Below are 230,686 nucleotides of genomic sequence, written 5' to 3'. Positions count from 1 at the left end.
GTCTAGACCCACCATCATAACAGGAAGCCCAGATGTAAATACATGATCAGCAGCTTCCGGATCCCCGGCAATATTCGCTTCCGCAACCGGTGTTCTATTGCCGGGACTGAAGATCGTACCGCCCATTACCACTACTTTTTTCAAAGTATTCTTAATACCAGGGTCCATATCAAGCGCCATTGAAAGGTTGGTTAAATGTGCCAGTGTGACTAATACAATCTCTCCGGGATTCTCATTAGCCATCCGAACAATAAACTCAGATGCAGTTTCGCTAATGGGACGCTGGCTGGATGGAGCAATTTCCACATTGCCAATACCGTTCTCACCATGCACATGAGTGGCGTAGCCTGAGTGTTCACGAACAAGTGCCTTGGATGCTCCGATCGCTACAGGAATCTCATAACCGGGCTTAGCAAGCTCAATTAGCCGCAGTGAATTGTCCGCCGCCTTTTCGACCTCAATATTCCCAAAAACGGTTGTAATTCCTTCTACAATTACGTTTGGAGCGCGTAAGGCATATAGAATCGCCAGTGCATCGTCAATACCTGTGTCTGCATCAATAATAATTCGTGTTTTGCTCATTTATGTTCTCTCCCATTATGCTTTTTTCATAAAAGTTATCATATCACGGCCAACGAGGGTCGCTCAATTCTTATTCAATTCCTGTTCTTTAAAGGCTTCAATAAACCGCTCGGGATCACACTCTATCAAATAAGCATACACACCCTTACTCGTGTGCAGATAGAACATGCCGCCCACATCCCCCATTGAACGATAAGACATATCGAAAATATCTTTTAGCGGGAATTCCCGATGACGAGTTACAATTCTATCTTGATATAGATACATTAGCCGATTGGAAGCAAAACTTCGTTGTTCTCCATCCCTAATTTCTCGTTGTATCTTATAATACGGAAGCTGGGCTACCCATTTCATTTGCAGTCCTCCTGCTTGTCGTAATGGACTCCATTTTATTATTCTTTTTACCCTATTGCAAAATAAAGAAGCTTAACGACCCCATTAGCGGAATCATCAAGCTTCAGTAATCACCGTTTATTTCTTTGTATAAGCTGCGGCTGCCTTGCAAAAGCGTTCCAATGCCTCAACTAACGTAGATCTCGGACAAGCCAGATTGATCCGCAGATGGCCTTTGCCCTCTGTTCCAAAAACAGAACCTTCATTAAAAGCAACTTTAGCCTCTTTGTGCATCAGCTGCTTCAGACCGTCTATTTCCAAGTTCAGTTCGCGGCAATCTACCCATAACAGGTAGGTTCCTTGCGGCTGCATCACATGAACCTGTGGTAAATGCTCCGACAAATAGCTAATAGTATAATCCACATTATCTGATACATATTGTAACAGCTCATCCAGCCATTCTTCTCCGTCGTTGTAAGCGGCTTGTACTGCTCCTTGCGCGAAGAAACTAGCCATATGTAAGCTCAAGGCTTTCATTTTTTGATCAAATTTACGTTTCAATTCCGGATTCGAGGACACGATAAAAGAGGATTGAAGCCCCGGAAGATTGAAGGTTTTGGTCGCGGCAAGTGTGGTTAACGTAATATTGGCAATTTCCTCAGACAAAGATGCAAAAGGAATATGCTCATACCCTGGAAGCGCCAAATCACAATGGATCTCATCAGAGATAACTGTCACTCCGTGGCGCAAGCACAGTTCACCGAGCTTCAACAGTTCTTCTCTTTCCCATACTCTACCGCCTGGATTATGCGGACTGCATAACAGCAGCAGCTTAGCTCCACCCAACATCAGCCCTTCCAACTGCTCATAATCCATCTCAAAGCGCCCATTACGGACGATAAGCGGATTCTTGGCAACCTTCCGGTCATTCATCTGGATGACATCATAGAAGGGATAATAAACTGGCGATTGTAAAATAACCTCGTCCCCAGGCTCAGTAAACAGTTCAACAGAGAGGCTTAAGGAAGTTACAATTCCGGGAGAATCTGAAATCCACTCCGGTTTGATCTGCCAATCATGCCGTCTTTTAAACCATGACGTGATGGCTTCTTTATAAGTATCACTAGGTACACTGTAACCGTAAACTCCTTGTTCTGCGCGGCGCAGAATGGCTTCCTTCACTGCGGGAGGACTTTCAAAATCCATGTCTGCCACCCAAAGCGGCATAATATCCTTCTCACCAAACAACTTCTCGGATTGGTCCCATTTGTAAGAGCTAGTATTACGGCGGTCAATTACGCGATCGAAATCATACTTCAACTAAAGTCACCTCATCCTTATAAACTTATCCTTTATTGTATCATGAGGAAAGCGATATGGCATCTTAAGATAGAATCAAAAGAATTCACATAAATAGATGATTAATTTCAAGTCGTTAGACGATAGAAAAACAATAGAATGTTAATAGTAAATACTCTGAATAAAGAGGAGGACCTTCGTTCGTCCTCCTCTTTACAATAATCATAAGTAAAATCACCAATATTAAGGTGACCAACTTATCTATACGAAATACACCTTATTACGCTAATTGTGTAATAACGAGATGTGCTGAAACAGATCTTGTTCCTCCAGCGAGAGGAGTAATAGTAAGTGCAGTAGAGTTACCAGCAGGATTCCGAACGGTCAGGATGGTGTTAATAACCGTTGTTTGCACTATAGCCATTTCTACGATTTGTGATGTACCTGTTGCGCGTCCAACTACAGTATAGGCGAGATCCGCGCCATTAAGAGTCAAGATGAGTTGTCCTGCTTCGGTTACACTAACCTGAAACAACACCTGATAAGTCCCTATTGCTGCTAAATTAAAAGAACTAGGACCCGTTCGTGCAATTGTCGTCCCGCTGGTAGGTCCGTTTTGAGGAAAACTTACGTCTGTGCCCGGTGCTACAGTTGCTGCATTATCAGGAGGCATTAGGGCAAAAAAATCAGCAAAACCTAATACACCTCCTGGTGCTCCGGTTGCCCCCGTTGCTCCTGCTGCTCCCGGTGCTCCAGCCGCTCCTGCTGCCCCCGGTGCTCCTGCTGCTCCTGGCGCTCCGGTTGCTCCCGTTGCTCCTGCTGCCCCCGGTGCTCCAGCCGCTCCCGGTGCTCCTGCTGCTCCCGGTGCTCCGGCCGCTCCCGGTGCTCCGGTTGCTCCAGCTACTCCTGGTGCTCCTGGCGCTCCTGGCGCTCCTGGTGCTCCTGTTGCTCCCGGTGCTCCCGGTGCTCCTACAAAACCTTGTGGTCCTATAGCTCCTGCAGGACCAGGTAAACCTTGCGATCCCTGAGGACCTACAACTCCTTGGGCACCCGGCACGCCTTGGGCACCCTGAGGACCAACGGGTCCCGCTACACCCTGTGGACCAATCGCTCCCGCTGGCCCTGGTTCACCTTGAGGTCCTTGGGGTCCTGGAGGTCCGCCGGCGGGTCCTGGAGGTCCTTCAGCTCCTTGGAGTCCTCGTGCTCCTTGAGCTCCGGGAACGCCTTGGGCCCCTTGTATTCCTTGGAGTCCTTGTGCTCCTTGCGGCCCTTGCGGTCCTGTAGCACCAACGACTGTCGGTGTAGTAACATTCACTTCTGGTGGAGGACAAGTGACTTTTACAATCTACTTAATAACTTTTCGACGATGTTCTTTTCTTTTTCTTTTCGAAGGAAATACAGTGGCGACTTTTTTCTTATGACACTTTTTATCGTCTGGACAACTCAATGCGTACACCTCCCTATAAATATAGTTCAGTGTACGCATCTTACTAATTTTAGACATGGACCAATAACTAGTTTCTATTAGACTGGAACCTATTTTCATAAAAAAGGGCTAATAAAGTAGGAGGTGGCCCTTAAGTACATTACAATGTCCACACCATTTTTATTTACTTTTCGTATTTTATGATTAGGACAACTGACACTTCCCTATTAGGCCCAAATCATAGATTTGGGTCTTTTTTATGAGCACATAAAAAAACAACCCCCAAACCACGGGAGCTGCTAATCATCAACTATTATATTTTATCAACAGGCTTACGAATGGTGTTGCCTACCTTCGTGAGAATATCCGCCATTGATGCCGAGTCATTTACGTCATAATCATCAATGTTCAGACGAAGCACTGGGCAAGCTGTAAACTCATTGATCCATTTCGAATATCTGCCATGCATATGCTCCCAGTAGGATACGTCCGTTTGAATTTCCATCTCGCGGCCGCGTTCATTAATTCGCGCTAAAATAGAAGGAAGACTGCCTTCAATATAAATCAGCACATCAGGGTGCGGGAAATAGGGTGTCATGACCATGGCTTCATACAAGCTTGTATAGGTTTCATAGTCTGTCTTGGACATCGTGCCTTGATCCGCATGCATTTTAGCAAAAATACCAGTGTCCTCATAAATCGAGCGATCTTGAACAAAACCACCGCCCATTTCGAACATTTTCTTCTGTTCTTTAAAACGTTCGGCTAGGAAATAAATCTGTAGATGAAAACTCCATCTCTCAAAATCATGATAGAACTTTTCAAGATAAGGATTTTGATCAACTTGCTCCAGCGAGGTTTGAAAATCTAACCTTTTAGCCAAAGCACCTGTTAAAGTGGATTTCCCCACCCCCACGGTTCCTGCCACGGTAATTATGGCGTTAGCTGGGATGTTATATGAATTCATTTCATTAGCTCCTTTATGTGAGAGGCAATTTCGACGAAGTGTTCTGGGTTCTCCACGAAATCGACTGCATTTCCATCTATGGTAATAATAACGGTAGACGGCTCTTGAATCGCTAGAGAGCCCATCGCATCATCATAATCTTCTATCAATTGCTGCAAATACGCAGTATCCATATCCCCTTCAAAAGGGCGTCCGCGTTTGGCGATTCTTTTTAACAAGGTATCGAGATCTGCTTTTATATAGAGAATAATATTTGGCTTCGGCAGGTCATCCGTCAGCACATGATAGATTTGTCGATACTTTTCTCGTTTCGTTCCCTTCAGCGTTCGTTCCCCAAAGATAAGGTTCTTATAAATATGATAATCCGAGATCACCGGTTTACCTTTATCTATGTACTGAGTTACTGTATCTTCAAGCTGCTTGTACCGATTACAGAGAAAAAACATCTCCAGTTGAAAGCTCCAGTCATCCATGTTCTGATAAAATTTAGCCAGAAACGGATTCTCATCCACAATCTCCTTAATAATCGGTAAGTTTAATTCCTCTGCAAGCATCGAAGCTAATGTTGTTTTTCCAGCCCCGATTGGGCCTTCCACTGCAATAAACGGTGCATGTTCCATTGATGCTGACTTCCTCCTCAGATACGGACCCTTCAATAACTAATTTTAAAAAACAGACTAAATTATTGTATCACATGAGACCTTACTTGTGAGCGGCTAATTATGAAGAAACTTTTCCAGTAATACAAGTGTCCAACTGTAAGATAAACGCATATATAAGAGAGTTATTCCTCTGAAAAATCGGTTCGACATCTATCTTCTCCCCACGAGGATGAATCGGACCGAGGAGACTCTATTTCCGAAAAATCGGCTGTTTCAGCATACAATCGGACTCAGTTGCAGCTATTCTACCAAATGCGCCCTAATAATAGTCACTATCCGACCAATAAGAGCTATACAGTCCATAACCTTAGCTAAATGAGCTAATAAACAACAATAGTTGCCATACGGTCCTTTAGGATCACTCCTCTTTTCCTAGATGTCATCGCGCATTCAAAGGACTGGAACCATAGCAAAAAAGGTGTCCCTGAAGGGACACCTTTTTAGATCATTCTATTAAGATAAACGTCCGCTGAAATCTTCGAAAGCGAACTGTTTGATTACTTTAATTCCCTCTTCGTCATTGTAGCTGACGATAGCTGGCAGATTCACGCCGTTAAACATATGGTTCTTCACCATAGAATAATGCGCCATATCTAGGAATACGAGTCTATCGCCGTATTTCAAAGGCTCCTTGAAGGAATAATCTCCAATAACATCTCCGGCTAGGCAAGTCATTCCACCTAATCTGTACGTATAAGGATATTCCCCAGGTTGTCCAGCATCGATAATGTTCGGACGGTATGGCATAGCCAGTACATCTGGCATGTGGCATTCAGCCGAAGTATCAAGAATCGCAATGTCCATACCGTTATGCATAACATCCAGAACGGTAGCTACCAAATATCCAGTATTAAGCGCAACGGCCTCACCTGGCTCCAGATAGATTTCCACACCGTAAGTCTCTTTCATATGCAAAATGCAGCGGACAAGGGTCTCCAGATCATAATCGGGACGTGTAATATGATGACCGCCACCAAAATTAAGCCATTTCATCCCTTTGAGATAAGGTCCGAACTTCTCTTCGACTACCTTGAGCGTACGCTCCAGTGTGTCTGAATTTTGTTCGCACATGGTATGGAAATGTAATCCATCAATTCCCTCAAGCTCTTCAGGTCTAAAGTTAGGGAGAGTTACTCCCATTCTGGAATAATTGTAGCATGGATCATACAGCGGAACTTCGATCTCGGAATACTCCGGATTCACTCGAATACCGCAGCTGATGTGCTTCGGTGCATTTTTCACACGATCCTTGAATCGATTCCACTGGTCAAAAGAATTGAACACAATGTGATCGGAGTATTCAAGAAGCTCATCGAATTCACTGTCCACATAAGCTGGTGCGTAGACATGAACCTCTTTGCCCATTTTTTCATAGCCCAATCTGGCTTCGAATAAGGAGCTGGAAGTTACGCCATGCAAGTACTTGCCAACTAGCGGATACAAGGAGTGCATTGAGAAGCCTTTTTGCGCGAGCAAAATCTTAGCTCCTGTACGTTCTTGTACAGAATTCATAATCTCAAGATTGCGGGTAAGCAATCTTTCATCTACAAGGTAACATGGTGACGGGACAACGCTGATATCAATATCCATCAATCGCGCCTTAATCTAGCAGCGTTGGCGAGAAATCTTCTTGCCAAGGCAGACCATGTTTATTCAAAGCTTCCATGAATGGATCTGGATCGAACTCTTCTACGTTGTACACGCCTGGTTTCTTCCAGATTCCTTTTATAATTAACATTGCTCCGATCATTGCAGGAACGCCTGTAGTATAGGAAATGGCTTGGGAGCCAACCTCTGCATAACATTCTTCATGATCGCAAACGTTGTATACATAATAAGTTTTTGGCTTACCGTCTTTAGTACCTTGGATGATACATCCAATGTTAGTTTTACCTTTTGTTCTTGGTCCCAGGGAAGCCGGGTCAGGCAGCATTGCCTTCAAGAATTGCAAAGGAACGATCTCTTTGCCTTCGTACATGATAGGCTCGATAGAAGTCATACCCACATTCTCAAGCACTTTCAAGTGAGTCAGGTAGTTCTGCGAGAAAGTCATCCAGAAACGGATCTTTTTCACGCCCTTGATGTTAACAGCCAAGGATTCCAACTCTTCATGGTACAAAAGATAAATATCTTTAGGTCCGATTTCCGGAAGATCGTAAACCTTCTTCTCAGAAAGTGGTGCGGTTTCAATCCACTCGCCATTCTCGAAATAACGGCCATTCGCTGTAATTTCACGAATATTGATTTCAGGATTAAAGTTTGTAGCGAATGGATATCCATGATCGCCAGCGTTGGCGTCTACAATATCAATGGTATGGATCTCGTCAAAATAGTGTTTTTGCGCGTAAGCCGTGAACACGCCAGTTACACCTGGGTCAAATCCACTGCCGAGCAAAGCGGTAAGGCCAGCTTTCTCAAATCTTTCTTTGTAAGCCCACTGCCAGGAATATTCGAATTTCGCTGTATCTTGTGGTTCATAATTGGCAGTATCCACATAGTGCACTCCTGTTGCCAGGCACGCATCCATGATCGTCAGGTCCTGATATGGGAGAGCGACATTAATAACGACATCCGGCTCAAAGCTCTTGATCAGTTCAATGACTTCGTCCGTGTTATCTGCATCGAGCTGAGCAGTAGAAATCTTCGTGCGGCCTCCGGCTAATTTATCTTTCAGAGCGTCACATTTCGCGACAGTTCTGCTGGCAATGCAGATCTCTTCAAATACATCCGGGTTCTGGCAGCATTTATGAACAACAACACTTGCTACGCCGCCAGCGCCAATAATTAACGCTTTTCCCAAAATAAAAACCTCCTAAAATTCCATTTGCAAAATCAACAAGGCTGATTATACATAATATTTTTGAATAAATCAATAAAAACCGACAAAAAATGATGTGTTTTGTGTAAAATCTCTAAGAAATCTTGTTAATACTCTTAAATGCTCATATTTCCTCGATTATCCACGTGTATAGATCAGGTGTTTTGCTGGAACAGAGTGGATTTTCAGAAACTAGAGCAACTAGATTATTCTATCACAAGAGGGTTATACTTCATACGATTTATTTTAAAATCAATGAAAAACCTCACCATCCTTTCAACTCCGCGTAAAGACGTACAGTTCCCACCCATTCCGATCAACAGCACTGCAACAAATACAAAGAGGCCGTAATATATACTCTTACCCGTTTTTGTCGCAATATTAATCGTTGTTGCTATGCCCATCCGTTTCGTGACCAGAATTGAACGACCATTAGGATAATTATAAGTTGTCCCATTTTTCCAATATTCATCATCATCCGTATAAAGAATCCTCGAAAAGATTCCCGCACACATTCTTCAAAATCGCGTACGCTTTGTTTACCGTTATTGCATTTCCCTCTAAATCTTCTGCCTTCCACGCAAAAAGCTGAACTCCCCAGAAGGAGAATTCAGCCTAAAGCTTCTAATAAATAGTCAACTTATTTATTGGAATTTATTCGAACTGCATAAGCATCTGCATCCCATTCTACCTGCGCCCCCAACATTTCGCTTATCAATCTGAGGGGTACATAAACGCTATCATTAATGAAGACCGGTTTTTGATCTGTTGCTATTACCTTTCCATTAACAGTCGTTTGTCCAGTTACCGAATTCAAGATCAGAGTTGTAGATCCCTTTACAGCGACCACAGCTCTCAATGGAACATCCCAACGAACATTAACTCCCATCTGCTCGAAGACTCCTCTTAAAGGAACATATGTCGAATTATTAATTAGTAGTGGCGGCATAGTCAGTTCCATTTCATTCCCATTCAACAATACTTGAATAGATTTCTTCACGAGCTGAGGCGTATTCACCTCGATCTCTCTGACCCCCAGACCCGTCTGCCCAAATTCATTTGCTCCCCAGGCAAGGACATGACCATCTTTTAAGAGTACATAATGATTTCTGCTCCCTTTAGAAATGGAAACTGCATTCTGAATACCCTTAGACTGTGTAACATTAATCTTGTTCTTATCGCCAACCGTCCACTGCCACACGCTCCCATCCGCCTTCACCGCGGAATCTGTTGTCAGCGAAATGACGTCTGAAAGCCCTGGAATCTGAACGGGTTTTAGAGTTTCTCCCAGATATGGATCTATGTAATTATTCCAAATCCATACTGTACCATCCCATCTCAATGCTGCCCCATAGAGCCCATAGGCTCCGTCCATATCAACCGCTCTATATTCTCCGCTTCCTTTAATAAGCGTAGGCTTTAAGATTACGCCTTTTTGCGTTCCCAGCGGTTGCTGCGATCCCCACACCCATACCTCTCCACCATTACCAAGCGCCACTGAATTATTCGATCCCGCTGCTATAGATAGGACAGAGGGTAGTCCCTTTACCTGCACCGGGGTTAGCTTGTTTTTCCGCGAATCGTCACCGAGTTCACCTTGTTCATTGCCTCCCCACGCCCAGACCGTTCCATCTTTAAGAAGAGCTAAGCTAAAGGTGCCCCCCGCAGAAACAGCTTTCACATCTGTTAGCCCTTGCACTTGAACAGGCTCTACAAGAATCTTAGAGGACTGTGTTCCAATGCCAAGTTGTCCATGCTCGTTCCCCCCTACTGCCCACACTGTTCCATCGTCCTTCAACATCAAGTTATGGCGATAACCACCTGAGATTTGCTTTACATGATCGATATGCATTTTGACGGGAGTATACGCTGGTGTGGTCGCCCCATTACCAATAGAGCCGTACCCACCACCCCACGCCCAGGCTGTTCCATCCGCAGTGACGGCATACGCACTTCTGTCACCAGCGTCCAGTTGGGTGATGCCAGACAATAATTTCTTTTCTTCAGGTGAATTCACATTATCTGCTGCTGCCACTAAGGGTGAGACCATAGCCAAGCTAAGAACAGTCCCGACAACAACTCTACATATCCGCCTTACCTGCACTTTTGACATCAAACTTTGTTTAAACACTTGAGATCACTCCTTTTATTAAAAAATAGATAACGCAACAACTCACGGTCCCGTTCCAAAACCTCCAATCTTCCAGCCGTTAGCATGTTTGGTCAACACTGCGAAGCGAGTCTCCCGGCCATCTGGGGTATTGAAGACGGGATTTAGTGATTTCATATACAGATCGACCACAATATTTAACGTTGTGCGATCACCGATGTCTTTGATTTCAGAGCCAGTATCATAATCCATCACTTTATAAGAGGTAGGCTTAGCCTCAACAATACTTTCACTGAGAGCATTTTCACCACCAAAACCCGGGTTATAGAGTTGATGCTCTTGACGGTTAACCGTCAATGCAGTGAGTAAGGCATTAGGATTCAAACATGCGCGGGCGCGGGTATGATTACCAACCTGTATAGCCTGAAAAAAAGCATCCAGCAGCTCGAAATGGCCTAATGAGGCTAAGTCACCATTCTCACCTTCCTTAGCAAACAAACCTTCTCTCTCCGTCCACTCCTCAAATGTAAATCCTGTAATGTCGGTCAAGCTACGCTTCTTAATAGAAGGGCCGATACTTTGAATATTAAATTCCAGCCAAGCCCCAACGGTATTTCCTGATTGCACAAGCAAAACGAGATTGGAGGGATAAGAAAATTCTTTTTGTTCGCCAGAACCAGGTAAACCATCGACTAAGGAATACCGCTGTACCTCTACCGTGGCACCCTTCAGCAGGGTCAAATCCAATCCGGCATCTTTAGAGAACTCATTCGCTAATCGCCAGTAAAGTCCCACTGGATACTCCCCCAGCTTAACCTCCCAGTTCTGTGGTACCTCAACTGCAAATGTATCCGGATGGTTCTGAACTTTATAATCCAGTGTTAGCAAAAAGTCTTCGGGAACCTGTGGTACAGACGTTGAAGCTATAGAGCCAGAAGGCTCCACACCAATGGAGTTCTCCCCTTGATTACAACCTGAATTTAAGAGCACAAGAAAACAAATCGTTACCATCGTTATGAACTGCCGCTGGGTCATCTAATTCCCGCCTCTCTAATCACTCCTCTATATTTAGACTGAGGAATATTATACAAAGTTGCGGGAAACTGGAAATTATTAAAATCATTTTATACGCATAGGACCCTGTAGTTTGGGATTGGCGTTGATTTTACCTGCTTATGCGGCATAAATCGCTTGTTGCTTCACTCTAGGACTCTCGTCCACCTTTTGACACTTGATAACTTCGGGAGCATAATAAGCTTCGGCATATTGCAACGGATTTCCATGAAATACAGGTATATGCAGGACCTTGGTGTAATTGCATCAGAGAGGATGATAACGAGTGAAAAAAGATTTTGATATAAAAAACAAACCCTTCCTAGTCTTTAGCTTCGTCCTGCTGCTAAAATGCGCAGTGGCCTGGTTCGTAGTTTTTAGCGACGGTCCTAACTGGAGCATGCTGCTGACAGAGATCCCATTTTTCTTTATCGTATTTGGACTTATTGAATGGATGGCTTCCAAACGAAAATTTCTGTATTACATGATAGCCAACCTATTGATTTCAGTCATATATTTCGCCGTCCTAATGTATTACAAATATTACGGTGTAATTGCTACTTATCATGCCTTGGAACAGGCAGATAAAGTAACTAAGGTGGGAGAAAGCACATACTCGTTGCTGGACCCTTACTATTTGTTCATTTTTGTGGATATTGTAGTGTTCATGTTTTTTATGTTCCGTCCGAAATATATTGCGATCTGGAAAGAAAGAGGTATGAACCGCCGCATGAACCGGACCGCTTTGTTTGGGATCATCAGTGTTTCCTTAGCAGTTTGTGTCTTTAATGTTTGGCCGAATCATGCCAGTATGAACGAGAACAAAAAAGCGGAGAGCATGGGGATTCTTAATTACGAGGTCTATACTATTTTTGCCGATACAAGGGAAACAGAAGAAATAATCGACAGCAAAGAAATCACGCAACCATCCATTAACGAGACCAAAGGGATTACAGAGCCTATCTCACCGAAGTACTGGGCGGCAGCTCAAGGTAAAAATCTAATCGTGGTACAAATGGAATCTTTTCAGAACTTTTTGCTGGGCCTGAGCATTGACGGACAGGAAGTAACACCCAATCTAAATAAGCTTTTGAAAAGCGAACATTATTTCAATAACTTCTATACTAATGCCGGGCAAGGAACAACTTCGGATGCTGAATTTGTGGTGAATACTTCGTTGTACGTTCCTCATCACGAGGTAGCCACTTCATCCAATTATATGGATAAGGCGCTTCCGAGCCTGCCTAAGCTGATGAAAGCTAATGGATATAATACAGCAACCTTTCACACCAATAGCGTAGAATTCTGGAACCGCAAAACTCTATACAAAGTCCTAGACTTTGATAAGTATTACGATCAAGCGTTCTATGGGGATGGTGATCATATCGCATTCGGTGCTTCTGATGAGGTACTCTATGCCAAGACTGTGCCTGAATTAGTCAAAATGGATGCTAAAGATGATCCTTTTTATGCAATGGTCATTTCTATGAGTGCTCATCACCCTTATAAAATGCCAGAGTCAAAAAATAAAATGACGCTGCCTAAACGGTATGAAGGTACCCTAGTTGGCAACTATATTCTAGCTCAAAATTACGCAGATTATGCAATGGGACAATTTCTGGATCAATTAAAGTCCAGTGGTCTATGGGATGATAGCGTCATTGTCTTTTACGGGGACCATCAGGGTGTATCGCTATATTCCCTTGATGGCAACGAGAAATCGTTAATGGAAGAAATGGTCGGTCACGAATATGGTTATACCGATATGTTCAACGTTCCTTTCATCGTACATGCGCCAGGGGTAGGTCAACCTACGGTCTACAGCCAAACTGGCGGCCAGATCGACATTATGCCAACTGTAGCTAACCTGTTAGGGATTTCAATGAAAGATCAGCTCTACTTCGGAGAAGATCTGATGAACCAACAGACCAACATGCTCCCTGTCAGACACTTTTTGCCTACCGGCTCTTTCATTAATGACACAAGCATGTATTTGACTGGTGTCGATTACGATGATGGAGACAACTTTAATCTAATCGATGGCTCTGAAACAGAGGGCGGTTCGACAAAAGAACAATTTGACGCCGTTCAGCGGCTTCTAAATATGTCTAACAGCTACATTCAACAACTGCCGGATTTACCATCTACGGATAATGCAGAGTAACTATAAAAGAATGCCCCTCAGCCAAATAGCTGAGGGGCATTTTTGCATTTTTTTATAAGAACCTAAACCTTAATTAAGCTTCAACATCCTATCGATAATCACTGCTGCTTGAGCACGGTTGGCAATATTTTTAGGACCGAAGGTATCCGCAGTCAGACCTTGCACAATACCTTCCTGTGTTAGTAATGCCACCGCTTCTTTACCGTAAGCAGCGATTGTTGCCTGATCTTTAAAGTTAACCAAAGCGGCATTTGTATCACTTACCGACTTGCCTTTAAATTTCTTAAGTGCGTTGGATACAATGATTGCCATTTCCTCGCGTGTAATTGCACGGTTAGGATCAAACTTTCCGTTGCCTACACCGTTAATCAATCCGTTCTTGACCCCGGATGCAATGTATCCGTAAGACCAGTCAGAAGCTTTCACGTCACTGAAGGTAGCGGATGATTTCACATCAAGCAGATCAAAAGCTCGCACGATCATGGTAATAAACTCGGCACGCGTCACCTCTTTAAGCGGAGCAAAGGTATTATCGCTCACCCCTTGCAGAATCCCTTTTGCCGCCAGCTCTTTAATCGCCGATGCTGCCCACGCTACCTTACCTAGATCCGTGAAGTTTGAACCTATTGGGTTTGGTGTTGCAGACGGCTGCACAGTTGGAGTTGGAGCTGGCGTTGGTGTTGCAGACGGCTGCACGGTCGGTGCAGGTGTTGATGTTACAGATGGCTGCCACGGTGTCGAAGGTGTTGTTGGCTCTTGTTCATTCACCCCGTTATCCATACCGTCCTCTTCAGTCGCCGCTGGAGCAGCAGCATAGATTGAATTGGCAAGCAATCTGAATTGATTTTGCGGATGATATTTATTCATCAGATCATTCGCAAATAACGTCACATGAATGTTGTCTGTATTGTAAGTAAGCGCCAATATTTGGTCTTGTGCAGCCTCGTTATTCGGCCACCAGCCTGCTTTGAAAAAGTCAGCTCCTGATCCGTATTTCGCCAAGATCTCTGCGCCTTCAGGCACTTTCGTAATATAAGCCGCGGAAACCGTGTAGAGGTATTCGCTATCGGCATAAGGCGCTGTAATTACATTGTCCTGAGAGACCTCAGCCTTAAACAATCCCTCATGAGCATCTTCTTTGCCATCCTTATTGACCGGAGTTGAATAGTCCAGCCCAGGGAGGACCTTAAGCCCTTTAACAGTTTTCAGCATCGTTCTTCCATAACCGATAAATGGTTTGCCTGCAGCAATCAGATTCGTTCCCGAATTGATTAGAACATCTGCTGCCACTGTATCCGTAGTTACGTTAAATCCAAGATCCTTCAGCATAAATGCAGTCGCTCCTGCAATAGCTACCTTAGGAGCCTTAAGCAATTTACCCGTTCTGTTCTCTGAAGCACTAAACGGAACAATATCCAGCAGATATTTAGACGATACCGTTCTAAGGTTGGATCTGGAAACAAGGAAGCTTCCCTTCTCGTAACCCGTCCCCCCATTCTCCAGCAATGTTACTGCCTTATGATTGGCTAGCAGCTCATTCACAGCTTTTATGGCATCATTGTTGCTGTTTTTAATGACATAATTTTGCTCGAACGGAGATTGATCCAGATTCGTACTAGGGATCGTTACACTGCTAACCTGTTCTGTCTTCCCAGTGAATGCTCCTACAGAACGGCTAATATATCGGTCAAAACCACGCATAGCCGAGAAATTCTGTACCGTATCTGAATACATCTCATTAAAATCCGAGACATCTAGTCCATCATACAAGACAAGATTCGCATAACCTCTTTTGGCTTGATGCATATTCACCACATAGGTTCCAGCCGGATAGACTACGGAATCTACAGTTACACTGGTTGTTGTCCGTTCTACCTTCACATTGTTACGTAATAGGTACTGAACCATTTTGTAGGTTTCCAGATCATTTTTTTGCAAATCTTTTGCAACCGGAAGAATGTAATACTCAGGGAAGAAATTCGTATTTTCCTCTACCCCTGGACGTCCAATAGACTCATTTTGTGCATTGATTAGATAATCTTTAACAGCAGCATTAGTATTCTCATTTTGGATACCCCGTTTGAAGATTTCCAATTGATTCAGGAACAGTTCCTGCTTGTTGTTGATCACATAATCGGTTGCCCCCAAAGCCGCATAATAAAAGGCATCCAGTGAATCTTCATTCAATTCAGGCACTTCAATGGTATGCCCAAGTGCTCCTTGATGCATGGCATATACAGCTGTGTAGGCTGGTGAAGCATCATCCCAACCTGTTGCATTCGTTCCTTTATAGTTCGGATCCTGTTGTGTTTTTTCGTATTCTTCATAAGGGATATGGTAGGAATCATATTTAGTATTAGCAATTCCCGCCTTACCCATGGCATTTGCTTGCTCAAGCATACTTGGCATTACAAGATCATATTCAATGTTAGGATCATGAGGTGGTGTGCAAGGCTCAATCAAGAAGCCACTTACAAATCCATGCATGTCCAAAAAGGTAAGCGGCGTCCACTTAGCAATTTGTGCAGTTACCGCTTGTGTCTCAGGTTGCGTCTGGTAAGAGTTGTCCCGATTTGGATCAAGCAGTGTTGAAGTTTGACGCGTGTTTAACGCGCGACCGTCAGGATTCTCTACATAATCAAGCAGAAAAATCACATGGTCAAGCGCTTCGTCGATGTTCAGAACAACCTTTTTCGGATTTCCATTCTCATCAGTGGTATCATAGGTGACAATTTGCTGTGTCATCAGCGTATCCAAAAACTTAATGATTACATCGACACCATTGGCTTCATCGGCATGAATGTTATTCAACCAAATAGGTACCTTATAATTCTGCAGATCCCCGTCGTTAATTTTCTTTTGCAGGGCTTCAGGATCATTCATCATAAGCGGTAAGGTCTCGTTCAAATATTGATCTACTGAGGACTTATCCTTAGCAACAATAGAGAAATGAATGGCACGACCTTGAGTTGAGGTCCCAATTTGCTGATACTCTACATATCGATCATATTTATTATTGCTTTCAGCAGTAATCCTATCGATCGCGGGTTTAATCTCATCATATGTATGATAGGTTTCATATGGATTTAGTTTGACTTGCTGCTCTACCAGCACATCTCCAGCAGGTAATGTCCCGATTAGATTATAAATTCCCACTCGTTTGACGTACTCTGCACGTATACCCGTTAGTGAGAGATTCTCTCCGTACAGCAAATCAAAATGAATTAAAGCCTTTACTTTTGAACCTGAGATCGGCTCATATGTCACTGTTACGAAAGGATTACCTGAATAATCTTTCGCATCTTTATTCCATTTTTTCCACTCTGCCAGCGGCTTCATCTCTTCCGCCGTTCTGCCAAAATTCCAGATGATATCTTGAGGCGATGCCCCATCAGGAAGATCTAAAGTCAATTCTAATGTTCTAGCTTCCGTCATAGAAGCTTTGTATACTTCAGTGGAAACTGTCGCCGCTATTTGTTCATAGACAGCAGTCGCTACCGTAGTTTGTTCTGAAGAAAGCACCTCTGGATCAGCTGCGTTCTCCGTAGAAACCGGAGCAACAACCGCCTGCGGGTTAATTTCGGTTGCAACTTCACCTGCATATGCAGCTGGAAGCAGACCCGACATCATAAGTGTAAAAGCTAGTAATAAAGATAGTATTCTCTTGGACATTTTTTACCTCCTATAATTTTGTCTACTTTCACCCCGAATTGAATGAATATACACTTATATGAATCTGTATTCATAACATAATATAGTATTCTATTAATTTTGGAAACAAAAATAATAGAAAAAATAATATTTTTATACGACTCGCCTAGGTAAGCGTATTCATTTTGTGCAAGAGTCCTACACTACCGCAACAAAAAAAAGCGCCCGGATAACCGAACGCTTTGAATTACAATAAATATATTAAACGGTTTCTGGAAAAGAAGCTTCACTTAACTCTTGTGCAGGTACAAGTTCACTGCTACCCTCTTGCTCTACAGGTGCGTTAACCAGCATATACACACGGGACTCGTAAGGCCGTAATGCGACAGTCTCAATCGGCTCCGCAGGATCAACCTCATAGTTATGCAAGAGCAATTCACTAGTATCAAACTCCAAATCAAATGGAAGGTCAAACAGTGCTTCCTCTGCTGTCAGGTTAGACATGACCAGCAGTTTTTCATTTCCAAGCGTCCGAGTATAAGCATAAATACGTTCATCTTCAGGCAAAATGAGATCATAAGTCCCGTAAACAGTAACGGGATTAGCAGCCCGAAGAGCGATAAGCTTTTTGTAATGATGATAGATGGAATAAGGGTCCTGCTTCGCCCGCTCCACATTGATTTCCGTATAATTCGGATTCACCTTCATCCATGGCTTGCCGCTGCTGAAACCAGCGTTTTCAGAGTCGCTCCATTGCATTGGTGTTCTAGAGTTGTCCCGGCCGTTCTTCCAGATTACCTCCATGACTTCCTCATGTGTTTTACCGGCTTCAGTCTCCAAACGGTACAAGTTCTTCATCGCCACATCATCGTAATCATCCATTGATTCAAATCTTACATTGGTCATCCCAATTTCTTGACCTTGATAAATAAATGGTGTTCCCTGCATCAGGAAATACATCGTAGCCAACGATTTAGCTGACTCTTTCCAATACTGGCCATCATTTCCCCAAGTAGAAACTGAACGCGGCTGGTCGTGATTTTCGATGAACAATGCGTTCCAGCCTCTGCCCTCAAGACCTTTTTGCCAACGGGAGAGAGCTGATTTTAGCTGCAAAACATCCAATCCACCTGTCACACTCTTATTCCAAAGAGCTAAATGCTCGAATTGAAAAATCATATTAAATTTGCCTTGCTCTTCACCCACCCACGACTCCGCCTGATCAACATTTACACCACTCGCTTCGCCAACCGTCATGATGTCATATCGGTCAAACGTCTCCTGCTTGAGCTCCTGCAAGAAATCGTGAATCCCTTCACGGTTCATGTGCCCATCGCCAGACGGAACATACGGAAGATTCTGTGGATTCGGCAGATCGGGATGTCCGGTGATTTTTTTAATATGTGAAATGGCATCCACCCGGAAGCCGTCGATTCCTTTGTCCAGCCACCAGTTGACCATGCTATACAATTCACGGCGCACCTCAGGATTCTCCCAGTTGAGGTCTGGCTGTCTTTTGGAAAATACATGCATAAAATATTGCTCTGTGGCGGGATCAAGCTCCCAGATCGAACCGCTGAAAATACTCTCCCAGTTATTCGGCTCCTTCCCGTCCTTAGGATCACTCCAAATATAATAATCCCGCTTCGGATTATCCTTGCTTGAACGTGCTTCAACAAACCATGGATGTTCGTCCGAAGTATGATTAATCACTAGATCCAGAATCAGCTTCATGCCTCGTGCATGAACCTCGTGCAGCAGCTGATCAAAGTCGGCCATGCTGCCGAACTCCGCCATAATATCCTGATAATCCGAAATATCGTAACCATTATCATCATTTGGGGATTTATAAATAGGACAGATCCAAATGACATTGATGCCAAGATCCTGCAAATAATCAAGTTTAGAAATAACTCCCTGCAGATCGCCTACACCATCACCATTGCTGTCCATAAAGCTCCGTGGGTAAATTTGATACGCCGTGGCTTCTTTCCACCATGTTCTGTTCAATGCATGCAGCTCCTTCGTGTTCATATACCCTTCACGGGAAAATATTTTCCCGAAATTCATTAGAATTAATAATTCAGTTATTATTTTTAGCAAAAATTCAACTTTATCGTTCAAAACAAGCTTTTTTCAAGGAAATAATTTTCCTACAGCGATCATTATAGGACCTTTTATTTCCTAGGTCAACAACAATCTTTTGGATTCTTGAAGCTATCCATGATATGCTTGCGAGAGTTGAAACACCAAGTGAATCATATGGAAAGTTATGGTGATCTTCTTGAAGGTAAAGATAAAAGATATAGCCCAAATGGCGAACGTTTCGATCTCTACGGTGTCCAGGGTAATCAATAACAGCAAACCAGTAAACGATGATGTCCGTAAACGCGTACTGGAAGCTATTAAACAAACCAACTACCGTCCGAATGTCATCAGCCTTGAAACGGACAAAGCTAATACACAGTTGATCGGTGTGATCATTCCGCAGAATAGCAACACTGTACTGGATGACTTCAATGTTGGCATTCGCGATCTCGCGGATTTGTATGGCTACGACATTATGGTCGGATTAACGGACGGCAGTGCAGAAAGTGAACAACATTATTTGAAGATGTTCCAGCGGATGGGGACAGAAGGAAATATATTTGTGGGTTCTATTCCAAACCATGAACATCTGGAGATCATCCGCAGCTCAAATACACCTTGCGTGCTTGTCGGGCAACAATCGCAGGTGGATACGATTCCTTCCGTTCATCTGGACAATATAACTGCCTCTTATGAAGCTGTTACTTATCTGATTCAAAAAGGTCATCGCAAAATCGCTATGATTCGCGGCTCGGGAGATAATGCGGTGGGTGGGGATCGGTATAAAGGCTATCTACAAGCCCTTATGGATGCAGGCATAACCTTAAGGAAAGAATGGGTAGTAGAAAGTGCGATGGCCGTCGAAGATGGGAGCGACGCCATGCGCCGAATTATGGATAGCGGGGAGTTACCTACTGCGGTGTTTTGCTCTACAGATTGGATGGCAGTTGGAGCCATGAATCATTTAACCGATAACGGTCTACGGGTGCCAGCTGATGTCGCCGTGTTCGGATTTGATAACAGCTTCATTGCCTCTATCGTTCGACCTAAGCTTTCCTCGGTTGAATACTCTGGAACGGAGATTGGGATGACCGCCACCCGAACCTTAATCAAGCTGATTAAAGGGGAGACCGTTGTGCCGCATCATGCAAATGTGGCTCATTATTTGGCTATTCGGGAAAGTACGGGTTAGGAGATGTGGAGCTCCTAACCCTTTTTTATACAGATGATGTTGTTGATGTTATTGTGTGAATCCTACTTTGGCTCGTTCACGCGTTTTGGTATCTAGAGAGATGGAACAGATCGAGCTGATTGGAATATAAAACTCTTCAAAATCCGTCCGATATTTGACGAAATTTTCACTTACCGTTTCCAGCACTCCTTTTGTAGCGTTGGAGCCATCCACAAAATAGATTGTTACCTCTTTTCCCTGCAAAACCTCCAGCATAGCCTTCTTCACTCCTTCGTCTTAGAGATTTGTGATGACCTTATCGATAATTCCGTATTCCACCGCCTCATCGGCTGACATGAAATAATCTCGATCCATATCTTGAAGTACCTTCTCTACCGTCTGCCCAGTTCGGTCCGCTGTAATTTGCACAAGCACTTCCCTTGCCTTCAAAATACGTTTGGCACTGATCGCAATGTCACTAGCCTGCCCCTGCGCCCCACCATGCGGCTGATGAATCATAATCTCGCTATTCGGCAGGGCATAACGTTTCCCTTTGGCCCCAGCCAATAACAACAAAGAACCAAAAGAAGCCGCCATTCCTGTACAAATGGTATTCACCGGCGGCTTAATAAGCTGCATCGTGTCATAAATACTGAAGCCTGCGGTGATAGAGCCACCTGGACAATTAATATACATGTGTATATCTTTATCCGGATCTTCTGCTGATAAAAACAATAACTGGGCAACAATACTGTTAGCCAGCTGATCCTCAATTTCCGCACCTACGAACACTATCCGGTCCTTCAACAGCCGCGAATAAATATCGTAAGATCTTTCACCTTGATTCGTTTGTTCGACTACATAAGGAACGTACGCCATCCGTATTCGACCTCCATCTATTTTAGAGTTTTGAAATCTACCCTGTAAACGGATTAGCATGGGGATAGGATACGTTAGGCGTGAGAATTTTTATTTTTTAAAATTGCGTATCTTAATTTCCTGCTCATTCGTTTATTATTAGAAGTAATCGAAATCACCTTACTGGAAAAGGAGTTATGCAGAGTGATCATCCTTGAGAAGCTTAGCACCGGAGATGCGCCGGATGAAAGTAACACCAGGTCTTTGCAGATAGCTCTGAAGCGATATTGTCTTGCATTGACACAATCCCCGTGGGATGCCGATGATTTAGCTCAGGATACATGGGTCAAGGCCCTTGGTTATATGAAGCCTTCGGACTCAACGAGCACAAATAATGGGAACAGTCTAATGAATGAAGTTAAACAAAATAAAGAAACCATTGAAAATGATAAGGCTAATGGAGCAAATGGAGCTAATGAAAAACTTGAAACTAATCAAACTAATCAAATGAACTATACGTTTTCTAAGGCTGCAACGTCTGCTAAGGCTGTAACGCCATCTAAGACTGCACCATCTACAAAATCTGCAAAATCTGCAATGCATTCTACGATTCCTACAAATTCTACTCATCATACAAGTTCTACAAATCACCCAAATCCTGAGGCATTGCTTTTTCGGATTGCCCGAAACACATGGATTGATATCATGCGGCGAAAAGCCACCTTGTCACGAGTGTTGGAGCTGGATCAGTCCCCCACTGAAGCCTCTGCGGAGTATGGTTCATTTGAGATTGAAGCTGCTTTTCAAGCACTACAGGAGCATTTATCTCCGCTGCAGCAGGCGGTATTCCTGCTTCGAGATGTGTTGGGACACTCTGCAATGGAAGCTGCCGAGATTCTCGATACCACAGAAGGGGCAATAAAAGCCGCTCTGCACCGAGCCCGGCAAGCCCTTCCTCTCGTAAGACAAGAGCTGCTTCAGGCCGATGGTCCTTCCTTACCACAGACAGCCATGCAGATTGTCTTGAGCCGCCTTGCAGCCGCGTATGAACATGGAGAAATTGCCGAGCTGATCGAGCTTGTATTTGCGGACGAAAGCCAGGAACCTGTAATGGCGGTATCGAGCCAAAGCTTGCAAGGCTTCCAGACCTTCCAAGCTGGTGGATTCAGTTCAAACAGCTGGAATTATACCACGCCAGGAATGTGTATGGTGGCGTAGTTTTTCGTTAAGCTCGATTTCGGGCAGCTAAGTGTCTCGTTACGTTAAAAACGAACAGATATATTTGCGATTAGTTCGCTTAATGTGTAATTAACATTTGGGCTGTTTGTGGTAACTAGCTACAAACGTTGCATATTGTGCAACAGACTCCGCCGTCCTGGCAGCAAAAATTGAATCTGCTGTACTTTCTGCAATAGATTCTGGTGAAAAGTTAGTTTAATGCCACTTACTCATCCATTGATTGCATAGAGTGCAATAGATTCAAATTTTCTCCACTCTAATACGAATTCTATTGCACGAAGTACACTCAAAACTAACTCTTTCCCTTTAGTCCAATTTGTATCACTCAAAACTCAATACATTGCTGCTGATCTGGCTGATCCCGCCGCTTCTCTACAATGAATCAGAAGCTTCACATAAACCAATAAACAGTCATTTTAATAACCATTAATAGCAATCAAGGAGTGAGGTTGATGAGTAAGATTCTTATTTTAGGCGGCACACGCTTTTTTGGGAAACGTTTGGTCGAGCGTCTGCTTGAGGATTCTAAGAACGAAGTAACCATATTAACGCGCGGGGAAACAAGCGACCCTTTTGGCGATCTCGTTCACCGGATACAGGTGGATCGGTCTCAACCGGAGGCCTTCGCTCAAGCATTAGGTGATACGAGTTGGGATGTAGTCTACGATAATATTTGTTTTTCACCTGATGAAGCGGATCAGGCGCGCCGTATTTTTGACGGCAAAACCACACGTTACATACTGACTTCAAGTTTATCTGTTTATGATTTCAGTGAGCAAGCGCTGACGGAAGAGGTGTTCGATCCTGAAACGCACCCTATTCGTTATGGAGGACGAAATGACTTCACCTATCAGGAGGGGAAAAGACTGGCGGAAGCCGTCCTTATCCAACAAGCTAACTTCCCTGTAGCCGCTGTCCGCTTTCCGATTGTTCTGGGAACTGACGATTATACACGAAGACTCCATTTTCATATCGAACATGTACGTAACGAGCTGCCCATCGGGATTCCGAATCCAGATGCAAATATCTGTTTTATCCGTTCGGACGAAGCCGCTGATTTTCTGTATTGGCTTGGCAACTCGACGGTGACGGGTCCTCTCAACGCTTGCTCAGACGGTACGGTTAGTATTAAGGAGCTTATCTCGCTGATTGAAAAAGAGACCAGAAAACAAGCCGTCATTCAAAGCGAAACAGCGGATGCGCATAATTCTCCATTCGGGATCACACAATCCTGGTTTATGGATACAGCTAAAGCTCAATCGGAGGGATACAAGTTTCTCACTCTAAGCGACTGGCTCCCAGAGTTAGTTAGCACCCTAAATCAAACTTACGAGGACTAATTATATTTCTACATAAAAAAGCTGGCTCCTTCGTGGATACTCCCACGAAGGAGCCAGCTTCTTTATGCAACAAATCACAATTATGCGTTGAGTTAATTGCACTCTATACAACTATTTTCAGGTATGTGCACTCCCACCTGGTTTTAGTTGTATTTCATGCAATTAAATCCCCACTAAACAGCCGCTATCCCCTTTTCAGCTCGAAATAGCTGCACTAAATACAACTAAACCCTAATCAAGCTAAATACAAACCTTTTTAGTTGTATAAAATACACTTAAAATCAAAACGGCAGATAGAACCTCACTAAGCGCTAAACTTTAGCCTCTCATCTCTAAACTCTATTCTATAAACTCTAATCTCTGGACTCTACTCTCTACTCTCTACTCTACTCCCTACTCCCTACTCCCTACTCCCTACTCTCTACTCTCTTCTCTCTTCTCTCTTCTCTATTCTCTATTCCCTATTCCACCTTACGCTACGAATGCCAATTCCCGCTGAGCTACGCAGAGATTGTCAGATAAGACCCCTCTTTAGAAGCGTCTGCATTTGGTGTACCACCATCATTTGGAGTACCGCTATCATCTGGAGGATCGCCAGCACCTAATGTATCATCTCCTAATGCGTCTCCTAATGTGTCCCCAGCTTCTGGAGTGCCAGCATGCTTTGTATCCCTGTCCCCTTCATCGCTGACCCCATCGTCCCCATCTGAATCAATCTTAAAAATATTGATTTCTTTGAATAAATTCTGCGAAATTTCATTAATCTCAATGGCTTGACGGGCTATATCACGGATAGCATGATCCTGCTGTACGCTGGAGGCGTTCACCTCTTGCACTCCTGCCGCAGTTTCCTCGGCGATGGCCGCGACGGCATGCACAGACTCTGCGAGTCTACGGTTCATAGTCTGAGTCATATCCACTTTGTCGTGAATTTGCCCAATCTGTTTACTAATCTCCACAATAGATTGATCAATCGCTTCGAAAGAGGACAACGTTTCGGCCACTTTATGATCCTGTTCCTCAAGATTTCCTTTGGTCACCAGCATATATTGCTGGAATTCATCCATCCCGGATTGCAGCTCGCTAATAATCTGACTGATATGTACGGAGGACTCTTTGGTCTGCACAGATAATTGTCTTACTTCATCAGCGATGACAGCGAACCCTTTTCCGTAGGCACCCGCGCGGGCTGCTTCAATTGCTGCGTTAAGTGAGAGGATATTGGTCTGATTAGAAATATCTGTTATGGATTTAGTGATGCGCGAGATGTCCTTTGATTGATCACTCAGTTTGGTTAAAGCCAGATATACTTTATTAACAGATTCTCGCGAATGCTCAGACACCTCCCGGAGGGCGATGACGGATTCAGATCCTTTACGAGTATTGTGATTAGCCGTTTGACTGGTAGCCAGCATAACCTCGGTATACTCCGTGATCTCATTCACTTCACGTTCCAGCTCCTGAATCAGGCCAGCGCTCTGCTCGGATTGTCCTGCCTGCTGTTCTGCGCCTACCGAGATTTCCTGTATAGTGCTTACGATATCTTGATTCGTATGCGCCGTTATAGATGAAGATTCTTGAAAAGAATGCGAATAAGTTGCCAGCGAAGAGGCTACTGACTGGGTATGCTGAAGCATTTCCCGGACCCGCTCCACCATATGATCAAAATGATGACTCAAACTGCCCAACTCATCGTTGTAAGGTGAGTTAATCTGCTGATGCAAATCTCCTTCGGCAATTTTTCGCAGAGCCACTTGCAGTTTATGGATAGGATTCAGAAAGGAACGTATGAGCATAACCGCAATCACTAATGTGAAAATAAACACTAGCACAGCTGCGTAAGCAACTATAGAGGTGGTTAGATTAAGCAGATCAAAAGAATAATCCTGTGCTTTTTCTGCATTTTCTGCTGCTGCCGTATACAATTGTTCATTAGTCACTAGCATGACTTCACTCAACGCTGTAGCTTTCGTATGTAATTCATCGATTTGTTCCAGCACACTCATGGGATCGAGCTGCTCATCTTCTATGGTCTTTACCAATTCGTCAAAATATCCCGTATATTCCCCAATCTGACTATGTAATTGTTCTAACTCTTTAAATGCCGGCGAATCTGCCGCAAAATCCACCGTCGCCAACTCTTTAGTCAGCTTTGTTTGCTTGTCCTTAAAGGGTTGGACGAACTCCAAATCACTCGAACCCGCTAACGAAGATTCTACCGCATTCATTTCCTGCAGCAGTTGCGTAATGATAGACACGGTAATTCGTTTTTCCATCTCAGCTTTTTGCGTTTCCATAGAAATCTCCACTTGACTGATTTTATGGTTTTGATAAAACGCTACTCCCAAAAAGAAAAGAACAACGGCGGAAAAACTCAAAATCAACTTCCATTTCATAGTTAGATGCATAGACCTAGCTTTCAACAATATCATCCTCCGTATAAAGCCTCATATTGCAATAGGTACATTCTACCAATACCTTGATTGTAGAAGCTGGACGTTAAATACTGGACAATGTTTTGTATGAGAAATGTAAATTATCTCGAATACCCAATCATTAATTCTCCTTGCAATTGACGTAACGTTAAATGCTAAAATAATCCACATAAGGCGCCTTATCAAACTATGAAATGGGAGTTGTCTATGAGCGGATTTGTTACCATTGATAAGCTTTCTGCGCAATTCGGACTGACGAGTCGGACTCTGCGTCACTGGGAAGCACAAGGATTGTTTGAAAGTAAGCGGGACAGCAGCTCTGGCTGGCGGATTTATGATGAGAAAGCAATACTCGCCATTCGGGTTACCTCATTATTAAGAAAGCTGGATATTAGCATCAAGGATATTGGAACTGTGCTTAAACATATGTCCGTTCAGTCCATGTACGAAGCGCTCAGCCAGCAAGCGGCTTCTATTCACAATCAAAAAACAGAACTAACAAATAGAGAAGGTGAAATCCATCTCTTTTTACAGTGGATATCCGCCCATCTCGAGGAACCCATTACAAATCAATTATTATCTGAACTAAACGAAAAGTCATGCAGTCCATCGGATGGTATGACTAAAACTGAGGAGGTTATATCTATGCCAACTATTAATCACTCTACCCCTATTCATGTAAGATTCATTACTCTCCCAGCTATGAGATTTGCCTACAATGTTGCGGTTAGTACCTCTCCAGAAGATGAAGCTATGATTCCAGTTAATGATTGGCTGGACGCTAGTCAACTATTAGGCACAGCACGGCTGTTTGGCGGCAATACGAACCCGCATCCAAGTGGTGAGAATAAACCTTACGGATATGGATTCTGTGCCTCAATTCCGGAAAATGTGAAGATACCAGCTCATCTAAAGGAAATGCGGCTCGACGGCGGCCTCTATGCTCTGACAGAAAGCACTGATGATATCTACGGCTCATGGCAAGCCCTAATGGGGTATCTGGATACTCATCCTGATTATCAAGCGGATCACGATTCCAGATTATGTCTGGAGGAGCATATCCGCAACGATAGTCCCAAAGGTAGCGGAAATGAGTATGCCCTAAATCTACTCGAACCTGTAAAAAAGAGAGTTCACGCGCTTACGTAAACGAGCGAGCCATAGATAAACGTTTCTAATCTTTTAAAAAACAAAACGCTCTCTTCTGCTTATTCGGGCAGACGGAGAGCGTTTTGTTGTAAATTGCTTCTATTGATTTATTCCCTACGCAGACACAGCTGGAGTAATTTTCACAAAAATAAATCGTGTAAGCGGCCCAACTAAAATGATTTGCAGTGGAAGTGCAAAAATAAAATTTTTACCTATGGCAGACAGATAAGCTCTTGGTAGTTCAGCAGAAAATCCAACATGGAGAACTGCGCCATAGAAGGACATGAACAATACCATTCCGGTCACCATAAAAAAGGATATGAACATGATTTTTTTGATCATCGGATCATTTTCTTTAACCAGCTTATGCGCGATCCCCTTCGCAACCTTGCCTACAACAAATACATCTAGAATGAGTGCAACTATAAATGCAGGCAAGTAGCCGACAATCACATCCTTAACTAACGTGCCTGACCAACCCTCCATTAGTGCTACATTGTAAATACTCATACCCAGCACCATCAAAAAACACATGATGAACGTAAATAAAAATGCTTCTTTTTTGTTTCTTCCCATCTTCAAGCTCCTTTTATCTCTATATTGTCAACTTGGATTACAATAACACAAATTCTCAAATCAAGTCAACCAAGTTGACAATATTCGCAAATGTCTTATACTGGGGTAAACGAGCCATGATTTAGGAGTGTTCTAATGAATAAGCAGCTGCAAAAAATGAACCTGATCGATTTACTCAGTGAGAAGCATCTAGCTTTACGTAAAATAGTGACAGACAAAGACCCGGATCAAATTAATAAGACCGAATCCCACATTCTTGCAGTTCTTGAGGCCCGAGAAATGTTATCGATCTCAGAAATCAGTAGAATAATTCATATTTCAAGACAGGGCACGCATAAAAGCATTCAAGGCATGTTATCCCGTGGTTATGTTGAAGCCGTTGAAGTCGAAGGAAATCAGCGTGACAAAAATATTGTCCTCACTCCAAAGGGTATAGAATGCAATAACAGAATGATGATCACCAAAATTGAATTAGAGCAGCAGATCGCTGCCAAGCTAGGAGTAACAAATGTAGAGCTTCTTAAATCTTTGCTAAAAGAAGATTGGCTCTAATCTCCAGCAAAAAAAGACGCAGAGTTGTCTACTCTGCGTCTTTAAAAAGATTGAATTATTTTCCGGGAAATTGTCGTTAATTAGCTTTCAAAGCACTGTTTGCCGCGCTCTCTCCACCTAGACGACCTGAGGTAAAGGAATAACCAATTCCAACCCCATTGCCAACATAGGTATCGTTGAATAATACGCCTTCCGATTCAAGCCCTACAGCAAACAATCCTTTTACTGGTGTACGTTTATCATTTAGCACTTGGAACTTAGTGTTTACCAGCAAGCCACCTACAGAACCCAAGTTGTTGATTTCAGCGACGATGGCATAATATGGTCCTTCTTCGCCCATTGGCTCTAAATAATCAGCAGCTTTACCAAATTCAGTATCCACACCAGTTTTTGTAGCTTCTTTATAACTATTGTAATTTTCTACAAACACATCTACATCCATACCTGCATTTGTTGCTAATTCTTCGATTGTATTTCCTTTGAAGCCATCTCCGTTTTCTACCATAGAATCAAAGACCTTTTCTGCATTTACCCATGGATTCTCTAACGTGAATTGATCTGCAAATTCGGCATAAAATTCTGGTGGCATTCCTGGCAGGCTTGGTGCGTTAACACCTTTCATCCCCTTGGACTGAAGAGCAGCCAATTGTGATTTTGATACGATAACCATATGATAAGCACCATTAAATGCACTCGTATTAGCTGCTGCGACCGATGTTAATGTAGCTGCTTCATCTCTGAAACGTGCTCCGGAAGAACTGACATTCATGAAGTTAGGCAGATATGTCAACATGAGCGGATAACTTGCTTCAAAAGGCTCATATTGTGCTTTTAGTCCTTGTGTTGCTCTGGCTAATGTTTGGTGCAGCATCTGTCCACCGAAGTTATCAGGAACCTTGGCTCCTGCTTCCCAAGCCATCTTCAGACCTTCCCCAACGTTCTGACCTAGTCCTCCGTTAACCCCTTCAAAGCCAAAAGCTTCTTTAACCATTTCCGAATTTGCGGCATAACCGCCTGTTGCCATTATGACACTTTTTGCTGTGATTTCAAGAGTAGTCCCGTCTGATTTCTCAGCCACAATACCTGTAACTTCTCCTGCTTCATTGGTAATCAGCTTTTTGGCAGTGGTTTCAGTGATCACTTGTCCACCCTTTTGTTCAACCGATTCAGCCAACATTTTCCGAAGGGTCTCTTCACGGGTTTCATAAGCTGGCAGTACATGCAGCTGCTCTCCGAAAAAGTTTAGGAAGCTGGTTTTATACCCTTTTTCTGCTAACCAATCATAAGTTTCACCGGATTTCGTTACGTATTGTCTAATTGCTGCAGCGTCAACTCTCCAGTGATTGTTGACAATCCAATCGGCAATTTCTTTTTCCACATTTACTTTAAGATTATTGTCAGTAGCTGCGGAAGAATTATAGAACTTACCAGCCCAGGATAGATTACTTGCTCCCCCGATAACTCCTGTTTTTTCGATAATAATAACCTTGGCACCTTTATCAGCAGCGGTTACCGCTGCGGACACACCAGAAGCACCGGCGCCTACTACCACTACGTCTGATTCAAGCTTTTCCGTTTTACCTTCACCCGCTTTTTGCACGCCACCGGCTTTGAGGACTTCCAGATTTCCTCCACCTTTGGTTACGGCATCTTCAACGGCCGCGAGCATTGCTTCACTGGAAAGACTCGCACCACTAACAGCATCTACTGCCAAGGTTTGTCCTTCCAGAATTTGATCTTTTATTTTTTCAAGTGCACTATCGCCTAGACCACCCGTTTCTGACTGGCTTACGATCTTGATATCTTTAATTTTATCTGGCTCATCCATAGTGACTTCTACTTTAATCACGCCTTCTTTGCCTTCCGCTTCCCCAGCGAATGTACCGGCTTTAAAAGATGATGATGACGAATTTGCCGACTCCCCATTTCCTTTGCATCCGCTCAGCATGGAAACGATCAGCACCATACAAAAAGTTAACATGAGCATTTTCTTGGTGAAATTTCTGTTGCGCATTCTCTTCTCCCCCAGTATCTAATATCTTATAGCTCGCCAATAACGTGATATTTTTCACATTCATATCTATACATATCTACCGAACGTTGCCAAGCTATATACCGAAGTATAAACATTGGTGCAGCACCAAGGTCAATGTCCAATTCTTGTCCAAAAAGAAAAAACACCCGCTCTCAGAGCAGGTGTTTATAGAAATACACTTATAGAATTGGGATATTCACTTCCAAATACGAGCGGTTATTGCCTTCTATTTTTTCAGTAAGCATTAATTTACCCACCACATCACCCGCTATAGTATATCCATTTGCTTCGATGTAATCTATCATAAACTGCAAGGATTTCTTCGTGATATAATGTCCATCCGTAGATAACATGATAGCAGAGATACAGGTACTCGGGCTAATGTACTCTACATATTCATCGATATCCATCGCAAATTTCTGCACTTCCTCCTCTGGTAAGGTAAGCCCCCAGCTATAGTCAAAGTTATTATCACCGGATAACACCCCCGCGTCCTCAATCTTAAAAGAATAAAACGCATAAGGAAGCCTATCCATCCAAGTGTTGACGAGGCTTTTTACGATATCATTTTTTAATAATGCATTTTTATCCGTTTGCTTAAGCCTGTACATGCCTGGCAGCTGTTTAAGTTTACATATATATAGTGAGGACTCTATTTCCTTAAGCTCTTTATGAATTTCATTCATCTTGTTTAGCAGCATCGTCTTTTGCTTAATCTCTTCTTCTAAACTCTGCCGAGACTGCTGCATCATTCCCATAACTTGCTCAATAGAGGACTCCTTCATCAAAAGTGCCACTTCGGGCAATGGAATTTCCATACTGCGATACCATCTGCTCATTAACAGATCCCTTGCATCTAAATCATTAAAATATCTATAATTATTGCTGTTATCTTTTGTAGGCCTAACAATATCATGTTTCTCGTATAATCTCAGCGTATCCGCAGTTACCCCGAGAATGGAAGCAAATTCACCTATGCAATACTTCACCTGAAGTCCCTCCATTCATTTCATGCATACCCTACCACACTAAATGATAAAGAGAAAGACGCTGTTAGGATATGAAGTAACTCATTTCATACTCAGGGTGTACATGCTAACTACGCTAGTGCAAGTAAGTGAACTAACATAAATCCAACTAGAGATAACATGACCGAGCCTATAAGTCCCGCTGCAAAAGACTTCATTCCAAGCCGTCTAAATGCCGCCAAATCAACGTTTAACCCAAGCCCTGCCATCGCCATAGCGATTAACATATAAGCAATCGTAACGATTCCATTGGCTACTGATGCGGAGACGATCCCTAACGAATTCACACCACTGACGACTAGAAATCCTAGAATAAACCAAGGGATTGGAATGCTTTTCCACGAAGCTTTAGCCGCTCCACCTTGCACTTTTCTTTCTTCACGATTGGACCAAATCCCAATTAAAATAGCCACTGGCACAAGTAAGGCCACCCGGGTCAATTTAACGATGACCGCCATATCAACGGCAGCATTTCCACCAGCATCCGCAGCCGCGATAACGTGAGCAATTTCATGTAAAGTCGCTCCTGAGAATACCCCATAACCTAAATCTGATAAGCCGAGAAAAGGATATAAAAATGTGTACAGCAGTGTAAATATTGTGCCTAATATAGCTACTATAGCTGCACCAATGGCAGTTTCGTCATCTTTGGCTTTTATCTGTGGAGCGATGGCAACCACCGCTGCCGCACCGCAAATCGCAGTTCCGCAGGCAGTTAAGATACTGAGGCGCTTATCTACTTTGAACAGTCGAGCCAGTCCGTATACAACGGAGATCGCAAATATAATGACGATGACTGCCAAAAGAAATACCCGGGGTCCTGCAGCAACGATATCCATTAGATTAAGCCGCATACCGAGCAGGATAATCCCTAGACGAAGCAGTTTTTTACTGGAAAAATCGGTGCCATGTGTGATGCTATTTGGCACTCCTATCGTAGCTCGCCAAATAATCCCGATTAAGATGGCAATGACCAATTGCCCCATAATAGATAGGAATGGAAAACCCGCTAAAAATTTCGCCAATAATGCGATAACTAAGGTTAGCCCTATCCCTAATGCAAACCCAACCTTTTTGTTGTGATCTGGTTGATACAAACCTTCTGATTGACCCATGTCGTATACACTCCTTGATGAATCTCTAGATGATGCTGTATAAATACATCCCATGCTCAACAATAATACGACATCGCTCGGAAGTTAAATACCAATATCCTATCCGTAAAATTAGGAATACTTATGCTTAATTTTAGACAAAAAAAGCTCCTTCGAGTGAAACATAAATGCCGTAGCATCTGCCTCACCAAAGGAGCAATTATAATCGTTAGTGATATTTAAGCTTCCAGCTTCTGTAGTCGAGTCCCTTTTGGAAGTACAGAAGTTATATATTCGTGTACTGGATGTTGCCCTTCCTCTTCCGCAAGTACAGTTACAATTCCTTGATCTGTACCGGTTCGAATCAGCCGCCCCATCCCTTGTTTGAGTCTTAACAGCATGTAAGGCAAATCCACATCTTCAAAAGGAGTGGAGGTTTCCGCCCGTTTTGCCATAAACACTGGATCAAGCGGAGGATACGGCAACGACCATATGATCACATTAGATAATGAAGGTCCAGGGATGTCCAGCCCTTCCCATAAGGTGACCGCACATAACACGCTATGCTCATCCCGTTGGAATGCCGAAATCAAATAGCTGATTTCTTGATCCCCTTCATATAAAAATGAATATGAACTGCTTTCCGGTCGTAACGAGTTAAGCTGCTTGAACTGCAGAAGCTCTTCACGAGTACGGAACAATAGCAGTGCTCTACCTTCAGTCCGCTGAATAAGCTTCAGGGAAATTTCCATTTTCTCAGCAAAATCCCCACTCTGAAGCTCTGGCACATAGACATTCATCTGGTGCTCATAGTCATAAGGTGAGTCTACAGAGAAGGATAAAAAATCTTGTATCCCAAGACTGTCCTTCAAGTATTGGAATGATTTATCCACAGACAATGTAGCCGATGAGAATACGATTGGCATTTTTTGCGTGAACAGGCTGTCTTGAAGTACCTCTTTGACATTTCGTGGCATGACCGACAGCGTTAGACCATCGCTTTCTTCTGTCGCCCAGCAGATTAAAGCCCCTGAATCCTCAAACAATCGCAAAGCGATCTCTATGGTCTCCAAACGTTCCTCCACAATTCGGAGTTGGTATTCATCAATCGTGTAGAGTCCGCTTTCGAATACTAATTCTTCTTCGATAGCAGCAATTACACTCCGCATCCGGTGTACCTCACGAATCAATGAAGCATTCAGCTCAATGCTTTTCCGATCTGATCCAGGTATGTTTCGGCATTGACGGCGAATCGCTTTGAACATTTGCTCACTTTGCATGATCGCTTCATCAATCAGAACGGCCAGCGTTTCACGAATCTCGTTCTGTAGCAGGCGAGAAATCAATTCTTCAAAGACGACATGCTTCATCTTATAGCCAAGCGCCTTCATGGCCGCTGATTCTAATAAATGTCCTTCATCGAATACAACCGCACAGTGATCCGGAAGCAAAGGGATTTGCCCTTCCCGCTTACGCGCTTCATAGGTCCAAATATGCTCCATGTAATAATCGTGGGAACAAATGATCAGATCACTTGATTTCCGGTAATGATCACGGGACAAGGTCTGCCCGCAGCGGTGACGCATATCGCAAGTAAAGCAGTCCTGAAACGTATCCCAGTTAATTTTGTTCCATTGTTCGTCATTCAGATCAGGGTAATCTCTGCGGTCTCCATAAGCATGGAATTGCTGCATCGGTGCATGTGAATGTACAAAATCAGGTAATGTACTGTACAAGCTCTCCAGTGGTAAGCTTTCATCATCATGGTTCCGAGCCTGATCCAGCTTTTTCAGACACATATATTTATCCGGAGATTTCGCTAGTCTGGCATCAATATTCATGTTCAGATGCTTCGCAAGCTTGGCGATATCGCCTTCCGGTTTCACAAGCTGCTCAATCAAGGACTCGTCCGCACATGCAATAATCGCAGGTTTGCCCATATAACGCGCGTAACAAATGCTATACAACAAATACACTAATGTCTTGCCTGTTCCGACCCCTGCCTCAGAAAAAATCGTCTTTTTCTCGGCAAAAGCTCGCTCTACCTGAAAGGCCATGTATATCTGTTCATCACGTACTTCAAATCCAGCCTCAGGAAGAATTTCATAGAATACATCTCCGACCCATTCCCCTACTTGCTCCATAAAAGGTTTGGTCCGATCATATTCAAAAGGATACTGTTTCGCCAACAAGCCTACCTCCAATATTTGATCAGGCATCTCTACCATGCCATGAAAAATAGAATCAACGGAAAAACTCTATTATCTCATACGTTTGGAGGAATTACAAAAAAAAATTAGAGATCTAAAGATCAGATTAACAACGAAGATACTCATTTTCGTAGATATTATTAATCCTTTCCAAAACATTCCGGGCTTGATCCTTAAATTTCAAATCCGCAACCTGGCCTTTCCGAAGAAATATACCTGTCTCTTCACGGTGTTCTCCCAGAGCACCCTCATACAATTGGCCGGCGCCGTGGGTTGGCGGAGAGAAAAACAGCTTCATCAACGGTTTAACTATAAGAGGCAGTCCAGAATTTTTCCCTTTTCGCAATGTGTTATTGCTACCCGGATCAACACTGCGAATCATGATGCCCTCGTTAGCAAGTTGTGGCGCGGCGGCCTGTGTCCATAACGATAATGCCAGCTTTGAGGTGGCGTAAGGACCAAGCAGCTTGCGGAAGGTTATGGGATGCTCCAAGATTTCTATCGTAAACTCTTTCGTATAATTAAGCGCTGAGGATGAGGTGTTGATCACCGTTTTTAAGCGTCCTTTTTGTAGGATATCCTTCAATTCCATTAAAATAATATACGGAACAACGGTCATCAATTCATAGTGCTTTTCGCGCCCCTGTTTCGAATAGCTTAGTTCGGGGAAGCTCCCGCCGGCATTGTTGAACAAAATATCGATTCGCTGCTCCTTGCCTTTGATCTCTTCCAGCGTCCCTCTCAAGCTGGCAAAATCCGCGAGATCGGTTGTTTTATAAATACGAAGCCAGCCGTTTTTGATGGCTTTTTGGATGTTCACATCGTCGGCCGGAAAATCGGAACGGTTCAAAGCAATCACCTGCCAATCCTCCGCTAGCAGTTTTCGAGTTAATTCCAATCCAATCCCGGCGTTAGCGCCTGTAATCAATGCGATATTTTCACGTTGCTGAGTGCTCATTGTAAATCTCCTCCTGAATTCGGGATATCTTCCTCTTCTAACGCACATTTTATTAATTGGAGTCGACTCCAAGTCAAGGCGTAATAAAAAGATTTTGTCCCAGAGATAAGGTCTTGACTTGGAGTCAGCTCCAAGTTGTATAATGCACACACAAAGCAATCTCCAGGAGGTAGAGTATGAAGGCAGAGCAAACGTTTACGATAAAAGAAACCGCCGTGCAAACCGGAATATCCGAGGATACGATCCGCTATTACGAAAAGATTGCGCTGCTTCCCCGGGCGGACCGGAAGGACAACGGGCATCGCGTTTACCGGCAGGAAGACATAGATACAATCCGGCTGCTATCCTGCCTCAAAAAAACAGGTATGCCCTTGCAGGATATGCAGCCATTTTTGGCGGTCTCCGCCGACGCTGATCCCGCGGATTATCCTGAACTGGTGGAGCATTTAAGGAACCATCGAGAAAACATCGTCAGCCAAATCTCGTCGCTGCAGCAGGTTGTCGATTTTATTGATATAAAGCTGGAACAAGGGAAATATCGCCGAGACTGCTCAGATAAAAGCGAAGACCGATCGGAACCAAAAACCATCTCCCCCGTTGAGATGAGTTATTTTTCTGGAACAGCAAAAATGAATAATTAATGAGTTGGAGTTTTTAGGATGAAAGCAATGATAATTAAAAAATACGGAAAATATCCTCTTCAACTAGCCGACGTCCCTACACCCGCAGTGGGTGATTATGATGTATTGGCAGAGATCCATGCAGCAAGTATTAATCCTATCGATTTCAAAGTGCGGGATGGCAAAGTTCGTACGCTGTTGAAATACGATATGCCCCTAGTTTTAGGAAATGATTTTTCAGAGATTGTCATCCAAGCAGGAAAAAAAGTTATAAAATTCAAGATAGGTGATGACAAAAGGTATTGATTCAAGCGGGAGCGGGCGGTGTTGGCACTTTTTACTATCCAACTTGCCAAAGCGATGGGGATATACGTGGCTACTACTACAAGCGATGCTGGAGCAGAATTGGTCAAGTCACTTGGAGCCGATCAAATTATCAATTATAAAACCGAAGCATTTGATAAGGTCCGGACAAATAAAACCTGTTATTGATCAAGTGTTTCCTTTTGTAGAGGCGCAGAAAGCGATGGAGTATTCCGAATCGGGCAGAGCTAAAGGAAAGATCATATTAAAAATAAAGTGATACAACACATAAATAAAACGGCAGTCTAAGACTTTATGCTTCTCGTCTAGACTACCGTTTTTTATTTGTGTACTCGTTAATTAAATTATCTATTTCCAAAAATCCGTACCAGCAAAAACAAACTCTTTATCCAACGTCTCGTCCCCATCTTCAAAGCAATCTGCCCAAGAAACGCGTTGCTTACTCAGGAGAATTGCATCCTTCACGCCATATTCCTGATAACAAACGGTTTGTTCATTAGCGGTGTTGTTCCAGTTATCCCAGCCAAGTGGATGAATATGTGCACCCAGCTGACAATCTACAAATACGGTTTTAGCATACTCACGCCATGGACGGCCCAGAAACACCGGAGCAATATCAGGAGCCGCTGTTAAAAAGCAATTTTTAAAAATATAACCATACGATTGTCCCACGGGTGTGGAGGCTGCCGTAATATAACCTGCTTGATTCTCACTATGACGCAAGCTGCGAATTTCACATCTGTCAAAATAAGCCGTAGCCCCACCAAATATAAAGTCCACTGTTCCCTCTATATAGCAATGCTGATACAACTGCCGATATTGGGCATGGTGCTTTCTCAGTGGTATACCTCCAAACGTAGATCGCTCTTTGGGTGCAGGTGGCAAAGGTCCCGTGAACAACGTGTCCTGATACCCTTTTAAAGTACAATTTCTGAATACGGTTTGATCACAATTAGCATACACGGCTACCGCCTGCCCGATATTTTCACCCTGCCCTGCATTATTGGTAATCACCAGATTCTCCAAGATCAGGTGGCTGCCGCCCAGAAATAACGTTGGTGTAGAGAATGTATTGATTTCTTCGCCCGCTTCATCACGCTCTTTCGCGTAACGATTCATAACAATCTCCACGTAGCCAATCCCTATGATCGTAAGATTAGAACGATAAATCCGCACTGCCTCTTTATAGACCCCTGACAAAATATAAAGCGTATCCGCTTGACCGGATGGCCCCTGCTCTAGTGAATCTATCGCCTCTTGAATCGTGTGATAAGCGCAAAAGGATTCTTTTCCTACAACAAGCATAGTGGATTCTTTTCCTTTCAATAAATTGATGACTCTCTCTTATGGACAGACATTCTGTTCTTCAGGTGACACTGTAGCTTGTTCTACTAATTTTTCCGGCTTCTTCGTGTTTTTTGATCGACAATTTATGATCTCTACAGCTTCTCCATTTTCAATGTAAAAAGCAGGCCCTTCATGGTTCTCAATCGTCACCTGATGAAATTGGACATCTCTTGCATTCCCGAGGAAAAACCCGCGATTATTCATGTTTTCGATCCCTGTCATCATGTCTGGATGGCCGGGAATTGCATTCGTCGCCATGGAGATGTCTACATTAGTAAACGTAATCTCGGATACATACTGCTCCGCAAGCCCGTATAAGAAACCCGCTGCGGCATGAACATTACGTGCGGTAATATTGGCAAAATGAATGCGTCTAAAATACGGCGTTTCCTCTGTAATCGGATAAGGATTTTTATCCCACACATATTTTTCTTTTCCGCGTGGTCCACAGAAATAATATAGATTTAGAGTAAACGGACAAATAACGTCCTCCATTACAATATTGCTGATCCGAATATCTTCAATCGCTCCCCCGCGTCCCCGTCTTGATTTCATCCGGATTCCACGATCGGTTTGTTTAAACACACAATTACTAATCGTGACATTACGAATATCTCCACTCATTTCACTACCGAGTACGACACCCCCGTGTCCATGTACCATAGTGCAGTTGGTGATCGTAATATTCTCACAAGGAACTCGTTCTTTGGTATCCTCAGTTCCTGCCTTGATCGCTATGCAGTCATCACCGACATCAATATTGCAATTGCTAATTCGCACATTGGTGCAAGACTCTGGATTAATACCATCTGTATTTGGAGAGTCCGCCGGGTTCAGAATGGAAATATTATCAATAGTCACATTGTAACAGCCTATCGGATTAACGGTCCAGCTTGGAGAATTGACCAGCGCGATATCTTTAAGGGTTACCCGCTGACAGCTGTCCAAGCCGATTAGAGTCGGCCGGGGATACTGCAGCTCTTCCCGGCGGTTCCGAAACTTATCCCACCAGAGTTCACCATTTCCGTTAATCATTCCGCTGCCAGTGATCGATACATTAACTAACTCTCTTCCATAAATACAAGGTGAATGAACCTGCTGCTTCACTCCTTCCCATCTGCATTCCACTGCAGGGTAATCCTCCGGGTTCGTACTGAATGAAAGAATGGCACCAGGATTTAAATTCAATTCGATATTGCTTTTCATATGAATTGCACCGGTTAAGAACGTACCAGCCGGCACATAAACGGTTCCTCCACCGGCTTTATTTGCCGCTTCAATTGCACGCGTTATCGCTTCTGTCGCTAACTTTTTACTATTCTTAAGCGCTCCAAAATCCTCAATATTGTAGATCAACATTCATAAGCCTCCCTGTTCTATATCAGATCCAGCCTCTTAATTGTTCGTATTCCACACAGGCCTGAAGGAAAGCACCCACACCTTTTTGGTCGTTAGTGACAATAGGCTCGCTAATGTAATAAGCGAAAGTACCGTCACGTTGGTCCACTCCACCTAATCCTGCTACTTGGCAATTCTTATTTAAATTGACCCATTCTTCTTTGGTTTCTAGTACAAACTCCGAGATAAGTCCTTGTTGAGCCAGATCTAATGTTTCGTACCATCCAGCGTTTAACACGCCTAATCGGATACCTTTAGCCATGGCATACACGATCATACTTGAAGCAGAGGCCTCAAGATAATTTCCTTTGCGTTCCCCTAGATTAATCACTTGATACCAGACCCCGGATTCCTTATCCTGATATTTCTTCACCGCAGTTAAGGTATCATTTAGTATTCGTACCAGCTCTGGATAATCTGAGTGCTCACTAGGCAGCAATTCCAGAACATCAACCAATGCCATGAGATACCAGCCAAGTGAACGGGCCCAAAAGTTAGGCGAAAGTCCTGTTTCAGGGTCGCACCAAGGTTGAATACGCTGTTCATCCCATGCATGATATAGCAGACCTGTTACCGGATCTTTCGTATGCTTCTCACACAAGATAAATTGTTTAGTTACATCCCCAAGTCCCTTTCCTTCTTCAAAAGCTAGCAAGTAGGCTAAATAAAAAGGAGCGCCCATATAAAGTCCATCTAACCAAATCTGATAGGGATATATATTTTTATGCCAAAAAGCACCTTCCGAGGTTCGCGGATGGGTCTCAAGTTGCTTTCTAAGTAGAGCAGCCGCTTTTTTGTATTTTTCCTGCTTCGTTTCTTTATATAGAGTCAATAATAATTTTCCGTTGTTAATATGATCGATGTTATACTCCTCTAGGTGGTAGCCCTTGACACTGCCATCTTCCTGAATAAAGTAGTCCATATTATCTTGAATGAACTGCAGATACTTCGAATCACCGGTCTGCTTCCAAAGCCATTCAAAACCGTTCAATACCACGCCATAATCGTAGGTCCAGCTTCCTTTGTAGCCTTTATCTTCATAAAGCTTCGGTGTCCGCGCCATAATAGAGTCTGCCGTTTGAATTGCCCACTGTGATTTCTTCATCCCAACCCCCAAAATATTTATAAATTTAAGAGCTCAAAAACTATAAATAGGTTCACCCGATTTAAGGATTACTTTGTACATAAAATAATACGACTTGATTCTCTGCAATCTCAGAGAATCAAGTCATTGTTTAGTAAGGATACGGAGCGATTTATTCTTGGAGCATTGACTGTATTTCAACACAAGCCATCACCAATGCGCCCACACCATGCAGATCATTTTTAACCTTAGGCCGAGTCACGTAACTCTCGTAATCTCCAGCTGAGGTACCGATACAAATGTCCGGCAGAACTAATCGGTTATGCTCATCCCACTGGATTACTTTGGTTAACCCTTCATATCCTTTTTTAGCGGCAGCTGTAGCGATAGTCACATCACTTACAACGCCATGCTTCACGGCTTTGGCAATCGTATAGACGAACAAACATGACCCTGAAGTCTCCAGCCAATTATCTGGCTCATGTCCCTTATCTACGACTTGATACCAAAGTCCACTTTTTTGATCTTGGTAACGAATAAGTGCATCCACAAAATCTCTCAGCGTAGTAGAAAGCTCTGTCCGGGCTGAATCATGGGAAGGTAACAGATCCAGAAATTGCGATAAGGCGAGACCATACCATCCTAATGATCGGCTCCAGAACTCCGGTGAACAACCCGTCTCCGGATTCGACCAAGGCATCCGCCGGCTCTCATCCCAGGCATGGTATAACAAACCTGTTGTCTCATCCTTCATATGCTTGCGCATTAACATTTCCTGATGAAGGACCGTTTCACGCAAGCTTGGTTCATCGTAGACATTAGCATATTTCAAGGAGAATACGCCGGCCATATAAAGTCCATCCAACCACATTTGGTTGGCGTACTTATCCTTGTGCCAATACCCGCCCTCAGAGGTTTTATTTAGTGTGAGCAGTAAATTCCTTAGCTTCTCTGCTGCAATACGATACTTAAGTTTGCCTGTCCGTTCATAAAGAGTGAATAGTAACTGTCCTGCTTGAACCGCATCCAGCTCATCACGTGCAAAATAAAAGTTCCCGTATTCATCCACCAAATCATCTACATATTCCTGAATATAGTTGATATAACGGTCTTCTTGATAAGCATTCCACAAAAGCTCCATGCCACACAGAAATACACCCTGATGATAGTGCCATCGATGCGCGGGGGGAAGCTCTCCCGCCCTGTAAGTATCCATTAGTGAATCGCAAGCTTTTTTTGCCCACTCTATCGGCGTTGTAGGTATCTGTACAGTCATCTCGAAGCTCCTCCCCTAAGTATAGTCTCTCTCTTTCTTGCTAGCCCTTCATAGAACCCAACATGGCACCTTTGGCAAAATGCTTTTGCAGGAACGGATACACACAAACTATTGGTAAGGTAGCTACAACGATAACAGCCATTTTAATTGATTGATCTGGCGGTGGAACAGCAGCATCCAGTGTAGCGCTGTGATCCATACCGCTGGCAAGGACGACAATTTGTCTGAGCAGAACCTGTATTGGCCATTTCGCACTATCATTCAAATACAGAATCGCATTCATGTAGGTATTCCAATACGTTACCGCATAGAACAATCCGATAGTCGCTAACGCAGGTAAGGATAGTGGCAATACAATCCGAAATAATATTCCAAAATCGTTACAACCATCAATTTTGGCCGATTCCTCCAAACCTTCAGGTATATTTTGGAAAAAGTTTCTCAAAATGATCATATTAAAGGCACTAATCGCTGACGGTAGGATCAATGATGCGTACGTATCAATTAGTCCCAATTCCTTCACCACAAGGAACGTTGGAATCATCCCACCATGAAAAAGCATGGTGAACACAACCATGAAGTTAACCACTTTACGACCATCCAGATCTTTTCTGGTAAGAGCGTAGGCCATCAAAGAAGTTATAAACAAACTAAAAATAGAACCAATTGCCGTGATACCAATGGAAACACCCATGGCTTTAAATATTGTATTCGTCGAAAAGATGAACTTGTACGCTTCCAGACTCCATACCTTTGGAATCAGTACAAATTTGCTAGAAGCTAGTTCTGCACTCGTTGTGAAAGAGCCTGCTACAACGTGAACAAGGGGAAGCACAGTAATTAAAGCAATGATCGCAAGCAGCGTAAAGTTTATAGCAGAAAAGATTCTACCACTGATTGTTTTATCTTCTACCATTTCGATTCCTCCCACAAAATATCAATAAACGCCTTCTTCTCCCATTTTCTTGGATAATTTATTCACCATCATCACCATTACAAAGCCTACAATCGATTTAAAGAATCCAATAGCTGTACTGTAACTAAACTGCCCTTGTCTCAAACCAGCAGTATATACATACGTATCGATAATTTCCGCAACTTCTCGATTCATGGAGTTAAGTAGCAGATATACATGTTCAAATCCAAGATCAAGAACGGAACCAATTTTCAGAATAAATAATGTAATAATTACGCCTCTAATCGCTGGAAGAGTGATATGCCAGACTTGTCTAAGTCTTCCAGCTCCGTCCATACGCGATGCTTCATAAAGCCCTGGGTCAATCGCAGCTATGGAAGCTAGATAAATAATCGTTCCCCAACCTGCTTCTCTCCAAATCACCTGAATAATATACATGGGCCTGAACCACCCTGGATTAAGCAGGAAATTGATTGGTTCAAAGCCAAAATAGACAAGCAGCTCGTTGATAATCCCTCCATCCATCGTGACCATTACATAAGAAATGGAGACGATGATAACCAATGACAGAAAATGGGGCAAATAGAAGATCGTCTGAAAGGTTCTTTTGAAAAAGCTGCCTTGAAGTTCATTTAACATCAGGGCAAGAATAATCGGCATCGGGAAATAGATAAGAATATTTAATCCGAAAAGAATAAGTGTGTTCACTAATATATTTAAGAAATCCGGCTCTGTGAACAACCTGCTGAAATGCTTCATCCCTACCCAATCACTACCGTTGATCCCTTGATAGGGTTTGTAATCCTGAAATGAGATAATTAATCCGTACATTGGAAGATATTTAAAAATCAGAAAATACAGTACTCCCGGAGTTAGCATGACGTAGAGCCATTTATTTCTCCACAGCCGCTTTTTCAGTTCGCTGCTGCTTTTATAAATTTCAGGCTTAGGATTCATTTGAGGAGCTGAGCTGGGCTGTGCGGTGACTTCCTGCATGATATTCTTCCTTTCTCCTTCTTTATTCAAACACGATATTTCTGAACCCAGTGAGGAATAGAAAAGGTTGTTGAAACAAGATCAACAACCTTTTCAGCTACAATTTGTCGCTTAACTATTCCAGTACGGGTTACTATTTTTTGTATAACGCGTTGTATTCTTCAATAATCTTATCTCCACCACGGCTCTTCCAGTTCTCTACTTCCTTCTCAAATCCAGCCTTGTCAATCTGACCATAAATATATTTATAGGTTGCATCTGTAATAATCTGTTGAAGCTCTACGCCTTTTTCTGTATAGGTAGCCGAATCCATAGCAGCTGTTGGATCCGCTACACCAACTTTGACATTCTCAAGAACCAATTGATCTGCATGAATTCTTCCTGGCAGCGTGTTATAGTTTTCGTACATTCCATTGGTTTCAGCTTCGCCGATAACGCTGTCCTTATATCCCTTTACTTCACGTTCAATCAATTCTTTGTCGTCTGCAGCTTTCGCTTTACCGTCTTCAACGGTATAGTGAGTACCTTCAATTCCCCAATACATCAAATTAGCTACTTCTGGAGTCATCATTTGATCAAAGAAAGCAAGAATCTTCTTCAGCTCTGCCTCATCCTTGACAGCAGATTTCGGGAACAAGACAACATTGTTATAGCCTGGAATCATCCATTGAGCATATTTTCCATCTGGACTTGCAACCATACTATGCGCATCCAAAACAGCGTCAGGGTTATTCTTAATAGTATCTTTATTGAGGGAATCAATATCTTGCATGGAGCCCCCAATATAGAGTCCACCCTTTCCAGCCTTAAACATATTTACTGCATCCGTTTTACTGGTGGCAGCGAAATCTTGATTAATGTATCCGCCATCACGAGCTTTTTTGAAAAAATCCATTGTGTCGAAATATTCATCGAAGGTAAATTCAGGCGCTAATTTGCCATCCTTCTCACCCCAGGTATTCGGTGTTCCGAACCAAGACGAAACAGTTTTGAAAGCTCCATAGGTCAACTCATTACGGTCAATAATACCGGTAGTATCTTTCTTTCCATTACCGTCTGGATCTTGTTCTGTGAAGGCTTTAGCCATTTCAAATAATTCATCTACATTAGCTGGTGCAGCAAGTCCTAATTTATCTGCCCAGTCTTTGCGGTAAATGATCCCTTGGCGTGCAAGTGGACGCCCGATATATAGGGTATAAAGCTTGTCATCTACTTTCGTGTTATTAAGAATTTCTGGTTTCAGTTTGCTCAAATTCGGAAATTCGCTTAATAGTGGACCGATTTCCCAGAATTGTCCGTCTTTTATCGCTTCTTTCATCTGAATGAAGGTTGTCTGATTCTTCAAATATGTTACTTGCGGCAATGAACCCGTTGCAAAAGATGAATTCAGTTTTTCTTCATAAGTATCAGCCGGAAAAAATTGATAAGTCAGCTTCGTGTTGGTCAATTTCTCTAGTTCATTCTTAATCGTATCAGGCGGAGTCTCTGATGTATTCAATGGAAGCATGATTTTGATTTCTGTAGGTTCCTCTTTAGGTGCTTCAGTCTCTTCCACCTTCGTAGTGTTCTCTGCACTTGTAGTTGGGGCTGCTGCTTCTTCTTTGTTATTGTTGTTACCACCGCATCCAGCTAACAATGTGCTGAATGTTAACAGTGCTGTTAACAACATGGTGAAGGATTTCTTCTTCATACCATTTTGACCTCCATAATTTGTATTGGTTACGAGTTCCACGTTACATCGTCGGCAAGGTTACGAAAACAATCATTTCCCCATAACGGCGCGTTCTGAAAGGGATCTGAGCAAATGATTATCGTGATATCGCAGCACAAAAAAAATCCACCGCATTATCCGCAGTGGATCAAAACCTTTTTAACCTATTTACTTTTCTGTCCCAAACTCAGCCTCAGCATATTCCTTAATAATAAGATTGCCTCCACGAGCTCTCCATTTCTCAACCTCTTGCTGGAATCCCTCGACGGTAATATTACCTAATATATAGTTATATGTAGCATCCACAATGATTGTAGATAACTCCATATTCTTCTCATCAAAAGTAGATGAGCTCAGAGAAACTGTCGGGTCATCGACCAGAAAAGATTCATTATCTTTACTCAGCTGATCTGCTAGAGAGGTTAATTGCTCCTTCTGAGCCACTTCCATAATGTTTTTATTACTAATGTCCGCGATCATTAAAGCATATAGCGGATTCACTTCCTGTACCCGCAGTTGTGAGGTTTCCTCGGGAAGGATAATCTTGCCGCCTTCAAGCTTATAATGCCGCCCCTCAAAGCCATACATCATTATATTGGCTACATCTTTATCCATGGTCCGATCAAAAAATCCAAGCACCTGCCGAAGCTCCTCCTCTGTGGCAATGGACTTTTTGGAAAAGAGATACAGTCCGTTGTAATTGGGGATAGACCACACTTTATATCCATCAGGCCCCCCGATACGATTGATCAGGGTAAGTTCAGCCTTTGGATTGTATGCTTGAGCTTCAATTGACAACCGCTGCACATCAGTCATGCTGCCAATAAACACACCAGCGATTCCGTTAATGAATTTATCGCGTTGAACCTCTTTACTGGTAAGAGCAAAGTCCTGATTTATGATTTTTTCATCATATAATTTCTTCATAAAATTCATTGTGTTCATATACTCCGCTGTTACGAATTCCGGAACAAATTGATGATTCTCTAGCTTCCAATTATTTGGTGTGCCAAAATAAGAGCTTAGTGTCTTAAATACACCATAAACAAGATCATTACGATCGACTAATCCAAGGGTATCTTGTTTGCCATTCTGATCCGGATCGTTATATGTAAATTGCCTCATTACTTCATATAGATCATCTAAGGTCTGTGGATTGCTTAAATGAAGATTGTCCAGCCAATCCTTACGTATAATGACACCCTGTCTGGAGGAAGGGCGTTCTGTATATAGGCCGTAGATCTTTCCATCTACAGCGGTCTGTTTAAGAATAGCGGGGTCCAGTGCTTTAAGATTGGGGAACTCCTGAAGATATGGGCCGATCTCCCAAAATGCTTCAGAACGGATGGCGTTTTTCACCAGATTATAATCTGAGAACTTCACAAAGGTGACTTTTCCCAAGGAATTAGTGGTCAACGCCGTGTTCATTTTATCGGTATAAACACCCTCAGGCACCCACGTGATATCAAGCTCCACCCCTGTTAATCTTTCAATCTCAGCTATAATCTTTTTTGAAGGCTGCTGTGGAAAATGAAGGGGTGCCAAGATCGAGATGTTCGGGCGAGCTTCTTGCAGTACAGAACCAGCTGACTTTCCATCACTGCAAGCGCTTAACATAGGGAAAACAAGCATGAAAAATAAGCAGAAACAAAACGTTGCCCTTCTACACAAAAATTGTCTAAACATTTCTACAGCCTCCTAAGGTATTGTAAGGATTTTCACCCTACAGCTTGAAGATTTTCCATTTTGTAGTCATAATTAGGGTTAATGATTATTGCAGAACGAGATGATTATTGTTATTTTCCACCAGGTTTCATACACTAAGAACAAGTGTCTACTTCTACATAAGTAAAGGTGCTGAGCCCCGTGAGACCATTAAGCTTTTTAAGTAAATTAACGATTTTTGCCTTTGTAATTAGCACGTTGCCGGTGATATTCATCGGTTCTTTTTCCTATTTCACATCATCTAATGAGATCCAAAAGAACGTAAACAACAGTAAAATGGAACTTATATTACAAATCACCTCAAATGTAGAACATAAGTTAACAACTGTCAATCAAACATTAAACCAAGTGATCAACTCTAGTGTATTAAAAAAAGCACTAAATAACCCTTTAAATGAAACCGATTTCATTTTATATAATGATTTAAGAAACGAAATCCGCAATATGCAATCCTTCGATACGAAACTGGAGGATGTCATCCTGCTCAATCAGCAGCAGAACTGGATGATCAAAAATTCAGGCGTCTACCGTCTGAATGAATACAAAAACCACGCGCAACTCTCTAATCTAATGAATATAGCTGACGATACTTCATGGATTTTGAATCCGTCGTCCTTATTTTATAGCGAGGAGAGCATTAACGTCACTGGCTGCAATTACAGCATTAGTCTTATCAAAAAGCTTCCCACCAATAAGCTGCAAAAATATGGGCTTGCCCTAGCTAATATTCCGGTCTGCAGTCTTCAGGATTTCATTAATTCAGATGTGCAGCCACTCGATGACATTATCGTTCTGGATCAAGCTGGCCGCTTCCTGCTCCATCCGGATACCAGCTTAATCGGAAAACCTAAAGAGCAAGGCGGATTTAAAGAAGTCCCTTTAATCTCTGATCCTTCTAAACAATCCGGACAGTTCAAGACTGTGATCAATAAAAAGAATTACTCCGTCACTTTCATGCGTTCTCAGTTAAATGGCTGGGTTTATCTATCGGTTACTTCTATGGAAAGCTTGACGAAGGAGTCCAATAAAATCGGGATGTTTACGATAATCGTGTGCACCATTATGCTCTTGTTCTCCATTCTTCTGGCATGGATCGGTTCCAGGCGTATGTACACCCCTATCGAAAGACTGCTTAATCAGATGGGCCAACGCAAACCGGATATTAAATCGAGACATCGCAATGAATTTCAGATTATAGGAGAACAAGTTCATTCTTTGTTCCAATCCAAATCACAGCTGGAAAAAGAAGTCCGGCAACACTTTCAGCAGGTGCGAACGTTTTTTCTGATCAATGCCTTCCACGGAAATGTTAAGAAACGTGATTTGCTCGAAGAATTAGGGCAATTCGGCTACCAAACACAACTTGAAGAATGGAAAACCATGGCAGTAATTACGTTGTCTATTGATTATGCCGAGGATTCCAGCTATGAGAAAAAAGATCTCAGCCTCTTATTGTTCGCTGCCCACAATATGATCGAAGAGTTAATCTGTCCTGAACAACGGCTGGCTCCTGTAATCATGGACCATGCGGTAGTCGTATTATTGGGCAGTCCAGACTGCGATACCCAGTCTTTTCATAAGACACTGTATTCGTTAACGGAGAAGCTGCAGCAAGAAATAAATAATTATCTAAAGGTGCAGGTGAGTATTGGGCTGAGCCTTCCCTTCAACGCCTTCGATAAACTAGCCATCGCCTACAGAGAAGGTCTAGAAGCACTGAAACATCGCATTAAGCTTGGCAAAGGCGTTATTATTCAATATGAGAACATTAACTCCGGCAAACATTATCTGAACTTGAACTACCCTACGCATAAAGAAAACGATCTAATGGATGCTATCAAGCTGGCTGAAACGGATAAAGCCAAGGAACTGATTCATTTGCTTTTTAAATCTATTTTTGCCCTTGAGCTTTCACCACAGGAATATCAAATCCCGTTGACCCGCTTACTCAATAACTTGCTCATTATGATGCAGGAATCGGGCATTAGCTTAAATCAGATCTATCATGCTAATGGCTCTATTTTTGAGGAATTGCATGACCTTCATACCGTGGCTGAGATTGAGGATTGGTTCTGGAGCATGGTCATTTACCCGATGATCAAAATTTTTATCAGCAGGCAAAATGCCCAATACCAAAACATCTCTGAGAAAATCATTGATCTGATCCAACATGAATATGATACAGATCTAACCTTGGAAGAATGCGCTTCTCGGCTGCATTACAACGCCAACTATATCAGCAGTGTCTTCCGTAAGGAGACCCAATACTATTTCAGCGAATATTTAACGATGTACCGATTTAAAATGGCGAAAAAATGGCTGCAGGAAACCGATATGCCGATCAAAGATATTGCAGCCAAATTAAGATACAACAATTCTCAGAATTTCATTCGATCTTTCCGTAAACAGGAAGGGATGACCCCTGGACAGTACCGGGATAACAATACAGGCACTAAATCCAAACCAACATTTGACGAATCTATGTAAAAATCACAAAATAATCGTTCAAGGTCGAATCTAAAAAAAAAAGAGTCTCTCTTTTTTTCGGAAAATATGTTAACGTGTGCATATAACCATTTAGGGAGGAATTTGAACGCAATGTTGAACTTTCGACTAAATACTAACCGTGTAGAACAAGATGAGATTTCTCAGGAAACCTCACTACTCACCCTCTATCCGCTCGAGACGGATCAACCCCGTCCATTTATATTGGTATTGCCTGGTGGAGGATATCAGCACTTAGCCAAACATGAAGGAGAACCTGTGGCTCAATGGCTAAACAATCTAGGTATTCATGCAGGTGTACTAGATTATCAGGTCGGAGACTTCAACGTCTCTTCTTTGTTAAATGATGTTGAGGAAGCTCTCAAATGGATTAGGGAAGCACCCAAAGCTTGGAATGTGATCTCAGACAAAGTAGGGATGATTGGATTCTCGGCTGGAGGACACTTAGCTTCCATCTTTTCTACCACTAGAGCAGAGAAACCAAATCTTCTTCTGTTAGGTTATCCTGTAATCACTTTCCAAGAGTCCCATTCGCATAAGGGAAGCCGGCTACATTTTCTTGGAGACGACCCATCACAAGCGGAGCTTGACTCCTTTTCCTCAGAAGCCCAGGTGGATTCACTCACACCTCCAACCTTTATCTGGACAACAGCAAACGATGCCAGCGTTCCCGTGGAGAATAGTCTGTTGTTCGCCTCTGCCCTGTCTAATCAGGGAATTCCTTTTGAATTACATATCTTTGAAGAAGGGCGGCATGGTTTAGGGCTTGCTAAAGAACACCCTCATTGCCAGCAATGGCTTTCCCTTGCTGAGAATTGGTTAAGGGAACGCCAATACGTTAAAGGAGAAGAAGACCTTATGAGACAACAGCTATTTATTGCAGGCGATTCCACTGCGGCTATTAAAGGCGCTGGAGAAAAACCTATGACCGGCTGGGGAGAATACCTGCAAAGTTATTTTGGGACTTCTATTCAAATCCAGAATCGTGCAATTAATGGTCGAAGCACCAAATCGTTCATAACAGACGGCCGCCTGGATGCCATCAAAAAAGACTTTCAACCCGGCGACTACCTGTTTATTCAATTTGGACATAACGATGAGAAAAAAGATGATCCATTACGTTACACCGATCCTGAAACCGAATATCGCCACAATCTAATTCAATATATAGATGCTGCTAGGCAGCTAGGGGGGACTCCGGTTCTGTTAACCTCTGTAAGTCGCCGCCGCTTTAACGCCGATGGAGAGCTTGACCCGTTGGCTGTAGGTGCTTATCCCGAGGTAATGAGACAAGTGGCTGAAGAAACGCACACTCCGCTACTTGATATTTTCGCAGCCTCGCAAGCGCTCTATCGTTCATTAGGCGAAGAAGAATCCAAGAAGTTATTCATGCACTTACCAGAGAAAACACATCCCAATTACCCCAATGGAGTTACGGATGATACTCATTTCTCGGATGAAGGTGCCCAGCAAATTGCTAAACTTGTGGTTCAAGCACTTAAACAAAATACAGCCTCACCTATATCAAACTTACAACAACTTTTATAAGGAGTGATCACAGATGTCTATAATTAAAGAAGTTATTACAGAGTACTATCGTATCCCTTTGCCAGAAATCATGGAGGATGCTAAACACGGCTTGCATACTCATTTTGAAGTACCCATTGTCAAAATTAGAACGGATGACGGTCGTGAAGGTGTAGGTTATACCTATACTGGCGGATTTGGCGGCAAAGCGATCTGTTCACTAATTGCTAATGAATTAACACATATTTTAGTTGGCAAAGACGCCAGCTGTGTGGAAAGTATCTGGGAGCAGATGAACTGGGGAATACATTATGTTGCTCGCGGGGGTCTGGCTAGCTTCGCCATTGCGGCATGTGACATTGCGTTATGGGATTTACGTGCGAAGAAAGCAGATGAACCTCTCTACAAACTTCTGGGTGGCGCAAGCAATGAGGTCAAATGTTATGGTGGAGCGATTGATTTGAATTTCCCATTAGAAAAGCTCCTGCGCAACAATCAAAAATACTTAGATATGGGCCTCCAGGCTGTCAAAATTAAACTAGGCCAAAAAACATTAGCTGAAGATGTGGAACGAGTGGCTGCGGTACGCCAATTGGTCGGCCCGGATGTAGCCTTTATGGTCGATGCCAATATGAGCTGGAGTGTGGAAAAAGCGATAAAAGCCGCACGTGAATTTTTGAAATATGACATTCTTTTCTTAGAAGAACCAACGATTCCGGAGGATTATGCCGGCTATGCACGGATTGCTGAAGAAACAGGAATGGCCGTTGCAGGCGGGGAGAACTTGCGCACATTAACCGAATTCCATCACATGCTGCAATATGGTCATGTTGATTTCCCTCAACCTGATGCTTCCAATATAGGCGGAATTACGGGCTGGTTAAAGGTAGCTCACTTAACACAAGCCTATAACCTTTCCGTTTCCACACATGGGATGCAGGAATTACACGTTAGTTTGTTAGCAGCTATGCCAAATGCAGGTTATCTCGAAATGCATAGCTTCCCTATCGATCAATACACTACACGTCCGCTAGTGATTAACAAAGACAATGGGATGGCAGTAGCGCCTGAAGTAACGGGCACTGGCGTTACCTTTGACTGGGACAAATTAGCACCTCACAAACAACAATACTAATAGGAGCGATCGATCATATGAGCATTCCCCTTCATCTAGGTGTTCGAGCACATGATTTCACACAAGTTCCATTGCAAGAGTTAATTGAGAAGATTAAGTCCTATCATTTCACTCATATCCAGTTTGCACTTAAGAAATCTTTTCCTGATAGTGCCCCTAGTCTGACGGCTATAAGCCCTGGAACAGCCAGCTATTATGGCAATGCCTTTAGGCAGGCAGGTATTCAGATTGCGGTTCTGGGCTGCTATGTAAACATTGTAGATACCGATCCTCACAAACGGGCACAAGCGTTAGCCGCGTTTAATACCCATCTGCGCTTGGCCAGAGATTTTGGCGCTAGTCTGGTAGGTACGGAAACCGGAAGTGTGGGACTTGGGTATACCACAGATAATTTTACAGAAGAAGCCTTCCAAGAGGTGGTGACATCAGTTAAGGCCATGGTGGCGGAGGCCGAACGTTTTGGTGTGACGGTAGGAATCGAAGCAGGACTTCATCATCCGCTGTACACCGCGCCCTTAACCCGCCGACTTCTGGATGAAGTCCCTTCTAACAATCTTCAGGTCATATTGGATTGCGCAAATCTAATGTCACCTACAAATTACTTGCATCAAGAAGCTATTATTATGGAGGCTTTGAAGCTTTTAGGAAATCGAATTGCTATCATTCATTTAAAAGACTTTATCGTCCAAGATGGAGCTATAAAAATTGTCCCTGTAGGTCAAGGGTGGCTAGAGTTTGAGCCGATTCTTCGTTATATGAAATATGAACGTCCTCATATTCAAGGAATCCTGGAAAGCACTCCTGAGTCACATTTAGGAGAAAGCATTACCTTTTTGCAACAGTTATACGAATCCCTGTAGGGCTTCATCCCATTAAAACTAATAAATCCACTGCACACCTCTTTACCTTACTTGGTGCAGTGGATTTTTATATTCTGTTTAACATCCGTTTGACCTCCATCAAATAATCGCCTGTTATGATCAGGGCATCAAGAGTATCTGGGAGGGGTTCCATGCGTCTTGCTTTATTCACGGACACATTTCTTCCGCAAACCAACGGAGTTTCACGTACGCTTCAACGATTAACCACTCATTTGAAAGGGCGTGGTATTGAACATCTGCTTTTCTCACCGAAATCTGCTCCTGAAGACAGTTATGCCGATCCCATACGTCCCATTACCAGCATCCCCTTTTTCTTATACCCCGAATGTAGACTCGCACTGCCCAATATGTCCTCTATCCAATCAGAGCTGAAAGCTTTTCGTCCCGATCTGCTTCATATGGCAACTCCGTTCAATATCGGTCTCTGCGGCCTTCGTTATGCGCGAAAACATGACTTGCCCCATGTCGCCTCATACCATACCCATTTTGACCGCTATCTTGAATATTACCGGATGAAAAAAATCGCTCCGCTCTATTGGAAATACATGAAGTGGTTCCACCGCTCCTGCGACGCCACCTTTGCACCATCCTACGAAACCCTCGATTCCCTCCAAGCTCAAGGCTTTCATCGCCTGAAGCTGTGGTCCAGAGGCATCGACTGCCAGCAGTACACCCCCAAAAAACGCAGCCATGAGGTCCGTGAGCGCTACGGAATTACCGCACCGTTACTGCTTCTATATGTGGGAAGGATCGCCCCTGAAAAAGATATAAACACCCTTGCTCTCGCCATGCAGCAATTACCCGAATCTATGCAATCTCAGGTTCATTGGCTGGTCGTAGGGGACGGCCCCCTTCTGCCGGAAATGCGGGCACAGGCGCCCCATAATGTCACGTTTACAGGCTATAAACATGGTGATGAGCTTGCCCAATTATATGCCTCAGCAGATCTGTTCGTCTTCCCTTCCAGTACGGAAACCTTCGGTAATGTTGTCCTTGAGGCTATGGCCTCAGGACTGCCTGTCCTCGCAGTAAATGAAGGTGGAGTGAAGGATCTGGTCACACCCGGCCGCACAGGAATGATTGTCGAGTCCCGCTGCCCGGATGCTTTTATTCGTGAGATTTGTGCATGTATAGAGCACCCTCAAAAGCTAGCTGCTATGGGACATGAAGGTCGACAGCTGGCACTCGGCCGCTCTTGGGAGAATATTTTTGATGGACTCATCCGCGATTATGAAGAGATCATTGAGAATAGACGTTATGATCTTATACCGGCTTTACTACCATTAATATAATAATGACGATAGTAAGCACATGAACCGCCGCTTCTAGGGGAGCGATCTTGTTCATAGCGGTAGTGTAACCCTCAGGGATTTCCTCCCCTTCGCTGGTCATTACGAGCTGGGTTAGCTTTTTCAATCGGGGCTCAACCATTCCAATAATAATCACTTCGATCACGATAAAAAATAATAACGACAGATTTAACCACAACACCGACAAGCCCATTTTATCTATGATCATTAACAAAATACCTGTAACGATCAGGGTGATCCCACCTGTCTTAGGGAATCTGTTTATTTTCTTCATAAGACCAAATACAAAACGAAGCTGACTGCCTGTCTTGGCTGAGCTTGTCAGTATTGGCAGCACAAAAGCTGGTCCAATTCCCACTATGGATGCTATAACATGTATAACTACCACAAGCTTTGAGATCATATGCGTCAAATCCATATTTACAATCCCCCCTATCATTCGTTGTTTAGATTCATATGAGGCTGATAGGAGAATTAGTCTTGCAGATCCTTTAAATCTTAGATAATCTTAAAAAAGCGCCTAGCCGGATATTACCGACTTAGGCGTTTTTTTAACAAATATTCAGTTATTTTACCGTAACTTTCATGATAGCACTCTCACTTACCCCTTGATCATTCAACAGCTCAGCCCGGTATTCATAGACGCCTGGAGAACGGTTAGTAATAGAAGTAGAAGCCGTTTGTGCGTTTGGGGTGCCTGCTGTTAAAGTCTGAGTATCGATCAGTATTCCGTTCTCATACAAGCGATACTCTTTGCCGTTCATCCCCCACCATAAATTCATAGTCACTTTATACTCTCCATCGCCATCCCAGTTGTCATTGGACAACACCGGCTTAGCTGGTGCAGCATCCTTCACGATAACTACATGAGCAGCAGACACCGTTGTGCCAAAAGAATTGGTTAGCTCAGCCGTATAGGTGTAGGTTCCGTTTTCTTTTCCGGTAATATTAGTCACTGCAGTCTGTGCAGCTGGGGAATCATCACGTAAGGTTTGCGTGTCGATTAAGGCACCATTCTCATATAGCTTGTAGACCGTACCATTATTGCCCCACCACATATTCATTGTGATTTGGTAATCCCCGTCCAAAAGTCCTGTATCCTGCCCATTATTATTGGATAGAACCCATTGCCCCGGAACACCTGTAGCCTTCTGAGGTCCACTTACGACCACAATCACTTGTTCTGTCGTTGAGAGTCCAGCGTTATTAATGGCTGTTGCGATGAACGTATGCGCTCCCGCAAGTTCTGTGAGTGGAATCTCATCTCCATAAACTACAGGTTTACCATCAAAAGTAATATCCAGACTGCGAATACCAGACTCTGGATCTTCCGCTACGACCTGCACCTTCAATACATCCATTTCACTCATTTGAGCAGAAGGTAAACCAGAAATCGTAGGTGGTGTAGTATCTTCAGTTTCTCCCGGTGAGCCTACATATTGAATTTTTGGAGCCGCTGGTTGTTCCATCCCTTCACCAAGAAAGAATCCAGGGTGCGGAGGTTGATTATAGCCTACATTTTGCCAAGCTACTGCCAGGCGGTAGATCGGATCATGCATCAATGTGCGAATACGATAATCTGTCATATCCGTTGTTGTGTAGATCCGTAGTTCAGAACTGTCCGTTGCCCGCCAGATCACTTCTTCACGCCAATCCCCGAACAGATCTGCCTGCAAGCTTGGATTCGCCTTGGTGCCATTATTTGAAGAAGCACCTACAGCCGTCAATAAGTTAACCGTTGTCTGATTGCTATAGTCCCACTTATCCACTCGATTAGCATCCAGTAATTCACGTAAAAGATCACCATCCCACCAAATACCAAAATTCGTGGAGGAAGGCAGTTTTTTAGTAATTAGTTCACCTTGCGCACTGTATAGGCCCGTAACAGGTATATGCTCCTCATTGGTGATCGTTGCAGCCCATACCTCTTCGCCAGCATATCGCGGATCAATATCCGCTGACATCCCCCGTCCAGTATCAATCCCCGTGAACACACCCCATAATATATCTCCTGTAGCTGCATCACGCATTTCAATCCCATACTTCGAATCGGTATGCTCATGAACATCAAAGACTTCCAGCCCGGGTCTGGTAGGATCAAGGTCCCCGAAATGAATTGCATCACCATGCCCAAGCTTTGTATTATACAGCGGCAACCCATCATCGTCGATTGCCATCGCACCGAAGGTTATTTCGTCCTTACCGTCGCCGTCCACATCTCCTACAGAAAGATTGTGGTTTCCTTGACCTACGAAGTCTCCATATCCTTCATCATTAGAATCGAAACGCCATACTTTCTCGAGCTTGCCCTCGCGATAATTGTAAGCTGCAAGTACAGTTCTAGTATAATAACCGCGGCTAAAAATCACGCTTGGCTGCTCGCCGTCTAAATAAGCTACAGCTGCCAAAAAGCGGTCTACACGGTTACCATAGGTATCCCCCCAAGCGCCAACATCTCCACGTGGCGGATCATAATCCACGGTATCCAAGGCCCAGCCTGTTGCCCCTTCGAACACCGTTAAATATTCATTGCCCAGCAGCACATAACCCGAACTGTTACGATAGTCTGCACTGGCATTGCCAATGACTTTTCCTTGACCGTCCACTGTGCCATCTGCCGTCTTGATCATAATTTCGGCACGTCCATCACTATCCAGATCATATACCAGGAATGGAGAATAGTGTGCACCGGCACGAATATTAGGCCCTAAATTAATCCGCCATAAGCGAGTTCCATCTAATTTATAAGCGTCCATATAGACAAGTCCAGTATACCCAGCTTGAGAGTTATCCTTGCTGTTCGAAGGTGACCACAACATGATGATTTCATATACACCATCACCGTCCAAATCACCTACACTTGCATCTCCCGCACTATACGTATACGGTTGACCATCCTTGGTGTAATCATCTGTTGGCTTTTGCAAAGGGATCGATAGATATTGCTTCTGCCATACGCTGAATGGTTCCGAAGCAGATTTCTCGACTCCATTGATTACTGATGTGATTCTATATTTGGCATCCTCCCTGCCTGTAATATCGAGATAGTTCGTGTTTTGAGTAATCAACGAATCATTTAGTTTCTTATCGCCACGATACAGATTGAATCCTATCGTTTCCGGATCCAGACCTAACATCCGCCAGCTGATATACACACCTTCATCTGTCTTAACCGCTACAGGCGCACGATCCAGCGCCTCCATCTTCCGGTATAAAGTTGTCACCGCTGAGGTTTCCAACGTAGCGGATAGATCAGAGATGCCGCCTGCATTTACCGAGGCTACTTTGTAATAGTAAGGAATGGTAGTCAGAACGGTCATGTCTGTGTACGAAGCTTCGAATGATTTGCCGATCAGGATGAACTCACCGTCTGCGGATTTCGCACGATAAATGTTGAACATCCGTGCATCCGGTACCTCATTCCAAGTAAAGGTCACATCATTTTTGTTCGTAGATTGTACAGCTAGACCACTAGGTACGGGTGCTTTTGCTACGGAGGGATCAATCATAGACACTTTTAGCGCATTAGAGCCTACGGATTCCAGTCCCGTGCTGTCGACCGAAGTTACCGTATAGATATATTCCATACCAATATCCGCAGTGGTATCTGCGTAGAACGGCTCTATTGTCTCGCCCAGCAGCTCTGCACTATTCGCAACCGTAGCCTGACGATATATACGGTATTTCAGCGCACCCTCCATACTGTCCCAAGAAAGATTAGCTGTAATAGGCTCACTGTTTAAATCCAGGCTACCCAGTTTCAGATTCGTTGGGGCTAATAATAACGGTGTGATCTCCAGCCCATTGAGATGAGCGGTTGTGCCACTAAAGACAAGATTCATCTGCCCGTCTTTGACAGCAATCTGGTTATACAGCTTCTCAGCAATATTTTCCTTACCTGAGGAGACTGTTCCGTAATCTTTGCCTTCAATGGCTACATTCGTCTTAGCAGATCCAATCCAATCTCCTGTATAAGTCTTAACAGAATAATAACCATTGGGTAAATCAACTTTGAATTCATACGATCCTCCAAAATAAATCACAAAATCTCTGCGCAGATCGTCCGTCGCATTTCCCCGATCCCGATCAATCATCCCTGCACTCGAGGTCAAACCATATCCTCGTTCTGGGGTATATAGGACATTCACATTCACTTCCGTATAACCCGCAGCAACGGGTGAACCAACAGGTCCGAAATCATAACGATACTGAGCGGATTTCGTAGTCAGCTTCACTTCATCTGAAGGCTCAGACTCTCCTAGCCCATTCACTGCAGTCACTCTTACCGAGTAGCTTTGACCTTCAACCAACCCGCTTAATGTCAATGAAGGGACAGTTGAAGTTCCCGCTAATGTATAAGCAGATTCGGCTTCTGCCGCTAGCTTACGATAGATTTTATAGATATCTGTACCTTCTACTGTATTCCATTTCAGTACTGCACCTGCATTACTGATACTCCCAGCTACAAGTCCTTCAGGCTTCGCTGGCACCGTTTCCGGCTGTTTGATGTCCTGCACAAAGCTGGAGAGTGGAATATTTAATTCCCCTATTCCTTTGGCCAGCAGACGGGCCATTTGAATGGCTCCGTACTCTTGAAAGTGAGTATCGTCTGTCGAGCCATTTGGGAAAGCACCATATATCCCTGCATCGAGGTGAAGGAATACAGAGCGTGTAGCTGCAAAACCGATAGAATTGTAATAAGCTACACTGAGTGCGCTAAGATCGACCAAGTCAACATCCAACTCACTTGCTACTTCTTTCATAGCCTGCACATATTCTGGAAAGCTCACATTAAATTTTTCACTCGCGGCATTATAATCTCTGCGGCCCATGGGAGTCACCAGAATCGGAGTTGCTCCTCTTTGCCTAGCTCCATTGACATAAGTTTTTAAATAAACTTTGTAATCGGCTGGAGAAGCATATCGGTCTGGAACGCTAATCGTTGCGTCATTATGACCAAACTGGATAAGGAAATAGTCGCCCGGTTGGATCTTACGCAGGACTTCATCCAGCCTTCCCTCGACCATAAATGACTTAGAGCTGCGGCCTCCGATAGCGTGATTCTTAAACGTTACTTCCTCACTAAAGAAATCAGGAATCATTTGTCCCCAGCCTGCTTGTGGTATCCAATAAGGATCATAAGTCTGCACGGTTGAATCACCCGCAATATAAACTGTTGGCAATTCATTAGCAGGACGGTCTGGCTGCTTAGTAATCACCAGTGCATTGATATTAGGCTTAGTGCCAGAGAACACCAAGTTCATTTGTCCATCCACCAAAGCGATGTCAAAGCTCATTTCCAAATACTGGCCTGCTGTTTTGCTCGTCTGTTGAACTTTTTGAATGGATTCTACTTTGATGCCAATCTCTGTATCTCCGGCGCTGTCACCAGCGATAAGTGAAACTGTATAGTCGCCATTCGGTAAATCTACATTAAAAGTTGCATCCTTAGGGACCACAAAATCTGAACGCAAAGGATCTGAGGTTCCTCGGTCTACCCCAGTTACTTTCGATATATCTGTAAATCCATATTTGACCTCAGAGGAATAAGATACCCCTGCATCTGCCTTAAGATAACCTTCAGCCACAGCACCTGGGCCAAAATCAAAGGAATAAACATCTCCTTCTGGCAAAGTTCCAGGAGGCGTATACACGGCACTTTCCACCTTGTTAGATAGCTCTGATTCTCCTTGGCCATTGGCTGCCTTCACCCCATAATATTGCCGTTTTGAGGTGTCCGCTGAGGCATCCGTAAATGTCGTCTTCTCTGACTGACCAATCTCATGGAATGTTCCATCTGCTGCATCAGACCTTAAGATCGTATAGCGGTTTGCTCCAGCCACACTGTTCCAACTCAGTTGAACAGAACTTACACCTACACTGACAATTGAAAGACCGGTTGGTGCTGCGGGAACCTCTACCCCCGGAATTTTGTCTACTGTCACAGATGCGCTCAAAACAGACTCCTCACCCTTTCCATTTACAGCTGACACATTGTAAATGTAACCACTGCCTTCATCTACATCTGAATCCACGAAGCTGTTAGCAGCAACTTGACCTATGGCTTGAAGGGTTCCACTAGGAAGAACCGTTCGATAAATATTGTAATAGACTGCTTCTGTCACGCTGCCCCACCCCAGAGATACCTCAGTGGGGGTGATATTATGAACCACTAATCCCTCAGGGGCTTTCAATGGACCTGGTACAATCTGCTGAATAATTAGTCCATTTAAATATCCGCCAACCCCTGTACCCGTAATGCCGACAGTTAGTTGACCATCTTGAACAGTCGTCCGATAGGTAGCTTGATTTACAGCTTGCTTGCTGCTTATCGACCCAGCCGTGCTACCTTCCAAAGTAATCGTAGTTTTGGTTGTACTTGTACCCGCTAGTAAATCTCCTGAGTATACAGTCACATCGTAATCCCCATTAGGAAGATCCACCAAAAAAGAATAGGACAGTCCCAATACAAAATCGTTGGTCATACCGTCTCCACCCGAACGATTCCTCGAAGCAACCGCCTGATCTAAACCATACCCTAGCTCATTCGTATATAACTTAGATTCATGCACGCCTGTATAACCACTCATAACAGGACTTGTTGCTGTTCCAAAATCATATTGCAAGGTTATTGGGCCTGAAGCTGCACTGGCCTGTTGCCCCCCAAATGTTGTAGATGGAAGTATTGATGAACAAATGAAGATGCACGACAATAACACCATAAATATTTTATTTCCAAGTTTATTCCTCTTCATCTTCCGTGCTTCACCCGCTTTCTTATGATTGAAAGAACTTAGTACGCATCTAGCCCTGTTGTAGTAAACGCTTACAATAAGCTTCGTTGTCATTCGTTCTTCAAATATAAGTTCACTTCGTGCGCGTATCCCCTCCTCTTTGCTCAGGCAGCTGGATGGTAGATGATTCCATTTTTACTCATATCCAACACGATACTACCACCTAAGTGTCACTCTGAACATTTAAAAAACAGATTTTATCATACACTAAACCGTTCAATTTCTTCGCCTATAGTTATAAAAACCTACGATTGGGTAAGCAGTTAGGACAGAAGAATCAGTGAGGGGACACCCGCCTTTTGAGATCACGACAACAGTTTTGCTATTCCTTCATCCTTAACCATTCACTTCTGAGCAATCCATAGGAATAAGTATCATGCCAGATTGGCTCTCCATTACTATCGTATTTAAAATAACCCGTCTGCAAAAAATGTCCTTCTCGACGAAGCATCAATCGTTCAAGCAGTTTCCATGAGCGTGTATTTTCGGGATCACAGTTCGCAATCACACGTCTCATTTTCAGATTATCAAAGCCATAGTTTAACAATTGATTACAAGCCTCTGTAGCATACCCGTTTCCCTGAAAATCAGGGTTAAAAACATATCCAAATTCCCAAACGCCAAAAGCCTCTGGTTGGCTCTCTTGAAAATATAAGTTGCCGATCATTTTGGTCGTAGATTTAAGACAGACTGCCCAAAAAGCACGGTCCGATGACCGTCTGAGCGCCTCAGTGCGAGATTCATCTGCATTAAACCCGGAATAGGGCTCATATTTCACAACACTTTCTTGCGACAAATATTCATGAAGGTCTTTCCAGTCCTCTGCTGAGAACCTTCTAATCCATAAACGTTCGGTTTCCATAATTTCCATCAGAACAACACTTCCCCAATATTAATAGTAAATATATACCATACACCCCATAATACCCCTATGCCTTTTTTATTTCATATGAGCAAAATCATTTCACAAACAGCAAATAGGCCTCCTTGGATTCCCAAGAAGACCGATGAATGTTTCTCTATATCTTGACTCCGCTTAAACTGCCATCTGACGCAAATAATCGTTCGATATGCTTCTGAACGGTTGGGTCTGGGATCAGTGGCGGGGCTTGATGGGGTTTTATCCGAGCATCAATAATCACGTTATCACAGGACCAATGTTTATACTCAGTAGAACTGTTCACTCCATAGATATCATGAGATGGATTACTGCGGGTGAATGTCGCCCATAGGAAATTGTCGATCTTTTCACTCAAAAACTCGCTATCATCACACAAAATAATCATTGGGCAAGAAGGAAGTGACCCTTGCTCCTGAATAGCTTCACTAAGCTTGTTCATTTCCAGTGTTGCTTCAGCATAGCTTGTGAATTTAGCGCCTTGAAGGGCAACAAGACCAGGCATCACCATTCGTGCATGCTCAAATCCCTGTAATTCTTTCAGCAGGCCTGGTACCTCTGTACATAGCTCTCTTTTCTTATCCCCTACTGCTGCAAAGATCACTTTACTTCCGCTGTTTAATCCTGTGCCGGAATAATCAAGTGTATCAATCGTGGTATTGGTATAGAAATGAATATCTCTATGAAGATTAATCCGCTCTAAGATATACGTCAAGAAACCCTCGATATTATGTGTGCTGATAGGCTGATTTTCTTCTGCTGTAATAAACAAAAACTTAGCTAAACTAAGCTGACCCGTCCCTAAAATCCGGTTAGCAATGGTCAGAATTTCCGCTGGCTGCTTTACTTGCTGATAAGGCGTATAACGTTCACTGCCAATGGCGAACAGCAGGGGATGAACACCCGCAGCATCGACTGCATGAACTTCTTTGACGCCCGGAATTTCTTGGCGGATAGCCCCACCTGTCAGCTCGTGAATTAACTCACCAAACGCGGTATCCTCCTGTGGCGGCCGGCCGACAACCGTAAATGGAAAGATTGCATTTTTCCTGGCGTACACTTTATGTACTCTCATTACTGGGAAAGGGTGAACCAAGCTATAATAGCCTAAATGGTCGCCAAATGGCCCCTCCGGCTTCGTCTCACCAGGGTGAATTTCACCTGTTATCACAAAGTCCGCATCATTGCTGATACAGTAACCATCCACATAGCTATAGCTGAAATGGCGTCCTGATAATAAACCTGCAACGATCATCTCACTCATTCCCTCAGGCAAAGGCATAACCGCCGATAAGGAGTGAGCGGGTGGCCCACCGATAAAACAACTCACTTTAAGCGGTTGTCCTTGGCGGTTCGCTTTTTCCTGATGTACGCCAATGCCGCGATGAATTTGATAATGAATGCCCACTTCTTTATTTAATTCATACTCATTTCCAGTCAGCTGCACACGGTACATTCCCAGATTGGAATTCATAATGCCTGGCTTATCCGGATCTTCTGAATACACCTGCGGCAAGGTTACAAAAGCACCACCATCTCCCGGCCAATGTGTGATTAGCGGAAGATCAGAGATACTAATTTCCTGAAAACCGCTTGGCAGACCCCCTGGCTTTTTAATAGGCAATGCTTTTCTCGCGGATAATCCGGTACCAACATATTTAAATGGATTTTTGAGTGCTTTTACGGGATCGTTGCGAAGGGCAATTACGTTATGTGTGGAGTCCCAAGTCCGCCGAAAGATAAACTTACTGCGCTCTATCGTTCCAAAAAGGTTAGATACGGCCCGAAACTTCGAGCCTTTTACATTTTCAAATAATAATGCAGGTCCACCAGCCTCATAAACCTTTAGGTGAATCGCCGCCATCTCTAGATAAGGGTCCACTTCTTCCTGAATACGAACTAAATGTCCGTGTTTCTCTAAATCATTAACACACTCTTCTAAATTGCTATATTTCATTTCATTACTCCGATCTCTAGAAGGTTATTACAAGATTACTTGGATGCTTTAATTATACCCTGTAAGATATTAAAATAAAGCGCACGCGTACCCTATGTACTAGAACCTAACGTCTTTATCTTGTATTCTCTGGTTTCGGTTCACTCCGCAATATATTTTTAGCAGGAATACCTACTGCCGAAGCATTATCCGGCACATCCTTTACCACTACAGACATGGCCCCGATATTAACATCGTTACCAATGACAACCGGTCCAAGAATCTTGGAGCCTACTCCAATAAAAACTCTGTCTCCAATCACAGGCTCTCCTAAGTTATTTCTCCCGCCAATCGTCACTTGATGAAAAATAGTAGCATGGCTTCCAAGCACCGCTTTAGGACTAATGATAATCCCATTTAAACCATGCGGTAAATGAAGCGCATCACCAATTTGAGCTTGAGCGTGAAGCTCTCCATTTGCAAGAATACGGACAAAAAGCACATCCATTATTCGATATAAAAGCCACAAAGGTTTTCGCACGATGCCATTCTTCACTCGATAATACACCCAATTTCCATAACGATAAGTAAACAAGGCCATAATCGTTTGAGGATTTTTCAGATTTGCTTTCCAGTCCGTTTTGAATGATTTCATCATTTTATCGTTCTCCTTTTTAGGGGCTAGGGTATGCACTGTATTCTGGAGTAATGAAGGGCAGCTGTGGATAAAACATCTGGGAGGATCGCGGGCTGGAGGGTCAGTCGGTGATTGTACTTTCACCAGTGTAAGATAGATTTTGAGATTCATCAAGCAAGTGGACAGTTCTCTCTATATAATCATCAACCGATTTAGAGGCTTGTTAAACAACAACACGCGCCGAACAAAAAGATCGGCGCGTGTTGGAAAGCATATTTTCTATTAAATCAGATCCAGAACAATCACATTTACGGAATTGGCAGCTAGCTTCACAACTGCCGTGTCTTTATCAATTACGATTTCTGTTTCGACTGGTGTAACCTTCTCATCATTTTTTCTGTTCACATTAGGTGTGTGAACCAGCGAGGCGTCTCCGGTTAAGGTAATCCGTTTACCAGTAGCAGCTACTTTTAAGCCTTTTAGATCAAGCTTCGTTGCTTTTTCTACACCATCCGCATTTACAAGCTTCACATAAAGATGCTTATCATCTTTAGTTACGGAATTATATACCTCTCTGTTATAAGCCTCAAGCTTATAATCCAGTACTTTGCTTGTTACCTTGCCATCTGTATAAGAGCAAATCAAATGTTTGCCATCTGCTCCACCATAATTAACGGTGATAGTATATTCCGTATGATCCGCAAGCTCTTCATAGCAACTGGCTCTCAGGTTACCAGCAGCGGTACTAGAGGAATAATCGCCGAGAGTATAAGCCTCAATCCCTTGCTTGTACACCTTGACTCCTGTGGCATCACCATTATAGCCAATCGCATATTCGATGACATCTTTATTTTCCGGTGAGATTTCTGTCAGACCTGCGCCTACATAGAAGCCATCTTCGCCAGAAGCTTTTTCAGCTACAACCTCTACTTTATAATTAGTCCACGCGTCATTAAGGATATACAATCCATTCAGTCCGCCATTCTGCGCTTTCAATACCAGACCTTTGGAAGGATCAATCGTATATCCGGCAGAGCCAGGAATCACTTTCCAAGCTTCATTCAGCGGCTGCGTGAAATCTTGATCCAACCAAACACTGCCATCTACATTCGAGGTCACTTTCACCCGTTTCACGATCACAGCTGATTTCCCGGCAGCCACTTCAATTCCTCCATGAGGAATGAGGTCTACCTTCTCCCCGTTGCGATAAGTCGAAAATGAGGTGCCAACCACTTTGGTTCCCAGGTATTTAGCATACAGCTGCTGAACATAATAGTTCGGTGTGTACCATACGGTCTCATCATCGAACCAGATGCAATCCGGTGTCCATCTATAGGTGCCATCTGTCAGAACCTTGTTGAACAATGGTGCCGTTGCCGCCAATCTAATCACATCAGAGTTATTCTCGAAGCTGGACATAATCGCTGCCTCAGCAACAGCTCCTGCCAATGTGTTTTTATCTGTGGAAGCATATTCACCCACAAAAACCTTTGAAGTTTCAGCCTCATCCAAGCTGCCGTCTTCCTTATAGGCTCTGTAATAGTAGTTGTAACGATCAGCATTCTCTAACAAATACTCATTGGAACGGTAGTAATGCTCATCCGCAATGGTATCCATGTAGTTCTTTTGTTTTTCGTACCAGGTAACAGTCTCTTCGATGCTCGATGTACCATCCGTAAAGCTGATTTTTTCCGAGCCCTGTAAATTTCCGCTTAGGAATTTCCAACCTTGCTGGTAAGCATCATCATCTGCCTGTGCACCCACGGTAGAGAGAATAGTCAATTCATGATCAGGATAGTTCTTCACCATATACTCATCAATCACTGTTTTAAAATATTCGAAGTTGGCAAAAAACTCTGTACCCCAGTTTTCATTCCCCACACCCAAATAACGCAGGTCAAACGCTGCTTCATGGCCCATCTTTTTACGCAATGCAGCCCACTCATTATTGTCAAAATCCATGCTAATCGCAAAATCAATCAGATCCGTAAAGTTCTTCACATAATAATCTCTTAACGCACCGCCAGCTGGATTCGCATAATCCGAACGAGCTTGACAGAGTACGCCGCAGGCCATAACCGGAAGTGGTGTTGCGTTCAAATCCTCGGCTAATTGGAAATACTCCATATATCCAAGACCCATGGTCATCATGTAGCCCCATACGTTATAGTTCTCTTTGCGCAATTCGATATCGTTGACGGACTCTTTCCAATCGTACACGTTCTCCCAAATGTGAGAACCTTCAGAAATACAACCCCCAGGGAAACGCAGGAATGTAGGATGAAGATCAACGAGTGCATTCACTAAGTCTTTTCTTAATCTATAGTTTGGATTTCCTTTATAGTTAGCATGAGCTGTAGCAGAACGTTCCTCTTCACCAGCGCCCCAAACGTCATCAGGAATTAAGGATACCATATCAATGGAGATCTCACCGTTAAAGGTTAACGCCAGCTGACCAAGCACAGTTTCAGACCCTGTTAATACAAGCTTAGAATCGACACCATACTTCTTCCAGTTGCCGTCACCGTTTACTTCAACAATTGCAGTATCGCTGATGGCTTTACCGTCTTTGTCGAGCAATTGCAAGGTAATTGTGCCTGCTGCTTCTGCCTTCGCCCAGATTGTGAAGTTGTACTTGGCATCTTCCTTAATAAACATCGAGCAGTGCTGATTGGAATCCGCAAAACCTCTATTATTAATAGTCGCGCCATCCGCTACCGTCACATAATGAGCATTCATATCTTTATCTTCGATGCCGAAGAAATCGTTTAATCCGCCTGTATTATGGACAGTCATTTTCTCTGTATCCCCAGACCATGCGTGAAGAGGTGTATAATTTCTTCCGGTGGAAGCACCATGTACACCACATACATGCGAATAGCTGTCAAAAGCAAAAGATTCGAAGGAGCGATTCTGCACTAGCTCTGCATAGATCCCACCGTCTGCTGCGTTGTTAATGTCCTCATAGAATAAACCATATAGAATTTGGCTAACATCCAAAATCTCCTGATTACCATCAATAGTTAAGGTGTATGGTGGCAAATCTTCCGGAAGCACAGACACCGTGAAGCTCTTTTCTACTGTACTAGCTCCCTTTTTCAAATGTGCTGTAAGCGTTACGCCTTGAGCAGATTGAACTCCTTTATTCACAACACCTTCATTAGAAATGACTTTGGAATCGCTGGATACCCAAGATACGTCAACTTTTCCGCCCATCAGCGAAACTGGCAACTCAATATCTTTGGTAATGATCGAGCTTGGGAAGGTTAAGTATTTATCTTTTGCAAGCTTTACGATATCTTCATCCGTCAAAGATTCGCACATGATTTCAATCACTTCATCTTGAGTTAAGCCTGCTTTATATACACGGAAGTCCGAAATATAGCCGCTAAAATCAACATCTGCCGCGTATTGGGATTTCCCGATTGTATTATTGCTATAATTCTGTTGATCTTCAAAAGTAGCAAACCATGTACGCAGCTTAGCATATGTGCCACTCGAGGTTTGGCTGATCATTCCATCCGCAACTACTTCACCATTTACATACATCACAGGACCTGCACTGCTTAGTGTTCCACCTTCTGTACCTGTAACTGCAAAGGAAACATGTACCCATTCATCAGTCGCAAAGGATTTCCCTGGATCTGCGATTAAGTCTTCCCCTGCAAAACAAGTCCCCCGCAAATTGCGAGTTACGAAAATATAAGGTCCTGTTTCACCTTTACCAAAATCAAAGATTCTTTCCCATAAGCTTGAAGCTTTGCTTACATACATCCATGTCGAAATTGTAATTCCTGTATGGTCACTGACCTCTTTAAGCAGATCGTTAGGTAATGAAATATAGGATGTGCCATGTTCTCCCCCAGCAAGCGAAACAGCTTGTCTACCTGCTACGGATTTAATAGCCGGCAGCGTAGTACCTGAAGCGGTTCCATCATTGCCGTTCCCCGAGAAATCTTGACCCACATCCTCTAGATTATCAAACTTATAGTGCGCAATTAGACTACCATTAATAAATTTGTTACCGTTGTCATTTTTCATAAAATATCACCTGTTATCTTTATAGTAGAAATCTTAAAAACCTAACTGTATTAGTTCATTGCCGTTTATACGAAACATAATAACATATTTTATAGTCAATTAATATATTAACCAATTAATATTTATGTGAAATAAAAGAAAACAATTTTTATAATCAAATATTACCAAATCAATCATTTATTCCATGGTAAAATATCTGTTAGTTAATAAAGGAGTGGTGAAAGTTGAGCGAAGCTGTGAATGAAAAGGCCAATTCTAGTGATTTATTTACGATTGATTGTAAAGATATTTTTCTGCGGGAATATAGTGTGGAGGATTTAGAGGAGTTTCATGCGCTTACTCTACAGCCTGAAATTATTGAATTCTTGCCAGATTGGAATGTTCCTAAAGAACAACGGTTGGACTGGTTAATAAACTATGAAATAAAAGAGAACCAGCAGTTTCTTCAAGTGATCTCAGCGGGCGGAGATATCGGAGAGCTTCGTCTTCGTTTAGGCATTATTTTAAAAGTGTCCGGTGAGTTTATTGGTTGGTGTTGTACAGGAATTAAGGAGGAATTGCCCGTTCCTAACAGAGAGATTATGTATGCCATATCCAAGGATCATCGCGGTAAAGGCTACACTACTCAAGCTGCCAAGGGATTAATTAAGTATTTGTTTGATAATAGCTCTACCGATGTATTAAACACCATTGCTCTGAAACACAATATCCCGTCTAATAGAGTCATTCAAAAATGTGGTTTCGAGCTTCTTGACGAGATTACAATTGAACATGAAGACTATAATTATTACCGGCTTTCCCAGCAACAGTGGGATGAACAGGTATGATGTAAATAGCGCCTTACACTAAAAAACCTCTGTATGGGAAATGGAGATTCGGTCCATTTACCAAAACAGAGGTTTTTATTGTGAATTCATGATTGATGCTTCATGCGAAGCATTTGATCCAAAAGCTCTTTCACATCTTTTTCTGGAAAAGCTGCAAGCAGGGTCTCTTGAAAGGTATCTTGTGCACGAAGGAGCTTGTCTTCGCCAATGGCAGTCAAGGCAGTATAGATACTTCTGCGATCAGCATCACACGCTTTTCTTTCTAAAGCGCCACAGCCTTTGGCCTCAAACCGACTAACCAGTCGGGAAACTGCACTCTGGCTTAAACCCACCATAGCTTCGAGTTTCTGCAATTTCAGTTTCTTCTCCGGCGCTTCCGATAAAAATAACAGCAAATAAAATTCTTTTAAGGATAAGCCATGTTTGGCTTGTAGATTAGCTTCCAATTCATTCGTCACATTCATTTGTATATGCGTTAACGTCAACCAACTCGTTATAAGGTCATTGTTAAGAATGTCGTCCATTTTATTATTCATCTCCCGGGTGTATGGCTTTTCATGATTTTTTCCTTCTATATAATAGTACTACAATCCACAAGCATACATAAAGTATAGGTTCGATACTTATACTTTATTTTATTTTAAAAAAGAGGAGAGACCGTTTCTCCAAGAAGCCGGCCCCTCCACACTTTACAATTATTTTGTTTGGACTTCAGACTTCATACCATTTATATTAGTCTTTACCCATTAATTCTTGGAAACCCGAAAGTATACTGTCTAGGAATGCCGGCATCTTTCTGAAGTTCAACCCCAGCTTCCAGCGTCCAGTATGGATTTCTCAACATGCCCCGGCCCACGGCAACAAGATCAGCTTCCTCATTCCCAATCACGGCATTAGCAAGTACAGGCTCATCCAATCTGCCAACCGCAATAACCGGAACATTCAAGCCATACTTGATTTCTCTAGCCAAAGGAACCTGATAAGCTGCATGCGTCCCTGGTTTCCCGGCAGCTGCGATAGGACCTTCACCACCTGCACTGATATGGAAAATATCTGCGCCCGCTTCTTTGTAAGCTTTACTAAATTCCAAGCTTTCTTTGATACCGTACCCGCCCTCAACATATTCTTGGGCGGAGATACGCATAATCAATGGCATTCCTTCCGGCATTTCACTTTTTGCTGCGCGAATGACTTCTGTACCAAACAGTGTTAAATCCTTGCCGTATTCATCTGTTCTTTGATTGGTTAGAGGGGAATGGAACTGATGAATAAGATAACCATGCGCTCCATGAAGCTCGATAACATCAAATCCCGCTTGTATCGCCCGCTTCACGCCCAACCGGAATTTCTCAACCATAGCTTTCACTTCTTCAGTTGTTAATGCACGTGGTGTTTTGGAGTCCGCGTCAAAAGGAACGTTAGATGAGGATACAGGAACTGCTGCATCTTCTGCTTTACGTCCGGCGTGTGCAATTTGAATACCTACTTTAGCGCCATAAGAATGACAAGCTTCAACGATTCTGGCCAGTGCAGGAATTTGCTCATCAGACCAAATGCCAAGATCAAAATCAGTAATCCGTCCATCAGGCTCCACGTCCGTCATTTCAATAATAATTAATCCGGTTCCGCCAACGGCGCGGCTTACGTAATGATTATAATGCCAATCCGTAGCAATTCCGTCTTTGTTAGACACTGAATACTGACACATTGGAGGCATAACCACGCGGTTCTTCAGTTTCAAATCCTTCAATTCATACGGGGTGAACAAGTCCTTCATGATATCTCTCCTCTTTATAAAAAACTAAGTATAGTATGATCAATGCTTCCAGTGAACATGAGTTTCTAAGTTCATCTTATATATAATATTTATAAATGCATGCTCATGCATGTATATTATTATATAACAGCGATGGTGTCAACCGTGAATAATCTTCTGCTTAATGGAAACTCCATGTATTGTTGAAACTTCTACCTTGAGGTAATATATGGATATCTATTTTTCTTTGAAAGGATGACCTCACTCGTGGACAAAAAGCTCTTACAATCGCATAGTATTTTCCCTACCTTGAATATTGAGCAAACTGCTGCCTTCTATAGCCAGTACTTAGGTTTTAAAGCTGTGCCCTATTTAGATACACAAGAACCACATCTTTGTTTGTATCGCGACGATACAGAGATTATCCTTACGCAATCCCATGGACAAAAGGTCATTCCCAATCGAGAGTTGTACGGTTATGGATACGATGCCTATTTCATTACGAAGCAGCAAGAAGAGTTGGAGAAGGAGTTCGAAGCCGCCGGTGTTCATATTGTTCGTTCTTTATCAAACACCGATTATAATAACAAAGAATTTGTGATCGAAGATGTAGATGGTCGCTGGATTGCTTTTGGAATCAAAAAATAAAAAAAACGGCTCTCAGCCGTTTTTTCTTGTATTTAAAAGAGTCCCCATAACTTCTTACAACTATTTTTACGGGAAGGATCCAAAACATCCGTAACCCCAATCTTATTTAACTTGTGTAGTAACTCTTCCTCGCTATGCTTGATTTTATAATCTAACTCCTCCCCATAGAGCGGAATTAACGTATAAAAGTGCACCACTTTCTCACGGGTCATTTCTAAATTAAAGAAACCGGCTTTATCTTTTACATCTGGAACCCAAACGAACATCCCTTGAAATCCTGTATCCTCACTATAAGGCTGGGCGGGATTACCGTTCACAAGCGTATGCCCCATATAAAGCCATGTATTATATTCATGCGGAAACCTAGCCATTGTTTTCAGGGCCCGAATCGGCCAATAATTCCGTTCATCCTTAAACGCCTCATCCGACAGCTTCCAGGTAGGAGGGAGACAAATCATTATTTCAGCATATTGATATTCTTCTGCACCTTCTGGCACCGTCATCGGTAATTCGCTCATTCCAGAAGTAATTAAAGTATAGAAGTTCCGCTCAGGCGTCGGATCAAGAATTAGAATATCTATCGACAGAACACCTGAAATAATTTCTTTAAAAACATTATCAATAACACCTATGTATTTTTCAATATGATTACATATTTTCTCATTAGACTGAGCAGAATGCATTCATAATTCCCTCCCTTATATATGTTTATCGGTATAAACAAAGGAGAGTTTATTGCTAATTTACAGAATTTCTTCTCCACTACCATGGATCTCACAAAAATCTTTATGAACACTACTAATTAATGCCGAATAACCTTGCCCCTGATCTAAAAGATGTTCCAAAAGGAACTTACTTATAAGCTCATTTAAGCAAGTATGAATTTCACAGGTTCTTTGTTTTAAAGTCTCTCCTTCCTCAAAAAGGGGCAGATCGCTAAATGACATATGTGTAGCATTTCGTATTTTTAGAAAAGATTTATATCCGTTCCAATTCTGAAAAAGCGCCTCTTGTCCTTTGATGAAATCATTTGCCAGTTTCTCCTGTAATATATTACTTAAGGATTCTAAGGTCGAGGCCTTTTGCCTTAATACAAGAAGCGGCACAGTATTGTTCTTCTCTTCATTCTCAATATATAAGTGCATGCTTGCATCTAATAAAATAGCAGCTTTAATTCTATCGTCTTCCATAGTTAAATCTAATGCAGTAGCACCGCCGATGGAATGGCCGATAATACCAATCTTATTCATATCAAATAAGCCCTTCACATCTTTATCCATAGAATTAAGCGTGGACAGGTGATCCAGAACGTATTGAATATCTTTTTTTCGAATGGAGATTAAGTTATGTAAATCGGTATAATCCGTAGCTTTTATTTGCCTCATGGCTTCGGATTGATTAATAAATCCACCACTAGGGCAAACAGTAAACATAGCTTCGTACGCAGCACTGACCGTTACCACTATGAAACCTTGCTTGGCCAACGCTTCTATATTATAAATATACATATCTCTATCTAAACCTAATGCAGGTGAATAGATGATGACTGGATAGGAGCGTTTGGATTTGCTTTGAAAGGTTCGATCGCTGATTGAGGTAGATAATGTATTTATGATTTCCATATTCATGCCAATATCTTGTAGAAGCTCTCTCGCCTGTTGTTCACAGGGCCCGAAAAGCTCCATATACTTCATTGCAGATGCGTTTTTATTTAATACACCCTCTGTATCCGGATAATAAATACTTATAACTATTTTCCTTCCCTCTGACTCTTCTTGGAACGTTTCCGTGCGTGTGTAATCCTTCAATAATTCAACTTTTCGAAAAACTTCCATTGCTCCACCCCATTCTTCCTAATATTCTATATTTTAATTGATTTTCCCATTTACTGAAATGCAATCTCCTTAATGTCCATAATAATGTCGATTACAATGAATGGAATGAAGCTGTATGAACGGTTATAATACCTAAGTGCATAAGAAATCTCTAAAAACTTCAGGGATGTGGAAAATTTAATGGTGAATAATTCAGCATATACACTTTATTTACGTGAGGATTGGAAAAAACTAAGCGATTTCACCGCTATCCAATTATCAGAAGAAGAACTTATGGAAGTCCAAAGTATTAATGAAAAAATCTCCAGCGAGGATGTTAACGAGGTCTATCTTCCTCTGTCCAATCTGCTAAATCTGCAACTTCTATCTGCTCATAAATTTAATGAATCTATAAATCACTTTCTGAACAATGATGTAAAAAAAGGTCCATTTATCATAGGCATCGCGGGAAGTGTCGCTGTTGGCAAAAGCACTACGGCCAGACTCCTACAAAAACTTCTCTCACAATTACCTTCCCATCCAAAGGTAGATTTAGTTACGACTGATGGGTTTCTACATCCCAACGCAGAGCTGGAAAAGCGCGGTATAATGACGAAAAAGGGCTTTCCTGAAAGCTACGACACGCGTAGTTTAATTTCTTTTTTAACGGATGTGAAGTCTGGGGTGCCGCGGGTCCAAAGCCCTGTATACTCTCACTTAACTTATGATATTGTGCCAGATGAATATATTACGATTGAGAATCCGGATATTCTAATTGTTGAGGGCTTAAATGTTCTTCAGACTGCGATTACAAATAATCATAATATGCCTAACTATTTTGTATCTGATTTCTTTGATTTTTCTATTTATGTGGATGCTGATGTGAACGATATCGAGACATGGTACATTGATCGGTTTATTAAGCTCAGAGATACTGCCTTCCAAGATGAACAATCTTATTTCAAAAAATATGCACAGCTGTCTCTAGAGGAATCTATTGAAATCTCAAAGCGGATCTGGAAAGAAATAAACTACGTTAATTTGCAGCAAAATATTCTGCCCACCCGAAATCGTGCGGATCTTATAATGCATAAGGACAACAATCATCACGTAGATCGAATTAAGCTGCGAAAATAAAGATTGAAGTCCTTAGCCGACCAAGTTGCTGAGATTCAGCACTTGGTTTTTTTGGTGCTCACATCAAATTGGGTGAATATTCTGGGTTTAATGTCTCTGTCCTCTGATCAAGGCGAACGTATACTGTGGTACATTCGTACACAAACGTGAAGAGAGGATAAATCAAATGATCGATATCGCCTTGGCTTTTCAAGATAAGGATGGGAAATATGCTGAACATGCCGGAGTCGTTCTAGCGTCAATTTTTCATCATACGAGTTCCCCAATTCATATTCATATTTTACATGATGTTTCTTTAAGTGAAACTAATAAGCGCAGGCTTAGCGCATTAACTACAAAACATAATCATACCCTTAGCTTTTATTCAATCACTATGCCCGATGATCTAACTCAGGTGTTAGCCAATGTTAACTCCATTAATGTATGGACGCAGGCATGTATGTATCGATTGCTTCTTCCTGCACTAATACCCGTGGACAAAATCATCTATCTGGACTGCGATGTATTAGTGAATATGGACATAACTGAATTATGGCAGGTTGAACTGGATGACAAGTATTTGGCCGCAATTTGGGACCAAGGGATTAGAGAGGTTGCTCATATTGTGAGCGCTAAGGGATTAAATCCTGAGCTTTATTTTAATTCCGGAGTGATTTTATTTTCTTTGCATAATATCCGCCAGAATACCAACTGGTACGAAGAAATGCTAACCTTCCTACGTACCTTTCCTGATGTCACCATGCCAGATCAGGATGTTCTGAATGCGGTTTTTGGTGGGAATTACCTCCCCCTTGATATCCGTTTTAATTCGTTCAACACAAACATTCCGGACCATGATTTCACTAACAAAATCATCCATTTTGCCGGAGATGATAAATGCTGGAATAAAGATTCCGCGGGTTCATCCCTATATCAGCAATTCCTAAAGCTAACCCCTTGGAGAATCACTAGAGCCAAAATCAGACGAAGAAAACGGAAAAGCAGCCCTTTAAAACCACACCTCACCCGAAAAAGAAACAAGCAGAAAATAAAAATTGTTCAGTTGAACTTAACCCCTATTTTTTTATCCGATTTAAAACAAATTAGACCGATTAGACCGATTAGAAAAAGCCCCATTTGATATGGGGCGGCATTCTTTAGTTCACTTTCGTAAAAAACCATTTCTGAGCATCACTCCCGTTATCTGTCCACTGCTGGACAGCTGCGCCATCGGCTGTTGATGCTCCGGATACATCCATGGCTAATCCGCTCACTTTTGAAATAAGCTTATAATAGCCCCCTCCGACATCAATAATGCTCCATCGCTGAGCGTTGGTACCATTGTCATCCCACTGCTGCAGCTGTACACCGCTCGCGGTTGATGAGTTTGGCACATCCAACACTTTTCCACTATGCACTGCCGTAAGCTTGTAATAACCGTCGCCTGTACTCTCCACTTTAAATTTCTGATTATTGGCAGTGTAATTGGTCCATTGCTGCATTTTCGCCCCGCTTGCTGTGGATACATCCACTACGTCCAGAACCTTACCACTAGCCTTGTCAGCTAAAGTGTAAATCCCACCACTAACAATGCTTGAGGTAGGCGCAGCCTGATACACACGTACGTAATCAACCAGCATTTGAGCTGGGAAAGCAGTTGAAGCATTTGGACTTCCCGGCCAATTTCCACCCACGGCAAGGTTTAGCAGGATGAAGAAAGGTTTCTGGAACTCCTCCGTATTTCCGGTTCCGTTCTCAATATAAAAAGCATTAAATGGGTTGCCGTCTACAAACCATCTTATATAATTCGCATCCCATTCCACGCTGTACACATGGTACTGTGAGAAATCGAGGTTACCAGACACCTGACCGTACTCGGCATGCCCATTGGCATCCCAATGTACCGTCCCATTAACAAAAGCATTATTGTTTACACGCTCCATAATGTCCGTTTCCCCAGATTTCGGCCAACCCACTGAATCAATATTCGCCCCAAGCATCCAAAATGCTGGCCAGAGTCCCTGTCCTGAAGGCAATTTGATTCTAGCTTCGATTTTTCCGTAGGTGAAGCTTTTGAGTCCCTGTGTTTTGATCCGTGCAGAGGTATAATTCATCCCCCCGTACGACTCCTTTTGTGCAGTAATCACTAAATTCCCACCTGTTACCTGCAGGTTCTGCGGGCGACTGGTATAATACTGAAGCTCATTGTTTCCCCAACCTCCGCTACCCGTACCTATTTCCGCCGACCAATTATTAGTGTTCAGAGAATTCCCATCAAATTCATCGCTCCATGCCAGATTCCAGCTTGATGCCGCGCTTGAACTCCCTGTAGGTACCCAAGCAATTAAGAGGGTGAACAGCAGAAATAGACTTAACATTTTTCCTTTTCGTAACATCGTCTTTTCCTCCTACTGATTTCATTGCGCGGCGCGCTCGCACATTTGAAACCGGTTTCGAATATTGGATAAAACAAAACGTTATCCCATAAACAGCTATAACAGCCGGAGTCAGGTTAACGCCTCGCTTCATTTGATGTGTACGTCTTTTCTAAACGCAATATGCCAACATTTCGATTAAAGGGACCATTTTCCATAGTTCTGCATGCTTAATGTCCAGGTTTTCTCTGCGTATTTCACCGTCGCCATACTCTCAGAGAGCGTCCATGCTATACCAACATACTGATCCATATGATCGTCAAGGAATGATTTCCAATGTTGTCCTCCGTCTATCGTTATAAATAACAATGTATGTTCTTTTTCAACGAGCCGAGTAATTAAGATTCCTTGATCCTTCGTAAGAAAGAGGGGAGGATAAGCATAGATTTGCGAGTTTACTAACTCACCCGGCACTGTGACTGTCTGTTCACTCCAGGTAACTCCACCATCCATTGTTTTATATAAACCAACCTTTCCCTCCCATGGAGCATTCGTTGTAATCCAGCCTTCTTTTTCATTAACAAAAGTAAGTCCCGATTTCACCCCGCTAGGAAGAGTACTTCCTGCTTGTAAGCTATCCCCAATCTCCTTCCAAGTCTCTCCCCCATCACTAGTTGCATAAAGCTCCATATCTTCGCGTGACATCCCTTGAAAATGATAGACTGCTTTCCAACCTATATTTTTGTTGAGGAACACAGTATCTTCTCTGCGGTTATCTGGAGAATCAGTATCAGCATTCAAATTTGTATTTGGATTAGGATTAGGAGAAGGAGAAGTTTCCTGATTAGAAGTTGGATGAGGGATTGGAGTGGTATTGGAACAACCAGATGCTATCACTGCAGCAATTAGTAGTATTGAAACTAGATATTTCATCTTGTTACCACGCCTTCGTTTATTTTTCTAAAAAAGTATAGTGGTGCTGTGCATATAGCTTCGTCCGCAAACGTATTCAGTAAATGAAATTTTATCCTAAAATATCTGAAAAGTATTTACAGTTTCTTTATATAATCCAGCTACACCAAGTCCTATCGGACCAAGGAGACGTTATTGGTTCATTTTCAAGAGAATTCTTCTGTTAACGGACTGAGATGCAACTATTTAGCTAATCCTCCTACTTTTATAGGCAATAAACAGACAATAAGGGCTATACGGTCCGCGAGTTCGGTAAATAGAGCTAAAAAGCAAAGATAAGCGCTATACAGTCCGAAGATGAAGTGAACGAAACCTTCAAGCAGCAGGTTCTCAGCCTATAGTAGATATGAATGAATTCATTGAGCAAGGATCTACTCTTTGAATGTCAAAAGAAAAAGAAACGGCATTTCTGCCGTTTCTTTGGGTTATGGATGGTCAGGGCTCAGAGCCTGTTTTACTCCAATCCATGTTCTCTGCGGATGTTATACATACCCTGAACAAGCAGCTCAGATGGATCCCGGTTCAATTGCAAATGGGTCAGCAACAGATGAAGCGGGAATGCACATACGTTATTCCCATCGGTGATCGCTGGAAATCCAGCCTCGAAGACTGGTCCCAATTTCTCGTTCCAAGCTAGCCCGACATGCACTTTTTCTGGAGCAAATTCTTGGGTAATTTCCTCAATACAAAGCGGAACTAACACATTGTCAATGATCCCTTTTGCTTCTTCTTCACTTGCTGGTGGTTTTGGAAGTGTTTTGCCTCCCTCAATCTTCATCAGCTCAACGAAGAATGAGGCCATCCATGCTGCCGGATCCTTACCCGACTGGAATCTTGCAATTAACTCGCGCAGAAAAAATCCGCAGGAATACACCTGATCTAATTCAGTTTTCACGTGAAAAACAAACACAGGGCCGTAGGCTTCCATGTTCAATACTTGTCCTTCAACATCTTTAAAGTGTACTCTCAATGCTACAAGGCCGTTATGGTGAACAGCCTTTAGCAGCTGTGCCATATCCTCTTCAGACATTTCTGTATTATCATTTACTTCCTCATTCTCATTTGTTATTTCATTTTCATTAGTCGTCTCATTGTTCATTTTATAATTCCCTCCCATACCTATCATACCATCTAGCGAATTGAACGAACACTTTATAATAGAACAATTTCTACCAGATTGCAGAGAAAACAAAAAAACGGCAGCTTTGCCGTTTCTCTGTTCGTCTCGCTGGAGCTCAATAGCTAGATCATATCCCTTACTTTCTTCACTATTTTACCAGTTAATTGATTAATATCCCCCTCATTTAACTTATAAGCTGAGGTATCTTTACGTGCAGGTTTGTGATCTGCCGATATCAGATCTGCGATATGCTGCTCGATGAATACAACAGGATCTGCTCCAGTTCTTTTTCTGAGCTCCCCTGGCACCTTCGGATTTGGACCGTCAGCTCCGCCACTGATTGAAAGGTAACCATACTTTTGCGGATTTTTCTTCAAATCCTTTAAATAGGCACGGAGCGGTGTGGCCACTTTCCCCATCCAAACCGGTCCAAAAAATAGGATAATATCATATTTTCCTATTTGCTCAGGCTTCGGTTGAACCAACGGTATCCTGTCAAAAATCATATCGAAGGTAATCCTACCGTGTGTTCGGGGTTTGGCTTCCGAGATTCGGATATGTTCAGCCGACAACGCATTCGCCACACTCCTTGCTAATGCTTCATTATTACCTGTGAATGAATACGAAATGACTGCAATGTTCATATAAATTCTCCTTAAAATGAATTATTTCGTCTCCGCCTGCTGTAGGGCATTTTCGAGTGCCTTAAGATGTATTTTAGAGGTAAGCGTTGCCCCGCTGATAACGTCCACCTGAAGAGACTGCGATTCAATCACATGACTAAACAAATCACCAATGCCTAGACCATCCTTCAGTTCAGCAGGGTTCCCTGTTTTGTCCAAGGCACCTTTGAGTATTTTTATATCTGTCAGCCGTTCAGCAGATATTATTGCCCTCACCTTGGTATCTCTGGAATGATCTTTGATGCCAATGTATTCCCCCACATAGGTACCCTCCCGCAGATTCTGTATATCTATGACGTTGATAGTAAGCTGCTGAACCTCATGCCTTCCCGGAGCAGTCAAGAGAATACCACCTATCCAACCTATGACTGTAATCACGCATAGAATGCTGAGAACAATAATCCATTTATTGAATTTTCGCTTTTTTCCTCTTCTCTTACTCACCTGCTTGCCTCCTTCCTTTGGATTTCAATTTCGAATGAATATTTAATTATTCATTCATTTTACAAGAAAAAAAAACTGCACCATAAGTGTATTAGGGGCAGTCTGTCAAACCCTTCATGATTAGTTCCAGCATATTGTCCAGAAGTTGTGGAAAGTGCTCCAGCCCGATTTCTTCCTTGTGGGTTTCCACATTAATCATAGCGGCGAAAATCATCATAATCATTTTACTATCCATATCGCTGCGCATTTTACCATCGGCTTGCCACTGCTTAATGATTTCATGGAAGCTATCATACAAGAAGTCGTTTACCTGAATGTTGGTTTCTTCCCGGTACAACTGTTCGATTTTTGCGAAAACACTTTTGTTATACCATTCCTTAAGAATGGGGTTGGCTATCATACCTTCCAAATTAAGCGCCATCATCTGCCGTATTACTGCCAGTGGGCTTTGGCTCATATCGAGCGATTGCATACAGCTTTTTTTGAGCTTTTCATTTTCCTCTAAAAAAATATCCATAAAAAGCTTTTCCTTAGAGGGATAATAGTTGTAAAAACTTCCTACAGCTATTCCAGCCATTTTGGTAATGCCAGAAACATTAGTATCTTTAAAGCCTTTATTGCTAAATAGCTCTTTCGCGCATTCGTATATCTTTGTTTTTTTGTCTTCCACTTTTCGCCTCTCCGTGAATGAATAATTATTTTTTCATTCATATCATAGTGTTAACAGCTTGGTATGTCAATGCAAAAATAGATCACCAAAAGCATTAACATCTATAGCATCACCCAAATTAGGTTGGAGTGCCCTCTTATTGCGCAAGAATTAGAAAAATTCTGACTAATCATTCTAATCTTTGCCAAAATGCTTAATTACAACATTATTAAAAATCGCGGTGCCACCTTCAGAAAACAAGGTAATGCCTTGATCATTTATTTCCGGGAAAATTTCATTAGAAAATACAATTTCACCATCATCTATAAAAACTTCAATACTTGTTCTATCCACAAGGATCTTCAGATGCACTTTTTTCTTGTTCACATCAAAGGGGGCCTTGCTTTCAAGATATCTGTCACTCTTATCAGGTTGTCCAGTAAAGGCTCTGTTAACATAAGAATATTGTCCTTCAACAAACACTCCTACATCCACATGGCGCGTCTTATCTGCTGATTCACGAAGTCTTAAGCCTACATTGGTAATCTCTGACCAAGATAGATCTGCATCGAGCTGGTAATTTTCACCTGTGATATCAAGTGTTGACGAGCCGTTCACTTTTATTTTTTGCAAGGAATCCGTTGAAGTTACCATTTGATCTAATGCTTCGATGGGCTGTGATACTAACTGATACGATTGCTCTTCATCTCGTGTTAATTTTATTTGACGCACGATTGAATCCATTCCGTTAAAACCTTCGTTAAGATTGGGGGTAACATGAGGGTAATCCCAATTATTCATCCAGGCCAAAGCATATCGATGATTGTATTGATCCTTATCCTTTCCCTCTTCAAACGTTACAGCGCCATACCAATCAAATCCATAATCTAGCCACTGTGGTTCATGATAATCCGTGATAAATTCATTCCCATTAAAATCTCCAGTCCAGTAGGCATACGTGTTGGGTTTACCTATCGACTTACCATTTGCACTGACCCCAAGAACCCATTTATAAGTGCCATCATTCGCCCGCATCATATAGAAGTCAGGACACTCCACAATTCCGATATTTTCTGTTTCGAAGCCGCTTGTGTAGTGCCAATCCTTTAAATTGTCAGACTCGTAAAAGCCTACTTTCGTACCTTCGGCTAGTGTCATCACCCATTTATGAGAATGTTGATCCCATATTATCTTCGGATCTCTGAAATCTTCTGTGCCCGGATTTGGCAAAATAGGATCATCACTATAAGATTTAAACGTCAGCCCACGATCCGTACTGAACCATAAATATTGTTCTTGCTTCCCCGCCTCTGCAGAGGGCTGTGTTAAAATCGCCACAATTGCCCCTTCGCCAAAACCTGCTGTATTGCTATCGTCAACAACAACAGATCCTGACCAGGGATCACCATTGGGTGTTGTATATTTTGGAATCGCAACGCCTTCATCTGTCCAGCTCACCAAATCCGTTGATGTGGCATGTCTCCATTCTGTACCATTTCCATCCGGGTAATCAGCATTATAGAGATAATAGTAATGATATTTACCATCAAAATAAATGGGTTTTTGCGGATCGTTTTTCCAATGCTCAGGTACAGTGAAATGATAGCTAGCCCGAGTGGTAGGTTTATGATCAGGAACGTCGGTCCCCGGCTTATTCTTCTCTCCAGCGCCATAAGTTACTAATACTATTGTCACAATACAAATTAAACAAAGGATTAATATAGTGATTCCTATCATTTTTTTCTTATTCAAAATATACCTCGCTTTTTTCACATTGCTAATCTTAGCTTATAAAAAGAAAAGTAAACGCCAACTACATTGGCATTTACTTTGTAAATAATTAATACGGTTTGTTACCTTTAAGTGTCAATTGCCCTTGTTCCAAAATGCTGTTCGGTACAACTGAAGTCTTGGAGCCTTTAATATTCAGCACAAAGCTTGGGGCAAAAGTGGAATGATGATCCCCAAAGTAACCTCTATTCGTCATGTAACTTGTGATGACTACATTATTCCCTTTCACTTGCGGAATCGCAAAGTGAGCATAAGTCCAGGTAATATCATAAGGATTAAGATCTTGATGGAGGACAAGTCCTGTACCATTTAATGGTTTATACGGTCCGTTTAAAGAATTAGATACGTACCCGAGCATGTAGATGTCTTCATCATCAATGCCATCAATGAACATTTTAGAACCTCTTGAGCTTGTGAACAGATACCACTTGCCATTCAATTTAAATATGTTCGCACGTTCAATTTCATCTGTCACGGTATTGGAGGCAAGTAGCGGCTTCATTTCTTTTTTGAATGTATAATCATTATTTAATTCAATGATACCGAGCGCACCATTCGCGGTTTCCGCAGATGTTTTGTCAGCACTGCTTAGTAATTTCTTTTTCTCCGCTTGGAAGAAGGCATTGCTATTACCATAATAAGCTTTGTTAAAGAGAGATTCTTCACCCTGGTAACCCGTAGTTGTCCCTGTATTTGCTTCAAACACAAGATACTTGTGGCCTTTATCCTCCACATAGTGAGGATCTCTTAAGGTATGATTATCGTCGTAATCGCCTTTGCTGAAACCGGTGATATCAAGACTTTGATAAATTTCACCTTGATTACCGTCATAGATGGATTTCATATCTTCTACGCCATCAATCTTAAGGGTATCCCCATCCGGGGCAGAGACATTAATTTGAGCTGTAGTTAAAGTTTGTTTCCCGTAAAATCCGCGATCTGGATCCCAAGGATGACGATTGGTGTAGAACAAGCGAACTTTGCCATCAGATGTCATGGTTGCTGAACCGGACCATTCTTCGGCTTGATTGTTTAAAACATAATCATCAGGTACAAGTTTGTCACTATCCTTAAACACCCGGCCGGCATTCTTCCAGCTGCTGATAGAGTTGTCTCCTTCTTTCTTATAGAACAAATAAATAAATGTGTCTGATCCATTATTAGGGTCGCCCGCCAGACCAAAAACAATTTGATACCCCTTATAACTTGCTACAGTTCCATCTGCATTTTGCAGCGGCCAAGTATCCCAAACATCCATTTCAATTTTGTTTCCATTCTCATCGAACTTAACGGCTGCAGGAATGTTCTTAATCGTTGAAGCATCAAATTTTGGGACTTGGAATTGATTACTATTTTGTTGTTTGGGTAATTTCAACATGTCAGCGCGAGTGATATGAGAGAAACCGTAGTCATTGTACTCCGGCTTGTTCGGCTTGTTATTTCCTTTCGCAAAGGTTTGAGTAGCTCCACCTAACATTAAAGCAGCTGTAAAGGTTAGGATTGTTGTTTGTTTAATCATTTTCTTGAAATTCATCATCTAACTCCTCTTATACTTTAAATTTGGGTTTCGATCTTCCTTTGTGCTGTTCCCCTTTTAAATTCTAATGAAGAGTAGACGTTATGAGTATGTCGTGAATTGATGCATTTACAGGGCTATATTGATTTGGTTTTATTGCTTCACATAGGTATCCCACGATTTTTGAAGCTCCTGAAGCAATTGATCCCGATTGATTTGCTCTCCTACATATGCTTGCATAAGATAGCCAAACTCCTCTCTTGCTCTGGAAGGGAATTTGAACCAATTCCAAGATAAAGTTTTCTGTTCATCGACGTATCGCATAAGATCTTTTACTAGCGCTCCCGAACGGTCCGTCTCTATATTTTTAAAAGCTGAAATAAAATGAAAGCGATCCTTCATGAACTTTTTCCCTGTTTCCGAGGAAACCATCCAGTTCAAAAACTTTTTGGCTTCCTTTTTCTTTTCTGGCGAAGATTCTTTATTAACAGCCCAATTATTAGATATCCCTACTGGCAACGCATTGTTTTCGGCACCATCATTAATAGGCATGGGTAAAAAACCGATATTCATATTCGGCGATATTTGATCAATTTTAGACTGAACCCAATTCCCTTGTTTAAGAATCGCCGTTCTCCCTGTTGCAAATAACTCAACTTCCGAATTATAATCTGTTGTCAAAAAATTTTCGTTACCATATTGTACGGTCAAATCCAGCATCCGAATGACATCTTTAACTTCCTTATTCTCTCGAAAAGATTGTGTTCCGTTGTTTAACCCTTGAATAAAAGCATCCGGCTCCTCCTGTTGGGCAATAGCAATATTCAACAGGAGTACAAAAAACCAATGATCTGAATAACCAACAGAAAAAGGAGTCACACCTATAGCCTTCAGCTTTTTCGCCGCCTCTTTTAATTCCGTAAACGTTGTTGGGAGAGGATCAACCCCAGCCTTTGCGAATAAATCCTTATTATAAATAAAACCGTAGCCTTCAAAATTGATCGGCATCCCGTATATTTTCCCGTCCATCTTCATCGGTTCTAGCGCCTCGTCATAAGCCTGTTCCACCCAGGGTTGATCCGATAAATCTTCAAGATATCTACTCCATGCCCTCGCTTCTTCATAACCGCCATTTGGAAAAATATCCGGACCAACATTGGCCGCAAACCTCGCCTTTAGCTCATCAAGGTAGTTAGCTCCTCCGCCAAAGGTTAGAATTTCCACGTTAATATTCGGGTTTTCCTTTTCATATTCCTTAACCATCTGCTCGAATTCTATAGAAATTTCCACTTTAGGATTCAGTACCTCCAAAGTGACTGTCTTATCCGGTACCTTCAAATCCGCTTCCTTCAGTGGACGTGTATGCGCACCACATGAAGAAAGCGTTAGCGTAATCAACCCCACGATAATCATTTGAACCCTTTTTATTTTCATAATTCCCCCAGATGCATTCAACAATGAACTTATGTATTGGCTATCCTGACTTCCGCGTCTATTTCTCTTGCTCCCTGTGAATTACGATATTCAGCAGGCGTCATACCGACGTTTTTTTTGAACAGCTTAGAGAAATAAATCTCATCTTGATACCCTAGCTTTAAGGCAATCGAGTACATCTTTTCATCCGATTCCAGTAACCACTGTTTCGCTTGATTTATTCGTAAATGAATGACGTAGTTAGTAAGAGTCATCCCTACTTCTTGCTTAAATCTCCGCGAGATATGTTCTCGGCTCAGAAAAAAACGGGTGGATAATTTGTCCAAACTTAACTCTTCCATATAATGCTCATCAACAAATGCGACAATATCATTCATACGCCTAACATCATCTAAATCCGCCAAACGATGGATTGCTCTAAAATTTTGTTCAGCCATAGACCTTTGTGCAGATTGAAAAGATAACGATATCTCTGCGAGCGATTGGAGGGAAGGGCCGCTAACCAAACGAACAGGTATATCAAAATGCTGGGTAATCCATTCCTCTATCGGGAAAAACTGTCCATGAAGGGACAGAATCACACAGACATTAGGATCATTTTGAAGCGTAAATGCATTTCCCCACTCCCGTGTAGCCAGTTCTTCGGTCAAAAGCTGAACGTATGGCTCCGAATAGTGAGATTGGTAAAAATACATCATAGTAAAGTCGTATATGTCTGCCTGTGGGAGAGCCGAGGCAATTTCGCCTTCATCAAAAGCTTCACCGTTACAAGCAGCAGTAATCTCCCTGTTTAAGCGAAACATTTTTACCTCTTCATAAAATCCGGACTCCATATTGCGACGGTCTCCCTCTTCTTGTTCCCAGGCTCTCAACGCCCCTTCTAAAGTTTCATTCAGCATTTTCTCTTCAATTGGCTTCATCAAATAATCAAAGCATCCCAGCTTAAACGCTTTACGCATGAAACAATAATCGTCAAACCCAGAAATCATAATCACTTTTCCCGGATAGTCTTTAGCAGCCAACCACTCGATTAACTCCATCCCGCTATTTTTGGGCATTTTGACATCTGTCATTATGATCTCTGGAGATTTCTGCTCAATCAACGCCTTAGCCTCGAGACCATTTCTGGCTTCCAGCACTTCGGTAATCCCGTATTGTTCCCACCGTCCCAAAAAACGGATGATTTTTCTAACATTAGACTCATCATCTACAATAAGAGCTTTCATAAACGTTACTTCTCCTTTAGGTAGAGTGGAATTACTAGCCGTACAGTGAACCCTTGTCCCTGCATCGAATCTAGTTTGATTCCCGCTGTGTGATCGAAATGAAGAACCAAGCGATCATGAATGTTTTTTAACCCGATATGTGCAAAAGAAGGATTGCCTTCGTTAACCGGTGTGTAGAGATTATTTTTTAATGCCTCAAGTTCATCATCCGTCACGCTGTTTCCGTTATTTTCTACGACTAGATTCAAATATTCACCTTGTATTTCACCATAAATATGGATGTAAGCTTGTTCATAGCCCTCGTCATAACAGTGCTTAAAAAAGTTCTCAACGAGCGGCTGCAGGATCATACTGGGAACCGGAATATCAAAAATATCTTTAGGTATATCAATGGAATAGCTAAAATCAGTCTGAAAACGTTCCGCTTGAAGATTCAAATAAGCCTGTACATAATCCACTTCGCTTTGAACCGTCGCCTTCTGATCCACACGAATCGAGTACCGCATCATTTTGGATAAAGAGGTAATCAGTTGATATACTTTTGGAGATTCAGAGAGTAGGGCAACAGCTGCAATGGATTGTAAAGAATTAAATAAAAAGTGCGGATTGATCTGCGACTTTAGCGCCCTATGCTGATTTTTCCTGTTCTCTATCTCAAGCTTATACTCCCGGTCAATGTGACGGTTGATCCGATTCATCATCTCCTTGATATGTCTTTCTAGAATACCGATTTCGTCCTCCCGCATATCGTCGAATGGGGCATTCATATTCCTCCCCTCGATGCGCTGGACTTTTTGACTAAGCAATTTTATCGGCCGTGTAAATCCATATGAAATGATTGTTATCATTATCAAGCCCAGTCCACCTACAACCACACCTACAATGATGTTTGTATAGGCGGTTTTCCTTACATCTTCAAATAAAAAAGAGCTCGGGGTTACCTTAGCAAAATGCCACTCTTTTATCGGTTCCTGCAATGTTCTAGTAAACACAATATCTCCTTCTGGAGATTTAGTATCTGCCTGTGCCGGACTTATTTTCCTTTGCAGTTCATCAGGAACGGTTTTGCCTATCCATGTTTCATCACTGGCGTAAATGACATGATCCTCCGCATCGGAAAGCCACACGCTCTCTTTATTTTTCTGTAGAAAATGATTAGCGATATGAGCAATCTTGTCCAAATCAATATCTATAGTGATGACGCCCAGAAATTCCTGCGTTAGGACATCCACAATTTTGTGATGAACCGTCAAGACCATCGTTTTATCCGAAGGAGGCATAATGGAGGTATCGTTATAGTTCTCAATCAGATGCGGAGCTTCAATAAGATAATTGCTATTAGAGCTCATCAGCTTCTGAATGGAAGCTTGCTGTAATAAATCCGGATTCCTTTTACGGGAACTTAACATGGCATTATAAACTGTAAATGAGCTTTTCCCTTCGTTTATGAATAAACGGATCTGACGAATTTCACTCCTCATGAGATAGAAGTTAGTCATACCCTTATTAATTTCAAGCTGCTTAAAATAAAAATCTTCTTCTAACCCTTCTTCAAACACCCTGAATAAGTCTGGATTTCGGTATAAAATATATGGAAGATTAATGATTTCATCAAAATATTGCTCTAGATCGGCTGACGCCTGCTGAATTTGCTCTTGGCTGTTCTCAAGTTCATGTCGTTCCACATTCTCTTTCGTCTGCCGATAGATCAACAACACGGATAAAAAATACGGTAGAATTATAAACACAAGCAGCAAGAATAATAAGCGCTTATGAATGCTTTTCAAATAAATACTCCTCTGTAAAAATTTCGGTTTTCAGCAAAAAATCTAATATCAGGTTTTATATTTTCACAAATATCCAACACAAAATCAAAATACTTGTTGCTGAGCAACAAGTATTTTTGCCGGATCCATATATGACAAACGCCAATCGTTTATTACCCAAATTATATCCATATGAAACAACCGTTAAGAAATTTCCGCAAATTAATCAGCTATTTGAAGATTGAAATAATTCCCTGCACAATGGGCTTCCAAAGATGTGGATATTCTTGCTGAATTAACTTTCTTACCTCCTCCCCCTTGATGTCGTTGAAATTATTATCTTGAGTAATAAAGGTATAAGCACCTTTTACGGTATCCCCTATAGCTATATGCCCGCTTGCATATCCACCCATTGCAATATGGGAAGCGATAGAGAGACCACCCAAGGAGAACATACCTACAGCTAAACCTCCAACAGCAAATATCCCCAATGCTATTCCACCAACGGCCATTGTACCCGCCGCAATGCCCCCAACGGCTAACAAAAGCCCTAGAGCCAGACCTGCAAAACTGATGAGTCCTAAAGCAAGCGCACCTAAACATAATCCGCCCAAAGCAACAATACCAATAGATACAGCACCAATCGCAATATTACCTATGGCAATAACCCCTTTGGCAACGTATAGCCCCCGTCCGATATGGATATGAACCAGAGGAATTCCAAAGCATGTTCTCTTACTTTTGTACTCATAATGAAACAAGGAATTCAGATCTACATATACGGGGCTTGCGACATGCTCTGCTTTGGTATCGCTTGAAGCATCCTTCACCAGATGATCCAAACTTACGTGAAATAATTCACTTAAACTAATCATCTTATCCATTTCGGGATAGGATTGACCTGATTCCCACTTAGACACGGCTTGCCGCGAAACACCAATCACCTCCGCCAAGTTCTCCTGGGACATTCCTCTCTGTTTCCTATAGCTTTGCAATTTATTTGCAAAGTCCATTCGCCATCACCTCATGCTCATCATATTATAACGTTCTGTAATTGACTACCTATCTACCCTTACATACTGTCAACCACTGGTTGCACAGCTGATTTTGCGGGCTTTTATCCTCATTAAACGTTCTTGATTCCCCATTCTCCCTATTTCCGGGCAAGATGATAGCGTATAATATACGATATAGAATATTCATCAGAGGAGACTATAAAACCATGAAATTGAGTATGAATTGGATTACGCTTCGGGTCCGCGATCTGGAGGCTTCCCTTCATTTTTATAACCGGATACTGGGGCTACCCATTGAGCGTAGATTTGAAAGCAGTGGAAAACAGATCGTCATGTTAGGTCTGGAGGGGCAACCCAAGATCGAGCTTATTCAGGGAAGTGACCCGGCTTTGAAACCGGAATGTGGCGTTTCTGTGGGTTTCGAAGTGGAGTCACTTGATGAAGCGATGGAGAGTTTAAAAAGCCAAGGTATCCCAGTAGCGCGCGGACCAATCGCCCCCAATCCCCACCTGCGGTTCTTTTATATCCTGGACCCGGACGGGTTTGAGGTGCAGTTAGCGGAGCATAACTAACGTTTATCAAGCGCGTTATTACCTCAAAAAGAAATAGACCGCCCTAACCAAAGGTAGCGGTCTATTCTGCCGTTTAAAACCTAACCCCCACTCTTAAAGCAAGGCTTTATTCAACAGCTTTAGTTGATCTTTTTTCAGTGAAAAAGTAAACCAAAGCCAATAGCGGCAGGATCACTCCGATGAGTGAGGCGAAGGTCCATCCCCCATAGGCATAAGCCCAACCACCCAAAGATGATCCAACGGCTCCGCCCACGAAGAAAATCGCCATAAAGATCCCATTAAGACGCCCCCTCGCTTCACTACCCAATGAATAAATCACACGCTGTCCGAGTACAAGATTTCCGGATACGGCCATATCCAATGTAATCGCGGAAATAAAGAGCAGAATGAGAGCAAAAGTTGAGTGGCTATGGAAAAGATGAATTAGTAAAAAAGACAAGGTGGCAATGATCATGGCCAGCCCGGTTAACCATTTGCTCCAACCTTTATCTGCCAGTCTTCCAGCAATCGGCGCGGCTACAGCCCCACCAACACCTACTAAAGCAAACCATGCGATACCTTGCTGCGACATTCCAAAATCATCCGCCAACCGCAACGGAACCACCGTCCAAAAGAGACTAAAAGCTCCAAATAAACAGGCTTGATATAAGGCACGTCGGCGCAATATAGGCGTTTGTTTTAAAAGGGTGCCTAAAGAGACAATTAATTTACCATAGCTTACCGAAGGTGCAGGTTTACGTTCAGGAAGAAATCGCGACAGAAGAATGGCTAACAACGTGATGACGACCGCTGAAAAAATAAAAACGGCTTGCCATCCCCAGATGCTGGTGATAAAGCTTGCCACGGGCCGGGCAAACATAATACCTAGTAAGAGTCCACTCATAACATTACCAACCACACGCCCACGCTGCTCTTCAGACGCTAAATAGGTGGCATAAGGTACCAGGATTTGGGCTACCACTGAACCGGTTCCTATAAACAAAGATGCTGTCAGGAACAAAGGCGCATTAGCTGCGAAAGCTGCAACCAGCAATGCACCCACTGCAACCATTAACGTGATTATCGTGAGGCGCCGATTCTCAACAATGTCACTCAGCGGCACGATAAATAACAAACCTACAACATAACCGATTTGAGTTAAAGTGACGATCAAGCCTGCGGCTGTAGAAGAAAGTCCTGTCGAGACACTGATAGGTCCAACAAGGGTTTGAGCATAATAAAGATTGGCTACGATAAGCCCGCATGCGGCTGCTAACATAAACATCATCCAACTTGAAATGTGGTTCTCTTTCACCGCTTGTTCTTTTTGCATGTGAATCCTCCTCAGATTATCTTAATAATTTAAATACTGTACGTTCAGTTCACTAATTCATGTTTAAATAATATACTGAACGTATCGTTTTGTAAATAGGTGATAGTCATTTATTTTTTTAGGTTTTTTTAGTATACTGAACGTATAGTTTATATTTTGATTGGAAACAGATTAATGAAAGGGTGATTTCAGATGGAGAGTAAACGAGGGCGTCCGCGTAATGTTGAGACGGAGAAGTCTATTCTTACCGCATCCTATGATTTGTTATTGGAAAATGGTTTTGGAGCAGTTACGGTGGAAAAAATAGCGGATCGTGCCAAGGTCAGCAAAGCTACGATATATAAATGGTGGCCTAACAAGGCTGCCGTGGTGATGGATGGATTCCTATCCTCCGCTGCGGACAGACTGCCCGTACCTGACACAGGTTCAGTATTTGATGATATTCTCATGCATGCAACGAACTTATCCCGGTTCCTGATTAGTCGAGAGGGTAAAATCATTACGGAGATCATTGGCGAAGGACAGATGGATTCAGGCTTGGCGGAAGCTTATCGGACCCGATATTTCCAGCCTCGTCGGCTTGAGGCACGGCTGCTTATGGAACGGGGTGTTCAGCGCGGGGAATTGAAGGATAATCTCGATATTGAAGTAGTTACCGATCTTATTTACGGGCCGATATTCTACCGCTTGCTGGTGACCGGCCAACCCATAGACGATGCTTATGTGCAGCAGTTGGTGAGGTACGCTTTTCAAGGAATACGTAACTAACGGGAACGGTAATGGAAAAATAGACCGCCCTCTCTCACCAGAGATGCGGTCTATTTCTGCTCGTAGTACTATAAAAGGTCGGCCTGGCGGAAGGTTGAGATACAAAGGACCGAGGTGCTCTTATTTTCTGATTATGGGGCGTTTTCCCAAGCTATCGGACTCCTACGCACTTATTTAGTCTTTTCAAAGCAAAATACTGCTACTGGAGAGGAAATAAGTGCGCTACGGTCCGATCACCCGACTAATTGCACCGAATATAGAAAACAAGAGCTATACAGTCCGCAGGATCATAAGTGGGTGATTCGAACGGACAGGAGCTCAGTTTCACTAATTAAATCAATTTCCAACGAAACCTTTCTGCTGCAAAATGTCTCCCGTATCGTTCCATAATTTATTTTCCATTACCTTATCTCCTCCCGGTTGTACGGGTACAATGGGATTGCCTGTCCCAACGTTAAAATATCCCCCACTGCTCTCTTGATATTTAGGATCGGTCATTAAACGAATAATGATCTCAGCTCCTTTACGAGGATCGCCAATACGAAAGAAATTCAATAAGTGCTTAAGCATCGAAGAAAACCAAAGTTCACGCCCGAGACCTGTAACATTAAAACCCGGATTCAATGCATGAACGCTGATTCCCGTTCCCGCCCAGCGACGTGCAAGCTCACTGGTAAACATAATATTTAACAGTTTGGTTTTCCCATAAATCTCAGATGATCCCCTGTAAGTAAAGGAAGCTGTATTGAGCAAATCTTCTGGCAACTTTAGCACTCCATGCCGGCGTGAAGCTTCTGAAGCAACATTTATGATTTTTGCACTTCCTGCTGCTCTCAAAGAATGCTCTAAGGTATGTGTCAATAACCATGGTGCAAAATAGTTCACAGCCATCATTTCTGAGAATCCATCGGCAGTTATCCGCTGTTCAAACCCATGAAGCCCTGCGTTATTTATTAACACGTCTATCTTCGGAAAAACATTAGATATTTCTTGTCCTAACCTAGTGACATCCTTCATTGAGGATAAGTCTCCGTAAAAAAAACTAATTTCGACTGCTGGTACGCTCTCCTTTATCATTTTTTCAGTTGCTTCCGAACGCGTATTACTCCTTGCAGTCAGAACAAGATGGGCACCTCGCTTAGCCATTTCAAGTGCAACGAGTTGTCCCAAACCGCTTGTAGCTCCAGTAATTACAATAATCGGCTTTGTCATCTTCAACATTCTCCTTTATATAAGGAATTCATAAGGGCCAATTTCATTTTGACAGCGTATTGTCCAAAACATATAATTGATATATATCAACTATATGACGATGATTGATATATGTCAACTACATAGATGTTTGATGACTTTAAAATACAAGGTTAGGTGGTTAAAACAATGAATACTGAACGTAAAGACACGTCGAGAGGACAATTAGAACTGAAGCTAGGTGGACAAATTAGTGCCCTTATTAGCGCTTCGCATGCCCTAAATGTCAGAACTGCTGCCGCTTTCGATTCATCTGTACAACCTGCTGCTTTCCATATAGTTCGTTGGCTGTACTCCTATGGTCCAACAAGTGCCTCTGTATTGGCAGAATCTACGGCTATGGATCGTAGTTCAGTCAGCCGTCTCATCAAGCAACTCGAGAATTTGGGTTATATCAAAAGGGAAGACTCCCCTAACGATCGTCGAGCTATACTTCTTACTCTCACTGATCTTGGACGGCAAAAAACCTTTGACGCGTTACAGGATAAGGAGTTCATATTTTATGAGCGCATAGCCCAATGGGATAATCAACAGCTTGAGACATTTATCGAAATGCTTCAGGAGTTTAATGGATTTAATGATAATTAATAAATGGGAACAAAAAAAGAAACAGCATCTTGCTGTTTCTTTAGATATGGATTGTCTTTAATTAGAGCCAACAATTGTCACTGATATTCATCTTCGGCATGTTCATTATTGCATTGCTCAACTACCTCAAAAAGAAATAGACCGCCCTCTCGCAAAGGAATGCGGTCTATTTCCTGACTAAACTTCCGAAGCCGCTTTTATCTACCCAAACTATACCACGATCAAAACCAAATCAAAAGTCACTCACTCCCCAAACAGCAAAAAAACGGCATTTCTGCCGTTTCTTTAAGATGGACTCTCAGGGGCTCGAACCCTGGACAAATAGATTAAGAGTCTACTGCTCTACCAACTGAGCTAAGAGTCCATATGATGTTTGGTGGAGCCAAGGGGGATCGAACCCCTGACCTCATCGCTGCCAGCGATGCGCTCTCCCAGCTGAGCTATGGCCCCAAACTGAAATTTCAGATGTATGTAACCACACATTTTTTAATTTTAGTTTGGTCGTAATTGAGTTGTTCCGATAAACTCAAGCGTCGTAGGCGACTTCTATATAATATAAAAAATCGCCCTCTATGTCAACACTTTTTTTAAAATTCATTTTTCCACTCAAATTCCCCGCTCAAAACTCAGAGGAAACAAACCAGTACAAGCACTCTTAACAGACCCTAGGATTGGTTGTAACGCCCTAACTGGACAAAACCCTATAATCCCTCTAATTCTCCCGTACTCTTGGACAGCAGCCCCTTGAGTTCCTTCATGAACATATTAATATCCTTGAACTGGCGATATACGGACGCAAAACGAACGTAAGCGACTTCATCTACTGGGTAGAGCTGCTCCATCACGAATTCACCAATCTGTTGGCTTTCCACTTCCGCAACGGCGATGCCGCGCAAAGATTTCTCAACCTCGGACACGATCTTTTCTAGACGTTCCACAGAAACCGGCCGTTTCTCACAAGCACGGATGAGACCGCGGAGTATTTTATCACGACTGAATTCCTCACGGCTGCCGTCTTTTTTAATTACAATCAGTGGCGTCTCTTCAATCATTTCAAAAGTAGTGAAACGTTTGCTGCAACGCTCACATTCACGCCTACGACGGATTGACTTATTTTCATTCGCTGGTCGCGAGTCCAGCACTTTAGTATTTGTGTGATCACAGTAAGGGCATTTCATAAGCTTCATCACTTCCTAATACATAATGGTTTGGTCCCGGAACGTTATAAATCCGGCTTTTGAACGGCTTTTTTATTATTTCCAGAAATCACCGTTTTTTTCTTGTAATGATAATGGCAAGTCCGGCACATAATACAGTTACCAACAGAGGAGGTGAACAGCAATGAGCCAAAGCAACAACTCCAATAACCTTGTAGCTCCAAATTCCCGCGGTGCCTTGGAACAACTTAAATACGAAGTTGCCCAAGAACTAGGAATCACGCTTTCCCCAGATGGTTACCAAGGCAATAAAACTTCTTATGAAAATGGTTCGATCGGTGGTTACATCACTAAACGTCTTGTAACCCTGGCAGAACAACAACTGGCAGGTCAATACAAATAACCTGACCAACATAAGCTTTTTGAAGAAGTATTAAACGACCTACAGGTCGTTTAATACTTCTTTTTATACATAACACGGCAGAAATTAAAATTCTTTGTAAATGTCCGTGTACTGATCATAGTAATAATTAACGCGCTGTACATAATGCCTGGTTTCACCAATGGGAATATCTTTAATGGTTGCATCTGTCCCATCCCAGATCCCTTCGTCCAACCAGCGTTGAACTTTTCCGGGTCCAGCATTATAGGCTGCGATAATTGCTGTACGTTTACCTTCGAACTGACGGGATAAAGTTGAAAGATACCATGTACCCAGTTCAATATTAGCCGAAGGCTCATGCTTGAGTTCTTCCATAGATACGTTTGGAAGCTTGGCCTTTTCCAGCGCCCACTTCGCGGTATCCGGCATAAGCTGCATCAGCCCTAGTGCGCCTTTTTTGGATTCTCGTCCAGTTTTAAAGTTCGTTTCTACACGAATAATCGCGGTTACAAGAAACGGGTCTATCTCATAAGTGATGCTGTGCTTGCGAATCTCGTCTTTAAAATGGATGGGATAAAACCACGACATCCAGTTTGTACTCAGAAACAATATTGCCGTAAAACCAACAAATAGCAGAAGCAGTACTCTTTTTTTACGTAACCATTTCATGATAAACCCAGCCTGTCCCAAAAAACAGCAACCTGTTGCTCAGTGTACGCAAGATCGCCACTGTTGTCGATGATGTAGTCCGCTTTATTACGTTTCTGTTCAATATCCATCTGTGCATTCAATCGCGCTTCTGCTTCTTCTAAAGAGAGCCTGTTACGTTCCATTAATCGAGTAATTTGCACTTCACGGGGAACGTAGACTACTACAATCTCATGGAACAGGGTCTCAAGCCCTGATTCAAAAAGAAGCGGAATATCCACAATAATAAGCCGCTTCGGCTCTTCCTGCTCCATGCTGTACATACGATTTTTGATTTCCTGCCGGATGGCAGGATGCGTCAAATTGTTCAAGGTTTGCAGGGCCACCGGATCTTGAAAGACGATTTCACCTAATTTGGCCCTATTCAGTGTTCCATCCGAAAAAAGGATCTCTTTTCCAAATTGCTTAGCAGCAGCAGCCAACACTTCATGCCCGGGAAGCATAACTTCTCTGGCGATCACATCGGCATCAACCAGCCTCGCTCCCTTGTTCACAAGCAGTGCAGACACTGTGCTTTTTCCGGATGCGATTCCTCCGGTTAAGCCTATAATCATGTACTCACCTCATAATAGCTTCAGTATTCCCATTGCAATTAATAATAACGCTGGTAATGCGGCAGCATGCTTCATCCAGTAGTTCCCGGCAAATCTAAGTCCAGTCTTCATACCCAGTAATAGAAATGTACCACTAAATAAAGCTATTGTAAGTGATGTCCATATCGGATTGAAGCCAAGCAGCGCTGCGCCAAGTCCAGCCCCAAAAGCATCCAGAGAGAGCGCAATCCCAAGTATCATCGCCTCCATCGAAGAGATGCTTCCTGAGGCATCCATATCCGCAGAAGACGGGGTACGCAAGATCTGCACTACAATCCCCAAACGGCGTAGCTCAAGCGAAAAAACAGCTGATTTCAACGGTTCATCATTCATAACAGGTTCTGTACCCGCTTCAGAATCAGCAGCTACCTCTGCCCAAGCCTGCTCGGAAAATGAGCCCTCATCTACCGTTTCAGCTTTACGTCCGCCATCTGCATCTTTCTCTTTTTGCATCAGCATCTGAACAAGTGACCAGCACCCCATTAGCACAAGTATAACCGCACCAACCATAGAAGCTGCATTCGGAGACACTACCTTGGCAAGCAAAACCCCAACCTGCATAGATACACAGATAACTACCCCCGAACAGAGCGAGATAATCAGAACGGAGAGCAGTGGTATTTTCATTTTACGCAGCCCATATGTAATTCCTACACCAAAACCGTCCAAACTCAAGGCAAACGCTAGCAATAGCAGTGAAAATAATGGGCTGAGCACCCGCAATCCCTCCTGTGAAGAACCGGCAAACTGAAAAGTTTATCGTTTCAGCTTCCGTTCTCTATTAAGCATTCTTCACACAGTATATGGGCGGGACAAGTAGTGGGTGCCAACCTTATTATTTCAACAAATTCAGTTAACAGTCGGGCGCTGGCAATTTGGACAATAATGCGTGCCACGACCGCCTACAACCGTCTTCTCAATCATCGTTCCACAGTTACTACACGGCTGATCATTACGACCGTAAATCAATAGCTGCTGCTGATACGTACCGCTCTCACCTTGGCCATTAACATATGACTTAACAGATGAACCTCCGGCGTTAACCGCTTCGGCCAGCGTGCTTACAATGGCATGATGCAGCTTGTCCAATTGATTGTCCGTGAGCGATTTGGCGCTGTCTTCAGGATGGATGCCCGCACGGTGCAACGACTCATCTACATAAATATTGCCGATGCCGACGATATATTCCTGATTAAGCAGCAGCGATTTAATTTTGGTGCTTTTACCTGACACGATCTGCTTAAACCTCTCCGGTGTAAAAGAAGGCTCCAGCGGCTCCTGCCCCAGCTTGTTTAAAGGCGGCAGCTGAAGATCTTCTCCCATCTGAAAAAGATGCATCGTACCGAACTGGCGAACATCCGTGTAACGCAGCTCAGTTCCATCCGTAAAATGAAAAATCACATGTGTATGCTTGTCCAGTGGGTCATCATTTGAAAAAAGTCCGTAACGGCCTTCCATCCGCAAATGTGACACAAGCACCAGACCATCCAGCACAATACGCAAAAACTTTCCTCTTCGTTCAACTTTAACAATGCTATGACCTGCCAGCAGGTGGGCAAAAGCCTGAATATCATCCGGACGCTGAATAATCCGCGCCAACCGGACGGTTACATTCTCTATCTGCTTTCCATTAACTAACTCATTAAGTGTTCTCTTGACTGTCTCTACTTCCGGTAATTCCGGCATGATGTCTTCACCTCAACTACATTATAGCTGATATGCACACCTTAAAGGGAGTCTATTTCGCCTCGTACCAGTTACTTCCAAAGCTGACCTCTGCCTTAAGTGGCACAGATAACTTCAGTGCTCCACCCATTACTTCCGGCAAAAGCGTCTTCATAAGCTCCATTTCATCCTCTGGCACCTCGAATACAAGCTCATCGTGTACTTGAAGCAGCATACGGCTCTTAAGCCCACGATCAAATAATGCCTTGTCCATATGCACCATCGCCAGCTTGATAATATCCGCTGCTGTTCCCTGTATAGGTGTATTCATTGCTGTCCGCTCCGCAAAAGAGCGCAGATTAAAGTTCTTCGCATTAATCTCCGGCAGATAACGGCGACGTTCGAGCAACGTGGTCACATAACCATACTTCCGCGCCTCTACTACGATATCGTCCATATAGCGGCGCACACCCTGATATACCTCGAAATACTGCTCAATAAATTGAGCGGCTTCCTTACGCGGAATATTCAAATTCTGCGAGAGGCCGTAATCACTGATCCCGTAGACGATCCCGAAGTTTACGGCTTTTGCGGCACGGCGCATATTGCTGTCCACCTGTTCCGCGGTCACACCGAACACATCCATCGCTGTCTTCGTGTGAATATCCATATCATGCAGAAAAGCTTCCTTCATTCGCTCATCACCTGAAATATGCGCAAGCACACGCAGTTCGATCTGCGAATAGTCGGCTGCCAGGATGGACCAGCCCGGTTCGGACGGAACGAATACCTTGCGGATTTTGCGTCCTTCCTCTAGACGAATCGGGATATTCTGCAAGTTCGGGAATTGGCTGCTAAGCCGTCCTGTAGCGGCAATCGTCTGCCGGTAGAATGTATGCACCTTCCCTGTGTTCGGGGAAATTTCTTTAAGCAGCCCCTCTACGTAGGTAGATTGAAGCTTCGCAATTGTGCGATATTGCAAAATCAAACGCACCACATCGTGGTATGGCGCAAGTTTCTCAAGCACTTCGGCATCCGTGGAATAACCCGTCTTCGTCTTCTTGACGACAGGCAGACCTAGCTTTACAAACAAGATTTCACCCAGCTGCTTTGGTGAGTTCAAATTAAACTCAGTGCCACAAATCTCGTATATTTCACTGACCAATTTGGAAATTTGCGCCTCGAATTCTTTTCCAAGCTCTTTAAGATCACCAGCATTGACTGCAATCCCCTGTTTCTCCATATCCGCCAAAATTCGTGACAAAGGCATTTCCAGATCCTCGAATAGCCCTGTCATCGCGGTCTCCACCAGCTCCTGCTGTTGCTTCTGTGCGATTCCAAGAACCGTTGCACTCTTTCGTGCAACGTGATTTCCTAAGACTTCAAGCTCAGGGATTTTGTATTTGGCACCTTTACCAAATACCTCTTCATCAGGAGAGAGCCGCGGCAAGCCGTATTTAGCAGTGAGATCGTTTAGATTCTGATTAGCCTCCGTAGGATCAAGCAAATAAGCCGCCAGCTGCACATCATGGGCTGCACCTGCAAAAGCAATTCCCTGCCAGTGTAGAGCCAAATCAGCGCGGTGAAGATCATATCCACTTTTCGGAGCCTTTTCATCTCCTAGCCAATCACGCAGCTTCGCAGCAGCTGGCTTATGCAGTAATTCAAACGGCACATAGTAATGCCGCTCCAGAGAGGACAATCCTATTCCGATTACCTCGGCACGATGCGGATTATCTCCATTCGATTCCACATGCAGCGCCGAAATGCCAGCCAGGGCTTCACTTAGCCCCTTAAGTTCTTCTTCACTTACGATCGTAATATCAAGTGCAGCTGCTTCTACTTCAGCAGCACTTTCCTCTCCCTCGGCAACAGGAGCATAAGCACTAAGAGACAAACGTTCCAACAGTGATTTAAATTCCAGCTTGGCAAGCGCTGGGCCGGCTGTATCCGCTGAAATTCCATTAAAGACCATGTCTTCCCACGAATGCTCAAGCGGCACTTCGCGATAGATGGTCGCTAATTTTTTACTCATTACCGCATCTTCCGCATGGGTTTCCAGTTTTTCTTTCATTTTACCCTTTAGCTCACCGGTTCCAGCTAAGACACCTTCCACCGATCCAAATTGATGCAGCAGCTTCAAAGCTGTCTTCTCACCTACGCCGGGTACTCCCGGGATGTTGTCACTCGCATCGCCCATCAGCCCTTTAAGATCAATGATCTGCTCTGGGGTTAGGTCATATTTCTCCCGGATTTGTTCCGGCCCATAAAGCTCAACTTCAGTGACCCCTTTGCGGATTAAAGCAACGGTCGTATGCTCAGAGGCCAGCTGCAACATATCCTTGTCTCCCGACACGATCATAACCTGCCGTCCCGCTTCATCCGCCTGGCGCGAAATGGTGCCAATAATATCATCAGCCTCATAATTGCCAATTTCAAACTGCGGTACACCTAAATTAGTCAGCAATTCCTTCAGCAATGGGAACTGCTCGGAGAGCTCGGGCGGTGTTTTTTGCCGGCCGCCCTTATAATCCTGATAACCTTCATGCCGAAAAGTAACTTTCCCTGCATCGAAAGCGACAATCATATGTGTCGGTTTATGTTCTTCAATTAATCGAAGCAGCATCGTTGTAAATCCGTACACCGCATTTGTCTGTTGCCCTGCTGTATTCGTCAGCGGGGGCATCGCAAAAAAAGCACGGTAAATAATATTGTTTCCATCTATAAGTATCAACTTGTCCATAGTGCACCTCGCCTTTTCATGCTTACTCCTTACATCTTACCATATGCCCTCTACAAGTAGAAACGGCTTTACCAACCTAAACAGTGGGATAAGCTGATATGTTAAGGATATACAACAAGTAGCCGCCCTTTTAAAAGGGCGGCTACTTAGTTTAACTAAAGATATAACAAAAGATGTGTAAGTACAAATTACTGATTCAAGTCCGGACGGCTGCCTGTGACCAGATAAACAACACTCTCACCAATGTTAGTCGCATGATCGGCAATCCGTTCAATATAACGGCCTACCAGCGTTAATAACATAGCTTGGGACACAGAATCCGGTTTTGCCACCATATAACTATATAGCTCATTGATCATCGAACCATATAATTGATCGACCTGATCATCATCTTGTGCCATTCTATAAGCCAGATCAGTGTTCTCATCCAGATAAGACTGGATAGCCTCATCAATCATGGTCGTCACAATTTCCGCCATACGCGGAATGTCTACAAGCGGCTTGATCAGCTGCTGTCCATGGATGCGCATAGTTGCTTTCGCAACATCAATAGCCAAGTCACCCATACGTTCCAAATCGCTAGATATTTTGAAAGCAACGATAATGCGGCGCAAATCTTTTGCTACAGGCTGCTGCGTAATAATTAGCCGTGAGCCAATTTCCATGATTTTATCTTCCATGGCATTCAGCTGCAAATCTGCTTTAATGATTTCCTGAGCGCGTACAGTATCAAGATTCTGTAAAGCAACAATTGCTCCACCAAGAGCATCTATTACATGTTCACCCATCTGCTGCAGCAGACTGCGCAGCTCTTCCAAATCTTTATCAAATTCTTTTCTGCGAATCATAGTAAGAGCGATCCTCCTCATTAATGTATGGTCAGCTTGCCATTTCCAAGGACGAGCGCCCTTGTAGCCCGTATCAGCCGAAACGTCCAGAAATATAATCTTCGGTGCGGGAATCCTTAGGAGTCGAGAACAACACCTCTGTATCCGCCGCCTCTACAATTACACCATTCAAGAAAAACACGGTTCGACCAGATACACGTGCCGCCTGATGCATGTTATGAGTAACCATAACGATTGTATACTTACTTCTTAATTCCTGTACAAGCTCCTCTATCTTGAGCGTAGACACAGGATCCAGTGCAGACGTTGCTTCATCCATGAGCAGGATATCCGGCTGAACTGCCAAAGCTCGGGCAATACACAGCCGTTGCTGCTGTCCGCCGGACAAGCTAAGGGCAGATTTTTTCAGAAAATCTTTAACTTCCTCCCACAGCGCGGAATGACGCAGACTTTGCTCTACAATCTCATCCAGTTCGCTCTTTGAACGAATGCCATGCAGGCGAGGACCGTAAGCTACATTGTCGTAAATCGACTTTGGAAAAGGATTTGGCTGTTGGAATACCATGCCGACCTGTTTACGCAGGCTTTCTACCTCTACCTCGTCACTATAAATATTTTTGCCACCGATGTTTACAGTTCCTTCAATACGTGTACCAGGAATCATATCATTCATACGATTCAGCGTGCGCAACAGAGTGGATTTTCCGCAACCGGAAGGTCCGATAAAAGCAGTAACCTGTTTCTCCGGAATTTGCAGATTCACATTCTTCAGTGCGTGAAATGACTCATAGTAGAGATCAAGTTTCTCTATGTCAATGATGGATTTCATTAGTATTTACGTCTCCTTCTCATCATCTTCGTTCTCCATAATAAGCTTTTAATGTAAATACAGTTGGAGAGAAATGTTAACGCAATGTAAAATTGGTGAAGATGAATTAGTCCACGTGATAGTATTCCCTACAATTCGGCGTGTAATCTCACCTGAATCTTGTTTATGAACGGGATAAAGAAGAAAACTCCAGTCATGCTAAATGACCGGAGCTCTCTTTTTGTTAACAACTAATTTATAACCTACACCTCGAATGGAATCGATATGAACGGATTCTGGATCTAGCTCAAGCTTTTTACGGAGTGAACTTACATGCACATCAACTGTACGCTGTCCACCAATATAATCAAAGCCCCAAACAGCGTTCATAAGATCATCTCTTGTCAGCACTACCCCGGGTTTACGGGCCAAATATAACAATACCTCGAACTCTTTAGGTCGAAGGTTGATGCTATGTCCTCCTAAGGAAACTTCATACCGCTCAGGATAGATTTCTAGTTGTCCCAGAATGATCGTTGAAGCAGATATAGGTGTCTCTTGTGGAGCCTCCTCAGCAAGGCCGGAAATCCGCCGTAATACAGCGCTCACTCTTGCAAGCAATTCGGATACTCCAAAAGGTTTGGTTATATAATCATCAGCACCGGATTTCAGCCCTCTAACCACATCTTCTTCAGCATTTTTAGCAGTCAATACGATAATAGGTGTGCGGATACCTTGTCCACGCAATTTATCAAGGATGTCAATGCCATTCATTCCTGGCAGCATCAGATCCAATACGATCAAGTCAAAAGGTTCCCTCGTCGCACGATCATATCCTGCCGTTCCATGATCCTCTACCGTCACCTCGTAACCTTCCTGCGTTAAGTTATAGGACAGCAGCCGGGCTAGTGTCGGTTCGTCTTCAATGACAAGCAATCGTTGAGCCATAGGTTCCCCCGTCTTCCATATAGTTTGATTTTTACAAAACAGCAACAAAACCATCATATCACCGTAATGTTAACTTAGTGTAAAATTGAAAAAGTGAATTTACAAAAATCTAATCGGTCTTTTCTTCCTGCAGCAAAGGCAATTCAATCACAAAGGAACTGCCGATTCCCAGATCACTTTCAACTGAAATCACTCCATGGTGCATATCTACCAAATGCTTCACAATAGACAGCCCCAATCCCGTTCCACCGGAGCTTCTGGATCTTGCCTTATCCACACGGTAAAAACGTTCAAAAATACGCGGCAGATCTTTTTTAGGAATCCCCATACCCGTATCGCTAACAGTAAATTGAACATTTTCGGAGCCGTCTGGTTTCAGTAGACTCTTAACGTAGACCTTTACGTTTCCGCCTTCATGTGTGTAATTAATCGCATTAGAGAAAAGATTCATAAAGATTTGACGCAGCTTATCCTCATCCGCCTCAATGAACAGCTCCTCAGGAACCTCTACATTAAGACTAATGTTTTTCTTCTCAGCGACTTTACTGATGGTTCCCAGCACGGAATCAAAGAATTCAATGATATGAACCGGTGAGCAATCGAGCTGCACCCGTTTAGATTCGATTTTAGATAATTCCAGAATATCTCCAATCAAGCGATTTAAACGCTCATTCTCATCATATATAATTTGCAGGAAGGATCTCGCCGTCTTCTCATCTTTAACTCCGCCTCCCAGTAAGGTCTCGGCAAACCCTTTGACCGCTGCAACCGGAGTCTTTAGTTCATGCGATACGTTAGCGACAAATTCACTGCGCATCCGCTCCAAACGGCGAATTTCCGTAACCTCTTGCAATAGGAAAAGCATACCTCTGTACGTACCATCCTGGATCATCGGAACCGCGTCCATCCGTACAATTCGCTCTCTTGGGTTATAAATACTTCGCTCTTCATGAATCGGCTCCCGGCTTAATACCCCTTCTTCAAGCAGACGGGTTAGCTCATAATGCCGTTTTAACTCTTTGTACGAATGACCCGCCATTTCACTGTTGCTGACATCAAGCATTCGCTCTGAAGCCCGATTGAGCAGCGCAATCTCTTCTTCCGCATTGATCATTATGATGCCGCCAGTCATATTATCCAGCACGCTTTGCAGCAGATCCTCATTATCACGAATCGTCTTGAGCTGGTCTTGAAGACTGTCTGCCATCGCATTAATCGCGGTAGCCAGCTGTCCAACTTCATCTTTACGCTTCAAATGAACTCTGGCATCATAATCCAGATCGGTAATCCGCCGGGCGACTCTTGTGATTTGCTCCAACGGGGAAGTCATGCTTGTAGCTACTTTATAGCTCACAATAGTTGCTGACAAGAACAAGATAATAAGACCTGCAGCCATGATCATCCAAGCATGCTTAAGACCTTGAGTAACAGCATCAAGTCCCATTGAGACCCGAATATAGCCGTCAAACCCCTGATCTGAAGTTACCTTTCCAGCCACATATAACATCTCATGCTTTAGAGTTTCGCTGTAACGGATTGCCCGTCCAGTTCCCTCTTTCGCAGCCCCTATCTCTTCTTCACGATTGGAGTGGTTGTCCATTTCCAAGGGGTTTTTCTCAGAATCGCCAATTACTTTACCCGACTTTGTAATAAACGTTATCCGAGAATCTAAAAGTTTAGAAATATGCTCCGCCTGTTCAGTGTAATACGGGATCGCATTTGAAGAATTCATATCTACAAATTCCAGTGTGCCTGAGAGCAAGCTTATTTCCCGGGACATATTCTCTTCCAGAGCAGTTATATGGGAGCTCTTAAACAGATGAGCCATCGTAAATCCAGTACCAATCATGGAAATACCGATTAAGGCCATAAGTATAAACGTAAGACGAGCGCGAAACGGTTTCATCTGAGATTTGCCTCTCCCTTTATCATTGTATCTTTTATCCTAACTTCATTTTCTCCAAAATACCAGTACGACTATGACCGTGACATAAGCCCCCCAGAGTAAATTATATAAAAATAACAGCCCGAGTTGATTAACTCTGGACTGTTACTTTGTATTACTTTTGTAAAAACACATGAGTTTATTCTGTACGGGTAGCAAGAAACCACTGATTACCCTGACGGTCTCTAACCCCTGCTCCTCTTTCTCCATAGGACTTATCCAGTGGTTCTTCAATAATAGAGGCCCCGGCATTCAGGCACTTGCGGTAGGTCTCATCAACATTTCTTACATAAAGATGAATGGCAAGCTGTACCGGTGAATACTTTTCATTCGCTTCGGAAACCTCAATGATGGAATCACCGATTCTGACCTCGGCATGCCTAATCCTACCCTCATCGTTTCGCAGCATATCAATAATTTTGGCATCAAAGCAGTGCACAACAAAATCTATCAATTGGTCTGCATCTTCCGCAATAAAATACGGCGTAACGTTAAGAAACCCATTTCTAATATAATGTGGTGCCATTCGTTGTCCTCCTTTAGACAGGCAAAAACGCCTTCGGCGTTCCTTAAGGATAATTTATAGTCTGGACATATAAATCCTTATAATTTGATTAAAACCCATGGAAAAGCCATTCAGAGAATAATCTGCCCTCCTCATGACTTATCCACCGGTTGTAACCCCATTTATTTAAACACTGGCTCCTTGAATTGAGTCAATTTAGCTGCAGAATCTTTTTCCACATCCGCATGCAGACTGTTGCCGTGAGCATCCATCGTCACAATCGCTGCAAAACCCTCCACATCGAGATGCCACATCGCCTCAGGAATACCAAATTCCATAAAATCAACAGCGTTGACCTTCTTGATGCACTCTGCATAATACTGGGCGGCTCCACCAATCGCATTGAGGTATACCCCGCCGTGCTCCTGTAAGGCTTTTAACGTTTTTGGACCCATACCACCTTTTCCGATGACTGCACGGATTCCAAATTTTTTGATGATATCGCCTTGATAAGGCTCTTCACGAATGCTCGTAGTTGGGCCCGCAGCTTTTACATGCCAGCCTTCCTCATCTTTCATCATCACAGGACCGCAATGATAAATCACAGCCCCTTCCAGATCTACCGGAGACTCATGATCCATTAAATATTTGTGCAGAGCATCACGGCCTGTATGCATTTCACCGGATAAAATAACCACGTCTCCAACACGCAGACTACGGATATCCTCTTCACTTACCGGCGTTGTAAGACGTACTTCCCGCGACTCAGACGCTGGGCTGTTAGCTCCCTCAGCAATTACCGCTTCAGATTCATGTGCTCCTTCATCATCTACAGATATCCCTGTGCCGCTCTCATATAACCAATCCTCTATATTGCCAGTTGATGGATCAACCAGCACCCCTTGGCGGCGGAAGGCCCAACAGTTATAAGCAACGGATACGAAAAAGCTAGCTGGCAGACGATTCATAACGCCAATCTTACAGCCCAGCAGCGATACCTCACCACCAAAACCCATCGTGCCAATTCCAAGCTTGTTAGCATTCTCCATAATATAGTCTTCCAGCTTGCTAAGGTCTTCTATCGGATTAACATCCTCCACTTTGCGGAACAACTGCTTCTTAGCCAGCTCGTAGCCAGTCGTACGGTCACCGCCGATACCCACGCCAATAAAACCGGCACTACAGCCTTGTCCCTGCGCCTGATATACCGCGTGTAAAATACATTTACGGATTCCGTCCAGATCCCGACCCGCTTTGCCGAGTCCTTCTAATTCTGCCGGGAGACTGTATTGAATATTTTTATTCTCGCAGCCTCCACCCTTCAGAATAAGTCTAACGTCTATTTTATCCTCTTCCCATTGTTCGAAATGAATGACTGGTGTGCCTGCACCCAAGTTATCTCCGCTATTCTCACCTGTTAATGAATCTACAGAATTGGGACGAAGTTTACCATTCTTGGTCGCTCGTACAATGGCATTATGAATATCTTTTTTCATCTCAATCTGATTGATTCCCACAGGGGTGTGAATGATAAATGTAGGCATTCCCGTATCCTGACAGATCGGAGACACTTGCTGCTCAGCCATTCCGATATTTTGTGCAATCGTGGTTAAAGCAAGACCGGACCGGGTAGCCCTGTCTTCCAGCGCGCGACCTTTTGCAACTGCCCGGCGTACATCTCCCGGCAAATTCGTGGAAGTTTCTACGATAAGGTTATAAATACTGTCTTCAAAATGCTGCATCTTCATTCAAGCTCCTCTCGGCAGTTCCAGGTTATCTAAAGTTTGATACAATTAGTATAATAATATCATACCTAGCACCGCATGAAAGGGGTTACTTTAAAATTGAGCTACCATTTTTCTGCCTATCTATATCGTCTTCAGTATATTCAGCGCTGGAGCTTGATGCGCAGCACCGCACCGGAGAACGTCGCTGAGCATTCTTTTCATGTTGCATTGCTCACACATATGCTCTGTTCCATTGGTAATGTACATTTCGGGCGTTCATTAAACGCGGAACGAGCAGCAACCATAGCTCTTTTCCATGATGCCAGCGAAGTATTCACAGGCGACATTGCCACGCCGGTAAAATACAACAATCCTCGCTTGCTCACCAGCTTCCGCGAAATGGAAAAAGTTGCGGCTGATCGCTTAACTGGAATGATTCCATCAGAGCTAAAAAGCATCTACACTCAGCTCATACGACCGGAAGACAGCCCTCCCGATTCGGAGGACATTCTGCTGCACAGCTATGTGAAAGCCGCTGATCGGCTGGATGCTTATTTGAAATGCGTATGGGAGGTTGCTGCAGGCAACCGAGAATTTGCCGCCGCGAAGGAGCAGACAGCAGCAAAACTTCGTGGGCTTGGCCTGCAGGAAGTGGATTATTTTCTGACTCATATGGCACCGAGCTTCGAAATGTCTCTCGATGAGCTCTCTGCTGGAAACTAAACACCATCTACACAATAGAAAAAAGGACCTCCGCATGAATCTCGCAGGGGTCCCTTTAGTGATTAATAATAAAAATACAAGCGTTACGTTACTGATTCAGTCAGGATATCCCAGTCTTTAAAAATCGGCTGCAAACCCTTCGTATATAGCATTTCCGTAATCTCCTGCACACTGCGGCTATCGGATATTTCGAATTGCGGAGTTCCCCCTGCATTAGTGTGACCGCCCACCTCAGTTGTGACCCCGGCTGACATCTTAGTTATTCCTAGATGAATTAAATGATCGCGTAGAGAGGCAGGCTCTCTTGTAGATAAAGTAATGCCCGAACGGGGTAAAAATAACCGGTATGCCAAAATAATCTGCACTAGTGATCGATCGGTAACATCGCACTCTGGGTTAAATTCCCCTAAATAAGGCCGAAACCGTGGGGGTGACAGGCTGATCTCGCAATCTGGATACCGATCCTGTAGATAGCGGGCATGCATGGCACTTTGGAATGCCTCTTGCCGCCAATCGTACATCCCGAGCAACGTACCAATATTCACAGAACGAAAACCTGCCTGACAGCCGCGTTCAGGTGCATCCAGGCGATTCCGGTAGTTTCTTTTAGGCCCTTTAACATGCAGCTTTTTGTAAGTCTCCTGGTGGTACACCTCTTGGTATAGTGTTAGTCCATCCACCCCTGCTTGAAGAAGCTCTTTATATTCTGCAGTTGATAGAGGATTTATCTCAATACTGACTGAGGAAAAAAATTCCCTGAGTACATCTACACAATCCTTAATATATGAGACAGGATTCTCCCGGCGCGATTCACCAGTCAAAATGAGGATATGCCGCAGACCTGTAGCTGCAATCTTCTCAGCCTCCCTGCGAACCTCCTCCAAGGACAGCTTTTTGCGCGGAAAATCATAAATGGAGCTGAAGCTGCAGTAGGTACAATGATTCACACAAAAATCCGCAAGATACATCGGTGTGAACAGCTGCATCGAATAACCAAAATGTGCACGGGTCAGTCGCTGAGCAGCCAACGCCATCTCCTCTAGCAGCGGCGTTGCTGCCGGAGAGAGCAATGCCAGCAAATCATTTTCGTTCAGCTTGTCTTTTCCAAGCGCCCGCTTAACGTCATCCTCCCGGAACTCCTTCCACAGCTGCTCATAAGGATACTGCTCCAAGCGGGCCAGTGTGTCAAAAAAGCTCATGCTAATCCTCCCTCCTTTGGTGAACCTATCAAATTCAGTTCAGAAATCCAGTCAACGGTGACGAAGCAAAAGCAACTTCTTCTACAGGACCCAGTCCTGCCAAATAAGCTTTACGGCCAGCGGATATCGCCTCACGGAACGCTTCCGCCATGACGAGCGGATTATGTGCCGTTGCGATAGCCGTATTAAGCAGAACAGCAGCGGCCCCCATCTCCATTGCTTCCGCCGCTTCCGACGGTTTGCCAATCCCGGCATCTACAATAATCGGCAAATTCACTTCTTCAATAAGAATACGCACAAGCTCCTTGGTGCGCAGGCCGCGATTCGTCCCGATCGGCGCACCAAGCGGCATCACAGCAGCAGCACCGGCATCTCTCAGACGTAAAGCAGCCGAAAGGTCCGGACTCATATAAGGCAATACTACAAAACCCTCCGCTGCTAAAATCTCTGTAGCTCGTATGGTCTCCAGATTATCTGGAAGCAGGTATTTCTGATCATTGATCACTTCGATCTTGACCCAGTTCCCCAGTCCCGCAGCTCTTGCTAATCTCGCAATACGGACTGCCTCTTCCGCTGTGCGCGCTCCTGAGGTATTAGGCAGAAGAGTCATATGGCCGGGAATGTGGTTCATGATATTTTCTGCTCCACCTTGCGGGTCCACTCGGCGAAGCGCTACAGTAATTACCTGAGAACCAGAGCTAGCAATCACTTCGGGAATCAGCGTATTCCGGCTATATTTTCCGGTTCCGATAAATAATCTACTGGTTAATTCGATGCCGCCAATATGTAACGGGTCATGCATGAAATTACCTCCCTTTGGTTCTTATAAATTTCTCAAAATTCTATACCGCTCCATCTCAACCCCCACCAACAAAGTGCACCAGTTCCAAACGATCATCCTCGCTCAGAGCAGTACTTTCATAATTCTCCTTACTGACAATTTCTCCATTCAGCTCAATGATCATCAGACGACCCGACCACTCAGGAAGACTGATCAAATCAGCTATAGTTTGAATACCACCAGAACACTCTGCGGATTTCCCGTTAATCAACAGCTTCATTCTGAATCACCCCCTTCGCCCATGCTGTTACCTCCAGGCTATGAATGAACCGCCTTATGAATAGCTTTGGCGGCCTCATAAGGATCATCCGCTCCGCAAATACCGGACATCACAGCAACTCCTGCCGCACCTTTCCTGACGATCTGCGCCGCATTAGCGGGGCTAATTCCGCCAATCGCAATTACAGGAATAGAACTGGTCTTCACCGTTTCTGCAAGCAGCTCTAGCCCACGTGCGGGCAGCCCTAACTTGCTATCCGAGGGAAATACATGACCAAACAAGCAATAATCAGCTCCCTGCTCTGAAGCATTCGCCGCTTCTTCCGGAGAATGAACCGATCTCCCCAGCCAAAGCTGAGGTGCAATTCGCCGGGCTGTAACCGGGCTCAGACTGTGCCCAGCCAACTGAACACCCGCGGCACCAGCTGCCAATGCTACATCGATCCGGTCATTGATTATCAGTTTGGTAGCGGGTATACCGGCAGCCAACAGCTCCTGTGCCGCAGAGAGCAGTTCGCGTGCTGGACATTGCTTCTCTCTTAAGTGAATATAATCGACCCATGTCTGCACCGTGACAGCCAGTTCAACAAATTGTCTCAACTGCTGCTTGCCGTCTGATATTAGATGGATCTCAGCTTGTACCACTCGCGATCTCCTCTCTCTCACTTCCCTGTAGGTCAGTAAAAAACAAAAAAACTGCCCCCGTAAGGAAGGCAGTCAGAATCTGTATATAGACGGCACTACAAATAGCCCGACAACAGAAATTCGTTCTCCACTTCCCTACGCTGGTCTTAACCAGATCAGGTTCAAAGGGTCCGGAAATCCATTCCGTCTCAGCCAATCGGCACCCCTAGTGACATAAATATACAATTTTGAAATACTAACGTGGTTTATAGTAACATATTTTTTTATTGAAATACACCCATTTATTCACATTAGCTGTACTAATCTAACCGTTTACTACCTCGCCACCATTTACATGAATAACCTGTCCAGTCACATAACTGGAATCGTCAGAGGCTAGATATACATAAGCTGGCGCCAGCTCCTCTGGTTGTCCAGGCCGTTTCATAGGCTGCGTGCCTCCGAACTCGCTAACCTGCTTCGCATCAAAGGTAGAGGGAATTAGCGGTGTCCAGATTGGACCTGGTGCTACACCGTTTACCCGTATGCCCTTCTCCGCCAGATTCGTGGACAAAGATCGTGTGAAACTAAGGATAGCTCCTTTAGTTGATGAATAGTCCAGCAGCTGCGGGCTTCCGCGATAAGCGGTAATTGAAGTTGTATTTATAATTGTAGATCCCGCTTTTAAATGAGGCATAGCTGCTTTTGATAAATAGAACATCGCAAATATATTCGTACGGAAAGTACGCTCTAGCTGCTCGGAAGTAATATCCTCGATCTTAGCTTGCGGATGTTGCTCCGCCGCGTTATTGATGAGAATATCAAGCTTTCCTAAGCCCTCTACCGTCTGTTTAATAAGATCCTTACAGAATTTCTCGTCACCGATATCACCTGGAATTAGGATACATTTGCGGCCTTCCTGCTCGACCTGACGTTTAGTTTCCTCTGCATCTGAGTGTTCATTAAGATATGAAATGACCACATCAGCACCTTCTTTAGCAAAAAGCACAGCAACTGCACGCCCAATTCCGCTGTCTCCACCGGTAATCAACGCCGCCTTGTCTTGCAGTTTACCTGCTGCTTTATAATTTGCCGGCTCGTATTTGGGCAGCGGCGTCATTTCACTCTCAATCCCTGGCTGATGATGCTGCTCCTGTGGGGGTAAGGTTTTTGTAGCTTGTTTATTATTGCCTGACATCTTCCCTATCTCCTCTCGTTAAGCAAATTGATAGTTAACTGATCATCTTAGGATGGCACAACAATGCACGTTTATACGCTGGGTTTGTCATTTTCTTAAATCGCTTTACGAATCTTACTTACCACAATGCAAGTAGAAATAAACAACCGTGGATGTAAACTGCTGTAAGTGGAGAGGACTTCACTGCATACAAAAAGGCACAGCACCGCTGCTGTGCCTTGAATTGTTCACCCTAACTATTTCAAAGAAGAAACATGATTTTCTGCATTCACTTCATGTTCCAGTACCCACATAAAATAAAGAGCCTTAGCTGCTTTCTCCCGGGTCACTATGGCTTTAGGTTCTAGTTCTGTCCCATTGACCATTTGACCTCTAGCAATCCCCACTTCAGATCTAATAAGCCCTAATTCATAAGCACTTTTCACTTTTGAAATTAAAAAGGGAGAAATGTCCGCTGTATCAACCAGCTGCTGCCAGGATACAAGTGGATAGTACATCGCTCCTCTAGCTCCTGGATCCAGATTGAAATCATAACCAGGATCTCCTGGCACTACTGCTGTGCCGTTATAATCAGTCATGTACTTAGGTTTATTAGCAAACTTTACTTGGTAAACATCGTAGAGAATAGCACCCATCGTTTCACCTGACAGCTTACCTTTCGGATAATAGGCAAGATCTGATCTTTCCACTTTCATTAACTTAGAAATACTGCGTGTGAATTCAGCAACTGTCATCTCCGTATCTGGCTTAAAATTCCCTTGACGGTCTTTGCCCATTACTCCCAGCTGGATTAATTTTTCAATTTGATTGCGGTAATAAGCAGCTTCCCCGGTCGTCGTATCATTAGTTATTTCCGGAAAAACCTTATCCCAGTTGCCTGTTAGTGCCGCATGCTTAACGTTCCCTTTAAGATAAGCAGTAATGGAAGCAGCAGTAGAATCGCCAGTAGCACCTTTCTCTACAAGCTCCGTAACAATCATCCGCGAAAATTGTTTGGCGAGCGCTTCTTTAAAATGAGTCCCATCGATTTTCTTTGAAGGATGCCCGTTAGCGTAACTTCCGTCATTTGTTTTGCCTGGCGTTTCTCCGGCTTCAATTGACATGAAGAGGGCTGTTATCGCTTCTCCTCCGATCTCGTTATAATATTTCAGACTTTCCGAGTTAAGGTCAATAAGTGTAACTCCAGATTCATCTGCAACCCGTTTAAGAATATCTACAAACTTTCTTGATTTAAAAGAATTCTCATAGATATATCCCGGACTTGCATTCCCTTTAATTCTGGACATTGGCGTTACCAGTACTGGTATCATGCCCCGGGCATGGATCGCAGGGAGATAAACTTCTTTAAGGTAGTTTTCATACATTGCCTCAGTCGAACCTCTGCCGTAACGTCTGAACTCATCTGCACTCTCATCATTGTGTCCGAATTGAATAAACACATAATCCCCAATGCTGCCACTCAGTAAAATGTCGTTAAGTCGACCTTCTGTATAGGCATTTTTAAACGAGCGTCCTCCCATGGAATAGTTAGTTACACTCACTTTATGTTGATTAAACATACTGCCAATAATCTGGCCCCAACCACTCATTGGCGCTTCGTCGAAGGTGTAGGACTTGACCGTGGAATCTCCAAGTATAAATAAATTCGGAAGAGCTCCAGCTGCTCTATGCTGTGGCAAAATCGGTTCCAGTATGATCTCCTCAATCCCTACAGCTGTGTTCACTTTGTTCGGTTCAATCTCAATATCTATATGGTCACGGCCGTTTACATACGTATAAGTCCACTCTTTCCCTTTGGCTACAGCCGTATGCTTGACGGGTACAAGCTTTGCCGCGTCCCAATGTCCACTTTTCAACAAGCGGCTGGTCTGCATCCCTGATACTGACACGATCCCATCCTCTGCGTCAGAAGTCGTTTTTACATATACGTTGTAGGTTCCAGGAGAAGCATCCATTCGAAACGCCATGCCGTAGTTATTATAATTATCCTTTTCAGATTTAGGTTCAGCAAAAAAATAAGATTCTGTGATGAAAAAACCTGTTCCATCGGATGTAATTGAATCGGTATGCACTTCTCTAGCGGGTAAAGCGTTGGTCTCTTGGACAAAACCATAACCTAATGATGAGTCATACAATTGCGCACCGCGATTAGGATCATACCTAACGGATTGATACCCTGTTTTAACTTGGTTTGTAAAATTGAGCTTGTATGCGTTTGCAATTCGGATTGGAGGTTGCCCCTCTACCCCATCTTTAATAAGGGCTGCCTCTGTTATACCGTGAGTAAGAGTCAATGAAGCCATAAGTAAAGAAGATAAGATTAGTATATCCCTACACAGCTTTCTCACTTCATTACACTTCCTTCCGTTTCTCGAAGTACTTACCTAGGTTCCTCCATTATCCCTTTTCTCTAAAGTGATTCAAATGATGATTTCATTCTTTTTTTTGACCTTTTGTAACGTAAAACTTGGAATTGATCAACGGCTCACACTGCAAAACGGTCATATGTATAGGTATCCTTGATATAATTAAGAACATCCCTATTGATCCTAAGGAGGAGAACTCCTATCGCTTACAAAGTCAGCTTTCCGAACATTATAAGTACACTGCAGCTGATCGGTGTTCATTATCGTGTAGCAGAACCTGGGTGGGCATACCCTGATCATCATCACAAAATCTTCGAACTATTGTATTGCTACGACGGCAACTCCCATCAATATGTAGAAGGAAGCTCCATTGCCTTTGGTAAAGGAGATTGGTTAATTATTCCGCCTGGCTTACGTCATTATGTAGTTAATTCTGGCCTGAGCAACTATATCTACCTCTCCTTTCATTTCGATATTGACGATTTAAAGTTTCGTGAATGGTTTCAGTCTCTGGCTGTACAGAAATGGAATAACCAGCAAATGCAGCGTTCAGGATTAAATCACCAGTTGGAACATTTGGATGAATTTATTAAGAATAATATTCTTGCCACGACGGCATCCACTGGATTTCCCGAGGAAATTGAAGAAATGATCCTTGTAAAAGAAAGGCTTCGTCTGCAAGCGATCATCCTGATGATTTTGACTGAACTCATTGATGTACAGCTCTCGAATTCAGAGAATTCCAACACAGCGAGACAAGCAAACTCTTTGTACGAGGTGGAAACTGCTCATCAGATCGAAAAATATATTGCAGCCAATATTCATTTACCGGAGCTCACGGTTAATTTGATTGCTGAGCAGCTTTGCTTAAGTCGGGTGCAGTGCCATAAGTTGTTTACAAAGGTGTATAAGATATCTCCTAGGCAGTACATAACTAACCTAAGATTAAAGAAGTCAAAACATTTACTGCTTCATACCGATTTAAAAATACAGATGATTTCTGAACAACTCGGGTTTGCTTCCCAGAGCCACTTCAGCCGACAATTCAAGCGATGGACGGGTGTTTCTCCGTTAAATTACCGGCCGAAGTCTTATACGGATCCTATCAGGGATTAACGTTTATGAAGATAAATTACCGGAACATACGAAAAACCCGCTCTCCATTAAGGAGGCGGGTATAATTCGCTGTAAATTAAACTATGTCGTTAAACACCATAAAGAATACCATCAATAGCAATGACACCGTAAGCAGTGCACTAAGTGTGCGCAATTTGCCAGTCTCTGCGCTAACGTCGCGGTTCTCACGAATTCCAGCTGCCGCAAGACGCAAAGGCTTGCTCATAATACCGCCAAGCGCAAACATCGCTAGCAGTAACACAACAACAATAATCATCCACGCTACTGAATAATCGCCTTTGGTCATCATGTAACCGCCTGTAAGGAGTTGGATCACCAATCCATACTGCGCAAAACGATTAAATCCGGTTACTGCACTTAACGTTCCTTCTTTAGCCCCAGACGACAGTTTCTCTGCACGTCCTAGGATGAAGGGTAGCACAAGGTAGAAGCCAAGTGCCAAGGTTCCGATCATATGTAAGAAAAACAACACGTTCCAATCCATAACATATCTCCTCCATTTTAACTGTGATAATAGTTACATTTAATTATACCCATTATTGCTTGAGAAGAAAAGGAAACCCCCATTTTAAGTGAACAAAATGGGGGTTTCTTCATACCTCTGTCACAATCTATACAGTTAGCACAGCTGTTACGCTACGCACGGATTCAGCAGACTTATCTAAAGCCGCTTTTTCCTCAGCTGTAAGCTCCAGTTCAAAAATCTTCTCGATACCATTGGCACCAAGTAACGCCGGAACACCCATGAACAGGTTATCGTAGCCATATTCTCCTTCGAGCAAAGCGATAACCGGAATGATCCGTTTTTTGTCCTTCAAGATAGCTTCCGCCATCTGAACTAAAGAAGCCGCTGGTGCATAATAAGCACTACCATTTCCTAAGAGGTTAACAATCTCTCCGCCACCCACACGTGTACGTTGCACAATCTCATCAATACGCTCCGCAGATATCAATGTATCAATTGGAATGCCACCGACACTGGAATACCTTACGAGCGGTACCATATCATCGCCGTGTCCGCCTAATACGAAACCACGTACATCTTCAACAGATACATTCAGCTCTTGTGCAATAAACGTGTTATAACGGGCTGTATCCAGCACTCCGGATTGTCCAATTACGCGACTCTTCGGAAAACCCAGCGCATTAAATGCCGCATAGGTCATAGCGTCAACTGGATTGCTCAGAATGATTACGATGGAATCTGGTGCTACACGTTTTATGTTCTCGCATACCGACTTCACAATACCTGCATTGGTGTTCACGAGATCATCGCGACTCATTCCAGGTTTACGGGCAATCCCTGCAGTGATGATTACAATATCTGAATCCGCAGCATCTTCATAGCTTGAGGTTCCTGTAATTTGACTGTCAAATTTCTGTACAGGACCTGCTTCCAGCATATCTAGTGCCTTTCCCTTGGTTGTGTTCTCCATTTGTGGGATATCAAGCAGCACAACGTCACCAAGCTCCTTTTGAGCAAGCATAAGAGCTGTAGTAGCACCAGTAAAACCGGCACCTACAACTGTAATTTTATAACGTTTGATTGCCAAGGATTCTCCTCCTAGAACGGTGTCGGTATAGCTTGTATTAGCTAAACTTCAATATATTCAGTTGGTTGAGCCAGCCCTTAGAGGTGATTAATAATCTCGTCGGCAAATGCAGAGCATTTCAGTTCAGTTGCGCCTTCCATCAGGCGGGCAAAGTCATAAGTCACGGTCTTGTTATTAATAGCTGTTTCCATACCTTTATAAATCAGATCTGCTGCTTCCTGCCAACCCAGATGCTCCAGCAACATTACGCCGGACAGAATCACGGAACCAGGGTTCACAACATCTTTGTCTGCATATTTAGGTGCGGTGCCATGAGTGGCTTCAAAAATCGCATGTCCAGAAATATAGTTAATGTTCGCTCCAGGAGCGATACCGATACCGCCGATTTGCGCAGCAAGCGCGTCAGACAGGTAATCCCCGTTCAGGTTCAAGGTAGCAATAACATCAAAATCAGTCGGACGAGTCAGAACTTGTTGCAATGCGATATCCGCAATGGCATCCTTGATGATAATTTTACCCGCAGCTTCAGCATCCTTCTGAGCAGCATTGGCAGCAGCTTCACCTTCACGTTCTTTAATCACATCGTATTGATTCCAAGTGAAGACCTTATCTCCGAACTCTTGCTCAGCAACTTCATAACCCCAGTTTTTGAAGGCACCTTCAGTGAACTTCATGATGTTTCCTTTGTGCACAAGCGTTACGCTCTTGCGTCCGTGTTTGATCGCATATTCAATAGCAGCGCGCACTAAACGTTTCGAACCTTCGGAGGATACTGGTTTGATACCAATACCAGAAGTTTCAGGGAAACGGATTTTGTTAACTCCCATCTCTTTTTGCAGGAATTCGATGACTTTCTTCACTTCAGCAGAACCTTCTTGATATTCAATCCCTGCATAAATATCCTCCGTATTCTCACGGAAAATAACCATATCCACCAGCTCAGGACGTTTAACAGGAGAAGGAACCCCTTCGAAATAACGAACTGGACGCAGACATACGTACAAATCCAACTCTTGACGCAAAGCTACGTTCAATGAACGAATACCGCCTCCGATTGGAGTCGTAAGTGGGCCTTTAATAGCTACAAAGTATTCACGGATTGCCTCCAAAGTATCATTTGGCAGCCATTCGCCATATGTATTGAAGGCTTTTTCGCCAGCAAAAACTTCGTACCAAGCGATTTGTTTTGTGCCACCATAAGCTTTAGTTACTGCTGCATCAAGTACGCGTTTGGAAGCCTTCCAAATATCACGGCCTGTGCCGTCACCCTCGATAAAAGGAATGATTGGATGATTAGGAACCTGCAGTTTACCATCTTTAATTGTGATTTGTTCGCCTTCTGTTGGCAGATCGAATTTTTCTAGTTTCAACATTTGAGTGTATTCCTCCTAAAGTTTTGTGGGATTTAATTTCTCATGGACAAGCCTCGAACAAAACTCTCTACGTATGAATATGCATTATTGCATATATTCTAGGGTTCATTCTACTAAACTTTAGGAGCAGCCTGCAAGGCTGCCCTTCTATCTTTCGTCTACTGGAACGTATTTCTGTTCAATCATACCTGTGTATTCTGCACGTGGCCGAATAATACGGTTATCTGTATATTGCTCCAGAATATGTGCAGTCCAGCCTGAAGTCCGGCTAATTGCAAAGATAGGAGTGAACAGCTCACGTTCAATACCCAACTGTGTATAAACTGATGCCGAATAGAAATCAACATTCGGTTTAAGTCCCTTTTGTCCGGTAATCAATTCCTCGATATTTACGGACATATCATACAGCGTAGTATCATTCTTCATTGTGCCAAGTTCAAGTGACATTTTCATCAGATGTTTAGCACGTGGATCACCATTTTTGTATACTCTATGGCCGAAGCCCATGATCTTCTCACGGTTATCCAGCTTCTTACGAATATAAGGTTCAACCGCTTCCAAACTTCCGATCTCTTCAAGCATCTTCATAACGGCTTCATTCGCCCCACCGTGAAGCGGACCCTTAAGTGCGCCGATAGCGGAGGTTACGCCGGAATAAATATCGGACAAGGTTGCAACCGTAACCCGGCCTGCAAAAGTTGAAGCATTCAGCTCATGGTCCGCATGAAGCACAAGTGCGGTGTCAAGCGCTTTAACAGATACACTGTCAGGCTCTTTTCCCCATAGCATATACAGGAAGTTCTCGGCAATCGAGACGCCTTCTTTAGGAGCCACAGGTTCCAGACCTTTGCGAATACGCGATAGGGCTGCCACAACCGTCGGGAGCTGTGCCTGTAGTTTTACTGCTTTAATCTCGTTAGCTTCTCTACTCATATCGTCAGCCGCTTCATCATAGAGAGCAAGGCTTGATACAGCAGTCCGCAATGCTGCCATGGTGTTGGTGTCTTTTGGATAGAGCTTCATTTGCTCGATGACTGGCTCAGGAATCCGTGCGAAAGCACTGAAATCCCGTTTGAGCGCTTCCAGCTCTGGTGTTGTTGGTAGACTGCCAAACCACAATAAATAAGCGGTTTCTTCGAAGGTAGCATTTTCTGCGAGATCATCAATATCATAACCACGGTAAGTGAGTACCCCATCCACAATAGAGCTAATGGATGAAGTTGTTGCAACGATACCTTCCAAGCCTTTGGTAGCTGTCATAGCATATCTCTCCTTTGCCAACAAGGTATAAAAAGCATTCTCGGTTTCATGAAAACATTTCCAATTTAAAGCATTGAAAAATCTAATGAGTGCAGTTCAAGGACATATCCGGCGAGGATGTTGTCTGACTTTCGTAATCGAATCTTTATTCATCATACTGGATTTTGTCGGTTATGTGAACAATGTGGAAGCTTTGCAGCGCATCAAATGATTTTATCACAGAGATAGAAAAAAACTTCTAAACCCTTGATTCACAGTTGAGATTTTAGTTTATAGCATCCGGTTCAGCCCAATATTTATCCCGTTTCCTAGTCTTTAAATAGGTTCTATGAATATATATGAAGACGAGCTTTTATTCCCCTGCATCCGCAGGAATGAAGGAGGTGTAGATCTTCGTATGGACCGATTAGCATTAAAAAGACTGCTGCGCGGCCTGTGGGTCGTTCTGGCTACCTCTATCCTCCTGCTGGCAATCTATTTATTGCTTCCGCTGTTATACCCCCTCCTGCTCGCTTGGTTGCTCGCTTATATCATGCATCCACTAGTGTTGATTCTTAAAGGTCTTAAGCTCCCAGCGTGGCTGGCCGTGTCGCTCTCGCTGCTATTTTACATAGGCGGAACCGCGCTAGTACTGACCGCGATGATTACAAGGCTAGTGAAAGAATTGATCGTGCTGCTGCAGACCTTTAATCTTCATACGGACCAATGGAGAGAGCTGCTGCTGTCCTTGAGCCAGAATGCAAGCATACAGAATATCATTAACCAGATAAATCAGTTCTACCGCGACAATCCTGACTATCACGCCACCATTGACAGCAATATCAGCAGAACAACGGAAACAGTTGGTTACGCAGTTACGCAAGTGGTGACCGGATTTTTTAACGTGATCTTAAAGCTGATCTCTGCTCTACCCAGTATGGGTACAATTCTTATCGTGGTCGTTCTCGCTGCCTTTTTTATTAGTACTAGCTGGGAAAGACATAATGCCAAACTCACAAGCTGGCTGCCAGCCCCATTCTTAAAGCCTGTATCGGATATCTGGCGGGATCTGCGAAAAGCTCTCTTCGGCTACCTCCGGGCTCAGCTAATCCTCATCTCCATTACAGCGGTCATTGTCGTGATCGGGTTGCTGCTCTTGGGTGTAAAATCGGCTTTCGCTATTGGCTTAATGATTGGTTTTGTAGATCTGCTGCCTTATTTAGGGGTTGGAATCGTAATGATTCCTTGGGCGTTATACTCTTACATGACAGACAATCTGGCACTGGGGATCGGACTTACTATCCTATATGCCGTTATCCTTATAACCCGCCAAGTGCTTGAGCCGAAAGTACTCGCCAGCAGCATTGGGCTTGATCCCCTTGCTATGCTGGTCGGTATGTTTGCAGGTTTGCAGCTGTTCGGCATGCTTGGGCTGATCATCGGTCCCGTTATTCTAGTTATCCTTGTAGCCTTTAACCGAGCAGGTGTATTTCACGCGTTACACAGCTATATTGTCAGCGGAAGACTAAGATAATAAACAATACCCTACAATTCTTGGAATAGCAAAACAGAGCGGGCTCCTATCAATGACAGGGGCCCGCTCTGCTTTTGTTTTGATTATGACTAGCGGCGGTAAAAGGTGAAGGTGCCGTTTTTCATCTTTTTCTCAATCCACTTCAGCAAAAATATACGATACAAAGGCCGAGTCAACGGAAACACCAAAGAGAAACCTACAATATCCGTTACGAAACCAGGTAAGATCAGCAGTAAGCCACCGAAAAAAATGCATAGGCCATCCAGCATCGTCCGGCCAGGAACGCGTCCCTCCTGCATATGTGTTCTGCTGTCTTGCAGCACTTTATTCCCTTCGAAACGCATCATCAATAAACCGATAACCGAGGTCGTCAACATAAGCAGCAGCGTTTTGAATGCTCCAAGTTGATCTGCTACGAAGATAAAGCCGAATAATTCCACGGCAGGAATGATAAATAATGCAGCCCACAACCATTTGCTTCTAATCATACAGAACCCCTTTCTTCCCGCAGCGCTCCTTTAATCGCGTGAAACAGCTCCGGAAGGGCTCTATCCAGCCTGGCAGGCTTCCATTCTCGATTCACCCAAACATGATTTGTCGAGCCGGTAACCAGCAGTTCCCCGGGGAGGTCCATCGACCGCAATTGTCCCAAAGTAGCCGCTGAACCCTCTAAATACCTACCTTCTGCTTCCGAGAGCCTCCGCACCTGATACTCAAATGCGACTCTTAACGCCGAAAAGGTAGTCATTCGCGCATACACGGAGATAAGATCATCATATCGTGCCGGACTTTTAAATTGCAAATCGGCTGAGGTAACAGGAAGGAGCACTCCCTGATTCTCAAGCTCACGATAAGTAAAGCCAAGCTGACGTAACAACTCCGTGCGGCCAGATTCAAACCAGTTCAAATAATTCGCATGATACACAACGCCCATCTGATCACTTTCCTGGTATCGAACACGCAGGGTAGACTCATACCACCGGCTTCGCAAGCCGTCTTGCTGTAATTCCATTTATAAATACTCCTTTCGCATAGGCAGCAGGGAGAGCTTTAGGCCCGGGCCCCGTCTGAAGATAGCTTTGTCGTCGATAGTTTGCTTCGGGAGCTTCTGGCGACATAAAATAGCAGCATCGCTCCTGCAATTGAACTCAACATACAAGACAGGTTCATCACTTCTACGCCGCCTTGATTGAGCAAGAATCCATTTAATAAATTGCCAACAACACCGGCAAAACCCGAGAACACCATATTAAAAACACTTTGCCCAGTCGCCTGCATCTCGTTAGAGGTGATCTGAGATACATATTCAACGGCAGCAATATAAAAGAACCCGAATGACAGACCATGCAGTACCTGCACTCCAATCATTACGGATGGATAAGGGAATGCCACCTGAATGCCCCACCGCAAGACATAAATAAGTGCGCCAAGGAGCAGCGTCCGCTCGCGCCCCAGCTTTTTGATTACCTTGGAAGCAAACAGCATGGAGGGCACGTTCGTTACAGATGCGAGAAAAAGCGCAATTCCTGCATAACGAGTTGAACCTCCAACCGACTGAAACGCGATGACGAAGTAGGTTCCAAAAGCAGTCATCGTTTGGTTCACAAGAAAACTGCCACCCAAAAACGCTAGAAACACCCGATTCCCCAGCAGCTTTTTAACCCCCTGAGAAAACGATTGCCGCATCATATGATTCTCTTCTGCCTGCTTTGGCAGCGTCAATGCAATTAGAACCGCGATCAGATTAAACATAAGAAAGGGCAGCCATATCGTGGATACAGAGAAGGACGATACATACAATCCGCCTAAATAAGCTCCCACAGCCGCTCCAATGCTCATCATAAGCCTTATGCTGCCATAAGTAGCCCCAGCCCTCTTCGCCGCTGAAATCGCGTAAGAATCGGCTATAGGCGCCTGTGTTGAGGAAAAGATTGTTGAGAGGGTATACACCAGCAGTAACACAATAAAATATTCCGAACGGTAAAAGACCGCTAATAAAGCCGGTATCGCCACACTTAGGATTAGTACCAAACGCGTCTGATTATACCGATCCGAAACAATTCCCCATATTGGCTGAATCGTGATCGCAATTAGCGTGCCTGTTGCCATTAGTATACCTATCTGCCCGCTATCAAGTCCATTGTGGACAAGCAGCAGCGTTAGATATGAGCCAAATGAACCACCGGCCAATCCTAAAAACAGATAAAAGCCGCGCAGCTTCGATAATTTTTCCATGTTAAGCTACAAATCCTCTCCAGCTTCTTAAATCAAGCATTGCACTCTCTTATATTTTAGCAGAACACCCGTACTTCCTATGTAATCACCGCATTTAATATAGCAGTACTATAAAGGCGGTGGACAAGTTGAATGATAAACAAAATTCTATTCGGGTCAATCATCCATGTCTAAAGGACAAATCTAATACGAACAAATTTCAAAGCTCCGGCTTCGGCTGGTCTTCAACAAACTGGAGCGGATATACGATCACTGGAAAAAAGGGGGCCTTTAACCGCATTGCCGGCGAATGGATCGTTCCATATGTAAAACCAACCTCTAAGCCTTCCTATTCCTCTGCTTGGATTGGTATTGACGGTTTCAAGAACAGCAGCCTAATCCAAACGGGTACAGGCCATGAATTCGTAAATGGCCGTGCCCGGTATTACGCTTGGTGGGAAATCCTACCTGATGTCGAAACGGTAATTCCCCTTCCAGTGAGCCCTGGAGACCATATAAAAGCGAACATCACGAAGGTAGGCCGCAACAAATGGACGATTACGCTCCGCAATTTGAGCCGAAATTGGATTTTTCGAACATTACAGCGATATACCGGACCACAAACCTCTGGTGAATGGATTATGGAGGCTCCCGAGGTAGACGGCTCAATTGCAAAGCTGGCGCGTGTCTCCCCTACTTGCTTCTATTGCTGTCGAATTAATGGCAAAAGTCCGAGGCTCACTCTCAATATGGGAGGAATCATGGTGCAAAATAACGCTACTATCGCCGTTCCTTCTTGTCCAAACCATCGTGGGGATTCTTTTACTGTCAAACGAACATACCCCAAATAAAAATACTCGAACCTATCATTCAAGATTTGTTATTAACAGCATAAATGGATTTAACATAATCTTCAATCGAATATGTTGATAAACACGAAAAAAGGGCTGCCTCGCTTGTAGATTTTCACTACAGTTGAGACAACCCTTTAATTAAGCTTTATGAAACCTGCTAAACAGGTGAAGCCAATCGAGAACTACTCGATTGTGCTTACTTTTACCAAGTTAGTGGAACCAGAACGTCCAAGTGGAATTCCTGCAGTAATCACAACTAGGTCACCAGTTTGAACCAGACCGGAATCCTTACCACCTTTGATTGCTGTTTCCAGCAGCTCATCTGTGGAAGATGCAACTTGTCCGAACACTGGCGTTACGCCCCAAACGAGGGACAATTGACGCATAGTTCTTTCTTGTGTTGTAACGGCAATGATTGGTGCTTTAGGACGGTATTTGGAAACAACGCGTGCAGTATGACCTGTTACAGTCGAAGAAATGATAGCCTTAGCGTTCAGATCCAAAGCAGAAATTGCAACGGATTGGCTGATTGCTTCTGTAACTGTAGTTTCTTGTGCAGTTTGTTGTTTCATGAAGATTTCATGGTGGTTCAGAGCGGATTCCGCTTTCTCAGCAATGCGGGACATTGTAAGTACGGATTCTACTGGATATTTACCAGCAGCAGTTTCTCCGGAAAGCATGATTGCATCTGTACCATCTAAAATAGCGTTTGCTACGTCACTTGCTTCAGCGCGAGTAGGACGTGGGTTGCGTTGCATGGAATCCAACATTTGTGTAGCTGTGATAACTGGTTTACCAGCAACGTTACATTTTTGAATCATCAATTTTTGAGCCAAAGGTACATCTTCAGCTGGGATTTCAACACCAAGGTCACCACGAGCAACCATCAGGCCGTCAGAAGCTTCTAAAATTTCATCAAGGTTGTCAACACCTTGTTGGTTTTCGATTTTGGAAATGATTTGGATGTGAGAAGCGTTGTTTTTCTCAAGCAGCTCACGAATTTCCTGAACGTCGCTAGCTTTGCGAACGAAGGAAGCGGCGATAAAATCGATGTCCTGTTCGATACCAAAAAGAATATCGTTGGTGTCTTTTTCCGTAATACCCGGCAAGGAGATGTTTACTCCTGGTACGTTAACGCCCTTCTTGCTCTTAATCGTACCACCGTTTACAATACGGGTCTTGATTTCTGTACCTTGAATGTCGACAACTGTCAAACCAATCAGACCGTCATCAATAAGGATTATGGATCCTACTTGAACATCGTTAGGAAGTTCGCTGTACGTGATGGAAATACGATCTTGAGTACCAAGGATCTCTTCCGTAGTCAGTGTCAGGTACTCGTCCTGAACAAGTTCAATCGGTTCTACTTCCAGCTTGCCTGTGCGAATCTCCGGTCCTTTAGTATCGAGCAGGATAGCAACTGTTTTGTTCAGTTCCTTAGATGCTTGACGGATCGTATTGATCCGAGCACCGTGCTCTTCGAAATCGCCGTGGGAGAAATTCAGACGGGCCACATTCATACCAGCCAAAATCAATTTTTTGATATTCTCCAACGATTCACTCGCAGGTCCGATCGTACATACAATTTTACTTTTCCGCATTAGGTTTTCCTCCGTTTTTTCGTTCTCTCTGTCTCACTTTTTCCAACTACAAAATCTACTACAAGGCTAACTAATAAAATAGGAACTTTGTCACATGTGCCTTTAAGTACGCCCTTATGAATATTACTGCAAACCAGACACAAAATCAATGTTGTAGGCACTTTTGGGTGTAACTTTAAGTCGAATTTTCTGTAAACATAAAAAAAATTAAAATAATCCCGTTAGTGGATCGAGATTATTTTAATTCCAATAAATTGTATATTTTACACTATATCCAAAAGACCCACTAAGTATAGCTATATGTCTTAAAGTGCAAATGATTTTGCACTTTTACACTTCTGACTTCACTTCTTCTTCAATAAAAATTTGTTCCTGCTGAGCCTCTGCAAACTCACCAATTTTACGGAATTTACGGTATCTATCATCCTTCAATTCCACTGAGTTCATCTGGGTTAGCTCCTGCAGATGCCGCCATAATGCATCCTTAATCGCCGCTGCCGTTGCTTCGTAATCCCGATGAGCGCCGCCTTTAGGCTCTGGTACGATCTCTTCTATAACTTCCATCTCAAGCAGATCAGCAGCCGTTATCTTCATGGCCTCTGCCGCTTGATCAGCCTTCGAAGCATCCTTCCACAGAATAGAGGCCGCTCCGTTAGGAGATATCGCCGAATAAATGGCATGTTCCAGCATGAGCACTCTATTCCCAACCGCCAATGCCAGGGCGCCACCGCTTCCGCCTTCACCGATGACCACACAGATTACAGGGACACCAAACTGAGACATCTCGCGTAAATTACGGGCAATCGCTTCGGATTGACCTCTTTCCTCGGCTGTGTTGCCTGGGTATGCACCTTTCGTATCCACGAAGGTAATAATGGGACGTTTGAACTTGTCCGCTTGCTGCATCAGACGCAGCGCTTTACGGAAGCCCTCAGGGTGTGCACTGCCGAAGAATCGTAAAATATTCTCTTTGGTGTCTTTACCGCGCTGCTGGCCAATAACTGTAACCGGCAACCCATTTAGTTTACCGATGCCGCCTACAATAGCAAGATCATCCCCAAACATCCGATCACCGTGGAGTTCAATAAAATCAGTGAAGATCTGCCCCATAAGATCAAGGGAAGTCGGACGTCCTTGATGTCTAGCCAAATGCATTTTTTGCGAAGGAGAAATATTAGAATATATCTCTTCCTCCAGCACACGGTATCGTTCTTCCAGCCTAGCTACCTCGTCCGTAAAATCAATACCCTTCTCTTCGCCAAACTGCTTCAGTTCAGCAATCTTCTTGCGCATTTCTACCAGAGGCATTTCAAAAGGCAACTCTCCTGCCAACCTAAAATCCCCCTTTCACGTCATGCAGCTCCAAAATTTTAGTCAATGTAGCGCGCATTTCTTTGCGGTGCACGACCATGTCAAGCAACCCATGCTGAAGATTAAATTCAGCGGTCTGGAAATCATCCGGAAGCTTCTGGCGAATGGTCTGCTCAATGACTATACGTCCTGCGAAACCAAATACCGCTCCAGGCTCTGCAATAATTATATCACCAAGGCTGGCAAAACTCGCAGATACTCCACCGGTAGTAGGATCCGTAATTATCGAGATGTAAAGACCTCCAACCTCGTTAAAACGAGCCAGCGCAGCGCTGGTCTTCGCCATTTGCATTAGACTAAGAATACTCTCCTGCATTCTCGCTCCACCTGAAGTAGAGAAAATAAGGAGTGGAAGCTGTTGCTCTGTGGCCTCTTCTATCGCACGGGTGATCTTCTCACCTACTACAGAGCCCATACTGCCTGAGAAAAATTCAAAATTCATCACAGCTACGATGACTGGATGGCCACCAATGGAACCCTGACCCGTAATTACGGCTTCAGTTTGTCCAGATTTCAGCTGCTGTTGCTCCACTTTGGAAGCGTAACCCGGAAATTTCAGCGGGTCGATAGAATACATTTCACTGTCAAACTCAATAAAGCCCTCAGGGTCTAATGTCATTGCAATGCGCTCCACAGCATTTAGGCGCAAGTGGTGACCACAATTAGGACATACCTTTAGGTTCTTCTCTAATTCCTTACTATACTGGATCGTTCCGCATTTATTACATTTGCTCATTAATCCTTCAGGGATTTCACGTTTGGGGCGTTCGCCTTCCGCAGGCCCGCCGCTCCGCTCCAGACGTTCTGAAGGAATAGTCGCGTACTTCCGTTTCTTCTGAAATAAATCTTTGAACACACCCGCACCTCTTCAGCCGTTTATTTGCGTTATGCAGCTTGCCGCTGTCATGACTTTTGTCTTGTAAGAAACTCAGGGATGCAGAATAAGATTAAGGACTTCCTGTACTTCCTCCAGCTCACCTGAAGGAACCAATATCTCAAACTGCTGCTTGGACATATTGATTGGACGGCATTCTACCAAAAAACCTTCTTCTGTCAGCTTACTCTTAATCATATCCGCCACTCTGGCGGTCGGCGCGATATATATTACCGTCCACATGCCCTGCAAGGCCTCCCCAATCTTAATTCCCAGCCGTATCCCGTATAATGGAATTATGATAACACAGTTTTCTTTTTTCCCGCAACAGGAGTAGGGCATAGGAAGCAAGACTGAGGAACTTGTTCAAACGAAATAAAGGGGCTCAATTATTCCTTGTCCGTGCCTAAAGGATATACTTTTGCCCCTTCATGCCGATGAGCAATTCTGGCGGAAGCGGCGGCAGCAATGCCGGCAACAAGGTCATCCAAGAATACATGAATCCTACCTTTATCATCGTTCAGTTCACCAATGATTCCAAGCTTTATTTTGTCCAAATACCCAAAACCTGTCAGTCCGATCATCCCATATACCCCTGTAATACCAAGCGCCAGAGTCTCGTCCGCTCCGTAGAGGGATTCATCAGCCTCCATTACCGCCTGCAGCGGCTGCGGAAGCAGTTTTTTCTCGGCTAATTCATCAAGAGCAACACCTGTCATTAAAGTATACTGCACTTCTCTTTTGCCCAAAACAGACTTGACGCTGGACAGACATTCATCCTTGGTTAAACCAGGATAATAAACCGATTGTAAAATATATACGATTTCAGCAATGGAGGAAAGTGATACACCTCTGCGTTCCAACAGATCTACTGCCATTTGATAGGACATGCTGCGACTCCCCTTTCCGTACAGGGATGTGCCCTGTGGTTTCCTAATGTATGCGGAAAAGGGGAGAATTGTTCTTATTTTATTCTTACCGTACCTGCACCCAGCATAACCTCGATCGCCGCGAAAAGTTCCTCGGACGGCTTAATTCGATAATTATCGCTAAGAGCTAGGAGCTTCTGATCCTGTTCATAGAACAGAAGCGTCGCAGCTGGACCGGGATGATTCTGCAGCAGCTCTTTCAGGCGCGACAGCAATGCTGCATTCTCTGAGGCCGGCGTGATCTTGATAAAGACACGCTGGCCTGAGGTCGCCGCTGTTGTTGGCGCGGCCTGTGCAGGTGTTGCAGGCGGCGTTGTGCCGCCTGCTGGCCTGGCAGCCGGACCAGTGGCGGCACCGCTGGTCCGGGAAGCAGGAGCTGCGCCGCGTGGCGGCGCTCCTGCCGAGGCCGAGCGTCCCGCGCTGTACGAGCGGGACGTGGCGGCACTACGGCGCTGCAACAGCCCGCGGAGAGCCTCCGCAGACAGCAGCGCCACTTCCTCGGCCAGCAGCTTGAAGCCTTCGTCTTCCTGCTGCACCTTAGCGCGCAAGGCCAACAGCGCGCCCTTGGCAATCAAGCTGCGGCTTCGCTTCCACACCTCAGGGAAGAGCACGACCTCGCAGCGCTCGATCTGATCTTCCCATTCGACGAAGGCCATCGATTTTCCTTGCTTCGTCGTAATTTCCTTAACGGATACTACCATTCCGGCCGTAACCGTCTGGCTCTCATCCGCGGCTTCACCAAGATCCATCAGCCGCTGCATGCCGGGCTCCTCAAGCAGTTCCGCGCTATCATCAAGCGGATGGCCCGAAAGATATAACCCCAGCAGCTCACGTTCCATCTCCAGCTGCTGGCCAATGGTGAACTTAGGGATATCCGGATAGCGGATTTCCCAGTTCGGTGTCTCCACCAAATCGTCGAACAGTTGGATTTGCAGTTCATCCCGCTCCTTGCGCCATTTCAGCGCAGCGTCAACCGTCTCGTCCAGCATAGCCAGCAGCTGGGCGCGGTGACCCGGCAGACAGTCAAAAGCTCCCGCCTGCAGCAAAGATTCCACTACCCGCTTATTGCAGACCCGCAGGTCCACACGTCGACAGAAATCTAGCAGACTGTCGAACGGCCGCTCCTTGCGGACTGCCATAATGTTCTCCACTGCCAGCGTGCCGACGTTCTTAATGGCTGCGAGTCCAAAGCGGATATGCCCCGTTCCGGTTCCTTCGCCTGGAACCGGAGTAAACAATACGCCGCTCTCGTTCACATCCGGCGGCAACACGCCGATGCCCGTGCGGCGGCAGTCCAGCACATACTCCGCTACCTTGCGGTGAGTGCCCATTACAGCGGTCAACATAGACGCCATAAACTGCACCGGATAATGTGCCTTGAGATAAGCTGTCTGGAAAGCCAACACTCCGTAAGCCGCGGCATGAGCACGCGGGAAGCCGTAATCGGCAAAGCGCACGATCATATCATAAACAGCATTCGCATCCGTTTCATTATACCCCTGCTGCAAGCTGCCTTGAACAAAATGGCTCCGTTCCTTATCCAGAGTCTCACGTTTTTTCTTAGAGACCGCTCGACGGAGCAGATCCGCTTCTCCTAACGAGAAGCCCGCCATCAGAGAAGCAATCTGCATGATCTGTTCCTGATACACAATGATCCCATAGGTGTCCGCTAAAATAGCCTTCAAATCAGAATGTGGATACTCTACTTCAATCTCACCGTGTTTGCCTGCTATATATTTCGGGATAAATTCCATCGGACCCGGACGATACAGCGCTAGAACCGATACAATATCTTCAAAGCCGTTAGGCTTCAGATCTTTAAGTACTCGTCTAACGCCCGCCGACTCCAGCTGGAAGACCCCTGTTGTCTCACCAGCCCCAAGCATTTCATACGTAGCTGGATCATGATCTGGGATGACACGGAAATCCGGAACACTTCCGCTCATTTCTTTAATCGAATTCATACAGCGTTCGATAATCGACAACGTGCGCAAACCCAGAAAATCCATTTTCAACAGCCCGACGCTCTCCAAATGCTCCATAGAGTATTGGGTTAACGCCGTACTTTCATTACCTTCCTGAAGTGGGACTGCATCGGTCAACGGACCCTTCGAGATAACAACCCCAGCAGCATGTGTCGAAGCATGGCGGGGCATGCCCTCCACCTTCATTGCCATATCCAGCAACCCTTTAATCTTTGGATTGCTATCATACAGTGCTTTAAGATCTGGTGTACTCTCCAGCGCCCTGGCAAGGCTGATCCCTAGTTGACCAGGTATAAGCTTGGCAGCTTTGTCTACCTCGTTATAAGGCAAGTTCAGCACCCTGCCTACATCACGAACGGCAGCCCGTGCAGCCATAGTTCCGAAAGTAATAATTTGCGCCACATGTTCTTTGCCGTATTTCTCCACTACATAACCAATAACCTCATCACGCCGTTCATCGCTAAAATCGATATCAATATCCGGCATGGTGATCCGTTCTGGATTTAGAAAACGTTCAAAGAGCAAGTTATATTTCAATGGGTCCACGTCAGTTATTCGCAAAGCGTATGCGGTGAGACTACCCGCGGAAGATCCCCGTCCGGGTCCCGTAGCAATTCCCTGACGATGACAATAAGCAATAAAATCCCACACAATTAGAAAATAATCGCTGAAGCCCATACTCTCGATAACGCCCAGCTCATAGGTGAGACGCTTCTCAGCCGTCTCTCTTTGCTCAGGTGTAGCCCATTGCGGTGTATCTATATATCGTTCCTCCATCCCCTTCCAGCACAGCTCACGCAAATAAGCAGCGGAATCCATGCCTTCAGGGAGCGGAGAATAGGCAGGCAGAATATGATTGCCGAAGGTAAGCTCCAAATTACATTTTTCTGCGATCAATAAGGTATTGGCGATAGCCTGCGGCACATGCGGAAACAATGCCGCCATTTGCTCGCTGCTTTTTAGAAACAGCTGATCTGTTCCGATCTTGAGACGTTCCTCATCATCCACCGTTTTGCCTGTTCCGATGCAGATCAGCACATCCTGAACCTCAGCATCTTCCTTCGCCAAATAATGGACATCATTCGTCACCACAAGTGGAATTTCACATTCCCCGGCAAGGGCGATCAGCTTGGGATTCACTCTCTTTTGCTCGGAGATCCCGTGGTCTTGGAGCTCCAGATAGAAATCTTCGCCAAAAATCGCCTTATATCGCAGCGCAGCCTTTCGCGCCTCCTCATCACGACCATGCAGCAGATGCTGCGGCACTTCTCCGCCCAGACAAGCACTAAGGCAGATAATCCCCTCTGAATGAGCTGCCAACACTTCCATATCGATCCGGGGTTTATAATGATGGCCTTCCAGATGGCCGATAGAGATCAGCTTCATCAGGTTCTTGTAGCCGGTTTCATTCTTGACGAGCAGAATCAAGTGGTAGATCGGTTGATCTTTTCGACTGCCCCGCTCACGGCGTGAACCCGCGGTTAAATAAGCTTCACAGCCAATAATCGGCTTGATTCCATTCTCTTTACACGCTTTATAAAAGGGGATGGCCCCGTACATCACTCCATGATCCGTAAGCGCCAGCGACTTCATGCCGTATTCGCCGGCCCGGCGCACGAGATCGGTAATGCGCGCCGCCCCGTCCAGTAAACTGTATTCGCTGTGCACATGCAAATGCACGAAAGGGCTCATAACCCCACTTCCTCTCTACTGCAAAAATCAAACATAAGATGAAACTATTTTATCATATTAAAGGGGGACCCGCCCATACAATGGATTAAGAGCATAAGGACAGGCAAAGCTTGTAAATGCCTCGTCCGGGAAGGGGCCTGTATGAGCATTTTTATGAGCAAAGCTATCCTCGACTTCTTTATCGCCTTCGGCATCGTGCTTGGCGGAGCTATGCTCGGCGGAATCGGCGCCGTTGTATCCCTGCAACCGCCGACGCAAACGATGCTGGATGTGGCAGATCGGATTAAAATATGGGCACTAGCAGCCGCTGTAGGAGGTACTATGGACCCCTTACGGGTCATTGAAAGCAACATGATTGGAGGCAACCTCTCCCCCGCCATCAAACAAATCATGTATCTTGCCTTCGCTTTTCTAGGAGCCCATATGGGCAGTGAGCTAGTAAAATGGGTGTGCGGCAGGGGGTAACGCCAGTGAGAGTTCCACCATTCAGTCGTTTTCGCAGATTCACCCAGATCTCCGCTATATTCATGCTAGGGATCGTCGTAGGAGCTGTCATATACAATGCTATTTACCATGTAGGATATAACGTATTATGGCTGCATAATCAAGATCTGCGTGTACAGATCGAGCAATATCAAAAAGATATTCAGACACTCAAAAAATACAATAATACCTCAACCGTAATCAGAGAAATCAAAATTCGATCGGAGGAAAGCAAATCCAAAGAAGATACCCCACTTGACCCCGTAACTGTAAAATTAATCATAAGCCAAATGGGCTCAGATCTGGAACCGATGCGCGGCCGCAGCATGTTCGATATTGATACAGACAGTAAACTGGTTAGACTGCTGTTGGATGGAAAGCTATACATTGTGCGTGACAAGGAATACTCTGTCAAAATCCGAACCATGCTCGTCATGGAAGGCGTCCTGCAAATCTGGGTAGAAATCAGTCCTTTTAAGCGCAGCTGACAGCCATCGTGTGATACAATAATGGACAGACGTGGAAATTACTTCTTGGCTACTGCAAGACACGATAAAGGAGCTGGCTGTCCATGGTTTTATTTATCAAGTATTTATTGTTTATCCTGCTGGTGATCTTTGTAATCGGTGCCGCTGTGTTCAGCATATCCTCCCGCCGTGCCTTAAATCCCCAAGATAAAGGGCTGAAACGCTCCGTCATGAATGTGATGCTCGGTGCTATGCTCGTAACGCTATCCTTGATATCCATGTTTTTGTTTCGCGGCTCTACCGTTAATATTATTGTTGAAGCTGCCTTTCTGCTGATTGGTGCGTTCAACATCTTCTCGGGTCTACGCAGCTATAGTTTTTACAGCCGTAGCCGCAGCCAGGAACAACACCAGTCAAAAGCCTAGCTGCTGCTCTGACGGAATAGGAAAAGAATAAAATAGACTCCCCTCTCAATCAATGATGAGGGCAGTCTATTTAGCATGTATACGATCCTATTTACCGGATGCTATCCAGCTAGCAAACCATTCTTTAGCCATGATCAATGGATTGCAGCATCAGAACAGCTTTGGCTACCAGAGTATCCGAGTGGCTGATCTCAATCTCAAGCTTACAGGTACGGCGGCTGATTTCGAGCAGTCTCGGCATTACAATGATCGCGTGTTCGATCTGTACCGGTCGGATAAAATAAGTGGACATATTATCTAGTACATAATCATTTCCTGTGATATCCTTAGCTGCTTTAAATGCCGAAAGCGTCATAAGCGTAGACAATATTCCTTCAGAAATCGTCCCAAGATCCGTGGCCATCTGCGGCGTAATAAAGCCATGGAAGAACAATCGTCCCTCTTCGTCCCGCTCATCCGCAAAACCATTCCAAATGAGATGATCAAAAGTCTCTCCCAACTGAGGTTGGTTCCGAACATCGCGTAAGCTTTGCAGCACTTCTTTACGGGTTAGGGAGCCTACCAGTTTGCGGTTACGGTCCACTATGGGCAGAAAATCCACGCCTTCCCACATCATGATCTGGGCCGCGGAGGCTAGTGAGGTTTGCAGTGCAGCCGTAACCGGACTGCGAATCATCGCTTTTTCAATGATCTGCCCTTCCGTCAATTCCTCTACATCACGGCGACCGATAATGCCAATGACTCGGTTCCATTCATCCGTAACGGGAAAGCGCTGCTCTCCAGTTTCCTCAGAAACCTGTCGTAGCTCGCCGACGGTGCTAGAGATTTTTAACGTATTCAGGCGCGGTTTGCTGTCGATAATATCCTCTACCAGCATAATTTTTTTCTTTATCAATCTATCAAAAATAGCACGGTTAATCATTGAAGCGACGGTAAACGTGTCATGTCTCGAAGAAATAATGGGAAGATCCAGCTCGTCTGCCAATGCCTTCACTTCACGGCTCGTCCCGAAGCCCCCTGTCACCAGAACCCCTGCACCCTGCTCCAGCGCCAGAGAGTGAACATCATCACGGTTACCCACAATCAACAGACTGTCAGCGTCTATATAACGGATCATCGCATCGACCTTCATCGCCCCGATCACGTATTTATGCAGATGTTTATTTAGTCCACTTGCCCCGCCAAGCACATGCCCTTCAACAATATCAACTACATCGCCAAACGTCAGCTGCTCTGAAATGTTCCGAGGTTTCTTTTCTACACGAACTGTACCAATCCGTTCCTTCGTGATGACTATCCCGAGATTCTCAGCTTCCTTCACTGCACGGTAAGCAGTCCCTTCGCTGACTAACATTTCTTTGGCGAGCTTGCGAACAGATATTTTGGTACCTACCTTAAGACTTTCAATATGCTGCAGCAGTTGCTCGTGTTTAGTAATCGCATCGCCTTGACCTTCCAACTGTTACACCCCCATGCTCCGATCTGTACTATACTGTACCTATTATACAACGATAGAATGGCTCAGTACAACCGATTCATAAGCTTCGGATTCGAATTTCACTCTCCTTACACAATCTACGATTAAGGTAGGTATTGCCACATAGCAAGTTTGAAAACCACCTTAAAATCGAATTTTTTGAAACTGAATATCTCTGATGCGTTTTAAGCTGACCTTAAAAATTCGCTGCCTTTATTTAGCAACCTTTTCCTCTTTTTTATAGTCTGAGAATTAATGAATGTGTAAAGGAGCATTGAAGATATGAACAAGACCGCTTTATTACTACTTACCCTTACTTTGCTTTTCATAGGACTGGTCAGCTGTGGAAATACGGGAAACGAAATAAAACAAGCAGACCAGATAGAGCTGGATGCAAATAATATAGTTTCTATCAACTTAATTGAAAGAAAACAGCCAACGACGACTATTTCTGATACATCCTCCTTTGAACGTTTCGTTCAAGCCATAACTACTGCTGAATATGATAGAGGACAACTAGATATTGCTCCCAGCGATTACAGAACCACTGTGAACATGAAGGATGGCATAAGTTATGAATTCTCTTTTTGGATCGTCGGAAGTAACAATGGGTTACTCATTAAATCAGGACAAATGGGCCACTATCGCCTGTCAGATACCAGCAAAAAGGATCTATTGGACTTGTTTCAATCAACTTTTAATGAAGATAAGAATTCATCAGAAGACACTGTTAACCCACAGCCCCCAAGCGTTCAAGTTACTGTTGGCGGTGAACAGTTCGAGGCTATTCAAGGCTCTTATTGCTGGAACGACAATGGCAAAGGCGTATGTGTGGATATAGCTTCTAACGTTGAGCTGGTTTCCATACAGAAGGTACATCCCAAAGCCATCAGCGGTGATCAGGTAGAACTCGAATTCTCATATGCACCCAAGGAGATGGAGGTTATGGCTTCATTTCCTGGTGAGGAACGACCGGACGAAGCCCTTTCCGTGGACAAAAACAGTTTTCAACTCGCAGCAGGTAGCGGCAGACACCTATATATCATCCATGCAAGATGGCCTCAGGGAAGCGCCAGTTATGTATTTGAAGTTCAATGCTCGGTCAGTAAAAAGTAATCGGATTGTTTTTGCTTAACACGTGGATGGGATGGTCGGATGATGGTAGGATGATGGTAGGATGGTAGGATGGTAGGATGGTAGGATGGTAGGATGGTAGGATTATGTCCATCCTCTCTACGATCAGGAAAAAAGTTTATACTATCGACGTGAAAGGAGCTGAGCTTATGCAATTTCTTTTTATACTCGCGGTCCTCGTTCCTGCAGTGTGGTATTACGCGGCTCTTGGTAAACGGATATCTGCCGAAGAAAAGAAGGCTGGAAGAGATCTCACCAATGAGAAAATAACATTTAACCCCCTGCAAGCAATACAGGGGGCATATTAAAGCCCACTGGCTTAGGCTAGTGGGCTTTTTCGTATGAGTGTGTCTTTTTTGTATGCCTCTTTGTGTGACTTTTACGCTTTGCGCGGCATTCTACGGTATTTATACCTCTCTTTTGGCTACTTTTACGATTTGCGCGGCATTCTACGGTATTTATACCTCTCTTTTGGCTACTTTTACGATTTGCCCGGCATTCTACGGTATTTATACTTCTCTTTTGGCTACTTTTGCGTTTTGCCCGGCATTCTACGGTATTTATACCTTTCTTTTGGCTACTTTGGTATTTTGCGCGGCATTCTACGGTATTTATACCTTTCTTTTGGCTACTTTGGTGTTTTGCCCGGCATTCTACGGTATTTATACCTTTCTTTTGGCTACTTTGGTGTTTTGCCCGGCATTCTACGGTATTTATACTTCTCTTTTCACGACTTTTGCGTTTTGCCCGGCATTCTACGGTATTTATACCTTTCTTTTGGCTACTTTGGTGTTTTGCGCGGCATTCTAAGGCATTTATACTTCTCTTTTAGCTACTTCTACGCTTTCCGCGGCATTCTACGGTATTTATACTTCTCTTTTGGCTACTTTTACGATTTGCGCGGCATTCTAAGGCACTTATGCCTCTCTTTGCACGACTGCCGTGCTTTTCGAGAGACCTGAAGCTAATCTAGCTTTTTTAGTAATCGACCCCAACTCTATTATCTTTGCGAAACTCTAGTTTCTTCATTCCACTTTGTCTGCCATTGCTCCAGCTTTGCTTTTCGCACAGCTTCCAAACGTTTGGTCTTTTCCTCATCAACCCCGATAATAAAATGCAGATGTGCCGCAATGACCATAAACGCAAAAAGTGACCAGACGACTCCAAAACCAAACACCCAACTCGGTCCATTCGCAAGCGAAAGCTTCGGCAGTGCATACAAAAGCATGGCCAACGCCAGCAAGAGATAGACACCGTGTTTGAACTTGTTTCTTTTTCTCATTAATAACAGCTCCTTCGTAGACAGGATATTCGATTGAATCTATATCTCTACTCTATGAACATGAGGCCCGTAATATGAGACAAGTCCATTAAAAAATATAACCTTTTCAAAATTATGTATAAAAGGTTAGCATTTATATAGCAAGAGACGCTTATATATGAGATGATGATTTCATTTAGGGGAGGCGTTTTTGAATTGAATGCAGCTTATAATCATACCGAATACATAATTCGCAAAAAAGTATTTTCGATCATGGGTGCGAAACTTCATATTTTTGACAGCTCTGAGCAGCTTGTGCTCTATTCACAAATGAAAGCGTTCAAGCTTAAAGAAGACATTGCACTTTATACGGATGAATCTATGCAGAAGGAGCTTCTGCGCATAAAAGCCCGTAGCGTCGTCGATTTTAGCGCTACTTATGATGTACACGATACAGAGTCCGGTGAGCATATTGGTGCTTTTCGCCGTAAGGGTCTCAAATCTATTTTGAAGGATGAATGGATTATTCTTGACCGTCATGATCAGGAAATCGGAAAAATCAAGGAAGACAGCACCGCGATGGCTTTACTGCGCCGCTTCATCGCTATTATTCCGCAGAAATATAATATCGAGATGGATGATACTACGATCCCTGCCTTCAAGCAAAATTTCAATCCATTTGTCACCAAAATTATGGCTGACTTCTCGGAGGATCGAAAAGGCAAGCTTGATCGCCGCTTAGGTTTGGCAGCTGGTATTCTTCTCTGCGCAGTCGAAGGTAAACAAGATTAGGTATAGCTTGAGCTTAGGCTAGCCATATAGTCACAGTCACAAGAAAGAGGGTGCTTCCAGAGCCATCGGCTTCGGGAACACCCTCTTTTGATTTTCATTGCTGAAATTTATTCACCGTACAATTGGGACAAACTCTCGGTGATAATTTTATTTACATCCTCGATTACAACGCTCAGACGGCGTTCCGCATCGAACAGACGACGAATGCCAAGATTCAAATTAAGCACCTCGAACAGCTTCTCCATCTTTTCCATTTCTTCTTGTGGAGGCATTTCTCCGCTCATCATCCGTTGTTGCAGCTCCATCTGACCTTGGCGGAAATTGTCCAGCATCGCTTTCGCTTCAGGATCCGTTTCTACGACCTTCATGGCATTTCTGATGTCCGATACCTCGCTGCTCTCTTTAATGGCTTTCGCCAGTTCATGTGCTTTGTCGTGAATGCTCATTATGATTCCTCCTAAAAGTTTTGTTAGCGTACACTTCCTATCGTCTTCGTGCAAAACTCACTCCGGAAACATACGCTTAAGTTTTGTTAGCAGCCGCTTCCTGAATCCACGCTGCTTTAGTTTCCAATATTCGCTCATTCCATACTTGTTTCGCTTCTTGGGCCGAGCTTATGAAATGACTGGGCAAGGTTTTTAGCGATTAGGTCAATCACCAAGGGTCATCTGTCTCCATATGATGAATGATATGTAACCCTTAGCTACCAAATTGCCGGCATCATGCTGCCTACCGGAAGGAGATCCACGATGTCCCAATTCAAGATCCCGGTCCATACGGTCAACTCGGGCATCCTGCAGGAAAACGCTATAATGCTTGGCGAAAAATCCATGAAAAGACTCAAAATCCCGTCTCACGGAACACTCCAGCTGGCATTCGGCTCTTTCCGGCAGGAGGTTACCATTATCTCGGCTCCCAAATCCGACATCCTGCGTGTAAGCGAAGGACTGGCGCGGCGGACCGGATGGAAACACCGACAAACCCTCAACGTTTCTTACAGCTCTGTAAGCCGTACCTTGCGGCTTGGACCGTTGATCGGCGTGCTCGTCAGTCGTGACCATCCAGATAATCTCGACAGGTTGTTTGGACCCATTACCATGTTCTGCCGGGAATTGACAAATGCCTGCCACACACAAGGCGCCTATGTATATTTCTTTACCCCGGAAGCGCTGGAAACACGCAGTTCTTCCATTCAGGGCTGGGTATACAACGAGGGTTGGAGAAAAATGAGTCTGCCCATTGCCGATGTAATCAACAATCGGTTAACGACGCGAAAGGTGGAGAATAAACCTAGCGTACAGCATTTTTTGGCGGATGTAAAATCGCGATATGGAACGCATTTCTTCAACGAAAAATTTCTTGACAAGACAGAGGTATTTGAAGCTTTAGCGCAAGACCCTTCCCTGCAGCGGTATTTACCTGAATCGCATGCGTTGAACGGCTTTGCCGTAATGAAGAAGATGTGCAGCCATTACCCAAGTGTATTTTTGAAACCTGTACGAGGCAGTCTCGGCAAAGGCATACTTCGTATCTCTAAAGAAGAAGGCGGAGGTTACCGTCTATTGTCTACTACCTCCATAGGTACACGCAAGCAAAGCTACACCACTCTCGCTAAATTGTACCAGTCCATCGCTCCCAAAATGAAGACCACTCGATACCAGATTCAGCAGGGATTGCCTTTGATGGAGCTAGGAAGGCGACCTGTAGATTTCCGGGCACTTGTTCAGAAGAATGGCAGCGGAAAATGGGGGGTTACCTCCATTGTCGCCCGCACCGCCGGCAGCAATCACTTCGTGTCTAATTTAGCTAGAGGTGGCAGTCTCAGCACTGTAAAAGAAGCAGTTAGCAAGAGCAGTCTTCCTCCGGGCGCAAAAGAAAACGTTCAGCTTCAGCTGCCCAGAGCAGCACTTGCCATTGCAAGAGGGGTCGAAACCTTTATCCCCGCTCATTTCGGAGAGCTCGGAATCGATCTGGCACTGGATCAATCAGGACGAATATGGCTCTTAGAGGTTAACTCCAAGCCCTCCAAGAACGATAATACACCGTTAAACGATCAAAAAATAAGACCGTCCGTCAAGCAAATGATTTTATATTGCCGCTACTTGGCCGGTTTATAAGGAGGACACGATGACTGAAACAGAAGTGGGGTTCCTCGGCATTATGACAGGCCGCCGCAACGGGAATCCACCGATCGCCGAGCCAGAGTTTTGCAGTCATTTATGCCGGGCAGCTCCTCTATACAGCCTAAAAGTCCTCGTATTTCATCCAGACGGAGTAGCGGCAGACGGGTCCTCCATTACCGGTTATACCTGGAAAGATGGAAGCTGGCGGAATACCACTTCTTCTCCGCCAGATATTATCTATAATCGCTGCTTTTACGAAGGTCCGAAAGAAAGAAAAGAAGCTTCCGCTGCTCTCTCTACTCTTCATCGTTCCCTGCCTTGGTCTCGAGGTTTACCAGATAAATGGGGTGTACATGAGATATTGAAGCGCGACCGGAGAGCAGCGGCAATACTGCCGGAAACTGTACTCTATACCGGTAACCGCAGGTTAAGTACAATGCTTGCTGAAAGAGAATATGGAGTTTTTCTAAAGCCCAAGGCCGGCACCCATGGCAAACGTACATTACATGCCATACTGCAGAACAGAGGCATGAGAGTACGAGGGCGTGACGGAACAAATACACCCTTTCAATATGTTTTCGACTCACAGGCTGAAGGACTGAACTGGATTCATGAATTTATCGGCTCACGCCGCTATATTATACAGCCTTTCCTGCACCTAACTAATAGTAAGGGGCAACCGTTCGATGTGCGTGTATTGATGCAAAAGAATGGCCTTGGCCGCTGGACTCTTACCGGCATGGCCGTACGGCTGGGTAACCAAGGTTCGCTGACTTCGAACCTGCATGGCGGCGGAACAGCTGTTTCTCCCCTGCCTTTTTTGCTTGCAGAATATGGTCAGGGTGGAAAAGACATCATGCGTGAGCTTGCTGCAGAAGCTGCATACTTGCCTCCCCTACTGGAGGCTGCATGCGGCAGGCTTGGAGAACTCGGCCTTGATTTCGGTATTGATTCGAGCGGTCGGATTCATTTACTAGAAGCAAATTCCAAGCCAGGGCGCACGGTATTCCGGCTGACGGGCGACCGCCGGGCTGCTAAGCTCGCCGCCGAGAATCCACTGTCTTATGCGCGCCATCTACTGCTCACACAACGACGGATACCATCCCTATCTACGGACAGCTCCGTTACAAACGGGAGAATGATAACAATGGTTCCTAAGGAGGATTCATAAATGAGTCTCACTTTTTGCAATGTGCATTTCACTAAGCAGCCCCAAAGAGTTGTATATGTATCAGGTGCACTGATGAAAAGCTTGAAGTTAACCGGGAAAAAAAATATACGCTTAAGGCTCGGTAAAGATGCCACCCCGACCATGATCAAGCCCATCAAGCGCGCCGGAAATCACCTATATCTCGCCTCAGGCGTAAAAAGCGCTATCAAGGTTCCGAAATCAGGCGGTGTCTATTTACGCAATCTACAGAATGACGAGGTGCAGCTAGGACCTTTAGTTGGCATATTGTCCGATGGTCCTGCTTCCTCGTCTCAGCCTTTCGGTTCTCGCACAGGGTTCATCAAGCAATTACTGCGGGAAGGCAGCAACAAATGTTATATATTTGCCTTTATGCCGCGTGACATCAACTGGCAACAGGAACAGGTCTATGGATATTTTTTGACTTCAAGCGGTAAGTTTGAACGAAAAATGGTCCCTCTGCCTGATGTTGTCTATAATCGCTTGCCCAGTCGGAGAGCTGAGACCTCACCCTATATCAACCAACTTCGCGAACGATTTATGCGGAAAAGAATTCCATACTTTAACTGGAGCTTTTTCAATAAATCCGATATCTATAAGCTTTTAGAAAATGATGGGGCGGCAAATCGTTATGTTCCTGAAACCCACAGCAATCCGTCCACGGAAAAAATGAGAGAAATGCTGGATCACCATCATTTTGTATACTATAAACCTTCTGCGGGAAGTCTGGGGCACGGCATTTATCGGCTTACCTATCTCCCGAAAAAGGGGTATTTTGCCCGCTACCGCCGCGGTGGAAAAAACGTTCTTTTACGCTTTACCACCTTTGAAGCCCTTATGCGTATGCTTCGTTCGCGTCACGGTCAAAATCTGCAAAATTATATAGTTCAGCAGGGAATACGTCTCATTGAAATAGATGGCTGCCCGATTGATTTCCGGTTCCATATGCATAAAAACGGCAGTAATCAGTGGATTGTAGTCGGCATAGGCGCTAAAAAAGCCGGCCGTGGCAGTGTCACCACTCACCTTAAAAATGGAGGAGCATTGCTTACACCTCAGCAAGCACTCGGACGTGTATTCGGCGCAAGAGCTGACGAAGTACTGCAGCGTGCAAAGACTACAGCCATCAAGCTGGCAGAATCACTAGAAGTCCAGCATCGTCATTTGCTCGGTGAAATTGGCTTTGATCTCGGAATTGATCAGGATGAAGACATCTGGATGTTCGAGGCCAACGCCAAACCAGGTCGTTCCATCTTCCGTCACCCTTCCCTGCGCGCTGAGGGCAAAGCTTCCATCGAGCACATTCTGGAGCATTGTCTATACCTCAGCAAATTCCGCAGGAGGGATGAGATGTGAGCACCCATAATCCGGAAGATACAAAACCTGTTATTGCCATACTGACAACCAGCGATAAAGTACGGCAATTTAATGGCAACCGCAGCAACTTCCGGGACATTATTCGCACAGGCAAAGAAATGGGATTTCTTGTCTACGTCGTCACTGTCCGTGACCTCAAGCTTGAGGAACGGATGGTGAACGGATATGTCCCATCGTCCAGCGGTAAAATCTGGTACAGCATTCCTGTACCTCTTCCACAAATCATTTATAACCGAATTCCCACCCGTGAGGATGAGGAAAAACCTGCTGTGGTACGTAAAATAGCTCAATGCCTGGAACATCCAGGCATTAAGCTATATAATCCATATTTTTTCAATAAATGGAGTCTATTCGAATGGTTAAGGGGTTCGCACTCCACCTCAAAGCATGTTCCAAAAACGAGACGATTACGCAGTGCAAACACCCTTACTGCCATGCTGAACCAGCATACCAGCCTCTACCTTAAACCAGAGAACGGCAAAGCAGGAAAAGGAATTATGCGCCTGAAATATCGTGCAGATACCGCTTTGCCTTACCGGCTTCAAATTCAAAGCGGCAAAAAAAATGTGACGTACAAAGCAGCTTCCATGGACCGGCTCTGGGCAAGAATCGGAAAAGAAAAAGGAATCTCTCGTTATATTGTGCAGCAGGCTATTGAACTGGCGACTCATCGGGGAAGACCGTTTGATCTGCGGGTGCTGCTGCAAAAAAACAGCAGAGGCGGCTGGGGAGTGACCGGCATAGGCGCACGCCTCGCCGGTGCCCGAAGTATAACGACACATGTACCACGCGGCGGTAGTATTGAAGAGCCTGCCAGCATGCTGGAAAGTACATTTGGAACCGAAAGAGCAGCCATGATCCTGAAGAGCGTGCCTACAACCGCCCTTCTTATCGCTAGACAAATCGAAAGAGCTTCTGACTCTATGCTCGGAGAGATGTCGATGGATCTGGGTGTAGATGAGAACGGGGGACTCTGGTTCTTTGAGGCCAACTCCCGGCCGATGAAATTTGATGAACCCGCGATCCGCAAGCTGTCCCTAGAGCGAATCTTTCACTACGGCCAGCACTTAGCGCGCCAGTTTAAATAGAAATCATTAAAAGGATGTGACACAGCATGCAGATATCCTCCATCTATGACACAAATGCCAAACAGTGGAAATCACGGCTGGCTGGACTGCTTGAGTTTATAAGAGCGCATGGGGAGAAGCGAATCACAAACCAAGCTTGCAAAGTACTGGCCCGTTTAACACCGGATCAGTTGTCAGAGCCGGGTATCTCGCTGCTTGTCGCCACCGTACGCGGTCAGAATGGGCGCCAGCTCGCAGGAGTCAGCTTCGTATCCGGTTTCGGTGCAGAAGCCTGTCTTGTCGCTGTGCACCCCTTCTACCGGAATAGACATACCGGCACTGCCTTAATGGCTGCCCAGCTGAAACGCCTCGGGCATCTTCAATGCAGTGTTGCCTGTGACAATACAGCTAGCCTAAAGATGTGCTTCAATATCGGCCTTGCTGCCGACACACTTACCACTGGTCCTACCGGCAAGCCAACATTACTGCTCCGGTCACCCCATCATACCGGCAGCACTACTAATTCTCCACAAGAAGGTGAACTCCTGTGCCAGAGCCCGTCTTAGGCATTCTTACTTTATATATTAACGAAGCCAAGCAGCTTGAAGAAAAGGCCGTGTACCGGAGAATGATCGTCGAGGGCAAACGAATTGGCTTGGATGTCTTTGTATTCACTCCCATGGATGTTCATCCCAGTAAAGAGCAGATCCATGCCCTTGTCTTTGATCCCAAGAGCGGAAAATGGTCACGCAAATGGCGTTCTTTTCCGAACATGATTTATGACCGTTGCCGTATTCAGCGCAGCTCACGCTTTCAGCAACTGCTTCGTTTCCGAGAACGCTACAATCATCTGTTATTTCTGAATCGTCCACTGCGCAACAAATGGACCATTCACCAAACATTCTCACAAAAAAGCCGTTTCCGGCAACATATGCCAGAAACTTTACTCTATCAGTCCTCTGCCGACCTGCGCCGGATGCTGAAAACCAATTCAGTAGTCTATATCAAGCCGGCAAACGGCACAGGTGGACGTGGCATCCTCAGAATTGAGAGAATGAAGAATGGGCGTGGGGTATATGATATTCAAGGCCGTCGCCAGGATCGCCGAATCATTCCCACACGTAAAGTCTCTTCTACTCGGCTGGATTCCATCGTACGGCAATGGTGCATCGGCGGACGTTTCCTTATCCAACAGGGGATTCCATTACGTCTGCCGGGCGGACGTTTCCATGATTACCGGATGCTCGTTCAAAAGAATGGGCAAGGTGTCTGGGAACTCACAGGTATGGCAGCACGGGTTGGTGCAGCGCGGAGTGTAACCTCCAATCTTCATGGCGGTGGTCATGCCGTTCGAGCAGAAACGCTGCTGAAGGAATGGCTGGGTAGTCAGGATAAAACCGATAAGGTCATGAAGACTGCCGAGAGGTTAGGTCTTGATGCCGCAGCCTTCCTGGAAGAAAGTTACGGAGCCTTATGTGAGCTTGCATTGGACCTCGCCATTGATCGCGAAGGGAAAATTTACGTGCTGGAGGTTAATCCAAAGCCCGCCCGTGAAGTGTTCGCAAGATCAGGTGACGGAACCACATACCGCAAAGCCCTTATTCGCCCTCTGGAATACGCGCTGTGGCTCTACAATAACAAAGGAACCCCCAGCACAGCTAAAACGACTGAGGAATAAAAGTTATCTTAATAGTCATCAAAAAAAGACGCCCCTAGCTCGTATTAATACGAAGCCGAAGGGGCGTCTTTTTGATTTATTTGGCCAGTGATCCCTGCAGGGAACCTGCATCGAAGTCCGGCTGTGCTTCGATATCGGTGTCACCTGCGGCTTTGGCTTTTTCAAGTGCCGCATTATAGCGAGTATTCAAGTCCTGAAGCTCTTTATCTAAATCTCCACCACCAAAAATATATCTATTGAAGACATCAACCTTCTTTAGTCCTTCCAGACGTCCTTCACTAATGACCATCGGAGTCGCTGGATAAATCCCGTCTAACTTTGTAGGCAGAAAATCTTCAATCCCTGCAATGTCTGGTGCCTTAGCAACAGTAGCGACCGATGGAATAACCGAAACCCCATACCCTGCTTCCTGGTAAGCAATCTGTACATCATCACTGTACATCCATTCAATAAACTTCCAAGCTTCTTCCTTATGCTTCGAATCCTTGCTCATAGCCAAATAACTTCCTGCAATAACTTGGCTGACACCCTTCTGCTCCCCGTCAATGGTTGGAGGAATCGCAGCTGCCCAGCGAATTTCAGTTGGGAATTGGGTTTTGTAGACCGTCGGCTCAACGGAATGGTTGAAATACATACCGATCTTGCCTTGAGCAAATTGCGCACGCAGCGGGTCGATATCAAGCGATTCCGATCCTGGCATCATGCTTCCATCCACTTTAATCTGCCGCAGCGCCTCAGCAACCTCTTTATATACGCTAAAATCAAATTGCCCGGTCTGGAAGTCGAAGCCCTCTGTGCCCTTAGTCTTGCTAAGTGTTGTTATTGGATAAGCGATACGCTCAAATCCGCTGGTACTTTTGAAATTACCCGCGAAGCCGTAAGCGCCTATATCTTTTCCCGCTTCCGTAATTTTCTTGGCATCCTCGACCATCTCTGCGAGTGTGGTAGGCGGCTCTGTAATGCCAGCCTTCTCGAACAAATCTACGTTATAGATGAGGCGCCAGAACTGACCGATATTGGGAAGGCTATATATTTTGCCGTCAACGGTATTTTTCTCGTTGATAAGTACGTTCTCGAACCGGCTCTTCATCTCTGGTGAAATGTAGCTATCAAAAGATTCCAGATACCCTCTTTTGACCCACGTTGGCACGTTATAAGTATCCACCCGGAGAATATCAGGCGCCTGCATGCTGGAGAAGGCAATATCCACCGACTGGGTATAGTTCTCTGCCATAACCTTCATTTCAATCTCAATATTGGGATTAAGACCTTCATACTCGCTGATTTTTTGTTCAATAAAATCAGAATCGTGACGATCAATGGTCCAGTAGACCAATTTTGTTTTTTCGGAGTTTGTATTGCTGCTGCTTACCTCCGTATTAGATTCGGATGATGAACAGGCGGCCAACGAGCCAGCCAGCATCAGCGAAACTCCAGCTAATATCCATTTGTTTCTTTTCATCTAAAATGCCTCCCTTTTCTTTTGAAATCGCATTCATTTCTTAAGAAAATTATAATTCCGCTGCCCTTTTATCAGTGAAGGAGAAAACAACTGTCAATGGGAGACGAAATCACTGTTTCCCTCTACTTTGGGCAAGGTATATTTTGCACGAAAGTCCGTCGGCGTCATTCCGGTGTATTTTTTGAACTGCTCTGTAAAATAGGGACGATCCTCATAGCCCAAAGAGATGGCAATATCCTGAACCTGTATGCCTTCCAGCACTAGCTCCTTGGCTTTGTCCATTCGTCTCCCGATAATATATTGGGCGAGTGTCATCCCCGTCTCCTTTTTAAAAAGATTGGAGAAGTAGCTAGGACTAAGATGCACCTCCCGTGCACAGTCGGCGACGGATAGATTTCGATGCAGATTGCCATTGATATGAGTGATGGCCCGATCCACAAGCATACGCGCGTCACTGCATTGGCGTTGTTGCAAATACGTACAGCCCAAACGGCAAAATTCCCGAATCTGGCGGCTAAGATCTTCAAAAGAGACTGCACTGCTCATGTCTGCAAGTTTGTTTTCCAGAGTTTTAACTTCCGAATCTGTTGCTTTTTCCGAAAAAATCCGATGGATAGAATGAGCCAGTTCAAGACAGAGTGTCTTAACGATGGACGGGTTAGGCGTTGCCGGTGCAGTAATCCAATCATGCCAAATGTTATCCAGCTGCTCCTCTGCTTTGGACAAATTTGCCGAACGCAGACAATAAAGCAATTCTTTCTCCTTGTCATATGAGTATCTGGGTAGCACGGCATTCACGACTGCATCTTCAACATAGGTGTACACGCTGTTCCCACCATTTAGAAAGGTGTTTGCAAGTGCAGACAGTGCCTGCGCATAGGAAGCAGAAAGCTGCCCTACCTCTTCTACCTCTCCACCCAGTCCAATGGACACCGTCTGGTACGTATACCGATGTACATTTTCCCGGCATTTCTCTGCAAGTTGCTCCATATTCGGCTCCGCCAGAGGGTTCATCACAATAACGAATTGATTCACATTTTCCCGGAACACAATTCCCCGAGTGTATTCAGATATTGTATTTTCCAAAATATTCTGTACGGCAAAGCGGATTAACTCCACCTCGGAAACCGTAAGTTCTGATGTACGTTCCACAAAAAAATCCACTTCCGCTACCATCACGCAAAAGTTATGGTTATTCATCTCGATATTGTAAAAATCCCACTGCTGGCTCAAATGCTGCTGTCTAGTTCCGTAACGGATGAGCAGACGCATATATTCCTGACGCAAATAGGGTAAGCTCTCGCGCAGCTTTTGTTCCATGCCCATCATCTGCTCAGCTTGACTGCGTTCCCGTTCCAACACTTCCTTGGCCTTCAACACGGATTCAAGCACTTGAACCTTGGTGTACGGTTTTACAATCAGATCAAAGGCACCCAGCTTAACAGCTTCCTGGGCATAAGTGAAATCAGAATAACCCGTCAAAAAAATCAGTTTGATGCCTGGCTGCTCCGCTTGAAGGCTTCGCATCATCTCTAAACCATCCTTAAAAGGCATTCGGATATCCGTCAATACGATGTCAGGACGATGCTTGCGGATCTGCTCCAGACCTTCTTCCCCGTCTGCCGCGGTGGCCGCGATCACAATCCCATGTTCCTCCCAAGGAATCCGCTGCGACAATCCGCGGACCACTGCAGGAATATCATCAACAATACATATTTTAATTGAATGGGCGCTCAGGATTTATTCCCCCTTCCACAGGAATGGATAGAACAGCTTCGGTTTCAACACGCGGACTGCTTCGAAAGACCAATCCGGCTTCTTTGCCGTAGTACAGCTGCAGTCGGCTACATATATTAGACAGAGCGTACCCTCCACTGCCGTTCGGCTCCTTCAGCCAGGCATTGAGTTTCTCCGCATTCATGCCGGTTCCGTTATCGGTAACCCGGATGAGCAGTGTGTTTTTGGCTACTTCTACAGAGATCCGGATCACTCCCCCTCCCCTTAATTCCTTAAGACCGTGCAGGATAGAGTTCTCTACCAAGGGCTGAATAATAATTTTCAACACAGGAAGCTCCAGCAGTTCCACTCCGGCATCAATTGTATAGTCAAACAACCCTTCATAACATTGCTGCTGAAGGTTTAGATACTGGCGGACATGTTCCAGTTCCTTGCCTAAGGTCGTAATTTCATACCCGTTGTTCAGTCCCAGCTGAAACAGCGCAGACAGCGAAATGACCATCTGTTTCACGTCCTCATATTCATCCATCTCACATTTCCAGAAAATCGTGTTTAATGTGTTATATAAAAAATGAGGCTCGATCTGCGCCTGAAGCGCCTTGATCTCCGCTTTTCTCTTTTCTTTTTCTGTATCCTTGACTTCAACAATCAACTCGCCGATCCGGTCTAACATCTGGTTAAATTTGCGTCCTGCCTCCCCAATCTCATCCTGGAAAGGACTCTGGAAGCGAGCACTGAGATCCTCCTGCTCTACACGAGACATCGTCCGTTGCAGTTTCAGCAGCGGTCCCAGTAGCAAAGCGGACAGATACCTTGCAAGAAAAAGCGCGATGACGATACATGCCGCCATGATCATCAACACCAGCCATTGAATACTCCGAACAGGTTGCAGCAGTTCCTTTTTGGACAGGTAGCTGACCAACACCCAGTCTTTTGCATACCCTGAACTGGCATAGCTGAGCAGCATTGTCCCGTCACCAGCGGAATATTCAAAATTACCCCGGTCCGCCTCCCTCAGTTTGTCTAAAAACACAGAGTCCCGAGACCATTCCGGGCGTTCCCCGTCTCCGAAGACGCTTGTTCCCTCTTTATTGATCAGTAAAAAACGCGCGGAGCCAAGGCTCCCGCCTCCACTTACAGTATCTTCAAGAATGTCCTCTTTTACATTAACGATCAAAAATAGATCAGGGACATAATTGTCTGTAAGCGGCTGCAAGACTAGGGAAATAACATGATGTTTCCCGGCAAATAGCTCGTCCCGATGGCTCTCCACCCAATTGGATTCAGGTTTCTCCTTAACCCGTTGGTACAGCGAAGATTCTAGAAATGGGGTCAAGGTTCTGCGCTGATTGCTGGTAGAGTAGAAATCCCCGTCCGGCGTACTGATCAAGATAGATTCAATAGAGTTTTCCGTCAACTCTACCTGCGTGAAGGGCGCTTGCAGCATAGAAAAATTGGCAAAAAAACGTTCCATATTATGAGCTTTAATATCCCGGATGGTCTGCTGATAAGCTTCGCTCAACATCATCGTGGAGGAAGCCACAATGATTTGCTTTAACTTCTGGTCTAGGACATTGATTGACTGATTCAGCACATTTTGATTTAACTCGACAGAGTTACGCTCCATCGCCCGAGAAGCAATGGAGTAAGCCAATAAACCAGTGACAGAAATACAGAATACCGTCAGTGCGGTAAAAGACAGCCATATTCTTTTCTTCAAAGAGGTACGATAAACCCAGGCCTTCAGCATGTATTCACATCCTTCTTGAATAGCTGTCCGAAGCCCGCCCCGAATCTAGCCCTTTACAGAGCCAGCTGTCATCTGCATGAACGATTTATTAGCGAAGATATAGACAACAATCATTGGCAACATGGACAGACATGCACCCGCGAGCATCAATTGAGGTTGCGCCGCATCGCCGATACCATATTTTAGCCCCGCCAATCCTACGGTGAGTGTCTGTAATTTGGGCTGAGTCATGGTAAAAACCAGCGGCAGAATATATTCGTTCCATGCTCCGCGGAAGGTCCAGAGCGCCGTGACTCCAAGGGCGGGCGTCAGAAGCGGTAAGATAACTCGAAAGTATACGCTATAGAAATTACAGCCGTCAATAAAAGCAGCCTCATCCAGATCCTTCGGAATCGCTCGTACAAAACCAATCAACATAAAAAATGCCGTAGCATGTGCACTAATCAGAATAATAATGACACCCCATAACGATTTCTGTAGATTAAGCGCTACCATAAGGTCAAATTGCGGCCGCAGCACCACAGCACCGATCGAGATGAACAGCGTACAGGACTGAATTACAACATATATGCGTTTCCCATAAAAATCGACTCTCGCTACCGCATATGCGGCCATCGTTCCAATTAATAGAGTGCCTAAGGTGGTAAAGATACTGATAAACACACTGTTCCATGTAAAGCGGGCAAAGTTAGCCGAATTCCAAGCCTGCGCGTAGTTTCCAATCTGCCAAGATTTAGGCAGCAAGGTGGTTCCTGTCGTCAACTCCAGATTGGTCTTAAGGGATCCGAAAAAAGCCAGAATAATCGGAAACAATGCAAAAGCCGCCACTATAAGTAGAAAAATCCACAGCAAGGTCCGGGACAGCACCGCTCGGGTCTTGAAGGATCGGACAGGCTGGACCGAAGTATTCTTCGTCTCCGCATGTAATGTACTCACTGTTCATTCTCCTCTCTTTTAATAGATATCATTTAGCTTTTTAGATACATAAAAGTAGACTAAGGTAATCAGACCTACAATAACTGCTGTGGCAAAACCAACCGCACTACCGTAGCCAAATTGCTGAATGCTTGTACCTCCACTGGATACAGGGAAGAACAGCTTATACAGGTACAGGTACATAACTTCTGTCTTGCCATAAGGACCGCCTTCGGTAAGCACCATAATACTCTCATAGCCTTTTAGGGAGGCGGTAATAGCGAGCATAATGATCATTTGCAATACAGGTCCGAGCATGGGAACGGTGATGTTCCACATTTTTCTGAAGGGTCCAGCTCCATCTATAGATGCCGCCTCATAGAGATCCTCAGGAATGTTCTGTAAACCAGCGATAAAGAGCAGCATATAGTTACCGATAGCCCCCCATATCGCAATCATAATAGCTGTTAGTAAGGCATATTTCGGCCCTAGCCAATCTATCGGAGCGGAAATAATTCCAGAGCCGACCAATAGCTGGTTAACCATCCCATTGTATGAATTAAAGATAACGTAGAATACGATGGCCATAACCGAAGCACTGATTACGGTCGGCATAAAGTAAATCGCTCTTAGCAGCTGCCGCCCTTTTAGTGCACGGTTAAGGACAACCGCCAGTAAAAATGATAATGGCAAGGTGATGAGCAGCTTGCCTCCAGCGTAGATAAAGGTGTTGACCACTGACTTCCAGAATTCCTGATCCCTTAGTAAGCGCTCGAAATTCTCCAGTCCGATAAACAGGGGTTCGCCGAAGCCCTGGTAATCATAGAACATGTACTTCAGAGCCCAAAAGATCGGATATACTCCAAAAACCAGCGTCAGAATCAAACTGGGAGCAACGAAGGTCCAGGCGTTAATTTGACGTTTTGATAAATTCATTTATTGTTCCTCCTGTCCATTGGACTAAGCTTATGTCCTTAATGATAATTCTATCCGTTCGTAACGGTTAGGGAGAAAGCGACTGCGCTTGGGGGAGAATTTCACTTTTTCAGTTGCTTTGTCCCCTTTCCTTCATTTGTTTATCTATCCCGCCCTTCGTAAAGCCACGTTTATACTAATTAAGAGAAAGCTCACCCACGAAATATGACAACTTTACAAGGAGGTTAGAACTACCGATGATTTCAGCATATGGTGGCGGTACACGCCCCTTCGGGTGTTATACGGAAGGAGAGCTGGAGGGCATACGCCTTAGAATCGAACAGCTTCCCAAGGTCCGGCAAGAGTATGAAAGACAACGACAGCTATCTGAACAATTTGCCAGCCGAGAAGCTGCTGCGCCACTCCATAAACTCGGCGTGTTCCGGGTAGAACCCTTTGTTTTTAAAACCCCTCCCAGTACGGCCTTCCTGAAGCTTTCTGTACAGATTCGGGGAAAGGGCACGGCACGCATCGGGGGCTTGCGTCTGACTCATTCGCAGCTTGGCTTGCCGGTTGAACTAGCGAATGGCGGTCTAGAATCTGGGATGCTGGGGTGGAGTCAGGACCGAGAAAACGGAAGCAAAGTATATCTAGAGAAATTGGCCAGCTGGCAGCAGGGTCTTCAGCCATCTGGTGTGACTCCATCTGGCGCTAGTCTGGCAGACGATTTGCAATGTATCTGCATCAGTAATGAGGAAGTGAAGGGATTGACAATCCTTCATTATGGAGAGACCATACCTGTATACGAAGGAGATCATTACAGCGTGCAGACAGCACTCAGTCTGGAAGCTCCTCTAGACGAAGGAATCTGCATCGGGGTCCATTTTCTAAATGCTGCGGGGCAGCCGTTAGGAACTGAGCTGCTCTCCCCGCTTTTTAATCGGCCGACGCTTACCAATTGGGCCTACCTGCTGGAGGCTACGGGAGCGGACGCCAATATGTATATGATCACGGGTGAAAGTGAATTTGCGGTTCGAGCCAAGCAAAAGCTCCAGTACATGCTTGCCGATATGCGGGTAGGCATGGATATTTTCCGTAGAGACGGCTGGCATGACGATGATACTTACGGCGCGGTGCATATCGGGAGGGGGCTCGCTGCTGCTTCGGTAATCTACGATCAGATTGCTGGCAGCAGTATATTCCTCACTGGTGAAGAAACCGAACTTCTCGCTCATTTCCGGTATATCGCAGACATGATGATGGATACCCACTACTACCGGTTTGATCTGGAGACCTTTCCAGATGAAAAGGGAGGAAAACGCAGTAATTGGAATGCCGACCGGGCAACCGGACTGGGTGTATATGCCCTCCTCTTTCCCAATGAAAAACAAAGTGAGGCATATCTTGATCATGCCCTCTCTGTCATCAACTGGCAGCTGGCAGAAGTGGTTGATTCAGACGGCGCGTGGCCAGAAAATATTCGTTACCATGGCGCAGTATTGCATCGCTATTTTCTCTTCTTCGTCCTATTAAAGCGTTTGAAGGGCATTGATTATTTCAAGCATGAAAAGGTTAAGGGCATGTACCGTTTCCTAATCGGCACAGTGACTGTACCCGATATTATTCAAGGAGGCTCTTCTGGCTCCCCCATCCTGCTTACACCAGCGGTCGGCGATGCCAATGTGCAGGAACAATGGTTTCGCCTGCTTGGATACGCTGCCCCATTCTATATGGACGAAGACCCCCAGCTTGCCGGGGAAATGCTCTGGACGTGGAAGCACGGCGGAGAACCGATTGAGGATAGTGGCGCATTTCCTCTGCCTCTGGTCGCGCTGTTATATCCACAGCCCGATTTAGCAGAACAAAGGCCTGCACTCGACTCCGTACATTATCCCGATATCGGTTATGTCATCTTCCGCAACGGAGAACAGAACCTTCAGCATTATGCAATCTACGAGGCTTCACCGCTGACTTATCACGCTCATCACGATGAAGGGCACTTCTCCATCTGGGCAGATGGTGTTCCAGTAACCCTTGATTCTGGAACGGGAGGTTATTATAACGGGGATCGGCATTGGTATGTATCCAGCGCAGCTCATAATGTTGTCCAATTTACCGATTCATTCGGAAATTTTGCCAATGGGCCACTGCAAAGCACTTGCAAGGAAGTACGCTTCTCAGAAGAGTTAGATCATGCCAGCAGTCTTATTCCAGATGCTAACGCCAGGGAATATGAGCGGAATTTCTTATTCATTAAAGCAGGCTTTAACGTCTACTTGATATGGGATCGAATCGAGGGAGCATCGAACAGCGTCTGGAATCTGCATACACTCAGTACTGATGCAAGTATCATGGAGCAATCCATTGATGCAGCTTGCCTGAACGGCAAGCACCTAAGCGCTTATATCGCCGAGCCAGAACTTCCAGTGATTACAATGGGAGAAGGCGCTGTAGCCGGGAATTATCCGCTGGCAGAGCAGCAACATTTCCGTGTTTATGGTGGTACAAGCGACTACGTCATTCTGCTTCATCCCCGGACAGAAGATGCTCCTTCACTACAGCTTGAACAGCTTGATTATGAAGAGGCTGTCGAAGGAGTACGCTTGTACAGGATATCCCGTACGGATGGAAAATGGTTTATCGCCGCCATCAACGGCACCAAGGAGGAACGCCTTGTTACTATTCCGGGTCTCGGACCGCTTAGGCTTCTCGGAGAACCTGAGTCAACGTCCGGGCAACCTAAACCAACCCAATTAAGAATTGAGGCAGGCAAAATTCATATCGCCATGCCCCGATAACTATATAGAAGGAGGAAGATTAGAACATGAGCAATCTTGGAGTATGGGAACCAGCAGAACCGGGAGTTAAACGCTGTATCTTGAATGCTGCAGCCAGTCTGATGATGATGGAGGTTCATTTCGAAAAGGGAGCCGAGGGCTATGAGCATAGCCATCCTCACGAGCAGATGAGCTACTGTCTGCGTGGAAGCTTTGAATTTCGTATTGACGGCGAGAAGCATAAGGTAACCGCGGGGCAAAGTATTGCCATACCGCCAGATGCAAAGCACGGTGTAACCGCATTGGAAGCAGACTCCGCGCTGCTCGATGTCTTTACACCAATCCGCGAGGATCTGCTGAAACGCTAATAAATATATATCTGGCAGCAAAAAAAGGCCCAATCATTCCATTTCTTAGGGAATGATTGGGCTTCTGTTATTTTTCAGCTTGGTACCGTTCCACTTCAAGTGATGCTAATAACAATGGAGCGACGCCCATAGGCACATCCGACAGTACGTCCTCAGAGATATAGTAATCGTATGAGCCATTACGGTCTTTGCTCAGACCCGCTCCATGACAAATCTGGTGCAAGTGCACACCTTGTTCATCCTCTTCAGTCAAATGCGTCAGAATGCCTTCATATCCTTGCAACATCGCCTCTATAAAAGAGGGTTCCAGATAACCTAATCTTAGTCCCTTAGCCATCGCATAAACAAACATGCACGAGCCGGAAGCTTCAAGATAATTGCCTTTTCTCCCCGCTTGATCTAACACCTGGTACCAGAGGCCAGTCTCCTTGTCTTGAACCTCCAGAAGCGCGCCGCACATCCGCTGGAAAATGCCAATGATCGTCCCCCGCTGCGGATGAGTGAGCGGAAAATGCTCCAGGCAATCAACCACAGCCATCGCATACCATCCCATCGCCCGGCTCCAGAAATGAGAGGACAATCCGGTAGACGAGTCAGCCCATTCCTGCTCTTTGGATTCATCCCAGCCATGATAGAGCAGGCCGGTCCGTGGATCACGGGTCCGTCGCTCAACCAGCAGCAGCTGATGCGCCGCTTCGTCAATCAGTTCAGGTCGTTGAAAGACCTTGCCATATTCCGCTAAGAATGGCGATGCCATGTACAGCCCGTCCAGCCACATCTGGAAAGGGTATACCTTCTTATGCCAGAATCCCCCTTCGGAGGTGCGGGGATGTCCAATAAGCTGTGCGGCCAGCAAATGGGCTGCTTCAGCATACCGTTTTTCTCCGGTTTTCTGGTATAGCAAGAACAGGTTTTTCCCCTCGTTAATCTGGTCCAGATTGTATTCTTCCAGCCTGTAGGTACGGATGGAACCATCATCTCCAATAAATGTGTCCATATGCCGCTCCATAAAGGAGACATACTCCGGCTGGTCGAGCTGAACACCCGCCCGGGCCATTGCCATCAGCAACATGCCCGGAACATAAGCCCATCTTTCCAGCACATATTCATGCTCTCCCTGCTTGTTGCACCCTCCAAGAATCGTATTCGCAATTTTACTGGACAAGCGAACGGTTGTTGCTTCAGTTATAGACATCCTTATTCCTCCTTCGTTTGTCATCCATATGAAGTCTAATCTTATGCTCAGGTGAGCTGCTTGCGCAGCCAGGCAAAGGCTGGTTCACCATGAATCTCATGACCTCCGGTGAAGAAGTCCGCCTCTACCTGTCCGATATGATTCGCCGACCTGTAAATCGTCTGCAACTGGGTTAAAGCAAATTTTGTTCCGCGCGGGCCAAACAGATGATCGGCATCTCCCGATTCGAGGAACAGGCCACGTGGGGCAATGAGGCCCAGTAGATCAGGCATCTCCGCTTCCAGCAAAATCCCTGGAATATAATTGTCAAGGCAATGATTGCGTGTCAGAATACTGTCCACGAAAGTATTGGCATACCCGCTTACGACCGCACAAGCGATTCGTTCGTCAAGTGCAGCTGTGAAGCCAGCTACCAGTCCTCCACCGGAAATACCCATAATTCCAATCCGTTCGCTCTCAACCTCTTTTCTTGTCTGCAAATAATCCAGTGCCCGCATGGTTTCGTAGATACGGTAGCCGGCCATCGTCTTCCCAACCATCAACAATGCTGATGACAGGCGGAAGCAGGAATTACGTCCAGGCTCCCCGCTTGTTAGGTCTTCTTCCAGTCGTCTGTCGCCAAAGCCGAACAGCTCCGGAGCTGCCACTACAAAACCCTGTTTTACCAGTGAAACAGCGAAGTCCTTGTGCAGCCCGGGATCTCCCTGCCGATCCGATCCGTCCGGATTCAAGCCTACGATCTCCCGGCTTCCATAGCCATGTCCATGAATGGCAAGAACGGCAGGGGCAGGGGTAGAGAACGGCTGATCCGGGATCAAAAGATACAGCGGCATGCGCAACCCTTCATAGGTAGTTATCTCTATACGTTCACGGGTATACCCGGAGCAGACGGTACGTTCCAGCAGAACCGGTTGCAGCTCCTCAGCTATTTCTGGAAAGCCACCTAATCGCTCCGTAAATGCTGCGGTAAGCCCATCGCGCCATTGCTGAAAGGGCATGTCTTTGCTGAAAGCCGAGTTACGTTGAGCTGAACCAGCTAGTTTTTTCATGTATTGTTCCAGAGGCTCCATCCGAGGTGCTCCTTCCCTTAATATCCTTCAGGATGCCAGCCATCAAGCACGGACAACACCCTATACTCCGCAGCTTCCTGTGGAATCAGCTGCCGCGACCATGCAGCTCTGGCTTCGGGATTAGCTCCCGGTCCACTGCTGCCATATTCTTCATAGCGGCTAGTTTCCTCCCTGTCCGGCTGTCCCCAATTATGCCAGCCTTCCCCGATAATCGAACTGTCCATGACCGTGCGGATAAAAGCCACATGTGCATAAGGGCGCCAAGGTCGGCCAAGATACACTTCACTCACACCTTGACCGCCAGTAATTTCACAATCGAGGAATACATAACCAAACGATGCGTCTTCAGGCGTTGATGCGGCTGTAATATATCCTCTGGAACGCTTGTTATGCAGCCGGCAACGTTCAAACAAAGCCGTAGCCGCGCCAAAAATATAATCCACATCGCCTTCAATGTAGCATTCGTTATAATATTGCTTCCCTTGCCCTGTATACAAAGTATCCTGATCACCCAGCAGGCGTACACGCCGGAATACAGCATGACCAGCATCAACAAAAGCAGCCACCGCCTGGCCAGTGCCGGGACCTGATGCATTTCGAATGGTCAGATTTTCAGCCGTGAAATGCTCAGCGAATACATTCAAGGTGCCGGATTTGAACGTGCCAAGCGGCTCTCCGTCCGGACCTAAAGTATGGGCGTTGTCTGACCAGGTAATGATGGTGGAATTCGTGTCTTCCCCCAATAGCAGAACCGGAGGCGTTCCCTGTTTCACTGTAATTTTTTCCTCGTAAATGCCGGGTTTGATACGAATCGTCACTTCTTCCTTGTGTTCCTGTGGAATTGAATCCAACGCTGCCTGTAGACTACTGAATCCTTCGTCGACACTCTTAGAGACTGTAATTAACATCTGCGGCTCCTTTCCTATCAACCTGAGTTTATTCTATAATAACCGTAACGCTTCGTAAGAGAAGAGGAGAATTATGACTAGCCTGACTAGCCCCAATCACAAATATCATATTGAAGAAGACCGCTACAGCATCCAACATATGAAACGTAAAGGCATCACTGCTATGCCACGTCCCCACAGCCATGACTTAGCCGAGCTGTACTATCTGATACAAGGGGAGCGGGTATACTTTGTGGACGACCGAGTCATTACGGTTCATAAGGGTGAGCTTATTCTTATCTCCGGCCGGGAGCTTCATTCTACAGCAAGCTCGGAAGTAGCCGAATTCGAGCGGATTCTGATCAACTATGATCCTGCTCTTCTACCGCCATCCCTGCAGAGTGAAGCCATCTGGTTTCATGACCGCGGGTACCGCTTGTTCAAGCTGACCCTGCGCGAGCAGGACGAAGCGGAAATCCTAATGAACCGGATGCTGGAAGAATGCCGGTTGCAGCGGCCGTATTACGAAACCAGCGTAATCGCTTTATTCTCCGAGCTGATGATTCTCCTTCAGCGTTCAGAGAGTATCTCACAAGCTGGAGGGACGAAACATCCGCTCCATCATCTAGTAACTGATGTAGCCACCTATATCCGCGATCACTACCGTGAGACCCTTACTCTGGAAGAGACTGCAAGTAATTTTTACATTAGTCCTTCATACTTGAGCCGGGTATTTCACCGATTGACGGGTTTTCACTTTCGGGAATACATCGTTCATGTCCGCGTAAGGGAAGCCGAACGCCTGCTTGTCGGATCTACAGGCAAAATCCAGGAGATCGCCTCCGCTGTCGGATTTGAACATCTTTCCCATTTCAATAAAACATTCAAAAAATCAACCGGTCTGACCCCGCTCCAATACCGAAAAGAAGCAAGGTCACACCCACGGAAGTTCAAGACGGATTTCCATCATCCATAGAATTTTTTTATCTCTCTGTGATCGTCAAATCTTCGGAATTAGTGAGCGTGACGTGACTGCATCTATGCGCTGTTATCTTCGGCATTTCCGAAGTCTGCAACCGGATACGATCCAGCTTAAGCCCCGTAGCATGCCGCAGCACAATTCCCCGGTCACTCACTGCGTGGAATTTTTCAATGGTTAGATCAGCAAGCGGCATCTCCGGCAGCCCGTTAACCAGTAGAGCGGTTGCCGCACCATGGCACACAATGTTCTTCAGGGTAATCTTCCGAAATTGCGGAGTTTCCTCTGTAACCGAAAATAACTGCTCGTCATACCCTTCCGATCCTTCAACCCCTGCATAGAACATATGAAAGGATACAGCCTCGTGGATGATGCCGGTCATGTTGATATTCTCCATTACAATATCCTCCACCACACCGCCTCTTCCCCGGGTGCTTTTGAACCGCAGGCCGATGTCCGTGCCGATGAACAGGCAGTCACTAACTCGAACTGCATGTACACCTCCGGACATCTCGCTGCCGATCACAACGCCTCCATGTCCGTGATATACCGTGCAATTCCGGATGGTAATATACTGGCAGGGCATTCCCAACCTACGGCCTTCCTCATCCTTGCCTGACTTGAGACAGATGGCGTCATCACCCACATCAAAGCTGCTGTGCTCAACTAGAGCATGCGTGCAGGATTCCAAATCAAGACCATCGCCGTTTTGCGAATACCAAGGATTACGTACCTGAACATTTCGCACGGTAATCTGTTCGCAACCAATGGGATGAAGACACCAAGCAGGTGAATTCTGGAAGGTCGGTCCTTCCAGCAGCACCCGCCGGCAATTGCGCAGGCTTAGCAACGTCGGACGCAGATACGTACGAGCAGGCAGATAAGCCTCCATACTAGTTTCTCCCTTGTCCCACAGCTTCCGGCAGAAGTCCTCACCTTCCATAGCTTCCCGTGAAGGCCACCATACTTCGCCTTGCGGATCAAGCACTCCTCCAGATTCGATCAAACGCTCCCATTGCTTCTCGGTCATCTTAAACCGCTTCACTGGGCGCCAGCCTTCGCCACTGCCGTCGAATATCCCCTCACCGGTTATTGCCACATCGCTTAAACCTTCTCCATCGAGCGGAGCCTGACAGCGCCAGCCGGCATTCCCCTCATAATGGGAAGAAAGTAACGGATACAAGGTATGATCAGGGTCAAACTGCACCAATGCTCCCTTGTCTACATACAGATTAATTCGACTATGCAAAGTAAGGGGTCCCGTGCGCCAGATGCCAGCTGGAATAACAACTTTTCCGCCTCCCGCCGCAGCGCAGGCATCCAGTGCAGCCTGAATAGCAGAGGTACATAGCGTTAATCCCCCCTCTTCTGCCCCATAATCCGTGATTGCAAAAGTCCGTTCGGGAATCTGAGGAAGCTCGGGAATCGGATACGTGTTAGTTACAAGATTGCTGCTCATTGAATTTCACCTCCTCCTATTACTCAAGTCCTTCATAGCTAAACCAGTCGAAATCAGCATAGCTTTCGCTCTTTGCGCCTTGAGAGCTTGTGTACATCCCGAGGTATGCTCCTGTGAATCCTCCGGCCAGATCGGTGCTGAGCACTCTGCCATCCGTCCGTTCGCAGAAGGCTGTCCACTTGGCGGCTTCAGAAGGTCTGTAATAGAAGCTATACTCTTGTCCTCTGGCTTCCACCTTAAGCTGTATCTGATCCTGTGGATATGGCACTGACGCCAGCAGCTGCTCGCTGCCACCCATCCGCTGAATCAGCTGTAATACACGTTCGCCTGCCTCCAGCCCCAGTTCATAACGGAAGTGGTGATCCGCATTTTGGAGGAGAACAAGACCAGCCACTTCCCCTTCTGCAGCGGGACTAAACGTCACGTCCGTCGCCGCTCTGAAGCTCAAATGCTGCTGGCGTCTACCGATATAAGATGGATTGGTGATCTCCGAGAGCCGTTCTGGCTTCAGGCGAAGCCGCAGAACTCCAGGCTTGTCGGTGAGACTCCAGAATTCACCCCGCGGTGTCCGCAGGAAATTCCAGATCGGTGCCAGCTCATTGGCCATAAACTCATCGCGTGCAGGCAATTCCGGCCACTTTGTCTCCGGCAAATCCGGAGCCTCCGTCTCAAATTCCAGCACTCCTTTGCCGGGATTGACCACAGGCCATTCATTCTCCCAGATTACCGGTGTCAGGAAGGTTTCACGTCCCAGATTGCGGTAATAACCACCGCTGGTTCGTGAAGCCAAGCAGAACATCCACCAGTCACCATGCTGAGTCTCCACTAGCTCTCCATGACCCACATTAACAATAGGATACGCTCTGCCAAGATGGCGATGCGTCAGAATCGGATTGGCTTTATGGCCCTCATAAGGACCGGTCACACTCTTGCTTCTGGCAATCGTAATCGCATGAGTATGCCCGGTGCCGCCCTCGGCAATCAGCACGTAATACCAAGCGCCGATCTTATAAATATGCGGTCCCTCTTGCGCATGAGCTACCTTGAGTGCGCCTTGCCAAATACTATGCTTCGGACCGATTAGCTTCCCTTGGCTGAGATCAATCTCCTGCAGCCAGATATCCATATGCTTTGGATAATCCTGCCCTTCCGGCGGAACACGATTGCCGGTATAATACACCTTGCCGTCTTCATCGAAGAACAAAGAGGAGTCAATGCCGGGTGCATCCTCCAGCCATACAGGGTCAGACCAGTCTCCGGCCGGATCGGTTGTTGTTACATAGAAATTATGCTGGTTCTTGTCATTGTCAATAAAAGTAGTAATCATATAGAAAACTCCCTCATGATAGCGGAGCGTCGGTGCCCAAATGCCCATGGAGGGAATCGAGTGATCCAGATTGAGCTGGGACGGGCGGTCCAGTACATGGCCAAGCTGGCGCCAATTGACCAGATCCTTGCTGTGGAAGATAGGAACGCCTGGGAAAAATTCAAAGCTTGAAGTCACAAGATAATAATCTTCACCAACACGGATAGCGGAAGGGTCAGGATAAAATCCCGGCAGCACTGGATTGCGGAATGTTCTCATTAAAAGTAATCCTCCTCAAAACAATTCAAATGTAAGCACCACCAATTATAGTTCGTATAAGTTTAACTTTCTTGTATTTTCTATGTTCTATTTCTTCATTTTTATACTTTCATGCTATATTGCCCATATTTCACTCCTTGTCAGCGAATAGCCTTTCCCTCTAGAATGGGTGTAATAGGATTTACCTGAAGGGGTGAGCAGCTTGGGAAAAAGAAAGAAATTGTACTCCCGCTTTTTTATGAGCCTAACCGCGATTTCAGTTTGCTGTATTCTAGTACTGGCTGTAGTGATCTTTTATTGGTACCGGAATATTACGATAGATAATGTCAACAAGGCGAACCAAAATGTACTGGTGAATACTGAAACCGTTTTTACAAACTATGAAGAGATCGTCCAGAATTACGCTATGGACTTCTATAGGAATCCAAACATCAACGCGCTCATGATGAATGGCGATACCAGCTGGAGCGACCAGTTGTACAGTGCCCTAAGCCAAATCCGCGGAGCATTGGTTGTGAACCAATATATGGAGAATGCCTACATCATGGGAGTGGATGAGCCTGTTGCCATGTTCGAAAACCTTCCGCTAAGCCCTGAATCCAAGCTGGAGCTGTTCTCGAGAATGCGGGATAACATTATTGTTGAATCACCGTTTCTGTGGGAAGCAACCTTGAATAACGGTGCCCCCATTACCCTGCTCACCGTGTTCTATAATGACCGGGCATTTGCGGATAGCGAATATAATGGTGCGGTAGCGCTGACCGTCAATCTGGGAAAGCTGCAGAATAATCTGTTTACGCAAAAAGAAGGCGAAACCACCCGTTACGCTGTGCTTGACGGAAAAGCATCGGTGCTCATGCACAGTGCATTATCTGACATCCCTCTGGAAGAGGGCATGTTAAAGCAGGTGGTGTCATCCACCTCTGAAAGAGGCTCTTTTGTCTATAGGGGAGGTGCAGAGCCACAGCTGATTACCTATGTATATTCTGCAGCGGACAAGCTGTGGTTTGTGTCGGAGACTTCCTACAAGGATAGCATCCGTGATATCTCCAATGCCCGCAATCTGATGACTGGCCTATGCTTGGCCTTGATTGCCGCCGCATCTATAACCGCCAACCTGATCTCGCGGCGGATGTATAAGCCAATCGGCCGGCTGTTCGGCAATATCGCTCATCTATCTGGCAATGAAGAAGCGCTGAAAACCGGTGGCGATTTCGATACCGTAAGCCAGGAGCTCGAACAGATTGGCGTTAAGCTGGAGCAGCTAAAAAAAGAAAGCGATGATAGCGCCTTGATGCGGTGGCTGCTTTCCCCGCAGAGAACACCGGAGAACAGCAGGACACCCCTGATGAGTATAGCCGCTGCTGGGGGAGCATATTGTGTATGCGTGCTGACCGCTCTGGAGCCCGATCAACCTGAAGACTCCGACTTCCGGCATACCTTTGAAGAAAACATACAGCAGATTGAACATGCCTTCTGTGAACTTGCAGCCATTCAATCCTTCCGCCCGCATCAGGGCACTGCTGTGCTGATTCTGAGCGAGCTTCACAGCGGCAGCTTCGGCGATTACGCTTTGTACCGCGGTAAATGGGAAGAATTCGCGGCTCAGCTGCAGCTTTCCGGATCCTGCTGCGTCCTCGGAATCAGCGGGCTGACGGATGATTTAAACCTACTAAGGGCTAAATACAATGAGGCTGCAGACAGTCTGCAATATATTAAATTTCATGTGCAGCAGAATATCATCTTTGCCGATGATACGATCCATCTGAACAGCAGCCCAATGCCCGACAGTGCCCTTGAACCGGTACTGCAAGCCGTTAAGCAGACGGAACTCTCGAACCATATTCCGCAGGCAGTGGAGAGATTGCTGGCAGTAGCCTGCAGTTACCGCGTCGAGCCTGCCACCATCGCTTTATCGAGACTGGTCTTTGAGCTCAGTCGCACGGCTGAGCTTAATGCAGACGTCCAGCATTCCGGCTTTCTAGATAATTACCAGCATATCTGGCAGATCCAAAGCTATGACAAGCTATGGAATTGGATTGTAGACAGCTGTTATACCGCCCACGAGCGCATTGCCAGCATGAGTGCTGTACAGACCAAGAGCATTGCTGGTGAAGCCATTTGTTATATCAGAGATCATTATGATGACTCCAGGCTCTCCCTTAATGCCCTTGCTGACAAGCTATCGCTAAGTCCCGCTTATCTCAGTAGACTTATTGCCGACGAAGTAAACTGCAGCTTTCCCGATTTCGTTAACCTGCTGCGTCTGGAGCAGGCGCAGATGTTATTAGTCACTGAGCTTGGCTTGGATATCCGGGAAATTGCCGAGAAAGTGGGCTACAACAGCAGCACCTATTTTACAACCCAGTTCAAAAAGCGTTATGGGGTTACACCTTCCAAATGGAGAATGAATCATATTCTGCAGAAACAGAATCTTCCTGATTGACCCGCTAAAAGTAAGAAACTAGGGGATGTCCCGGCAGCATTTTCATAGCCGGAGACATCCCCTTTTTGACTTTCTATGAATAATCCCTCGCGTCGCATATACTATGAGATTTCCCTTTAAATCAGGCTTTTTAGCACCTAAAAAACAAAAAAGTTCTGTTTTTTTCGTTTTTTTAAGCCGTCCTTTTCCGCTTTTTTTAACTTTTTTCCGTTTATTATGATAGCGTTTACATTCCGGGTGGATTTATGATTTTCATGTAAAGCGTTCTCCTAAACAAGGGACGGAAATGACAACGCTAGTATAAAGGAGTGGACTGTTAATGATGCAAGAGGCTACATCGGAGACACAAGGAATGCCAAGTCCGGGAATCAGGACGGCTAAAGCCAAGAGCTTCCGTAAATCCCTAAGGAAGGACAGCTCGCTTTATTTGCTCGCTCTTCCGGGAATCGTCATTCTAATTCTTTTTGCTTATCTGCCGATGAGTGGTCTGATTCTCGTCTTTAAAAATTACAACTTCAACGACGGAATCTTCGGCAGCCCGTGGGCCGGCTTCTCTAATTTCGAGTTTTTCTTCTCTAGTATGGAAGATTCTCTTAGGGCTACACGCAACACGGTGATGTTAAATGCGCTGTATATGCTAACCGGCACGTTTTTTTCAGTGGCCATCGCCATTATTCTAAATGAGCTGCGCAGCAAATGGTTTATCAAAATCACGCAGAGCGTCATGTTTTTCCCGTATTTTATTTCCTGGATTATTATCGGAGCCATTCTGTTCTCCCTGCTGGATTACGACAAAGGCATTATGAACCAGTTGCTCCAGACATTCGGCTTCTCTCAGGTTGACTGGTATTCCAGCCCTTGGCTGTTCGTAATCATTCTCGTGCTAGCGAATATCTGGAAAAGCGCTGGTTACGGCGCCATTATCTATTATGCGGTGCTGCAAGGCATCGACACTTCCTATTATGAAGCTGCAAGAATCGATGGTGCCTCCAGATGGCAGATTATCACCAAAATTACGGTGCCAATGCTGATTCCGTCGATCATTCTGATGACGCTGCTGGGCATCGGGGGCATGCTAAAAGGCGATCTCAGTATGATTATGGGGGTAACGTTCCTGAATCCGTTGCTTCTGCCGACTACCGACATTATCGATGTGTATGTATACCGCACAGCCATCCGTTCCGGAGAATTCGGCTTTGCTTCAGCCATCACGCTCTATCAATCCGTCTTTGGTTTCATCCTGGTGCTGGTGGCCAACAAATTAGCCGGCTGGTATGACAAAGACAGCAAACTATTTTAGGAGACTGATAAGATGCAAACTACCGAAAACAAAGGCCTGCTCATTTTCTTTTACATCTGTATTGCCGTATTTTCAGTAATCTGTCTAGCGCCGTTTATTCTGGCAGTATCCGGCTCATTATCTACCGAATCCAGAATCGCCGCGGAAGGCTATTCGTTCTGGCCCAGAGGCTTTACCTTTGAAACCTATGAATTCCTGTTTGGCTCGAAGGCACAGCAGATTCTGCGGGCGTATTCCATGTCGGTGATCGTTACGGTGCTGGGTACCGTGTCGGCCGTATTGGTGACCACCGCTTACGCTTATGTTATTTCCGTTAAAAGCTTCCGGCTCAAAAATTTCTTCGCCTTCTTCGCCTATTTTACAATGCTGTTCAGCGGAGGAACGCTGCCATGGTATCTGCTTAGCACCAAATATTATCATTTGGGCGATACGCTCATCGGTCTGTTCATCCCTTATGTGCTAAGCGTCTTTCTGATGTTTCTCATGGCTAACTATTTCCGTAGCATCCCGCATGAAATCGTGGAATCTGCGCAAATCGATGGTGCCGGACATCTGCGCATCTTCTTCAGCATTATGATTCCGCTGGGCCGCGTCGGACTGGTCACCATCTCGCTCTTTTACGCACTGCAATTCTGGAATGACTTCTATTTGCCACTAATGCTGGTATCCGATCAGGATCTCTATACGATCCAATATTTGATGTATAACATGATGGCGAACATTCAGTTCCTGGCTTCCGGCAATGCTGCTCAAGTTGGTGGAGCTATCATCGCACCGCCACTGGAGACAGCCAAAATGGCAATGACCTGTCTGACCGTTTTGCCAATCGCCATATTATATCCTTTTCTCCAGCGTTTTTTTGTCAAAGGTATTATTGTAGGTTCGGTCAAAGGATAATTCCAGCAAAGATACCAAATTATGTTCGGTTGCACCGGGTTTATGCTCCCCTACTTCTTGATGTACAATGGGACTTAAGGGAGCACGGCCTTTGCAATAGATGCCTCAAACATTATGATTCTATTACAGGAGGGTTCATCATGAAAAAGAAAAAAGGTTGGTTAAGTTTGCTCCTAGCTGCGGTGTTCTTGGTAAGTGGCTGTGCTCAGGGCAACAATGAAAGCGCTCCCCCTAGTTCTGGGACTGGAAATGAAGGTACCTCTTCCTCTACGGATAGCGGTAGTAATGACGGCAGCGCCTTGACTCCTGCCAAATTGAAAATTGTGCTGTACGGGGATGAGTCCAACCGGATGAAGGAACTAGCGAAGACATCGTTCTACGACACTATTAAGAAAGAAATCAATGCTGAGGTTGAATTTCAGTTTCTTCCTTGGACCGAATATGGCGGCGGCAAAACTGACTTAATGCTGTCTACGGGAGAAGACTTCGCAACCTATACAGATGCCAATTACATGGTAAAATCTGTGGCAAAGGGGCTTTATGCCGACCTCACTCCGTATGCCGATGCAGCAGCTGATTTGAGTAAAAATGTGGACGAGGCCTCCTTCAAAGCCTTTCAGCTGGAAGGCAAGCAGTATGCGATCCCCGTCGGCAACAAACCGAATTCTGCGGAATTCTACAGTGCGCTAGTCAGACAGGATTTGCTTGAAGAAGCCGGGATGACACAGGTCACTTCACTGGGGGAACTAGAGCAGTTCTATGATAAGGTCCATGCCATTCATCCCGAACTGATCGGGTACGCCAACACCGATGCACGCAGACTCCTACAATATGATTACACGGACAAAAACCTCTATTGGCAAAATGATTTTATTGCCCTGGATGAGTCTGTGAAGGATGATAAAATTATTAGCTGGTTTGAAACCGAAGAGTTCAAGAGTTATGCGAACCTTATGCACGGCTGGTATGAAAAAGGAATCATTCCGAAATATGCCGCCACCAATGTTCCGCAGCTGCAGTCTGACTGGAACTCCGGTAAAGCGATGTTCTGGGCCGGCACAGCGGCACGCCCATTCGAAGGTGCGGCAACCATCTCACAAGCAGTGCCTGATGCCAAACTGGTCAACTATTTCCTCGGCAGCGGCCGTCCAAAAATCAGCCGCGGCACTTACAGCACCGCCTTTTTCGTCTCCACCGCAGCTAAAGACCCTGAACGTTACGTCATGTTCTTCAATCTGCTGCAAAAAAACCAGGAGCTGTACGACTTGTTCGCCTACGGGATAGAAGGAACAGACTATACGCTGGATGAAAACGGGCGTTTGACCAAAATAACCACTGATTCGCTGATCCCTGACTGGCTGCTGATGAACAAAAACTTCATGCGTTTCGATAACACGGTACCGGACGAATTCATTGCAGAATATAAAGCTTGGGACGATGGAGCTATCATTTCCAAAGGTGCCGGCTTCAACTTTGACAATACACCCGTCAAGAATGAAGAAACGAAGCTGAACGGCGTATTCACTGAATACCTCGCTCCGATCGGCAGCGGCTTCAGCGATTATGACACCGCCTTCCCCAAAGCGCTGGACAGACTAAAAGCAGCGGGAATAGACAAATATATCGCTGAATACCAGAAACAATTTTCCGAATGGTACGCTAAGCAGCAGTAAGCACCGCCGCGGCAATTATCATACCGGTCAACAAAGAAGCGTGCTCCTTAATGGAGACACGCTTCTTTTGGCGTCACCGAACGACGTAGCTAACAGGCAGAAAAGCGTAATAGCATGTCCGATATTATGGTACAATTTGTAATACTAAGGCGGGGTGAAAAACTTTGAGGAATATTGTTAATGATACTCAGTTTCTCAGTGAAAGAGCTACGATGATGTACTATTTTCAAGATGAATTTTACAATCCTGAGAAAACTGAAATTTTTTATTCACCATCAGGGAAGTTTAAACTTGAAATCCATCACTATAACCATGTAGAAGGTATTATTAGATATAATTATACAAAAGGAATTATTACGGATAGTGAGCATAAAACCATCGACATAATATATAGAAACTTCGGCACATTTCTATTCAGTTGGTTAGAGATAAATGGCATAGAATATCTTTTAGGTGGGTTAGATTATCAAGGGTATTCAATTGTTAATTTATCAAATAAACAAACCAAACATTATGTTCCTGAAGAGGCATATAAAGGTCATGGATTTTGCTGGGGGGAAATAATATATTTTCAACAAAAAAAATTAATAGTGATTGATGGATGCTATTGGGCATGTCCTTATGAACTTGTTTTTTATGATTTTTCTAATCCGATGAATATGCCATATAATGAATTATTTCGCGTGGAAGTTGACAGTATAACAAATTGGGATAATTGGAAAGATTACTGTAGGGTTAGATATCTTGATGGGGAAAACAACGAGAAAGAATTTGTATTTTAGAGACTACACTAACGGAAAACGATAGTGGGGGAGCTTCCTATAAGGTAGCTCTTCTTTTCTATTAAACTAACCGGTAACAACTAAGGGAATATTGGAGGAATACTTTTATTGTAATTAATGATCGAGTGTTGCCCGTTATAGGTTAATACTATAAATATTATTTCTATTATATATTAGACCAATAAACGCCTATAGCGCTATTATGTTATTTATAATAATAACGTGGAGGGATAGTCTGATGTCTATTTATGATTTTCAAGCAAAGTCAATTCATGGTGAGCCTGTTGAATTGTCCATTTATCGAGGAAAAGTTCTGCTTATTCTGAACACTGCCAGTAGGTGCAGCTATTCTCGCCAATTACCTGATCTCCAAAAAATTTACGAAATTCACCATGAGCAAGGGTTTGAAATACTTGGTTTTCCTTGTAACCAATTCAACGAGAAGGAGCCAGAAAGCAACTCGGAAGTACATGAATATTGTGAGAGCAACTTTGGAGTTAAGTTTCCTTTATTTGAGAAAGTTGAGGTTAGGGGACCGTCTGCCCATCCTTTATTTCAATATCTAACACAGCAAGCACCATTTCAAGGATTCGATACTGAGACATCAGGCGGTAAATGGATGCAGGATTTTCTGCAGGAAAAGTATCCGGACATATATGCCGGCGATGGGGTTAAGTGGAATTTTTCGAAGTTTTTAATCGATAGAAACGGTCATGTATACGGTAGATCCGAAACAACGACTAAACCTTTTGACATAGAGCCATTTATTGAGTCACTTCTTTTAAAGTAAATGAATCCGATTGGTAATTTAACCCACAGAGAACGATAGTTTAACATAAAGGGTTTACATATTAGGCATGCAAAACATATATAGACCCTCTCCATTTTTTATCGGATTACTTCCTTTATTTATGTATATATCTTTACTGCCTGACGACGATACCGATTTCTTTCAACTGAAGCACCATCTTTTTGACTTCAATAAAAAGACAACCTTCTTCAAGAAGGTTGTCTTTTATGTGATCAAGCGCTTGCTTGTAAGCTAAGCAAACTCCCCATCGTAAGTTCTTATTCACTAATCGTTGCGTTATCGTATAAGTCAACCAATTCGTCGAAGGAGGTAATAATGACATCAGAGCCCTTCAGCTCATCCTGACGTCCGAAGCCTGCATAGGCGCAGCCGATTACGGTCTGGCCATTTCCTTTACCTGCCTGAACATCAGAAGAACGGTCCCCAACCATCCAGGCACTGCTGATCCCATGATTATCCAAAAGAATGCGTAGCAACTCGGTCTTAGTCGCAGTGCCTTGACCTCCCGCACTATACAATCCTTCGAACAACGCCTTAAGCTCATGTACCACAACGATGCTGTGAATGTAATCCTCCAGCCCGTTGCTAGCCACAAACAGCTTCACTCCGCGCTCTTTAAGCGCTGTCAGTGTCTCAACCACCTGTGGATACAGTAGTGTGCCTCCGGCTTCAAGCCCTTCAATCTCCAGCTGCAGGAGCAATTCATCCGCCCGGCGGTGCACGGCTTCATCTGCTTCAGGCATAACATTCTTCCAAATGTCTGCCAGCAACATCCCCAAGCAGCCTAGAATACGTTCTTCTGGTGGTGTAGGTCCTACGTATAGTCCCTCTTCCCGCAAAATATCGAACATTTTATGATATGCAGGCAATAAAAGACTTTCAGTCTGGAACAATGTTCCATCCATATCAAATACAATCGCTTCTGGCTTGTTCAGTTTCGCATGAACCACGTTTTGTTCCATTCCATGTACTTCGTTATTCATCTGTTGTTCCTCCCCATTCTGTTCTGCTTCAGGTAAGACATTCATCTGTGCGATATTTCCAGTACAAGCCCTATGATATATGAAATCGCTTTGTAATGTCCATGCTCTTAACTTTTTCTGTTGCAGTTTATATTTCGTTATGATATATTTCAATCTGTAATATTACAACTTGAAATATAAAGGAGAAATAACCATGTCAAATCAATTAATCATGCGCTTCCTCAAGCAGCCTGCTACCATCATTGGAATTATAACTGCACTATTGTTCCAAGTTTTTTTCAGCTTAATTTGGATTACAGGGTACGATCATGTAACGGATCGGGTAGATCAGTTGCCCATTGCTATTGTTAATGAGGATGGTACAAATGCCCAGCCTATAGTCGATGGGATTGCAGGATCACTTCAGTTCGTAACCAGACAGGATCTCCAACTAGAAAATGCAAAAGAAGCACTTGAGCATAGAGAAATCCGCATGATTATCAATATTCCCCAAGGGTTCACTGGACAGATCAGCAATCCATCTGCAAAGACTGAACTCCACTACTTCTTAAATGAATCTAATCCGCAGATGGTCAGCAATGTCATGCAGACGGTAGCATTTAAAGTCACGGCTGCAATGAACACTCAAAGCAGTAGTTCAGCACTAAGCCACACCTTGGATGCTATGAATCTGCCGCAGGCACAAGCGGAGATCATCAAAAGTGCTGCAAGCAGCCGCATTTCCGCCAACGTCGAAATCATTAACCCTACAACTAATTTTGCACAAACTATGGTTCCCTTAATGATCGTTACCGCCTCATTTACCGGTGCTATGTTACTCGCGATGAATCTCCATAAAGCTTCCTCCAACTTGTCTGGACAATTTAGTAAATGGAATCGCTTTGCAGCCCGATTTGTCATAATGGGTGGAACGGCTGTGCTTATCTCACTAGTGGGAACTATCATGGTTAACTCACTCGGTATCCACTCTAATCGTGGCTTTCTGCTTATGTGGCTGTTCGAGTTCACGGTAATTCTCTCCTGTATGATCCTTGCTCAGTTTAGTCTGCTGCTCCTCGGGGATGCTGGCGGCTGGCTAAATATTGCCCTTCTCTCCATGCAAATGCTAGCGTCCGGAGCAACTATTCCACGCGATGTGCTTTCACCTTTTTATAACTGGATCGGTCCCTTTTCGCCCGCTTACTATGCAGTTAATGGTATGCTCGACCTGGTTATCGGGGGTAACGGGGTATGGAAAGATATGTTCTATTTACTCTGTATTGGGGCAACAATTGCTGTATTAAGCGTACTTGTCACTTTCCTTCGTAAAGAAACTCGGATCTCACGAGAACAAGAGCCCGTGTCAGTAAATGCGTAATTATACAGTTTGCCACTCCGGCTATGCCATTTCAAATTGAGAGCGATATGCAGTTGTGATATGGTAGGAAGTGAAAGAAAGGAGCGGCAATGATTTATGAACATACAAGATGTTATTCTGGGGATTTTAAGCGAAAAACCTCATTCTGGTTACGAGATAAAACGACATTTCGAGGAATACTTCTCATTTTTCTTCGATGCCAGCTATGGCACGATCTATCCTACCCTAAGCAAGATGGAAAAGCTGAATCTGATCACTAAAGAATCTGTGCGACAGGAAGGCAAACCCGACAAAAATGTATTCACCATTACCTCTGCCGGCTTGGATCAGTTCCACACTTATCTACAATCACCAGCCGAAAAAGATGTTCTGCGTTCTGACTTTTTTATGCACCTGTATTTTGGGGAAAAGACGGACAAAGAGAACATAGATAATCTGCTTCGGCAAGCATTGATAGAAAAGCAGGCAATGTACGACGATCTGGAACAGAAGTTGAACCAGCTAGATTACAAGTTATCTTCCTACCAGAAGTTGTGCATGGAGCTAGGCCTCGTACAATATGATGCTTTTATCAAAAAAATCCAAAGTGTGCTAGAGTCTAAATAAAACCCGCTTTCGAAAGTACACCATAAAAAAAAGAACCGGTATTACAGGCACATCTTGTGCTTGTAATACCGGTTCTTTTTTTTGGAATCATATGTGGTATATGGATTATGCTCTATCAAAGCTTGCAATAAGTTCATCAAGAACATCTTTGCTTACCATTTTACCTTTGAAATTGATCAGGTTTTCTGAGCTTCCGGAGAAGATACAAGTTGGCTCATATTTTCTAAGGATAATCTTTTCAGCGTCTACAAAAATTTCGAGCGGGTCTTTTATGTCGATTCCCATTGTTCTACGCAGTTCAATAGGAATTACGATACGTCCCAATTCATCCACTTTTCTTACTATGCCTGTTGCTTTCATCATCGTACATCCTCCCTTGAAGTCACATTTATAATCATTCTTGCTAAAAGCTATGTACGCTTCTATATGATAGTAATGATTACGCTACTACCTAATTCTAAAGTTCTATTCATTTCCTGTCAATTATTTTTCTACATTATATGATATTATTCGACAAAATTTCGACAATGTATGATATCTGTTGAGCACCAAGATATGAAGCCGTGTCAGAACACAAAAAAATAGGGGGCTTCTCTGGAATGTCGAAATCCACCCAGAATGTAACCCTACTTGATGACAATTCTACCCTAAAATACCTTCGTTAATCTATTTGTAAATCTTGTCACTCCGCTTATCCGCAATCACAAGTAGGAAATTGTCGAAAACTAGCAAGAACGCTACTCCGTCATTTACCCAGATGTTTAGTAAGTCAAACTTAAATAGGATCTATCATTGGAATAATAATTTCGCTATGAGTAGTGTGTGTATCGAATCCTCATGTAAATACAAGGCTGATGATATCACTGTAGTGTAAATACGATGAATCCGGAAGTCGACTAACGAGGGGCTATCAAAGAAGTTATTAATGGAGGGTATTCTAAGTGTTTGATGATTTTTGTCCCCCATTAAGAGAGTAAATAAACTATAGAATTATAAAGTTCTCCGATAAAGGTTTCATCAATCTGTTTAATATTGATAATACGTTCCTGGCATAAGCCATTTACAGCAAAAGTTGCTTGAAAGTAACCGTTTAATGGTTCAATGTCTATTTCAATATCCGTTTCTATTTTATCCGAAATATCATAGCCATATAAGACATATATCGCGATATCGTAAGATTTCTTATTCAGAATTAAGGAAAAATAGGAAGATGTCTGCGCTGAGTTTGTCTCAGGAACATAGTCTATTCCGTATAAAACTCCGATAGGGTGATTCGATGCAAAATAACTGTTATAGTTATTATTTTTAAATTGCCCTTTTAACCAGAGAATAACTTCAAAGTCAGTGTCAGCAGGGATGTAAATAGAAACCATTGGCTCTTCGATCAGCAACGGGGTGCTGTTAAGTGTGTAAATGTTGTGTATTTTGAATAAGCTATGCCATAACTTAATGTTAGTACACTGATTGTTAACTATCTTGTTCATATCTTTTCCTTGATAATTGTCAATAAACACTACATTTTTATTGTATTTCGAAGCAATCCACTGTAATTCAACATAAGCATCAGGGTAAAGATCTCTGCTGATCACAACGAGAGTCTCAATATTTTCATTGTAAGCCAATAGGGCTGCATCAACAGCATCATAAGCCGACTCAGCGGGAACGACAATTTCACCGTGTATGTTAACGCAAAGATTCCGATTGTCCAATTTGCATTTTCCGTTCACATAGCATACTAATATATCACTTATCCAATCAGGGTCAGCATAGCAAATAAACAAGTGTTTATCGTCCCTATAGTTATTTGCCATTTTCGACAACATGAGTTTTATTTGCTGCAAGTTAGTTAGGTGAGATTTACCAATGAGTTCACATACTTTGGCTGTAATCATGGGCGCGGCAAAGCTGTTCGAGTTGCTGCACTCTTTACCATTCAAATGATGTCTAGCAAAAGCCGTAAATTCTATACCGTCGATGATATTATCATTGAGATAAAACTCCCCTTCGTGCAGCGTGTTGCTTACCTCTCTCTTAACACCTATAACGTTTGAAAAAGAAGCTGGATATGTAATATAATCATGATTACTTGCGGCACTTACAATAACTAAGCCTTGACCAGCAACCTTGTTTATAACTCTCTGCGTTTCTAATAAATCCGCTGAGCAATGGCTTCCCAAGCTGATATTTACAACTTGGATATCATTTTGAACGCACCATTCTAGTGCACTATACAACTTCTGGATATTTCCCCTTAAGGTATCAGACAATATCTTCAAGCTATACATATAGATTTCCGGATAATAGTGCTTAATTATGCCTGCGCAGATGGTGCCGTGAGTTATTCTTTCGGGACTGTCTATTGTATAAGCGTCTATTGTGAAATCTTCATTGAAGATCAACTGTTGAACAACCGGTTCACCTAGCAAATATTCGTTGATACCATCATCAATCACGGCAATTTTCACTTTAGCTTCGATGTTCATCATCTCCTTTTACAGATCGACAAAAATAAAACCGCCTCATTGGTCACAAATCCATTGACCCAGGCGGTAGTCATGATTAAAAAAGTGATTAATCATTTAATTAAACAGGTTCTTTTTCCGCAGCATCGAATCCAGACTAGCTTGTAGCACACTATTTAAATACATGCTATCTTCTTCACCATTATTGGAGTTGTCAATAAATAACCCGAATTGTGATAGGCTAGAGCTGCTACTTAATTTACTCAACGAGTCTAACTGCTCCGCCTTTCTTTTTTTTTCTGCCTCTACTTCTTTATTAATCTTCTCCCGCTCGGCAGGTGTTAAATAATCACCAATCACCCAAAAAGTAGCTGTTCCATCCGGATGTATAATGACGCCACTGGCATCACCGGGTTTATCATTAGCGCTGGAAGCAAAATGATCCTGAATAATTGCTTCTACCCTTTTTTGCATTTGTGGATCTGTTGCCGACTGATTCAGTATATTTGGAGCAATGGTTACATTCCCTTTGCCAACACTACCAGAGTATACACTTTTCACTGCTTCATTGTTCTTTGGTATGGCTTGAACGTTGATTTTAATGTCGAATTTTTTTTCCAATTCCGTCAAAACCGCTTCCGAACTCGATGTCGATAGCGCGTCTTGAAATGAAATCTCTGAACTCTTATTTTTCTGGATTACCATTGCAGCCCCCGCACGATTCAGGCTACTGAGTGAAGCTACATTCAACAACTTAAACCAACTCCCTTATTCTTTTTTCCTGTAGAATGCGGCAAACTGTATTATTAATTCGATCTAGGCTGTTGAAGCATCCATTTAATATATCGGTTTCCGGAATTTGTATTTTTAGTTTTTCCTCAATATGTACAAATAGAACCAACAAATCCCGTGGTGAGAACTGCATCGCCTCGCCCAATAAATCTTCATAGAAGTAGTTTTCATTAAGCTTGATCTTGTCCATTCCCATTACGTCGAATAATATTTCGTTTATCTGTTCACGCACTTGATCCAGATCCATAAATATCACCCTTCTTTTATACGATTTGCATATTTTCCTGTAACAATAGAGCTTCACAGCATTCTGCTAATTTCAAAGTGTCTGTCCCATTTAACGAATTAAACAGAGGAACCTTTGACTCTAGCGATATTTGTGCAATTTTTTCATCAACCAACTTAGAATCAACCGTAAAAAACTTCAATTCTTTATCCTGTTTGCTTCTGCCCGTATCAAATTTATGATTTGACATATTAAAACAATCAATATCAAAACCTAATTTATGCTTTGTTGACACACATATCTTATCGAGAAACTCTCCATTAAAATCATCATAGGTCAAGTTCATAATACCGACATCCGGATGGATTGCACTAGCCGCCTCGAATGCAGTAATACCAAATCTATTGGTAAACAGATTATTATATACCATTGTCCCGCCTGGAATTCCGATAATCATTACATCAGGTCGTTCGTTCAATTCAATATATTTACAGAAGTGATTAAAAAGAAATATTTTATCTATCTCCGCTTCTTTATGATTAAACATAAAATCAGGAAAAGAATGAAATCCCATAATCTCACAATAAGATTTTGTCCCAATTTGACTTACTTTGTACCCTTCTTTCAAGAAATAATCCCTTAGGCTAAGCTGAACATCAAATTTATTGGATTTTTCCATAAGACTCGCCACGCAGATTATCGGAACATTAATATCCAGCAGTATTTTCTCAACGAGTTCTACTTTCGTTCTGTCAATGTCAATTCCAAAAAAACTTGTGAGTTCCACATTATTTTTCAGGCATACCTTCTTTACCATTTCAACTTCATGATCAGCACATCTGTTAAGCAGAACAATATCTTTCCCCATCTCTGCGGCTTTGATAATTGTCGGGAACACCACTTTTTCAAAACTGCATTCAAATTCACAAATCATTAACACATCAAATTCATCATCTGAAAAAGAATCTTTAACTTTTATACCCACATCCTCACCATAATAGCTGTACGCTGCATCTTTTTCATTCAGTCCAAAACCTAAAGGTGCCATTAATGAAACAAGCTCAAAGTTGCCCAGTAAATTGGAGAATCTGACGACCGGACCGAAATCTGCATGATATGGATAAACAATTGCTCTTTTTTTCACCATTGTCTCCCCCATTACACTTTTTCTTTATCAAAGTCGTAGCCTAACTCTCTTAGTACGCAATAATCTTTAAACAAACTCTCAGTGTTTTCTTTAACTTTATTGCAGATACTTAATTTTTTGGCAGCAGAAAACTCACTGATATCATCGGCGGCCATTGCACAAGAAGTGCAATATCTAAAGGCCCAGCACTCTTTGCATTCTTTCTCCGTTATTGTTCCAATGTTTAGTATGTTCCGGATATTATCCAATTCAAAGCCTGTATCTATATGCCCAATCCTCATTACACTAGATGCTTCACTAACTCTTTCACAGGGATACAGAGCACCGTCAGCATTCACAAACAATCGTTGTACTCCTGGAACACACGGTCCGGAATGATGGTCTTTTTTTACATCATAGAAAGAGATTCTAAGCCTGTTATGGACATTCTCCTGGATTTGATCAAAGCTTTCCATCACCAGCTTGGATACATCATTTTTCTTAAGCCTATCAAATTTATAAAGAAATAATTTGAAAACTTCGTAATTATACATCTTGATAAAACTGTCATTGATTAAGGACTCACTTTTTTTGTAGCTACTTGCTATATCACTTGCCATAACAGCAAAGTCTTTTACGGTCTCATAGTTTGAAAAAAAGTTTGTGGAACAGCTAAAATCTGAATTTGGATCAATTACTGCATTGAACATCACTTTATCAACATAGTCTGGTGTTTTGTTTTTGATATTTTCAATATTATCCATAATAGTCTGAAAACTGCCTTTATTATTTACCGCAAAAACTCGGTTTCTATCATGCGCGACTTCATCGCCGTCCAGGCTGATCGTTAAATTAAAATCATTAGAAGATAAGAACTCTAAGGTTTCGTCGGTAATTAAAGTTGCGTTTGTAGTAAGGTTAAACGTTAGTTCTTTGCCCGCACTTTGTTCTCTGGCATAAGCAACACAAGCTTTTATTAAGTCCATTTCCAGTAAGGGCTCTCCTCCATAAAATCCAATATTAATAATTGGAGAATCTACGGAGTGCTCAATCAAAAACTTAATTGCTTTCAAAGCAACCTCTTTTTTCATTCTCTTATTGGTATGTACTCTGTGTAAGTAGCTCCCTGAATACGCGCAATAGCTGCATCTTAAATTACAGTTTTGCGTGACCTGCAAAGTTATCGAGCCAACGCTTCTGCTTAAATTGTGCTGCAAAGAGTCGCTCATGGGATGAATCATCTCAAAATCCTGTTTCTCCGCCAAAAAACCGGAATCAAATAAGTTTTGAATCTCCGGTTCCACTTGTTCAAAGTTTGAATTTCTATAGTTCAACAAAGCCTGATAAGATCTTTCATTTAATTTAAGAAATGTATTTGCATTCGCATCGAACATATATTTTCCCGTTACCGTGTCAAATAAATGAAATACTGGCACCTGAACTCCCCCCACTCTAAAAGTGAAGCAGGACAGCTTTTTTAATAAAGCCATTTAGCCATCCTGCTCTTAGCTATACTTAAGATTGCACTTACTACCCGATTCCAATAGCAGTCATCTTCATGGAGTTACCAGTATAGGTTACTTGTTTCATGGCTGCTTTGTTTGATCCGCTGGCATTGCATGTACATGCATAACAAGGACATGCACTGCAAGCTGCATATGCCTCCAACGTTTCATAATTTGCATTTGTTCTTTTTACAAGTTGTTTCATATGCCTATTCCTCCTTTCAAATCGTATTTATCTAAATATCAATATTTGATATTTAAATCACTCGAAGGGTAAACCCATTAAACGAATTGATGCTGTTGTGTGATGAGCCGATACCTTTCATTTGTATAAGACAACTTCTCATGAAGTCCAATAGCGGAGACCTGGCCTTTTTCTAAAAAGATTACTCTATCCACATGCTTCAGAATTTCCGGCCTATGACTGACTATAATCACTGTATTGTTACTGAGTGCTGTATCTAATAGATGGTTGATGGCTTGTTCAGAGTGAAGATCAAGGTTGGAGGTCGCTTCATCAAAAATCACCATAGGCCTGCTTTTTACTAATGCTCTGGCTATCGCGATTTTTTGTTTTTGTCCACCGGACAACTTGTTCCCATTAGAACCTACGACATAATCCTCAAACCGGCTTGTATCCTTCTCTAATAATTGGGTAGCCTCAATAGCCTGTCTATACTGCTCCTCATGGTTTTCACTGTAAAGTTTTATGTTATTTTCGATGGTTGTGTCAAAAAGATATATCTCTTGACTAACAGTCGAAATTAATTCCCGATATTCATTCAAATTAATAGCCTTAATATCCACTCCGTCAAATAAAATTTTTCCTGCAAGTGGTTCGTAAAACCTCTGGATTAAATTTAGGATTGTAGACTTCCCCGAACCATTCATTCCTACAATGGCCACTTTCTCATGGCTGCCAATCGTGAAATTCACATTTGACAAGATCAGTTCAGTATCATAAGCAAAGCTTACATTTTCAAACTGAATGCTCCCAAAAGGGTTGAGTCGCTTCATACCAATGTTGGCGGATTCTACATCACAAGCTTCGATTTCTTCCTCGAGCAATGAATAATACCTTCGGGCAGAAGGCATTATTCCCGACAATAAGTATCCAATATTCAACATCGATGAGATAGGAGTGGTCACATAAGCGCTATAGGTAATAAATGCAAATATACTTCCTACCGAAAGCTTTGAATCTAATATCATCGTCGATCCAGAAGCATATATTAGAAGAACTAGTCCTCCAATTAGAAATCTCTCCACAGTAATCCGCCAATTATCCAATAAACTGATTCCCATATGGGAGGTTATTACTTGATTCTGCTTGTCTGCAAATTCTTTTTCTTTGAAAATGAATAAATTAAAAAGCCTTGTTTCCTTCACACCATTCAAGCTATCCTCAAACCAATGCGAATATTCTCCATCCTTCGTGATGTATTTTTCCGCAAGAGACTTTCTTTTTTTAGCAAACGATTTCAAAATTAAATATTCTATAGGGATTAAAATAAGCACAATAAGTGTAAGTTCCCAACTTATGATAAAAAGTCCAATAACTCCTCCTACCAAACTAAAACACTGACTAACAATAAAAAGCATGCTACCATCCGTTATTTGCGAAATATTCGATATATCGGTGCTAACGCGATTTAAAATTTCACTGCAGTTTTTATCAGTGAAATATTTCACTTTCACTTTCATAAGTCGATCAAATGCAGCTTTATGCAAGGAGTAGATAATATTTGAAGCTATTTTTATTCTTCGTTTTTCTTTGAGCAAATCTAAAAAGCTACTGAACATAGACAAAAGAAAGATGTAGATTGCCGTTAAAATAATGGTTCTAACATCTGATTTCATAAATCCTTCATCAATAATAATTTTGTTGAACATCGGCAAAATGGAACTAATCAAAGTAGAAAATATTAAGAGCAGAAAAATAATACATAAATTCTTTTTATGCGCTTTAAATAATCCGATAAGTTTTTCAAGGGTATCCTTATCATTCATAGAATATATCCTCTTCTACTTTCAAGCTTTGGTTTGACATTGATAACGCTATCAATATATCATATAAAAGAATATTTGGGGTAATTTGGTAGCTAATGGTTGGAATAGGAGGCTGAATGACGTTTCGTGTCAGGTTTTGGTATCTCTGAAGATTAACAAATTTAATTATGGGGGGGATGGCTTTGTTACGCATAGCCGTATGCGATGACGAGAAAAAGGAACACGATTTGCTAAAGGAATATCTCCCAAGACTTATGAAAAGCACGGCTTACTCTTTCGAGACTCAATATTTTACCTCCGGTGAGGAATTGCTTCACTATTATAATCAACAGAGTAGTTATCCTTTTCATATACTTCTAATGGATATTGAACTGAGAGGATTAAATGGAATCGAGGTTGCAAAAAAAATCCGTGCACTTCCGGATCGGGAGGTTCAAATTATATTCTTGACAAACTATCCGCAGTACGTAATGAGCAGCTTTGATGTGCAACCCTACCATTATTTGATTAAACCAGTAAACTATGAGTGTTTTGAGGCAAAGATAATAAAGCTATGTAACTATATCATTTCTTCTGTAAATAGGTTTCTAATGATTAAAACTGAAGATGGACATATGGTGATCAAAAATTCTGACATTATTGCGATTGTTAAAATCAAACATTCCTTGGCTAAAAACCGACTAAAGATCATTACCTCTACGCAGCATTACATAATTCCAGGTACAATTTCAGAATATATAAGTAAACTAAACCGTCCATTTATGCTTATTCATCGTTCCGTTATTGTTAATCTGGAACATGTCCATAAGTTTACAGCTACTTCCGTAGTCATGCACAATCAAGAGCAGTTTCCTATTGGCCGTACTCAGGCAAAAGAGGTTAAAGAAGCCTACGCCTATTATATGATTGCACAATTCAAAGAACGAGGATGACTCTTTATCTATCAATGGTCATCATGATGTTGCTTATTCTGCTAATCAGAGAAACCATCCTTTTATTCGGTAAAATTAATGAAAACACCAAACTGACTAAAGAAAATCTGCAATTACATAAACAGATGGATTATCAACACATCAGCTATGAAAAAACCACACATTCCCTTACAAGCATCAAACAAGTTATCCATGATACGAACAAGCATTTGGTATATGTCCGGAATTGTATTCAGAACAATGAGATTCAGGAATCTATCCATCATATCAATTCAATGCTCGGTCAAATTCATCAGCCTTCTCTCAAACTATCAACAGGTAATTTGGTAATTGATTCTTTAATTGGCAACGCGCTAAATATTGCTTGTGAACACAAAATTGCTATTAAGTATGATATTCATATACACGCCGAAGCTATTGATATTGATCGGTTTGACTTATGTACCGTGATCGGGAATGTGCTGGATAATGCTCTAAACGCCGCTGCAAGAGTTCCAAAAAAAGAAGATAGATTTATTCAGCTGCTAATTTTCACTACCGATACTTCATTGTTTATCCAAGTCACCAACTCACGGAACAATTCTAGCACTATAGTGCAGCATAATTTTAAAGAGAATCCCGCTTTTCACGGATTCGGCTTAACAAATATTCAAAGTGTCACCGAAAAATACGGAGGTCATCTAGTTACTAACGCTCAAAATAATGAATTCGAAACAATCATTGTACTACCTTTTCTAAACATACTTTCAGCAGCTAAGCCAAACCTGACCGAATTAGAAAGGCAGTGAAAAAAACTATTTCCCTAGCAAGTACAGCGGCCGCTCCCCAACAGCAGACTGAAGGGGAGCAGGCCCGCCGCAAGCTTTACGAAGTAATCTCAAACAATCTCGCTGTTTTTCCTGGTGGGAGTGCCACCGTCAAAACCCCTGCCGATTGATCCCAATTCCAAGTTGAACTATGCTGCTGAGGATAGGCACAGGCGATCACTGGTTCAAATCCCTTCAGCTCTTCTATCGGCAATTGGACATTTGCAGCTTCTCCGTCAATCCGCCATACCGCGACATACCGTCGTTCGCCGCGCCGCAGGCCAAGGCTGACCCATTCGCCCTCACTGTCCGGCAGGCCGAGCGGCCAGAAAGGTGTGGCGTGTGGGATATCACTGCGAATGGTTTTGTAATAATCCAGCGCTTCTTTAACTAGACTTCTGCGGTGAGGTTCAAGCTCCGCCAAATGACCGCTCTGGTGTACACGAAGCAACAGCGCATTAACCATATTGAAGATGACTTCCTCATCGTCACCCTCGCGCAGCGGATAAGACCAAACTGCGGACTGCTCCGGTGTCAGTGCTGCCGGAGAACCTGCGGCAATGGCCGCATACTGTACATAATCCTCCTGGTCGCTAGTAGACTGGATGCTGTGTCGGCTGAGCATCGCATAATCCATGCGCATTCCCCCGCTGGAACAGTTCTCGATGACAAGGTTCGGATAACGAACAAAGATGCTGTCCAACCAAGCCAGATAAGCGCGGTTATGCTGTAGCAACCCATCTCCGAAGCTGTCCGCATCCGTTTCTGTCCCAATGCCTGCATTGATGTTGTAATCCATTTTAATGTATCCTACACCGTACTGCTTAACCAGACGCGCAATAACACCGTTTGCATGATCAATGACTTTCGGGTTGCGGTAATCTAGCTGATAGCGGCTACGGTCCTTAACCCTTTTACCATGCCGCATGAAAAACCAGCTGTCATCAGTCTCCGCAAGCTTCGGGCTGTTGATGCCCATAACCTCCAGCTCAAGCCATAGTCCGGGAATCATCCCTTTGCTGCGGATATAGTCGAGCACATATTTAATCCCTTCCGGAAACCGATCGCTGGAAGGCTCCCACTGGCCTACGCCATCCCACCACTCTCCGGGTGCATACCAGCCAGCATCAATACAGAAATATTCACAACCTACTTCTGCGGCAGCATCAATTAAAGGCAGTAGTTTCTCAGTCGTTGGGCTTCCCCATAAGCAATTCATATAGTCATTAAAAATAATCCGCAGCAGCTCATTATCCTCATTAGGTCTGCGGATCATCCGGCGATATACCGTAAGCTGTTCTGCCGCGCCCTGAAATCCTCCCTGCACAGCACCTACAGCTGCTGGCACCGAAGTAAACTCTTCACCGGGAGCTAGGTTCAGCCACCAATGGTTGTCATGTTCTGTAGGTCCGCTGACCAGCAGTGTAAGCTGATCGTATTGATCCGTCAGCTCCCAATGCCAAGAGCCGTTATGCTCAATCTGCCAGAACAAGCTTGTCCCGCTCTCCTTATTATGCAAAACCGCCATCGGTAGAAGTTCCGCTGCTGACCAAGAGCCTGTATTGCTTGCGGCAATTCGTTTGGAGCCACGGTCTGCCAAATGATACATCCCAAGCTCAGGCAGGCGGTAGGTCCGCCACTGAAGTTCACTCTGCCATCCACTGTGGGCAAGGGTTACTTCAATCTTATCATTGCGCTCCCCGCTCCCCTCTTTGTCTACACCTGTAAGAGCAAAGGAGGAGATGTATTCCACTGCCACCTCAGCTTTTCCAGCATTCTTTAGCACTGTCCAGCTTCGAACGATTTGCACGCCCTTGTAGAACTGAAAATGCTGCACTGCCTGGATTCCTGTAATCGGATCAGCCAAGCTAAGCTCCAATTTACGCCCGAGTGCATTCACTGTATCGCTGTGTCCCACATATACCATCCGAAGACCCGGAAAGGATGCTCGGTGTGTGCGCCCGTGATATTCGGCGCGGTCTTCGCCCGATAATTGCAGCTCCAGCAGCCGGAAGCCTTGCTTGTTCTTATCCGCTATGGCTGCTTCCAAAGGTGCCGCGCCAAAATGCAATAGCCGAACATCTTGATCTTCCGTAACTTCAATCGTAAGATATAGTCCATTTTCAATGATTTCAATCATTTTGCTATTCACAATAATGTACCTCCTGACTTTGTCTCAGTATCTTCTTATGATTATATAACATATAAAAAAGGGACGGTTCTCCAGTAAGTGAATCTTACCTTGGAGCCCGCCCCCTGATCTCAACCTAGTTATTCTGCCGATCCGAATTGAATCCAAGCTTTTTGAATTTCATCGATGGCTTGATCCTTAGTTTTGCTTCCGCCGATGTAAGCCTGCATGAGCTCACCAAATTTTTGGTGGAAGGTATCCAGAGAGTAGTTCACGGACAGGTCGCCGGATTTCTCTGTTTTGAGGATCTCTTCCATTTCTTTTGGCATTTGCAGGTCAGGCATTGGAGCATCCTTAATTGGAGGAATAACCTTAGCTACTGTAGAGAACCAGTTCTTACCGTATTCAGAAGTATACAGCCAGTTGAAGAATTCAATAGTCTCACCAGCTACAGCAGAATCCTTATTGATACGCAGGGCCTGATCCGCACCAGTAATGATCTGGGACTGTTCAGCCTTGTCGCTGACTGGGTAACCCATAATGCCCAGGTCGAAGTCAGGTGTGATTTTCTTAATGGCTTCTTCATCCCATGCGCCTTTACCAGTCATGAACGCTGTTTTGCCGGATGCAAAGTCGCTGACTTCAGCATTGCTGTCCCGTTCAAGCGGTTTGTCTGTGCCATGTTTAACAGTGGTATCAACGAAGCTGAAGAAGTTATTGTACAGCACCGGGTGATCCTTGATCGTGGTTTTTCCGGCAATAAAATCATTTACTAGTGTCTTAGCATCCGTACCTGCATCTTGGGCTGCCGCATCTACGAAGTGTTGGAAGATGTGTTTCCATACCCACCACTCTTTATAGGCGTTGGCAAAAGGAGTAATGCCTTTAGCTTCAAGCTTAGTAATCGCATCGTCCATTTGGGCTGTTGTCTTAGGAACTTCCGTAATCCCAGCATCAGCCAACAGTTTCTTATTGTACATCAGGACAAATAGATTCCCTTTTACCGGAAGACCGAGCACTTTACCGTCCGTAGAACTCATGTTAGAACGCACTGCATCGGTCATCGCCGCAGCCAGTGGCTCATTAGTTAGGTCAGCACTATACTCCGCAAAGGTATCAATATCTCCACCCGCTGTGGTCTGGAATACGTCAGGTGTACTTCCCGCAGCAATCTTCGATTTGAGCACCGTATTGTAGTCAGCCTGCATAATCTCCAGATTAATCGTCACATTCGGTTTAACTTTCTTGTACTCGGCAATATAAGCGTTAAAAGCATCAGTGTACTCGGGTGATGCGGTGAACATATTAATCGTGACCGGCTTGCCAGAATCTGTGGCAGGAGTATTCCCTGTTCCGCTATTGTCAGCGGCATTGTTGTTTCCGCCGCAACCCGCCAGTAATCCGCCGACGAGCAGCAGACTCGCAGATAAAGCCATAAATCTTTTTAACATGATGTTGCCCCCTTTTCCTCATGCATCTAGTGGTCTTGAGACAATTCTAAAGAAAAAGAAAAAGGATAAGAATGTACATAAGTGAACTTATTAGGGTAAAAAAGTGTGTTCATGTAACCGCTTCACTCATCCCCGTTCAATAGCAGAACCCGATATTCAGAAGGTGAACAGTCATAATAATTCCGGAACGCCTTGCTGAAATAATTTTTGTCCTTGTACCCCAACATCTCGGAAATGTCTTGGATTTTCAAATCGGGGGTGGATAGCAGCTCCTTTGCCTTGTCCATTCTTACCTTTTGTACATACTCATGTATGCCATAACCATATTGCCCCTTAAAAAGTTTCATCAAGTATTCTCTGCTCAGGAAATATTTATCCGTGAACATCGATATTTTAATATTCTCAAAATAGTGATTATCAATGTATGCTTTAATATTTTCCAATACGCTGGGGCGATTGCCAGCAAGGCTTTTGCTGATTTCATTGCCATAGCAATCTAGAATCCCGCTCAGCACCCGCTCAAATTCGCCAAAGGAAGCAAAATCGCTCCCGATGCCTAGCCCACGCAATCCTTTATCTTTACCGCCACGGATACGTTCGGGGACCGCATCCAGCTCCGTCGCAATATCGTTCAGTAAAATAATAAATTCCTCTATCTGCCGGTCAGCCTCGCCCAGATTAAAACGTCCGGAAGCCTCCCATTTCTTCGTGAATTCGCTTAAAATACTTTTGGCATGATTGATGTTCCCGCTCTCCAGTGCGTTGCGAATCAAGGGCATACGGCCCGTCAAGGAAGGATTATCTTTCCCCTGTGAAGTATCGTTGCTGCTATTTGTGACAATCGCTCCCTTCAGCGTCAGGAGGTCAATCCCGTCGAGAGAGGCTTTGGCAGTCTCATAGGATTGAGCAAGCGCCATGATGTCACCATAGGGCTGTCCAATTCCTCCGGCAACAACAATTCCGAATAGCTCTTTCAGCGTCGAGACTAACTTCTTCATATGATGTAAAGAGCGGAAAGTTGCGTCCTCCTCATAGCCGCCTTTCATCGTGAAGATGGCGATAAACTCGCGTTCTCCCTTATGGCTGGCGAAGCTGAAGGCCTGAAAATGCTCATCGCTATTCTCATTAATCACATTTGTGACGGCAAAATGCAGCAAATCCCGGTCCTCATGGAAGCGATTACGACGCACTTGTTCCAAATTGAGCACCCGCAGTACACCCGCAGCAAAATAGTTTCCGGTCGTATCAGCGCCGATCAACGGCAGAAAAGCCTCGTTGGACTGATTTTTGAAGCTACGTTCAATGATCGACAGATAAATTTTCTCCTTTAGCTTCGGCAGAGACATGTTGAGCGTAATGTTCCTGTTGATGAACTCACTTTCTTTCTTACGTTTGGCCTCCAGCACATCTATAGCTTTACGCAAGGCCGCATTCAAATCCGCCCGGTTGACCGGCTTCAGCAAATAATCAACTACCTTAGAACGGATAGCCTGGCGGGTATATTCAAAATCATTGTAGCCGCTGATTACAATCGTCAGCAGTTCCGGGAACTCCTTCTCCACGATCTGCAGCAGCTCACTTCCGTTCAGCTCCGGCATCTTCATGTCAACCAATACAAGGTCGATCTTTTGCTCACGCAGCATGGCTAGGCCCATATTTCCATCCGTAGCCTCCAGTACCTGATCGACACCTAGTCCTTTCCAGTCTCCCAGGATGTTGATCGCCTCACGCAACGGTTCCTCATCATCTATAATCAGTACTTTATACATGGTTAATCCCTCCCCGCGGTAACCGCATGTCCATCTTTGTTCCGCCAGCATCACTGGTAATGGCCAAACCCGCAGCCTCACCATACAAAAGCTTCAGCCGCGTGTTCAAATTTTTCAGTCCAATGCTTTCCGTGTCACTTTCGGCAGCGTTTTCTCCGCCCTGATCCTCCCACTGGATTTGAAGAGAATTTCTCACTTGCTCCAGCCGCTCCCCGCTAAACCCCGGTCCATCATCCGTCACTGAAATAACAGTATGGCTAGGCGTCACATGCGCTTCAATGGTAATTGTGATCGTTGTGGATACTTTTTCCAGCGCATGCTTGATGCAATTTTCTACCAAGGTCTGAATGGACAGCTTCGGAATCTCCAGCTCCAGCAAAGGGTCTTCCCACTGGTAGGCCACCTGCATTCTGTTTCCAAAACGAGCCTTCTGCAGTGCCAAATAACGTTCAATATGCTTTAATTCCTCTCTGGCATGGACCACATCTTTACCGCTAATGCAGTATCTCAACGTCATAGCAAGATTATCGACCATATCGACAATATCATCATTGTTGTTTTTCAGCGCCTTGGTGGAAATGGCTTGCAGGGCATTATATAAGAAATGCGGATTGATCTCAGCTTCCAGTGCTTTGAGTACAGCATTTTTCTCGACAATTTTCATTTTATACCGTTCATTGATCAGCTCATTCGTCTTTTCCACCATCTTATTGAAGTGGCGAGACAGATAGGCAATTTCATCCTTTCCTTCAACCTGTGCTTCAGCGTCAAAGCTGCCTGTACTGAACCGCTTCATCTGCAGCGACAGATTCTTTAGCGGGTTCGTTATTTTGTTCGAAATAAAGCTGACCAAGATGACCGAAACGATTAAAAATAACAGTCCTATGAAATAGTTCAATTTGCGTGTTGTCGTGGCCGCTTCATAAATTTCTTTGTAGGGAATCGGCTTAATCAGCTTCCAGCCTTCTTTTTTGCTGATGTCATAAATCACTAGATACTTCTCTTCTTTATCCGACCACGTCACGCGTCCTCCTGAGGCTGGTGTCAGCTCCTTAAGCAGTCCCTCTTGTTCGCTCTGTTGATAAAACCCGGGGTCATCCACCACAAAAGGTTCATTATCGGGACTGACGTACATTAGGTGCTGCCCTTTACTGAAGGGAATATCCTTCATAATCTCGTCCGTAACCGAGGAGTTGAAATAAAGGGAGAGCACCGCCTGCGGCTCCCTGGAAACTATAGAGCGCAGCAATCGATGGTAGCCCATGAAGCTTTTATCCTTATTTATAGGGTAGTCGGAGCTATTGATCATCGAGGATTGGTTTTTTACAAAAGACTGGTAAGAACGGTTAAACGGGCTGGCCAGCGCTTTTTTATACCAGGAAAGATTCTCAATCGACGGATGCTCGGCGACCCGCACGGTAATATTGTAGTTCTCTTTGGTGACATAATAATACTTGTGCTCCTTGATCACATACAGGTAGATAGCTTCCAGATCATTGCGGGAGAAGTACAGGTTCTTCAAGTAGTCCTCCACATACATCTTCGAGGCATAATCCTCCGATTCATGCAAAATCGCATAGGTGATCTCGTCATACGATATTTGCGGCAGGGATAATTGCTCGATGCCGTCCAAATAACTCTCCAGATTCCGGCCGACAAGCAACAGATTGTTGCTCGTACTGGCGATGCTGTTATCCACCGATTCTTTTCGCAGCATGCCGTATGAAATGAACGTCAGTGAGGTCACCACCAAAACAATGATGATTGTAAACAGCAAAATAAGCTTGTTCGCCAACCTGCGTGAGACAAGCTCCAGCACGGGTTCAAACCGCTTTATGATCCACTTTTTAATAATGACCGGCAACCTCCCCCACGATTTACAGGCTTAATTATAAATATTTCAGTTCACCTTTTTACCCCTAACTGTACTCTTAAATCCATTTTTGAGTATAGGGCACTGCTCTATAATACACAATATAGACTAACCGGAATGGTTATGTGTGGCAAGCCTAGTCGATATTACCACCCAACAAATCAAGAAGAGGTGCATCCATGTTAAAATCACTCGGCAAAAGATGGCGCGAGAAAACAGAATTCGGATTATTCACTCTCCCAGTCCTAATCTGTATCGCTGTAGCATTCTACATTCCGTTTGCCATGACTATCCGCTATTCGATGACCAAATGGAACGGAATTTCGAAACACCCTAAGTTTGTCGGACTTGATAATTTCAAACAAATCTTTATGGGCGACACCAACTTCGCCAATTCAGCCTGGTTCACCATAAAGTATGCGATTCTGTACATTGTTCTCGTTAACGTGCTGGCCATCTTGCTCGCATTAGTTCTGGACATGAAGCTGAAGAGCACCCCTTGGCTGAGAGCCGCTTTCTTTATTCCTTATATCCTCAGTCTTGTCATTGTCGGTTTTATCTGGAAATTTATCTTTATGCAAGGTTTCAACTCACTCGGAGAAAGTACAGGCTGGTCCATATTTGGTCTAAGCTGGCTAGGGACGCCAGGACTTGCTTTCGTCTCCATACTGGCCGTCTCCATCTGGCAGTCGATTGGTTTTTATCTGGTCATTTATATTGCCGGTCTGCAATCTGTACCTGAGGATCTCAAAGAAGCAGCCACAGTTGATGGCGCTGGTCCCATGAGAAAATTCTTCAGTATTACGCTGCCACTGCTCGCTCCATCCATTACGATTTCTGTGTTCATGGCACTGACCAATTCGATCAAGGTGTTCGATGTCATCCTGTCCTTAACCGGGGGCGGACCTGGCGGAACTACCTACAGTATCGCTTACGATATCTACCGGGATACCTTCCAAAACAATCTGTATGGATACGGTACAGCGAAAGCGCTTATCTTGTTCCTGGCCGTCTTGATGGTAACTATTCTCCAGTTAGCATTCTTCAAACGAAGAGAGGTTGAGGCATAATGAATACAAACCGCAAAGCAGGCCGAATCATTTTAGAGGTTGTTATGGTCATCCTCTCTCTTCTGTTTCTATATCCGCTATTTCTGACAATTATCAACTCGTTAAAAAGCTTTAGCGAAGTCATGACGGATGTCATCGCCCTGCCAAAACATCTGGTGTTCGGCAACTATTCCTACGTGTGGAAGTTTATCAACTATCCGAAGCTGTTCCTGAACAACTTTGTCATTACCGGTGTAGGTCTTCTAGGTATTGTGTTCATTTCATCCATAGCAGCCTACAAGCTGGCACGGACGAAATCCAGACTGAGCGGGGTGATTTATTTCCTCTGCATTATGCCGATGCTGATTCCGTTCCAATCGATCATGCTGACCGTTCTGCAAACGGCTAAGACTTTAAATCTCTCTGAGAGTACTTGGGGACTTGGGTTGTTATATTGGGGTTTCGGTGCTCCACTCGCCGTGTTTATCTACCATGGATTCGTCAAAGGGATTCCGGTTGAAATTGATGAGAGTGCCACGATTGATGGAGCTTCCGGCTTCCGCCTGTTCTTCAGTGTCATCTTCCCACTGCTGAAATCGGTCACAACAACCATTGTCATTATCGACGTAATGTGGATCTGGAATGACTTCCTGCTCCCGCTGCTTATGGTCAACGGCTCCCCAGATACCAAAACGCTGACACTGGCTGCCTACACCTTTGTGGGCCAATATACCTCAGATTGGCAATATGCGATGACTGCTATGGTCATGGCGGTGTTGCCATCAATCGTAGTATTCATCTTCTTGCAAAAGTACATCGTTAAGGGTGTTGTTGCGGGGGCGGTGAAGGGCTGATTAACTGATTCCAAACCTAGCTTCTGCATAAAAAGGGGGAGATCCATATGGATCTCCCCCTTTATGCAGACGTTCCAATACTTTGCATACTGCTACAGTCTGCTTTTGATGCAGACGTTCCAATACTCTGCATACTGCTGCGGTCAGCTTTTGATGCAGACGTTCCAATACTAACTAGTAGTTTAACTGTATTTTGTACAACTATAACTCTGCAACTCGCTCGACCGATGGATATAGCTGTATTTCGTACAACTATTCTCTTGATTTAATGCCCTCTAGGCCGATTTTCTAGTTTTTAGTTGCATAGAATACACTTAAAAGCAAAATGGTCCGTTTTACATATAAAATAGGTGTATAGAATGCAGTTATTTCACAAACACAACGGTGATACTTCATGGGCACTCCATACGGACTCCATAAATACTCTCTTCATACTGCTTCAGTCAGCTTTTTATACAGACGTTCCAATACTCTCTGCATACTGCTACGGTCAGCTTTTGATGCAGACGTTCCAATACTAACTAGTAGTTTAACTGTATTTTGTACAACTATAACTCTGCAACTCGCTCGGCCGATGGATATAGCTGTATTTCGTACAACTATTCTCTTGATTTAATGCCCTCTAGGCCGATTTTCTAGTTTTTAGTTGTATAGAATACACTTAAAAGCAGAATGGTCCGTTTTACATATAAGATAGGTGTATAGAATGCAGTTATTTCACAATTACAACGATGATACTTCATGGGCACTCCATACGGACTCCATAAATACTCTCTTCATACTGCTTCAGTCAGCTTTTTATACAGACGTTCCAATACTCTCTGCATACTGCTACGGTCAGCTTTTGATGCAGACGTTCCAATACTAACTAGTAGTTTAACTGTATTTTGTACAACTATAACTCTGCAACTCGCTCGGCCGATGGATATAGCTGTATTTCGTACAACTATTCTCTTGATTTAATGCCCTCTAGGCCGATTTTCTAGTTTTTAGTTGCATAGAATACACTTAAAAGCAAAATGGTCCGTTTTACATATAAAATAGGTGTATAGAATGCAGTTATTTCACAAACACAACGGTGATACTTTATAGGCACTCCATAGGTATTCCATACGCCACATCCTACGTACACCATACGTACTCCATTCGTACTCCATTCGTACTTCATGCCACTCCATAGGTACTCCATAAGTACTCCACACATTTCGCATTCCAACGAGATCGAGCGCAATCCGTGAATAGTTAATCAGAGTTTGTATTTATTAAAGCTCCTTCTCCGTGACCCTGCCGTTAGCATCTATGTTGGCATTAAAAGATAGGGTGTTCATGAGCTTAATCGTTTTCCTATTGTAGGAATCATCCATGAAATTAGGCTGTCCGCCAATGATTTTGACAGGTGTAATCTTGCTGGTGATCTTGGAGTCCTTAATCTCAACATTCAACAGCATAGAATTAAGTGTTTTTTCCCCACCACGTGTGGAGCGATTAAACACAAAATTCCCAAGTGAATAATAAATGGGCTTGTGCTTATAGTATTCGATGCCCATAAGGCAGTGACTGTGTGCGCCAAGAATTAAATCCGCCCCGCTATCAATCATCTGTTTAGCTAGTGTGCGAGCGTACTTTTCAGGGAAATCCTTAAACTCTTCATTCCAGTGAATATATACGATCGTGTAATCATTCTCCTTGGACATCTTCTGAATGGCGCTAAGCATAGGCTGCGAGGTGTAAGCTGAAGCGGCTCCCGGTTTGTTTTTGCCGGCATACCACGAAGGATCTGAAAGCACACGGCTAACGCCAAGGATGGCGATCTTTTTCCCTTTTACTGTCTTAGTATAAGGCTTGAACGCTTCATCTTCATCTTTGCCAGCTCCTGTATGGCCAATCTTGTTTCGATCCAAATGGATCAGCGTGTCGAGCATAGCGTCTTTTCCATAATCCAAAATATGATTATTCGCCAAGGACACTCCATCAATCCCGGCATAGGTTAAGCCACCTAACGTTGCTGGTTTGGATCTGAAGGCAAAGGTTTTCTCTGCCGCTTTCCCTCGGATAGACACAGGCGTCTCCAGATTGGCGAAGGCGATGTCAGCCTTTTGCAGCGTAGGTGCGACCTTTACAAACGGAAAGTTCACCCCATATTTAGCAATCTGATCGCCAACAAAACCATCCAAAAGGATATCACCCGCAAAAGCAAGCTTTATAGGATCTGAAGATAGTGAAGCTGCACTGGAGGCAGATGTCACAGGAACTATTAGTGATAACATAAGTGTAATGAGTGCTATTCTACGCAAAACCTTCGATCCTAATCTCAAAAAACACAGCCTCCTCTCATCTTTTTATTAGCTATGATCCTAGCATACTGGAAAGAGGTTACTAAATTAAGAGTAGAAAGACCTGTTATTCCTTTGCTTTTTTCAGAACGGCTCTGAAGCAATTTAATCCGCCCCACGCATCCGTATGCACAGCATCCGCAGGCAACTCAAAATCTGTCTCCCCCCAATACTGAAATCCAGTTTGCAGCAGCAGGTCATTCATAAGATTCAGATTTACCGTCGGATAATCAAATGTCAATACCAATAATCCTTCTTCGTTCAACGTCCGGTGAAATTCCCGTAAAGTACCCACTGTATCCTCAAAGCTCAAATGCTCTAATACTGATATGCAAAAAACAGTGTCAAAGCTCTCATCCTCATACGGCAGATCCGTCAGATTAGCTTGAGCCAAATGCAGGTTGTTTGTTCTTCTAGCGATAACCTGCTTTGCCGCTTTTTCCCCAATCTCATTTTCAATACATTCTTGGATAGCTTTTGGGTAAATAACCCTACTGTCCATATCGCAGGCATAGACCTCTGCACAAACCCCTGCCAAATAAAACTTCAAGGGATGAGGAATCCCACAGGCTGCATCCAGTACAACACCATGCGGAGAAATAAAGTTAATACACCACTCATATTCAAAGGGACGGCTCCACCATGATTCCGGCAGATCATAAATTAACTTCTCACGACGTGCATCTGAATTTACGAAAAAACGCGAGACAAAGGGATGGGTTGGCATGGCCAGGACTCCTTTTTCAACGGAATTTTAGGTAGTGAGAGTATATTCATGATTTGCTGATTCATTCCATAACCTTACATTGAACGAGACAAACCCAAAAAAACGGCTGCTCCCTTAGGAACAGACCGTCTTTAAATATAACTGTATAGTATAAACCTTATGCGTAGAATGAAAGAGGTTTGGACTCAATTCCATGTCTCTCGATCATCTTATCAAGTAACGCAGACCATTCCGCATCGACTGTACATTGCTCAGGATGTGCCTCGAACCAAGCAACCGACTGCTTGATCCCTTTGGAGAAAGGCACAGTAGCCTGGAAGTCAGGCACGAAACGTTTGATTTTGCTATTATCAAAAACACTGCTTACCGCTTGATCACCGATCAAGCCATCCGCTGTCCCTGGAGGGGAAAAGGCTGTGATAAAGTCTGTGGAGATATGCACCACTTTAGGTTCCACACCTGCCGCTTGTCCGATGGCCGCATAGATCTGATTCCAATTCAATACCTCGTCGGAAGTAATATGAATGGCCTCCCCTATCGCTTCCGGATGTCCAAGCAATCCAACAAAACCTTTGGCAAAATCCGAATTATGCGTCAGTGTCCACAAAGAGGTTCCATCTCCATGTATGACTAAAGGTAAGCCGCGGCGGATACGATCGATCAGTGACCAAGGATGCTGGCCACTCGTAAGTGCCGCAGGGATGGCTGTATTTCCATAGGTATGGGAAGGACGAACAATCGTAACCGGGAATCCGTTCGCCTTGTAAGCTTCCATCAACAGCTGCTCACACGCAATTTTATTCCTCGAATACTCCCAATAAGGGTTCTCCAGCGGTGTCTCTTCTGTAATTACATAATTACGCTGCGGCTTCTGATAAGCAGAGGCTGAGCTGATGAAAATGTACTGCGTCGTTTTACCAGTGAACAGGTCAATGTCTGCCTGCACATGTTCTGGTGTAAAAGCAATCCAGTCTACCACTACGTCAAATTCGTAATCTCGTAATACTAATGCGGCTTCTGCCGGATTACGAATGTCTCCTTTAATTACTTTTGCACCTTCTGGAACGAATTCATCCCGCTGTCCTCTGTTGAACAAATACAGCTCGATTCCTTGAGCTACAGCCAACGGGGATACAGCCTGACTAATTAATCCCGTACCTCCAATAAATAAGACCTTCATTTTGCACGCTCCTTATAGTGAATCCGGCTCGTTATTTACTGGTTAACATAATCTCGCCATACGTGCTTCGGCTGCCAATTCAGCAGCTTTTTGGCCTTCTCATTACTGAGTAGCGACTCGTGACCCTCCAGCGGCTGGCGGAAATCCGTCACCTCTGGATAACGTGCGGCCATTAGCTCTCTGCTAGGAACAGCCATGCTGGTCTCATCTGCACATATATTAAGAGCAACCGCGCCCAATCCATCCGTTTCGATTGCCAATTGGCAAGCTGTTGCTACATCCCGTGTATCAATATAACTCCATAGAATCCGATCGCGCTGCGCTGGATCATGAATGAAGGAAGGGAAACGTTCATACGCCGATGGATCAATAACATTTCCGATTCTTAGGGAAACGACCTGTATACCCTTTCTGCGATAGAACATCTCAGCGGTTTGCTCATTCACAACCTTAGACAGACCGTAGCTGTCTTCAGGCAACTGTGGATGCTCCTCATCCATAGGCACATACTTCGGCCCCAAAGGATTAACCGCAAAACAGATTCCGTAGGAGGATTCACTGGAAGCAATCACTGCTTTTCGAATCCCGAGACCCGCTGCAGCCTCCAAAATGTTATAGGTAGATACTACATTATTTTGAAAGGTGACCTCACTCGTCTTTATATTTGCAGCTGGGATCGCAGCCAAATGTACAACTGCATCAGCGCCAGCAAGTACACCATATACTTCACCCAAATTATTCAAATCAGCAATCATCGTTGGGCACAAAGAATCTGCGGATTTTTGCGTATCTACATTCACAACCTCATACCCTTGCTCTACAAAATGCCGGACCACCCATCTGCCCAACATCCCACTGCCGCCTGTAACAACTACTTTCGCCATGAGTGTGTCTCCTTTTTTATGAAGCTAACAACTACTCCAGAATCTCCTCAATCTGCTTCAAAATCTCTTCCGAAAGCTCAATACCTGAAGCCTTAACATTCTCTTCGACCTGCTGCGGACGGCTGGCACCCACCAGCGCACTAGCTACATTAGGTTGACGCAAAATCCAAGCCAAAGCCAAATTCCCAACAGAAATATTCAGTTCCGTAGCGATCCCACTCAATTGGCGGACTTTTTCAATCTTTTCTTCTGTAATCGAATCTTTTAATCGATCCAGCTTAGCAGCACGGCTATCCTCAGGGATGTCCGTGTTATACTTTCCAGTTAACAGCCCTTGAGCCAGTGGAGAAAATACCACCTGTCCAATCCCACGGCGCTCACCGAGCGGAATAATCTCTTTCTCAATATAACGGTTAAACATATTATAAATCGGCTGATTAACAACAATATGATCTAGCAAATAGCGGTCTGCTACAGCTAACGCATCGGTCATTTGCGCCGCCGTCCACTCACTAACACCGACATAATATACCTTGCCTTGCCGAACCAGATCATCTAGCGCACGTAAGGTTTCTTCAATTGGAGTTTCCGGATCAAAACGGTGGCAATACATAATATCCACGTATTCTACTCCGAGACGTTTCAAGCTAGCATGACACTGTTCCGTGATATGTTTGCGGGATAGTCCACGGTCGTTAGGTCCCGTGCCCATTTCCCCGTATACTTTAGTAGCTAATACATAGGACTCACGAGAGTAGTTACGTAAAGTCTCACCTAGTACTTTCTCGGCAGCACCTTTTTCATAAACATTTGCAGTATCAAAAAAATTCACGCCTAAGTCGTAAGCGGTTTCAATGGCATTAACAGCATTATCTCTTTCCACATAGCCTCCGTATGTCAGCCAGCTTCCCAAACTAATCTCACTGACTTTTAAACCGGTTCCACCTAATCTGCGATATTTCATAATAACTGCTCCTCTCCATAGTTCCGTGTTTGATTTTGGCAGGTTGCTTAGCACTCATATTCATTCTAGAATAGTTTGTATATAATAGAAAGAAGTGAAAATTAGTTTATTATATGATCTCTAGTGTAGTTACTATACTAGAGTATAGTAGCTTCACAAACAGGAGGAGATACCTTGAAGACAGCTAAATCTACTAATAATTATATCCCCAAAACCCCTGTTACTATTGAATGTAATGTTGAAAAAACACTTGAAGTATTAGGTGGAAAATGGGCCTTTCTTGTCCTCAGAGAGCTATTCGACGGCACGCAGCGTTTTGGGGCACTGCAACGAAAAATCACTAATGTGTCTCCCCGCGCACTGACCACTACGTTGCGCCATCTGGAGGAGCATGGTGTGCTTGAGCGTCACGTATTTCCGACTGTTCCTGTTACGGTAGAATATTCGCTTACTCCCAAAGGTGAGGATTTACATCAAATTTTGAAGGAAATGAAGCTGTGGTCCGCGAAATGGACTTAGCTTGAGCAGATTGTGACTGATGAAAAAAGAAGCTGTCCAAAAAGTAGAGAATTCTACTTTTTGGACAGCTTCTTTTTTATAAATTGGCTATACAATGGATGGATTCTTACTTTAACCCAGGGGATATGTGCGGTGTGCGGTGTGCTGTGTGTGATGCGCCGCGGTGTGCGATGTGTGATGTGCGCTTTAGTGTAATTGGGGAAAAACTCCCTAAAAATAGCCGATATTCGCTAAAAAAGAGCATAATGAGGGAATTTCTCCCTAAAAATCGGGTTGATTCCTTTCTTTTTCACCAAATCAGGTAAATTACAGGGAGGTTTTCCCTAATTATAAGTTAGATGACCAAATATCTAAGAATTATAGGGAGAAATTCCCTAATTATAGAGTCGGAATGCGTATTTGGTTAACTGAAAACAACCGGAGATACCAGCGATTTCTGCGTCAAGTCATACACAAATTGCCGTTTGAGGTCAGCAGGCTTTGCCTTGCCTTCAATCTACTACTGAAGCAGATCGCGGATAATCAAAAACGCAGAGCAGCGAAGATCCAATAGGAGGATGAATCGCTGCTCTTTTGACCCTTGCATTTTTGAAAATGAAGGAGAGGTCGTCTCTTTTCGTAAAAAATCCACCTGTAGAACAACCCTTCCAGCATTTTCACTATACGGATCTAGTATTTATCCACAATCGCGCCGAGAACTGCCGTATTTACATAGGGTTTTCCTTTGAGGCTTTGCAGCTCTTTCGCAGTTCCTGTAACAACAGCTCCCAATAGCTGTACATCACTGGCATCCGGCGCCGCTTTATCCTTTTTCAAGTAATTCGAGATTCGCTCAAACTCTCCGTAATGCTTGCCCTTCATCTGAAGCCCATAGGTTAAGGATTGTAAAAAATCCTCTGGTTTCGGCTTAAATAACCCTTCCCATTCCCCACCGTAGCCATATACTTGTCTAGCAGATTCCGGTAAGGCATATTTATTCGGGCTGCTGTCATTCCTAATAAACTCAAGGTTCTTTTTATTGTCATACGTATCTACCCAATACCAAGTCTGTGTCAAACCCGCCGGCAGCATCTTCTCTACCTCTGCCTGAGTGTAGCTTTTATCAAAAGAAACTGCCATTTCTACGAGCTTACCAGGTTCCATTTGTTCGAGTGCAGGCAGGTCATTCAGCACTTTTTCGTTATAATTCACTCCAGGCACATAAAACATCATTTCCCGCTGAGCATTTTGACTGTTATATCCTCGGTAGTATTCATAATTTTGCTGTGTCATTACCGGGTCAGGAACATTTATACTAGAGTATCCCCTATTAAGCAGAGAAAACCGGCTGCCCATATCGAAATACAGTTTTTTAGTATCCCATACGATGGGCACACCCTCAACAACTTTGTAAGTGCTCAGTTCAACTTTACCCGATAGAAACCCTAAATCAAGTTCAGTTCTCAACTCCTGAAGGTTAGGACTGCTAATCTTCATCATGATCCTCTCTTCATCCAGACCACGCATCGCCAACCAGCTTGTCTGATGGGCGTTACCCAGCATCCCACCGAATAGTACTATAACCGTCACCACTAGAGAAATGATTGTGTTTCGAATCATTGTTTTTCGTTTTGCCTTCTTAATTACTTTTGAAAGGTTCTGATCATCCTTTTGTTCCCATGGAGCTGTCATTCCGCTTCACCTCTATACTTTTTTTGAAATTGCTTGCGGGCACGAAACAATGCCGATTTCACTGTATCTGTCGTAATTCCCAGAAGCTCAGCTATCTCCTGATAGGACAGCTCCAGCTCATATTTCATAATAATGAGTTGTTTATGGAGCGGTAGAAGCTCATCCAACACTCTTTCGATGTCTTCCCGTTTCTCTTTTAACAGCACATGATCCTCTGGCAATTCCATATCCGGCACATCTACATAGTCAATAGGAATGACTATCCGCTTGCGGCGGCGGCACAGATCATAGTAGCGGTTGATCGCTACTTTATATAACCATGCACTGAATTTGTTCTCATCAATGGAATCAATATACAAAAGAGCCTTATACACCGTATCCTGTACGATATCTTCAGCGTCGGCTGCAGGTGCCCCGAGACGAATCAAGTATTTTTGAATTTCTAACATTTTAGGTTGAAGTATCTGATGTAGCTGCCCGGGCTTCATCCTGCACCTCCCTTCGTATGTATAACGATAAAGTTCTCGGAATGTTAGCTTATGAGGTGAAAAAAATTATAAAACAAAAGACGGCTGCCTCAGAAAGACATGCCGTCACATTTTAAAGAAAGAATAAGGTTCCAGTACAATTCCTATATATCCGTAGGATTCATTGCCTGCTGAGCTGTAGATATGAGTATGGTTTGAACTTTCAGAGATTGTTTGTCAATAATGAAGCCTATATAGAACCCACCCTCCATATTATCCATTTCGAAAGGTGACAATCGGGGCTCATACACTCCACCCTTGTTCTCAAACCAGTAGCTCACTATAATCCCGTATTCGTTATCCACTGCAACGTATGTACCGTATGCCTTTAGCACATCTTCCAAAGTACTTACCCCAGATCGAATATTGTTCAATGTACCTATATGGATTGGATCAGTGCGCTCATTATCTGTGTCTATTTTCCAAGCATTCAGCCGACCTTCGGTATCATAATGTACAGATACTTCTTTATACATTTCATTATTGAACACATCTTGACCTGCTGAATCCCCGTAATGTTCCTCTACTAACATTCTTGAACTCCCAAAATCAATAAAAAGATTACGTCCACTATCCGTGATTCCGAAATCGCGATCAGTAACCGGAGCCGCTATAAAGTCCTTCAAGCCTGTACCCTGTTCCGGTAATGACGGTAATAGACTCCGATCCGATCGTTCTTCTGGACGAGAATTTACAGTATATATTCCCTTAAGCTTGAGCATTCTCATCCATTGTATAGCCTCTGCTCTTGTAAGCGGGAGATTTCCTTTGAAACCGACTAAAGTTGGCTCCCCGGGAAGTGGAAGTAGAGAGTTACCCAGCAAATAAACGACGGAATCCGTGTCGTTGTAATTCATCCCTAGACCAGATACAACTAACCTTGCGGCGGCCATTCTGGTGATTGGAGTCGATCTTGCCACTGGATATTGTAGTCCAGTAACTGGATGATTCCACCACTTAGCCATTCTATACGGTGCTGCTGTCCATTCTTCGCCTATGCTAGTAGCCTTTGGATAGCCGAAAGAAAGATAAAATAATTTCAAAAATTCTGCTTCCGTAATCGACTGATCCGGTCGAAAGCTCCCATCATCATAACCAACCATCAATTGGTTGCCCAACGCCCAGCGCACCCAAGGCTCGGACCAGTGACCTTGAATGTCAGTGAACAGTGAATATGCCGGATCCTCTTCACCGTCCTCTTCCACTTCTTCATATGTCCCTGTATTCTCGTACGTTGTCGTGTCAGCATGAACTCTATAACTCACGTTGCCGCATGTTACAATTGTCCCTGAGATAAGACCTAGTACCAATAGCTTCATTATCTTCAATTTAATAATCCCTTTCGTTCTTATCGGTAAGGGGTTCCTGCTCTCTTTGTCAGGTTTATCGTGATTAACCCTTTATCTTAACTATCGGGTAAAAAGTCTGATTCGTAAATATACTGCTCTCCTTTTTCACAAGAAAAGCCAAAAAAGATCGCTCCCCTTCATAGCGGGAACGATCTTAACCTACCTACTACTTAGACCTTTAATCGACGTTCGAAAGCTTTGGGGATAAGCATTATAGCAAGTATACCTATGATTATCACCGAAAGGATTGACAAGGGTAGATGTAATATAGGGATGCCAAAAATGTTATAGGATACATATTTTTCGATTAAGGATCTGCTAACCATTACACCTGACGGTAAAAAAGAGATTATTTTGCCCAACATTCCAGGCAAAGAGAAAAGGGGAAGAATAACTACGAATGCTGCCAGTCCAAGACTGCTTAAGCTACTCCGACACAAAGCGGATATCAGCGCCGTCAATAACAATAGACCACATGCAGCCAGCAAGGTTACAGCATATTTCAGGGCAAATCCCTGCAGCTGGGTTAAGGCATATGGAGTCTCATCAAAATAAAAGTAACTATTCAGCGGGGCATTCCAGCCCACGAAGCCGAACGGTAAACAGGCCAGCAATGTGCAAATTCCGTAAAAAAGAGTAACCCAGCTAAACGTAACTATAAATCCAGCTAATAGTTTTGCCGCAACAATCTTCAATCTTCCGTATCTACTAGATAGAATAAGTGCATCCATTCTATAGTTTTCCTCACCAGAGAACAAGGGTGCCAGCGCAAATACTAGAATAAGACCGATCAGAAGATCGCCGACGCCAGGCGAGCTTGAAAAAAATATATGTAATAAGTCCCAGTCCTCCGTTACATAAAACCCCCGTGGTTTTCCCTCCTCCAGCATGGAGAGTTTTTTAGTAACATCTCTTAGTGTATATGATCCTGGTTCTTGCTTCTCCAATAAAACCTTCCGCTCTCTCAGCTCTGTTAAATTTCTGTTGAATTGATCTACCATATAAGCTGTACCAGCATAGTGTTGCTCCAGAATTCGTTTCATCTTCTCCTCTTTGGGCCAAGCGCTGTCTTCGGCATATTCTTCTTTGAGTCTAGGAGCGTATTTCAAAACTAAATCTGCTTGAATCGGTCCTAGATGAGCGGCGATAGCTTCAGGCTTTTCCTTGTTTACAACCAATAGACTATCCGTACCGGATGGGTAGAAACTAACAAAACAAAAAATGGCTAATGCAGTACTTCCAGCTATAGAAATCCAGACTCTGGGAATCATAATTTTGCGTAATTCAAACATCACCAGACGGTTCATGTGTATCATCCCCTCCGAAAATAATGCATATATACATCTTCTAATGAAGGATTCACCATCACCGCATTCTCAACTGGCGAATCCTTGCTGACTATCCGAACCACTAGTCCAGTATCTGACTGCTGCACATTCACTACAGTTCCCTTCTCTTCGATTTGAGCCAGCAACCGTGCAGGGATATGAACCTCCCAAACCTCTCCTTGCAATTCATCGGTCAACTCCTTAATTGTTCCTTGACGAAGTAACTCTCCTCGCCCCATCAGTAGCACCTGTTTAGCTATATGATCAACATCAGAAACGATATGAGTAGACAAAATAACGATGCGCTCATTTGATATTTCAGAAATTAAATTTCGAAATCTTACGCGTTCCGAGGGATCAAGTCCTACTGTGGGCTCATCCAATATGAGGATGCTCGGATTATTAAGCAATGCTTGTGCGATACCGAGTCTACGCTTCATCCCGCCGGAGTACTTTCCGCATTTTTTATCCATTTCACCGGATAGATTAACCGTTTGAGCCAGAACCTCTATACGATCACTCGCCTCCTTCTTGGTCAACCCCTTTAGGGCAGCAACATAATACAAGAAATCACGAGCTGAAAAATGATTGTACATCCCCAGTTCCTGTGGTAAATAACCAATCTGAGCCCGGTACTGATCCCCCATGTCATCCTTGTTTTGTCCATCTAAAAGTACATTTCCACGAGTCGGATACAGAACATCTGCGACAATACGCATCAATGTCGTTTTTCCTGTTCCGTTAGGTCCTAGAAGACCATACACACCAGGTGACATAGAAAGGTTAATAGTATTCAAAATTCGCTTTTTGCCGAAATCATGTACGATATTACATAGTTTAAGCTCCAATCAGAAACCCTCCCTTGCTCAATACTCTGGATTGAAACCTCATGGCTAGGATAAATACCACTGCCGACAGAACGCCCAGTCCCATTAACCAAAATAACTCAACCGACGTCGTCCAGCTCACTGCAAATTCTCCGGAAAATAAAATCATCCAAAAGAGAGGCAAACTGAAGAGTACGGTCGTTAATTGTCTAAAATTACGTATCAGCGTAGATAATACTGACGCTACCGCCGCATTCATTAGGATTGGGATGCACCATAGCAAGGTCATACGCAGCATAAACTCCTTTCCCCCTAAAGGGGTTACCATAGCAGTAACACTAAAGTTAATCATTAGTGAGATCAGCCCTGCCATAAGGAACCGAGCTTGCACATACCGATGCAACGGGATTCTAAAACTACGTGCGAGTTCTCCCATTCCACAGAGCGTATTCCGAGCCGTATGAGAGACGACCACCAGTAAAGGAATACAACCCACGATGGACAGAATGAACATAGGGCTAACTATCTCCGTAACACTCAGCACCAAATATCCTACTACAAACAAGATCAGACCAAGCACAACCTCCTTCCACCATCCCTGTGAAAAAAGAATCCTCATCTGTAGCCGTACAAATAGAGGAACGGGTGGGACTGGCGCAGGTAATGCCCGCTTGGATCTTCTCCACCTGCTCATGGCTTCTTCTGCAAAACCGTCAAGGAGTGGCGGTTCAGGAATGCACTGGATATAATTCATGATCTCCTCTACAGACTCTGCTGTTATCTCATCCTGTAAATTCAGATTGAGGTAATCTTGATGGTTATGTTTAACCCTCATTTTCCTGCTCCTTTCTTTAGGGATTGGGATATGTCCTCTTGCTTGGAATGCCTTAGTAAATCACGTAATTTAATAAGAGATCGACTTACCCTTGACTTCACAGTAGATTCAGGTTCATGAGTTACGGCAGCTATTTCTGTAAACGTAAATTCATATTTATACCTTAATAAGAGCGCATCCTTCTGTTCCTCTGGCAGTGAGCAAATCGCGGCGTATACCTGCTTAACCTCTTCACGAAGTAATATTCCTTCAAGAAAGTCTCCTTCGACTGTAATTTCATCAGATAAGCTTTGATTCAACTCTGCTTGCCGAGCTCTTTTGCTGCGAAAATAGTCAATGCAGACATTTTGCGCGATCGCCATCAACCAAGCTCGAAAACTCCCCTGTTTATTTTGATAGCTGCCAAGCTTGGCCCATGCTTTTTCATACACCGTCTGTGCAAGATCCCAGGCTAATTCGTCATTATGTATTTTCCATCTGATGAATCGATAAATATCGCTATAGGTATACCGAATTAATAATTCCACCGCTGCCTCATTGCCCTGCTGCGCTTCTGTGACCCATTTGTCCTCTCCGATTTAATTCCCCTCCAATCTACCAATCTACTAAATATAACGAAATCGCCTACAAAGTAGACGCATCACATTAAAAAGACCAACCAGAAGGTTCTGGCTGGCCCAATATAAATTTTCCCTAGATTATGTCCCCGGTTCAAATTATGAGTGAACATTCTCAGCTTGTATCTTAGTGAATTATATAACATTGATTCTATTAATTTCCATAGTGTACACTCATTACAAGTGGTCTTTTTGTGAAACTCTTCGGAAAAGGTGGATTATTGTTCGATGAAAAAAATGATGCTGTCTATTCTTTTAATAGTTTCTTTAATAGGTATAAGTGGATGTGCAGAGAGTAATATAGGAGATCTTAAGATAAGCGCAGGAGATCAAGAAATTAAAAGTACAACATTATCTAACACTAAATTAGCTAACGCGAAGAGTGACTTATCCTCAAACGCTGAAGCAAGTGGATTTGAATTCGCCTTTGAGCAGGATGCAGTAAAGAATATTCAATATTTAAAAAATGGAGAAATCATTACTCTAGACTTTGGAGATTCTGAGCCAGATAATGTATCGCTCGAAGATAGCGTACTAAATAAGAGTGGAGCTTATCAATTTTCATCCAGAGAAACACTAGAAGTTCCAATTACAAAAGAAGACGGTAAATATTCCTTTACGATCGAAAAGCATATGGCTTCTTCATTGAGTTCGTTTTACGAAGAGAACAAAAAAGACTATAGAGGCTTTAGCATAACGGCAAGCTGGGGAGAAAAAGAATATAGATATGCTTTTGTTATACAAGCGGATGCCAATTAAAGCTAACATTCTGATTTAAACCCGATAATCATATTAGGCATTCCATCGAAATATTCAGGGCCCAGTAGTCATCCAGATGGCTACTGGGTTCCCTTGAATAGAAATCTAACTATCTATTTTTTAAATATACAACAAATTGTTCATGCAACTCTAGTTCGGATCGTTTAAAGATCCCAGCCCTCGGAATTTAATTATTGAAAAGTAGGAATAACAAGATTATGAATTTGCTCTGACCCGAGTTTACTTTCAACAAAAGATATTTATGGATTCTTTCGCGATATTGATTATAAGTGATTTCAAAGCTTTGCTTGTCTCCCTGTGCATCCGGATAAACAGTGGATTTGTCATGAGCTCCAGACATTGTAAGAACCTCCTCTTGACCTTACATTTAATTAGACACCGCTGGTTGATTAAAAGCCTCATGTCATTTCAAAAAAATCCACAATAAAAAACTGTCGATTGCTAGACAATTATATAGAGCCAAGTTATAGTATTGATAATACTTTTAATAACCATTTTCAAAAGTCTAGAGGTGAATAAAATAAACCAAATCGCAAACAATTCTATTCGTGTTAAAAAGATAAATCAGGAGCTTATCAAGCAGGCCTTGAAATCGATGAAAGAAGGAACCAAATCCACGATTGCAAGTGCCACCGGATTAAGTATTGCTACCTGCGGAAATATCCTGAATGAACTTCTGGAGACTGGTGAAGTCATTGAGACTGAACTGGAGGCATCAAATGGAGGTCGACCGGCCAGACGATTTATCTATAACGCTGATTTTTCCTATATTGCATGTATCTATGCCAAAATTGAGGATGGCCAGAAATCCATAACCTATGCGGTGACCAATTCAGTTGGTGATCGTGTGGATCATGGATGGATGGAATTAGAGTACATAGATGCTGCAGCCATCGACCATCTGCTGGATACGCTTATCCAACAATATAACAACATCAAGGCAGTCGGGATTGGAATTCCCGGCCTTGCTCACCAAGGTGTCATTAATATCTGTGACATTAAAGAGTTAATTAATGCTCCCTTAGAATCACTGCTCAGAGAAAAATACGAGCTTGAAGTCACGATTGAAAATGATATGAATCTAACCGTTTACGGGTTCTATAAACAGCAGGATTATGAAGAGGATAAAACCATTGTCGTGGTGACCTTTATCAAAGGAGCTTTTCCAGGCGCCGGGATGATGATCGACGGGCATATCCACAAAGGTAATACTAGATTTGCTGGTGAAGTCTCTTTTTTACCGTTTGGAATCTCGCGTGAACAGCAATTGAGTAGCTTGGACCACACGGATACCTTCATCCCTTTGGCGGCTCACACTATATCGTCCCTGATTGCAATTATTAATCCAGAGACCATAGCTCTCACAGGAGAACAAGTCAAACAAGAGAATGTGCGGCCGATTTATCAACGTTGTCTGGAAGTGATTCCAGAGGAGCATATGCCTCACTTAATTGTGCTGGATCAACCTGATGATCATTACATGAACGGATTAATTGCGATCACACTTGAAAGCTTAACCTACTCATTGCAGTTGGTTGAGAAGCGCCGTTAAAAACATAAAACTAACATACACTTCAGGAGGAACTACGAATGGCAACAAACAAAGAAAACATGATCGCAGGAAAGCTATATATGGCAGGCTGTGAAGAATTAGCAAAGGATAACAAAAGATCCAGAATGCTCACTCGTTTATTTAACAATACGACGGAAGAACAAGGTGAATATAGAGTAGAACTACTCAAGCAATTATTTGAGTCTACAGGAGAATCATTATATGTTGAACCTCCCTTCCGTTGTGATTACGGCAGTAATATTACCGTTGGCAATAACTTCTACGCTAATTTTGACTGCATTATCCTTGATGTAGCTAAAGTAACGATTGGTAACAATGTTCTCTTTGGACCTAGAGTAGGCGTATATACTGCTGGTCACCCCATAGATGCGGACGTGCGTATTAGTATGCTTGAATTCGGTACACCGATTACCATTGGAAACAATGTGTGGGTTGGTGGAAACGCGGTAATTAATCCTGGGGTAAAAATCGGCAACAATGTAATCATCGGTGCAGGTTCAGTCGTAACTAAGGATATCCCTGACAATGTAATTGCGGTGGGTAACCCATGCAAGGTATTAAGAGCAATCACCGAAGACGATAAGCAACACTGGGAAAAACTTAAAGAAGAGTATTACAGAGACATTGAGCAATAAAGTAACCCGTTCTGGGAGGATCTTAATTTGAAAAAGCGCTTCGGGGGATTTAACAAGATTTATGCCATGCAATTGGCGACCATCTTTTTAGGATTTATAGTGTTTGGCATATCGGAAAATATTAAAGGACCCGCCATTCCGCGAATCCAATTCGACTTTAATCTGGACGAGAAACAGCTAGGCACCCTTTTATCCCTAAATGCATTAGGTTATTTGATCGCCTGCTCCTTTACAGCTGTATTGGTTCGGAAGTGGGGGATCAAGGCTGTCAGTATCATTGCTTTTGCATCCATGATATTTTCAGGAGTGTTAATCTATATCTCCCACAGCTACCCCTTTTTCTCAGCTTCTTATTTCCTGATGTACATCGGAAACGGAATGCTGGAGATTGGTCTTGCCATTTTGGGAGCACGCATCTTCGTAAAAAATACCGGGACGATGATGAACTTATCCCATTTTTTCTACGGATTTAGTTCAACCTTAGCTCCACTGCTGGCAACAGGACTCATGTCGGTAAGTATATTTGGCCATCCACTCGACTGGCGCGGAATGTATTTGATTATGCTAAGCTTATCTTTACTGCCTATTCTATCTGCCTTGCGCAGTACATTTCCGGGTGACGATCTTCCGCAAGAGGACCGGATCCCATTAAAAACGCTGGTCCGCGATCCCGCTTTATGGCTGATGGTGCTTATTCTTTCTTTCGGTGTAGTGTCAGAACTTGCAGTAGGTGGATGGCTAGTGAATTTCCTAGAAAAAGCATACTTGTGGGATACAGTTACAGCTTCTGGTATGTTGTCCACCTTTTTTCTCTGCTTCTCGCTAGCAAGGCTCCTGCTGGGGCCAGTTACAGATAAGATTGGCTTCAATCTATCGCTTATCATCTTTTCAGCCTTTTCTGCCTTATGTACGTTTGCTGCTATTTTGGGTGGGGAACAGCTCGCGTTTCTATTCGCGGCAGCAGGCATAGGTATCGCTATGATTTATCCGACCGTCATGGCGTTTATCGCAAAAAGGTATCCGCATGGCAGTGACACTGCCATCACCTTTACAGTTACACTAATGGGAGTCGGTAGCGTGATTGGCAACTATGCCATAGGTGCAGTGATCGAAGGTGTGAAGCGGCTTTACGGAGCAGAAACACAAACTGGCTTGCTACGTGGACTTCAAGCTGGGTATGGTTTTATCGGTTTATGTGCAGCTATATGCGCGATATCCGGTTGTGTTTTATATCGTTATTTAAATCGCCGCCAAGAACTTATATAGAATAGTTATCGCACTTACTTCTGCTCATCCCTGCAACAACCTGCTGATTTCATGGCAGGTTGTTTTGTTGCAAATAGCGACCAACCTCCCACCATCGGACTCAAATGACCTTATTGGCTTCGAAATAGGCAGAAACGAGGTTTTTCGGACCCCAGAGTCGTTATTGAGTTGTTTTTGTGCAAAAACCGCTGTCTTCTGACTTGATAACGCCTCCTGAGTCCGAACACTCCGCCTAATGAAGCTAAATCCTGAAATAGCGACTATACAGTCCGCAACAATGACCTCTGAGCTGGTGATCACCATCCCAACAATTATCTCAGCCCTCCCGCCAGCTCCATTATTGTTCTAACAATCTGCTCTTCACCGCTACTAACCTTTTCCGTTGCAACTTCTCCCAAGGTTATATGATCGCCAACACAAACCGAGTGTGCGGAATGTCTGAACATTTCTATATCATTAGCATCGTTACCAAAAGCAATAAATTGCTGCGGTTCTATGCCTAAATTTTTTAGTCCTGTCCATTTGTTTACACCTTGGGGACCTATATCCATAATATCTTCTTGTCCATGCTGGTAGATCACAATCGGCAGATTTTGCAGCTTATGAATAAGTTGTTCCCCATTCAGACTGCTCAAAATAACTACCTTCACAATCTCATCCAGCTCCGATGGAGTTACATTTTTGGCGCGTTGTTCTGGATCTACATTTCTCCGCACCATTCCCGCCAACCATAGACCTAAATGCCCCTCATTTAATTGAGGATAAAATGATCGATGTCATCATAACGGATATCGATCTTTTCTCCGTTTCTTTTGACAAGATTTATATACAGAGGAGCTGCATCAACACTTCCGCCACCCACCAGCACATGGTAGTTTTCATTGATTACATATTTACGGATGTACAAGCCTGAACCGACATCTTCAAAGGGATAACCTTCAAAATCCTTCCACGACAACGCCTCGCCTTGATGAGCTAGATCCTGTATTTCATCCATGGATAATATTGCAGTTTTTTTATCATTACAGGCTGAAAGTATAATCGTCAAAGCAAACAATAACAGCATTATCAAGCTACGCTTACTTCTCATTCATAAACCTCCAAACTCTATATATTGTTATTTATAGGAAAATATAAGGTAATAATAACATAGCTTAGACTTGCTTTGAATGGATTGCGACCAGTTTCTGCTCTGAGTGTTAGAAATTCAAGCTCCCCACATCCTCCTCGGTTTCTTCCTGCAAATCTATTTTAAATTTGACGTTAATTTGTTATGTATGCTCTAATATAAATGAAGGGTGGAGCTGCATGTTATCATTTTTACTAACTTTAAAACGTTTATTTTCGGGCTTATGGAAAGCGCTCAAACGTAAAAATTTCCAAGCATTATTCTTATTAGTTTTGATGACGCTGTTGTCCGGAACCATTTTTTATGTCAAACAGGAAGGTTTGTCTGTCCTGGATGCTATTTATTTCTGTGTTGCAACGCTTAGTACATTAGGTCATCCAACATTTGTTCCCCAGACAGCACTCGGAAAAATATTTACGATCGTTTACATTATTGCAGGCACAGGGTTGTTCTTGGGAATGATGGGGTATATCGCTTATGAACTGATCAAACAAACCGATAAAGATAACAATTAAATAATGGAATCCAGAACTCGTGACATTATTAATAGCCTTGTTAGCCGAAGCTGACATGGCTATTTTTTTCAAATATTCGATTATATCTGTTTCTTTTTCGCAATCACTTTCACCTTCAATCAAAGCAATGTTGATGGATTAACGTGTCTCATCTCCAATGGCTGCAAGAGCTTTACTGCTTTCACCATTACCATTGAAATGACCAAACAAGGCTTGAAAAATGGCTTTATGCATGGCTGGATTGTTGGCCGCTCCATATTTTCTAACGTAAAAAAGCCGTTCTCTTTTGATAAGCTCCCATCATAGTAGACAGTAGAAAAAACAAAAACTTCTACTGCTACAATGATGGGAGTTTTTCTAATGTCTAATAGAAGTCCAACATCTTTAAAAGTAAAATTACATGTCGTAGGGCTGTGCCTTGAGCACAAGTCAAATCCAAACTATGAGGCAAAGCAGCTAGGTCTTAGTTCACACACAGTTAGAGAATGGATTAGGAAATATAAAGCAGATGGTTTGGACGGGTTGAGGGAATCGAGAACATGGAAATCATACCCAAAGGAATTGAAGCTTGCTGCTGTTAACGAAGTGTTGTCTGGTCGTTGCTCCGTTGAAGAGGTGACAAACAAGCATTATATTTCAAGCAGAAGTGTTTTGACAAAATGGATTACCAAGTATACTAATGAGATAGAATTGAAACCTACACATACAGGAAAAGGACTATCTCATATGAACCAAGGACGTAAAACAACTTTCGAAGAACGCATTGAAATTGCACAATATACCATCGCTAATGGATTGGATTATCAGAAAGCGATTGAAAAGTACGGAGTATCTTATCAGCAAGTTTACGCATGGGTTCGGAAATATCAAGTTGGCCGCGAGGAGGCTCTTCAGGACAATCGCGGTCGCAAAAAGCCTGTAGAAGAACTAGATGAGCATGACCGCCTTAAACTACGGATTAAAGAGCTAGAAGCGCGAAATGGATACCTAGAGATGGAGAATGACTTCGCAAAAAAGTTGGCGGAGATCAAGCGACGAAATACACGCTAACCCTCGTTCGACAAGTAAACTTGTATCAAGCGATTCAAGAACTGAACAAAGAAAAAGGTCACGCAATTACGAAGTTGTGTGCGTTAGCTGGGGTTGCTCGATCTGCCTATTACAAGTGGTTAAAATGGAAACCCTCTTGCATAGAACTTGAAACTCGTGCGTTAGCGAAAGAAGTAAAGCTACGATATGACAAGCGAAAAGGGATTCTTGGCTATCGTCAAATGCGCACGCAATTAAACCGAAAGCTCAAAAAGCAGTACAACAAAAAGCGTTATTACCGAATTATGTGTGCTCTTGGGCTTAAAGCAGTCATTCGCAGAAAACGAGCGAGTTATGTGAAAGCTACGGAGATCCATGTAGTTGAAAATGTAATGAACCGTAACTTTGATGCCAATTCTCCTAATTCAAAATGGTGTACAGATGTGACTGAACTGAAGTACGGGAATGGGCGCAAAGCCTATTTGAGCGCTATTATTGATGTATATGATAATTCCATTGTCTCATGGGTATTAAGCCATTCCAACAACAATAAACTCGTGATGGATACGTTGAAGAGGGCTTACGCGAAGAATCCTGGCGTATCCCCTCTTTTACAAAGCGACAGAGGCTTCCAGTACACGTCTCATGAGTACAACCGACTTCATGTAAAATACGGATTTAAGAAAAGCATGTCTCGTGTGAGTCGGTGTTTGGACAACCAACCTATTGAGCGTTTTTGGGGTACATACAAGTCAGAAAGCTATTATCTTACAAAGTATGACACCTATGATGATGTCCTCACAGAGGTTAGCAAATATATTCACTACTACAATAATTACCGCTACACAGAGTGTTTGGATGGCTTGTCACCTAGCGAATACCGACGAGCTGCATAACGAAGATACCTCAGTTCTGGCAATACGAACTGAGGTATCTAAACTAACTATTTTTGTTTTTTACACTGTCCACTTGACAGGGAGCACTTCATTTTAAAAGAGAACGGCTTTTAATGTTTTTTTTCACAAAAATCCTTAGAACACCCGCTTCTGATTCCGATCATCAATAATAATCTGCACCGCTTCCTTAAACCGTAGAGCATGCACTATCTCCCGCTCCCGCAGGAACTTGAGGCTATCCTGCAGGTCCACGTCATCCGTCATGTCAATCAGCCACTGGTATGTAGCCCGGGCTTTTTCCTCAGCCGCAATGTCTTCATAAAGGTCTGCCAAAGGGTCTCCCTTAGCTTGAATATAGGCTGCAGTGAATGGAACACCGCTAGCATCCGTGTAGAACAGGGCATGATCATGCGCTACAAAATGTGGCCCTAATCCCGCTTCCTCTAATTCACATACCGAAGCATCCTTTGTCAGCTTATAAACAATTTATTAATTGCAACAAAAAGAAAAAGCCCTATTTGACTAGGGCTTTCGAGGATAATAATCGTTGTATGAATTTATCAAGATCAAGTTCTCCGAATACCTGCACAGTCCCCTTGCCGTTAATCGTCTTCTCGAAGGTCAATGGTTGCCCCATCATTGTTTCTGTCTTTGGCATTGGAATCACCTCTGCCTTATTTCTATGAGTGTCAAGAGTTGTCCGATTCATCTAGGGCTTAATATCATCACCTCATCTATATTGATCTAAATATTCACTCGTCTTAAATTCTTCAATAACCTCAACACCCGTGTACACTATCCGTTACCCTGTACACTTTCTGATAACCATATTGCTCCATGATAGTTCGAGTCTTACCTAGTCCACCACAAGCACATTTTCCAAACATTCACTTTATCGGTGAATCGTTCGGTTTTTGTCTTTCATTGAGCCAGATTTGAGAAAGAGGGATAGCCGTTTGTTGGGCTATTCCTCTTTGTTCTTAAAACAGCGTCAGATACTCAAGAAATATACGTTGATCTTCTTCAACAAAGAAATTAAGAAAGTTTGGTGCACCGGAAAGTATGGAGCGCAGTCCATGCATACTAATTTCTATGTTGCCGCTGCGATGTTCTGTAGCCTGTATCAACACGGCGGTCGGCGTGATTTTTGAGTAAGTCCAGTATTGGTCAAATGAATGTCCATCCCTACGGCTATAAACAAGCCGTGACCTCGGATTGTTGGAAATCAGCTTATAAAGCAACTTTGCCTTTTCCTTGTTTGTCGTTAGATTCATGCGTTTGCACTCTAATATAAAATCATCATGGAGTGACATTCTTTTCGCCTTCCTTTCGAGATTGCTTTAAATTGTCCTGTTGCCATTTTTCAAACGCCTGCTTTCCCTCTAAACTTTCATAAAACGCAAGTACATTAGGGAGTAAGCAGCGGGCGAGTGCTTCAATTTCATGCTCAGGAATGGTTGTTTTTGATTTTTCCTTCTTTGCCATATACAGCGACATTTCTAATTCTCGAAAGGGTTCTCATCACTCACGCCCTTGGTAAAAATCTGACTGGATGTTAGATAGTCCTCTGTGTTGTATTCCTTGAATATTCCTACATCGCTGTATACTCTTACTTTGTGAATGCGTCTTATAAAGGCGTACCATGTTTCTCTGTTTTCATGAAAAAAGTTTTTGTATTGTTCTGTCAAATTTATATTTGAAAGAATATAGACTTTGGTAAAGCACGCAACCTTATTGACATAACGGCAGGGTAGCTCCACTGGATAGCCATCCAGATAACACAGCATGTCCTGAATTTTAAGGCTAGAACGGAATTCTTCAAAAACAATCACACTTTGCCCGTGATAGTTATCAAAGCCGCCATGCATATAGTTAGTCACTCTGAATACATTTTCATATCCATAATGCTCCATAATGCTGCGTGTCTTTCCTGTGTTGGTAGCCCCCCATATATAAGTGACTTCCAACTTTCGAAATGTAGTTTTGAATTCTTCTTCACGAATGGTTTGTCTTGTTCTTTCGACCTTATCCAAAAGCAATAAATATTCTGGGCTTTCATTGATAATTTCATAATTTGACATTCCATCTTTTATCATATCGTATAAATCGGCTAAATCGTTTCTTGCGCCTTGACGCTCGGCGGGTAGTTCTCCCCATTCCTCTTGTGTATCGGGTATTTTCGTGCCTGCCTTTTTATCGTTTTCCCACTTGCCCGACTTAAAAACGTAATCACGGTTTTGGCTTGATGTACCTTTTGCAATTTCTAAGTGGGCGGTATTGAATCTGTTTTTTACAGTGGAAAAGCGTACAGCCGAGGAACAGATGATATAGATATGAGTGTGGTGCGTCTGCTCCTTACCTCCGATTTCATCGCTCATGCAATAGTAAACGATGGGTTTTATTTTTTGCAGTTCTTCTTTTATTGTGTCATGAGTTATCCCTTTTTCGAGAGGGTTGTTGATTACTAGCATCCACTTGCGTGATTGAGTGTCTTTGGGAATACATTTACCTTCTTTCGGGTTATTATTAGAACGTTCTACAGCTATACTGTGTCTAGTTTTTGCTACTGTGCGACTTTTCTTGTCGCAAGCCTGTGAAGCTTGTGTTTATGCGTATGCGACGGTGTTTGCGACAGATGTTGGCTAGGTAATACTAGCTAGCCAACAAACACCGCCACGCTGCGGCGTGGCGTACCCTGCGCAGTCCTTGCGTGTCCTTTGTGCTTCGCACGACACGCAAAGCCTGCACAGGGCTTATCAGCGCATTACGCCTTGTTTGATAGCACGGTGAAGCTTATCCATATTTGCAATGGCGGGAACGATTATGGGGGCAATCTGCCCACCATTTAAGAGCATATAGCCTGTGCCTTGCCTGCGATCTGGCTTCATCTGCTCTTTAAACTCATGAAAGAGCATGTTTTTACTTTCCTCGCTCAAATTCCCTAAACCAATGGTAAGATTGAAATTGTCCCTTGCTGTGCCGAAGTACTGTGCATCTGCCCTCTGCTGACTGACAATAACGTGTACTCGAAAAGATCGCCCGAGCATAAGCAGATTCGATAGTTTTTGCTTTTCACCCTCAATCGTTTTCTTATCAAGACTGTTGCAATAACTTGCCCATTCGTCAAAGAATAGCACAATCATATTACGACTTTTATCCTCGCCGCTTTGACGCAGGCATAGGCGGTCATAGAAAAGTTGTAAACTGTCTCGACAGTCCATGAATCGGGAAAAGCGACTATAGCCGCTTAGAAACTCGAAATCCCTATCGCCTTTGAAGTCGCAAACAAAGAGTTGTGCGTTTGGCTCATATAAGACGATTTTCCCAAGCAACAATTTGGTGAAATAGGTCTTTCCGCTTCCAGTAGCTCCACATACGATGATATGCGGGGCTTTGTCTGGTTGCCAGTCGATAGGTTGGCTGATTCCTAGTTGTAGATAGGTCTCGTTTAATAATATCTTTTCAACCATGCGCTAAAAGTCAGTATCTCTCGGTAAGGTAGGTGATTGCATCATGTTTTGTTGCTTTGCATACGCCTTGTTTTCAAGGTACTGACAATATGCGTCATTCACTAATGTAAGATTGATTTGTATATAGCCGCCCGTGTCGGTTATTTCGTCGATATACAGTACGGAGTATGCACGACCATTATAAACATGGCTACGCTCACGCAAGTCCTCGAATTCACCCGCTAAAAGCTTTTGACCTATGCGCATTTGCAGCGATTCTTTAATTAGCTTTAAATCCACTTCGCTGCTCATTTTCATGGCTACTAGCTGGCAAAGCATAAAGCCGTTGCGAGGGATGATGCGAGAGGGTGAATCCATCTCCGATAGTGTTGTCGGCTTTACAAGTCCGATTACACTGGCAAGTTCCGAAAGCACGGTGAACAGGCATTTTCTTATGATAGCGTAACTGTTTTCTGCCACTACTCGTTCCACTTCGGCGGTTTGCGCCGCTTGCTGTTCCCGCATTTCTAGTATTTTCGCTTGTCGCTCCTCTCTTTTGGAATTCCACATGTAAATTACGACAATCGCTACTGTGACAACCGTCATAATTGTGTCGAATTTCAGCGTTATAAAAGTTCCTATCTTTTCCAATAGCCAGACTGATATCGCTATTAGACTGCCGACTATAGCAATTATCAGCAGAAGGGAGAGGGCAAAAAGCCCTCGCTGCCTGCTCTGCCAATAGTAGCGCAGCTCATCATAAATTTTTTTCATTTATCCTACCACCTCAAGGGTTGTAGCTTTAGCTGTGAACTGATATTCGCCGTTACGATCACGGTAAAAACGCCCCTCGAAGTTTTTCGGTTTGACCTTTACCGTTCCTTTGGCGGCAAGTTCATCGGCTGCGATTGTAGGCGTTGCTTCTTCTACCTTGATAGAAATTTGCTCATATTTGTTTGCGGGGCAAACGCATGAATATCGAAAGCCCATGATTTTGTCCGTAGACTTTCCGTCAACGAACTCTTTGACGGGTGAAACATCCGTGCATAGCAAGGTGTCACCATTTGCCACTTGCGTAAGAGTAAAGGTTATATTGTTGATTTTCAGCATTGTTTTTTATCCCCTTTTTCTTTGAATGTGTGTTTATCCATTGCGTCCAACGATAAACTATCTGAAACTTAGCGCTTCGTGTAACTTTATGATACTTTAATACAGAGCGGGTTGCTGCCTGATAAATAGCAATTTTTATCACTGAAAAGTCCGTGCTGCTAAATACTTTTAAATGACTTAAAATAGTATTTTTATTAAAAGTGTAATATTAAAAAAATGAGTAGGGGGAATAGCTATGGCTAAAATTTTAAAGGCAAACGAATTGAAAGCTTTTTTGGATGAATACAACATTTCACAGGAGGAATATGCGGAGGTAGTAAACTACTCTCGAAGTGGGCTACAAGGGATACTGTATGAAGAAGTCCAACTTGGTTCAAAAAAACAAAGAGACTTTTCGAAAGCTGCCATTAAACTGGCTAAAGAAAAGAACAAAAAATTTAATCCTTTTGCTCCATTCGGTTTATTTGAATTGGAAAACAACAGAGTCTTTGCCCAAATTGTATTTGATGATGTTGCAGAGTGGATAAGAACAGAAGATGTTGAGAAGCTTTCGGTGTACTGGAGGAATTTTGACAGCTTATATGGATTGATTGACCGAGAAGCGGCTATATTTTTAATACGCTGTAAGAATTTAATATCTAGCAATAGTAAAATAGATTTAAGAGCAGAGTTATTAAGCTACTTGCAAAGCTTCGATTGCAGCGTGGCAAGTGTACAAAAAGCATTGGGTATAATTGGCGTTTTCCTCAATCGGGAAAACAATTTGAAGATAAGAAAGCCTCGATCACAAGAAAAATATCGAGAAAAATTGATTGAAGAATTTCGCAGATCGCTTTATGAAGATGTTGACCCTAAAAAGGGCGAGCTTGTTTATAGTCATTTAAGGTTCGTCAATGAAATGGACGATATGGATTGGGATTTATTGGTGGCATACACATTGGTTAGAGCTGATGATGTAAACGGTGAGAAGATGAAACGAGTAATAGAGAAGCGGGAAAGTCTGATTGTGTGGGCATGTGAAACATAAAAAATAGCGGCTACTGGATGCTGTATTCAGTAGCCGCTATTTTAAATCTTTCCCCCTACTCCCTTAAACTTATCTACAAAGGCAGAGATTTTCTGAAAAACGCTCTGCTTTTTTGTTAAATACTGAGGATTAAGAGGACTCATTTTAGGAAGAACTTCATTAAGTTCCGTTCCATTTTCACTGGCATATTCTCTTTTTAATGAATTTAAAATATATCTTTTTGCAGCCTCTTCATTAAGGTTTTCAGTATTAATCAATTCTTCTGCTTCACGTTTTTGCTCAGTTTGAGCAAATGTGAAGAAGGCATCAATAATACTTGCCTTATCTTGAATACTATCTAAATCAGCTTTGTTGATAAAATCGACTACTAAGCTTTCTTTAGCACGGTTTCCTACACTAGAACGAATTAAGCGACGAACTTCCTCAACCAAGGATGCTTTATCTTTTACTTTTTTGTTATGCTCAAAAATAAGCTCAAGAATGTAATCTAAATTGATCTCTTGGGATTTTAAAAGATCTACTTCAAAGACAACATCATCCCAATCAATAGAGGCATTTCCTTTTTCTTTTCCAGTTTTTTCTCGACGAAGCCAATCACGAATATCATTATATGAAGAACGATAATCTTGAATAGCTCTTTCTTCTAACACTTGAATCTCTTGCATAACAGCTACATCTTCATCCGTTACATAGTGAGTAGACTTAAAATCTTCTAAAACTTTAGGGTCAGTCATATCTACTGTTTGTAAAGCTTTTAAACCTGAAAATTCATCATAGTTCTGTAGGATATTTTCAATACGCAAATATTCACCAAAAAGTTTAACAAATTCTTTCTTAGCCTTTTCAGTAACAATCTCATCAACATTAGGAAAACGTTCCTTTAATTCTTTTACTACGTCTACATAACCACGACGGGCTTCACCTGTTGCCACATCAGTGAATCCTTCCATATACTCTTTGTAGCTCTTTTCCAGCACCACATTTTTAGTGTTTTTATCCCCAAAAAGAGTAATGGCGTCTATGGTTGCTTGTTCTAAATCTCTAAAAGTAACAATATTCCCAAAAGTTTTGGTGGAATCATAAATACGATTTGTTCTCGAAAAAGCTTGCATTAAACCATGATACCTAAGATTTTTATCAACAAATAAAGTATTTAATGTAGGTGCATCAAAACCAGTTAAAAACATTCCAACAACAATCAACAAATCAATCTCTTTGTCTTTTACTCGTTTAGCAAGGTCACGATAATAATTTTGAAATCCCTTACTTTCTACGCCATAATTGGTTTTAAATATAGCATTATAGTCTTTAATGGCTAAACTTAAAAACTCTTTTGCACTACTATCCATTGCTGAAGGTTCAAAAGTTTCATCAAGAATTTCACCTATAGCATTTTGCTCTTCATTAGCAGCAAAGGAGAAGATTGTCGCAATCTTAAGGGGTTTACTGCTTCCCTTTTGTAAGTTATTTAATGATTCATAGTAGAGTTTGGCTGCGTCAACACTGCTCACAGCAAACATGGCATTAAATCCTTTTCCATTCGCATTTAAACGATGGGTTTTTATTTTAAAATTATTAAGAATATATTGAGAAATTTCTTTAATCCGTTCAGGATGTAATAATGCTTCTTTATTTTCTGCTGCTGATAGCTTTTTCTCGTCCTGTTCTTTTTCAATGGTTTTGAACTTGGGACGTACATCGTTATAATCTACTTTGAACTTTAAAACTTTTTCATCTCTAATGGCATCCGTAATTACATAAGAGTGTAACTCTCGACCAAAGACAGAAGCAGTCGTTTCAGAACCTAACGCATTTTCTGGGAAAATAGGCGTACCTGTAAATCCAAATTGATAGAACTTCTTAAACTTTTTATTGATATTTTTTTGAGCTTCACCAAATTGTGAACGGTGGGCTTCATCAAAAATAAATACCACTTGCTTATTATATATAGGTAACTCTGTTTCGCTTTTAATTAGGTTATTCAGTTTTTGAATCGTCGTCACAATAATTTTATTATCATCTTTTTCAATGTTACGCTTTAATCCTGCGGTACTTTCTGAACCATTAACACTATCAGGAGAAAAACGCTGATACTCTTTCATCGTCTGAAAATCTAGGTCTTTCCTATCTACAACAAAAAATACTTTGTCTATAAAATCCAGTTCAGTAGCCAAACGAGCTGCTTTAAAACTCGTAAGCGTTTTCCCCGAACCCGTTGTATGCCAAATATATCCACCACTTTCAGTGATTCTCCAATTTTTGGCTAGGTATGAACTTTTAATTTTCCATAAAATTCTTTCTGTGGCAGCAATTTGATAAGGACGCATAATCAGCAGGTTATCGCTCACATCAAAAACTAAATATTTCAGTAGTATATTCAATAAAGTATTTTTTTGAAAAAATGTAGCTGTGAAATCTTTTAAATCTTTAATCAGGGTATTATCTGATCTAGCCCAATTCATAGTAAAATCAAAACTGTTTTTATCACGTTTAGTCGTATTAGCAAAATAACGGCTATCTGTTCCATTAGAAATCACGGAAATCTGTAAATATTTAAACAGAGAGTTTTCTGAATTTAAGCTCTCTTTGCTATATCGATGAACCTGATTAAAGGCTTCACGAATGGCAATCCCACGTTTTTTAAGCTCTACTTGTACTAGAGGTAAGCCATTGACTAAAATGGTAACATCATATCTATTGGCTTGCGTTCCTTTTTGTTCAAATTGTGAAATTACCTGCACTTTATTGTTGGCAATATTCTTTTTGTCTACTAGGTAGATGTTTTGAATATGCCCATCATCAAAAACAAAGTCATAAATATAATCGTTATGAATTTTACGTGTTTTATCAATATGGTTATCACTGGGTTTTTCTAAAAACTGCTCACAAAATCTAATCCATTCAGCTTCTGAAAATTGCACATTATTAAGATTTTGCAGTTGAACACGAACATTAGCAAGCATTTTTTCAGGAGTAGTTAAGCTTGGTAGATGTTCATATCCTTGATTTACTAAATCTTGAATAAGTTCTCGTTCTAAATCGGCTTCTGTTTGATAGCCTGCTCCTTGTTGATCTATCTTGGTATATTTATCTAAAACTATAAAGTTGTTTGATTCTGCAATGGGTTTGTAGTCGCTCATTTAATCCCCCGCTTTAATTAATAAATATTCTCTTTTTTAAACCTATATATTCCACTAATTTCACTAATAAGATGTCTTAAAACATTTTTGTCCTCATTTGTGAGAACTTTTTTATTATTATCTTTTAACTGCTGTGCAACATCAGTTAATGAAACACCCATATTACGCCTCTACCTCCTCTTTTGGAAAGGTAAGAAGCATACTACGGTAATACTCGTATTGTATTTGACGCAACTCTATTTCACGAGATAATCCCTCAGTGATTGAGGATGACAAGGCGTCGAATTTTTCTAGAATAGATACGATGCGAGCTTGTTCCGCTAGCGATTTGTCTGGGTCATCTGGAAACGGAACTGGGATTTTTGTTTTCTTCAAATTGTCATTGTAAAGTCGTTGAATTGTACCACCTTCAGCAACATCCCACTTTGCAATTTTGTAAAAGTAAAATAGATATTTATTTGATACTTGAGTTTCATCATTTTCAATCCAAACGATATTACTATCCTGAAAATAAGCATCTTGACCATCAAAAATGACGGCTCTTCCGATTGTCCCACTTGCAGAAAGTAATACCTCTCCGATTTTGGGATAGTTATATTTGGATCTATATTCTTCGAAGATTTCGCGAGAAATATAAGCATTCGGTTCTTTGCCGAATGTACCTATCTTATAAAATGGTATGTCACCTGTATCTAAAGTTTGTTCTTTTAAGATTCTCTTGCACATGCGAACTTCACCAATTTCCCCCAACGGTTTCCACTCAACTTCACCCTCTTCAAAAGTCAACAACTTATCACGATAGCACTCATATTGCTTTTTACGAGCTGTAAGCTCTGCTGTAAGCTCTGCTGTAAGCTCTGCTGTATTCTCTGAGAAGGTGTCTAAAATACGGACAATTTCCTCTTGTACTTTAATGGGTGGGATGGGTACGGGGTATTTTTTTACGATTTGTGCATTAATGTTCGTTTGTGAGCCAGAACCAAGTGATTTTATATGATCATATTTGCTTGTCAGGTAATGAAAAACATAACGATAATCTGCGACCTTATCATCAAGTTGAATATTGGCACAAGCCTGATTTGTAGATAAAGGTATCTTATTAATACCTACTTTTCCAACTGTTGCCCCATACATTGCAACAATCACACAGTTTGCAGGAATCATTTTTGCGCTGGAATTTTTTAAACCTAATTCTGTAATTTTTACACCAGTATCCCAAATTTCACCAAAATCTACTTCTTGAGTGCGGAGCCAAGGGATCTCGCCATCATAGTATTCTGAAACACCCGTGCGAGGAGTTCCACCAGATGAAATCTTGATAGCTATATTTTCCAGCGTCTTCCACTCAACCTCAACCCCATCAAGCAATTTATCCATATAATTCAGCTTCATCATGATTCGATCACCTCAATAATCTTATCAATTTCAGAACGAAGCCTATCTATCTTTCCTACGGTCGATTTTATTTCCGCATTCAGCTCATTTAAATCAATGACTTCTTTTGTGTCTTTTGCTTCCACATAGGTGCTCACAGATAGGTTGTAATCTTTTTGAACGATTGCATCATAATCAACAGATTTTGCAACATGATCAACATCTGCTTTGCTGTCAAACATTTTCATAATTTGTTCAATATGATCATCTATAAGTATGTTATTATTGGTTGATTTTTTATAGAAATCTACGCCACTTGCATCAATAAATTGAGTTTTATTATCGGTTTTATGCTTAGAAAGAACCAAGATATTAACCGCTATTGTTGTCCCGTAAAAAAGGTTAGGTGCTAATGAAATAACCGTTTCAACAAAGTTATTATCAATCAGATATTTTCTAATTTTCTGCTCTGCACCACCACGGTAAAAGATACCAGGAAAGCAAACGATAGCTGCACGACCTTTGCTTGAAAGGTAACTAAGTGAATGAAGTACAAAGGCAAAATCAGCTTTGGACTTTGGCGCTAATACGCCTGCAGGGGCAAATCTTTCATCATTAATAAGCGTTGGGTCATCACTACCAATCCAATTTACGGAATAAGGTGGATTCGACACAATGGCATCAAAAGGTTTTTCATCACCATATTGAGGGTCTAATAGTGTATTTCCTAAAGCAATATTAAACTTATCGTAGTTTATGTTATGTAAGAACATATTCATACGAGCAAGGTTATAAGTTGTATGGTTAATCTCCTGTCCATAAAACCCATCTTCAATAATATGAGCATCAAACTGTTTTTTTGCTTGTAATAAAAGTGAACCCGAACCGGCTGCAGGGTCATATATTTTATTGATTGCTGTTTGCTTGTGTATTGCTAATTGAGCTATAAGTTTTGATACATGCTGAGGTGTGAAGAATTCTCCTCCAGATTTTCCTGCATTGGCAGCATAATTAGAGATTAAAAACTCATAGGCATCACCAAAAAGGTCAATTTGATTATCTTCAAATTTACCAAAATTAAGCCCTGCAACACCTTTAATGACAGCAGCTAAACGACTGTTTTTGTCTTTTACAGTATTCCCCAGTCTATTGCTTGTGGTGTCGAAATCAGCGAATAATCCTTTAATATCCAGTTCAGATGGATAACCATTTGCTGAACTTTCAATGGAAGCAAATATAGCAGCTAAATCTGTATTCAAGCTTTCATTTGTGTTAGCGGTTTTCGCAATATTAACAAACAGCTGACTTGGATATATGAAATACCCTTTTGTTTTAATGGCATCCTCTTTGATTTCTTTCGTTATAATTTCATCAGAAAGTTCTGCATACTTGACACTTTCGTCTCCCGCTTCAATATAGCTAGAAAAGTTTTCGCTAATGAAACGATAAAACAGCGTTCCTAAAACATATTGTTTAAAATCCCATCCATCTACAGAGCCACGGACATCATTGGCTATTCTCCAGATTTGAGATTGTAATTCGGCACGTTGTGTTGCACTTGACATTTGTATACCTCCAATTTTTCTTCTTATACATTATAGAAGCACTTCTAAAAGGCTTTATAGCCCCTTACCTAATATTCCAAACTTATTCCACACTCTAGCCGGAAATCCTTTTATTCGACAGTCACTTACCACGTTATACATCATGCCATCGTGATGAAGCCGGTTATAAAAAAACAGAAATAAACCATTACGAACCAAAGACGCTAGGAAATACCTAAGCATCTTCATTATGTCCTTGTGCAGCTTTAGATTTAAAGGATGACACCAATAAAGCCACCGATTCCACATGTGTCGTGACTGGATTCGACTTGTATTATAGACATTTTGTCTACAATACTTCAGTGCCTCCTTCTCCTGCAAATCAAATGACCTACAATCTGTCTGCATTTTCAGCCATAATAAAAGTCCGACCGCATGAGGTCGGGCTTTTCATGGTAGAGGCGAAGGGAGTCGAACTCCCTAGAATGTGGAACATTGTCATTCCTTCATTATGATTTTCAAGTTAATCTCATTTCCTTCCTTAGTATAGATGATCGTATCAATAAATTCACGCAGAATATCATTTGCTTCATTTTCTGGAATGTTGTCGCTATGAGTTAGAAAACGTCTCATGTTTTCAAGTCGTGCAGAAACTTTATCGTGTTCTGACATATTGTTCTCTGCCGTAATGGTTTTGATCTGTTCTTCAAGTGTTATTATCTGTTCCTTAAAGGAAGCAATTTGCTTTCGAGCCTCATCTGGCGTGAAAATTTCCATAACGAAGCCTTGCTGTACCCGTTTAATATCCTTGTTTAGCTTCTCAATCTGTTTTTCTATACGCTTGATCTCTTCATCAAAATTCTGTATTTCGTTATCGGTCATAAGATGGACGTATTGTTCAATCTGATCGACATATTGGACAAAGTACTCGTGAAAAAGCACTTTAAAGTTATCAATGTATGTCCCACCATTTGTGCATGTGATGTACGTTCCATCCTCTTTGTATGTCCGTGTCGTGCAACTTGTAATTCTCTTCTTACCATGTGCGGTTTGAAACGAATGGATACTACCACAGACCCCACAACGTACAAGACCAGAAAATATATGTTTCCCAACTTTCAAAGCAGCAGGTCGGGAGTTTCGCTCGTTCCTAATTCTCTGTGCCATATCAAACAATTCTTGAGGAACGATTGGTTGATGGGTGTCCTTAATCAAGATTTGATCTTCCTTCGAAGTCCGTTCTGTTACACGCTTTCCATCTTGTTTGTACTGCTTAGTACGTCCGTAGGAAGAGTGTCCCGTATAAGCGATATTGGCGATCATTCGTGCCACGGAGGATGAACTCCATTGCATATTAGTAATCCCTGCGTTGGTGAAGTCGTATGCTATAGTTGTGGTAGACTTTCCTGACACATATTCATTGAACATGCGGACAATGATCTCGGCTTCCTCCGGGACAATCTCAAGGTTCTTGGTGTCACGATTGTATCGATAGCCGAAAGGAACCTTCTTTCCCATCCAATTGCCCTTCTTTGCCGATTCCCTAGAACCCCTCATAAGACGCTTTCTAGTGGTTTGCCATTCTCTCTTTTCAATTAGTGCAATAATGTCACCGCTGAACATTTGATCTTCATTGGTATAGTCCGTCATCGAAGTTGGTGTAACAAGGACACAACCTGACTTAATCATGATCTCTTTGACTTCCTCGTAATGTTTCGTGTTCCGAGTCAAACGAGATTGTTCGGTGCAAACGATGGCATCGTATTCATAGTGCTTGATCTTGGACAGAAGCTTCTGGAACTCTGGACGATCCCATTCTTGGGACGATCCTGTCTCACTGTACAAATCATATGTATACCCACGCTTTTCACATAGTTCTATCAGAGAATTAGCTTGTCCATCTATTGATGTAGTTGTCTTATCATCGGCTTCACGGCTTTTTCTGCAATAGATTGCCACCCTCTTAATCGCCATGGTATTCCATCCCTTCATGGTATATTGTTCCATGAGAAGAGTATATCACATTGATTGCATTTAAGCTTCTGTTTGTTTGTAGATCATCGTGGCAATCATCTCAAGGTGAGCGAATTCCTCAGTCGAAATATCGTTCAACACGCCAATAACTTTATCTGGAATCGTGTATCTTTGATTCATATAGCGTAGTGCAGCGGCGAGCTCGCCGTCTGCTCCTCCGTATTGCTCACTCAAATAACGCGCCATCCGGACATCACATTTACCCACCCGTACCGGATATTGCAGTTTTTTTTCGTATATCCACATTCGGGAACTTCCCTCCTCTAGAAAAATAGTTCCTTACGGTTATACTCCTCTTACACCTGCCAAGGCCAAGGGGGTTGATTCCATTCCCATGGACATTTAGAATAAGCGCGGCCAAAATTCTGCAGCGGACCATATAACTCCTGAAAATGATTCGCTAGCTTGGTTCGTTCCAGCGTAAGCTGATTAAATTGTTCAATACTTCTCAGATCGTCAGGATGCGTATTTAGATATAAGTTCAACTCCACTAAGGCAAAATCAAGGGTCTGCAACTGTTCAAGCAATTCATAATAACGTTGGTCGCAAGGATTTGCCTCCATAGTCTATTTTCCTCCTCCTTTGCACTTGGATTCATACGGACTAAATAGTGCTGGCCAGAGCGTTCCATACTTCAGAGCCTCCTGCAAACTAAACTGTGGCAAATCGGGTGGCTGAAAGGTGATAAATTGATTGGGTGGAACTACATACGTCTTGAACGGCACCGGTGGGCAAGGATCAAACGGGCCCCTAAAGGGGGTATACCTCCGCAGCTGTGATTCCATCTTTTTTGTACCTCCTTTGTTCCTGTTCCTTCTTTAAAGACTCTGAACATTACTCCCTTAGCTAACTTATGACAGCAGGACACAATATAAAACGTTATTTACAAAAAAAGCCCATTAGCAATTTTTTTGAGCAATGTGCACGACAAATAAGCTGTCTCCGGAAAAGTA

General features: G+C 43.6%; 201 protein-coding genes, 2 tRNA genes, 4 pseudogenes and 1 riboswitch (1 of these 208 running past the window's edge). Of the genes and pseudogenes, 64 read left to right on the top strand and 143 right to left on the bottom strand.

Annotation, left to right across the window (positions count from 1 at the left end):
* From NSQ50_RS09690 to NSQ50_RS09645, 10 genes are all read right to left on the bottom strand, one after another.
* Window positions 1-582, bottom strand: partial view of a nucleoside hydrolase gene (locus tag NSQ50_RS09690; RefSeq protein WP_076125028.1) — the 5' portion only. 369 nt of this gene lie to the left of the window's left edge; the window shows 582 of its 951 coding nt (coding positions 1-582); the start codon lies at window positions 580-582; its stop codon lies off the left edge, out of view.
* Window positions 583-645: 63 nt separating this feature from the next.
* On the bottom strand, window positions 646-936 hold the full coding sequence (locus tag NSQ50_RS09685; protein ID WP_076223291.1) for a hypothetical protein: 291 nt from the start codon (window positions 934-936) through the stop codon (window positions 646-648).
* Between the two features lie 117 nt (window positions 937-1,053).
* Entirely contained in the window at window positions 1,054-2,235 is a 1,182-nt protein-coding gene (locus NSQ50_RS09680; protein WP_036679326.1) for a MalY/PatB family protein, read from the bottom strand.
* A 259-nt stretch (window positions 2,236-2,494) separates the two neighbouring features.
* Window positions 2,495-3,529: a collagen-like protein gene (locus NSQ50_RS09675; protein WP_143760478.1), complete on the bottom strand. Its 1,035-nt coding sequence runs from the start codon at window positions 3,527-3,529 to the stop codon at window positions 2,495-2,497.
* Between the two features lie 424 nt (window positions 3,530-3,953).
* A complete protein-coding gene (locus NSQ50_RS09670) occupies window positions 3,954-4,607 on the bottom strand; it encodes a deoxynucleoside kinase (protein WP_076223293.1) in 654 nt (217 codons plus the stop codon).
* Complete coding sequence (locus NSQ50_RS09665) at window positions 4,604-5,227, bottom strand: deoxynucleoside kinase (RefSeq protein WP_036679318.1); 624 nt, start codon at window positions 5,225-5,227, stop codon at window positions 4,604-4,606. Before NSQ50_RS09665 ends, NSQ50_RS09670 begins: the two co-directional genes overlap by 4 nt.
* Before the next feature lie 495 nt (window positions 5,228-5,722).
* Entirely contained in the window at window positions 5,723-6,859 is a 1,137-nt protein-coding gene (gene nspC, locus NSQ50_RS09660) for a carboxynorspermidine decarboxylase (protein WP_076125019.1), read from the bottom strand.
* Between the two features lie 10 nt (window positions 6,860-6,869).
* Entirely contained in the window at window positions 6,870-8,069 is a 1,200-nt protein-coding gene (locus NSQ50_RS09655; RefSeq protein ID WP_036679313.1) for a saccharopine dehydrogenase family protein, read from the bottom strand.
* Between the two features lie 658 nt (window positions 8,070-8,727).
* Window positions 8,728-10,218 carry a stalk domain-containing protein gene (locus NSQ50_RS09650; protein ID WP_076223295.1) on the bottom strand — a complete coding sequence of 497 codons (1,491 nt, stop codon included), beginning with the start codon at window positions 10,216-10,218 and terminating at the stop codon, window positions 8,728-8,730.
* 42 nt (window positions 10,219-10,260) lie between these two features.
* Entirely contained in the window at window positions 10,261-11,232 is a 972-nt protein-coding gene (locus tag NSQ50_RS09645) for a DUF4830 domain-containing protein (RefSeq protein ID WP_076223297.1), read from the bottom strand.
* A gap of 304 nt (window positions 11,233-11,536) precedes the next feature.
* On the opposite strand from NSQ50_RS09645, the gene NSQ50_RS09640 reads away from it, so the two are divergent.
* Window positions 11,537-13,414 carry an LTA synthase family protein gene (locus tag NSQ50_RS09640; RefSeq protein WP_076223299.1) on the top strand — a complete coding sequence of 626 codons (1,878 nt, stop codon included), beginning with the start codon at window positions 11,537-11,539 and terminating at the stop codon, window positions 13,412-13,414.
* A gap of 69 nt (window positions 13,415-13,483) precedes the next feature.
* On the opposite strand, the gene NSQ50_RS09635 is transcribed toward NSQ50_RS09640, so the two are convergent.
* Window positions 13,484-17,086: a M14 family metallopeptidase gene (locus NSQ50_RS09635; protein WP_051491063.1), complete on the bottom strand. Its 3,603-nt coding sequence runs from the start codon at window positions 17,084-17,086 to the stop codon at window positions 13,484-13,486.
* A gap of 240 nt (window positions 17,087-17,326) precedes the next feature.
* On the bottom strand, window positions 17,327-19,075 hold the full coding sequence (locus NSQ50_RS09630; RefSeq protein ID WP_081386879.1) for a glycoside hydrolase family 13 protein: 1,749 nt from the start codon (window positions 19,073-19,075) through the stop codon (window positions 17,327-17,329).
* Window positions 19,076-19,337: 262 nt separating this feature from the next.
* Here NSQ50_RS09630 and NSQ50_RS09625 point away from each other — a divergent pair, with 262 nt between their 5' ends.
* Window positions 19,338-20,345, top strand: coding sequence for a LacI family DNA-binding transcriptional regulator (locus tag NSQ50_RS09625; RefSeq protein ID WP_076134016.1), 1,008 nt, complete (start codon window positions 19,338-19,340; stop codon window positions 20,343-20,345).
* Between the two features lie 48 nt (window positions 20,346-20,393).
* Here the strand turns inward: NSQ50_RS09625 and NSQ50_RS09620 are convergent, their stop codons facing one another.
* Complete coding sequence (locus NSQ50_RS09620; protein WP_036679303.1) at window positions 20,394-20,600, bottom strand: hypothetical protein; 207 nt, start codon at window positions 20,598-20,600, stop codon at window positions 20,394-20,396.
* Window positions 20,601-20,621: 21 nt separating this feature from the next.
* Window positions 20,622-21,203 (bottom strand): ATP-dependent Clp endopeptidase proteolytic subunit ClpP, encoded by a 582-nt coding sequence (clpP, locus tag NSQ50_RS09615; RefSeq protein WP_036679301.1) that lies wholly within the window; start codon window positions 21,201-21,203, stop codon window positions 20,622-20,624.
* Window positions 21,204-21,446: 243 nt separating this feature from the next.
* Here clpP and NSQ50_RS31570 point away from each other — a divergent pair.
* The 3 genes and pseudogenes from NSQ50_RS31570 to NSQ50_RS09605 all read left to right on the top strand — a co-directional run.
* Window positions 21,447-21,548: pseudogene (locus NSQ50_RS31570) on the top strand (sigma factor); the annotation flags it as partial.
* Complete coding sequence (locus tag NSQ50_RS09610) at window positions 21,546-22,400, top strand: RNA polymerase sigma factor (RefSeq protein WP_445670439.1); 855 nt, start codon at window positions 21,546-21,548, stop codon at window positions 22,398-22,400. The pseudogene NSQ50_RS31570 and the gene NSQ50_RS09610, both read left to right, overlap by 3 nt.
* A 473-nt stretch (window positions 22,401-22,873) precedes the next feature.
* On the top strand, window positions 22,874-23,761 hold the full coding sequence (locus NSQ50_RS09605) for an NAD-dependent epimerase/dehydratase family protein (RefSeq protein ID WP_076107500.1): 888 nt from the start codon (window positions 22,874-22,876) through the stop codon (window positions 23,759-23,761).
* 500 nt (window positions 23,762-24,261) lie between these two features.
* Here the strand turns inward: NSQ50_RS09605 and NSQ50_RS09600 are convergent, their stop codons facing one another.
* Entirely contained in the window at window positions 24,262-26,058 is a 1,797-nt protein-coding gene (locus tag NSQ50_RS09600) for a methyl-accepting chemotaxis protein (RefSeq protein WP_179087742.1), read from the bottom strand.
* Between the two features lie 345 nt (window positions 26,059-26,403).
* Between NSQ50_RS09600 and NSQ50_RS09595 the strand changes: the two genes are divergently transcribed.
* Window positions 26,404-27,345, top strand: coding sequence for a MerR family transcriptional regulator (locus tag NSQ50_RS09595; protein WP_076223308.1), 942 nt, complete (start codon window positions 26,404-26,406; stop codon window positions 27,343-27,345).
* A 114-nt stretch (window positions 27,346-27,459) separates the two neighbouring features.
* Here the strand turns inward: NSQ50_RS09595 and NSQ50_RS09590 are convergent, their stop codons facing one another.
* A complete protein-coding gene (locus tag NSQ50_RS09590) occupies window positions 27,460-27,921 on the bottom strand; it encodes a DUF2798 domain-containing protein (RefSeq protein ID WP_076218537.1) in 462 nt (153 codons plus the stop codon).
* 135 nt (window positions 27,922-28,056) lie between these two features.
* On the opposite strand from NSQ50_RS09590, the gene NSQ50_RS09585 reads away from it, so the two are divergent.
* Complete coding sequence (locus NSQ50_RS09585) at window positions 28,057-28,473, top strand: MarR family winged helix-turn-helix transcriptional regulator (RefSeq protein ID WP_038569750.1); 417 nt, start codon at window positions 28,057-28,059, stop codon at window positions 28,471-28,473.
* A 76-nt stretch (window positions 28,474-28,549) separates the two neighbouring features.
* Here the strand turns inward: NSQ50_RS09585 and NSQ50_RS09580 are convergent, their stop codons facing one another.
* From NSQ50_RS09580 to NSQ50_RS09560, 5 genes are all read right to left on the bottom strand, one after another.
* Complete coding sequence (locus NSQ50_RS09580; protein ID WP_076223312.1) at window positions 28,550-30,487, bottom strand: FAD-dependent oxidoreductase; 1,938 nt, start codon at window positions 30,485-30,487, stop codon at window positions 28,550-28,552.
* A gap of 200 nt (window positions 30,488-30,687) precedes the next feature.
* Window positions 30,688-31,497, bottom strand: a complete 810-nt coding sequence (locus tag NSQ50_RS09575) for a MerR family transcriptional regulator (protein ID WP_036679284.1) — start codon at window positions 31,495-31,497, stop codon at window positions 30,688-30,690.
* Window positions 31,498-31,607: 110 nt separating this feature from the next.
* Window positions 31,608-32,651 (bottom strand): YeiH family protein, encoded by a 1,044-nt coding sequence (locus NSQ50_RS09570; RefSeq protein WP_038569746.1) that lies wholly within the window; start codon window positions 32,649-32,651, stop codon window positions 31,608-31,610.
* Between the two features lie 218 nt (window positions 32,652-32,869).
* Entirely contained in the window at window positions 32,870-34,774 is a 1,905-nt protein-coding gene (locus NSQ50_RS09565; RefSeq protein ID WP_370510916.1) for an ATP-dependent DNA helicase, read from the bottom strand.
* A 172-nt stretch (window positions 34,775-34,946) separates the two neighbouring features.
* Window positions 34,947-35,798: an SDR family NAD(P)-dependent oxidoreductase gene (locus tag NSQ50_RS09560; protein ID WP_038569743.1), complete on the bottom strand. Its 852-nt coding sequence runs from the start codon at window positions 35,796-35,798 to the stop codon at window positions 34,947-34,949.
* 176 nt (window positions 35,799-35,974) lie between these two features.
* Between NSQ50_RS09560 and NSQ50_RS09555 the strand changes: the two genes are divergently transcribed.
* Window positions 35,975-36,439 carry a MerR family transcriptional regulator gene (locus NSQ50_RS09555; RefSeq protein WP_038569741.1) on the top strand — a complete coding sequence of 155 codons (465 nt, stop codon included), beginning with the start codon at window positions 35,975-35,977 and terminating at the stop codon, window positions 36,437-36,439.
* A gap of 18 nt (window positions 36,440-36,457) precedes the next feature.
* Window positions 36,458-37,001: pseudogene (locus tag NSQ50_RS09550) on the top strand (zinc-binding dehydrogenase).
* Between the two features lie 89 nt (window positions 37,002-37,090).
* Here NSQ50_RS09550 and NSQ50_RS09545 read toward each other — a convergent pair.
* From NSQ50_RS09545 to NSQ50_RS09510, 8 genes are all read right to left on the bottom strand, one after another.
* The gene (locus NSQ50_RS09545; protein WP_036679262.1) at window positions 37,091-38,047 is read right to left on the bottom strand and encodes a pectinesterase family protein; all 957 of its coding nucleotides are present in this window, start codon (window positions 38,045-38,047) and stop codon (window positions 37,091-37,093) included.
* Between the two features lie 39 nt (window positions 38,048-38,086).
* Entirely contained in the window at window positions 38,087-39,448 is a 1,362-nt protein-coding gene (locus NSQ50_RS09540) for a glycoside hydrolase family 28 protein (protein ID WP_076223316.1), read from the bottom strand.
* A gap of 22 nt (window positions 39,449-39,470) precedes the next feature.
* Window positions 39,471-40,592 (bottom strand): glycoside hydrolase family 88/105 protein, encoded by a 1,122-nt coding sequence (locus NSQ50_RS09535; RefSeq protein ID WP_036679258.1) that lies wholly within the window; start codon window positions 40,590-40,592, stop codon window positions 39,471-39,473.
* A 151-nt stretch (window positions 40,593-40,743) separates the two neighbouring features.
* Entirely contained in the window at window positions 40,744-41,847 is a 1,104-nt protein-coding gene (locus NSQ50_RS09530) for a glycoside hydrolase family 88/105 protein (RefSeq protein ID WP_076124980.1), read from the bottom strand.
* A gap of 40 nt (window positions 41,848-41,887) precedes the next feature.
* Window positions 41,888-42,763 (bottom strand): carbohydrate ABC transporter permease, encoded by an 876-nt coding sequence (locus NSQ50_RS09525; RefSeq protein ID WP_076107520.1) that lies wholly within the window; start codon window positions 42,761-42,763, stop codon window positions 41,888-41,890.
* A gap of 21 nt (window positions 42,764-42,784) precedes the next feature.
* Window positions 42,785-43,759: an ABC transporter permease gene (locus NSQ50_RS09520; RefSeq protein ID WP_036679252.1), complete on the bottom strand. Its 975-nt coding sequence runs from the start codon at window positions 43,757-43,759 to the stop codon at window positions 42,785-42,787.
* A gap of 133 nt (window positions 43,760-43,892) precedes the next feature.
* Window positions 43,893-45,449: an extracellular solute-binding protein gene (locus NSQ50_RS09515; protein WP_036679248.1), complete on the bottom strand. Its 1,557-nt coding sequence runs from the start codon at window positions 45,447-45,449 to the stop codon at window positions 43,893-43,895.
* Window positions 45,450-45,638: 189 nt separating this feature from the next.
* The gene (locus NSQ50_RS09510) at window positions 45,639-47,156 is read right to left on the bottom strand and encodes an extracellular solute-binding protein (RefSeq protein WP_051491060.1); all 1,518 of its coding nucleotides are present in this window, start codon (window positions 47,154-47,156) and stop codon (window positions 45,639-45,641) included.
* Between the two features lie 180 nt (window positions 47,157-47,336).
* On the opposite strand from NSQ50_RS09510, the gene NSQ50_RS09505 reads away from it, so the two are divergent.
* The 5 genes from NSQ50_RS09505 (at window position 47,337) to NSQ50_RS09485 (ending at window position 54,535) form a co-directional block, all read left to right on the top strand.
* The gene (locus NSQ50_RS09505; protein WP_038569731.1) at window positions 47,337-49,682 is read left to right on the top strand and encodes a helix-turn-helix domain-containing protein; all 2,346 of its coding nucleotides are present in this window, start codon (window positions 47,337-47,339) and stop codon (window positions 49,680-49,682) included.
* A gap of 111 nt (window positions 49,683-49,793) precedes the next feature.
* Window positions 49,794-51,248, top strand: a complete 1,455-nt coding sequence (locus tag NSQ50_RS09500; RefSeq protein ID WP_076223320.1) for a GDSL-type esterase/lipase family protein — start codon at window positions 49,794-49,796, stop codon at window positions 51,246-51,248.
* Between the two features lie 13 nt (window positions 51,249-51,261).
* Entirely contained in the window at window positions 51,262-52,362 is a 1,101-nt protein-coding gene (locus NSQ50_RS09495; RefSeq protein WP_038569729.1) for a mandelate racemase/muconate lactonizing enzyme family protein, read from the top strand.
* Window positions 52,363-52,379: 17 nt separating this feature from the next.
* On the top strand, window positions 52,380-53,222 hold the full coding sequence (locus NSQ50_RS09490; protein WP_076107527.1) for a sugar phosphate isomerase/epimerase family protein: 843 nt from the start codon (window positions 52,380-52,382) through the stop codon (window positions 53,220-53,222).
* A gap of 152 nt (window positions 53,223-53,374) precedes the next feature.
* Window positions 53,375-54,535, top strand: coding sequence for a glycosyltransferase family 4 protein (locus NSQ50_RS09485; RefSeq protein ID WP_076179087.1), 1,161 nt, complete (start codon window positions 53,375-53,377; stop codon window positions 54,533-54,535).
* Here NSQ50_RS09485 and NSQ50_RS09480 read toward each other — a convergent pair.
* The 6 genes from NSQ50_RS09480 to NSQ50_RS09455 all read right to left on the bottom strand — a co-directional run bounded on the left by NSQ50_RS09480 (window position 54,507) and on the right by NSQ50_RS09455 (window position 68,859).
* Window positions 54,507-54,971, bottom strand: a complete 465-nt coding sequence (locus NSQ50_RS09480) for a DUF2269 family protein (RefSeq protein WP_256717040.1) — start codon at window positions 54,969-54,971, stop codon at window positions 54,507-54,509. The two genes, NSQ50_RS09485 and NSQ50_RS09480, sit on opposite strands and share 29 nt — an antisense overlap.
* A 148-nt stretch (window positions 54,972-55,119) precedes the next feature.
* The gene (locus NSQ50_RS09475; RefSeq protein ID WP_306068377.1) at window positions 55,120-61,308 is read right to left on the bottom strand and encodes a rhamnogalacturonan lyase family protein; all 6,189 of its coding nucleotides are present in this window, start codon (window positions 61,306-61,308) and stop codon (window positions 55,120-55,122) included.
* A gap of 361 nt (window positions 61,309-61,669) precedes the next feature.
* Entirely contained in the window at window positions 61,670-62,218 is a 549-nt protein-coding gene (locus NSQ50_RS09470; protein ID WP_176462549.1) for a GNAT family N-acetyltransferase, read from the bottom strand.
* Between the two features lie 148 nt (window positions 62,219-62,366).
* Window positions 62,367-64,202: a UbiD family decarboxylase gene (locus NSQ50_RS09465; protein WP_076223322.1), complete on the bottom strand. Its 1,836-nt coding sequence runs from the start codon at window positions 64,200-64,202 to the stop codon at window positions 62,367-62,369.
* Between the two features lie 115 nt (window positions 64,203-64,317).
* Entirely contained in the window at window positions 64,318-64,839 is a 522-nt protein-coding gene (locus NSQ50_RS09460; RefSeq protein WP_076107531.1) for a serine O-acetyltransferase, read from the bottom strand.
* A 261-nt stretch (window positions 64,840-65,100) separates the two neighbouring features.
* Window positions 65,101-68,859, bottom strand: coding sequence for an alpha-L-arabinofuranosidase C-terminal domain-containing protein (locus NSQ50_RS09455; protein WP_076107533.1), 3,759 nt, complete (start codon window positions 68,857-68,859; stop codon window positions 65,101-65,103).
* A gap of 224 nt (window positions 68,860-69,083) precedes the next feature.
* Here NSQ50_RS09455 and NSQ50_RS09450 point away from each other — a divergent pair, with 224 nt between their 5' ends.
* Window positions 69,084-69,686 (top strand): GNAT family N-acetyltransferase, encoded by a 603-nt coding sequence (locus tag NSQ50_RS09450; protein ID WP_244886454.1) that lies wholly within the window; start codon window positions 69,084-69,086, stop codon window positions 69,684-69,686.
* Between the two features lie 86 nt (window positions 69,687-69,772).
* On the opposite strand, the gene NSQ50_RS09445 is transcribed toward NSQ50_RS09450, so the two are convergent.
* Window positions 69,773-70,222, bottom strand: a complete 450-nt coding sequence (locus NSQ50_RS09445; protein WP_244886453.1) for a MarR family winged helix-turn-helix transcriptional regulator — start codon at window positions 70,220-70,222, stop codon at window positions 69,773-69,775.
* Between the two features lie 203 nt (window positions 70,223-70,425).
* A complete protein-coding gene (locus tag NSQ50_RS09440; RefSeq protein ID WP_036679236.1) occupies window positions 70,426-71,463 on the bottom strand; it encodes an NADH:flavin oxidoreductase/NADH oxidase in 1,038 nt (345 codons plus the stop codon).
* A gap of 246 nt (window positions 71,464-71,709) precedes the next feature.
* Here NSQ50_RS09440 and NSQ50_RS09435 point away from each other — a divergent pair, with 246 nt between their 5' ends.
* Window positions 71,710-72,090 carry a VOC family protein gene (locus tag NSQ50_RS09435; protein ID WP_076098496.1) on the top strand — a complete coding sequence of 127 codons (381 nt, stop codon included), beginning with the start codon at window positions 71,710-71,712 and terminating at the stop codon, window positions 72,088-72,090.
* A 32-nt stretch (window positions 72,091-72,122) separates the two neighbouring features.
* Here the strand turns inward: NSQ50_RS09435 and NSQ50_RS09430 are convergent, their stop codons facing one another.
* Window positions 72,123-72,773 carry a suppressor of fused domain protein gene (locus NSQ50_RS09430; RefSeq protein WP_038569717.1) on the bottom strand — a complete coding sequence of 217 codons (651 nt, stop codon included), beginning with the start codon at window positions 72,771-72,773 and terminating at the stop codon, window positions 72,123-72,125.
* Between the two features lie 60 nt (window positions 72,774-72,833).
* On the bottom strand, window positions 72,834-73,925 hold the full coding sequence (locus NSQ50_RS09425; protein WP_038569715.1) for an alpha/beta hydrolase family protein: 1,092 nt from the start codon (window positions 73,923-73,925) through the stop codon (window positions 72,834-72,836).
* Window positions 73,926-74,105: 180 nt separating this feature from the next.
* Here NSQ50_RS09425 and coaA point away from each other — a divergent pair, with 180 nt between their 5' ends.
* Both coaA and NSQ50_RS09415 read left to right on the top strand, forming a co-directional pair.
* Window positions 74,106-75,041: a type I pantothenate kinase gene (coaA, locus tag NSQ50_RS09420; protein ID WP_036679230.1), complete on the top strand. Its 936-nt coding sequence runs from the start codon at window positions 74,106-74,108 to the stop codon at window positions 75,039-75,041.
* A gap of 166 nt (window positions 75,042-75,207) precedes the next feature.
* Entirely contained in the window at window positions 75,208-76,161 is a 954-nt protein-coding gene (locus tag NSQ50_RS09415; protein ID WP_052096920.1) for a glycosyltransferase family 8 protein, read from the top strand.
* Between the two features lie 16 nt (window positions 76,162-76,177).
* On the opposite strand, the gene NSQ50_RS09410 is transcribed toward NSQ50_RS09415, so the two are convergent.
* From NSQ50_RS09410 to NSQ50_RS09355, 12 genes are all read right to left on the bottom strand, one after another.
* Window positions 76,178-77,416, bottom strand: a complete 1,239-nt coding sequence (locus NSQ50_RS09410) for an RICIN domain-containing protein (RefSeq protein ID WP_036679228.1) — start codon at window positions 77,414-77,416, stop codon at window positions 76,178-76,180.
* 177 nt (window positions 77,417-77,593) lie between these two features.
* Window positions 77,594-78,328: a WD40/YVTN/BNR-like repeat-containing protein gene (locus NSQ50_RS09405; RefSeq protein WP_036679227.1), complete on the bottom strand. Its 735-nt coding sequence runs from the start codon at window positions 78,326-78,328 to the stop codon at window positions 77,594-77,596.
* 493 nt (window positions 78,329-78,821) lie between these two features.
* Window positions 78,822-79,466 carry a hypothetical protein gene (locus NSQ50_RS09400; RefSeq protein WP_036679224.1) on the bottom strand — a complete coding sequence of 215 codons (645 nt, stop codon included), beginning with the start codon at window positions 79,464-79,466 and terminating at the stop codon, window positions 78,822-78,824.
* Window positions 79,467-79,609: 143 nt separating this feature from the next.
* Complete coding sequence (locus tag NSQ50_RS09395) at window positions 79,610-80,131, bottom strand: flavodoxin family protein (protein ID WP_052096919.1); 522 nt, start codon at window positions 80,129-80,131, stop codon at window positions 79,610-79,612.
* Window positions 80,132-80,152: 21 nt separating this feature from the next.
* Window positions 80,153-80,614: an FMN-binding protein gene (locus NSQ50_RS09390; RefSeq protein WP_036679218.1), complete on the bottom strand. Its 462-nt coding sequence runs from the start codon at window positions 80,612-80,614 to the stop codon at window positions 80,153-80,155.
* Between the two features lie 91 nt (window positions 80,615-80,705).
* Window positions 80,706-81,284, bottom strand: coding sequence for a TetR/AcrR family transcriptional regulator (locus tag NSQ50_RS09385; protein ID WP_038569710.1), 579 nt, complete (start codon window positions 81,282-81,284; stop codon window positions 80,706-80,708).
* Window positions 81,285-81,458: 174 nt separating this feature from the next.
* Entirely contained in the window at window positions 81,459-83,000 is a 1,542-nt protein-coding gene (locus tag NSQ50_RS09380; protein WP_038574312.1) for a glycoside hydrolase family 32 protein, read from the bottom strand.
* A 103-nt stretch (window positions 83,001-83,103) separates the two neighbouring features.
* Complete coding sequence (locus tag NSQ50_RS09375; RefSeq protein WP_036679414.1) at window positions 83,104-84,588, bottom strand: glycoside hydrolase family 68 protein; 1,485 nt, start codon at window positions 84,586-84,588, stop codon at window positions 83,104-83,106.
* 135 nt (window positions 84,589-84,723) lie between these two features.
* Complete coding sequence (locus NSQ50_RS09370; protein WP_052096917.1) at window positions 84,724-86,004, bottom strand: ABC transporter substrate-binding protein; 1,281 nt, start codon at window positions 86,002-86,004, stop codon at window positions 84,724-84,726.
* A gap of 29 nt (window positions 86,005-86,033) precedes the next feature.
* Complete coding sequence (locus tag NSQ50_RS09365) at window positions 86,034-87,230, bottom strand: response regulator transcription factor (RefSeq protein WP_038569708.1); 1,197 nt, start codon at window positions 87,228-87,230, stop codon at window positions 86,034-86,036.
* A 5-nt stretch (window positions 87,231-87,235) separates the two neighbouring features.
* Window positions 87,236-89,017, bottom strand: coding sequence for a cache domain-containing sensor histidine kinase (locus NSQ50_RS09360; protein ID WP_076107542.1), 1,782 nt, complete (start codon window positions 89,015-89,017; stop codon window positions 87,236-87,238).
* A 209-nt stretch (window positions 89,018-89,226) separates the two neighbouring features.
* Window positions 89,227-90,009 carry a helix-turn-helix domain-containing protein gene (locus NSQ50_RS09355; RefSeq protein ID WP_038569704.1) on the bottom strand — a complete coding sequence of 261 codons (783 nt, stop codon included), beginning with the start codon at window positions 90,007-90,009 and terminating at the stop codon, window positions 89,227-89,229.
* A gap of 209 nt (window positions 90,010-90,218) precedes the next feature.
* Here NSQ50_RS09355 and NSQ50_RS09350 point away from each other — a divergent pair, with 209 nt between their 5' ends.
* On the top strand, window positions 90,219-90,584 hold the full coding sequence (locus NSQ50_RS09350) for a VOC family protein (RefSeq protein ID WP_051491055.1): 366 nt from the start codon (window positions 90,219-90,221) through the stop codon (window positions 90,582-90,584).
* Between the two features lie 106 nt (window positions 90,585-90,690).
* Here NSQ50_RS09350 and NSQ50_RS09345 read toward each other — a convergent pair whose 3' ends face one another.
* Window positions 90,691-91,896, bottom strand: coding sequence for an MFS transporter (locus tag NSQ50_RS09345; protein WP_076098505.1), 1,206 nt, complete (start codon window positions 91,894-91,896; stop codon window positions 90,691-90,693).
* 192 nt (window positions 91,897-92,088) lie between these two features.
* Between NSQ50_RS09345 and NSQ50_RS09340 the strand changes: the two genes are divergently transcribed.
* The gene (locus tag NSQ50_RS09340; protein WP_076098506.1) at window positions 92,089-92,664 is read left to right on the top strand and encodes a TetR/AcrR family transcriptional regulator; all 576 of its coding nucleotides are present in this window, start codon (window positions 92,089-92,091) and stop codon (window positions 92,662-92,664) included.
* A gap of 336 nt (window positions 92,665-93,000) precedes the next feature.
* Here the strand turns inward: NSQ50_RS09340 and NSQ50_RS09335 are convergent, their stop codons facing one another.
* Complete coding sequence (locus NSQ50_RS09335; protein ID WP_076223324.1) at window positions 93,001-93,876, bottom strand: SDR family NAD(P)-dependent oxidoreductase; 876 nt, start codon at window positions 93,874-93,876, stop codon at window positions 93,001-93,003.
* A 168-nt stretch (window positions 93,877-94,044) separates the two neighbouring features.
* Between NSQ50_RS09335 and NSQ50_RS09330 the strand changes: the two genes are divergently transcribed.
* Window positions 94,045-94,503 carry a MarR family winged helix-turn-helix transcriptional regulator gene (locus tag NSQ50_RS09330; RefSeq protein WP_038569696.1) on the top strand — a complete coding sequence of 153 codons (459 nt, stop codon included), beginning with the start codon at window positions 94,045-94,047 and terminating at the stop codon, window positions 94,501-94,503.
* A 74-nt stretch (window positions 94,504-94,577) separates the two neighbouring features.
* Window positions 94,578-94,643 carry a putative holin-like toxin gene (locus NSQ50_RS31565; protein WP_370510915.1) on the top strand — a complete coding sequence of 22 codons (66 nt, stop codon included), beginning with the start codon at window positions 94,578-94,580 and terminating at the stop codon, window positions 94,641-94,643.
* Window positions 94,644-94,794: 151 nt separating this feature from the next.
* Here the strand turns inward: NSQ50_RS31565 and NSQ50_RS09325 are convergent.
* The 3 genes from NSQ50_RS09325 to nrdR all read right to left on the bottom strand — a co-directional run bounded on the left by NSQ50_RS09325 (window position 94,795) and on the right by nrdR (window position 95,681).
* A tRNA-Lys gene (locus NSQ50_RS09325) sits at window positions 94,795-94,867 on the bottom strand.
* A gap of 10 nt (window positions 94,868-94,877) precedes the next feature.
* A tRNA-Ala gene (locus NSQ50_RS09320) sits at window positions 94,878-94,953 on the bottom strand.
* Window positions 94,954-95,204: 251 nt separating this feature from the next.
* Window positions 95,205-95,681: a transcriptional regulator NrdR gene (nrdR, locus tag NSQ50_RS09315; RefSeq protein ID WP_036678976.1), complete on the bottom strand. Its 477-nt coding sequence runs from the start codon at window positions 95,679-95,681 to the stop codon at window positions 95,205-95,207.
* 163 nt (window positions 95,682-95,844) lie between these two features.
* Here nrdR and NSQ50_RS09310 point away from each other — a divergent pair, with 163 nt between their 5' ends.
* The gene (locus NSQ50_RS09310) at window positions 95,845-96,063 is read left to right on the top strand and encodes an alpha/beta-type small acid-soluble spore protein (RefSeq protein WP_036678974.1); all 219 of its coding nucleotides are present in this window, start codon (window positions 95,845-95,847) and stop codon (window positions 96,061-96,063) included.
* 84 nt (window positions 96,064-96,147) lie between these two features.
* On the opposite strand, the gene NSQ50_RS09305 is transcribed toward NSQ50_RS09310, so the two are convergent.
* The 11 genes from NSQ50_RS09305 to NSQ50_RS09255 form a co-directional block, all read right to left on the bottom strand.
* Complete coding sequence (locus NSQ50_RS09305; RefSeq protein ID WP_036678971.1) at window positions 96,148-96,711, bottom strand: lytic transglycosylase domain-containing protein; 564 nt, start codon at window positions 96,709-96,711, stop codon at window positions 96,148-96,150.
* Window positions 96,708-97,304, bottom strand: coding sequence for a dephospho-CoA kinase (gene coaE / locus NSQ50_RS09300; protein ID WP_076100115.1), 597 nt, complete (start codon window positions 97,302-97,304; stop codon window positions 96,708-96,710). The genes NSQ50_RS09305 and coaE overlap by 4 nt, the downstream gene beginning before the upstream one ends.
* Window positions 97,305-97,313: 9 nt before the next feature.
* Complete coding sequence (locus NSQ50_RS09295) at window positions 97,314-98,060, bottom strand: manganese efflux pump (protein ID WP_036678965.1); 747 nt, start codon at window positions 98,058-98,060, stop codon at window positions 97,314-97,316.
* Window positions 98,061-98,192: 132 nt separating this feature from the next.
* Window positions 98,193-99,029: a DNA-formamidopyrimidine glycosylase gene (gene mutM / locus NSQ50_RS09290; RefSeq protein ID WP_076100113.1), complete on the bottom strand. Its 837-nt coding sequence runs from the start codon at window positions 99,027-99,029 to the stop codon at window positions 98,193-98,195.
* 52 nt (window positions 99,030-99,081) lie between these two features.
* Complete coding sequence (polA, locus tag NSQ50_RS09285) at window positions 99,082-101,751, bottom strand: DNA polymerase I (RefSeq protein WP_076224798.1); 2,670 nt, start codon at window positions 101,749-101,751, stop codon at window positions 99,082-99,084.
* A 188-nt stretch (window positions 101,752-101,939) separates the two neighbouring features.
* Entirely contained in the window at window positions 101,940-102,599 is a 660-nt protein-coding gene (gene phoU / locus NSQ50_RS09280) for a phosphate signaling complex protein PhoU (protein WP_036678957.1), read from the bottom strand.
* Window positions 102,600-102,672: 73 nt separating this feature from the next.
* On the bottom strand, window positions 102,673-103,428 hold the full coding sequence (pstB, locus tag NSQ50_RS09275) for a phosphate ABC transporter ATP-binding protein PstB (RefSeq protein ID WP_036678954.1): 756 nt from the start codon (window positions 103,426-103,428) through the stop codon (window positions 102,673-102,675).
* Window positions 103,429-103,626: 198 nt separating this feature from the next.
* Window positions 103,627-104,355: a response regulator transcription factor gene (locus NSQ50_RS09270; RefSeq protein WP_036678951.1), complete on the bottom strand. Its 729-nt coding sequence runs from the start codon at window positions 104,353-104,355 to the stop codon at window positions 103,627-103,629.
* Window positions 104,356-104,464: 109 nt separating this feature from the next.
* Window positions 104,465-106,261, bottom strand: a complete 1,797-nt coding sequence (pnpS, locus tag NSQ50_RS09265; RefSeq protein ID WP_076224796.1) for a two-component system histidine kinase PnpS — start codon at window positions 106,259-106,261, stop codon at window positions 104,465-104,467.
* Between the two features lie 178 nt (window positions 106,262-106,439).
* The gene (locus NSQ50_RS09260; RefSeq protein ID WP_076224794.1) at window positions 106,440-106,826 is read right to left on the bottom strand and encodes a VOC family protein; all 387 of its coding nucleotides are present in this window, start codon (window positions 106,824-106,826) and stop codon (window positions 106,440-106,442) included.
* A gap of 161 nt (window positions 106,827-106,987) precedes the next feature.
* Entirely contained in the window at window positions 106,988-108,547 is a 1,560-nt protein-coding gene (locus NSQ50_RS09255; protein WP_076146271.1) for a fumarate hydratase, read from the bottom strand.
* Between the two features lie 102 nt (window positions 108,548-108,649).
* On the opposite strand from NSQ50_RS09255, the gene yfbR reads away from it, so the two are divergent.
* Window positions 108,650-109,255, top strand: a complete 606-nt coding sequence (yfbR, locus tag NSQ50_RS09250) for a 5'-deoxynucleotidase (protein ID WP_094901415.1) — start codon at window positions 108,650-108,652, stop codon at window positions 109,253-109,255.
* Window positions 109,256-109,338: 83 nt separating this feature from the next.
* Here the strand turns inward: yfbR and thiH are convergent, their stop codons facing one another.
* The 6 genes from thiH to NSQ50_RS09220 all read right to left on the bottom strand — a co-directional run bounded on the left by thiH (window position 109,339) and on the right by NSQ50_RS09220 (window position 115,639).
* Window positions 109,339-110,454, bottom strand: coding sequence for a 2-iminoacetate synthase ThiH (gene thiH, locus NSQ50_RS09245; RefSeq protein WP_076224791.1), 1,116 nt, complete (start codon window positions 110,452-110,454; stop codon window positions 109,339-109,341).
* Between the two features lie 34 nt (window positions 110,455-110,488).
* On the bottom strand, window positions 110,489-111,256 hold the full coding sequence (locus NSQ50_RS09240) for a thiazole synthase (protein WP_076224788.1): 768 nt from the start codon (window positions 111,254-111,256) through the stop codon (window positions 110,489-110,491).
* 55 nt (window positions 111,257-111,311) lie between these two features.
* The gene (gene thiS / locus NSQ50_RS09235) at window positions 111,312-111,515 is read right to left on the bottom strand and encodes a sulfur carrier protein ThiS (RefSeq protein ID WP_038569682.1); all 204 of its coding nucleotides are present in this window, start codon (window positions 111,513-111,515) and stop codon (window positions 111,312-111,314) included.
* 38 nt (window positions 111,516-111,553) lie between these two features.
* A complete protein-coding gene (locus tag NSQ50_RS09230) occupies window positions 111,554-112,159 on the bottom strand; it encodes a thiamine phosphate synthase (protein ID WP_076224787.1) in 606 nt (201 codons plus the stop codon).
* A gap of 115 nt (window positions 112,160-112,274) precedes the next feature.
* A riboswitch (TPP riboswitch) is annotated at window positions 112,275-112,376 on the bottom strand.
* An 87-nt stretch (window positions 112,377-112,463) separates the two neighbouring features.
* Window positions 112,464-113,336: an SDR family oxidoreductase gene (locus NSQ50_RS09225; protein ID WP_076224784.1), complete on the bottom strand. Its 873-nt coding sequence runs from the start codon at window positions 113,334-113,336 to the stop codon at window positions 112,464-112,466.
* Window positions 113,337-113,572: 236 nt separating this feature from the next.
* On the bottom strand, window positions 113,573-115,639 hold the full coding sequence (locus NSQ50_RS09220; RefSeq protein ID WP_340949364.1) for a GDSL-type esterase/lipase family protein: 2,067 nt from the start codon (window positions 115,637-115,639) through the stop codon (window positions 113,573-113,575).
* A 240-nt stretch (window positions 115,640-115,879) separates the two neighbouring features.
* Here NSQ50_RS09220 and NSQ50_RS09215 point away from each other — a divergent pair, with 240 nt between their 5' ends.
* Window positions 115,880-116,818: an AraC family transcriptional regulator gene (locus NSQ50_RS09215; protein ID WP_036678926.1), complete on the top strand. Its 939-nt coding sequence runs from the start codon at window positions 115,880-115,882 to the stop codon at window positions 116,816-116,818.
* A gap of 76 nt (window positions 116,819-116,894) precedes the next feature.
* Here the strand turns inward: NSQ50_RS09215 and NSQ50_RS09210 are convergent, their stop codons facing one another.
* The 4 genes from NSQ50_RS09210 to citZ form a co-directional block, all read right to left on the bottom strand.
* A complete protein-coding gene (locus NSQ50_RS09210) occupies window positions 116,895-117,323 on the bottom strand; it encodes a hypothetical protein (protein ID WP_036678923.1) in 429 nt (142 codons plus the stop codon).
* Window positions 117,324-117,450: 127 nt separating this feature from the next.
* Window positions 117,451-118,392, bottom strand: a complete 942-nt coding sequence (mdh, locus tag NSQ50_RS09205; RefSeq protein ID WP_036678921.1) for a malate dehydrogenase — start codon at window positions 118,390-118,392, stop codon at window positions 117,451-117,453.
* Window positions 118,393-118,469: 77 nt separating this feature from the next.
* Entirely contained in the window at window positions 118,470-119,765 is a 1,296-nt protein-coding gene (gene icd, locus NSQ50_RS09200; RefSeq protein WP_036678918.1) for an NADP-dependent isocitrate dehydrogenase, read from the bottom strand.
* A 147-nt stretch (window positions 119,766-119,912) separates the two neighbouring features.
* Window positions 119,913-121,025 (bottom strand): citrate synthase, encoded by a 1,113-nt coding sequence (citZ, locus tag NSQ50_RS09195; RefSeq protein ID WP_036678915.1) that lies wholly within the window; start codon window positions 121,023-121,025, stop codon window positions 119,913-119,915.
* Window positions 121,026-121,422: 397 nt separating this feature from the next.
* Here citZ and ytvI point away from each other — a divergent pair, with 397 nt between their 5' ends.
* Window positions 121,423-122,538, top strand: a complete 1,116-nt coding sequence (ytvI, locus tag NSQ50_RS09190) for a sporulation integral membrane protein YtvI (protein ID WP_036678913.1) — start codon at window positions 121,423-121,425, stop codon at window positions 122,536-122,538.
* A gap of 89 nt (window positions 122,539-122,627) precedes the next feature.
* On the opposite strand, the gene NSQ50_RS09185 is transcribed toward ytvI, so the two are convergent.
* Genes NSQ50_RS09185 through NSQ50_RS09175 form a run of 3 tightly spaced genes read right to left on the bottom strand, consistent with a single transcriptional unit; the run spans window position 122,628 to window position 124,773 of the window.
* Window positions 122,628-123,026 carry an FxsA family protein gene (locus NSQ50_RS09185; RefSeq protein ID WP_036678910.1) on the bottom strand — a complete coding sequence of 133 codons (399 nt, stop codon included), beginning with the start codon at window positions 123,024-123,026 and terminating at the stop codon, window positions 122,628-122,630.
* Window positions 123,023-123,550 (bottom strand): acyl-CoA thioesterase, encoded by a 528-nt coding sequence (locus tag NSQ50_RS09180; RefSeq protein WP_036678907.1) that lies wholly within the window; start codon window positions 123,548-123,550, stop codon window positions 123,023-123,025. Before NSQ50_RS09180 ends, NSQ50_RS09185 begins: the two co-directional genes overlap by 4 nt.
* Window positions 123,551-123,588: 38 nt before the next feature.
* Window positions 123,589-124,773 carry an MFS transporter gene (locus NSQ50_RS09175; RefSeq protein ID WP_036678905.1) on the bottom strand — a complete coding sequence of 395 codons (1,185 nt, stop codon included), beginning with the start codon at window positions 124,771-124,773 and terminating at the stop codon, window positions 123,589-123,591.
* 128 nt (window positions 124,774-124,901) lie between these two features.
* Here NSQ50_RS09175 and NSQ50_RS09170 point away from each other — a divergent pair, with 128 nt between their 5' ends.
* Window positions 124,902-125,603, top strand: a complete 702-nt coding sequence (locus tag NSQ50_RS09170; RefSeq protein WP_232061236.1) for a G1 family glutamic endopeptidase — start codon at window positions 124,902-124,904, stop codon at window positions 125,601-125,603.
* A 185-nt stretch (window positions 125,604-125,788) separates the two neighbouring features.
* On the opposite strand, the gene pyk is transcribed toward NSQ50_RS09170, so the two are convergent.
* From pyk to NSQ50_RS09140, 6 genes are all read right to left on the bottom strand, one after another.
* Window positions 125,789-127,207 (bottom strand): pyruvate kinase, encoded by a 1,419-nt coding sequence (gene pyk, locus NSQ50_RS09165; RefSeq protein ID WP_036678902.1) that lies wholly within the window; start codon window positions 127,205-127,207, stop codon window positions 125,789-125,791.
* A gap of 330 nt (window positions 127,208-127,537) precedes the next feature.
* Entirely contained in the window at window positions 127,538-128,539 is a 1,002-nt protein-coding gene (locus NSQ50_RS09160; RefSeq protein WP_036678900.1) for an acetyl-CoA carboxylase carboxyltransferase subunit alpha, read from the bottom strand.
* Window position 128,540: 1 nt separating this feature from the next.
* On the bottom strand, window positions 128,541-129,434 hold the full coding sequence (accD, locus tag NSQ50_RS09155) for an acetyl-CoA carboxylase, carboxyltransferase subunit beta (RefSeq protein ID WP_076124903.1): 894 nt from the start codon (window positions 129,432-129,434) through the stop codon (window positions 128,541-128,543).
* A gap of 72 nt (window positions 129,435-129,506) precedes the next feature.
* Window positions 129,507-129,695, bottom strand: a complete 189-nt coding sequence (locus NSQ50_RS09150) for a hypothetical protein (RefSeq protein WP_036678895.1) — start codon at window positions 129,693-129,695, stop codon at window positions 129,507-129,509.
* 146 nt (window positions 129,696-129,841) lie between these two features.
* On the bottom strand, window positions 129,842-130,342 hold the full coding sequence (locus tag NSQ50_RS09145; RefSeq protein ID WP_036678892.1) for a phosphatidylglycerophosphatase A family protein: 501 nt from the start codon (window positions 130,340-130,342) through the stop codon (window positions 129,842-129,844).
* A gap of 74 nt (window positions 130,343-130,416) precedes the next feature.
* On the bottom strand, window positions 130,417-134,058 hold the full coding sequence (locus NSQ50_RS09140; RefSeq protein ID WP_076224780.1) for a DNA polymerase III subunit alpha: 3,642 nt from the start codon (window positions 134,056-134,058) through the stop codon (window positions 130,417-130,419).
* Window positions 134,059-134,199: 141 nt separating this feature from the next.
* Here NSQ50_RS09140 and NSQ50_RS09135 point away from each other — a divergent pair, with 141 nt between their 5' ends.
* The 3 genes from NSQ50_RS09135 (at window position 134,200) to NSQ50_RS09125 (ending at window position 135,433) form a co-directional block, all read left to right on the top strand.
* On the top strand, window positions 134,200-134,523 hold the full coding sequence (locus tag NSQ50_RS09135) for a YtrH family sporulation protein (protein WP_036678886.1): 324 nt from the start codon (window positions 134,200-134,202) through the stop codon (window positions 134,521-134,523).
* Window positions 134,524-134,528: 5 nt separating this feature from the next.
* Window positions 134,529-135,029, top strand: coding sequence for a DUF4044 domain-containing protein (locus NSQ50_RS09130; protein WP_038569663.1), 501 nt, complete (start codon window positions 134,529-134,531; stop codon window positions 135,027-135,029).
* A gap of 83 nt (window positions 135,030-135,112) precedes the next feature.
* Window positions 135,113-135,433, top strand: a complete 321-nt coding sequence (locus NSQ50_RS09125) for a YtpI family protein (protein WP_036678880.1) — start codon at window positions 135,113-135,115, stop codon at window positions 135,431-135,433.
* A 124-nt stretch (window positions 135,434-135,557) separates the two neighbouring features.
* Here the strand turns inward: NSQ50_RS09125 and NSQ50_RS09120 are convergent, their stop codons facing one another.
* Window positions 135,558-136,892, bottom strand: a complete 1,335-nt coding sequence (locus NSQ50_RS09120; RefSeq protein ID WP_036678878.1) for a DRTGG domain-containing protein — start codon at window positions 136,890-136,892, stop codon at window positions 135,558-135,560.
* A gap of 300 nt (window positions 136,893-137,192) precedes the next feature.
* Here NSQ50_RS09120 and NSQ50_RS09115 point away from each other — a divergent pair, with 300 nt between their 5' ends.
* The 3 genes from NSQ50_RS09115 (at window position 137,193) to NSQ50_RS09105 (ending at window position 138,854) form a co-directional block, all read left to right on the top strand.
* The gene (locus NSQ50_RS09115) at window positions 137,193-138,026 is read left to right on the top strand and encodes a hypothetical protein (RefSeq protein WP_076224778.1); all 834 of its coding nucleotides are present in this window, start codon (window positions 137,193-137,195) and stop codon (window positions 138,024-138,026) included.
* 104 nt (window positions 138,027-138,130) lie between these two features.
* Entirely contained in the window at window positions 138,131-138,352 is a 222-nt protein-coding gene (locus NSQ50_RS09110) for a hypothetical protein (RefSeq protein WP_076140868.1), read from the top strand.
* A gap of 52 nt (window positions 138,353-138,404) precedes the next feature.
* On the top strand, window positions 138,405-138,854 hold the full coding sequence (locus NSQ50_RS09105; protein WP_340949359.1) for a hypothetical protein: 450 nt from the start codon (window positions 138,405-138,407) through the stop codon (window positions 138,852-138,854).
* Between the two features lie 190 nt (window positions 138,855-139,044).
* Here the strand turns inward: NSQ50_RS09105 and NSQ50_RS09100 are convergent, their stop codons facing one another.
* Entirely contained in the window at window positions 139,045-139,326 is a 282-nt protein-coding gene (locus NSQ50_RS09100) for a hypothetical protein (RefSeq protein WP_036683968.1), read from the bottom strand.
* Window positions 139,327-139,521: 195 nt separating this feature from the next.
* On the opposite strand from NSQ50_RS09100, the gene NSQ50_RS09095 reads away from it, so the two are divergent.
* Complete coding sequence (locus NSQ50_RS09095) at window positions 139,522-140,097, top strand: hypothetical protein (protein ID WP_036683971.1); 576 nt, start codon at window positions 139,522-139,524, stop codon at window positions 140,095-140,097.
* A gap of 107 nt (window positions 140,098-140,204) precedes the next feature.
* On the opposite strand, the gene NSQ50_RS09090 is transcribed toward NSQ50_RS09095, so the two are convergent.
* Complete coding sequence (locus NSQ50_RS09090; RefSeq protein WP_036683973.1) at window positions 140,205-140,543, bottom strand: YlbF family regulator; 339 nt, start codon at window positions 140,541-140,543, stop codon at window positions 140,205-140,207.
* 303 nt (window positions 140,544-140,846) lie between these two features.
* On the opposite strand from NSQ50_RS09090, the gene NSQ50_RS09085 reads away from it, so the two are divergent.
* Genes NSQ50_RS09085 through NSQ50_RS09060 form a run of 6 tightly spaced genes read left to right on the top strand, consistent with a single transcriptional unit; the run spans window position 140,847 to window position 147,531 of the window.
* Window positions 140,847-142,214: a YheC/YheD family endospore coat-associated protein gene (locus NSQ50_RS09085; RefSeq protein WP_036683975.1), complete on the top strand. Its 1,368-nt coding sequence runs from the start codon at window positions 140,847-140,849 to the stop codon at window positions 142,212-142,214.
* Between the two features lie 10 nt (window positions 142,215-142,224).
* Window positions 142,225-143,391 carry a YheC/YheD family endospore coat-associated protein gene (locus NSQ50_RS09080; protein ID WP_051491304.1) on the top strand — a complete coding sequence of 389 codons (1,167 nt, stop codon included), beginning with the start codon at window positions 142,225-142,227 and terminating at the stop codon, window positions 143,389-143,391.
* Entirely contained in the window at window positions 143,392-144,765 is a 1,374-nt protein-coding gene (locus tag NSQ50_RS09075; RefSeq protein ID WP_036683976.1) for a YheC/YheD family endospore coat-associated protein, read from the top strand. It abuts the gene before it with no gap.
* Window positions 144,762-145,874, top strand: a complete 1,113-nt coding sequence (locus tag NSQ50_RS09070) for a YheC/YheD family endospore coat-associated protein (protein WP_036683979.1) — start codon at window positions 144,762-144,764, stop codon at window positions 145,872-145,874. The genes NSQ50_RS09075 and NSQ50_RS09070 overlap by 4 nt, the downstream gene beginning before the upstream one ends.
* Before the next feature lie 26 nt (window positions 145,875-145,900).
* Complete coding sequence (locus NSQ50_RS09065) at window positions 145,901-146,419, top strand: GNAT family N-acetyltransferase (protein ID WP_036683981.1); 519 nt, start codon at window positions 145,901-145,903, stop codon at window positions 146,417-146,419.
* Window positions 146,401-147,531 carry a YheC/YheD family endospore coat-associated protein gene (locus tag NSQ50_RS09060; RefSeq protein ID WP_036683982.1) on the top strand — a complete coding sequence of 377 codons (1,131 nt, stop codon included), beginning with the start codon at window positions 146,401-146,403 and terminating at the stop codon, window positions 147,529-147,531. The genes NSQ50_RS09065 and NSQ50_RS09060 overlap by 19 nt, the downstream gene beginning before the upstream one ends.
* Before the next feature lie 76 nt (window positions 147,532-147,607).
* Here the strand turns inward: NSQ50_RS09060 and NSQ50_RS09055 are convergent, their stop codons facing one another.
* From NSQ50_RS09055 to NSQ50_RS09035, 5 genes are all read right to left on the bottom strand, one after another.
* Complete coding sequence (locus tag NSQ50_RS09055; protein ID WP_036683984.1) at window positions 147,608-148,993, bottom strand: ABC transporter substrate-binding protein; 1,386 nt, start codon at window positions 148,991-148,993, stop codon at window positions 147,608-147,610.
* Between the two features lie 93 nt (window positions 148,994-149,086).
* Entirely contained in the window at window positions 149,087-150,703 is a 1,617-nt protein-coding gene (locus NSQ50_RS09050) for a response regulator (RefSeq protein WP_256717090.1), read from the bottom strand.
* A gap of 7 nt (window positions 150,704-150,710) precedes the next feature.
* Window positions 150,711-152,480 carry a cache domain-containing sensor histidine kinase gene (locus NSQ50_RS09045; RefSeq protein ID WP_076140864.1) on the bottom strand — a complete coding sequence of 590 codons (1,770 nt, stop codon included), beginning with the start codon at window positions 152,478-152,480 and terminating at the stop codon, window positions 150,711-150,713.
* Window positions 152,481-152,525: 45 nt separating this feature from the next.
* Window positions 152,526-153,344, bottom strand: a complete 819-nt coding sequence (locus NSQ50_RS09040) for a carbohydrate ABC transporter permease (RefSeq protein ID WP_036684144.1) — start codon at window positions 153,342-153,344, stop codon at window positions 152,526-152,528.
* Window positions 153,345-153,434: 90 nt separating this feature from the next.
* Window positions 153,435-154,331, bottom strand: a complete 897-nt coding sequence (locus NSQ50_RS09035; RefSeq protein WP_038569654.1) for a carbohydrate ABC transporter permease — start codon at window positions 154,329-154,331, stop codon at window positions 153,435-153,437.
* A gap of 236 nt (window positions 154,332-154,567) precedes the next feature.
* On the opposite strand from NSQ50_RS09035, the gene NSQ50_RS09030 reads away from it, so the two are divergent.
* Window positions 154,568-157,108 carry a heparinase II/III domain-containing protein gene (locus NSQ50_RS09030; protein WP_076224774.1) on the top strand — a complete coding sequence of 847 codons (2,541 nt, stop codon included), beginning with the start codon at window positions 154,568-154,570 and terminating at the stop codon, window positions 157,106-157,108.
* A gap of 26 nt (window positions 157,109-157,134) precedes the next feature.
* The gene (locus NSQ50_RS09025; protein WP_036683993.1) at window positions 157,135-157,455 is read left to right on the top strand and encodes a cupin domain-containing protein; all 321 of its coding nucleotides are present in this window, start codon (window positions 157,135-157,137) and stop codon (window positions 157,453-157,455) included.
* Between the two features lie 67 nt (window positions 157,456-157,522).
* Here NSQ50_RS09025 and NSQ50_RS09020 read toward each other — a convergent pair whose 3' ends face one another.
* The 3 genes from NSQ50_RS09020 to NSQ50_RS09010 are packed head-to-tail and all read right to left on the bottom strand — an operon-like array spanning window position 157,523 to window position 160,628.
* Entirely contained in the window at window positions 157,523-158,650 is a 1,128-nt protein-coding gene (locus NSQ50_RS09020) for a glycoside hydrolase family 88/105 protein (protein WP_076224772.1), read from the bottom strand.
* Window positions 158,651-158,697: 47 nt separating this feature from the next.
* The gene (locus NSQ50_RS09015) at window positions 158,698-159,699 is read right to left on the bottom strand and encodes an alpha/beta hydrolase family protein (RefSeq protein ID WP_340949358.1); all 1,002 of its coding nucleotides are present in this window, start codon (window positions 159,697-159,699) and stop codon (window positions 158,698-158,700) included.
* A 38-nt stretch (window positions 159,700-159,737) separates the two neighbouring features.
* Window positions 159,738-160,628 carry a pectinesterase family protein gene (locus NSQ50_RS09010; RefSeq protein WP_036683998.1) on the bottom strand — a complete coding sequence of 297 codons (891 nt, stop codon included), beginning with the start codon at window positions 160,626-160,628 and terminating at the stop codon, window positions 159,738-159,740.
* Between the two features lie 73 nt (window positions 160,629-160,701).
* On the opposite strand from NSQ50_RS09010, the gene NSQ50_RS09005 reads away from it, so the two are divergent.
* Window positions 160,702-161,583 carry a helix-turn-helix transcriptional regulator gene (locus NSQ50_RS09005; protein WP_076224768.1) on the top strand — a complete coding sequence of 294 codons (882 nt, stop codon included), beginning with the start codon at window positions 160,702-160,704 and terminating at the stop codon, window positions 161,581-161,583.
* A gap of 7 nt (window positions 161,584-161,590) precedes the next feature.
* Here the strand turns inward: NSQ50_RS09005 and NSQ50_RS09000 are convergent, their stop codons facing one another.
* Both NSQ50_RS09000 and NSQ50_RS08995 read right to left on the bottom strand, forming a co-directional pair.
* On the bottom strand, window positions 161,591-163,045 hold the full coding sequence (locus NSQ50_RS09000; RefSeq protein ID WP_076099993.1) for a glycoside hydrolase family 28 protein: 1,455 nt from the start codon (window positions 163,043-163,045) through the stop codon (window positions 161,591-161,593).
* 19 nt (window positions 163,046-163,064) lie between these two features.
* The gene (locus NSQ50_RS08995; protein ID WP_036684004.1) at window positions 163,065-164,630 is read right to left on the bottom strand and encodes a glycoside hydrolase family 43 protein; all 1,566 of its coding nucleotides are present in this window, start codon (window positions 164,628-164,630) and stop codon (window positions 163,065-163,067) included.
* Between the two features lie 202 nt (window positions 164,631-164,832).
* Between NSQ50_RS08995 and NSQ50_RS08990 the strand changes: the two genes are divergently transcribed.
* The 6 genes from NSQ50_RS08990 (at window position 164,833) to NSQ50_RS08965 (ending at window position 172,518) form a co-directional block, all read left to right on the top strand.
* On the top strand, window positions 164,833-167,076 hold the full coding sequence (locus tag NSQ50_RS08990; protein WP_036684006.1) for an AraC family transcriptional regulator: 2,244 nt from the start codon (window positions 164,833-164,835) through the stop codon (window positions 167,074-167,076).
* A gap of 319 nt (window positions 167,077-167,395) precedes the next feature.
* A complete protein-coding gene (locus NSQ50_RS08985) occupies window positions 167,396-168,376 on the top strand; it encodes an ABC transporter permease (protein WP_051491306.1) in 981 nt (326 codons plus the stop codon).
* A 12-nt stretch (window positions 168,377-168,388) separates the two neighbouring features.
* Window positions 168,389-169,273 (top strand): carbohydrate ABC transporter permease, encoded by an 885-nt coding sequence (locus NSQ50_RS08980; protein ID WP_038569639.1) that lies wholly within the window; start codon window positions 168,389-168,391, stop codon window positions 169,271-169,273.
* Between the two features lie 140 nt (window positions 169,274-169,413).
* A complete protein-coding gene (locus NSQ50_RS08975; RefSeq protein ID WP_076099988.1) occupies window positions 169,414-170,946 on the top strand; it encodes a DUF3502 domain-containing protein in 1,533 nt (510 codons plus the stop codon).
* A 164-nt stretch (window positions 170,947-171,110) separates the two neighbouring features.
* Window positions 171,111-171,728, top strand: a complete 618-nt coding sequence (locus NSQ50_RS08970) for a hypothetical protein (RefSeq protein ID WP_094902492.1) — start codon at window positions 171,111-171,113, stop codon at window positions 171,726-171,728.
* A 238-nt stretch (window positions 171,729-171,966) separates the two neighbouring features.
* Window positions 171,967-172,518, top strand: a complete 552-nt coding sequence (locus NSQ50_RS08965) for a glutathione peroxidase (protein WP_076224766.1) — start codon at window positions 171,967-171,969, stop codon at window positions 172,516-172,518.
* A 278-nt stretch (window positions 172,519-172,796) separates the two neighbouring features.
* Here the strand turns inward: NSQ50_RS08965 and NSQ50_RS08960 are convergent, their stop codons facing one another.
* Window positions 172,797-173,522 (bottom strand): HAD family hydrolase, encoded by a 726-nt coding sequence (locus NSQ50_RS08960; protein WP_370511393.1) that lies wholly within the window; start codon window positions 173,520-173,522, stop codon window positions 172,797-172,799.
* A 193-nt stretch (window positions 173,523-173,715) separates the two neighbouring features.
* On the opposite strand from NSQ50_RS08960, the gene NSQ50_RS08955 reads away from it, so the two are divergent.
* Both NSQ50_RS08955 and NSQ50_RS08950 read left to right on the top strand, forming a co-directional pair.
* Window positions 173,716-174,879 (top strand): YhgE/Pip domain-containing protein, encoded by a 1,164-nt coding sequence (locus NSQ50_RS08955; protein ID WP_076224764.1) that lies wholly within the window; start codon window positions 173,716-173,718, stop codon window positions 174,877-174,879.
* Window positions 174,880-174,975: 96 nt separating this feature from the next.
* The gene (locus NSQ50_RS08950) at window positions 174,976-175,485 is read left to right on the top strand and encodes a PadR family transcriptional regulator (RefSeq protein ID WP_076224762.1); all 510 of its coding nucleotides are present in this window, start codon (window positions 174,976-174,978) and stop codon (window positions 175,483-175,485) included.
* A 105-nt stretch (window positions 175,486-175,590) separates the two neighbouring features.
* On the opposite strand, the gene NSQ50_RS08945 is transcribed toward NSQ50_RS08950, so the two are convergent.
* The 8 genes from NSQ50_RS08945 to NSQ50_RS08910 form a co-directional block, all read right to left on the bottom strand.
* Entirely contained in the window at window positions 175,591-175,848 is a 258-nt protein-coding gene (locus NSQ50_RS08945; RefSeq protein WP_036684015.1) for an AbrB/MazE/SpoVT family DNA-binding domain-containing protein, read from the bottom strand.
* A gap of 602 nt (window positions 175,849-176,450) precedes the next feature.
* Window positions 176,451-177,971 carry a S8 family serine peptidase gene (locus NSQ50_RS08940; protein ID WP_080742448.1) on the bottom strand — a complete coding sequence of 507 codons (1,521 nt, stop codon included), beginning with the start codon at window positions 177,969-177,971 and terminating at the stop codon, window positions 176,451-176,453.
* A gap of 93 nt (window positions 177,972-178,064) precedes the next feature.
* Window positions 178,065-178,700 carry a DUF6033 family protein gene (locus NSQ50_RS08935; RefSeq protein WP_036684019.1) on the bottom strand — a complete coding sequence of 212 codons (636 nt, stop codon included), beginning with the start codon at window positions 178,698-178,700 and terminating at the stop codon, window positions 178,065-178,067.
* A gap of 1 nt (window position 178,701) precedes the next feature.
* The gene (locus tag NSQ50_RS08930; protein WP_036684022.1) at window positions 178,702-178,986 is read right to left on the bottom strand and encodes a hypothetical protein; all 285 of its coding nucleotides are present in this window, start codon (window positions 178,984-178,986) and stop codon (window positions 178,702-178,704) included.
* 16 nt (window positions 178,987-179,002) lie between these two features.
* Window positions 179,003-180,112, bottom strand: a complete 1,110-nt coding sequence (locus NSQ50_RS08925; RefSeq protein ID WP_179087771.1) for a TIGR04066 family peptide maturation system protein — start codon at window positions 180,110-180,112, stop codon at window positions 179,003-179,005.
* An 11-nt stretch (window positions 180,113-180,123) separates the two neighbouring features.
* Window positions 180,124-181,581 (bottom strand): Cys-rich peptide radical SAM maturase CcpM, encoded by a 1,458-nt coding sequence (ccpM, locus tag NSQ50_RS08920; RefSeq protein WP_212592198.1) that lies wholly within the window; start codon window positions 181,579-181,581, stop codon window positions 180,124-180,126.
* A 40-nt stretch (window positions 181,582-181,621) separates the two neighbouring features.
* Complete coding sequence (locus NSQ50_RS08915) at window positions 181,622-181,801, bottom strand: CLI_3235 family bacteriocin precursor (RefSeq protein WP_036684027.1); 180 nt, start codon at window positions 181,799-181,801, stop codon at window positions 181,622-181,624.
* Between the two features lie 77 nt (window positions 181,802-181,878).
* Window positions 181,879-183,606 carry an ABC transporter ATP-binding protein gene (locus NSQ50_RS08910; protein WP_036684028.1) on the bottom strand — a complete coding sequence of 576 codons (1,728 nt, stop codon included), beginning with the start codon at window positions 183,604-183,606 and terminating at the stop codon, window positions 181,879-181,881.
* A gap of 176 nt (window positions 183,607-183,782) precedes the next feature.
* Here NSQ50_RS08910 and NSQ50_RS08905 point away from each other — a divergent pair, with 176 nt between their 5' ends.
* Together NSQ50_RS08905 and NSQ50_RS08900 are read left to right on the top strand one after the other, a co-directional pair.
* Entirely contained in the window at window positions 183,783-184,538 is a 756-nt protein-coding gene (locus tag NSQ50_RS08905; protein ID WP_179089046.1) for a LytR/AlgR family response regulator transcription factor, read from the top strand.
* Between the two features lie 23 nt (window positions 184,539-184,561).
* Window positions 184,562-185,326, top strand: coding sequence for a sensor histidine kinase (locus NSQ50_RS08900; RefSeq protein ID WP_169744752.1), 765 nt, complete (start codon window positions 184,562-184,564; stop codon window positions 185,324-185,326).
* A 76-nt stretch (window positions 185,327-185,402) separates the two neighbouring features.
* Here NSQ50_RS08900 and NSQ50_RS08895 read toward each other — a convergent pair whose 3' ends face one another.
* The 4 genes from NSQ50_RS08895 to NSQ50_RS08880 form a co-directional block, all read right to left on the bottom strand.
* Window positions 185,403-187,484, bottom strand: coding sequence for a glycoside hydrolase family 36 protein (locus tag NSQ50_RS08895; RefSeq protein ID WP_076224800.1), 2,082 nt, complete (start codon window positions 187,482-187,484; stop codon window positions 185,403-185,405).
* A 131-nt stretch (window positions 187,485-187,615) separates the two neighbouring features.
* Complete coding sequence (locus tag NSQ50_RS08890; protein WP_036684033.1) at window positions 187,616-188,926, bottom strand: ABC transporter substrate-binding protein; 1,311 nt, start codon at window positions 188,924-188,926, stop codon at window positions 187,616-187,618.
* A 122-nt stretch (window positions 188,927-189,048) separates the two neighbouring features.
* Window positions 189,049-190,695, bottom strand: coding sequence for a response regulator (locus tag NSQ50_RS08885; protein ID WP_076224760.1), 1,647 nt, complete (start codon window positions 190,693-190,695; stop codon window positions 189,049-189,051).
* On the bottom strand, window positions 190,688-192,550 hold the full coding sequence (locus tag NSQ50_RS08880) for a sensor histidine kinase (RefSeq protein ID WP_052097448.1): 1,863 nt from the start codon (window positions 192,548-192,550) through the stop codon (window positions 190,688-190,690). The genes NSQ50_RS08885 and NSQ50_RS08880 overlap by 8 nt, the downstream gene beginning before the upstream one ends.
* 197 nt (window positions 192,551-192,747) lie before the next feature.
* Between NSQ50_RS08880 and NSQ50_RS08875 the strand changes: the two genes are divergently transcribed.
* Together NSQ50_RS08875 and NSQ50_RS08870 are read left to right on the top strand one after the other, a co-directional pair.
* Window positions 192,748-193,638, top strand: coding sequence for a carbohydrate ABC transporter permease (locus tag NSQ50_RS08875; RefSeq protein WP_076224758.1), 891 nt, complete (start codon window positions 192,748-192,750; stop codon window positions 193,636-193,638).
* A complete protein-coding gene (locus NSQ50_RS08870; protein ID WP_036684045.1) occupies window positions 193,638-194,471 on the top strand; it encodes a carbohydrate ABC transporter permease in 834 nt (277 codons plus the stop codon). Before NSQ50_RS08875 ends, NSQ50_RS08870 begins: the two co-directional genes overlap by 1 nt.
* On the opposite strand, the gene NSQ50_RS08865 is transcribed toward NSQ50_RS08870, so the two are convergent.
* The 6 genes from NSQ50_RS08865 to NSQ50_RS08840 all read right to left on the bottom strand — a co-directional run bounded on the left by NSQ50_RS08865 (window position 194,472) and on the right by NSQ50_RS08840 (window position 200,559).
* Entirely contained in the window at window positions 194,472-194,639 is a 168-nt protein-coding gene (locus NSQ50_RS08865) for a hypothetical protein (RefSeq protein ID WP_340949354.1), read from the bottom strand. It lies immediately after the preceding gene.
* Between the two features lie 1,094 nt (window positions 194,640-195,733).
* Entirely contained in the window at window positions 195,734-196,738 is a 1,005-nt protein-coding gene (locus tag NSQ50_RS08860; RefSeq protein ID WP_141118631.1) for a CapA family protein, read from the bottom strand.
* Between the two features lie 133 nt (window positions 196,739-196,871).
* Entirely contained in the window at window positions 196,872-197,531 is a 660-nt protein-coding gene (locus tag NSQ50_RS08855; protein WP_076142606.1) for a class I SAM-dependent methyltransferase, read from the bottom strand.
* Window positions 197,532-197,688: 157 nt separating this feature from the next.
* On the bottom strand, window positions 197,689-198,711 hold the full coding sequence (locus tag NSQ50_RS08850) for an SDR family oxidoreductase (RefSeq protein ID WP_076142604.1): 1,023 nt from the start codon (window positions 198,709-198,711) through the stop codon (window positions 197,689-197,691).
* 35 nt (window positions 198,712-198,746) lie between these two features.
* Entirely contained in the window at window positions 198,747-199,595 is an 849-nt protein-coding gene (locus tag NSQ50_RS08845) for an NAD-dependent epimerase/dehydratase family protein (RefSeq protein ID WP_036684049.1), read from the bottom strand.
* Window positions 199,596-199,626: 31 nt separating this feature from the next.
* Window positions 199,627-200,559 (bottom strand): aldo/keto reductase family protein, encoded by a 933-nt coding sequence (locus NSQ50_RS08840; RefSeq protein WP_076142603.1) that lies wholly within the window; start codon window positions 200,557-200,559, stop codon window positions 199,627-199,629.
* A gap of 174 nt (window positions 200,560-200,733) precedes the next feature.
* Here NSQ50_RS08840 and NSQ50_RS08835 point away from each other — a divergent pair, with 174 nt between their 5' ends.
* Complete coding sequence (locus NSQ50_RS08835; protein WP_036684053.1) at window positions 200,734-201,078, top strand: winged helix-turn-helix transcriptional regulator; 345 nt, start codon at window positions 200,734-200,736, stop codon at window positions 201,076-201,078.
* A gap of 669 nt (window positions 201,079-201,747) precedes the next feature.
* On the opposite strand, the gene NSQ50_RS08830 is transcribed toward NSQ50_RS08835, so the two are convergent.
* The 7 genes from NSQ50_RS08830 to NSQ50_RS08800 form a co-directional block, all read right to left on the bottom strand.
* Complete coding sequence (locus NSQ50_RS08830) at window positions 201,748-202,749, bottom strand: anti sigma factor C-terminal domain-containing protein (RefSeq protein ID WP_076225277.1); 1,002 nt, start codon at window positions 202,747-202,749, stop codon at window positions 201,748-201,750.
* Window positions 202,746-203,237 (bottom strand): RNA polymerase sigma factor, encoded by a 492-nt coding sequence (locus NSQ50_RS08825; protein ID WP_036684055.1) that lies wholly within the window; start codon window positions 203,235-203,237, stop codon window positions 202,746-202,748. Before NSQ50_RS08825 ends, NSQ50_RS08830 begins: the two co-directional genes overlap by 4 nt.
* Window positions 203,238-203,380: 143 nt before the next feature.
* The gene (locus NSQ50_RS08820) at window positions 203,381-204,595 is read right to left on the bottom strand and encodes an S-layer homology domain-containing protein (RefSeq protein WP_143760590.1); all 1,215 of its coding nucleotides are present in this window, start codon (window positions 204,593-204,595) and stop codon (window positions 203,381-203,383) included.
* 200 nt (window positions 204,596-204,795) lie between these two features.
* Window positions 204,796-205,932, bottom strand: coding sequence for an ABC transporter permease subunit (locus NSQ50_RS08815; protein ID WP_076225275.1), 1,137 nt, complete (start codon window positions 205,930-205,932; stop codon window positions 204,796-204,798).
* 5 nt (window positions 205,933-205,937) lie between these two features.
* Window positions 205,938-206,801, bottom strand: a complete 864-nt coding sequence (locus tag NSQ50_RS08810; protein WP_076214345.1) for an ABC transporter ATP-binding protein — start codon at window positions 206,799-206,801, stop codon at window positions 205,938-205,940.
* Window positions 206,791-207,615, bottom strand: a complete 825-nt coding sequence (locus tag NSQ50_RS08805; RefSeq protein ID WP_076225274.1) for a hypothetical protein — start codon at window positions 207,613-207,615, stop codon at window positions 206,791-206,793. The genes NSQ50_RS08810 and NSQ50_RS08805 overlap by 11 nt, the downstream gene beginning before the upstream one ends.
* Window positions 207,612-208,142, bottom strand: coding sequence for an RNA polymerase sigma factor (locus NSQ50_RS08800; RefSeq protein ID WP_076225273.1), 531 nt, complete (start codon window positions 208,140-208,142; stop codon window positions 207,612-207,614). Before NSQ50_RS08800 ends, NSQ50_RS08805 begins: the two co-directional genes overlap by 4 nt.
* 318 nt (window positions 208,143-208,460) lie before the next feature.
* Here NSQ50_RS08800 and NSQ50_RS08795 point away from each other — a divergent pair, with 318 nt between their 5' ends.
* The 4 genes from NSQ50_RS08795 (at window position 208,461) to NSQ50_RS08780 (ending at window position 212,486) form a co-directional block, all read left to right on the top strand.
* Window positions 208,461-208,991 (top strand): hypothetical protein, encoded by a 531-nt coding sequence (locus tag NSQ50_RS08795; protein ID WP_076100009.1) that lies wholly within the window; start codon window positions 208,461-208,463, stop codon window positions 208,989-208,991.
* Window positions 208,992-209,655: 664 nt separating this feature from the next.
* Complete coding sequence (locus tag NSQ50_RS08790) at window positions 209,656-210,564, top strand: ROK family protein (protein ID WP_051491321.1); 909 nt, start codon at window positions 209,656-209,658, stop codon at window positions 210,562-210,564.
* Between the two features lie 38 nt (window positions 210,565-210,602).
* Window positions 210,603-211,220 carry a sugar O-acetyltransferase gene (locus NSQ50_RS08785; protein WP_076225272.1) on the top strand — a complete coding sequence of 206 codons (618 nt, stop codon included), beginning with the start codon at window positions 210,603-210,605 and terminating at the stop codon, window positions 211,218-211,220.
* A 66-nt stretch (window positions 211,221-211,286) separates the two neighbouring features.
* Window positions 211,287-212,486, top strand: a complete 1,200-nt coding sequence (locus NSQ50_RS08780) for an MFS transporter (RefSeq protein ID WP_076104606.1) — start codon at window positions 211,287-211,289, stop codon at window positions 212,484-212,486.
* Between the two features lie 311 nt (window positions 212,487-212,797).
* Here NSQ50_RS08780 and NSQ50_RS08775 read toward each other — a convergent pair whose 3' ends face one another.
* The gene (locus NSQ50_RS08775) at window positions 212,798-213,205 is read right to left on the bottom strand and encodes an HAD family hydrolase (protein WP_081387024.1); all 408 of its coding nucleotides are present in this window, start codon (window positions 213,203-213,205) and stop codon (window positions 212,798-212,800) included.
* Between the two features lie 32 nt (window positions 213,206-213,237).
* A complete protein-coding gene (locus NSQ50_RS08770; RefSeq protein WP_076225270.1) occupies window positions 213,238-213,576 on the bottom strand; it encodes a hypothetical protein in 339 nt (112 codons plus the stop codon).
* A gap of 218 nt (window positions 213,577-213,794) precedes the next feature.
* Here NSQ50_RS08770 and NSQ50_RS08765 point away from each other — a divergent pair, with 218 nt between their 5' ends.
* The 3 genes from NSQ50_RS08765 (at window position 213,795) to NSQ50_RS08755 (ending at window position 216,055) form a co-directional block, all read left to right on the top strand.
* Window positions 213,795-214,130 (top strand): potassium channel family protein, encoded by a 336-nt coding sequence (locus NSQ50_RS08765; RefSeq protein WP_076104570.1) that lies wholly within the window; start codon window positions 213,795-213,797, stop codon window positions 214,128-214,130.
* Between the two features lie 360 nt (window positions 214,131-214,490).
* The gene (locus tag NSQ50_RS08760; protein ID WP_076287162.1) at window positions 214,491-215,180 is read left to right on the top strand and encodes a helix-turn-helix domain-containing protein; all 690 of its coding nucleotides are present in this window, start codon (window positions 214,491-214,493) and stop codon (window positions 215,178-215,180) included.
* A 20-nt stretch (window positions 215,181-215,200) separates the two neighbouring features.
* On the top strand, window positions 215,201-216,055 hold the full coding sequence (locus tag NSQ50_RS08755) for an IS3 family transposase (protein ID WP_081383579.1): 855 nt from the start codon (window positions 215,201-215,203) through the stop codon (window positions 216,053-216,055).
* 135 nt (window positions 216,056-216,190) lie between these two features.
* Here NSQ50_RS08755 and NSQ50_RS08750 read toward each other — a convergent pair.
* The 8 genes and pseudogenes from NSQ50_RS08750 to NSQ50_RS08715 all read right to left on the bottom strand — a co-directional run.
* Window positions 216,191-216,541: pseudogene (locus NSQ50_RS08750) on the bottom strand (manganese catalase family protein); the annotation flags it as partial.
* 28 nt (window positions 216,542-216,569) lie between these two features.
* Entirely contained in the window at window positions 216,570-216,764 is a 195-nt protein-coding gene (locus NSQ50_RS08745) for a hypothetical protein (protein WP_340949353.1), read from the bottom strand.
* Window positions 216,765-217,035: 271 nt separating this feature from the next.
* Window positions 217,036-217,368 (bottom strand): hypothetical protein, encoded by a 333-nt coding sequence (locus tag NSQ50_RS08740; RefSeq protein ID WP_076224072.1) that lies wholly within the window; start codon window positions 217,366-217,368, stop codon window positions 217,036-217,038.
* A complete protein-coding gene (locus NSQ50_RS08735; protein WP_076224121.1) occupies window positions 217,355-217,540 on the bottom strand; it encodes a hypothetical protein in 186 nt (61 codons plus the stop codon). The genes NSQ50_RS08740 and NSQ50_RS08735 overlap by 14 nt, the downstream gene beginning before the upstream one ends.
* Window positions 217,541-217,554: 14 nt before the next feature.
* On the bottom strand, window positions 217,555-218,526 hold the full coding sequence (locus NSQ50_RS08730; protein ID WP_076224074.1) for a replication protein: 972 nt from the start codon (window positions 218,524-218,526) through the stop codon (window positions 217,555-217,557).
* A gap of 285 nt (window positions 218,527-218,811) precedes the next feature.
* On the bottom strand, window positions 218,812-219,525 hold the full coding sequence (locus NSQ50_RS08725) for an FtsK/SpoIIIE domain-containing protein (protein WP_076224076.1): 714 nt from the start codon (window positions 219,523-219,525) through the stop codon (window positions 218,812-218,814).
* A 3-nt stretch (window positions 219,526-219,528) separates the two neighbouring features.
* Complete coding sequence (locus NSQ50_RS08720) at window positions 219,529-220,278, bottom strand: hypothetical protein (protein ID WP_076224079.1); 750 nt, start codon at window positions 220,276-220,278, stop codon at window positions 219,529-219,531.
* Window positions 220,279-220,614: a hypothetical protein gene (locus NSQ50_RS08715; RefSeq protein ID WP_076224082.1), complete on the bottom strand. Its 336-nt coding sequence runs from the start codon at window positions 220,612-220,614 to the stop codon at window positions 220,279-220,281. It lies immediately after the preceding gene.
* A gap of 235 nt (window positions 220,615-220,849) precedes the next feature.
* Between NSQ50_RS08715 and NSQ50_RS08710 the strand changes: the two genes are divergently transcribed.
* Window positions 220,850-221,641 carry a hypothetical protein gene (locus NSQ50_RS08710; protein ID WP_076224083.1) on the top strand — a complete coding sequence of 264 codons (792 nt, stop codon included), beginning with the start codon at window positions 220,850-220,852 and terminating at the stop codon, window positions 221,639-221,641.
* A 41-nt stretch (window positions 221,642-221,682) separates the two neighbouring features.
* Here NSQ50_RS08710 and NSQ50_RS08705 read toward each other — a convergent pair whose 3' ends face one another.
* The 8 genes and pseudogenes from NSQ50_RS08705 to NSQ50_RS08670 all read right to left on the bottom strand — a co-directional run bounded on the left by NSQ50_RS08705 (window position 221,683) and on the right by NSQ50_RS08670 (window position 230,518).
* Window positions 221,683-224,781, bottom strand: coding sequence for a type I restriction endonuclease subunit R (locus tag NSQ50_RS08705; protein ID WP_076224085.1), 3,099 nt, complete (start codon window positions 224,779-224,781; stop codon window positions 221,683-221,685).
* Window positions 224,782-224,798: 17 nt separating this feature from the next.
* Window positions 224,799-224,942, bottom strand: a complete 144-nt coding sequence (locus NSQ50_RS08700) for a hypothetical protein (RefSeq protein ID WP_179087757.1) — start codon at window positions 224,940-224,942, stop codon at window positions 224,799-224,801.
* A gap of 1 nt (window position 224,943) precedes the next feature.
* Complete coding sequence (locus NSQ50_RS08695) at window positions 224,944-226,176, bottom strand: restriction endonuclease subunit S (protein ID WP_179087758.1); 1,233 nt, start codon at window positions 226,174-226,176, stop codon at window positions 224,944-224,946.
* Window positions 226,173-227,720 carry a type I restriction-modification system subunit M gene (locus NSQ50_RS08690; protein ID WP_076224087.1) on the bottom strand — a complete coding sequence of 516 codons (1,548 nt, stop codon included), beginning with the start codon at window positions 227,718-227,720 and terminating at the stop codon, window positions 226,173-226,175. Before NSQ50_RS08690 ends, NSQ50_RS08695 begins: the two co-directional genes overlap by 4 nt.
* A gap of 477 nt (window positions 227,721-228,197) precedes the next feature.
* Complete coding sequence (locus NSQ50_RS08685; protein WP_076224090.1) at window positions 228,198-229,673, bottom strand: recombinase family protein; 1,476 nt, start codon at window positions 229,671-229,673, stop codon at window positions 228,198-228,200.
* 66 nt (window positions 229,674-229,739) lie between these two features.
* Window positions 229,740-229,979 (bottom strand): annotated as a pseudogene (locus tag NSQ50_RS08680) (manganese catalase family protein); the annotation flags it as partial.
* Window positions 229,980-230,029: 50 nt separating this feature from the next.
* Window positions 230,030-230,296 carry a spore coat protein CotJB gene (locus NSQ50_RS08675; RefSeq protein ID WP_036684069.1) on the bottom strand — a complete coding sequence of 89 codons (267 nt, stop codon included), beginning with the start codon at window positions 230,294-230,296 and terminating at the stop codon, window positions 230,030-230,032.
* 3 nt (window positions 230,297-230,299) lie between these two features.
* On the bottom strand, window positions 230,300-230,518 hold the full coding sequence (locus NSQ50_RS08670; RefSeq protein ID WP_036684070.1) for a spore coat associated protein CotJA: 219 nt from the start codon (window positions 230,516-230,518) through the stop codon (window positions 230,300-230,302).
* Window positions 230,519-230,686: the final 168 nt, after the last annotated feature.

Origin of the sequence: Paenibacillus sp. FSL R10-2788, assembly GCF_038003885.1 — a bacterium.
In the GTDB taxonomy this organism is placed as follows: Bacteria; Bacillota; Bacilli; order Paenibacillales; family Paenibacillaceae; genus Paenibacillus_AQ; species Paenibacillus_AQ odorifer.
This window is presented reverse-complemented; position numbering and strand designations above follow the sequence as displayed.

Coding starts and splice junctions, on each gene's coding strand:
- NSQ50_RS09685 (WP_076223291.1), bottom strand. CDS start 936: ATGAAATGGGTAGCCCAGCTTCCGTATTATAAGATACAACGAGAAATT.
- NSQ50_RS09670 (WP_076223293.1), bottom strand. CDS start 4,607: ATGAATTCATATAACATCCCAGCTAACGCCATAATTACCGTGGCAGGA.
- NSQ50_RS09665 (WP_036679318.1), bottom strand. CDS start 5,227: ATGGAACATGCACCGTTTATTGCAGTGGAAGGCCCAATCGGGGCTGGA.
- nspC (WP_076125019.1), bottom strand. CDS start 6,859: ATGGATATTGATATCAGCGTTGTCCCGTCACCATGTTACCTTGTAGAT.
- NSQ50_RS09645 (WP_076223297.1), bottom strand. CDS start 11,232: ATGACCCAGCGGCAGTTCATAACGATGGTAACGATTTGTTTTCTTGTG.
- NSQ50_RS09635 (WP_051491063.1), bottom strand. CDS start 17,086: ATGTCCAAGAGAATACTATCTTTATTACTAGCTTTTACACTTATGATG.
- NSQ50_RS09625 (WP_076134016.1), top strand. CDS start 19,338: ATGGTGATCTTCTTGAAGGTAAAGATAAAAGATATAGCCCAAATGGCG.
- NSQ50_RS09620 (WP_036679303.1), bottom strand. CDS start 20,600: ATGCTGGAGGTTTTGCAGGGAAAAGAGGTAACAATCTATTTTGTGGAT.
- clpP (WP_036679301.1), bottom strand. CDS start 21,203: ATGGCGTACGTTCCTTATGTAGTCGAACAAACGAATCAAGGTGAAAGA.
- NSQ50_RS09610 (WP_445670439.1), top strand. CDS start 21,546: ATGAAGCCTTCGGACTCAACGAGCACAAATAATGGGAACAGTCTAATG.
- NSQ50_RS09605 (WP_076107500.1), top strand. CDS start 22,874: ATGAGTAAGATTCTTATTTTAGGCGGCACACGCTTTTTTGGGAAACGT.
- NSQ50_RS09600 (WP_179087742.1), bottom strand. CDS start 26,058: ATGGAAACGCAAAAAGCTGAGATGGAAAAACGAATTACCGTGTCTATC.
- NSQ50_RS09595 (WP_076223308.1), top strand. CDS start 26,404: ATGAGCGGATTTGTTACCATTGATAAGCTTTCTGCGCAATTCGGACTG.
- NSQ50_RS09590 (WP_076218537.1), bottom strand. CDS start 27,921: ATGGGAAGAAACAAAAAAGAAGCATTTTTATTTACGTTCATCATGTGT.
- NSQ50_RS09585 (WP_038569750.1), top strand. CDS start 28,057: ATGAATAAGCAGCTGCAAAAAATGAACCTGATCGATTTACTCAGTGAG.
- NSQ50_RS09580 (WP_076223312.1), bottom strand. CDS start 30,487: ATGCGCAACAGAAATTTCACCAAGAAAATGCTCATGTTAACTTTTTGT.
- NSQ50_RS09570 (WP_038569746.1), bottom strand. CDS start 32,651: ATGGGTCAATCAGAAGGTTTGTATCAACCAGATCACAACAAAAAGGTT.
- NSQ50_RS09565 (WP_370510916.1), bottom strand. CDS start 34,774: ATGGAGCAAGTAGGGGAATGGGTCGGAGATGTATTCTATGAAATTCTT.
- NSQ50_RS09560 (WP_038569743.1), bottom strand. CDS start 35,798: ATGAGCACTCAGCAACGTGAAAATATCGCATTGATTACAGGCGCTAAC.
- NSQ50_RS09555 (WP_038569741.1), top strand. CDS start 35,975: ATGAAGGCAGAGCAAACGTTTACGATAAAAGAAACCGCCGTGCAAACC.
- NSQ50_RS09545 (WP_036679262.1), bottom strand. CDS start 38,047: ATGCTTGTTGTAGGAAAAGAATCCTTTTGCGCTTATCACACGATTCAA.
- NSQ50_RS09540 (WP_076223316.1), bottom strand. CDS start 39,448: ATGTTGATCTACAATATTGAGGATTTTGGAGCGCTTAAGAATAGTAAA.
- NSQ50_RS09535 (WP_036679258.1), bottom strand. CDS start 40,592: ATGAAGAAATCACAGTGGGCAATTCAAACGGCAGACTCTATTATGGCG.
- NSQ50_RS09530 (WP_076124980.1), bottom strand. CDS start 41,847: ATGACTGTACAGATACCTACAACGCCGATAGAGTGGGCAAAAAAAGCT.
- NSQ50_RS09525 (WP_076107520.1), bottom strand. CDS start 42,763: ATGGTAGAAGATAAAACAATCAGTGGTAGAATCTTTTCTGCTATAAAC.
- NSQ50_RS09520 (WP_036679252.1), bottom strand. CDS start 43,759: ATGCAGGAAGTCACCGCACAGCCCAGCTCAGCTCCTCAAATGAATCCT.
- NSQ50_RS09515 (WP_036679248.1), bottom strand. CDS start 45,449: ATGAAGAAGAAATCCTTCACCATGTTGTTAACAGCACTGTTAACATTC.
- NSQ50_RS09510 (WP_051491060.1), bottom strand. CDS start 47,156: ATGTTTAGACAATTTTTGTGTAGAAGGGCAACGTTTTGTTTCTGCTTA.
- NSQ50_RS09500 (WP_076223320.1), top strand. CDS start 49,794: ATGTTGAACTTTCGACTAAATACTAACCGTGTAGAACAAGATGAGATT.
- NSQ50_RS09495 (WP_038569729.1), top strand. CDS start 51,262: ATGTCTATAATTAAAGAAGTTATTACAGAGTACTATCGTATCCCTTTG.
- NSQ50_RS09490 (WP_076107527.1), top strand. CDS start 52,380: ATGAGCATTCCCCTTCATCTAGGTGTTCGAGCACATGATTTCACACAA.
- NSQ50_RS09485 (WP_076179087.1), top strand. CDS start 53,375: ATGCGTCTTGCTTTATTCACGGACACATTTCTTCCGCAAACCAACGGA.
- NSQ50_RS09480 (WP_256717040.1), bottom strand. CDS start 54,971: ATGGATTTGACGCATATGATCTCAAAGCTTGTGGTAGTTATACATGTT.
- NSQ50_RS09475 (WP_306068377.1), bottom strand. CDS start 61,308: ATGAAGAGGAATAAACTTGGAAATAAAATATTTATGGTGTTATTGTCG.
- NSQ50_RS09470 (WP_176462549.1), bottom strand. CDS start 62,218: ATGGAAATTATGGAAACCGAACGTTTATGGATTAGAAGGTTCTCAGCA.
- NSQ50_RS09465 (WP_076223322.1), bottom strand. CDS start 64,202: ATGAAATATAGCAATTTAGAAGAGTGTGTTAATGATTTAGAGAAACAC.
- NSQ50_RS09460 (WP_076107531.1), bottom strand. CDS start 64,839: ATGATGAAATCATTCAAAACGGACTGGAAAGCAAATCTGAAAAATCCT.
- NSQ50_RS09455 (WP_076107533.1), bottom strand. CDS start 68,859: ATGAAAAATGACAACGGTAACAAATTTATTAATGGTAGTCTAATTGCG.
- NSQ50_RS09445 (WP_244886453.1), bottom strand. CDS start 70,222: ATGAATAATAAAATGGACGACATTCTTAACAATGACCTTATAACGAGT.
- NSQ50_RS09440 (WP_036679236.1), bottom strand. CDS start 71,463: ATGAAGGACTTGTTCACCCCGTATGAATTGAAGGATTTGAAACTGAAG.
- NSQ50_RS09430 (WP_038569717.1), bottom strand. CDS start 72,773: ATGCATTCTGCTCAGTCTAATGAGAAAATATGTAATCATATTGAAAAA.
- NSQ50_RS09425 (WP_038569715.1), bottom strand. CDS start 73,925: ATGGAAGTTTTTCGAAAAGTTGAATTATTGAAGGATTACACACGCACG.
- coaA (WP_036679230.1), top strand. CDS start 74,106: ATGGTGAATAATTCAGCATATACACTTTATTTACGTGAGGATTGGAAA.
- NSQ50_RS09415 (WP_052096920.1), top strand. CDS start 75,208: ATGATCGATATCGCCTTGGCTTTTCAAGATAAGGATGGGAAATATGCT.
- NSQ50_RS09410 (WP_036679228.1), bottom strand. CDS start 77,416: ATGTTACGAAAAGGAAAAATGTTAAGTCTATTTCTGCTGTTCACCCTC.
- NSQ50_RS09405 (WP_036679227.1), bottom strand. CDS start 78,328: ATGAAATATCTAGTTTCAATACTACTAATTGCTGCAGTGATAGCATCT.
- NSQ50_RS09400 (WP_036679224.1), bottom strand. CDS start 79,466: ATGAACAATGAGACGACTAATGAAAATGAAATAACAAATGAGAATGAG.
- NSQ50_RS09395 (WP_052096919.1), bottom strand. CDS start 80,131: ATGAACATTGCAGTCATTTCGTATTCATTCACAGGTAATAATGAAGCA.
- NSQ50_RS09380 (WP_038574312.1), bottom strand. CDS start 83,000: ATGATAGGAATCACTATATTAATCCTTTGTTTAATTTGTATTGTGACA.
- NSQ50_RS09375 (WP_036679414.1), bottom strand. CDS start 84,588: ATGAATTTCAAGAAAATGATTAAACAAACAACAATCCTAACCTTTACA.
- NSQ50_RS09370 (WP_052096917.1), bottom strand. CDS start 86,004: ATGAAAATAAAAAGGGTTCAAATGATTATCGTGGGGTTGATTACGCTA.
- NSQ50_RS09365 (WP_038569708.1), bottom strand. CDS start 87,230: ATGAAAGCTCTTATTGTAGATGATGAGTCTAATGTTAGAAAAATCATC.
- NSQ50_RS09355 (WP_038569704.1), bottom strand. CDS start 90,009: ATGGACTTTGCAAATAAATTGCAAAGCTATAGGAAACAGAGAGGAATG.
- NSQ50_RS09350 (WP_051491055.1), top strand. CDS start 90,219: ATGAAATTGAGTATGAATTGGATTACGCTTCGGGTCCGCGATCTGGAG.
- NSQ50_RS09345 (WP_076098505.1), bottom strand. CDS start 91,896: ATGCAAAAAGAACAAGCGGTGAAAGAGAACCACATTTCAAGTTGGATG.
- NSQ50_RS09340 (WP_076098506.1), top strand. CDS start 92,089: ATGGAGAGTAAACGAGGGCGTCCGCGTAATGTTGAGACGGAGAAGTCT.
- NSQ50_RS09335 (WP_076223324.1), bottom strand. CDS start 93,876: ATGACAAAGCCGATTATTGTAATTACTGGAGCTACAAGCGGTTTGGGA.
- NSQ50_RS09330 (WP_038569696.1), top strand. CDS start 94,045: ATGAATACTGAACGTAAAGACACGTCGAGAGGACAATTAGAACTGAAG.
- nrdR (WP_036678976.1), bottom strand. CDS start 95,681: ATGAAATGCCCTTACTGTGATCACACAAATACTAAAGTGCTGGACTCG.
- NSQ50_RS09310 (WP_036678974.1), top strand. CDS start 95,845: ATGAGCCAAAGCAACAACTCCAATAACCTTGTAGCTCCAAATTCCCGC.
- NSQ50_RS09305 (WP_036678971.1), bottom strand. CDS start 96,711: ATGAAATGGTTACGTAAAAAAAGAGTACTGCTTCTGCTATTTGTTGGT.
- coaE (WP_076100115.1), bottom strand. CDS start 97,304: ATGATTATAGGCTTAACCGGAGGAATCGCATCCGGAAAAAGCACAGTG.
- mutM (WP_076100113.1), bottom strand. CDS start 99,029: ATGCCGGAATTACCGGAAGTAGAGACAGTCAAGAGAACACTTAATGAG.
- polA (WP_076224798.1), bottom strand. CDS start 101,751: ATGGACAAGTTGATACTTATAGATGGAAACAATATTATTTACCGTGCT.
- phoU (WP_036678957.1), bottom strand. CDS start 102,599: ATGATTCGCAGAAAAGAATTTGATAAAGATTTGGAAGAGCTGCGCAGT.
- pstB (WP_036678954.1), bottom strand. CDS start 103,428: ATGAAATCCATCATTGACATAGAGAAACTTGATCTCTACTATGAGTCA.
- NSQ50_RS09270 (WP_036678951.1), bottom strand. CDS start 104,355: ATGGCTCAACGATTGCTTGTCATTGAAGACGAACCGACACTAGCCCGG.
- pnpS (WP_076224796.1), bottom strand. CDS start 106,261: ATGAAACCGTTTCGCGCTCGTCTTACGTTTATACTTATGGCCTTAATC.
- NSQ50_RS09260 (WP_076224794.1), bottom strand. CDS start 106,826: ATGGCACCACATTATATTAGAAATGGGTTTCTTAACGTTACGCCGTAT.
- NSQ50_RS09255 (WP_076146271.1), bottom strand. CDS start 108,547: ATGCAGCATTTTGAAGACAGTATTTATAACCTTATCGTAGAAACTTCC.
- thiH (WP_076224791.1), bottom strand. CDS start 110,454: ATGAGCTTTTTTGACACACTGGCCCGCTTGGAGCAGTATCCTTATGAG.
- NSQ50_RS09240 (WP_076224788.1), bottom strand. CDS start 111,256: ATGCATGACCCGTTACATATTGGCGGCATCGAATTAACCAGTAGATTA.
- thiS (WP_038569682.1), bottom strand. CDS start 111,515: ATGAAGCTGTTGATTAACGGGAAATCCGCAGAGTGTTCTGGTGGTATT.
- NSQ50_RS09225 (WP_076224784.1), bottom strand. CDS start 113,336: ATGTCAGGCAATAATAAACAAGCTACAAAAACCTTACCCCCACAGGAG.
- NSQ50_RS09220 (WP_340949364.1), bottom strand. CDS start 115,639: ATGGCTTCATTGACTCTTACTCACGGTATAACAGAGGCAGCCCTTATT.
- NSQ50_RS09210 (WP_036678923.1), bottom strand. CDS start 117,323: ATGGATTGGAACGTGTTGTTTTTCTTACATATGATCGGAACCTTGGCA.
- icd (WP_036678918.1), bottom strand. CDS start 119,765: ATGTTGAAACTAGAAAAATTCGATCTGCCAACAGAAGGCGAACAAATC.
- citZ (WP_036678915.1), bottom strand. CDS start 121,025: ATGACAGCTACCAAAGGCTTGGAAGGTATCGTTGCAACAACTTCATCC.
- ytvI (WP_036678913.1), top strand. CDS start 121,423: ATGGACCGATTAGCATTAAAAAGACTGCTGCGCGGCCTGTGGGTCGTT.
- NSQ50_RS09185 (WP_036678910.1), bottom strand. CDS start 123,026: ATGATTAGAAGCAAATGGTTGTGGGCTGCATTATTTATCATTCCTGCC.
- NSQ50_RS09180 (WP_036678907.1), bottom strand. CDS start 123,550: ATGGAATTACAGCAAGACGGCTTGCGAAGCCGGTGGTATGAGTCTACC.
- NSQ50_RS09175 (WP_036678905.1), bottom strand. CDS start 124,773: ATGGAAAAATTATCGAAGCTGCGCGGCTTTTATCTGTTTTTAGGATTG.
- pyk (WP_036678902.1), bottom strand. CDS start 127,207: ATGCGGAAAAGTAAAATTGTATGTACGATCGGACCTGCGAGTGAATCG.
- NSQ50_RS09150 (WP_036678895.1), bottom strand. CDS start 129,695: ATGTGGACGGTAATATATATCGCGCCGACCGCCAGAGTGGCGGATATG.
- NSQ50_RS09145 (WP_036678892.1), bottom strand. CDS start 130,342: ATGTCCTATCAAATGGCAGTAGATCTGTTGGAACGCAGAGGTGTATCA.
- NSQ50_RS09140 (WP_076224780.1), bottom strand. CDS start 134,058: ATGAGCCCTTTCGTGCATTTGCATGTGCACAGCGAATACAGTTTACTG.
- NSQ50_RS09135 (WP_036678886.1), top strand. CDS start 134,200: ATGAGCATTTTTATGAGCAAAGCTATCCTCGACTTCTTTATCGCCTTC.
- NSQ50_RS09125 (WP_036678880.1), top strand. CDS start 135,113: ATGGTTTTATTTATCAAGTATTTATTGTTTATCCTGCTGGTGATCTTT.
- NSQ50_RS09115 (WP_076224778.1), top strand. CDS start 137,193: ATGAACAAGACCGCTTTATTACTACTTACCCTTACTTTGCTTTTCATA.
- NSQ50_RS09110 (WP_076140868.1), top strand. CDS start 138,131: ATGTCCATCCTCTCTACGATCAGGAAAAAAGTTTATACTATCGACGTG.
- NSQ50_RS09105 (WP_340949359.1), top strand. CDS start 138,405: ATGCCTCTTTGTGTGACTTTTACGCTTTGCGCGGCATTCTACGGTATT.
- NSQ50_RS09100 (WP_036683968.1), bottom strand. CDS start 139,326: ATGAGAAAAAGAAACAAGTTCAAACACGGTGTCTATCTCTTGCTGGCG.
- NSQ50_RS09090 (WP_036683973.1), bottom strand. CDS start 140,543: ATGAGCATTCACGACAAAGCACATGAACTGGCGAAAGCCATTAAAGAG.
- NSQ50_RS09085 (WP_036683975.1), top strand. CDS start 140,847: ATGTCCCAATTCAAGATCCCGGTCCATACGGTCAACTCGGGCATCCTG.
- NSQ50_RS09080 (WP_051491304.1), top strand. CDS start 142,225: ATGACTGAAACAGAAGTGGGGTTCCTCGGCATTATGACAGGCCGCCGC.
- NSQ50_RS09075 (WP_036683976.1), top strand. CDS start 143,392: ATGAGTCTCACTTTTTGCAATGTGCATTTCACTAAGCAGCCCCAAAGA.
- NSQ50_RS09065 (WP_036683981.1), top strand. CDS start 145,901: ATGCAGATATCCTCCATCTATGACACAAATGCCAAACAGTGGAAATCA.
- NSQ50_RS09055 (WP_036683984.1), bottom strand. CDS start 148,993: ATGAAAAGAAACAAATGGATATTAGCTGGAGTTTCGCTGATGCTGGCT.
- NSQ50_RS09045 (WP_076140864.1), bottom strand. CDS start 152,480: ATGCTGAAGGCCTGGGTTTATCGTACCTCTTTGAAGAAAAGAATATGG.
- NSQ50_RS09035 (WP_038569654.1), bottom strand. CDS start 154,331: ATGAATTTATCAAAACGTCAAATTAACGCCTGGACCTTCGTTGCTCCC.
- NSQ50_RS09030 (WP_076224774.1), top strand. CDS start 154,568: ATGATTTCAGCATATGGTGGCGGTACACGCCCCTTCGGGTGTTATACG.
- NSQ50_RS09025 (WP_036683993.1), top strand. CDS start 157,135: ATGAGCAATCTTGGAGTATGGGAACCAGCAGAACCGGGAGTTAAACGC.
- NSQ50_RS09020 (WP_076224772.1), bottom strand. CDS start 158,650: ATGTCTATAACTGAAGCAACAACCGTTCGCTTGTCCAGTAAAATTGCG.
- NSQ50_RS09015 (WP_340949358.1), bottom strand. CDS start 159,699: ATGAAAAAACTAGCTGGTTCAGCTCAACGTAACTCGGCTTTCAGCAAA.
- NSQ50_RS09010 (WP_036683998.1), bottom strand. CDS start 160,628: ATGTTAATTACAGTCTCTAAGAGTGTCGACGAAGGATTCAGTAGTCTA.
- NSQ50_RS09005 (WP_076224768.1), top strand. CDS start 160,702: ATGACTAGCCTGACTAGCCCCAATCACAAATATCATATTGAAGAAGAC.
- NSQ50_RS09000 (WP_076099993.1), bottom strand. CDS start 163,045: ATGAGCAGCAATCTTGTAACTAACACGTATCCGATTCCCGAGCTTCCT.
- NSQ50_RS08995 (WP_036684004.1), bottom strand. CDS start 164,630: ATGAGAACATTCCGCAATCCAGTGCTGCCGGGATTTTATCCTGACCCT.
- NSQ50_RS08985 (WP_051491306.1), top strand. CDS start 167,396: ATGATGCAAGAGGCTACATCGGAGACACAAGGAATGCCAAGTCCGGGA.
- NSQ50_RS08980 (WP_038569639.1), top strand. CDS start 168,389: ATGCAAACTACCGAAAACAAAGGCCTGCTCATTTTCTTTTACATCTGT.
- NSQ50_RS08975 (WP_076099988.1), top strand. CDS start 169,414: ATGAAAAAGAAAAAAGGTTGGTTAAGTTTGCTCCTAGCTGCGGTGTTC.
- NSQ50_RS08965 (WP_076224766.1), top strand. CDS start 171,967: ATGTCTATTTATGATTTTCAAGCAAAGTCAATTCATGGTGAGCCTGTT.
- NSQ50_RS08960 (WP_370511393.1), bottom strand. CDS start 173,522: ATGAATAACGAAGTACATGGAATGGAACAAAACGTGGTTCATGCGAAA.
- NSQ50_RS08955 (WP_076224764.1), top strand. CDS start 173,716: ATGTCAAATCAATTAATCATGCGCTTCCTCAAGCAGCCTGCTACCATC.
- NSQ50_RS08950 (WP_076224762.1), top strand. CDS start 174,976: ATGAACATACAAGATGTTATTCTGGGGATTTTAAGCGAAAAACCTCAT.
- NSQ50_RS08945 (WP_036684015.1), bottom strand. CDS start 175,848: ATGATGAAAGCAACAGGCATAGTAAGAAAAGTGGATGAATTGGGACGT.
- NSQ50_RS08940 (WP_080742448.1), bottom strand. CDS start 177,971: ATGATGAACATCGAAGCTAAAGTGAAAATTGCCGTGATTGATGATGGT.
- NSQ50_RS08930 (WP_036684022.1), bottom strand. CDS start 178,986: ATGGATCTGGATCAAGTGCGTGAACAGATAAACGAAATATTATTCGAC.
- NSQ50_RS08925 (WP_179087771.1), bottom strand. CDS start 180,112: ATGGTGAAAAAAAGAGCAATTGTTTATCCATATCATGCAGATTTCGGT.
- ccpM (WP_212592198.1), bottom strand. CDS start 181,581: ATGGCTTTATTAAAAAAGCTGTCCTGCTTCACTTTTAGAGTGGGGGGA.
- NSQ50_RS08915 (WP_036684027.1), bottom strand. CDS start 181,801: ATGAAACAACTTGTAAAAAGAACAAATGCAAATTATGAAACGTTGGAG.
- NSQ50_RS08910 (WP_036684028.1), bottom strand. CDS start 183,606: ATGAATGATAAGGATACCCTTGAAAAACTTATCGGATTATTTAAAGCG.
- NSQ50_RS08905 (WP_179089046.1), top strand. CDS start 183,783: ATGGCTTTGTTACGCATAGCCGTATGCGATGACGAGAAAAAGGAACAC.
- NSQ50_RS08900 (WP_169744752.1), top strand. CDS start 184,562: ATGATGTTGCTTATTCTGCTAATCAGAGAAACCATCCTTTTATTCGGT.
- NSQ50_RS08895 (WP_076224800.1), bottom strand. CDS start 187,484: ATGATTGAAATCATTGAAAATGGACTATATCTTACGATTGAAGTTACG.
- NSQ50_RS08890 (WP_036684033.1), bottom strand. CDS start 188,926: ATGTTAAAAAGATTTATGGCTTTATCTGCGAGTCTGCTGCTCGTCGGC.
- NSQ50_RS08885 (WP_076224760.1), bottom strand. CDS start 190,695: ATGTATAAAGTACTGATTATAGATGATGAGGAACCGTTGCGTGAGGCG.
- NSQ50_RS08875 (WP_076224758.1), top strand. CDS start 192,748: ATGTTAAAATCACTCGGCAAAAGATGGCGCGAGAAAACAGAATTCGGA.
- NSQ50_RS08870 (WP_036684045.1), top strand. CDS start 193,638: ATGAATACAAACCGCAAAGCAGGCCGAATCATTTTAGAGGTTGTTATG.
- NSQ50_RS08860 (WP_141118631.1), bottom strand. CDS start 196,738: ATGTTATCACTAATAGTTCCTGTGACATCTGCCTCCAGTGCAGCTTCA.
- NSQ50_RS08855 (WP_076142606.1), bottom strand. CDS start 197,531: ATGCCAACCCATCCCTTTGTCTCGCGTTTTTTCGTAAATTCAGATGCA.
- NSQ50_RS08850 (WP_076142604.1), bottom strand. CDS start 198,711: ATGAAGGTCTTATTTATTGGAGGTACGGGATTAATTAGTCAGGCTGTA.
- NSQ50_RS08845 (WP_036684049.1), bottom strand. CDS start 199,595: ATGGCGAAAGTAGTTGTTACAGGCGGCAGTGGGATGTTGGGCAGATGG.
- NSQ50_RS08840 (WP_076142603.1), bottom strand. CDS start 200,559: ATGAAATATCGCAGATTAGGTGGAACCGGTTTAAAAGTCAGTGAGATT.
- NSQ50_RS08830 (WP_076225277.1), bottom strand. CDS start 202,749: ATGACAGCTCCATGGGAACAAAAGGATGATCAGAACCTTTCAAAAGTA.
- NSQ50_RS08825 (WP_036684055.1), bottom strand. CDS start 203,237: ATGAAGCCCGGGCAGCTACATCAGATACTTCAACCTAAAATGTTAGAA.
- NSQ50_RS08820 (WP_143760590.1), bottom strand. CDS start 204,595: ATGAAGCTATTGGTACTAGGTCTTATCTCAGGGACAATTGTAACATGC.
- NSQ50_RS08815 (WP_076225275.1), bottom strand. CDS start 205,932: ATGAACCGTCTGGTGATGTTTGAATTACGCAAAATTATGATTCCCAGA.
- NSQ50_RS08805 (WP_076225274.1), bottom strand. CDS start 207,615: ATGAGGGTTAAACATAACCATCAAGATTACCTCAATCTGAATTTACAG.
- NSQ50_RS08795 (WP_076100009.1), top strand. CDS start 208,461: ATGAAAAAAATGATGCTGTCTATTCTTTTAATAGTTTCTTTAATAGGT.
- NSQ50_RS08785 (WP_076225272.1), top strand. CDS start 210,603: ATGGCAACAAACAAAGAAAACATGATCGCAGGAAAGCTATATATGGCA.
- NSQ50_RS08780 (WP_076104606.1), top strand. CDS start 211,287: ATGCAATTGGCGACCATCTTTTTAGGATTTATAGTGTTTGGCATATCG.
- NSQ50_RS08775 (WP_081387024.1), bottom strand. CDS start 213,205: ATGGTGCGGAGAAATGTAGATCCAGAACAACGCGCCAAAAATGTAACT.
- NSQ50_RS08770 (WP_076225270.1), bottom strand. CDS start 213,576: ATGAGAAGTAAGCGTAGCTTGATAATGCTGTTATTGTTTGCTTTGACG.
- NSQ50_RS08765 (WP_076104570.1), top strand. CDS start 213,795: ATGTTATCATTTTTACTAACTTTAAAACGTTTATTTTCGGGCTTATGG.
- NSQ50_RS08760 (WP_076287162.1), top strand. CDS start 214,491: ATGTCTAATAGAAGTCCAACATCTTTAAAAGTAAAATTACATGTCGTA.
- NSQ50_RS08745 (WP_340949353.1), bottom strand. CDS start 216,764: ATGAATCGGACAACTCTTGACACTCATAGAAATAAGGCAGAGGTGATT.
- NSQ50_RS08740 (WP_076224072.1), bottom strand. CDS start 217,368: ATGTCACTCCATGATGATTTTATATTAGAGTGCAAACGCATGAATCTA.
- NSQ50_RS08735 (WP_076224121.1), bottom strand. CDS start 217,540: ATGGCAAAGAAGGAAAAATCAAAAACAACCATTCCTGAGCATGAAATT.
- NSQ50_RS08730 (WP_076224074.1), bottom strand. CDS start 218,526: ATGCTAGTAATCAACAACCCTCTCGAAAAAGGGATAACTCATGACACA.
- NSQ50_RS08725 (WP_076224076.1), bottom strand. CDS start 219,525: ATGGTTGAAAAGATATTATTAAACGAGACCTATCTACAACTAGGAATC.
- NSQ50_RS08720 (WP_076224079.1), bottom strand. CDS start 220,278: ATGAAAAAAATTTATGATGAGCTGCGCTACTATTGGCAGAGCAGGCAG.
- NSQ50_RS08715 (WP_076224082.1), bottom strand. CDS start 220,614: ATGCTGAAAATCAACAATATAACCTTTACTCTTACGCAAGTGGCAAAT.
- NSQ50_RS08710 (WP_076224083.1), top strand. CDS start 220,850: ATGGCTAAAATTTTAAAGGCAAACGAATTGAAAGCTTTTTTGGATGAA.
- NSQ50_RS08705 (WP_076224085.1), bottom strand. CDS start 224,781: ATGAGCGACTACAAACCCATTGCAGAATCAAACAACTTTATAGTTTTA.
- NSQ50_RS08700 (WP_179087757.1), bottom strand. CDS start 224,942: ATGGGTGTTTCATTAACTGATGTTGCACAGCAGTTAAAAGATAATAAT.
- NSQ50_RS08695 (WP_179087758.1), bottom strand. CDS start 226,176: ATGATGAAGCTGAATTATATGGATAAATTGCTTGATGGGGTTGAGGTT.
- NSQ50_RS08690 (WP_076224087.1), bottom strand. CDS start 227,720: ATGTCAAGTGCAACACAACGTGCCGAATTACAATCTCAAATCTGGAGA.
- NSQ50_RS08685 (WP_076224090.1), bottom strand. CDS start 229,673: ATGGCGATTAAGAGGGTGGCAATCTATTGCAGAAAAAGCCGTGAAGCC.
- NSQ50_RS08675 (WP_036684069.1), bottom strand. CDS start 230,296: ATGGAGGCAAATCCTTGCGACCAACGTTATTATGAATTGCTTGAACAG.
- NSQ50_RS08670 (WP_036684070.1), bottom strand. CDS start 230,518: ATGGAATCACAGCTGCGGAGGTATACCCCCTTTAGGGGCCCGTTTGAT.